Here is a 230,686-nt window from a genome sequence, read left to right on the forward strand (position 1 = left end):
GGCCTGCTTCATGCGCTGGATGAGGATTATTTCCGTCGAATCGAAGCGATGGAATTCGCAGTCAAGTTCGATGACGGCAAGGATGCCCGCGGCCTGCTGCAGGCCCAGGTGGTATTGGTCGGCGTGTCCCGCACCTCGAAGACGCCGCTGAGCATTTTCCTCGCGCATAAGGGCATCAAGGTGGCGAACTTTCCGATTATACCGGAGGTGAAGGTGCCCGAGGAGCTGGACCCGCAGCCTGGAAGATTGATTGTGGGCTTGACGATGAAGCCGGATCATATGATTAACATTCGCAAGGAGCGGCTCAAGGCGATGGGGCTGCCGCCCGCCTCCCAATATACTTCTCTGGAGCGCATCCATCAGGAGCTGGAGTATGCGGCCAAGATCATGGAGCGAGTTCAGGCTCGGGTCATTGATGTGACCGACCGGTCGATCGAGGAAACCGCAGGCATCGTGACTACGTGGCTGAGCGAGCTGAATCGCTCTTAAACCTGCGCTGCGAGTCATACCGTATACAATGTGCCCGATAAGGCGAAGCTGGCAACTATACAAGGGGGAACTGAGATGGAGAGAGAACTTGCACTGGAGCTTGTACGGGTTACGGAACTGGCTGCGCTGGCGTCAGCGCCCTGGATGGGGCGCGGCGATAAGAATAGTGCCGATGGCGCGGCGACGGAGGCAATGCGCCGTATGTTTGATTCGGTATCGATGCGGGGAACGGTCGTCATCGGCGAAGGCGAGATGGACGAGGCGCCGATGCTCTATATCGGGGAAGAGGTCGGCAATATGCAAGGGCCGCAGGTCGATGTGGCTGTCGATCCACTCGAGGGCACGGTGCTTGTAGCCAAGGGGCTGAACAATGCGATGTCCGTACTGGCCATTGCTCCCAAGGGCAGGCTGCTGCACGCTCCAGATATGTATATGGAAAAGCTGGCTGTCGGCCCTGCGCTTGCAGGCAAGCTGAGTCTGCTGGACCCGGTGCGCACGACAGTAGAAAAGGCAGCGCTTGCGCTCGGCAAGCCGCTGTCCGATCTGACGGTGATGATTCTCGATCGCGACCGTCATGAGAGCATCATCACGGAATTGCGTAGCTGCGGGGTGCGGATCAAGTTTTTGTCTGCTGGCGATGTGGCTGGCGCGATGGCTCCCGCCTTCCCTGAGACAGGCATTGACTTGTATCTTGGCTCGGGCGGCGCGCCTGAGGGCGTGCTGGCAGCCGCTGCGCTGAAATGCCTGGGCGGAGAAATCCAGGGTCGGCTTATGCCGGAGGATGATGAGCAGTTCGAGCGTTGCCTCGGCATGGGATTGCAGGACCCGCGCAGACTGCTGACGATGAATGACATGGTTGGCGATGACGATGTCATCTTTACGGCAACCGGCATTACGCCGGGGGAGTTCCTAGGTGGAGTCCGCTATTTGCCAGATCAGCGGGCGGAGACCGATTCTGTAGTCATGCGGGCCAAAACCCGCACCATACGCTATATTAAGTCGCTTCATTATTTGCCCAATAAATCATTGCTGCGAAATGTCTAAACCACATCACACAAGGAGGTCGTTGTATGGATCGTACATTTGTAATGGTCAAGCCTGATGGAGTAAAGCGTGGATTAATTGGTGAGATCGTGGCTCGCTTCGAGCAGAAGGGGTTTCAGTTGAAGCAGGCCAAGGTATTGCATATCTCACAAGAGCTTGCTGAGCAGCATTATGTAGAGCACCGCGAAAAGCCTTTCTTCGGTGAACTGGTAGACTTTATTACGTCCGGCCCGGTATTTGCGATGGTATGGGAGGGCAAGCAGGCGGTCAAGAATGCTCGCTCGATCATCGGCAAGACGAATCCGCAGGAGGCCGCGGCGGGAACGATCCGCGGAGATTTCGCGCTGGATGTAGAGAGTAATATTGTGCATGGCTCGGACTCGGATGAGAGCGCGGCTCGAGAGATCGCCCTGTTCTTTGGGGAATAATTCTCGATAATTCAGGGATCAGCGGTTGTTCTCGAATCGAGATATTGTTGGCAGAACACTGTTGTTGAGATACCAGGTCGTAACGCCACAGGTGCGCTACATAGATGAGCTACATAGATGAGCCTTCACCTGATTTATGATTTTTTAATTGACGGGTTTGTTCAAATATGGTAGATTATCCTCAATATGAATTGTACGTATGCGGAAGCACCGCAAACTCACGTAGGTAATACGTGGTTTGTGGTGCTTTTTTTTGCATGCTTGGGAGGTTAGAGAGTCATGAGAACCTATTCGCTGATCGTTGCAGCCAGGGAGCAGGAGTATGTTCGCCGGCTGGCCGAATATATGCGGGATTCGCCGGCTGCATCCGGCTGGCAGGTGACGGCCTGCACGAAGCCGCAGTCGCTGCGGCAATATATCAAGAGCGGCTATCCGGCTGATCTGCTGCTGATTCAGCCCGAATTTCAGGCGGAGATTGATGATGTAACGGGGAGGGATATGCCGATTGTACTGCTCGTTCCCTACACGATGGACGCAGGTCTCCCTTGCATCGTGCAGTACCAGGCGCTGCCCAAGCTTGTGCAGCAGTTGAACCGGCAGATCGGCCGTATAGGCAGGGAAATGGAGCGGCGCGGTGGAGACGATGCGCTTGTGCTCTCGATCTTTTCCACGATGGGGGGGATGGGCAAGACCACCTTGGCGATCAATCTGGCGAAGGAGGCGGCGGAGCAAGGCAAGCGGGTGTTCTACTTCAATCTGGAGCCTTATAATGCCTCGTCGCTCTATCTGCAAGAGCAGCAGGGCGATAGCGAGGAGAATCTGTCGCGTCTGCTCTATGTGCTGCAAGCTCAGCCTCAGCAGGCGAGCCGACAGCTTGCGTCCAGCATTAGACATGATGTGGCGCTGGGGATCGATTATTTCGCGCCTGCTGCAAGCCCGGAGGAGCGGCTGAAGCTGTCGCCCAGACTGGCGTTAGCTGTGCTGTCGGAGCTGGTGTCGTCCGGTCGGTATGAGTTGATTATTCTGGACCTCGATTCACGCTTGGATGAGGTAGCGTCCGAGCTGATGGGGGCTAGTCATCTGCCGCTCTGGCTCACTGGGGGCGATGCGACAAGCCGAGCCAAGCTGGAGCTGATGCTGCAGCATGGGAGGTCGCGCTGGGGCGGCGCCTTTGCTGCAATCGAGCACAAGCTGAGGACACTGCAGGTGTACAGCCTCCAGCCTGGTCGTAAGGCGCATCTGCTGCCGGGAGCTGCTCAGCACGCGGAGGGGACAGCGGAGACGGAGATTTCCTTGCCTTATATATCGGAATGGCGGAACCATCATGACCCGCTGCAGCTTCTGCAATCGCCATTATATCGTGGAACTGTGCAACGCATCATCAGACATTGGCTATGGCCGGAAGGAGGGAGGGCGGATGCTGGAGAGAGCGGCGCATTCGTTGCGAGAGCGCGTCAGGCAGCAGATTGATCTTGGCGGCTCGGTCTCGGATCAGAGCCTGATGAGCATCATTGAGCGCACGGTATTCGACTGGTGCAAGGAACAGGCGCAGCCGCTCACCTCCAGTGAACAGGTGGCGCTCGTGCGCAGGCTGTTTCATTCCTTCCGCGGGATGGATGTGCTGCAGCCGCTGATGGATGACCCGACGGTGACGGAGATTATGATTAACGCACATGATGAAATCTTCATCGAGCAGCACGGGCGGATGAGCCGTTGCCCCGTTTCCTTTGAGAGCCGTCAGCGGCTGGAGGATATTATTCAGACCATCGTGGCGGGAGTGAATCGCGTCGTGAACGAATCCACCCCGATTGTCGATGCGCGCTTGCCCGACGGCTCCAGGGTGCATGTCGTGCTCCCGCCGATCGCGCTGAAGGGGCCGACGCTCACGATCCGCAAGTTCCCGGCGAAGCCGCTGCTGATGGCGGATCTGATCGCAGTAGGCGCTCTGAACGAGCGAACGGCATCGATGCTGGAGAGGCTGGTGGCTGCCAAGTACAACCTGTTCATTAGCGGAGGCACCGGCTCTGGCAAGACGACCTTTCTTAACGCATTGTCACAGGCGATTCCGCCGGATGAGCGGTTGATTACGATCGAGGATTCCGCGGAGCTGCAGATTACACGGATCGCCAATCTGGTATCGCTGGAGACGCGCAACGCGAATACCGAGGGGCGGGGAGAAATCCCCATTCGCGAGCTGATCCGTGCTTCGCTGCGGATGCGGCCAAGCCGCATCATTGTCGGCGAGGTGCGCGGCGGAGAGGCGCTCGATATGCTACAGGCGATGAATACCGGACATGAGGGCAGCTTGTCCACTGGCCATGCCAATGGAGCAAGAGACATGATCAGCCGTCTGGAGACGATGGTGCTCGCTGCGGCGGAGCTGCCCTTGCCGGTGATCCGACAGCAGATCGCTTCTGCGCTGGATATTATCGTGCATCTGTCGCGCTTGCGGGACGGCAGCCGCAAGGTAGTCGAGATTAGCGAGGTATTGGATGTCCGGGAGGGTGAAGTGCAGTTGTCTCCGCTCTATCGCTTCGAGGAGGAAGGGGAGCAGCAGGGGAAAGTGACAGGCGGGCTGGTCTGGACAGGCAACCGACTGCAGCAGAATGACAAGCTGGCTGCTGCCGGTATGGATGTGGACAAGGAGGAGTGGGCGTCTTGAAGCTTTCCTTTAGAGTCAGCAATGGCAAGAGTGGAGCACAGAAGAATGATAGTGGCAGGCTGCCCATCTATACGGAGCTGGAGCTGACGGTGAGCCAACGAATTGCTGCCATATGCGCCGGGTCAGCGCTATGCTTCGCTGCGGGGTATATCTTCTACCATTCTATATGGATTGCGGCGCTAATCGGGGCCGCCGGCCTGCGCATGCCGCGGCTGTATCGCCATTATCTGCTGCAGCGTAGACGGAATCAGCTCAAGCAGCAGTTCAAGGAGGCGCTTGTATCGCTGTCCTCCTCCCTTGCGGCTGGGCGCTCCGTGGAGAATGCTGTGCTGGCTGTTCCAGCAGATCTCAAGTTTATCTACGCCGATATGGATAGCGATATGCTCAGAGAGCTGGACATTCTTCGTCTCCGGCTCGAGAATGGGGAGCCGCTGGAGCTTGGCCTGCAGGATTTTGCCGATCGGGCCATGGTGGAGGAGATTACACAATTCGTGGATGTATTCTGCATCGGCAAGCGCTCCGGCGGCGACCTGATCGAGATTATCCGCCAAACCTCGCAGATGCTTGGCGAGAAGCTGGAGATACAGCAGGAGCTTGCGGTGATGATCGCGCGCAAGAAGTTCGAGAGCCGAATCATGATTGCAGTCCCCTTCGTGTTTCTGGCGCTGCTCGGACTGGCCTCCCCCGATTACTTGGAGCCATTGTATCAAGGCCGCGGCTACGTGCTGCTGACGGTATCGCTGGCTGTATTGCTGGGTTGCTATTGGTGGATCTTCAAGCTCACTGACATCAAAATGTAGGAGGAATCGATAATGGCTGCCATTGTGCCTGTGCTGCTCCTGTCGCTATGGGTGGCGGAGCTATGTTATTCAGCGGTGCGTCGCGCGTCACCTTCGGCCAGGCTGCCTCCGCTCTCCGGTGCAAGCCAGGAGCAATGGCTGAACTGGCTTTCCCTGCCGATGCTTCGGCTATTGGACCGAGGACAGCTATGGAGTCGGGCGCAGGTAATATTCAACCTGCTGCACGCCAGACTAGTGGTGCTGCGCGGCCCGAGTCATACCGTTCAGGCGACGAAGCAGTATGCGGCCGGGGCGCTCGCGGTGAGCTATGCGGCGGCACTGGGGAGCGCGGCAGTAGCCTGGGCAGCAACGGAGCCGGGGGTGTTCTATATTGGAGCGCTGTGCGCTGCGATCTGGCCGATCGCCCGGTACAAGGAATTGGATAAGCAGGTGCGGCGCAGGCGGGATGATATTCTGCTGGCGCTGCCGGAGGTGCTGAGCAAGCTGACGCTGCTGATCGGGGCGGGAGAGACATTGGGCAGAGCGCTGTACCGCTGCCGGGATCGCGAGCTGGAGCAGCAGCACCACCCGCTGTATGGGGAGCTTGGGCGCATGTGCAACGAACTGGATAACGGGGTTGCCTTTCATATGGCGCTTGAGTCGTTCAGCAGACGCTGCGCGGTTCAGGAGGTGGCGATGTTCACAACCTCGCTGCTGCTGAATTACAGGCGCGGCGGAGACCGATTTCGTCTGTCGCTGCAGCAACTGGCCTATGCGTTATGGGACAAGCGCAAGACGGTGACGCGAACGAGGGGCGAGGAGGCCTCGTCCAAGCTTGTCTTTCCGTTGACCGTAATCTTTCTGGTGCTGATGGTGCTTGTCGGCGCGCCGGCAATCATGATGATGAATTTGTAATGTATAATCTTAGAAGCATGATCTTTGAGGAGGAAGCAAGATGATGACGATGTGGAACAGTATCAAGCAATTTGGTGTCAAGCTGTGGCGCGATGAGGATGGCATGGGTACGCTGGAGGTTATTTTGATTATTGCCGTGCTTATACTGGTCGCGTTGTTGTTTAAGCAGCAAATATTAAAAATGGTAAGGTCGTTGATGGGAACAGCAGATGAAAAAGCCCAAACCATCTTTGAATGACAAGTCATCCTGGCCTGCGCAAACTGCTGCAAAGCGAGCAAGGCAGCTTCACAGTGGAGTCGTCGATGATTTTTCCGCTGCTGCTGGTGTTGACGATCACCTCGCTATTTGTGAGTCTCTATATCTACCAAAATACGATCGTCTATTACACCGCATCCAAGGCGACCGAACGGACAGCCTTCATCTGGGATAACAGCAAGCGCAGCCCGGCTACCGGCCTGGCGCCTTCAGGGCAATACGATAGCTTGTATTGGCGGCTCAAGGATGATCATATGCTGGAGTCGTTGCTGGGGCTTACGGCGGTGAAGGAGCAGGGAAATGTTCTGCCGCTGCCAGCACGAGGCGCAGCGGGAGAGGGAGTCTCGCTTGTCCAGCGCAAGCTGGGGACGGGGGCGGCATGGCTGACCGAAAGCTACGAGGGCAGGCTGGAGCTGGAGCGCAAGGTATGGGGGAGGAGGGTGAAGGCCAAGCTTCTTCACCCGATCTCGATTCAACCGCTGGAATGGCTGCTCACCCATTCCAGACCTTATGGGGTGGCGGGCAGCGCGATTGCTGACCCGGTCGAGTTCATTCGCAGTGTGGACCTCGTCCGCTATTATGCAGGGCGATTTAATAACGGCAAGGAGCGGGAGGAGGCGGCAAGCATACTTGCCAAGCGCTCCTCCAAGTAAGGAGGAGCTGATGATGCGCAGAGGAGAGAGAGGCAGCGTATCGGTATTTTTTATCCTCATCACTTCGTTTATCCTGTTGTTCAACGCGGTGCTGATCGATTATGCGCGCATTGCGGCAACGAATCAGAAGCTAGAGCTGGCAGCACGGGCAGGGGTTCGCTCTGTGCTGTCCGCTTATGATGAGCAGTTGTACGAGCAATACGGATTATTTGCCCGTGGCGGCACAGACGGTCAGGAAATATTCAACCATGTGGTAGATGAACGACTGGCTGGCGGCACGAAGCCGGCGGATGCGATTCGCTGGCTGGATATGCGCCGGGAGGAATCCCACTTGAATACAGCTCAGTTGCTCGGCAAGCATGCTGTATTTGAGCGTCAGGTGCTGGAGGAAATGAAGTATAAAGCACCGATTGATTTTACATTGGAGCTGATTAACCGCTTCAAGTCGTTGTCGGGACAGCTTCAGGAGGCGGCCAAGACAGCCGATGTGCTGGAAAAGCTGCGCAAGCTGTACGAGCAGCGTGCGCGAGAGCTTGCCAAGGCGCTTGAACTGCAACGTGCGATGGCTAACACGGTTCAAGCCTCCGCATTGCCTGGCCTTATAGAGGGGCGTGAAGGGATCGTGTCCATCTCTAACGGCTATCCCTCCTATGTATCCATGCTGGAGAGTCTGCCACATATCCAAGGTCCGGGTGTGCACTATATGCTGATCTCGATTAATCAATATCAGACGGCTACATACAGAACGATTAACCAGCTTCAGGCTGCGGATTCCCAGATGATGGGACAGCACCAGGCAGGCGAGAGTAAGGCATTGCAGGCCGTCGATGTAGCTGAGCGGATCAATGAACAGATTCGCCAACTGGTGGAGCAGGCCGACAAGTCGCAAGCGGGCAGTGGTTACGAGGCGCTGGGCAAGCTTGATGCGAACGGGGGAACAGCTTCTGCCGGAGCAGGAGGAAGTACTGCCGAGCTTCGGGAGCTGAGGAACGGTCTGGATAAATATGTTATGCCCTCAGAATGGTTCGAACCGTTTCGCCAAGAAATCCGGCAGCAGACAGAGGAATATGGCAAGGTCAGCGAGGCCGTGGCAGCATTCAGAAGCAAGGTCAGCATAGCGATGGCTGCGCCTTCTGCCGCTGAATCCTACTCGCTTAGCGATGAGATGCGAAGGCTCAGGCAGGTGTATGGTACGTATAGGCAGAACTATATTCAGCCAGCCTCCGTGCTGCAGAGCCGCGAGCAAAAATTGCAGCATCTCTCAGATGATGAGCAGCAGCGGAAGGAGCAGGAGAAGAAGGCGGATAAGAAGTGGAAGGAAGCGCGAAAGCTGCTGGGCGGCATGAAGGAACTGCCGAGTACGGAAGAGGCGAAGAAGCAATTTGATCAGCTTCGGGAACGGTATGAGGAAAGCATGAGGCTGAACGAGAGCAGCAATCCGGCGCAGGAGGATGCGAATGAAGTGGAAGAAGCGCAAGAACAGGCTACGTCCTCGCTTTCATCGCTCGATTCCATGTTTTCGGGAATGGCAGAATCAGCCGAGTCTCTGATGGAGGCATTTTATCTGGGGGAATACGGCTATGCGCGCTTCCAGCATTTTGAACCCAAGCAGTTGAAACAATTTTTTGCCCAACAAGAGGACGGCAGCGGGAATGAAGCGATGCTGGAGGTCTCTAATCAGGATATGGAATATATTGTATATGGATTTCATCACCCCGCCTCTAACCTTGCAGCGGCCTTCTCGGAAATTTTCGCCGTCAGGCTGGCCATCCGAACGATGGAAGGGCTGATCGAATGCCGAAGCATGGGGCATCCGTTGCTGGTGCTTGCTGCGGCTGTCGTATACGGGCTGGAGAAGGCGATGGAAGACATGCTGATGCTAGTCGATCAAGGCAGTACGCCGTTATCCAAGTATGCCTCCGTTAGAATTCGCTATGAGGATTATTTGCGGGTGTTTATGCTTGTTCACGGCAGTCGCGAAGCCAAGCTATCAAGGATGATGGCGCTGATTGAGCTGAAGACGGGCTACCGACTTCTACAAATGCCTACGGGCATCTCTGGTGAGGTGACGGCATCGGTGAAGCTGTGGTTTCTGCCAGGTATCATGAAACAGCTTGCGCGAACAGGACTTTTTGAAGGAAAGGTTGTGGGCAGGCGCTATGAGACAAGCAAAACCCTTGGCTGGTCTTATTCATAGACTGCTGCATGACAGAGGATCCATTACATTGGAGGCAGCGCTTGTCGCACCCTTGTTTTTATTCCTGCTGCTCATATTTATCGTCTTTATCCATATATCCACTGTGCAGATGGCGCTGCAGGATGCTGCCTCCCAAGCGGTGCGTCAGACAGCGGCCTACATCTATCCGATCGCGCTGGCGACGCAATCAGACAATGAGCAACCTCCGAAGCAGCCGGCATCCAAGCCGCTTGCAGGCATTCAGGCGACGGCATCACAGTTGTCAGACTGGCTGCCTGATCCAGCAGGAGCGCTGCTTAACTCTGCGCTGACTGGTAATTGGGAAGCAACGGCGAACTGGGCGGCCAGATATGCGCTAGAGCCGTTAGTGCGCCAGTATGCTGAACCATCTGTGCTGCAAGCAGACAAGCTGACGGTCAGCGATGTGGAGCTGCCTGATCTGAAGAAGGGCTCGGAGCGTCCATATCTGTCAATCACTGTTCGTTATGAGCTGCCCATCCGTCTCCCCTTCGTTGGCAGACCAATTATTCTCCGCGAGCATGCTGTGGAGCGCGTGTGGATCAACGATACGCTTGCAGGCGGAGGTGCGGATAGCTCGGGAGAGTCTGCCGATGGCTTCGTCCAGATCATCGGGCTGGAGCCGTCGCCTGTCCGCCCAGGCAGGAAGGCCAGACTTACTGTACTCACCGATCCTGGGCAGACGCTTAGTATCACAGTGGAGTACAAGAGCGGGACGAGCAAGGCGCAAAATTTGGGCAAGATGGCCGCGGATGAGAACGGCGTGATCAGTTGGGAGTGGCATGTGTCAGGTAATACAACTCCGGGTGTGTGGGAACTGGTTGTGACTGCGGAGGATGGCGAGCAGACCAGGCTCCACTTTGAAGTAAACAAAGGCTAAAAGAGCGCTGAGGCCAGCATAGCGGCTTATGGCAGCAGAAAGGGGAGGAAATAATGGGTATGGCTGAGACTGGAGCCGCATTCGTCCTGATTGCACTTGCTTTATGGTTTGATCTGCGTTATATGCGAATACCGAATTGGCTGACAGTAGCTGGTGCTATGAGTGCGATCATTTATATGAGTGTGTTCTCCGGCGTAGAAGGAAGCGTGAAGTCTCTGGCTGGACTGGCAGCAGGGCTGCTGCCGATGCTGGTCCTCTATCTATGTAGAGGAATCGGGGCTGGAGATGTGAAGCTTTTCGCCGCGCTCGGCGCCTGGATCGGGGTCTATCCAGTGTTATATACGGCGATGTATTCCATCTTGATTGCCGGTGCGATCGGGGCTGTGCTGCTGGCAGTTCATCGGCCATTTTTTATACGGGTGGTCAACATTGTGCTGCCGCCTGTCCTGAGGATGAGCGGATGGTCTTCAGGGTTGAACCAGGCATGGAGGCAGGGCATGACATTTCCATTTATGCTGGCTGCTGCGCCGGGTGCGGCTGCAGCCTGGTATTTTGCATTTTAGTACGAGGGAGGAGAGGAAATGAGAGAGTATGCAATTGACTTCACTATGAACCGGGGGCATGAGATGGTGCTCTCCGATCCAGAGCGGCTTACTCGCGATCGGCTGGATGAACTGGAACTGCGAATGCTGCAAGCGGAGAAGGTACCGGGGCTGCTGGAGCTGGAATGGCTGGAGCTCGACGGTGCGATTTCCTTCCACTATAAGCTTGACGGCAAGCGTATGCTGGCGCATCGTCTGCAACTGCATCCGCTCTCGATGGCGGATTATTGCTCCCTGCTGCTTGGTGTCCTGGAGACGCTTGACAACTGCAGGTTATATATGCTGCGTCCTGAGGCGATTGTGCTCCATGAAAATTATATTTTTGCCGGAGATAGCTGGCAGGAGCTAGGTCTGGTATATGTTCCTGTTCAAGATAGCTCATTAGGGCAGCAATCTTCGCATGAAGGGCTGCTCGGTCTGGCTGTGCGCTGGGCAACTCACATCCAGCATGTAGATGGAACCGCCCTGCAGCATATATTGCAGCAGCTTGATCCTGGCTCCGGTTCGCTGTCGGAACTACGTCGGCTATTGCTAGACCTGGTATCCTCGCCTTATGGGATGACAGAGGGGAATACAGCCCATCCCCAAACGGCTGTTCAGACCACCGGTGCTCACCGGGCTGGCTTAGCGGACTCTGTAGCTCCGCGTCCTGAGAAGATCGTGGAGGCAAAGGAAACGATGTCTGCAAGTGTCATGAGGAATGATATGGCTTGGCAGCCAGCAGGAGGAGCCTCAGTGTCAGCCAGCCCTGTTCGGGAGCAGGATGAAGACATTGCTGGTACGAATGAATCGAGTAAGGCCGGCAAAGGAGTGCGGGTGCACATTATGCTGATACTGGTCGCATGTGTGGCGATCGCTGCTGTCTGGCGTCTGATCTATCTGGAAGAGCCAAGTAAGCCTAATCTGCTGATCAGTAGCGGTATCAGCATGCTCGTGGCAGGCAGTGCCGCACTCCTCTATCTGGGGCTGCGCAAGCGTGAGCATGTTATAACGGACATGGACGATGCACAGAGCGAGGAGGCTGAAGACATAGCCGGGGCTAGAAGCGTAGATTTCCCTGCTGCGGGGAGGCATATTTTACCTACAGAGCATCCGTCTACAAGGTGGAAGCTGCAGCCTGAGGAGCCGAATATGGCTTATACTTCAGTGCAAGAGCATGCGGCTGGCACGTGGAATTCTCCGCCTATCAATCCTCAACTGGAGACTTCAAGCACAGAAGGAGCTCATATGGCACAGGATGATGCGACTGTGCTGCTAGGAGGGCGGCATTCTTCTGTTGTGGCTAATGTGCCCGGCGCATTCTATCTGCATCGGACATATCAGAATAAGAAATCAGTCGTGGAGCTGGCGCAGAGCAAGCTGGTCATCGGCAGAGCTGCAGACAATGCAGGATATGTGGATATGGAGCAGGGCGTCTCAAGAGCCCATTTGGAGCTGGTGAAGAAGGAGGGAGCCGTTATAGCCAAAGATTTGGGTTCGCGCAATGGAACCTTCTATAACGGGCAATTGATGGTACCGTACAAGCAGTACCAGCTAAAGAGCGGGGACAAGCTCCAACTAGCGGGTTTGGATGGGCCGGTGTATGAGCTGCAAGGGGATGAAGCGGCCATCCCGATTAAGCAGGCGAAGAGTACATATAACGGCCAGGCAGTTGGATAGAATAGCAACACCGCGCGCCGAGAGCGGCACGCGGTGTATGAGACGGAGCAAAGGCAAGCCCAGCACCCCTATGCATGAGAGGGATGCTAAAGTTGTCAGGAAGTGCTGACAAGGCTATCCATAGCAGCATCAATCGTTGGGTATTCATAGCGAAATCCGGCATCTATGGCCCGTTGCGGGAGAACACGTTGCCCTTCCAGCAGCAGCGCGGACAGCTCGCCCAGCAACAGCTTGAGCATGAAGGCGGGAACTGGCATCCAGTGGGGACGCTTCATGGCGCGTCCTATGGCTTTGCCGAATTCTTCATTGGTAACCGGCTCGGGAGCAGTTGCATTAACTGGCCCTTGAAGCTCGTCATTGTCGATGCAGTATGCAATCAGCCGAACGATGTCTTCGACATGAATCCAGGACAGCCATTGCTTGCCGCTGCCCATCCTACCTCCAGCGAACAGGCGGTAGGGCAGCGCCATCTTGGGGAAGGCTCCGCCTTCGGTGCCCAGTACAATCCCAACTCGCAGCTTAACCAGGCGCTTGGCTCCGATCGCATCAGCCGCAGCCTCCCATTTGTGGACTACAGATGAGAGAAAGTCAGTTGTAACCATGGGGCTTGATTCATCAAATGTTGAGGTTTCGGAAGATCCATAGGTGGATATACCGGAAGCATTGATGATGACATCAGGTTTGCGCTGCAAGGCACGAACCAGCTTGCCCAGCTTCTCCGCTGCTGTGAGCCTCGACTTGATGATTCGCTCCTTGGCATCCTCAGTCCAGCGCTGGTTGATGGATTCTCCAGCAAGATTGACGATAGCATGAATGCCCTCTAGCCGCTCCGGCTTGGATTGAACATCCTCCCAAGAGATGACATGCAGCTTGGGGTGCTTATGTTCAACTCTTCCTGTAGAACGGGTTATGACCCATACCTCGTCTCCCCGGTCGAGAAAGTATTGAACGAGTGCATTGCCGATAAATCCGGAGCCGCCTGTCACGGCAATACGCATACCATCACCTCAATCTGCTCATTATTCGACCTTCTCAATTTTGTTGATCCAGAGCTGCTTGTCACTAGATCCCTCAATCGTTTTCTCGGTGAACACGTATCTGACCTTATCTCCTTGATCCAGGTTGGACAGCGTATCCGTTAACCCCTCATCAAATTGGAAGGCCTCCGCCCCGGACGCTGTCTCCAGCTCCACTGTATGGCTGTCGGCAAGTCCATTAAAGCGGCCTTCAGCTACTACAGGAGCGGAGCCTTGCGCTTCAGTTGGCGGGGTTTCGGTTTGTTCCGGCTTGGTAGATTGTCCGTTCGTGCTGTTGTTGTCTTCCGGTTGGTTGTTGTCAGGCACAGCCGTATTCGGCTCCTGGGTTCCTGTTTCGCTATTGTTTGTATCAGTATTCGTCGTTGTATTTGAATTCGGACCCGGAGCGGGCCCCTCGTCGCCTTTAGAGCTACTGCAGGCGGTAGCAGTCAAAGCAAGAGCCAGCGCAAGAGCCAGCACTACTGTGGCTTTGGGACGGTTCTTTTTCTTGTTCGTGTAGGTCAATCTGACCACCTCCTGTATTCTATAACGTAACTATACCCCCGGAGGTTACAGATCAATCACAATTTCATTAAATATCAGAGACAAGCCTTAGCTCTAGTCCGAGAACAAACGTCGCATACTCGCTTCATCATAAGCTTGATCGGTGCATTGCTGCATGACGGCGGTCGGTCGAACCACAGCTTATAGGCCTGAAGATCTGTGTGCCCGAAGAACAGGGAGTCTACTCCTTGGACGTCTAAGACAGCAGATGCTTGTAGGGGGTATAATCAATATTGTTCTTGTCCAAAAAAGAAATCAGACTGCGATAGTCGCGGCGAGGGGTCGCGAGTATGTACCCTTCGATGCAATGATCCTTGGTGACGGCTGTCGCGCCGCTCTCCACAGCAAGCTCCCCGATCTTGGCCGCAATCGAGTGTTTGGCTATATCACGGAATGCCTGCGGCACCGGCGACACCAGCAAGTCCAAAAATTGCTTTGATTCGTCTGTCCAGAGCGGACGACTGCGCTCTACCCAGTAATTTTGCCAATCCAGCTTGGACTTGCCGTCCCCCTTGGGCAGAACCTTGAGAAATTTTCGGAACATGAAGTAGCCGCCAATCGACATGAAGCCCAGCAGCACCACTGCCCAGAAAATAATGAAATACATAAACCCGTCTGATGCGGTATTCATTATGATGATCACCTCATCAAGAATTATAGCGTATTTCTTAATTAATTTCGATATACCATTAGCTCCCCTTGATATATAAGGGATTTGAACGGGGTTAGGGAAAAGCAGTACATGGATACGAACTATTATCACATAGCTGATTTGGAGAAATCGGCGTCAAGAAGTGAGATATTGAAGGTATACCCTGAATATGGTATGCTTACAATAGAAGTAAGGGGCGATTCGCAGTCGCCCCTTGCACAACATTTTTGGATGGGAAACCTCCGAGCATAACTCAGAAGAAAATAACCCGTCACCTGGCGCGAACCTGGGCGGGTTATTTTCTTTTATTCAGTTAAGTAAGCAGCGCGAGCAAAAACATGCCGAGCATCATTACTTCTGTCAAAGAAAATTGCATGAGCATCACCTCCGCTCTGGAGGCGATACTTCCCCACTCAAGTCATGTTGTATACCAGAACTTCTTAGATTGTTCCATAGAGTCGCTCAATACGAGCGGCTTATTTTACTTTGAAGGAGATTGATGGAATGGCAGACGATCACAAGCCATTTATTCAGTCGAGCTCTGACAATGGAAGATAGACATTACTGTTTTTCGTGTTACCAGAGTGCTTAACTGGACTTCCGACGTAATATAGCGTGCCAAGTGGCGAGCTAGATTTATTTTGATATTCCCTGTAAAATAGAAAGGACGACCATCAGCGAGCTCATGCAGTGTTGCCGGATGCTGGCGAGTTGCATAAACCCGCATAACTAGCGGGATGGCGTCCTGGCAAGCTGCCAGTTGTTTGTTATGGACAGCAATTATTTGTTGTGAAATGATAGACAGAGCTAGACCAAGGATGATAGATAATGCTTCCTATATCTTGAACCAAAGGAGAGGAGCGCTACCCATGTTGAAAATAGGCTCTCACGTTTCTTTTTCCGATAAAGGCTTGCTCACAGCGGCAAATGAGGCCATATCTTACGGTTCCAGCTCGTTCATGATCTATACGGGGGCACCGCAAAATACAAGACGCAAGCCGATCGAGGATTTATATATTGCAGAAGGCAAAGAAGTTATGCAGCAGCACGGAATTGGCGAAATCGTCGTGCATGCTCCCTATATTGTGAATCTCGGCTCATATAAGGAAGATACATTCGAGCTGGCGGTGCGTTTTTTGCAGGAGGAGATACGTCGCACAGAAAGCATCGGCGTCCGCAACATTGTGCTTCATCCCGGAGCGTATACGGATAAGGATGCCGAGTACGGGATTGCGCGCATCGCCGAGGGGCTGAATCTCGTGCTGGAGGGTACCAAGGAGACGAACGTCAATATCGCCCTGGAGACGATGGCTGGCAAGGGAACAGAGATTGGACGCAGCTTTGAAGAGCTTGCGGCTATTATCGAGAAAGTGCGCGACAATGACCGATTGACAGTCTGTATGGATACCTGCCATATGCATGATGCGGGGTATGATCTGATTCATGACCTGGATGGCGTGCTCCAGAAATTTGACGATGTTGTCGGCCTGAATCGTGTAGCAGTTGTGCATATTAATGATTCCAAAAACCCAATGGGCGCAGGCAAGGACCGCCATGCCCCGATCGGGGCCGGCTGGATTGGGCATGAGACGATCAAGAGCATCGTGCATCATGAGCGTCTGGCTGGACGGCCGTTCATTCTGGAGACCCCGTGGATCGGCAAGGAGAGCAAAACGCAGCGCCCGATGTATGAGGCGGAGATTGCCCTGCTGCGCGGCAATGCCATGGAGCGGTTCGGCGACTCGTTCTTTGACCATGTGGAGCGGTTGCATCATTTCTTCGGCAAGCAGGAGATCGATTCGCGTGTCTTCGTGCTTGGCACTTGGGAGCTGCTCAAGCAGGATGCCAAGGCGAGAAAGGCCGATCCGCGCGAGCCGATGGACAGACTCTATGATCTGGTGCTGGAGCATAAGGTTTTGCCTGAGCTGAGCGAGGAAGAGGTTAATCAGCGGATTACAGCCTGGTTTGCCGGCAAATCGCTGCTCGTGGAAGCGTAAGCTGGACAAGCAGCATGCTTGGGCAACATGGGATCATCTGGAGACGGCAAACACTACAAGGATGGAAATATAGTTATGGAAGGACGTAATGGAATGACGCAGTCGAATCAACAGCTTAAAAATAACCGTGCGCGCATGCTCATCTCATGCCCTGACCGCCCGGGCATCGTGGCCGCTGTCTCGCATTTTCTGTATGAGCATGGAGCGAACATTATTCAATCGGATCAATATACGATGGACCCGGAAGGCGGGATGTTCTTCATTCGTTTTGAATTCGAGCTGCAGAACATGGATCAGGAGCTGCCGGTGCTGCAGGAGGACTTCACACGTGTAGCCGACCGCTTCGATATGAAATGGAGCACATTCCGTGCTAGCCGCAAGAAACGCCTGGCGATCTTTGTTTCCAAGGAGGATCATTGTTTGCTGGAGCTGCTATGGCAATGGAAGTCGGGCGAGCTGGATGCCGAGATTGCCATGGTGGTCAGCAATCATGAGGATATGCGCAAGGAGGTCGAGCCGTTCGGCATCCCTTATCATTATGTTCCGGTTACGGCGGACACCAAGGCAGAGGTGGAAAAGAAGCATCTGGAGCTCGTATCCGACAAGGCTGACCTGATTGTGCTGGCGCGCTACATGCAGATCATACCGCCGAAATTTATCGAGCAATATCCGAATCGCATTATTAACATTCATCATTCCTTCCTTCCTGCATTTATCGGGGGCAGCCCTTATGCGCAGGCATACAAGCGTGGGGTTAAAATCATCGGCGCTACCGCCCACTATGTCACAGAGGAGCTGGATGGCGGGCCGATCATCGAGCAGGATGTGCAGCGTGTAAGCCATCGGGATAATGTGGAGCATCTGAAACGGATTGGCCGCACGATCGAACGGATCGTATTGGCGCGCGCTGTGAAATGGCATCTGGAGGACAGGGTGATTGTGCATCAGAACAAGACGGTTGTATTTAACTGATTGCTCTGGATAACTGTACAGGACATGACTGTGCAAGACATACAGGAAAAAGTAGAAAGGCGAAGCGGAGGCTTCGCTTTTCTATTTGGGCGATGTTAAAGCCTTGGATCGCTCTATTCCTTCACGCCTCGAATCCCCTTGTAGACAGATTCGCACAGCTCCGTTGTAAACCTGCCAGACATTCCTTCAAGTGCCGTATTGGTGAACGCTACAACACTAAGCTCCTCACTCGGATCAACAAACCAGGAGTGACCATAGGTGCCGCCCATCCGCCACGTTCCAGGCGATTCCGGTGTATTAGCACCCACTGGGTCGTTAAGCAGCGTGAATCCAAGTCCAAAGCCTCTTCCCGGCCAATAGGGCATTACAAGGTTGCCAATTTGATTGGTTGTTATTTCTGTGACAAGGGCCCTTGGTAGAATCGGATTTCCTCCCTGCCGCAAAGCCTCCAGCAGTTTAAGAAAGTCTCCTGCGCTGCCAATCATGCCTGCTCCCCCGGAAGGGTAAGCTGTCGTATCGGTAAACCTGTTGGGTGAAAGGAGGAAGCCTGCCGTCCCCTCTATGAAAGGAACAGCATCACAATCGTGCAGGCGCCGGGGCTCTCCAACGCTGTCTGCATAAGCCGCGGTCAATCTGTCCGTATCCACGGCCTTGAAATCCGTATCCATCATGGAAAGTGGATGAGTGACAAGCATCCGTACAGCCTCAGGTAACGGCATTCCAGTAACCTTTTCGATGACGGCTCCGAGCACATCCGTTGCGATGGAATACCTCCACATTTTCCCTGGCTCATATAGGAGCGGAACCGAAGCGAGTCTTTGCAGATTCTCTTCAAGTGTAATTCCTGCCAGATCCATGCCGTCCGATACCCCGGCCAGCTCATATGTTCCTGATTCCTCCTGAAAGAAACGGTAGGTTAAGCCGGCGGTATGTGTCATCAGTTGGTGAATGGTGATGGAGGCGTATTGTCCGTTTGGCAGCTTGGGACGAAAGGCAGGTAACCATTCCTCCACCAGATCGTTTAACTTCAATCTCCCTTGTGCAATTAATACTAAGGCTGCCGTTGACACGATCGGCTTGGTAACCGAAGCATATCTAAATAAAGCATTCTCCTGCATTGGCCGTTTTTGCTCGCGGTCGGCCCAACCAGCAGACCTGTTGTAAACAAGATGTCCGCCTATAGCAATTTGGACAACGGTACCCACGATTCTTTTTTCCTCAAGGGTGTGGTCAATTACCTCATCGATACTTTTATGCATAAATTCCAGATCTATACTTCTCATCCTTTCTTGCTGTAATTTACTTGATTATTTATAGCAAGTGTGTCTATTATATAAATAATTTCAGCTACCTTACATAAAACAAGCAAGTTAGATGAAGAAGTTAACGATGATTTTAAAGGTTTTTAACCGTGATCACTTTTAAATGAAAGGGGGGCGATTTTCTTGGACGAAATCGATAAAGACATCCTGCTCCATCTACAGAATCAGGCGAGATTATCAATGACAGATTTAGGAAAGCTGGTGGGACTGTCTCAGCCAGCCGTAACGGAACGTGTAAAACGCTTGGAAGAAAAGGGGGTTATCGAGGAATACCGAACGGTCATTTCATCACAAAAGGTGGGGAAGCAATGCGCAGCCTATATGCTTGTTCGAACTCGTAATTGTTATCCTTTCCTTGATTTTTGTCGTTCATCACCGGAGGTCACGGAATGTTATCGGATCAGCGGAGAGCATAATTATTTATTGAAGATCCTTACGGAAACAACCCAGGCGCTGGAGGAGTTTGAAACCCGGTGCGATCAATACGGAACCTATACGACTCTGATCGTAATGTCTTCACCGATCGCATATAAGAATCTTATTGGAGAAACGAATCTGCTCGCATAAGGCGTATCCCTCGTCGCTCCTGAGTTTCTCGCGCACTTGCTGCTTGTAACGCAATCACTTGAGACTCATGCTGATTTCCAAATAAGGTGTAAGGCAACGCATGTCGGGCGTGATGCAAACTGTAGCCGATAATGAAGAAGGGGCGCCCCTAAGTCATTTAAGACTTCTGGGACAGCCCCCTTATGCTGCATCTACTCTTGGATTCCTTTAGGAAGGAAAGCCATGCTTTTTAGCTTGCCAAGCTACAAATAAGGAGGGGATCAGCAGGATGATTAATGAGCCTGGAAGGAATCCGGCTCCAAGCAGTTCGAGAAGAAACCCGCCGATCATCCCGCCGCCGCCGATGGCCACATTCCACGCGGTGACCAGCATCGATTGAGCTATATCTGCGCTTTTCCCCCCGGCTTGAGCTATGGCTGTCTGCAGTAAAGTGGCCGCACCGCCAAACGTAAGCCCCCACACCGCAACGCTAAGAAGGATGATTACAGGTTCATCCATTCCGACTCCTAAAGCTGCGGAAGCCAAAGCAAATCCCGTGATGCTAATTAATACGAGCCTTCTTAGAAAACGACCAATCAGCAGGCCTATCATCCAAATGCCGACAACCGAAGTAATTCCGAAAATAAGCAGAACCAAATCCACTCGCTGAGCAAACGCGGTTTCTGCAAGATACGGTGCAATGTAAGTGTACAAAATATTATGAGCTAGTACCCATGTCAAGACGACGAACAGAATCGGCCGCACACCGCGAATCAGGAAAACCCTGTAAAAGGGGAGTTGATCACCGGCAGGCTCACCGGCATAATCCGGCACCTTCCAGAGCACCCAGCCAATAAGAGCTACAGTCAGTAAAGATACCGCACCGAAAATGAGACGCCACCCTGTATAGGCTCCGAAAAAAGTGCCAAGTGGAACGCCCAGCGCCAATGCCAGCGGGGTGCCGACCATCGCTACGGCCATTGCTTTTCCTTTCAGCGAATCGGACACCATGCGCCTTGCATAACCGGCCGTTATTCCCCATAGAACACCTGCCGAGACACCCGCGAAGAAACGCGCGACAAGCGTCAGCACATAAACGGAAGATAACGCGGTAATGGTGTTAAATATAAGAAAGCCGATGATGCACAGCAGCAGAAGCGGCCGGCGCCTCCACCCGCGGGTAGCCGTTGTCAAAGGAATGGCGGCCAGAAGAGAGCCAACCGCATAGAGAGTAACCCATTGTCCGGCAAGCGCTTCTGTGACCCCAAGGTCCTGGGCAATTTGCGGCAGTAATCCAGCAGGCAAGCTTTCCGTAAGAATGCAGATGAATCCCGCCATGGCTAAAGCTAACAATCCGGCCCACGGAAGACGCTTGGAAGACGCCACATTTGGATCGCCTGTTCTTGTACGAGCAGTAGTTGAGTTCACAATTAAATCTCCTTTATTTATTTTATCCACTTGAAATGCTTTCGCTTCGTAATAAGCTTATATAAATAAAGCATGTTTTCACATGGATGATTAAAGGAGAATGGAGCGAATGAAGAGGAAAATAATTTTATTTTTATAGCAATTCGATGATTTTAAAGGCAAGAAGGCAGCATCGTCAGATGCCGCCTAATGATAAACCGTATTTGATGATTTTTGGCGCTGGAAATTAGCGTGTGAGTTTACGATCGAAAGTAAACAATTCTACTTCTGTGGCTTCTTCTTCGAGCCCTTCACACTTGTCCAGAACCACGATTTGCTTGCTTCCGTCTTTACGAACCTCCATCCCCCTGCAGGAGAAGGTTGATTCCTTACCACTATACATGTCCCTCGTGCGATCTGTTCTGACGGTTACCATATCACCATCAGACTTCAAGTCGTAAATAGCGTATCCACCATCAATAATAGGCGGGATTGCCATAACGTAATCACTACGATTATCGTTGAATCGATCTACAAATTCCTGCATCCGTTCTAAGTCTTCGTCACCGAACGTCTTCAATATATTTTGGCCTGTATGGATTTGTTGCTCTTGATAGCTAGTTGAGTTGGAGCAAGCTGATAATCCGAAGCAAACAAGGATCAGTAACAAGAGATTAGAATATTTCATATTAAATTAACTCCCTCCTTTTCTTCCAGACGAAAAGGCTGGGGAAAGTGTTGCAGAATCTAATCCGCCATACTTGCCAAGATGCCAAGCTAAGGGCGCATGATATGGAATAGATAATTGGGGATGTTTTTGGTTACGGTATAGAGGTTACGCAGCAAATCATGCTGCACGTATCCCACCTGAGTAAAGGAGAATCACTATGCCGTTTGGAGCAAGAGAAACATTGGAAGCCCACGAGGTGCTGACAGAGAAAAAGAACATGATCGAGCAGTTGTCCTTCTACGCCTCGCAATGTCAGAGCCAGGAGCTACGCGGAATGCTGGAGCGCCAACTGCAATTCATGCTGGCGGGCTATAATCAACTGGTAGGCTACACCCACAACTATTCCGCTGCGCAGGCAGGGCCAGCCCAATATGAGGCGCCTGGTCTGTCTCCGCAGAACATCCAGTACGGCCTGCGCCACCCGGCCTCGCAGCAGGTTCAACTTGGCAACGGGTCGCAAGCCTTCTCCGATGAGCAGATTGCCAGCTATGCGCTGTCCTGTCACAAGAATGGCGCCAGAAATCAGATGCAGGCAGCATTGGAATGCGCCGATCCTAACGTTCGCCAGATGATCCTGGACGGAGCTGTAAGCTGCGCCAATCAGGCCTACGAATTGTTCGCCTTGTTGAATAGCCAGGGCGTGTACCAAATTCCGACGATGCATGATCATACGGCCAAAACCTATCTGCATCTGTACCAGCCTGTTCCGCAGCAACCGATGCAGCAGCAATAGTACAACAACGGTGAACAGGTCTGAACGGACGCACCTGTTCTGCTCTGCAGCGAGGCGTAAGAATAACCCGGCAGTCGCCTATATATAGCGGCTAGCCGGGTTATTTGATGAACACGCCGCCAAATGGAAGCACCTCGCGCAGTGTGCGGCGGATGAAGCCGTCTTGCTTCAATTGGCTCTCCAACTGCGGGTCGGTGGCGGCTCCGGTCTGAATCAGCACCGGGCCTGTGCCTTTGAGCTCCCACTGAACGCGCATATGCTGGCTGGCGAGCGTATTCCCATACACACTAAGCTTGAGCTGTGCTTTTTCCGGGTAAGCGAGCAGGCAACTGGCATCCACATAGAGGGGGATGTCCTCATCTAGCTCCAGCGACTCCATGAAGCCGGTGGAGAGCAGCCCAAGATAGCCTGGGCCGGTGAATTTGGTGCGCACCCATTCTTTGGTAATGAGGGCGTGCTTGAAGGACTGAAGCCGGTTCTGCATGAGCATTCCGTCCGAGAAGAAGAGCACGCTGCGGAAGTCGAACAGCAGTGTACTGTCCGCTTCGATCGGCACGACATGCAGCTTGCAGGCAGGGGGAAGGCCAATCAGCAGCTCAGACGGCCCGGAGATTTTGGAGCGAATCCATCTGCGCTTGCGGTAAGCGCCCTTAATATCCATGAGACGATCCTCGCGGCCGGAGGGATGACCCTTGTAGGCGAGAATCTGATTGGGGTGCAGGACGTGCAGGCGATCCTCTTCGTCCAGCTTGACCATCAGATGCCCGCTCTGGACGTGCTCGTTAGCACCGCTGAATTGCAAGCCGCTTCAACTCCTTCCTTACTCGATACGAATGTTAGCGACATATATCGTTCACCGCCTTTTCGCCCGTGCTGCGTTACGTTCTCTTGACGTACCCCCGGTACGCCTGCGAGAACGTGCCTTGCCCGGAACGAAAAATCGGCTAAATCTGCTCCCGTCGGAGTTTGAAGACACACCCTAGAAGCTTCGCTTCCCTCTACGCCAGATGAGAATTCGAATCACGCGCATCCCGATGAACGCAAGCGCCAGCACACCGACAATCGTGGCGGATGCCGTCAGCGTGTTGCGCAGCAGTTGGGAACGGTTCTGCTCCTGCAGCTCCAACTGGCTCAGACGCTCGGCCAACTCGCGATTGCGCTTCTCCAGTTGCTCGTTCTCTTCGATCCATCTCCGCTGCTCCTCAGCTAGCCTGCTGCTTGTCTCCAGGGCTTCCTTGCGTGCCGCCTCCAGCTCCTCCTGCTGCTGCTGCATCGTGCCGATCAGGCTGTCATAGCTCTCCTGAACCTCCTCCAGCTTGTCCGGCGCTGTATATATGTCCCGAATCCGGTCAAACCAGCCGGCATGAGCGGGCACCGGCATGATACATACCGCCAGCGCGACAGATAGTAAGATCATCATAGCCTGGCGCTGCCAATTCATAGGATCACCTCTTTAAGCTTCATTGTACCTTTTTTTTCGCTATTCTTCTACAGGATGGGCGATTGCATATTAGGGCGCCGCCAGGCCGTGGCATGAGGGCGGCTGGTCAGCTCCCATAAGACAATTGAATATGACGGAGTCAATGGAGATGCTCTATGAGGAAGCGGCAAGTGCCTTGTCACTCTATACGTAGCACGGGAGAGGATGTTGCAACGGTTTTTATCTTTTGTTTAGTATGGCAAAGCGTCCTGCCAAATGGTACAATATCTAAAGCCATTGCGCCGTTATGCTGCGCGAACTGAACAAACTATAGAGATAAAAGAGAACAGAAATGATCCATTGCACGGGTTGCAGCCGCTCATTCCAATCGGTCTGATCGGGGCTCTGTGCTGTGGCTGCGCCAGGCTCGTCCGTCTGTCAGTGGAGGGCTAGCCGCGCGAGAACGTATTTGCTTTAGGCAATCAGGAATAGGAGGAAGCAACACAATGACAGCTACAAACAAGTCTATTGACCAGCTATCGATCGACACGATCCGGACGCTTGCGATTGATGCAATCGAGAAAGCCAAATCCGGACATCCAGGCATGCCTATGGGAGCCGCTCCTATGGGCTATCAATTGTTCGCCAAATCGATGAGACATAATCCATCCAATCCAAGCTGGGTGAACCGCGACCGTTTCGTCCTGTCCGCAGGACACGGCTCCATGCTGCTATACAGCCTGCTGCACCTGTCCGGCTACGACCTTTCATTGGATGAACTGAAGAATTTCCGCCAGTGGGGCTCCAAAACTCCAGGTCATCCTGAATTTGGACATACTGCGGGTGTTGATGCAACGACAGGACCGCTCGGACAAGGGGTTGCCATGGCTGTGGGCATGGCGATGGCTGAAGCGCACCTGGCTGGTGTCTATAACAAAGATAACTATAATGTAATCGATCACTTTACGTATTCGATCTGTGGCGACGGCGACTTGTCCGAGGGCGTAGCGAGTGAAGCCGCTTCCCTGGCTGGTCACTTGAAGCTGGGCAAGCTGGTTGTGCTGTATGATTCCAATGACATCTCTCTTGATGGCGAGCTGAGCCTCTCCTTCTCCGAGAATGTACAGAAGCGCTTTGAGTCGTATGGCTGGCAAGTGCTGCGTGTCGAGGACGGCAATGACCTCGAAGCATTGTCCAAGGCTGTTGCCGAGGCGCAAGCGGAGACAGGCAAGCCGACATTGATCGAGGTGAAGACGGTTATCGGCTACGGCAGCCCGAACAAGGGCGGCAAGGGCGGTCATGCTGGCCCGCACGGCTCCCCGCTCGGCGCGGACGAGACCAAGCTGACGAAGGAATTCTACGGCTGGAACTATGAGGAGGACTTCTATGTTCCTGCTGAGGTTCGCGAGCACTTTGCGGCTATCAAGGCGCAGGGCGAGCAAGTCAATGCAGCATGGACAGCGATGTTTGACAGCTACAAGCAGGCTTATCCTGAGCTGGCTGCCCAATTCGAGCTGGCTATTCGCGGCGACCTGCCAGAGGGCTGGGATCGCGACCTGCCGAAGTATACGCCTGCGGACAAGCCGCTGTCCACCCGCGTTGCTTCCGGTAATGCGTTGAACGGTCTGGCTGCGAATCTGCCAAGCCTGGTGGGCGGCTCTGCTGACCTGGAGAGCTCGACGATGACGCATCTGAAGGGGCTGCCTGTGTTCAATGCGAGTAACTACGCCGGCCGCAATATCTACTTCGGTATTCGTGAGTTTGCGATGGCTGCTGCGATGAACGGCATGCTGCTGCATAGCGGTGTGAAGGTATACGGCGGCACGTTCTTCGTATTCACCGACTACCTGCGTCCTGCCATCCGTCTGGCTGCGATCCAGAAGCTGCCTGTCGTCTATGTACTGACTCATGACAGCATCGCAGTTGGCGAGGACGGCCCGACGCATGAACCGATCGAGCAACTGGCTTCGATCCGTATTATCCCGGATCTGACCGTTATTCGTCCGGCTGATGCGAACGAAACTTCCGCAGCATGGGCTTATGCGATGGAGAACAAGGCTAACCCGGTTGCGCTGGTGCTGACACGTCAGAACCTGCCTGTGCTTGAAGGCACAGCAGAGCAGGCACGCGAGGGCATCAAGCGTGGTGCTTACGTTGTCCGCGACGCTGCAAACGGCAAGCCGCAGGCGCAGATTATTGCGACAGGCTCCGAGGTGCAACTGGCAGTCGCTTCTGCCGAAGCGCTGGCACAAGAGGGCATCGAGGTACGCGTCATCAGCATGCCGAGCTGGGATCTATTCGAGAAGCAATCCAAGGAGTACAAGGATTCCGTTCTGTTGCCAGATGTGAAGGCTCGCCTGGCTGTTGAGATGGCTTCGCCATTCGGCTGGGAGAAATATGTGGGCGACCAAGGCGCTATTCTCGCCATCTCGACGTTCGGGGCTTCCGCTCCTGGCGACCGTGTCATCAAGGAGTATGGCTTCACAGTGGAGAATGTCGTCAGCAAAGTGAAGGGCCTGCTGTAATAGGCTTACTCTGCAGATGCAAGACAGCATGACCGATGGAGGGCGCAAGCCCTCCTCATTTTAATTCGCCGTAACCGAGCGGCCGCCAAAGGAGAACACATAACCCATGTCCCAATTTGATCAAGTATCTGTAGTCAAGAAGGCCAATGTATATTTCGACGGCAAAGTGACCAGCCGTACTGTGCTGTTCGCAGATGGAACGAAAAAAACACTCGGCATCATGCTCCCTGGTGAATATGAGTTCGGAACCGATGCGAAGGAAATTATGGAGATTCTGGCGGGCGATCTGAAGGTGCTGCTCCCAGGAAAGTCCGAGTGGATTCACATCCAAGGCGAGGGCGAGTTCACCGTGCCTGCGAATTCCCGCTTCAAGCTGGAGATTACGCAAGTAACGGATTACTGCTGCTCCTACATCCAGGAATAGTGTTCTCTCCATGCCCAAAAGAGCTGTCCCGCAATGCAGAAGCGCAATTATGCGCTAGCGAAGCGAAAGACAGCTCTTTTTTAGTATATAATTATATAAGAATCTATACGTGCAGTTTGCCTTATATGAGCTTCTATATCTACGCGAAACGAAGCTTAGCCCGTCAAGGACGGCGACAGCCGTTTACGCTTGTTAGGAGAACGCCCCGCGACCAGCAGGGCAGTAAGCCGTCAGCAGGCGAGCTTAGCGGAAGGCTTAGCGGAAGCCGCCGAAATTTTGAGTGTAGTACACTCGGTATTCGCCGTTTGAATTGTAGATGGCACCGACTCCAAGCGCCGAGTAGCTGCTCATCAATAGATTCTCGCGATGCCCCTCGGAGTTGACCCAGCCTGATACCACCTCGAACGCATTATCATAGCCAGCCGCGATATTTTCCCCATAGCTGCGCAGACTGGACATCAGACCGGCCTTCTTCATGCGATCACTGACCGTATTTCCTTCAGGAGATGAATGTGAAAAATAATTGCGTGTGCCCATATCCGTGCTATGCTTGCGCGCCGTATTGGCCAGATCATCGTTCCAGACAAGCGGCTTCACGCCGTTGCGGACTCGGAAGGCGTTGGTCACATCAAGAACCTCCTGCTCGAACTCGCTGAGCAGCGCTTGTGAGGCTGTGCCTTCGTAGGCGCTAGCGGTGGTCTTCACGTCCGATCCCAGCAGTAGAATCGCGTCGACCTTGCCACTGTTCAGATTGTCAAAAAATACAGTCGTGTTGTACTGGGAGTTGGTAAATTGCGTCCACTTGTCCTTTTCCTCGAAGACGGCGGCTTTGCCAAGGGAGGTTACGCTGCTTTTGGCTGAGCCAACCGTCACACCAGAGTCGGATGTCCATCCGGCGGCGTTGGAGTACAGTGCGACGACCTTGCCATTCTCGATGCCAATCTGGGCATAACGTGTGTAATCGCCGGTGTAGATGTACCAGCGGAATGAATATTCCGAGACGGCTGTGCGGTCTGGTCTTCCCAGCAAGGCAGTCACCTGTGCTTCGCTGTCTCCAAGACGGATGCCGTTGAGGGACCAGCCTGCTGTGGTCTTGGCAGGCTCCTCGCTGTGTACAAGCTTAGGCGAGAACTGCTTGAGGCGGTAGATGAAGGTCTGCGCCTCTGCCCGTGATAGCGGGTCTGAGGCCTTAAACCCGGCTACAGAATGTTCCGTCTTGCCCGTTGCTAACTGGTGATCCAGCAGATATTGGATGGAGTCATAGACGGATAGCTGTTGCCCCATGGCGGCTGCGAGCACCTGCGCCACCTGCCCGCGAGTGTATGCAGCCTTGGTCGCTGCTCCGGCGACAGGCCAGTCCAGCTCCGCTGCAGCCTCGTAATAAGGGGCATACCATGGGGAGGAAGCGCTTAGCTGAATCTCGGGATAGGCTCGCAGCAGCATCGCCAGAAATTCAGGCTCCGACACGTTGGCGTTGGGGCGGAAGGTTCCGTCCTGATAACCTTGGACGATCTGGTTTTCCTGTGCCCATTGGATCGTCTTGTATGCCCAATGATTGGCAGGTATATCAGTGAACCAGCTATTGCCGGCGACGTAGGCTGGAGCAGCGCCAAGCGCCAGTGCGGCAATGGCAGAGCAGGCGACTGCCTGCTTCAATTTTTGAGTGATCGATGTCTTGACAGTGGTTGAATGTCTCATTACCTTTCCCCCTCTTATACTCATGCTTGCTGACTCTAAAGTAGTGTACCACAGAAATTGTCGAAAGTTGGTGTTATATGTCTGATTTGTGGTTATAAAGGGCGAGCAGGAGCGATAACGACAGAAAAAGCCCGCACGGCAGCTCCTGTAGGGGGAATCCATGCGGGCTTGCAGGCTTGCAGGCGCCTTCGCCTTAATCCGTCGTTCCAGTCTCAAGCAGTTGCTCCAGGTTCGTAGACGAGGTGACCGTCAGCCGTTTCAGCTCAAGCGGGGAATCGCCCGGCTGGACGAAGCCTTGCTTGACAGTGAATGCCATGCGGTAGCCGTTCTCCTTCAAGTAATAGATCATCTTGTCATCATAGCTTCCGAAGGGGTAGGCAAAGTAGGGCGTTGTATAACCGAGTCCCTTCATCTTGGCAATGTCGGCCTGCAGCTTGGTGCTATCATGCGTGAGCGCGAGCTTCTTGCCACAGAACGTCTCTTCCTTCTTGTGCAAATCATACGTATGGCTGTAGTAATCAAATACATCGGAGGCAGCATCCAGTTGCTCCTGTGACAGATAGCTGCTCTTGGCCGGGTCGAAGCTTGTGCTGGTCTGCTTCTGGACATGGCTGCCGATGACGAACAGACTCGCCCTTAGTCCGTATTTTTTCAGGACGGGGTAGGCATAGATATAATTGTTCTCATAGCCGTCATCGAAGGTAATGACGACGCTTTTCTTGGGGAGCTGGATGAAGCCGTGAAGATAATCTTCCAGCTCGCTCAGCGTGGCGGCATAATAACCGGCATCATGCAGATATTTCATGCCCGCTTCGAAGCTCTCCAGATTAATCATCGAATTATTGTCAGGCTCCTTGTTGTACTGCTTGGGAACAACATAATGGTACATCAGGACAGGCACCTGCTCCGCGTAGCCCTGCTGCTCCTCAGCCAGCAGCTTCGGCGTGCTATTGCCGTTGCCGTCAAATTTCAGCTCGCGGGACGGATGAGTCAGCGCGAACGCCTCTGCATTCACCCGCAGCATCACGGTGCAGGCCTTCTGCGTTAGCTGCAGGGAGGGAAAGGCCATGGCTGCCGCAAAGAACAGCACGATCAGTGCAAGTCCGGCGATCCCCAACCGTCTGAGCCACAAGGTCCAACGTCGATTTTTCATTCGAATAATGCTCCTTTGTCACTGCGATAATAATAAAAATGTCTATCCTTGACTATACGCTGGAAGCCGCAAGATTTCAAATCCCCTCACTGTCGAACTTTTGGGAAATTGCCATCATATAACGACTCATGCCCTTGTAATTCACTCGGAAATCCATTATTCTAGTCCTAGAATTAAAGGGACGGGCTTCGTTATGCGGAGCGAAGGCTCTTTAATCAATTGAAGGAGGTCTTGAGCAATGAGTAAAGCTGTATCATTTGATTATAGTAAAGCGCTGCCGTTTGTCGGACAGCATGAGATTGACTATTTGGAGGGTGCTGTGCGCCTGGCGCACGAGCAATTACATAATGGAACAGGAGCCGGCTCGGATTATCTCGGGTGGGTTGATCTGCCATCCAAGTACGACAAGGAAGAGTTCGCCCGCATTCAACAGGCGGCTGCGAAGATTCAGAGCGATTCCGAAGTTTTGATCGTCATCGGCATCGGCGGCTCGTACCTGGGCGCACGCGCGGCTATCGAGATGCTGTCGCATTCCTTCTACAATGTGCTGGACGGCGGACAGCGCAAGACACCGCAAGTGTTCTTCGCGGGCAATAACATCAGCTCGACCTATGTGACGCATCTGCTGCAACTGCTAGAGGGCAAGAACTGGTCGATCAACGTTATCTCCAAGTCGGGCACGACGACCGAGCCGGCCATTGCGTTCCGCATCTTCCGCGCGGAGCTGGAGAAGAAATATGGCAAGGAAGAAGCGCGCAAGCGCATCTACGCAACGACTGACCAGGCGAAGGGCGCGCTCAAGAAGCTGGCGACCGAGGAAGGCTATGAGTCCTTCATCATCCCGGACGACGTAGGCGGACGCTACTCTGTCCTGACTGCTGTCGGCCTGCTGCCGATCGCCGTTGCAGGCATCGACATCGAAGCGATCATGAAGGGCGCGCAGGATGCGGCTGTCGAATACAGCAATCCGAATCTGTCCGAGAATGAGAGCTACCAATACGCCGCGGCGCGCAACGCGCTGTACCGCAAGGGCAAAGCGATCGAGATTCTGGTCAACTATGAGCCGAATCTGCACTTCGTATCCGAGTGGTGGAAGCAGTTGTTCGGCGAGAGCGAAGGCAAGGACAACAAAGGGCTGTATCCGGCGTCTGTCGACTTCTCCACCGACCTGCACTCTATGGGGCAATTCGTTCAGGAGGGAACCCGCAACCTGCTGGAGACTGTCATTCAGGTAGGCGAGGTTGCTGAGCAGATCACGATTGGCAATGACCCGGACGATCTGGACGGCCTGAACTTCCTGGAAGGCAAGACGATGGACTTTGTCAATAAGAAGGCATTCGAGGGCACGCTACTGGCGCATACAGATGGCAATGTGCCGAACCTGATCGTAAACATCAAGGACCTGTCGCCGTATACGTTTGGCTACCTGGTCTACTTCTTCGAGAAGGCCTGCGGCATCAGCGGCTATCTGCTGGGCGTTAATCCGTTCGATCAGCCGGGCGTAGAGGCGTATAAGAAAAATATGTTCGCGCTGCTGGGCAAGCCGGGCTATGAGAAAGAGAAAGCGGAGCTTGAAGCTCGTCTGTAGACCGCGTTGAGCGATTACAGCGCGTATTACGGGGAGCAGGGCATGAAGCTGGAGCGGTACAAGACACTGCTTGCGCCCGGCAGCAAGGAGATTGTCATCAAGAAGTCCCGCTTCATCGGCTATGCGCGTCCAGTTGCCAGCGAGGAGGAGGCGATCGCCTTCATCGAGGAGATTAAGAAGCAGCACTGGAACGCTACGCATAACTGCTCGGCCTATATTGTAGGCGAACGGGACGAGTGCCAGAAGCAGTCCGATGATGGCGAGCCGAGCGGCACGGCGGGCAAGCCGATTCTGGAGGTCATCAAAAACCAGCAGCTCAAAAATGTCGCCATCGTAGTAACGCGGTATTTCGGCGGCATCATGCTCGGAGCCGGCGGCTTGATCCGGGCCTATACGGACGGAGCGGTCGCGGGCATTGAGGCAGCCCAGCCGATTGTCCGCGTGCTGCACCGTGAGGTGTTCGCCCAGGTCGATTATACATGGTACGGCAAGCTGGAGAACGAATTCCATCAGCGCGGCCTGCGTATCCTGGGCACGGAGTTTACCGACCAGGTGACGATTACCTGTCTGCCGGAGGAGCCGGAGGCGGATCGCTTCATGGCGTGGCTGACGGATTTTACACAGGGTCAGGCGGTCATCTCCTCTGGGGAGACACGGTATTTTACTGCGGAAGGCTAGCATGTTTCCCACCATTGCGGAATAGGGTCTTGTATAGGGGCGTATTGCCCCTCCTATCTCGCGCTTGAGGGAGGCGTCCGTAATGGCGATTGCGGTAAGGCGGTTTGCTGCGCTGTCGGGAATCGTATTGGTACTGCTTGGGATCGTTGGTCTGTTCTCCAATCATCTATTGGGTTGGTTTCATCTGCATGTAATGCATACAACAATCTATCTGTTGCTGGGTGTGCTGGGTCTGCTGGCTTCCTCACAGGAGGGGTATGCGTACCGCTATTCACAGGTGATAGGCATCGGGTTTATCGTGCTTGCCGTGCTCGGCATCTTCGTGAAGGATCTGTTCGGCCTCATGGCGCTGGGTCTGTCTGACCATGTGCTTCATTTCATCTTGGGTGCAGCGGGATTGTACTTCGGCTATGTGCTGGTGGAATCAGACTCGCATCAGCCAGCAATGTAGGGATGGGATAAGTGTTGACGATGAGGGGTTCGGCTTATGCCGAGCCTCTCTTTGGCGTGGGGGCAGCTCTTTACTCGCATAGGGCAAGCTTGTCTGGACGAGGCTTAAGCACCGCTAAAGTTCCTTGCAGCTCATCCATTGCGATCCAATTAGAACACCACTCTAGCTGGATTATCAATAAGTCCAATCCACTTGATTATTTTTTCTTATTTTAGGATTGACGATCAAGCTATTGGTCTGATACATTATTAATACCTAGTAAATTAATAGGAATTGTTATGTGGAATTGGAATGGGAGCAGGTTGATCGGACTGCCGAAAATCTGGGGGGTTAGACGTCGGTGAATGGGATGTTTCGCAGCCGCTGGTGGGGCTTCGGCTTCAGAAGCACTGTCATGCTTTACTTCGTAGTATTAATTGTACTGCCCATATTAGGAATCTATACTCAATCGCTCTCTGGCGGCTGGGCAACCTTTTGGGCAAGTGTTAGCGACCCCTTGGCCTGGAAGGCCGTGCTGCTGACGGTTCGGCTGTCTATTGTCGCGACGATGATTAACGTTCTGGCGGGTACAATGATCGGATGGGTTCTCATCCGGTATCGGTTCTGGGGAAGAAGCCTGCTTAACAGTCTGGTCGATCTGCCGTTCGCATTGCCGACTGCTGTCGGCGGACTGATGATTCTCCTGCTGCTCGGGCCCAATAGCTTGATCGGCGATCTGGCTGGCAAGCTCGGCTTCGAGATCGTGTTCCATGAGCCGGCGATTGTCATTGCGATGGTGTTCGTGACGTTCCCGTTCGTCATCCGCGCGGTGCAGCCGTTGCTGGAGGAGATGGACCCGTCGGAGGAAGAAGCTGCCTATACGATGGGTGCCTCCAAGTCGAAGACCTTCCTGCAAGTGATTCTGCCTACGATGCTGCCAGGCATTATTAGCGGCGGGATGCTGGCCTTCTCCAGAGCGCTGGCCGAGTTTGGTGCGGTGGTGCTGGTAGCGGGCAACATTCCAGGCAAGACGCTGATTGCCTCTGTATTCATCTTTGGCGAGGTGGAGAGTGATAATCCGCAAGGAGCAGCCTCGGTGTCGATTCTGCTGCTCACGTTGTCCTTCCTGATCCTGTGGACGGTTAATATCATCCAATCCAGGAGGGCGGGCAAATGAAGAGGCTATGGATTACATTAACTTATATTGTATTTACAATTTTGCTTATTATTCCGTTGATTCGGATTTTTACAGGCGCCTGGGCGGAGGGCTGGCAGGGGATCGCAGAGGCGCTTACACGCCCGCAGTCGTTGCATGCGCTGATGATGACCGGTATGATCGTCGTCATCGTCACCGTCATCAATACGCTGTTTGGCGTCATGCTGGCGATCTATCTTGTGCGTGCTCCATGGCTCGGGCCGCGGGTGAAGCAATTACTGAATAGTCTGGTTGATCTCCCGTTTGCGGTATCGCCTGTCATCGGGGGCTTGATGATAGTGCTGCTGCTTGGGCCGAATACCGTCATTGGCACGTTCTTTGAGGCCGCGGGCTTCAAGGTCGTCTATGCGCTGCCGGGCATGGTGCTGGCGACACTGTTCGTTACCTTCCCGCTGATGGTGCGGGAGGTGATGCCGGTGCTGCAGGAGATCGGCTCGCAGCAGGAGGAGGCGGCATCGACACTTGGCGCATACTCATGGTATACGTTCTGGAAGGTGACATGGCCTTCGATCCGTTGGGGCGTCATCTATGGCGTCGTGTTGACTGTGGCACGCTCGATGGGGGAATTCGGTGCGGTACTGGTCGTATCGGGAAATATTATGAACAAGACGCAGACCGCTACGACGCTGGTCTATCAGGATGTGGAGAATTTCAATGTACTGGCAGCTAACAGTGTGGCGCTAGTGCTGGCGGCAATCTCGATTGCATTGCTTCTGCTCATGGAATGGGCCAAAAAGCGAAAGGGGCATTGATTTATGCATATTGAAGTGAAAGATTTAAATAAGCATTTCGGTGATTTCCATGCCGTGCGCGGCGTCAGCTTCGATATTCAGAAAGGACGGCTGATCGGTCTCCTGGGGCCGAGCGGCGGCGGGAAAACGTCCATTCTCCGAATGCTTGCAGGGCTGGAGAAGCCTGATTCCGGCGATATCATCTTTCACGGCAGACGCGTGAATGACTTGCCGCCGCAAGAGCGCGGGATCGGCTTTGTCTTTCAGAACTATGCCTTGTTCAAGCATATGACGGTCTACGACAACATTGCCTTTGGCCTGAAGGTGAAGAAGCAATCCAAGGAGCAGATTCGCGAGCGGGTGATGTCGCTGGTGGAGCTGACAGGTCTCAAGGGCTTCGAGCATCGCTATCCGAATCAGTTGTCCGGCGGTCAGCGGCAGCGTGTCGCGTTCGCCAGGGCACTTGCTCCCGAGCCTCAGTTGCTGCTGCTCGATGAACCGTTCGCGGCGATTGACGCGAAGATTCGTCAGGAGCTGCGCACATGGCTCAAGGATATGATCGAGCGTCTGGGCATTACGTCGATCTTCGTCACGCATGACCAGGACGAGGCGATCGAGGTGGCGGACGAGATCATGATTATTAATAAGGGACGGCTGGAGCAGAAGGGCTCTCCATGGGATATATACAAAAACCCGCAGACACAGTTCGTCGCCAGCTTTATTGGAGAGTCGACAATTGTATCCGATATTGCCAAGCTCAGAGGCTTCGAGGATGCAGTTGCCTGGCCGGACACGAAGGCGCTTATTCGTCCAGAGTATATTGAGGTGGGGCGACCCAATGAATTCTCCATCATTTCAGCCACGGAGCCGGGTCGGATCAAGCATATTCATTTCCGCGGCAGTGAATGGATGGTCGAGGTCGAGGTGGGCGAGGTCACACTCATTACGTATCGTTCGCTGGAGAAGGAAGTGCTGCAGCCTGGGCAAGAGGTGCAGGTGCTTATTCATCGCGCCTATCTGTTCAACGACTCGGACAGTTGGATTATGGAGAACAAGCTGAAGGAAGACCCGATGCCGATTCATATCTAGAGGGAGAGGCGCAATCGTTACCGAGCTTGAGACAATCGCAGGCTCCAGACACGATTGCGCCTGGACAGTACGGCGCGGCGAATCCGCGCTGCTCAAACCGATACAGAAAGTGTTGTGTGCCGTAATGAAACTTGAGCGAGAACATGTATTGCAGCCTGGTAGCAGACGCCGCGCTGGCTCTGTGGGAAGGACTCGGGCTTACATAGCGCTCCTGCTGGGCGCAGTCATGCTGGCGCTGACGGGCTGTACGGGAGGCGGCGGCTCAGAGGGGCCAGCGCAGCCGGCAGCGGAGAAGGGCGATGTTACGCTGGTAGTGGGAGCCTATTCTGTCGTCAAGGACGTCTTTGCGGAGCTGCTGCCTGCGTTCAGGGAGGAGTGGAAGCAGCAGACTGGACAGACCGTTGTGTTCCAGGAATCGTATGAGGCCTCAGGCACACAGGCGCGGGCGATTGTCGGCGGCTTCGAGGCGGATGTGACGCTGCTGGCGATGGAAGGCGACATGGAGAAGGTGGAGAAGGCTGGTATGATTACACATGACTGGCGAGCGAAGGGCACCAAGGGGATGGTCACACGCTCGATCGTTGTCCTCGGCACTCGTGAGGGCAATCCGCTCCACATTCAGGACTGGACAGACCTCGCCAAGCCGGGGGTGAAGGTGCTGTATCCGAACCCGAAGACCTCCGGCGGCGCGCAATGGGATATTAATGCGATCTATGGCGCAGGACTGAAGGCCTCGGAGCGGCAGCAGGGCAAGCCTGATCCGGCCTTCGCCAAGAGCTTCCTGGCAAGCATTCACCACAATGTCGAGTCGCTCGACAAGAGTGGGCGCGCATCGATGGCAGCCTTCGAGTACGGGGTGGGCGATGTCATCGTGACCTATGAGAATGAGCTGCTAGCGCGTATACGTCACGGAGTGCCCTATCAGATCGTCGTTCCCGAGGACACGATCCTGATCGAGAATCCGGCTGCGATCATCGATCGGAATGTCGACAAGCACGGCTCTCGCGAGGTGGCCGAAGCGTTCATAGACTTTCTCTACAGCGACAAGGCGCAGGAGCTGTTCATGGAGTATGGCTTCCGACCAGTCACAGACCATCTGAAGGAGCAGGCGGCCAAGCGGTACATCGAGCCGTCAGGACTATTCACGATCGACGATCTGGGCGGCTGGGACGAGGTGCGCAGCAAGCTGTATTCAGCCCGAGGCATCTGGTACCAGGTGCTGGCGGGCATCTGATACAAATAGAAGGAATAAATAGAAGAGAACCATTGGTATTTGCTGCTGGCGGAGCGAATACCAATGGTTCTTTTGCGAGTTGTTGACACTATAAAGGGCTGCAACGTTCCGCCATAGTCTGTAACGGGGCAGAAGAGGCATAATCACACCGGTTCTGAATGTTACTGTCGGAATAAGAACCTCCAATACGGACATTTGAGAACTGAAAAGTGAGAATACGAACTATCTTTCCTCCCCGCACTCGGTCTAGAATGGAGGCATCCCGGGAAAACATAATGTGTTCTGTAAACTGAAATGGGGTGTCTGCAATAGGAATCTATAAGGAGCTCAAGGTGAACCGGCATTTATATTTGCTTGCCTTGCCGGGTGTATTGTTTCTGCTCATATTCGCCTACCTTCCGATGTTCGGCCACATCGTAGCCTTTAAACGATTTCGACCGAGCGATGGCCTGTGGGGGAGCGAATGGGTCGGCCTGGACAACTTCAAGTTTTTTTTCGGCTCGGACGACTGGCTTCATATTACGCTGAACACATTGTTTATTAACAGTCTCTTTATTGTATTTACACTTGGTATTGCCCTTGTGCTCGCTGTTTTTATTAATGAGCTGCGGCATGCCTTGTACAAGCGTCTGGCGCAGTCGGTCATTTTCCTGCCATACTTTGTATCGTGGCTCGTGGTCAGCTTCATGACGTATGCGGTGTTCAACACCTCTGACGGCGTGCTGAACAAGCTGCTTGCGGGTCTTGGAAGAGAGGGCTACAACTGGTATGGCAACGCCGAGCTGTGGCCCTACATTTTAACGATGTTATTCGTGTGGAAAATGTCCGGTTATGTGACGATTATCTTTTTCTCGGCGATTACCGCTATTTCCGGTGAATATTATGAAAGCGCTAAACTGGATGGGGCGAGCCGATTCCAGCAGATTCTCCATATTACGCTGCCGCTGCTGCGTCCCACGCTGGTCGTTCTGCTGCTGCTGCAAATCGGAAGGATATTCTATGGCGATTTTGGGATGATTTACGGCATTATAGGAGATAATCCGATTCTGATTCCGACGACGGATGTGATTGACACGTTCTCGTTCCGGGCGCTCAGACAGCTCGGCAATTTCAGCATGGCAGGCGCTGTTGTGCTGTACCAGGCGATTATGGGTCTGATTACAATTGTACTGTTCAACTGGGTTGCCAAAAAAATTGACAGCGACTCGTCACTATTCTAGAAAGGAGCATGATCATGGTGAATTCCGATCGGTTATTTTCTGGAATCGTATATGCCTTCATCGGATTGTTCGTATTGTTTTGCGGTGTTCCCTTCTGGATGGTTGTCATCAATTCCATTGCCTCGGAGAGCAGTCTGCAAACGTCAGGGTACATGCTGTTTCCGGCGGAATTCAGCTCGTATGCCTACGAGTATTTGTTTCAGGGCAGACAACTGTGGAGCAGCTACGGGGTTACGGTGGTCATTACCGTCATCGGTACGATATTGGCTATCTTCCTTACTTCTACACTCGCCTATGTGATGGCGCACAGAAAAGCGAAGTATGGGCGCGTGCTGTCCTTCATGACCTATTTCACCATGATATTCGGTTCGGGGATGGTCGGCTTCTACATGCTGGTGGCGATCTGGCTTGGACTCAAGGATACGCTGTGGGCGATGATATTGCCCTATCTCATTAATCCGTTCTTCGCGTTTATATTGGTCGCCTTCTATCGTACCATACCTTATGAAGTCAACGAGGCGGCCAAAATCGACGGCGCCAATGAAATCGCCACCTTTTTCCGTATCATCTGGCCGATGACGGTGCCCGCCTTGGCAACCATTACCTTGTTTTATGCGCTGCAATATTGGAACGACTGGTATCTGGCCATCATGTTCGTTGACGATTACCATTTGCATCCGCTGCAAATTATGATTCGCCAGTTGATCGCCAATATGAATATGCAGTCCTATCTGCAGGGCGGAACGGTTTCCTTTGACAAGCCATTGCCGGTGAAGGGAGTACAGCTCGCGACGGTATGTCTGACGATTGGCCCGATCGTGTTTTTGTATCCGTTCGTCCAGAAATATTTTGTCAAGGGATTAACGATTGGAGCGGTAAAAGGATGAACGTGTAAAAGGCTGAAGCGACTTGCAATACGACTACACATGAAAGGTAGTGAAGGGTATGCGTAAAAATAAATGGTTCGCGGGATTGGCAAGCTTGATCGTATTGACAACAACACTCGCTGCATGCAGCGGCAGCTCCGGGAAGACAGAGACCCCCGCTCCTTCAGCGCCTTCGGGCTCCACAGCGGGTGAAACAGGTAAGGCGCTTGATCCGGTCACTTTGAAAATCATGATGTGGGGCAACCGTCCGGCTGATTTTGATAAGGTGCTGGCGGAGGCGGAGAGCCGCATGAAGGATACGCTTAATGTCAAGCTGGACGTCGTATTTGTTCCGGTATCGGATATTGTACAGAAATCGCAGATGGCGCTTGCCTCAGGGGAAGAGATCGATCTGATCTGGGATTCGCCGCTCGTGTCCATGAACTCCAATATCGCCTCCGGCTACTATGAGCCGCTTGATGAGCTGCTGGCGCAGTATGGGCCGAATATATTGGCGACCCGTCCGGCCGAGATGTTCGAGGGCAACAAAGTGAACGGCAAAACGTATGGTATTCCGCTGGGTGCCTCCCAATACTTCGGCTATACGTATCTGGTTCGTCAGGATATTCGGGAAAAGCTGGGCATCGGCCCGATCAAGACGTATGACGAGCTGGTGCAATTCGCTTACGCTGTCAAGCAAAAGGAGGCCGGGCTGGTGCCGATGCTTCCGTCCACGTCCTTTTTCTCGGAGGCGTCCTTCCGCTCCCGCTTCGATCAGGATACACAGATTCGGAGAACGCAAGCGATGTCGACCATTATGTTGTATTATAAAAATAACGACGGCATCGTCTATAATCTGCTCGATGAGATGGAGCCTACGGTTTGGGACTGGATCGTCAACGCCCGGAGGATGTACCAGGATGGCGTAATCCATCCCGATGTACTGGCCGTCAAGGACTACGAGGGGGAATTCAGCGGCGGCAAGGCGGCCATTATTCCTGTCAACGATTTCGGCGTGAAGGATAACATTCAGCAGGCATTGGCGAAGAATGTGCCAGGCAGCAAGGTGGAGGCCGTTACCTTCTTCGACAGCACGCCGAAAAAAAATATTACCAACTTCTCGCAATGGAATTTTATCAGTATTCCGGTCACGAGCAAGCATAAGGAACGCGCGATCCAGTTCTTGAACTGGACACAGGAGAAGGATAATTATGATCTGCTTGCGTATGGCCTGAAGGGGAAAAACTGGGAGGCTATTGGAGAGGACAAATACAAGCCACTGGATGCCGACTATGCCTGGTTCCCTTACTTGTGGATCTGGAATCCGACGTTTGAGAGGTTCGATGCTTCCCAGACGGATGAAGTCGTTGAGCTTAACCGTTTCATTAAGGAAGCAGACAACTTCGAGAAGGACATTCTCACAGGCTTCCAGTTCGATTCGCAGCCGGTATTGAATGAGATGACCAAATACAAAACGATCGAAGATAAATATTATGCGGCATTGTTCAATGGGGTGATGGATTCGCAGACGGGCTATGACAACTTCAAAAGCGAAGCCGGGCCGACACTGAAAAAGATTCAGCAGGAAATGCAAAAGCAAATCGATGCATTTCTGAAGCGCTAAGCCAATCCATAGCTGGAGGAGGAGTACAATGGAGCATAGGGTTCAGATCGATAGCGGGTACCTCGAGGGTGTGCCGGGCGTTCATAACAATGTAACCGTATTCAAGGGAATTCCTTATGCGGCTCCGCCCGTTGGCGCTTTGCGCTGGCGTCCGCCGCAGCCGCCGGCTGCATGGGAAGGGGTGCGGCCTGCGGATCGCTTCGGCCCGATCTGCCCGCAGTTTATCCCGGAGCCGGGGTCGTTCTATCATGAGGAGTTTTATGTGGAGGAGCAGGAGCAGAGCGAGGATTGTCTGTACTTGAATGTGTGGAGCGCCGCCGCTTCGTCTGATGAGCGCAGGCCAGTCATGGTCTGGTTTCATGGTGGCGGGCTGGTCGAAGGATCAGGCTCGCTTCCCTCCTTTGACGGCGAATCGCTAGCGCTATGCGGGGTTGTTGTAGTCACCGTCAATTACCGCCTGTCCGTGCTTGGCTTTCTGGCGCATCCCGAGCTGACGGCGGAATCGGAGCACGGCTCATCCGGCAACTACGGCTTGCTGGATCAGACAGAGGCGCTTCGCTGGGTTCAGCGCAATATTGCTGCCTTCGGCGGCGACCCTGACAATGTCACGATCTTCGGGCAATCGGCCGGCTGCTTCAGCGTATATAGCAAGCTGGCATCACCGCTAGCGAAGGGACTGTTCCACAAGGCCATCTGCCAAAGCATCTTCCTGGGACCCATCTGTACACTGGCGGAGGTGGAGGCCAAGGGTGCGCAGTTTGCCCAGCAGCGCGGGGCAGCCTCTATAGCGGAGCTGCGCGCACAGTCCGCCGAGCAGTTGATGAGCGATCCCGAGCTATACCGGAACGCACTCGGACTGTTGCCAGTTGCGCTCGACGGCTGGGTGCATGAGGAGGACTCGCTGACGATGCTGCTGGAGGGCAGGCATCACCCTGTTCCGCTCCTGATGGGCGCAACCGCGAATGAAATGACGACGCTCGTCACTGGAGGCTGTACGCTGGAGTCGTTCCAATCCATGGCCCATCGCCAATTCGGCGAGGAGGCAGAAGTCTTTCTCAGCCTCTATCCGGCCGTGAACGATGAGGAGGCGACGGAAGCATATCGGAATTATATGAGCGACAGATTTATGGCCTCCAAGCTGGTCTGGGCAGAGGCGCAGCAGCGTTCTGGCGATGTGAACTGTTATCTGTATTACTTCACCAGGAAGCCGCCTGGAAGGAATGAAGCGTATTACGGCGCGTTTCATTCGGCCGATCTGTATTATGTATTCCACACGCTTCACTCCACCGACCGTCCTTGGGAGAGAGAGGATTGTCGGCTGGCCGAGGCGATGACGACCTATTGGACCCGCTTCGCCGCTAAGGGAGCGCCGGCCGCAGAGGGATGGCCCCACTGGTCAGCCTTCAACGCCGCGGATGTGCGGGTGATGGAGCTTGGAGACGAGATTCGGGAGATACCGCTGCCCCATGCGGCTCGGCTGGCCTTTTGCGCCCGTGGCATCCTTAATAAGGAGCCGCTAAAGTTTGAATTGGAATAGGTTTGAACATCCTAATGCCAAGGAGAGAAGGAGAGTCGGGAGAGACGCTTGTCGTCTCTTCCGCTTTCCTCTTTAACTTTTCAACTAGAATGCAGGAGCAAAAAGGAGTGACCGTGTGAAGCGATTCCGGCTGAGTCAAACTTATCTGAGAATGTTTTTGTTTTTATCGATTTTGTTCACGGTTGCCTTTGTACCCTATACCTTGTTTCTTTCGACGAAATTTTCATCTTATGCCCAAAATGAAATTGACAGCAACACAAGCGCCAAGCTCGACCAAATGTTGAAAAGTACGGAATTTGCCCTGGATCGGCTGAAGTCCTACGGCCTGAGCATGTACGAGACGCCTTTAATTCGGGAGTGGCTTGCTTCCGATCAGAAGAACCCGCTTCTGGTGCAGCGCACGATGAATGCGATGACGATCCTGCTGGCTAATGAGCCGTTTATTCATACGATCTACTTAATGAATACGAACACTCAGGAAATTATTGATTCCAATGTCGGCATCCGTTCGGAGGCGGAATTTGCGGATCAGCGAATGCTGGAAATCATACGAAACGAGCGACCGAAGGTACTGCGCTACTTCATCCATGAGATTGCCGGGGGCAAGCATCTGGCACTCGTGGTGCCCTCTACGCCAATAAATAATGCGTATAATGGATACCTGGTCATGCTGCTGGATAATGAGGCCTTACGCAAAACCTTGCTCCAGTTCAGCGAGTCGTCCGGTATCGAGGTTGCAATAGCAGATGAACATGGGGATGCCGTCGTTGCTTCGCCTGAGGCCAGAGAGCTGCTGCCGTATGCAGTGCAGGCCGAGGCGAATGGGCGGAGCGGAAGCGTGCAATTGAACTCTGAGGAATGGTCGGTGTACAAGCAGCTTATGGGCTCCCAGCCATGGACGATGTATTACATCACCCGGACAGGAGAAGCCAAGCAGCAGATCGTGAGTCTGCAGCGGCATATTCTGCTTGCCTCCCTGCTGCTGCTGGCGTTGTTGAATCTGCTGCTCTATTGGATTTCTCGCCGCTCGTACCGACCCTTCAGCCAGCTCGCGGCGCGCCTCAGAATGGAGCTGGACAGCAAGCGCTTCAAGCAGGCGCCCGACTTCTCCGGCAATCCGGCAGATTACAAGGTGATCCAGCATAGTATGGATGCCTTGATCGATACGGTAGACAACATGGTGTTTTCCTTGCGTACTCATCAAGAGGTGATTGACAGCGAATATTTGCAACGGTGGATTATGGTCGGGGCGATGAACGAGCCGGTTCGAGATTATATTGAAGCCAGATTCCGGCTGCTCTCGTATAGCCAATTGCGCATGCTTGTGCTGCGCATCGATCACTATGCTGCCTTTGTGGAGCGATACGACCAGTTCGGCTCGCGCAAGCTGATCAAGTACGGGATGAGCAACATCGCCAAGGAGATTTTGACGGCCAATGGCTGGGCAGCGGAAAGTGTGGACTTCGGCGGGGATCACATCGTGATCCTGCTGGGGCATGATGATGTCGGTGAGGAGGAGCTGCTGGCGGCTATAGACCGAATTGTCGAGCAGACCGAATTATGGCTCAGCGTGCAGGTTGTCATCGGACTGAGCGAGCCGGGCGAGGCGTCTTGCGATCTCCGGGGGCTGTATGAGCATACGTATGAGATGACACATCTTAAATTTATTACAGGTAAAGGGCATGTCTTTCGGGAACAAGACATGAGGCGTTATATGGGCATTGTCAAGCCAAGCGGCGACGAGCAGCACATGGAGGGAATGATTCAGAATGTACGTCTAGGTGAGCTGGACAAGGCGCTTGCCAATCTGGAGGCGATGATGCGCCACCTGCAGACATTGCCGCGATCTGCCTGCCTGTTTGAGCTGACCATTGTGCTTCATGGCTTGATGAAGGCATTCAAGCCGTTTGATCTCATCGATACCCCGATGGGCATTCAGCCATTTCTGGAGCGGTTCCGCACGCTTGACGAGGTGCAGGCATGGTTGCGCGGGAGACTGGAGGACATCGTTCAGCAACTGGGCAATCGAAAAAATGGCAGTCGCAAGGAAGCGCTGGCGGCAGAAATTCGAGACTATGTGAAAAGCAGGCTCCACGATGCGATGCTCTCTGTAGAGGATGTCGGCAACCATCTGCAACTGTCCGCAAGCTATGTTCGTCAAGTATTCAAGGAGGTGGTCGGCATGACGCTGTCCGATTATATACTGGAGGCTCGAATCGAGCAGGTCAAGAAGCTGCTGGAGACAACGGACTGGCCTATTGCCGACATCGCAGAACATTCGGGCTTTCAGACGAAGAGCCACTTCTACACTACCTTCAAAAGGATGACCGGCAGAACGCCCAATGAGCATCGCCAGTATCAAGGAAGAGGAAAGATACGAGTCACGATGAATGCTGGTGAGGATTGAAAGGCGACAAAAGATGGATCAATAAGGGATGAGGGCTCGTTATGCCAAAAAACGATAATATGCTGGCCATTCTATGGATGCTGAATTCGGGCGTGAAATTGACAGCAAAACAAATATCCGAAAAGTTGGAAATAAGTATAAGGACAGTTTATCGGTATATAGATGCACTGTGTGCCAGTGGAGTGCCTATCGTATCCGACGCAGGTCATAATGGCGGGTATAGCTTGCTGAATCATTTTATCAGAGCGCCGCTGCTATTTGATCTTGAAGAAAAAAAGGCACTCCTTCATGCTGCAGTTTTTGCAAAAGAAGCCGGATACCCTCTGAGTGAAGCATTAGGCAATGCGACATCAAAATTGAAGAGGTATTCGAATCAGGAGCAGGAAAGGATACTTAGCCGTCATTTATCTGGATTTGAAGTGATAAACCGCATGGGAGACCCTTCTATTCAGCCAGTATTGGCAGAGCTGGAGCAGGCTGTAGAAGGCGAATACTCTATAGAAATTGATTATCGCTCAGGCCATGAACAACAAACCAGGAATAGAGTGATAGACCCCTATGGAATGGTGTACTGGAACAATAAATGGTATACGGTTGCATTTTGCCACCTAAGGCAAGCGATACGCAGCTTTCGGGCAGAACGAATTCTACAGATCAAGCGTACTCAATTAGCATTCAAGCGACCCGAAGCCTTTTCGGCCCGTGAAGTATTTATGCAAAATTTATGGCCTGATTTAGCAGGCAAGGACGGGATCATTTCGTTAGTTATCGGAGGTAGGTCAGAGTCACTGGATGACTTATGCCTGCATTGGTTTTTGGGACATCATCTGAAGGAGCGGACTTCGAATCAAGCCATCTTCTTACTTGAGGAACAATCACTTCATAGATATGTCCCTTACTTTCTCCTATCCTACGGGAAATCCATTCAAGTCATCGAACCACAGAGCTTAAAGGAACAGCTTGTTGCTGTTGCATCGGAGTTAGTGGAATATTATCGACTTTAACAGCTTCACTGACAGTAGATGTCAGTGAAGCTGTTTTATAATGATGATCATCATTGATTACAAATAAGGAGAATGAACAAATGAAGAATACGGTATATCTTTATGTGTTTGATACGATGGCAGACTGGGAAATAGGTTACTTGACTGCCGAACTGAACTCGGGAAGATATTATAAAAAGGGGCTGGCTCCCTCAAAAATAGTTACCGTCGGAACTGAAAAGACCCCTGTAACGACAATGGGCGGATTGAAGATACTGCCTGACATCAAACTGGATGAGTGCAGCATGGATAGCACAGATGCATTGATTTTACCTGGTGGAGAGACATGGCTAGACGCCATTCACCAGCCCATCTTAAAAATCGCCCAAAGGTGTATAAATGAAGGTACATTGGTTGCCGCGATTTGTGGTGCTACAATAGCGCTTGCCCAGGCAGGATTGCTGAATTCACGCCCGCATACAAGCAATGATCTTGAATACCTTAAAATGATATGCGCCACTTACACGGGTGAAGCGTATTTCAAAATGGAGCCTGTAGTAACTGACGGGAAATTGATCACTGCATCTGGAATAGCTCCGTTGGAATTTTCTGTTCACGTCTTGCAAGCTCTGGGTGTGTTATCTCCCAAGACATTAGATGCCTGGTATCGTCTGAATAAGACTCAGGAATCCCAATATTTCGTTGAGTTGATGAATTCAATCCAATAAATTTATTTTGATAAAAGGTATTAAAAGTGTCAGTTATGAGTAAAAGGTCAGTGGCGAGAGCGGAACGTCATTTTACGTCAGCTCAAGTAGAGGCTCAACTGCACGCATCAGCTTCTTGAAGGTATATCCTGAATATGGTATGCTTACAATAGAATTAAGGGGCGATTGCCGTCGCCCCCTGCACAACATGTTGGATGGGAAACCTCCGAGCATAACTCAGAAGAAAATAACCTGCTCCCAGTGGCAAAACTTGGGCAGGTTATTTTCGTTTATTCAGGTAAGTAAGTAGCGCGAGCAAAAACATGCCGAGCATCATCACTTCCGTCAACGAAAATTGCATGAGCATCACCCCCGCTCTGGAGGCGATACTTTCCCACCCAAGTCATGTTGTACGGGGATTATTATACCAAAGTTTCCTAGTCTAGGGTAGGCCTTTTCATAGACGAACCGTCAATCAAGGTGAAACGTTCCGATTGATATGAGCCCTGATGTTAAGCCCCAGTATGTCGTAACACAGCACTGTAAGCGATGGCTGTTAAGACGGCTCTGCTCCAAGCACGAACTTCTCGACCACAAGCGCTACGCCGTCCTCGTTATTCGAGGCGGTAATGTAGTCCGCAATCTCCTTGAGCGGCTGAACCGAGTTTTCCATAGCGACGCCAAGACCGGCCACCTCCAGCATCTCATGATCGTTCCACGAATCGCCAATTGCGATGACCTGCTCCATGCCGCAGCCGATATGTGCAGCCAAAAATTGCAGCGCATGCCCCTTCGTACCTTCCTTATGCATAATCTCCAGATAGTGCGGCTTGGATTTCGTAATATGTGCAATGTCGCCGATCAGCAGCTTTAATTCGGCAGCGGCGGCATCCAGCACCTCTGGATCATCGATGATGAGCATCTTCATCTGCGGCTTGCGAACGAGCGAGGCAAAATCAGGCTCGATGACATAGGGAATGTTGGACAAGCGGGAATAACCCTGAATCCTCTCATTGTCCTCCTTGGCATACAGGATGTCATCCACGTACAGTTGCAAATGCAGTCCCTTTGCCTCGCAGTATTCATACAGCTTCAATGCAGCTTCCTCAGGAACATAGCGCTCGTAGATGATCTGCCCATCGAGCAGTGTCTTGATGATCGAGCCCTGGTACGTAATGATCGGCACATTCAGCTCGATCTGCTGTGCAATTTTCTGCGCGGAGGCGAACATCCGCCCAGTCGCCAGCGTTACCGTCACGCCTGCCTCTATCGCTTGCTTGAGCGCCAGCTTGGTGCGCGGTGTCACCTCTATATGATCATTCAACAATGTGTCGTCCACATCAATCGCAATCAGCTTGTATGGCATCGTATTGAATCTCCCCTCGTATGTTGTCTATGACTGATTGTACCTGATTGCGTCCGCCATTCCAAGGGCTTCGGCTTGAAGCGGGCGACGGAATAAGATAAAGTGATACTACGAGTACATAATGAGGACGGAGAGAATGCACATGCAATATAGCTCGGCAGCGCGCCGCCAAAAACGAATCGTCACCATGCTGCTTATCGTACTGATTGCCGGGGCTGCGGGTTTTGCCGGTGGACAATGGTGGATGGGCTATCGTTATCCCATGCTGAAGGAGCCGGCGTTTGCCAACATGAATCAATCGTATAATGAAATACGGAATAACTACATGGGCGAATTCAATAGCAACACTCTTATTCAGGGCGCTACAGCGGGTATGGTCTCCTCGCTGAACGACCCCTATTCCGTCTATTACAGCGGTGACCAGGGCAAGAGCTTCCTGCAGCGCTATGAGGATCACTTCGTCGGAATCGGTGTCGAGATTCGAGTGGAGCAGGGGCAATTCATCATCAATTCCACGATAAAGGGAGCGCCGGCAGAGAAGGCGGGTGTTCAGGCGGAGGATCGGATCATCGAGATCGATGGTGAGGCTGTAGCGGGGAAGAAGCTGGAGGATATTGTCGGTATTACGCGCGGCGAGGAGGGAACGAAGCTAAGGCTTACGCTGCTCCGGCCTGCCGCGGGCGAGACAGTCAAGCTGGAGGTCACCCGCGGTGAGGTGCCGGTAACTACCGTCTCCTCTTCGCTGCAGGGAGATGGTGTCGGCATCGTTGCGATCTCAAGGTTCAGCGAGAGTACCGCCAAGGAGTTCCAGCGCGCGGTGGATGCGTTGGAGCAGCAGGGGATGAAGGGACTGCTGATCGATCTGAGAGGCAACCCTGGCGGGCTGCTCATGCAGACCATTGATATTGCCAGCATCCTTATTCCGAAGGATAAGCCGATTGTTCAGGTTGTATACAAGAATGAAGATCGCCACTATACGCATCGCTCCAAACAGAGCAAGGAGTGGACGCTGCCTGTCGTTGTGCTTATCGATGAGAACAGCGCCAGCTCGTCCGAAGTTCTCGCCGCGGCGCTTCAGGCGAACGGTGCAGTGCTGGTCGGCAAGAAAACCTTTGGCAAGGGAGTGGTGCAGACGTTCCGTCAGTTCAAGGATGAATCGGTGCTCAAGCTGACGGAAGCGCAATGGCGCACGCCCGAAGGCAACTGGATTCATAAGGAGGGCGTGAAGCCGGATATCGAGGTGTCCTTGCCCGACTATACGAAGCTGCCAGGGCTGTCGATGGAGCTGGAGCTGAAGGAGGGCGACTACGGCAAGGAGGTCAGGACAGCACAGCAGATGCTGAGCGTGCTCGGTTATGGCAAGGCGGCGCAGGAAGGCATCTACGATGCGGATACAGCAGCCGCGGTCAGGGCGTTCCAGCAGACTGAGGGGCTAGAGGTGGATGGCGTCATCCGCGGCGGCACCGTCTATCGGCTGCATCAGCGGCTCGCAGCCAAGATGGAGCATGAGGATACACAGCGGGAGCGAGGGATGAAGGAGCTGGAGGCGCATATTCGGCAGGAGGCGAGCCAGCCATGAGGATTGGCTTTCGCACGGTGAAGACGGCGGTGGGGGTCTGCCTCTCGATCTTGATTGCGGAGCTGCTGCAGCTATCGTATTTCAGCTCGGCGGGCATATTGACGCTGCTGTGCATTCAGCGGACACGCAAGCAGTCGATTGCTGCTGTGCTTGACCGCTTCTTCGCCTGTCTGATCGGCATGCTGATGTCCAGTGTGCTGTTCTGGCTGCTTGGCTATCATGTGTGGTCGATCTTGGCGCTCTATCTGCTGTTCATTCCGGTGCTGGTCCGCTTCAGGCTGCAGAACGGTATTGCGAGCAGTTCTGTCATCATCATGCACAGCTATGTCAGAGGACATGTGTCGCTGGCATTCTTCGCCAATGAGCTGGGCATTATCGTGGTTGGGCTGGGTGTGGCGCTGCTGGTTAACCTGTATATGCCAGGACTTGATCGGCAGATTGACCAGTTCAAGCGTGAGGTAAGCGCCAAGATGGCGTCGATCTTTCACGAGCTAGGTCAATATCTGCGCGAGGGGAGCAGCCTGTGGGACGGGAAGGAGCTGCTGGAGCTGGGCGACCTGCTTCAACGGGCGCGTCATCTGGCCGTGCTGGAGGTGGAGAATAATGTGACAGGGAAATTGAATCCATTTTACTATTATGTGGACAAAAAGTCCCATCAGTTCCAAATCATTGAGAGAATGGTGCCGCTCGTATCGCGGATCGGGCTGCGGCTGGAGCAGGGGGAGCGGATCGGGGATTTTCTGCATCAGCTAGGCCATAACATCGATAAATTAGACAACAGCGGAGAGTATCTAAGACAGCTCAAGGGCATAAGAGAATATCATAAAGGCTTGCCGATGCCGAGGGATCGAAGCGAATTCGAGAGTCGTGCCAGCCTGTTCACCTTGGCCAATGAGCTCGAAAGCTTCCTGATCAGCACCGAGGTAGCGACGCGAGCTGCAGGCCACCCCGACCTAAGTCCAGGTAAAATCCGGTCATAAGGCCGATTTCTGCCCAGCAAGGAAACCTTATGATAGATCTATACGATAGATTCGGATCAAGATTTCAGTGCGGGCGGGGGTTTGGGATGGGAACAAAGCGAATATACATCTTGTTATCGGATACAGGGACATGGTTCACACGGATGATCAGGCTCTATACCAAGGCAGAGCACAATCATGCCTCGATTGCTTTTGACGAGGAGTTCAAGGAGGTTTACAGCTTCGGTCGCAAGCATCCGGGCAATCCATTTGTTGGCGGCTTCGTCAAGGAGGATCTGCAGAGTGAGCTGTTTCGCAAGGCCTCCTGCGCGTTATTCAGCTGCGAGGTGAGCGAGAGTGAATATAGCTGCTTGCGCGCCTATGTAAGCCAGTTCGAGCAGAATCCTCATCGCTACAAATACAATTTACTCGGTGTAATCGGCATCATGCTCGGCATTCGGATCAAGCGGGAAAATGCTTACTTTTGCTCGCAATTCGTTGCCACCGTGTTCGAGCAGACGGGACAAAGCCTGGTGCCCAAGTGCGCATCGCTTACGACACCAGCCGACCTGGAGCGCTCAGAAGCGCTGGAGCTGCTCTACCGCGGCGAGCTGCGTAGATATTTGCATCATTCAAGCCGTGGCATGGAACGAGCTGGCGAGGCGATGTGCAGCTAGCTGAATAGATTACGCTGTCGTTGTAGTGACATGCCTCACGGCCAGACAAGGGAAGGAGGGGGAGTGCCCCTCATCTCCCCGACCGATGCCGCTATATGTCCGCGCCAATCCGTACTCCGTTGTATACTTCATCGATGTGAATCCAGGCTTCAATTTCCATTGTCCGGGATTGTCTCCATAGTCTGCGGCTCGAGAGCAGAGTGGCCGACTTCACCACTCCATCGCTTCAGACCTGGCAGCACAGCGGTCATCTTGGCACGCGCATCCACCTCCGTCATGCCTTCCTCCACCAGAAACGGTACGCAGAACTCAATCATGCCCTCCAGATTAAGATCAGCTTGGGCGAACTGTCCATCCTCATAACAGTAACGGCAATAGAGTGCCGACAACCGACCATCCTTCTCGGTTCCGGCATGATCCTCCCTAAACGACCAGCTACAGCTCTGACATACATGGCTACTCATCATGATTTCCTCCTCATAAGATTGTATAGCAAGCTAGGACTGCTATAATGCCAGTATAAACAGAGGAACCTGACAGCAGCCTGTCAGGTTCCTCTGGTGGAAGAAAGATCATGAATTGTAATCCGCTCATGCTCTTGTATGCTTCGTTATGGGTTATGCTCTTATCGGTTATGCCCACAGATCATCCCCGTCTGGATTTCAGTCATTATTGCAGGGCGACACGGTCGCCTTCCTTGAGTCCCTCCAGCACCTCGGTCTTGTCGGTCGTCTCCAGCCCTATCTTAATATCCCGCCGCTCGTATTGCCCGGAACCGTTGTCCACCATGACATAAGTGGAATCCTGGTCACGCATGATCGCGATCGACGACAATACCAGCGTATTCTCTCTGCGGCTGGTTTCGATGTCGCCCGTCAGCGATAGTCCTGCAATTAGATATTCATTGGGCTCCAGAGAGATAATGACCTCGAATTGGGCCGCCTGATTCAAGTTGTTCTGATCGGTGCCCGTCTTGGCGAACTTGGAGACATGCTTCACTGTACCGGAGATAGGCACATTCTTCATGGCGCTCATCTTCACGGTCACCTTCATATCCGGCTTGATGCGAAATACGTCTTGTTCCCCGACCAGCGCGGTGAATTGCAGCTTGTCCAGGTCGACAATTTTGCCGATATACTGATTATCGCTTAGCGCTTTTGGTCTTTTCGTTGCCGAATCGAACAGGAAGATGCCTGAGGCGGGTGAACGATATTGCGAATCCTCCAGCTTCAGCTTCTTCTGCTGGAGCGATTGGCGCGATATGGACTTGCGGACGTCCTCCAGTTCCTTCGTCAGCTTGGCGATCTCGCGATTCGCCAACTGTTTTTTGCGCGTTTCCTCGGTCAATTCGGCTTGTGAGGCCTCACTCTCGACTTCCGTAATATAGCTCTGCAGCTTGGCCTCAAGATCCGCTTTGCGAAGCTCGGCTTCCTCTTGCGTAATCTGGCTTTGCAGCTCGGTCTGATCGAGCGTGAACAGCACTTCACCTTCCTTGATCTGCTCTCCGTCCTTGATCTTCCACTCGGTCACCTTGGAGCTAAATGGCGCGTAGATCTCTGTCTCCTGCTCATAGAGTGATTTTCCCTTGACCTGCACCGTGTGTTTCAGCGTTTCCCTGGTCACCTCAAAGGTTATCGCTTGCTGCTCCATAGCCTGGTCCTCAATTCTGGCAGGCTTCGACATCGAATAGAGTATGTAGCTGATTCCGGCTAAAATAATGGCAATAATAATCCATTTCAGTTTTTTCTTCAATTTCCCGCTCTCCTTCTCTCATAGACAGATAAATTGACCGCTCTTAGCGGCGGAGCCTGCTGCCTGCACAGCCCGACATGAACTGGGCCTACGAGTTCCTCTCGCACAGGGTGTCAGTCCCGTTTGATCGCTGTCAAGGCATCGGTGCGTGAGGCGCTGATGGCCGGATAGATCCCGGATATGATGCCTGTCATCACCGCAAAGCCCAGACCGACCGGAATCGCCGTGTACGGAATGAAGATGGAGATGTCCGACTCCCCGTTGTTGAGCGAAACAATTAACGCATTGATGCCCCACACGATCCAGTAGGAGAAGAGAATGCCGAGCATCCCTCCAAGCAGACCAAGAAGCGCTGCTTCGATGATGAACATGTTGCGGATCTGCGACAGATTCGCTCCAAGCACCTTCATAATGCCAATCTGACGGCGTCGCTGGTAGGTGGACATCGTCATGGCAACGATAATCGAGATCGAAGCGATGATGAGGATAAATACCCCCGCACCGATCGCAATCGCCTTGAATACCGCAAATTGCTCCTCAAGCCGCTCCTTCTGCAGCAGATTGGAGCTGGTGCTTACGGTAAGGCGCTTCAGTTGCTCCTCGACCTGCTTGACGTTGAGCTCGTCATCAACCTTGACCTTGACCGAATTGAAGGTTGTGGTGTTGCTCTCCGTCACATTGGCGTACAGCTCTCTACGCAACTGCTGGGCAGTCTCCAGCGAGACATAGATTTTACGATCCTGGGCGATGCTCTCATCGCTGCGTCCCTTGGGCTTCTTGAGCACAGCGGCTACCCGCAACGGACTGCTGATTCGCTGCTTGCCCTCATCGTTATTATTGAATTGTATATAAGCCTGGTACATGGGAGTTGGAACGGCCATTATTTTACGATATTGCTCCTGTGAGCTTGCATCGTAGGAGGAACGCTCCATCGCTTGGTACAGCTTGTTCCGCGTCTCGTCATCCATCCATCCCATCGTAGCGCCATAACTGAGGACAACAGCAGTAGGATCTGTATTATCCGCGTGGCCTTGTCCAAATTTTTCGCCAAAATCCTCTAGACGGGACAGATCCGTAGCTATAACCTCACCATAGGCACGCTTGCCGTCCGCGGTGACCATCTCGAAGTAATTCAGGGTCTGGAATGGCGCGACAGCCTGCACATGATTCAGGTTTCTCATAATTTCCAGCTTCTGCTCGGTCAGCAGACCGCGGTTTCGGGTCTCCTCGCTAACGTCGGAGGTATCGCCCTGCCCGGGCAGAGCGCCGCTATCGGCCATGACGGTAATCTCATCCATCTTCAAGAAGTTGTTCAGCTCGGACTCGACAATCTTCTGGGTGGACTCTCCGATGCTCATAGCTAATATAATAGCAGCGCAGCCAATGGACAAGCCTGCGGCGCACAGCATCGTGACCACCTTGCGGCGACGCACCTGATCCCATGAAAGTCTGGTCAAATCGCTAATTCTCAAGCCTGTACCTCCTCTGTTTCCATAGCGGTAGGTGTCGCAGCAGACGAAGACGGCTCATTGGACGTCGAGTCCCCTGAGGTCTCCAGCCTACCATCGCGGAGCGTGATGATCTGCTCCGTCTGCTCTGCAATCTCGCGTTCATGCGTCACAATGATAAAAGTCGTGTTCATCGTCCGGTTCAGCCGCTTGAGAATTGCGAGAATCTCTTCCTCCGTCTTCGTATCCAGGTTCCCTGTCGGCTCGTCAGCAAAAATAACGGAGGGCTCCGTAATGAGCGAACGGGCGATGCTGACCCGCTGCTGTTGACCACCGGATAGCTGGGATGGGAACATCTCTGCCTTATCCGGGATGCCGACCTGCTCGAGCAGTTGCATGGACTTTTGCTTGCGGATGGATGGGCGGACGGATTGAAACACGAGCGGCATCTCGATATTTTCCCGTACCGTCAGATTAGGCAGCAATTCATAAGCCTGAAAGATAAAGCCGATATGCTTACGGCGAAACTCCGCCAGCTTATTCTCGTTCATCTTGACAATATTGTGACCAGCAATGTAAATATTCCCCTCGGTTGGCTTCATCAGCCCTGCCATCAGATTGAGCAGGGTGGACTTCCCGGATCCCGAGCTGCCCAGCAGCGCAATCATCTCGCCCTTTCCGACATGAATGTCGATCTGCTGTAATACCAGCGTGATCTCACTGCCATTCTTGAAAGCATGGGACAGGCCCTCTACACGAAGCAAGCTCTCCACTCCTTTTTCTCAAAGTCTCAAAGTCTCAAAGTCTCAAAGTCTCAAAGTCTCTCTTACAATAGACGAATCTACCGCCTGGCAACCCTGCACGATTTCCTCCGGCTCGATTCGGAGCCTTCTAAAATACAAGTGTATCAAAAAAAGAGCGAAAAATAGAATATTTTTAATTTTTTTGTCATCTTTTAACCTGCGAAACCAGTTCATACCTCCCAGATCAGTACGTCAGGCCTGTTCATCCGTTGTAGCGGCTGGCTATAGCCAGCGCCTTGTCACGGATGAGCTGCCTTAGATGCGGCGGCGACAGCACCTCCACCTCTTCGCCGAAGCCAAGGATGAAGCGGTATACCCAGCCATCCTCAGGGAAGCTCGCTGTAACGATGGAGCTGCCGTCCGCCTGAAGCTGCAGATGATCCACGCCGAAGAACTCTATAGCCGCCTGCCGACCCGCAGGGAAGAAGCGCAGCTTCAGCTCGATCAGCGTATCGGCCCGATACCAATTCTGATCCCACGGCGCTGGCTCCTTGGGAAGCTCGCGACGGGTGAACGGCTGGCTGGTGATTGCTAGCTCAGACATGCGCGCCAGCTTGAATAACCGAAACGAGGAGCGCTGCAGGCAGTAGCCATATAGATACCAGTGCTGACTCTTGAGCACCAGTGTGTGCGGCTCAACGGTACGGCTGCTGTGCCCGCCATTGATCTTGTGGTAGGTGAAGTCAACGATGAGTTGCTGCTCCATCGCTTGCCTGAGCAGTTGTTGCTTCTCCTGATCCAGGTGCTGCTGTCCACCCCAGGGGGCATGGTCGATGATAAGTTGACTCGTCTTCGCTTGAAATTCCATACTGTCTGATTCCGGCAGAATACTGCTGATTTTTTCTACTAGGTGGCTGTGCGCCTGCTTGGAATAAGCGGTCGACAAACTGCGCAGCGCGGTAACAATCGCGGCGAATTCATCATTCGTGAGTACATTCCGATCCAGTCGGTAGCCATCAACTATTCCGATTCCCCCGCCCGCCCCTTGCAGCGTAATGATCGGGATGCCTGCGCGGTTTAACGCTTCGATGTCCCGATAGATCGTGCGTATCGATACCTCGAAGCGATCCGCCAGCTCCTTGGCCTGCACCATCTTGCGATTGATCAATAGGATCAGGATCGCCATCCAACGTTCCAGTTTCATGCTGTGAACCTCCATTGCAAAATATAGGATACGATACGTTTCACGTTCATATGAATCTTCAAATTTCTTTATATTCCCGGTGAGAATGGAGCTTATTCTGTCAGCAATGGTTGGGCGTCTTAATAACAGTTAACGTTTCTTAAGGAAACATTTAGATTTTGTATAAGTCCGCTTATAGGATTGTTGATACAATGAGCCTACAGGATGAGATGTTGTGTGCGGTTATGGTTCTGAACAGGAGCCACATGCCCCTCTATCATACCAAATAACGGAGCGGAGGCGATGAGGAATGATACAGATGAAGCAGGTCAGCCACCAATTTCATATCGGCAAAAAGGGCAGGGAAAGGATTGTTCCGGTTCTGCATCATATCGATCTTACGATCAATAAAGGAGAGATTGTCGCGATCGTCGGTCGCAGCGGCTCGGGCAAGTCTACCTTGCTCAACCTGATGTCTGGCTATATTCGACCCTCGGAGGGCGAGATTGAGATCAGGGGCAAGTCGGTGACTAACATGAGCGAAGGAGAATGGGCGGATTTCCGCCTGGAGCAATACGGGTTTATGTTTCAGAGCTTTCAGCTCATCCCTAGTATGACCGCCTATCAGAATATTGAATTGCCGCTCGTACTAAAGGGAGTTGAGCCGCATAGGCGCAAGCAGCAGGTACAGGAGATGCTCAGGCGCGTCGACCTGGAGGAATATGCAAGCCACTATCCCGGTGAGCTATCCGGGGGACAGCAGCAGCGAGTATCGGTAGCGCGAGCGTTGGTGCTCGATCCGCCGATTGTACTGGCAGACGAGCCGACGGGCAGTCTCGATAGCGAGAATGAGCTGCAATTGCTTGGGCTGATTCATGAATTGAACCGTGAGCGGGGAACCACCTTCGTCATCATCACCCATGACCAGCAGGTGGCGTCCATTGCGAATCGCACGGTGACCCTCGCAGATGGAAGACTGAAGCCTGGCGGCATGTCGCGTAAGGAACAGGGAGGAATTATCTATGAGGTTTAAGGATCAACTGCAGTTCGTCCGTCAGAATATGAAGAAGAATAAATCCCGCCTGTTCATGACGGTGTTGGCGACGGCGATGGGCTGTGCTTTCCTGACCGTGCTGGCGTCCGTCGGATTCGGACTGCAACAGAGCATCGTCGACAGAATGGTTGGCGACCGGCTCGTTACTTCAATCTCTGTCTATGGCAAGGAGCAGCAAGATGGTGTCAATCGTCAGTTGACGAGGGAGAATCTCGACTTCCTGCGCAGTATTGAACATGTGAAGTCAGTCACGTACAAGCAGTTCATTCCACAACCGTTCGAATATTCCACCGACGGCCAAGCATTGCCGAGCGAAAATATGCAGGTGCTGGATTTTGCAGAGGAGAGCAAGGCCGGCCTGAAGCTGGCGGCAGGCGCTGTGCCGCGTCAGGCGAGCGAGGTGCTGGTGGGCTATAATTTTGGACAGAGCTATGAGGATAGCGAGATGCCGGATGAGGCCGCAGTGGAGGCCTGGGTGGGCAAGACGCTGCAGTTCGACGTGCTGCAGTATGTGGGCGGCAAGCAGGAGCGGACAGCAGTGTCGGTGACGATCAGCGGTGTGAAGGCGGCTCCTGCCAAGGAGTGGCAGCTCGATCGAACCGTGTATGCGCCCGTAGAGCTGCGCGACCAGTTAGAGCAGATTGCGGGCACGAGGCTGGCGGAGATGCGCAGACCTGCAACAGGTGACCAGGAGGCGTATGAGCCGCCTGGTCTGGATACGCCGCTCTATTATACCGAGGTGGCGGTTATTGCAGACAAGGTGCAGCAGGTGAAGAAGATTGCGGAGCAGTTAAGAGAGCAGGGCTACTATAATTATTCGATTGCTGATGAGCTATCGCAAATGAATGTGATGTTTACAATTATGCAGATCGGGCTGGTATTCGTCGGGGCGATCGCCGTTCTGATCGCCTCCATCGGCATCTACAATACGATGACGATGGCAGTGACTGAACGCGCCCAGGATATTGGCATTATGAAGGCAATCGGCGCACATCCGAAGGTTATCCGGCGCATCTTCCTGCTGGAGAGCGCGATGATCGGGGTCGTGGGTGCTGCTGTGGGTACGCTCGTTGCCTATGTGCTGTCGATCGCCGTCAACTGGGGACTGCCTGTCTTGATTAAGACCTTCATGGAACAGCAGGTGCCTGAGGGCTTCCGCTTCTCGGTCATTCCGCTGTATCTGACGGTGATTTCCTGCACGATCTCGCTTGGTGTGGCGTTGCTGTCTGGTGCGAGACCGGCTGCGAGGGCGACCAGAGTCGATGTGCTGCGAGCGCTAAGGCGCGATATATAGCTTGATGGCGAACGTGAGGGGCCTTCCTTGCGCTTCGCCTTTTTGCTGTCGTCTCAACTGTAGGCGTTACGCCAGGCGAAGCTCGGCGGTCTCAGGACGGCGTCAGCCAGTTGTGCTTGATGTGATTTCCATTGAATTGGCAGGGGGGAACGTGATAAGGTTCTTTTACATACGATTATGGATTTTGCATGACGACATGAAGCGACCACGATAGGTCGCCGGGACGTCGGTGCAAAGTTATGGAGGCGTTTTCTTTTGATGAAGCATGGGCTGCGGCTGTTCTCCTGGCAATCGATAAGAACGCGCGTTCTTGTCTGTCTGCTGCTCGTAACATTGCCATTGATTGTGCTGCTGCTGTACAACAGCTACTATTCCATTAATGTTGTACGCAATCAGGTTGCTGATTCGAACCGCAATATGCTGACCCTCTACATGGATCAGATCGACCGGGGACTAGAGGATGTGGATCAGTATCTGAATAGTCTGGTGGCAGTGGACACAGACCTGCTCGTTGTGGGTACGACGAGTGAACAGCAGGACTATTACATGGCAAAGATCAGCTTATCCAATACATTGTCGCAATCGCTGGCGATCTATCGATCGATTGACGGTTTCTTTGTGTATGCCAAGCGGGAAGATGATTTTATGCTTGTGCCGCAAGCAGGGCGCTCCTTCGAAGAACGCAGCCAGTTAAGAAGATATATGGAGCAACAATTGCAGGAAGGGCGCGCAGCGACCCAGACGAAGAAGTGGACGATTGTGCAATTGGATGATGACTATTATCTGTACCATATTTTCGAATCGGGTGATGCTTACATCGGAGCATGGGTCAGTGCGCAGCGATTGACGATTGCATTAGGGCTGATCGATATGGGAGAGGACGGGCGCTCATTGCTGATAGCGGAAGGCGGGCAACCGATGACGGAGGCGGCCTTCGCCGCAGACAAGCAGTTGAGCCTGGATCAGGACATGAGCCGCTATTATATGACAGGGGCGAAGAGTTCACGCTACCTGATGATTGGCTCGGCATCCTCGATGGCAAGGATGCATCTCGTCGCCGCTATACCCGATGAGAAAATATTGGAGAACCTGCCGTATTTACGGCAACTGACCGCCTTTGTCGCGATTGGCTCGATTATCATCCTGCCGCTTGGCCTCTGGATGTTCAGGCGCCAGGTGCTGAGTCCGCTTCACCGCATCCTGTATGCGATGAAACGGGTTCGTGAAGGAAATCTGGAGGTTCGGATCAAGCCGCTGCCTAGCGCTGAGGAATTTCAATTGGTTAACGATACGTTCAATATGATGGTGGCTGACATTCAGAAGCTGCGCATTGAAGTATACGAGGAACAGCTAAGCAAGCAGAAGGCAGAGCTGCAGCATCTGCAGTTGCAGATCAATCCTCATTTCTTCTTGAACTCGCTTAATATTATGTACAGTCTCGCTCAAGTGAAAAATTATGGATTGATTCAGGAATTGTCACTCTGTCTCGTGAATTATTTCCGCTACATGTTCCGCAGCAATCTGAGCCTGGTCACACTCAAGCAGGAGCTGGAGCATGTCCGCAATTATCTGCGCATTCAGGAGCTGCGCTTTCCCGGCAGCCTGACGAGCCAGATTGATGCGCCGGACTACGTGCTGCAGTCCAGCCTGCCGCCGCTGGCGATACAGACCTTTGTGGAGAACACGATCAAGTATGAGGTAACGCTGGACGAGCCGCTGCACATTCATATCAGCGCCGATCTGATCGAGCAGGAGCAGGAATCCATGCTGTTGATTCGGATTGAGGATACAGGTGGCGGCTTCAGTGATGAGGTGCTGGAGAAGATTCGCACGAATCGGCTGCGCGTAAGCGAGCAAGGGAACCATGTCGGCCTCTGGAATGTCAGTGAGCGGCTGCGGCTGCTCTATGAAGGAAGGGCGGCCCTGAAGTTCGCTAATGCGCCGTCGGGAGGGGCGGTCGTCCACATCTATCTGCCGCTAGATGCAAACGAAGATGATGGAGAAGGAGTGAAGAGCGATGTATACGGTACTGATCGTAGATGATGAGATTCATGCGGTACGCGCGATCGAGGAAGCAGTAGACTGGAAGACGCTGAAGGTAGGTCATGTATATACAGCCTACAATATTCGGCAGGCCAAGGAAGTGCTCATGCGTGAGAGCATTGATCTGATGCTGTGCGACATCGAGATGCCGCAGGGAAGCGGACTGGAGCTGCTGGCCTGGGTGCGGGAGGAGCATCCACGGGTAGAGTCGGTCTTTCTGACATGCCATGCCGATTTTGACTATGCGAGGCAAGCGATACAGCTCGGCAGCCTGGATTATATCCTGAAGCCCATCCCCTATCTGGAACTGGAGCAGGTCATCAGCCGGGCATGCGACAAGATCAGCAAGGAGAGCCAGCTTCAGCAGTTCAGCCGCTACGGGCAATATTGGTTCAAGCACCAGCCGCTGCTCACCGAACGGTTCTGGCTGGAGATTATGAACCAGACAATTCCGGCGCGTGAGGAGGCGATCCGCCAGGCAGCCGAGGAGCGTCATCTGCCGTATATGGAGCAGGCGCGTCATCTGCCTGTACTGATAGCGGTTCAGCGTTGGGGCAAAAAGTGGTCTGCGCGTGACGAGAAGATTATGGAGGGCGCACTTCGCAACGCAGCCCAGGAGACGATACTCCATCATGGCGAATGCGGGCATTTGGTTCAATGGGAGAAGGACAGGCTAGTCGCCCTGCTGCCCATAGAGGAGCAACGCGAGGCAGAAGCGGTGCAGCAGCTTCAGGAAGCGTGCTCGCGGTTTATTATGGCCTGCAATGCCTATTTTTACTGTGAACTGAGCTGTTATATTGGCAGCGCCGTACCGGCTCCTCAGTTGTCCTCGATGCTGGAACGGCTGCAGCGTCTGGATCGGGACAATGTCGCGTTGGTTAATCGTGTGCTGATCCCTGGGGGCAGCCATCCTGCACAGCCAGCCATGAATCATCCTGATCTTGGCCTATGGGCAGTGCTGCTAAAAGAGGGGGCGCGTGACAAGCTCCTGCAGGCCATCTCGCTTCATCTACAGGAATGGGTGCTGGGGGGTGCGCTGGATGCGCGGCAACTGCATACGTTTCACCAGGACTTGCTGCAAATGATGTACTATGTGCTGCAATTAAAGGGCATTCAGGCGCATCATCTATTTGCGGATGAAGAATCGATCGAGCTGTCGCAGCGCGCGGCCCGTTCCGTGACGGATCTGGAGGAGTGGGTGCGGCATGCCGTGACGAAGGCAATGAATTATGCCAGAACCGTCGAGGAGACACAGACGGTGGTTGATCGTGTCATCGCCTATATTCAGGCGAACCGGGAGAAGGAGCTGACACGAGAGGAGCTGGCGAGCTATGTCTTCTTGAATCCCGATCATCTGACTCGTCTGTTCAAGAAGAAGACGGGGCTTAGCATCTCGGAATATTTACTTCGGGAGCGGCTGGGCGTTGCCAAGAGCTTATTGATCGGAACAGACATGGCGGTCAGTGCGATTGCGGCGCAGGTGGGCTATGCCAACTTCTCGCACTTTTCCAAGATGTTCAAAAAGCATGTCGGCGTTAATCCTCAGGAATTCCGACAATCGAATGCCCACCGCCCCTAACATCAGAAAGTCGGAAAAGAACGATTGAAAAGTCGTCTGCGGAGCAGTGACGATTAGCGGCACTGGCTACAATAAAGACAGGTTCTGAGCCCTGCAAGGGACGAAGCCGATTCTAGAGGCAATGGGGGAATCCACAATGAAAAGGATGACAGCGGTACTCAGCGGGATCGTGGCGCTCAGCATGTTGCTCAGTGCTTGCGGCGGAAGTGGGGAAGTCAGCAAGAACAACGGACAGACGGCGGGCGGCAGCAATAGCAAGGATGAGGCTCCTGTTGAACTGACGGTTGCGTACATTACATTTGGCAACACACCGGGCGACCTTCAATTGGTGCAGGATGAGATTAGCAAGATCGCGATGGAGAGGATCAATGCAACGGTCAAGCTGCTGCCGATCAGCATCGGTTCCTGGAACCAGCAGATGAATCTGATGCTGACGAGCAATGAGAAGCTGGATCTGATTGTGACCGGCTCCGGCTCGACCTTTGGCTTCGGACCGCAGGTTACGAAGGGGCAGCTACTGCCGCTGGATGAATTGCTTGACCAGCACGGTCAGGGCGTTAAGGAAGCTGTTGGGGATGATTTCATCCGTGCGGGCTCAATCGGTGGCAAAATATATGCGGTGCCGAGCATTCGCGACCTCGCATTGAATTACGGCGTGCTGATGCGCAAGGATCTGGCAGACAAGCATCGCATCGATGTAACTGCGATCCAGTCCATAGACGACCTGGAAGCGATGATGAAGACGATTAAAGAGAATGAGCCCAATATTGCCCCTCTTTCTCCGGGAGTTGCCGGCCGTTCAATCGCGGAATACATGTATTCCATCGATAGCCTGGGAGATAGCTTCGGCGTGCTGCTGAACAATGGAGCGGACAATCTGAAGGTCGTCAATTACTTTGAGACGCCGGAATATGCCCAATTGATCAAGCGTGTGCGTAGCTGGTACCAGGCGGGCTATATACTCAAGGATGCGGCCACGAACAAGGAAGGCATCGCTGATCTGTTGAAGGGGGGGCGGACGGCTGCTTATGTAGCGAATCTGAAGCCTGGGGTGGAGATGCAGGAATCGCGCATGACTGGCATGGATATTGTGAAGGGTGATATGACAAAGTCAGTTGCCAAGACAGAGACGGTAACGAGCATCATGTGGGCGATTCCACGCAATGCCCAGGATGCGGTTCGGTCGATGAAATTTCTTAATCTGATGTATTCGGACAAGGCACTGATTAATCTGTTCGATTGGGGAATTGAGGGCAAGCATTACGTGAAGACCGATCAAGAGAATGTCATCCGCTACCCGGACGGTGTGGACGCTAGTAATAGCGGCTATAATCCGAATACGGGATGGCTGTTCGGCAATCAGTTCCTCTCCTACACGTTCGAGGGGGATAACCCGGATATATGGAAGGAAACGGACGAGTTCAACAAGAGTGCGACGAAATCGCTGGCATTGGGCTTTACCTTCGACTCGGCGCCAGTGAAGACGGAGATTGCAGCCTTAACCAATGTGATGAACCAGTACAGGCTGGGACTGGAGACGGGGACGCTTGACCCGGACAAGACCTTGCCGGAATTCCTCTCCAAGCTGAAGTCGGCAGGCATCGACAAGGTGATTGCTGAGAAGCAGAAGCAACTCGACGAATGGGCAGCCAAGAAGGACAAATAATAAGGAAAATACGCCGTGCAGCAAGCCTTCATCCACGTGATGAGGGCTTGTTCTGATTGGCGGTCAGACTTGCGATAGCCGTGTCGGAAAAGTGCAAATGAGATGTCGGCTGAGCGGTAGAGCGGCATAGGGCGGATGCCTTACGATGAGAGTACAAGACATTCGGCGTCGCCGAAGTGAGAAGGAAGGGGACAACTATGGCTCATACGATCAGGGACACCGATACGAACACGATCGCCCGCAGTGCAAGAACAGCCGCCAGTCAAGCGAGAAAGACCCGCTTCAAGCGTTACCTCCCGCTATTTCTGATGATGCTGCCAGGTCTGCTCTATCTGCTGCTGAATAATTACTTGCCGATGTTCGGGCTCATCATCGCCTTCAAGAACATTAACTTTGCCCAGGGCATCTTCGGCAGCGACTGGGTGGGAATGGCCAATTTCGAGTATCTATTCAAAACCTCGGATGCTTACATTATTACGCGCAATACATTGCTGTATAACGGAGCCTTCATTATTCTCAATCTGGTTGTGGCGGTCGCCATTGCCATCCTGCTGAATGAAATTCGCAGCAAGCTCATGGCACGCTTTTATCAGAGCATCGTACTGCTGCCCTATCTGATCTCTATGGTCATTGTCAGCTATCTCGTCTTCTCGATGCTTAGTGTCGAGACAGGCTTTATGAACAAAACGTTGTTGCCCATGCTGGGTCTGGGCGACATATCCTGGTACAGCGAGTCCCGGTTCTGGCCCTATATACTGACACTGGTTAATGTATGGAAGGGCGTCGGGTTTCTGTGCGTGGTCTATCTGGCGGCCATCATCGGAATTGACCACGAGTACTATGAGGCGGCCACATTGGATGGCGCCAGCAAATGGCAGCAGATTCGCTCGATAACGCTGCCCTTGATCTCTCCGGTCATTACGATGATGACGCTGCTGGCGATCGGGCGCATCTTCTATTCGGACTTTGGCCTGTTCTTTCAGGTTCCGATGGATGCCGGGGCGCTGCATAGCACGACCAATGTCATCGATACCTATGTGTATCGCGGACTGATGCAACTGGGGGACATCGGGATGTCCTCGGCTGCTGGACTGTATCAATCGGTCGTCGGGTTTATGCTGGTGATTCTGTCCAACTACATTGTCAGAACAATCAACAAGGATAACGCCTTGTTCTAAGAAGGAGGACACAAAGATGGCTACTACTGAAAACAAAGTCTGGCAAATTGCCGGTCATCTCATTTTGTCGCTTATCTCGGTTCTATGCTTGCTCCCCTTCGTGCTGCTCATCATCTCCTCATTTACCGATGAACAGACGATCTTGCAGAACGGCTATTCCTTCTTCCCAGAAAAGCTCAGCCTGACTGCATACAGTTATCTGTGGAATCAGTCCGCGGAGATTGCTAGAGCGTATGGCGTGACCGTATTTGTGACGGTAGCGGGAACAGTTGCGAGTCTGGCGATGACCTCTATGCTGGCCTACCCCTTGTCTAGGCGCGATATCCCGCTGCGCAACCCGCTTGCGTTCTTCGTCTTTTTTACCCTGCTGTTCAATGGGGGGCTGGTGCCGACCTATCTGGTCTATACGCAATATCTGGATATTAAAAATACGATCTGGGCGCTGATCATTCCCGGCTTGCTGATGAATGGGTTCAATGTGTTGCTGATGCGCACCTTCTTCATCACCTCCATCCCTGTCCCGGTACTGGAGTCGGCTCATATCGATGGCGCAAGTGAATTCAAGACCTTCCGCTCCATTGTGCTGCCGCTCTCGTTGCCTATTCTCGCGACGATTGGTCTGCTGCAGACCATCACCTACTGGAATGACTGGTTTAATGGGCTCGTGTACTTGACGGAACCGAAGCTGTTCAGCATTCAAAATATATTGAATCGCATTCTAACCGATATTCAATTCCTATCGAATGGGAGTCTGGGCTCGAATGCCAGCCAAGGGTTTGCGGCACTGCCCAGCTCGACGGTACGGATGGCTATCGCAGTAATCGGTGTCCTGCCGATTCTGGTAGCTTATCCGTTCTTTCAGAAGTACTTTGTCAAAGGTATAACGATCGGGGCGGTCAAGGGCTAGCCCATGCCAATCTCCCAAGCGCTTCAATGTCCTGGGCGGGCAGGTGCTTGGTTGGCACGAGTGCGGGTTAGGTACAGACTATATCTATGAAGATAGGAGAGTGTCAGGATGAATGTGATGAGCGGGGTATGGTTTACTGAGGTTGAGAGCGGTGGCCTATGTGCCGATGCCAATAACATGGAGAGGGGAGTTTGATGGCATGAGCGAACGACTGAGGCAGGTGCTGGATGGGAGCGAGGATAATTACTTGCTCCCGTTTCTCTGGCAGCGCGGTGAGTCTGAGGAAGTGATCCGAACAGAGTTGGCGCGTATATACGACTCCGGTATTCGGTCGGTCTGCATCGAGTCCCGTCCGCACCCCGATATACTGGGGCCCGGCTGGTGGCGTGATGTCGATATGATTATGGAGGAGGCACGCTCGCGCGGGATGAAGGTGTGGGTGTTCGATGATGACCACTTCCCGACAGGCCACGCTGCAGGGCGGGTCAAGGATGCTCCTGCCTCGCTGCGCCGCCGTTACCTTGCAGAGCGCCATCTGGACGCCATCGGCCCGGCGAATGGCGCATCCTTCCTGCTGAACACACTGCTTCAGCCGGAGGAGACGCTCATCGTAGCGGTAGCGATGACCCGGGAGCCGAGCGGGCGTCTGGGAGGCGGGGCGGTGGAGCTGACCGGGCATATCGAGGACGGTGTGCTCTACTGGGATGTCCCTCCTGGATTATGGCGGCTGTGCCTGGTTGTCGATACGCCGCATGGCGGCAATGAAGCGAGGCAGGACTACATTAATCCGCTCGTTGGCGAATCGACGCAGCTCTTGATTGATGCGGTATATGAAAGCTATTATAAACGGTATAAGGCTGATTTTGGCAGAGCCTTTGCCGGCTTTTTCTCAGATGAGCCGGGGTTTTACAATGATAAGGAAATGTACGATTTTAATTCCGCAACGGGGAAGGTGGGCGTGGAGCTGCCTTGGCGGGGCGATATGCTGGAGCTGCTGGAGCGGGAATACGGCTCTCCGATCAAGACGCTGCTCCCGCTGCTCTGGCTGGAGGGCGGTGAAGAAACCGCTGCTGTTCGCTATGTGTATATGAATGTCGTCAGCTCGCTCTATGCCGAGCATTTCAGCGGGCGGATCGGCAGGTGGTGCCGCGAGCGCGGCGTGGACTACATCGGGCATGTTATCGAGGACAATAATGCCCATGCCCGGCTCGGCTGCGGGGCCGGTCATTTCTTCCGTGCGTTATGGGGGCAGCATATGGCGGGCATCGATGTTGTGCTGCACCAGTTGCTTCCCGGCTTTGATGAGACACCGCATGTCTGGATTGCGGGGGAGACGGACAGCGAGTTCTATCATTACGGCCTGGCCAAGCTCGGCTCCTCGCTAGCCCATATTGATCCCAAAAAGCAAGGGCGTGCGCTATGTGAGGTGTTTGGCGCCTACGGCTGGAGCGAGGGCTTGAAGCTGATGAAGTGGATTACGGATCATATGCTTGTGCGCGGCATTAATTATTTCGTCCCGCATGCCTTCTCGCAAAAGGAGTTCCCGGATCAGGATTGTCCGCCTCACTTCTACGCTCGCGGTCATAACCCGCAGTATCGCTATTACAAGCTGCTGAATCATTATACGAATCGAGTGAGCCATCTGCTCAGTGGGGGGCGGCATGTGGCGACAGTTGCTGTGCTGTATCATGCCGAGGCGGAGTGGGCGGGTGAAGCGATGCCGTTCCAGAAGCCGGTGAGAGAGCTGCTGCAGGCACAACTGGACTGTGATGTGCTCCCCTGCGATGTGCTGCGGGAGGCACAACTGGAGCAGGGGCGGCTGCAGGTTGCGCAGGAGAGCTATGAATGCCTGGTTATCCCGTGGTGCCATCGTCTTCCTGTTGCAGTGGCTGAACGTATCGTCGAATTGGCAGAGCAGGGGCTTCCGGTGCTGTTCGTCGATGCCCTGCCGAAAGAGCTGCTTGAGGTACCTGGCACCGCTAGAGGTGTTGAGTCACTGCGATCCAGACTGTCGACTTCGGCAGAGATTGTGCCGCTGTCGGAGCTGGCAACCAGGGTAAGGCAGCGTGGAATGGGCGATGTAGAAGCCGCTGACAGGGTGCCGTATCTGCGCAGCTACCACTATGTCCACCCGGATATGGAGGTGTATATGTTCTTTAACGAGCATCCCTATGAGGAGCTGCGCACCCGAATGCGGCTACATGCGGCTGGAGAGCTGGCTGTATATCGTCCGTTTGAGAATGAGTTGCATGAGGCCGCCGTGCAGCGACTGGAGAGTGGCGCGCTAGAGCTGGAGCTGGCACTGTGTCCATACGAGTCGCTGATTGTAGTGAATGGAACACAGCTTGACAAGCTTCCACTGCGCGCTGCTCTGCCTGATCGTGACGGCTCGGTTCAGATTCCTCTAACCGGGCTGTGGCGTATCTCGATTGCGGATGCTGGGGCCTACCCGGTATTTACCTTCTACGAACAGACCGAGCAGCTTGGCAATCTGAACGCTCGCGGCAAGCTGCCTGACTTCTCTGGAACGATGCGCTATGAACTGGAATTCGACTGGGAGGATGCTACAGTGTCAGGCTGCGCGCTTGAGCTGGGTGAGGTGTACGAGACGGCGGAGGTATGGCTGAATGAGGTGCCGCTTGGAGCAGCCATCTGTTCGCCGTACCGCTATGCGGCTGCAAATGCGCTTCGAGTCGGGCGGAATAAGCTTGTTATTGACGTTACCAACACGCTGGTTAAGCAGCAAAAGGATTTTCTGTCCCGATTCATGCAGCAGGAGCCGGGCGGATTGCTGGGGCCGGTAAGCATCTGTACCGCCAAGGCAGGCGGGACAGACAGAAGCATGCACGGCTATTAGATGAGGGAGGCGTAACGATGGAATACAATCAGCAGACGAAGATTGGATATATCTGGGCTAATGAGCAGGCACGCCGCATTTTACTGCAGTATGCGCCAGAGCTTGAGGCCAGCTCTTATCTGTCCTTTATTAAAATGAATACGCTTCATCAATATGCGCAGTCGAACCAGTCGCAGCAGCGACCGCCGGAGTGGGCGGATCAGGTGCTGGATGCGCTTGCGGGACTAAGCTATGAGCGCGGGACTGCCGTCAGCGCCCCGCCATCAAGGGACTACGAGCCATCGTCTGTCGGCAGAGGCACAGCGCTGTGCCAAGCCCCTGAGGAGACCGTTCGTTGGGCGGTATTCGAGCTGGTCATGCAGGGTTCCCAGCATGGAAATCCTTATGTAGATGTGGAGCTGTCGGCGAGCTTTTCCTGTGGGGAGCATCAAGTGGAGGTGCTTGGCTTCTATGATGGGGACGGGATGTACCGCATCCGGCTTATGCCTGACCGGGAGGGACAATGGAGGTATGTGACCCGCAGCAACAGCCGTTCACTTGACGGTATAGAGGGTAGCTTTCAATGCACGGCAGCAGATGAGGGCACGCACGGCCCGGTGCGAGTGGTGAATAACTTTCATTTTGCCTATGAGGATGGAACCCGTTATGTGCCAGTAGGCACAACCTGCTATGCCTGGACGCATCAGAGCCGGGAGCTGCAGGAAGAGACGCTGGCGGAGCTGGCGGCTTCACCGTTCAACAAGCTGCGGATGTGTGTATTCCCCAAGGCCTATCTGTTCAATGAGAATGAGCCGGCGCTGTATCCGTTTGCCGGCAGCCCGGCGGAAGGCTGGGAACTGGAGAGGTTCAACCCCGCCTTCTTCCGCCATCTGGAGCAGCGGATCGAGCAGCTCGGGCAGCTTGGCATCGAGGCGGATCTGATTTTGTTCCATGCGTATGACCGTTGGGGCTTCTCGGAGCTGCCGCCGGAGGTTGACGACCGCTATGTGCGCTATATTACAGCTCGCTTGTCAGCTTATCGCAATGTATGGTGGTCGCTGGCCAATGAATACGATCTGATGTGGGCCAAGGAGGAGGAGGATTGGGAGCGCTTTGCTGCCATCATCAAGCAGCATGACCCATGCGGTCATCTCCTATCGATTCACAATTGCTTCGGTTTCTATGACTATAGCCGCGACTGGGTGACCCATTGCAGTGTACAACGCATCGATGTCTATCGGACAGCGGAGAATACGGACGAGTGGCGCAAGCAATGGGGCAAGCCGATTGTGATTGATGAATGCGCCTATGAGGGCAATATTGATATGGGCTGGGGCAATATTTCCGGCGAGGAGATGGTACGGCGCTTCTGGGAAGGAGCGGTGCGTGGCGGCTATGTGGGGCATGGCGAGACGTATCTGCATCCCGAGGATGTGTTATGGTGGTCGAAGGGTGGCAAGCTGTATGGAACAAGCCCACAGCGCATTGCATTTTTGCGTGGAGTGCTCGAGCAGGGGCCAGAGTGCGGACTGAATCCGCTTCGTTCGGAATGGGATGCCCCTTGCGCTGGAATCCCGAATGAATATTATCTGTATTACTATGGCTTCAATCGCCCCTCCTATCGCAATTTCACGATGAAGCCAGGCATTCGCTACAAGGCGGAGGTGCTGGACACCTGGGAGATGACGACTGTGGAGCTGGCGGGTGAATATGAAGGGAGCTTCCGTATCCCGCTGCCCGGAAAGCCGTATATAGCAGTCAGGCTGACCCGTGCGCAGAATGGCAACTAAATTGTTCATGACAGCATACCAGGCGTGGCGGGGATCGCCATGCCTGGTTTATGTAGGCATGCGCTTGAACCATGAGATGACACAGGCGATCAGCAACGGACCCACATAGCTGATATGGTCGATGACAGGCCAAATCGTATAGCCATCGGAGAAGTAGGTGACAAGATTCGGATACATCGTTGCTGACAGCAGCAGGCCGATGAGCGCTACCGGACAGACGAGCAGCCGCCAGTTATCCAGCCCGAACCATTCGGACAATAGATGGCAGATCATAAACAATACGATGGCAGCTTTCATATAGACGCCGATAATGAGAGAGAAACCGATGACGGATTCGACTCGCTCCAATATGTCTTGAATGGAGATGAGACGGGCAAGCTGGAACAGCGAGTAGTTGAGATGCCCTGATAATGGCCCCAATACCATAAGGGTACAGACGATGGACAGGCAGAGCGCAGTACCATTGACGAGCAGGGCCAACTGCATGTAGGCTCCCAGCTTTCCCGCCTCCTTGCGCCTTGTATACGGGAGCAGCAGCGAGAAGAGCACAATTTCGGCGTAGGGGAAGCCATATGAAATATAAGCGCCATGCAGGATCGGCTTGATTCCATCGGGCATCACCGGAAGCAGATATTCAGGATGAAACAGCGGCACTGCCAGTACCATAACCATCATCGCAAAAAAGAACATAAAGATGAGCAGCAGCGTGAACATTCTCGACATGACTTCAATGCCTGATCGCGCGGATAAGGCTGCGATGAGGAAGAACAGGCCCTGGATGACGGGAGAAGGTGTGTCCTTGAGCATGGTGCTCTTGAAAAAGCTGCTGATTTCGATTACGATGGCTGCCAGTTGCCAGAACAGCACGGCTGTAAGCGGGATCAGCAAGGCGTACATGCCCCACTTGCCGACCGTGTGGCGTAAAATAAGCACCAGCCCCTCGCCGCTGCTCCAACGGTACAAGTACAGGATGGCCGCAAGCAGCATTGCACCTGCTGCGTAGGAGAGCAGAACGGATATCCAAGCGCCGTTGGCTGCCACTGCGGCCAATTGTCCGGGGATAAAGATGATCGCCGATCCGGTTACAAAGGTCAGAAACAGCGAAGCCATCTGCAGGGAGCTGACGGTTTCTGGGCTGTTGTTACGATTATTCACGCGATTCATATGGGGACCCGCCTCCTGTTCTTCATCATTCAGGGCGTGTCTTCAAACCCGTCGGAATTTGAAGACACACCCTAGCCACCTTTCAGGAAAGTGACGAATTGATTGGCCAGCCCGCCAAACAGATAGCGGAGCAGCTCGTCCAGATTCGGCCACGGCAGCTCGGTCACGAACAGTAGACCCAAATAAGCCGCGGGTAGGAAGAGCAGACTGTAGACCAGTAGCGTGCGCCGTTCAGCCTGGCGCAGCGATGAACGGTCGCAGACAAGAATGAAGACGACAATGACGAGCAAGAACATTGCTTTGGCAATCATTCATTTGTCTCCTTTTGCTGGCCGAAGCTCTTGCCCGCGTTTAACCCAAGATTTGTAATGTCCACTTCGGCCTGAATATCAAACGTCATCTTCGCAAAACGCTCGTCCCAATCCTTCCTCCACTGCTTCCACAAGGCAGGGTGCTTTCGGTATAGCTTATTACCGATGCCGATAGCATCCAGCTTCCGCTCCTGCAAAAAGGCAATCATTTGCTGCATATCCTTCGATACCTGGTCACTGATGCGTGTGCGCATCCTCTGTTGCTCCTCTACCGTCTGTATAGAGGAACAGTGCAGCTCATTCATTGAGCCCTTGAGCTTGGTCCGCACCTTAGCCGTCACATCCTCGTCGTGCACCTCAAGCTTGATTCTGGTGGCGGCTGAGATGACCTCAAAGGACTCCTTCGTCAAGGTTTTGGACTTGGGAGACGCGGTGCAAGGAATCTCGACGACCCCCTGATCGTAACGATTAAGGAGCATCATAAGCGAAGGTGTCAGGTCTGGGGAGACCGTATTGCGGGTCAGCCGCTGATTATGGAGCAGGGCGATGCCGGCCACTACGATATCCTGTCCTTTATTGGACAGATAGGCGTGTGGAATCATAGCGACAGAGGTTTCTCCAGCGAGCTGAATCGCCAGCTCATAGAGCGGCATTTTGGTCGTCTTGGCAGAGTAGCGGGAGACGGACTCTTCGATTTTCCGCAATTGCTGACCAATCGTATATTCAATATAAGGATGGATCTCGATATACGTATTGGCATCCCCTTTGGTAACGAGCAGCAGCACCGTTGCCCGCTGTTCGTGATTTCTGGAGAAAAAATCGAGCAGTTCGCCGATCGGTCGACTGCGAGCCGCCCCCTCCCCGATTAGAATGATGCGCATGTGATCCCATTTGGCTCGTCGCCCAAAGTGAAGCGGAATATCCTGTACCGCCTCGTACACCGACCCGGCTTCTGTATGAATCGGAATCGCCATCTTTGGCTGGGGGGTCATGCCTGTGCTCTCTCCATGCCCGCTTGGATTATAAAATAGCGTTGTCAGCAATATATTGCCCTGTTCATTCTGGTCGATCGCTACGGCCTGAACATACCCGTATTCCATCAGCTCGGCCTTATCCCAACAGCCTGTAATACAGCATGTAAGGAGGAGCGAAATACAGAGGCTGGCAACTGCTTTACTCATTGTGTCCCTCTCCCTGCTCGGTGCAAATGCCGATTGCGTGGCGAGCGCATCAGTAATTTGCGTGGAATCATGATGGCAATATCACGAAGCTGTCTTATATCCAGCGGCGCAGCCGGAGCAAAATAAGGCTGACCGAGCGAGCGCAGGGTGCACAGATGAAGCAAAGCCAGCAGAAACCCGATCATGATGCCTAATCCACCTAATGTGGCTCCAAGCACCATAAGCGGGAAGCGCAAAATACGAAGTGCAATCGCCATGCTATATTGTGGGAGGGCAAATGAAGCGATACCGGTTAACGCAACGACGATCACCATAACGGGCGAGGCGATCTTCGCTTGGATGGCCGCCTGTCCGATCACGAGCGCACCGACGATGCTGACGGCAGAGCCGATGGGCCGCGGAAGCCGGATACCAGCTTCGCGAAGTAGCTCGAAAAAAATCTCCATCATAAGCGCTTCGATGAAGGCCGGAAACGGAATTCCCTCACGCGTATCCAGGATGGCTAGCAGCAGTACCGTTGGAATCAACTCGGAATGAAAGGTCGATAGCGCTACATACGTGCTAGGCAGCATCAGTGCGATGAAGAAAGCGCCGATACGCAAGATGCGGATGAGTAAGGAAAACAGCGTGCGCTGGTAGTAATCCTCGCTGCTGGTTAGAAATTCAAAAAAGTTGCCTGGGCAAATTAATACGGTGGGCGAGCCGTTGGCCAGTGCGATGATCTTGCCGTCCAGCAGCGAGGCGACGACCGTATCGGGGCGTTCGGTATACCTTGCTTGAGGGAACGGAGAGTAGACCGATTCGCTAATCCATTCCTCCAGATAGGAGATTTCCATTATTTCTTCTTGCTTGACATCTTGGATGCAAGCTTGAAATTTACTTAATACCTCTGGATTTACAGCTCCCTCTAAATAAGCGTAGGCAAGCAAGCGCCGGCTTTCTGCCCCGACGGTCATCGTAACCAGCTTCAGCCTGGGAGAGCGGAGCAGGTTGCGAATCATGCCGATATTGGTCTGCAGATCTTCAATCGTGCTGTCATGCGGCCCTTGCACGACCGGCTCCGTAATGGGCTCGGAGGTTTGACGCTTCATCATATCGCTGGCCTGATAGCTGATGGCATGCTGCCAGCCGTCAAAGAAGATGACCAGACTTCCCTGTGTAATATGCTGCACAGCCTCCTCCAGGCTGTGTAGCAGGATGGCGTGCTTGGAGGTGACGCCATGATTGCCGAGAAACCGGAATAGCTGCTCTGGCAAGACGGTGCTTGCTGCTCCAAGTTGGTGCGGAACCAGATCCTGCAGGGTTTGCTTCATTTCATCCCGATGCTGACGCTCTACCATAGTATCGAAGTAGACAGACATTGCATGATAGGCCATACCCGGCCCATAGCTCCAACAAGCCATGACCAGATCCGCGCAGTCGGCAAATTGCTGTTCCAGCTCCGAGCGGTTAAGCTCCAGTTGCTTGAAAATGACCGAACAATGGTCGTTCTGCGCCGTATGCGTGCTATCTGACGGGTGCGAGGCACTGGAGTCCGGGCGGTTATGTCGTGTATTCCTCATTCATTGCTCCTTTCTCTCCCTTCCTCAAACCAGCGGAATGAAAGTCGGAATGAAAAAAAATCCTTTTCAGCTCAGAATTACTATTTCCTAACGCTTATTGACCTATGCGCCTTCTTTGATCAAAGTGTTTGACCCTGGTAGGGTCGAATTTATATTTCCAATAAATTCGTAAAATATTGAATTGAGTCCTGTTAAGTAAAAAAATATAATTGTAAATGTTAACGCTTACATTACGGTGCTATTCACGAGAGGATGAGATGAGTTGGAAAGTAAACGAATGTTTTCGTTGCTGCTGAGCTGCTTCGTAGCTATGAGTCTATTGCTTTCTCCATTATCTGCACGGGCAGAAGCAGGGGAGAACAGCATCTCAGAGGCAGCGTTGAATGACCAGCTATTGTTATGGTATCGCTTCAATGAGGGGAGCGGTTCGGTCGTCACGGATTATTCTGGACATGGACATCATGGCAGCTTATCTGCCAGCGGGGCAAGCCGCACAGAGGGAATCGTGGATGGGGCTCTGACGCTTAGCGGAGAATCCGGTTATGTGAAGCTGCCTGATGGTATTCTGAAGGATACAGGCGATGTGACCCTGTCCGCCTATGTCTGGATTGATCCGGCGATTCAGACCCCGTCCTGGCTGTATGCATTCGGCTCGAGCAGCAACACGGGCTATATGTTTATGTCGACGAACACGCCTGGCGATACAGCGAGATTCGCAATCTCACCCACCAACTGGTCCGGGGAAGCGGCTGTGGTACGCGCGCCGGGCTTAGCCAAAGGAGTGTGGAAGCATGTCGCCGCCGTCTTGTCCGGCACGACCGCCATTATGTATGAGGATGGCAAGGAGGTTGCCCGCAATAATAATGTATCGCTCAAGCCATCCAGCCTGGGGCAGACGACGGGCAATTACATCGGCCGTTCGCTGTATGGCGCTGACGCCTATTTCAAGGGACAGGTGAGCGATTTTCGCATCTACAACCGTGCATTAGCTCCCTCCGAGCTCGAAGCACTGCTTGAGTCGCATGCGTCCGGCATCGCTGCGAAGGATGCGGCTGCGCTGCAGCTTCAGGATCTGACGGCTGTTAAGGGAAATCTGACGCTGCCGAAGCAGGGGAGGTACGGCAGCACGATTATGTGGAGCAGCAGTCTTCCAGCAGTAATCGATGCTAATGGGGCCGTGACTCGCCCTCCCTATGGCTCGGGAGATATCCAGGTCGAGCTGACAGCAGCGATTGCTTACGGCGAGTCTGGAACTAGCATCACAAGAGTCTTCACGGCAACCGTTGTGGCTGACGGCGGAGATGCGGGCGCAGTGGCTGACGACTTAGCCGCGCTTCAGCCTGGAGGCAATGCGCAATTGCTCAAGCATGACCTCAAGCTTCCGACCAGCGGAGCGAGCGGTACGGTCATCACGTGGTCCTCAAGCGATGAGGCGGTCATCGATTTGCAGGGGAAGGTGCGGCGTCCGGCCAAGGGAAGCGGCAACAAGACGGTAACGCTCACCGCTGTTATCACCAAGGGGAATGCCGTGGCGGACAAGACCTTTACCTACACTGTCGCTGCCCAGGAGGATTATACAGCCTATCTGTTCTCCTATTTCAAAACCAATGATGACACGTTACATCTGGCAGTGAGTCGTGATGGTATGAAGTGGTCGCCGGTGCTGAATGATGAACCCATCGTTCGCTCGACAGTCGGCACGGGTCATATCCGCGATCCGTTCATTATTCGCGGCGAGGACGGCTACTTTTATTTGCTAGGCACGGATAATTGGAGCAGTAAATATATCGTCACCTGGAACTCTACGGATCTGCTAGGCTGGAAGGAGCAGACGCTTATGCCGATCATGACAGACATCCCCAATGCAGATTTTACGTGGGCACCGCAAGCGGTCTATGACGAGCAGCAGCAGGATTATATGATCTACTACGCCTCTCGTCTGAGCGGGGGGCAGATGAAGATGTGGATGGTGCGGACAAAAGACTTCAAGCAGGCAACCACCGAGCCGAAGGTATTGTTTGAAGCCAGCACAGGCCAGGACGTGCTTGATGCGGACATTCACAAAATCGGGGACACCTATTACATGTATTACAAGCACGGGTTCACCTCTATTCGGCGCGCAACCTCGGATAAGCTGGCCGGCCCGTATACGAACGAGACGGAAGATCTGGTTCCGATCGGAGTCGAGGGTCCGTCGATGTTCAAGCTGCTCCATGAGGACAAATGGATCTTGATCTATGATTATTACCTGAATGGAAAGTATGGGGCATCCTATACGACCGATCTGATGAATTTTACAAACATCGACAACCAGGTGGATTTTAGCTTCGGTCCGCGCCACGGCAGCGTGATCCCGATTACGGAATCGGAATACCAGTCGCTGCTGTCAGCGCAGCCGGAGGTACCAGAGCAGCCGGAGCCGCAGGATGAGCCGGTATATTGGTACAAGCTGGATGAGAGCCACGGCATCACCGCTGCCGATTCAGCAGGCGGCAGCCAGCCAGGGCAGTTGAATGGCGGAACGGAGTGGGTGACGGGCAAAGAGGGCGGCGCTCTGCGCTTCAACGGCTCGAACGGGTATGTAAAGCTGGCGGATGGGCTGCTGAGCAGCTTTCATGAAGTGACCGTATCGGCCTGGTTCAAGTTCGATGCAGCCAATTCGGGGCAGCGTCTGTTCGACTTTGGCACAGGCACCAGCGAGTATATGTTCCTCTCACCCAAGGCAGATGATGGCAAGCTGGTGTATGCGATTCGCAAGGGCGGATCAACCAACGTCCTGTTGAGCCGTGATGCGGTCAGCGGCGGGGAGTGGCACCATGTGGCAATTACACAAGCTGGCTCTACGGCTGTCCTCTATCTGGACGGCATCGAGCAGGCTCGCAAGAATGACATGACGCTGCTGCCGTATCAGCTTGGCAACACCACCCTCAATTACTTGGGGAAATCTCAGTGGCCAGACCCGTACTTCAAGGGGGAGCTGGACGATTTTCGCATCTACAACCGCGCCCTCTCCAACCAGGAGATTCAGGCGATGGCCATAGAGCCGACAGCGGTCATCCAAGCATCATTGCCGCAGCTTCAGGGCGAGGCCATTATGAATCGGGCGGCGGGTACGATCCTGCTCCCGGTCAGGCTGGATACGGACGTAGAGCGGCTGGCACCTGAGCTGTCCATTGTAAGTGATTCATCCATTAGCCCGGCCTCGGGCAGTGTGCAGGATTTCAGCACGCCGGTGGCATATACGGTGACAGGCAAGGACGGCAGCAGCAAGGTGTGGACGGTGACCGTGAAGAAGGTAAATAATCCGGTGCCTGGTCTGTTCGCCGACCCGGAGGTCGCCATCTTCAACGGCAAATATTATATTTACCCGACGACAGACGGCTATCCGGGCTGGAGCGGCAAGGAATTTCATACGTTGTCCTCGGATGATCTCCTCACCTGGAAGGATGAAGGCGTCATTCTGGATGTATCCAAGCTTCAATGGGGCAAGGAGAATGCATGGGCGCCATCGATCACCTTCCGGGACGGCTATTATTATTACTATTTCAGTAATAAGCAGGAGATTGGTGTAGCGAGGTCCAGCTCGCCTGCGGGGCCGTTCGAGGATGTGTTGGGCAGGCCGCTCGTAGCCAAAGGACAATATAACGATATTCAGGCGATAGATCCGCAGGTGTATATCGATGATGATGGGCAGGCTTATCTGTACTTCGGCAACGGAAATCTGTATGTTCAGAAGCTGAACCAGGATATGATCAGCTTCGATGGGCCGGCTGTTCGCATAACACCACCGGATTTTCGTGAGGGGGTGTACACCTTCAAGCGCAACGGCACGTACTATCTGATGTTCTCAGAGGATGATACGCGCAGTGAGAACTACAGAGTATCCTACTCCATGGGGAGTTCGCCGATGGGACCGTTCACCAAGGCGGCTAATTCTCCAGTGCTGCAGAAGGATCTCAGTCTCGGCATAAAGGGAACCGGGCATCATTCGGTGATGAAGATTCCGAACAAGGACGAGTATTATGTGGTGTACCACCGGTTTGCAATTCCAGGTGGCGACGGAACCAATCGTGAAACTGCGATCGACAAGATGGAGTTCAACCCGGATGGAACGATCCAGGCGATCGTGCCTACATTGGAGGGCATTACGAAGCCAGTTCCTCTCCCGATTGCACTGGAGCCGGACAAAGCAACGGTAGCGCTCCAGCCGGGAGCTAGCGAGCAATTAGCTGTCCGGTCTGTGTACAAGGATGGAAGCTCACTTGAAGCTACATCGGAAGCCGTCTTCATCTCCTCGAACCCGGATGTCGTACAAGTGAGCCGAGGCGGACATTTAACTGCTGTGAAGGACGGAAGGGCTATAATTACGGTCTATCATTATGCGATGAAGACGGTCATTGAAGTGACCGTTGGCGATATAGAGGCGAGTGATAAGCTAGCTGCAGCCTTAACCGGATCAGGGGAGGCAGTGTCATCCACTGAATATGCGCTGACATTGAGATTGAGTGGAGTTGAGGCGCAGCATAGTATTAACGGTATCTTGGCTATGGATGCGGTGATCGGCTTTGACAGCGATCGGTTCGAATATGTTCGCACAGAGCTGCTGGCTCAAGGGTTGAGCGCCGATGGTGTTGTTAGCCATACGGGCGGTTCAGCGCAGTTGCGACTGCTGCTGACAGCTAATAGAGCAGACCATGCGCTCACGCAAAGCGGCGATCTGGCCCGCTTGATCTTCAAGGCCAAGGAGCAGCAGCCTGGCAATGCATCCTTCAAGGTAGAGCGCTTCACAGCAGCGGACAAGAGCGGAGCCGAGCAGCAAGCTCAGCCCGGTGCGCCGTTAGGGGTGCGAATCATCGGAGCCGACCTCCTTACACTGCAGCAACAGATTAAAGAAGCGCGAGAGCTATACACCTCTTCTATAGCGGGCTACGGTCCTGGTCAGTATCCGACAGAGGCCAAGGCTGCTCTGATGGAGGCGATCTACAAGGCTGAAGCCATAGCGGCCAATGGAAGCGTGGAAGCCGCGGAGCTTAGAGCGGCGGTGCGTGCTCTCTCAACGGCCATGGCAAGCTTTAGACATTCCGTTCGGCCTGGCTATCCGGGAGATTATAACGGCGACAGCCGGTATTCCGTTGGCGACCTCGGGATGGTTGCCAAGTATTACGGCATTGAGGCAAGTCATGCGGATTGGGAGCACGCGAAGCGGTTCGACATCGACGGGAACGGCGTCATTAATCTCCTTGATCTAATCAGTGTAGCACAGAAGATACTAGCCTCGGCTTAACCGCCTTGGACGTAGCGTCGCAATAGACCATACAACCATGACCTCTCCCCCATCGCTTCATCGAAGCAATGGGGAGAGGTTTTTTTCTACGCGAAATGAAGCTTAGCCGTCAAGGACGGCGACAGCCGCTTATGCTTGTATAATCCTCATCTTACAAAGAGTGCGATGATCATTTACGTTAAATACGTGAAATTGGGGCATAATAAAGAAACCTGGCGAAATATTTATTGCTTCACAAATGATATAACATATTATATTATAATGCCTAAACATAGGATGCAAATGGTATGCCGTAATATAATTCAGAGCAAAGGTGAATGATTATGATTAATGATTCTTCGTTGCAGCCCCGATATGAGCAAATGTACAGAATTGTGCGCGAACGAATTTTGGCCGGGCAATATCAGGTGGGAGAGCGTATTCCATCCGAGAAGGAGTTAATCGAGGAATTCGGAGTGAGCCGGATTACATCGAAAAAAGCGCTGGATATGCTTGTGCAGGAGGGAATGATCCATCGTCAGCCAGGCAGAGGCTCTTTTGTGACGAGGAAGGAGCAGCAGGATGATTCAGCGGTCCCGGCAGTGGAGGCGGAAGCGGAAGCTGTTGCAACAGCGCGGAGTGGTCAGGTTGTTCTAGGGCTGGTGATGGAGGATTTCTCCGATATATACGGCAAGGAGATGCTGCAGGCAGTGGAGCGCGAGGCACAGCTCCGCGGCGTTCATCTGATGCTGAGGCTGTCCTTTAGCCAACCGGATATTGAGGAGCAAGCGATTCAGATGCTGCAGGGCTTCGGAGTGGACGGGCTGATTATCTATCCTACGCGGGGACGACATTTTAGCGAAGAGATATTAAAGCTTGTCATCAGTCGATTTCCTCATGTCCTTGTAGACCGTTATTTGAAGGGCACATCGACAACTGCAATTGGTACCGATAATTTGAAAGCTGCCTATGACGGCACCTCGTATTTACTTGCGCTGGGTCACCGTCATATTGGGCTGCTGGCATCCAAGGTGATGGATAATGTCGCGATTGAGGAACGGATGGAGGGGTTTGTGCGGGCGCATGCCGAGCTGGGTGTGCAACTGGATCGCTCGTATTGGGTGACGAATATGGATTGGTCGGGGGAAGAGGAAGAGAGTCGCCAGATGCTCGCCCTACATGTAGAGACGGTGCAGCGGCTGTTAAGAGCCAAACCCGAGATTACAGCCTTCTTCGCATTAGAGTATGAAATGGCGTTGATTGCCAAGGAGGCCGTAGAGAAGCTGGGGCGAAGCATTCCGAAGGACTTCTCCTTAATATGCTTCGACAGTCCGCCCAGCAGCTCGGCGGTCTACTCCTTCACGCATATGAAGCAGAATCAGCGGGAGCTGGGGCGGCTGGCAGTAGACAGCGTACTCAAGCTGATTGCTGGGGAACAGCTCCACGGAAAAATTCCGCTGCTTGCCGAACTGATTCCGGGAACATCGACGGGGCCAGTACCCGGCAGCTAGGTGTATGGATGAGGTCATCTTATAAATGTCATGATATTATATACCATTTAAATATATTTTATAATATGTTATTGACAAAACATCAAAGGTTATAATAATATATATACAGTAAATGAAAGCGTTTTACAATTCCCTTTCATCATCAAGAGAACATAAAGGTGGTTATGTACGATGGTACTGCTTCAAAACTCACTTCCGGCATCCGTCAATGAACTGATTGAGGAAGTGGCTGGCAAGCTGTCACACCGTCCCAAGCTGGCGCGGATGTTTGCCAATTGTTATGCCAATACGCTGACGACAACCGTCAAGCCGCTTGAGGATGGGACGACCTTCATCATTACCGGCGACATCCCGGCGATGTGGCTGCGCGACTCTTCAGCGCAAGTACGCCCATACCTGCTGCTGGCGCGCAAGGATCGTCAGATGGCGGAGCTGGTAGGCGCCGTAGTGAAGCGCCAATCCCGCTTCATCTTGCTTGATCCGTATGCCAACGCCTTCAATGACAGTGAGAACAACAAAGGCCATCAGCAGGATCTAACTGAGATGAACGGCTGGCTATGGGAGCGCAAGTATGAGATTGACTCGCTCTGTTATCCGATACAGTTGGCTTATCTGTTATGGAAGACGACCGGAGATACATTTCATCTGGATGCTGAATTTCAACAGGCTTGTAAGCTCATACTGGAAGTATGGCGCACGGAGCAGCATCATGAGGAGAAGTCCGACTATCGCTTCCAACGGCTCGATTGCCCACCGCTGGATACGCTGGTTCGGGAGGGCAAGGGAGCCAAGGTCGTTCATACCGGCATGACCTGGTCCGGCTTTCGTCCAAGCGATGATGCCTGCACATATGGTTATCTGATTCCGTCGAATATGTTCGCGGTGGTGGTGCTCGGGTATATGGCGGAGATTGCGCGTGAGGTGCTTGGCGATGAAGCGTTGGCTGAGGATGCGAATGCGCTGCGGGCGGAGATCAAGCAGGGGATCGATGCCCACGCTACCATCGAGCATGAGGAATTCGGCCCAATGTATGGCTATGAGACCGATGGCGCTGGCAATTACCATCTGATGGATGACGCCAACGTGCCTAGTCTGCTCTCGCTGCCTTATCTGGGCTACTGTACATCGGATGACCCGATTTATCTGAATACACGCCGTTTCGTGTTAAGCGACAGCAATCCGTATTATTACCGGGGAGCGGAGGCCGAAGGGATCGGCAGCCCGCATACGCCTGAACGTTATATTTGGCATATTTCACTCGCTATGCAAGCCCTGACATCGCTTGATCAGGAGGAAGTGCAGCAGATGCTCGATGTACTGGAGCGGACGGATGCCGGCACCGATTTCCTGCATGAAGGCTTTCACGCAGATGACTCCACGCAGTACACCAGAGAATGGTTTTCATGGGCGAACGCTTTGTTCAGCGAGCTGATTCTTACTCATCTAGGCTATGAGGTTCCATCAGCAAAGCTAAAGTAAGCGTCACTGTCCGTTTTAATTGAAAACAACTACACACAAAGGGGAGACTCAACAATGGGTAATAAAAGCAAATGGCTGGGAACAATGATCGTTGCTTTATCTGTAGTCGTATCAGCATGTGGCGGCAACAGTGCCACACCAGGCGAGACCGGAACGGGCAATACGGGGGGTGCTGGCGAACAAGCGACGAAGACGATCAAGGTAGCCTACGGTAAATGGAATGAGGCTGATCGCTGGGGAGAATGGCTCAAAGGGGTAAAAGAGGAATTCGAAGCAGCCAATAAAGGTGTTAAAGTCGAGCTGCAGGCGATTGAAGGCTCACAGTATGCGACCAAAATTCCGCTCTTGATGATGGATGAGCGCACAGCGCCTGAGGTGCTGGCTGAGGATTCATTCATGATCAATGCCGATAGCGAAGCAGGCTATCTGGAAGAACTGAACGTCGCTTCCTGGGATGACTGGAAAAACTTTAATGAAGGCATCAAGGCGGCTGTAACAGCGAACGACAAAGTATACGGTGTGCCTTTCTCTACAGATGTTCGCGGTCTGTACTACAACAAGCAACTGTTCCAGCAAGCAGGCTTGCCGGTGCCATGGCAGCCTAAGAGCTGGAATGACATCCTGGATGCAGCCAGAACAATCAAGGAAAAACAACCGGACATTATTCCTTTCTGGATGAATACCGGTACCGCAGGTCAAGAAGCGACCACGATGCAGACGTTCCAGATGCTGCTGTACGGCACTCAGGATCAGATGTATGAAGACGGAAAATGGGTAGTGAAATCAAAAGGTCTGTTGGATACGCTGAATTTCATCCATGACATCTACTCCAATGATCTGGGGCCGAAGCTGTCTCAGGTGCTGACTGCTCAAGCAGGGCAAGTGCTGGAGACGGATCTGATGCCGAACCAGAAGGTCGCGATCGTCCTCAATGGCAACTGGCTGACAGGCAACTGGGGAGAGAGCGGGGGCAAGCCATGGCCTGAAGCCCTCGACGTCTATGACTTCGTGAAGATGCCAACTCAAAATGGCGAAGCGCCAGGCTTCACATCGATGTCGGGCGGCTGGACATTGGCAGTAGCCAAGAAGTCCGCTGAGAAGGAGCTCGGCTTCGAATTCATTAAAATGGCGATCAATGAGAAGAATAATAAGAAGTTCGCGATTCTCGATGGCGCACTGACTCCACGAACAGACGTAGCGAAGGATAGCGAATATACCGGTCAAAAAGGGACGCTGTACGGTGTAGCAGCCGACTTCATCACTTACACTCACGTTCGTCCGGCAAATGCCGAGTATCCTTCAGTGACTTCCGTCGCCCAGGAGATTGTAGAGAAAGTGGCAACAGGTGCACTGACACCAGAGGCAGCCATGAACGAATATGCCAAAAATGTAGAGCGCACGGTAGGCGCTGATCGTATCGTCTCGAAGCAATAAGTTGGATTTTAGGGTACCGAATGCCGGGAAGTCCGGCATTCGGCCAGCCCCTTCAGCAAGGAGGAATCTTATCATATGGACGCGCTTGAACCTCAAGCTGCGAAGCGGCGAAAGAAACAGGCAGGACCAACAAACTGGCGAGCGATTCTGTTTTTAATGCCGAGCTGGGTGCTGTTGTTGATTTTCTTTTTTGTGCCAACTATTTTAACGTTTTACTTCGCATTCACCAATATGTCGTTAACCGGGATCAATGCTGCGCAATCCCAATTTATTGGCTTTACCAACTTCGTAAATATGTTTGATGATCCGAACTTCCGCAATTCGGTAGTGAAGACGGTCATCTTCTTAATCTTCTCAGCGGTCATCGGCCAACAGGTGATGGGCTTCCTGATCGCGATTCTGATGAACGGGCGCAACAGCGGCTTCCGCAGCGTGATCGGCTCCATCGTCATTGCAGGCTGGGTTACACCTGAGATTGTGTGCGCGTTCGTCTGGTTCGCGTTCCTGAATGACTCGGGCACGCTGAATACGGTCATTGAGGCGCTCGGTTTGAAGCCTGTAGCGTGGTTGTATACGTTCCCTATGGTCTCGGTCATTGTCGCCAATATCTGGCGTGGTACAGCATTCTCTATGATGGTCTTCCAGTCAGCGCTTGGCGATGTGCCGCGTGAGGTGGAGGAATCGGCCATGATGGATGGCGCAAGTGGCTTCCAGAAGCTGGTGCGCATCACGATTCCGATGATCTTGCCTTCCGTGCTGACCAACATGATCCTGATTACACTCCAGACCTTGGGCACGTTCACCCTGATCTATGCGCTGACCGGAGGCGGTCCGGGCAACAGCACCGAGATTCTTCCAATCTACATGTACCGTCAGGCATTCGTGAACTATCAGCTCGGATACGGTACCGCGATTTCGCTGTCGCTGCTTGTGATCGGCATCGTGGCGAGCCTGATCTACATGCGCGTATTGAAGGTGAAAATCTAATGGCACAAGGAGGCAATACAGTGAAATCCCAAGCTTGGAAGCCGAAGAAGCTCAATCGGTTCATGATATACCGAACGCTGCCGTATATTATTCTTTCGCTGATCGGGCTGCTGTTTCTTATTCCGCTGCTATGGCTGCTGATCGCCTCGGTTGACGGCGGAGCGACATTGTCGATGAAGCTGCCAGAAACGATAACAGCAGACAACTACATCTCAACCTTGTCCAGCGAGTCCAATCAGCGCTCATTCGTTAATGGTCTGATTCTGGCGGTAGGGCAGGCCCTGCTGGTTATTATCGTATCGGGGCTGGCCTCGTATCCGCTGTCCCGCTATCAGCTTCGATACAAGCGTTCCTTTATGTATCTGATTCTGTTCTCGACAGGCTTGCCGATTACGGCGGTGATGGTGCCCGTCTACCAGTTTTTCCTCTACTTCCAGCTCCAGGATTCGTTATTCTTCACGGTGCTATTCCTGACGGCTTCGGCGCTGCCATACGCCATCTGGATGATGAAGAACTTCATGGACTCGGTACCTATCGAGCTGGAGGAAGCAGCATGGGTGGATGGTGCCTCGGTATTGACAACCTTGCGGTTGATCATCGTACCGCTCATGCTGCCAGGCATCTTCACGATCGGCATCTATGCCTTCGCTGGAAGCTGGGGCAACTTCCTCGTCCCTTTCATCCTGCTGCAAAGCCCGGATAAGCTGCCGGCTGCTGTATCGATCTATCAATACTTCGGTCAGAATGGCGTAGTACAGTACGGCAAGCTAGCCGCCTTCTCCGTCGTCTACTCGATACCGGCAGTCGTCCTCTATATTATCGGTCAGCGCCATATGTCCAAAGGCTTCAGCTTTGGCGGCGCAAGCAAAGGCTAATTCAACAAAGCGGGAAGCCAGGCTGTGGATTCACGGCCTAGCTTCCCGCTTATTCATGCTGTAGCGAGGTGTTATGCCTCCATGCTGTCCGCCTCATCTGCCGAGAACAGCAGCCGCACGAAGTCAGCCTGATCCAGCTTGCCGAAGTAGCCGGTCAGATCGATGCCCTCCAATGCCGCCGCCACGGCGCTCTCCTCGTAACGAACGCCAGTAAGCAGCTCCTCTAGCTCTGAGACATCCTTCACGCCGAAGAAATCGCCATACAGCTTGAGTCCGGCTATCCGGCCCTGCTCCACATCCAGCAGCGCCTCTATAATCCCCACAGGGAACTTGACCCCGCTGCGCAGATTAAACTTGGGCGACCTGCCATAGTTCCAATCCCAGTTCCGATAGCGTTCATCGGCCAGTTGATGAATGCCTGCCCAATCCTCGTCTGTCAGCTTGTACTCCGAAACGGCATCTGAGCCAGACAGCTCCATGATATGCTGCAAAATCCGCGCGCGAAATGCTGTAATCGTCATCGACTCTGTCAAAAATTCGCTAATATTCGCCACGCGAGCACGGACAGACTTGGTGCTCTTGGATGCGACCTTGAGCGGCTTCACCTTCAGTGCGGAGGCGACATGCTCCATCTCTGAGTTAAACAGCAGTGTCCCATGACTGAACATCCGCCCTTTGGTGGCGAATTGCGCGTTGCCGGATATTTTTCGCTCCCCGACCTGGATGTCATTGCGCCCGGTCAATTCAGCATCTACCCCCAACTGCCTGAGCGTAGCAATAACGGGCTCGGTGAATTTGCGAAAGTTATGAAAGGATTCGCCGTCATCGGCAGTGATGAAGCTGAAGTTGAGATTGCCAAGATCATGATAGACGGCTCCGCCCCCAGATAGACGCCGCACAACATGCAGCTTGTTCTCTTTGACATACTCAGCATTAATCTCCTCAATCGTGTTCTGATTTTTCCCAATAATGATCGACGGCTCATTAATATAGAACAGCAGATAGCTATCTGTCATAGGCAGCTTCCGCAAGGCATATTCTTCGATAGCCAGATTCAGTGTCGGATCTGTAATTCCCTTGTTATCAATAAACAGCATTGTTCGTCCTCCATTCCTACTGCCTCTGGCAGCATGTGCTTCCTTTACTATTCATTGTACCTGTACAGGGTGGGCCATGCAAAGCTTGCCTGTGTATGAAAAGAGATGAAAGGACAGAATAATCGACAAGATTCGTAGTTCTTTGGAACTATTTCTTGCGAACCATGCAAATATAAGTGTAAAATTGTCGCAAAAGAGCTGGGATGTATAGGAATTGTTCAGAGGGATTGTGTAAAATAAGGATATAACAACAAAATTCGATGATATTCGATGGTTTATTGAAAAGATTGTCTAAGTCAGCCTATATGTGCCTTGTCGTGTGCCTAGTCGCCCATTGAGCAATAAAGTAAAACTTTATACCTATGGAGATGATCTGAATGAATCAATTATTTTTTGATGAGCTTCATAAAATGAGTCGTGAGGATGAGCTGAGAGCGAAGCTCCTGATTCGTGGGGTGAAGAGAATTCTGGATGAGAAGAAGGAAGAGAAGGGGATTCGCAAGCTGCTCCGCAGAAGAAGAAAGCAACGGGTACAGCCGCGCGCCTGGAATTAAGTGATTTGACATGGTTCCCATGTAACAGATTGTGATGACCGAAGCAGGGAATTCAGCTGTATTCTAGGTGCTCGTGCACAGTGGCCTTGCCGGAGTTTGTAATAGCCGCCAGCCGAACCTCCCATGAGAAGCGCGTGCTTCTGGTGGGAGGTTATTTTATTGCTATATTCTAAAGATTTTCTAAAGAAAGGCTAATAGATGGGCTGGAAATAAAATAAACCTAGTAGGGAGTGGGGTTGCTATGGTAGAATGGCCTGTGGGAATACAGGAGATAATTGGGAGGAAGCGCATACGATGAAGAAACTAGCACAGACGCTGCTACTGTCACTATTTGCTGTCAGCATGGCTGTCGTTCCACTACCGGGAATACCAGACAATCAGGTCGTAGCGGCCACTTCGGCTAAGGCTACTAACGAGATTGAGGTCTATATTGATGGAAGTCAAGTCTCCTTCCAGCCAGGCCCTCGCCAGGAGAAGGGTGTTACGCTTGTACCGATGCGATCTCTATTCCAGGCGCTTGGCGCCGATATATCATGGAATGAGCAGACACAGACTGTGGTTGCGAAGAAAAATTCTACGGTCATTACCATTAAGATTGGATCGATCAATGCCGTCGTGAACGGTGAGACCACCAAGCTGGACATACCGGCCAAGGTTATCGGCGGAACGACCATGGTGCCGCTGCGTTTTGTCAGCGAGGCGCTCGGGGCGCAGATCAAATGGGACAACGCCAGCCGGACGATTCATATTACATCGTTAGAGGCGCAGCAAGCAAGCCAAGAGGCGAGTAAGGCGGAGGGCTGGCAGATCGTTGCCTTTAACGATGACAAGGTGCTGATGATCGAGACGGATCGCTCTCAGGGCAGCGGGGTGGTCATCGGGCCGAAGCTCGTGCTGACGAATTACCATGTGATGTCCAGTGCCAAGAGTGCGACGGTATATACGATGGATGGCAAGAAGCTCAAGGTAGAGGGCATCGTTGCCTATGATGAGGAGGCTGATCTGGCACTCATCCAGACGTCGACGGAATTGAACATTGACCCAGTCCTCCTCGGAGACGACGAGATGGCATACAAGGGAGATAAGGTGTATGCGATCGGCAGCCCGCAAGGGGTGCAGAATTCTGTTACTGAAGGACTGATCAGCAATATCTACTATGATTCGGACAAAGATATTGAAACGTTCCAGATCAGCACGCCGATCGACCACGGCAGCTCCGGCGGCGGGTTGTTCGATGAGTATGGGGAGCTCATCGGCTTGACGACCTCCAAATATGAAGGAACGAGCGCAGATATCGGTTTTGCGATCTCTGTCTATAACATCTATGGTTTGCTGTCTAAATATGACAATGCGCCGAATAAGACGCCTGTCTTCATGCCCTCCAGACTGCCAGCCTCGCTCAGCGGCATGTCCGATGAGGAGATCGCCAAGCTGATGGCGAAGGAGTTCGGCGGTATTCAGGCAGAGGAAGGAACCGCAGAGCTCACCGACTGGAAGGTTACCCGCAACAGCACGGATGGGCTGGTTATAACCGCGAACATTCAAACTTCGTTCTACATGTACTATGCCGAGAGCATGGCGAAGTACAGCCGCATCTGGGCGGCCAATGCGCTTGGCGACCTGAAGCCGCTGCTGCCTGAGGGCGAGAAGCTGGAGATCATTATCTATTACGATCAGACCTTCGGCTATAAGCCGAGCGGCATCGATTCCAGCGAGCTGACCTCGCTGAGCGATGGCAAATGGCAGGTGCGTTACCCGGTCATTCGCGCACAACTGAAAGATAAAGGGTATATTTATATTCGTTCCTAGCTTACTGGGCCGGCCATCTCTGATGGTCGGCCCTTGTGCATGTTATAATCGTAGAAAATAGGAGTTGTTCGTCTTCATCGTGCCTTCGTCAAGCTGTACGTTTACGTTACTAGTCGAATTAGGTACAATAGAAGGAATAATCCAGCTTACAGAGCGAAGGAGCTTGCAATCAATGAAAGTCGTGCTGTCTACGCTGAATGCCAAATATATTCACACCTCGCTAGCTCTGCGCTGTCTCAAGGCGTACAGCGCCCATCAATTCGATATTGATATTGCTGAATATACGATCAAGGACCCGCCAATGAATATTGTCTCCGACCTGTATGCCAGGCAGCCGGATGTCATCGGATTCTCCTGCTATATCTGGAATATTGAAGAGACGATTACGGTCATTAACATGCTGCGCAAAATCATGCCACAGCTACGCATTGTGCTCGGCGGTCCTGAGGTCAGCTACGATGTCGAGCACTGGCTGAACCGGATTCCCGAGGTGGACTTTATCGTCGTGGGCGAAGGCGAGGAGACCTTTCACCATCTGCTGACAGAGCTGTCGGATACGCAGAAATATCATCTTGTGTTTGGCCTTGCCTACCGCAAGGAGAAGAATGGTGTGCTGGAGCCGATCGTGAATCCGCCACGACCCAAGCTGAATCTGGCTGAGCTGCCCTCGCCGCATCGCTTCGCGGAGGATCTGCCTCATCTGGCGAACCGGGTGGTCTATTTCGAGACAAGCCGTGGCTGTCCATTCAGTTGCCAGTTCTGCTTGTCCAGTATTGAGGTGGGGGTTCGCTACTTCGACATCGAGCGCACGAAGTCGGACATACTCTATCTGATCGAGTCGGGAGCGAAGCTGATCAAGTTTGTAGACAGAACCTTCAATATTAAACGTGACTATGCACTGGAGATGTTCCGTTTTCTAATAGAGAATCATAATGGATGCGTCTTCCAATTTGAGATTACGGCGGATATTATGAGACCGGAGGTGCTGGACTATCTGGCCGAGCATGCGCCGCCAGGCGTCTTCCGTTTCGAGATCGGGGTGCAGTCCACCAATGACATCACGAATGAAGCGGTGCAGCGACGTCAGAATTTTGCCAAGCTGACACGTACCGTGACGAAGGTGAAGGAGAGCGGCAAGATCGATCAGCATCTGGATCTCATTGCCGGCCTGCCGCATGAGGATTATGCGACGTTCAGCAAGACCTTCAATGATGTGTTCGCACTGCGCCCGGAGGAGCTGCAGCTCGGCTTCCTGAAGATGCTGCGCGGCACTGGCCTGCGCATCCAGGCGAAGAAATATGGCTATGTCTATATGGATCGTGCTCCTTATGAGATATTGGGCAATGATCTGATGCCGTTCCACGATATTGTGCGGATCAAGCGGGTCGAGGACGTGCTGGAGAAGTATTGGAATGCGCATCGCATGGATCATACGCTGCTCTATCTGATCGAGCGGGTATTCGATTCGCCGTTTGATTTCTTCCAGCGCTTCGGAGATTATTGGGAGGAACGGGGCTGGCAGAAGATCGGCCATCAGTTGGATGATCTGTTCACTCGGCTGGCTGCCTTCCTTAATGATGCTGTCGCCCGGCAAGCTGAGATTCGCGAACGTCTCGATCTAGGAGTTGTGCTGGGCTTGATGAAGTATGATTATTTCCTGCAGCACAACTACAAGCCGCGTAAGATATGGTGGGAGTTCATGCTCGCCAAGGAGGAGTGGAGCAACTGGATGAAACGGCTGGCGCGGGAGCCAGAGCAGGTGTCCGCGTCATTCGCAGCGCTCGCGCTGTCGGAGAAGGAGCTGCACAAGCACACGGTGCTGGAGAAGCTGCCGTTCGACCTGGGTCAATATCTGCAGGAGGGGACGCTGAGTACAGAGCGGGATACGCTGCTGGTGATGATCTACCGTCCCGACCTCAAGACAGCCGGCCCGGCGAATCAGACCTTCATGATGGCGATTCCGCGCATCCAGCCATCGGCTTCGCCGCACTAAATGCTGTTGAGTGTGGACTGCTGGGGTTGACCAATAAGCACCTAAAACAAAAAAGTTGGGCTGGAAAACACCATGTTTTCCACCCAACTTTTTATATGCATGTTTATGCAGGAAGGTAGTGAGGCGGATGCCTGCTACTTTACATCGAACTCCTCATACCACCAGTCAGAGCCGTATTTCAGCTCGTTTATTTCTAAGATCGGTTGCCCTGATTCTCTCCCCCTTTTTTACCTAATGTTTAATTCGCTGCAACTAATTTCTATGGAAAACCGTCTATATATTGGATAAATAATATTAAGGAATGGAGTGAATGGTTTGAAAATCAATGCACTAACAGGGAAGCTGGCGAAATTTCAGCGGTCAGTTCTATTGGTCGCAGGACTATCTCTAGCGTTGTCTGTACCCGCACTGGCTGCGCCAGAGTCGGTCGTAAAGCCTACCGTTACTGCAGACGGTAGTCACAGTGTTCTTCATGCATCGGATGGATCGGTCTGGCAATGGGGAGACAATGGGGATGTGATTAAAGGTAAGATTACTCTCGAAGATAATACTCCGAAGCTTATGCCACATATAAAGGATGTAGCTGAAATTCAATCGTACCGGAATAAACAAATCTTTTTAAAAAAGGATGGGACAGTTTGGGAGTCTGAGAAGACCTTTGAGGTAATCTCCAAAATCATACATGAAACCGTTTCTGTGTTTACTGAACCGAAACAGATCGAAGGTCTGAATAATATTGTGAAGATATCGGTAGGAGATGTTTTCTCCGCTATCGATAAAGACGGTTCTGTGTGGGTATGGCATCCCTTGGTATACTATAATGGGCTACATAAGCTTGAGAATATAACGGACGCGAAAGATATTTCATGGAACGGCGATGCCTCTGTCCTTATTTTAAAGGAGGATGGGACAGTGTGGGTATGGACTGCGTATGAAGAAGAGAAGACATTTGTCCAAGCGGATAAGCAGTATAATGAGTATTTTGAAATAAACAATACCTATGTGATTCGCAATATTCATGTTAACACCAATTATGTCGCCCATAAGGTGGAGGGTTTGACCAATATCGTGGCCTTATCAAAGGGGACTGGGCGGCAAAATTTCGCGATTGAAAAGGACGGGTCTGTATGGGGATGGGGAGAGAACAACAAAGGTAAGCTGGGACTGCCCGATGATACCAAAATCGTAGATAAACCCGTGAAAATTAAGCGTTTATCGGAGGTTTCTTCCATTGTTACATCCGGCCTGAGTACGCTCGTTCTAAAGAAGGATGGGTCTCTCTGGGTCTTGGGATACAACATAGGCGACTATAAAAATTTTTCTGAGTTTGAGAATGGGCATCTATTAAGACGTATTGGCGGACTGGGGAAGGTGAACTCGGTAGCCATGGGAGATAACCATGCCGTGGCCATTACGGAAGACGGTAAGCTATGGGCGTGGGGGAAAAATAACGTCGGACAGCTAGGTGATGCGAGCTTTAAGGACAGCTTGACTCCAATCCTTGTTAAACAACTCCAATAGAAGGGATAGCTCCCGTCTATAACCTTAAGTTTCAGGGGCTGTCCGGAAGTCCGTGAAATGAATACATATTCAGCAGTAAGGACCGAACGGAAAAGATTGTCTTGAGGTGTTTTTTGTCCGCTTTTTACCTTAGAATCCAGATCATCAAAAGCGGACAAAACCCGTCTGATGCGTCCAAAACAACCTTCTCCTGGAGGGACTGTATTTTGCTGAATCGTGCCCTTCATTTCATTTGATTTTTCGAGCAGCCCCTTTACATATAATCTCTATAACTTAGCAGTGATTATAAAGCGTTCCGAATTTGTCCTAATCCCCTTCTCGGTTTGATTCTCCATAATAAACTGATGGAGTATTTGAAAATCAACCTCAGTCTGTCCGAAGTTGGGAATTATCGGGGTGTGTTTTAATAAAAAAATAAGGTCTTCAGCCGTTTGGTAATATTCAATAACATTAAATTCAAATGCCTGAATGTCGCTAAAGCCCGCTTCGCTTAATTTAGTAATATATTGATGCTTTAATGTACCTGCCTTTGTACCCAATGCCTGTCCTCTTCCAAACGCTTCTTTAATATTTAATTTGTCGTTTTCGCTAACTTGCTGAGTAAAGAACGTACCGCCCTTAACTAAAACCCTTGCGACTTCTTTAGCGATAAATTCCGAATGTCTACACGAGACTACATTAAAAAAGTCGGCAGGAAAATCCAATAGTTCAGCTTCCATCTTGAGGAAACGTACATTAGGTATGCCTGACTTAACGGAATTTGTAATTGCGGTTTCAATCATTCCAGCAGATTGGTCAATTCCAACTAAAAGTAGTGCAGATTCAGCTAGTGATAATATCGCTTCCCCGCCACCAGTACCAATGTCAAGAATAATATCCGATTTCTTGCAGGTCTTCGTTACCTCACGATACAAATCCCATCTCGTTCCTTCAGCAACGCATTTGACATTGCTAAAATTCCAACCGTTTATTTTGCCGACTCTATCATAAAATTCTTTGTATTCCAATGGATTCATTTTTTATTCCACCTTCCATTGAGGATAAAATGTCAACTAATATCATTCAATGTATTAGCTTTCAATTATAGTTCGAATAGAGTTTATCAATCAAGAAGTAAAATACATAACGAGTATGTTTTTGCATGTGTTAACATTGACAAACAATAGAAAGCCAAGTAGACATCAAGTATAATGAAGGTAACGCCAACACATCTTATAGTGAAGAGGTGGCGTCACTATGAGATGTGCAGTATATCCGTATTACTTACGAGGAGTGCTAAATGATGATTAACAGATTGGGTCAAGTGATGCTGTACGTGAATAACCAAGAAGCATGCAGAGACTTCTGGACGGAGAAGCTCGGCTTCGAGGTCATCTCGGATCAGACCAGCGGTCCGATGAGATGGATTGAGGTAGCCCCTAAGGGTGCGGCAACAAGCCTTGTTTTTCATCATAAGGAGCTCATTGCCAAGATGAACCCCGAGATGAACCTTGGAACTCCGTCGATCATGTATTACACAGATCAGTTTGATGCATTATACAGTGACCTCCAGAACAAAAAGGTCAAGGTGGGAGACATTATGGAGCTTCCAACGGGTAGAGTGTTCAACTTTGCGGACGTTGAAGACAACTACTTCGCCGTATCAGAAAAGAAGTAATATAACGGCATAAGCAATCTGTATCTCATTGCGTTGCATTGGTAGGACATGAAGAGGGGTGGAGAACCCCTCTTTTTTCATGCCATTTTCGCTGCCATCGTGATGGCTGCCCCAAAATAGTGTAGCAGAGCATCTACATTACAATTAATCCCTATTGTAGTATCATATGATTTAATGATCATCAAATTAGATATACGTCGAATTAGTTAAGAAGGTGGAACGAATGCAATTAGATAAGGTGGTTAGCTATCATAAGGCTCTGGCAGATCCTACACGAATCAAAATATTAATTCTGCTTGCTGATGGAGAACTGAATGGCCAGGTTTTGGCGGAAAGGTTAGGAGTCGCACCTGCAACAATTACTCATCATGCCACGAAACTGCGAAAAGCTAGTTTGATTAACGAGCGAAGGGACAAAAACACGATTTATTTTTCATTAAATCATTACTTTATCAAGAATAATGCCACTGCTACAGAACATTTGATTTATCGAAGAGTTAATGCCAAAGGAGGTATGAACATCATGCATGATGACTCTAAGCGAATGAAGGACTCCGTCATTAAAAACTTCTTCACATCCGAAGGGAGATTGAAGAGTCTACCCGCTCAACTCAAGAAAAAACTTATTGTGTTGGAGCATCTCGTGTCCCAGTTGGAAAAGGGGCGGAAGTATAGTGAGATGGAAATCAATGATTTTATTAAACAATTCCATGATGACTACGCAACGGTGCGCAGGGAATTTATTATGCATCAATTCATGTACAGAGAAAACGAAGTTTACGAATTAAATCCACAAGACATGTGGGCTAGATGGGAAACTCTGTCGTGAGGGATAGGGTGGGGGATATTGAAATACAGCCCGTATACTTGTGCGTGAGACAAGCACAAGTATAAGGGCTTCTTGTAATGGTTAGATGAGGGGTTGAATGTGTCCCTGTGCTGGCCTTACGGTAATTCGCTGCGCAGCACGGTGAGCTGTCCATCCAACTCGTAGCTGCCAAGCGTTGCCGGGAGCAGGAAGCACTCGCCGGCCTTCACAGCCTGGCTCCCGCCATCCCAGCTCAGCGTGCCCTCGCCCTCAGCGATGACGAGTATGACGAAGCTCTCCGGGGCAGTAGAGAGCGCCCATGGCCCGCTCACAATCCCTTTCTCTACGACAAAGTAAGGGGAACGCGCAATCTCCAGCCATTGTCCGGCATCAAGATTGCCAGTCTCCATCCGGGTTGCGCCTGCTCCTTCATAAGCAATCACATTCAGCGAGTCCTCAATATGCAGCTCGCGAAGCTGCCCATCCAGTCCGGGCCGATTATAATCGTACAAACGGTAGGTCGTATCGGAGTTCTGCTGAATCTCGGCTACGACAACGCCAGCGCACAGAGCATGAACGGTGCCAGCCGGAATGTAGAAGGCATCTCCAGCCTTGACGGGCACCTCCTGTAGACATTCCATAATTCGGCCTTCATGAATCGCTGACTCCAGCGCCGCACGGTCCATATTCGGCTGCAGGCCGTAGATAATCTTCGCATCCGGCTTGGCGGCGAGAATATACCACATCTCGGTCTTGCCTAGCTCGCCCGCAGGCAGTCGCTCATAGCTGTCTGTCGGGTGGACTTGCACAGACAGATCGTCGTTGCAATCCAGCAGCTTGATCAGCAGTGGGAAGCGCCCGTTCTTCTCGGAGAATCCGCGACTGCCAAACCAGGCAGCGCCGTATGTCTCGCGAATCTGATCCAGCCCAAGGCCAGCCAGCTCGCCATTGATTACCTTGGTTGTTCCATTCGGATGGTCACCGATCATCCAGCCTTCGCCAATCGCTCCGGGCGGAAGCTCCAGGCCGAATTGCTCCAGGGCGCGACCTCCCCATACACGTTCTTTCATCTCGGGCTTGAATTGCAATGGATAAGCTGCTACAGTCATTGGTTTCTCTCCTTAGTAGTTGTGTCTGTATATTCGTTGTTATTTGGCGTGCCGCGTCTTTGCGCGAGCATGGCAGCTTGCCAAGCCTCTACGCTTGCGGGACAGTTGCAGCATGACTAGAGTAGCCTAGCTGTCTTAGTTCTGGGCGGGCTCGAACAGCTCGAAGATTTCTCCATCTGGGCCATAAAAGAAAAAATAACGGCTGCCGTTAGGCAAGGTTGTAATCTCGCTGTCGCGTGCAGTGACGCCAAGCGCTCGCAGGCGCTCTATCTCGTCCTCCAGCTTGTCCACCGTAAAGGCAATATGATGCACCTTGCCCTCCGCTGGCAGCTCTGAAGGGTAGCCCTCGATCAGCTCCACCTGTGTCTCTCCAGCCTCTTCAAAGGCAAGAAAACCTAGCTTGATGACACCATTGGTATGCATCATAGTGCCCAAATGCTTCATGCCTAACACCTCGGTATAGAATTTCACGGACGCATCCACATTCGCCACCATAATGCCCACATGCTCCAGCTTCTTAATTGCCATCGTCGTATCCTCCTTCTATGTAATTTCTTCCGCAGAGAGCGCCTGTAGCTGCTTGCGCTTCTCAATACCAATCCAATAGGGCGCCAGCGGCTTCTGCAGCATCCGGTATATAGCTGCCTGTGCAAGCTGCGGATTGAGCTGCTGCGCCCATTGCTCTACAGCGGCCGATTCGTCCCCTCCGCCAGCATGTCCGGGGTAGAGGACGATCGACAGCAGACCGCCTGGGCGCAGCAATGCCAGCGAAGCCTCAAGCGCCGCCAATGTTGTGCTCTGCTGGGTGATGACTGCCGGATCGGCTCCCTCCGCTGGCAGATAGCCCAGATTGAACAGCACAGCGGCTAGTCGTCCATGCTCTGCGGCCGGAAGGGCAGCGGGCAGCGTATCGTGGCTCTGGAGCAGCAGACGCACCGGCGCGAGCCGCTTGCCCTCGCGGACAGCACGCTCCAGCCGCGCCTTCGTATTGTCCAGCGCCTGCTGCTGTATATCGAAGGCGTACACCATGCCTCGCGGCCCGGCAGCCTCGCTCAGAAACAGGGTGTCGACGCCGTTGCCCGCTGTCGCATCGACGACGATATCGCCAGGCTGAACACGCTCGGCTGTCCAGCGGTGGGCCAGGCTTAATACCGACAGCAGTCCCATTCGCTACACCTGCCTCCAGCGCTTGCCTTGCCAGCTCTCGCGGCGGCGCAATTCCTTGTCAATCCCATTAAGAACCTCCCATTTGTTCAGGCTCCACATCGGGCCGATCAGCAGTTGCCGGGGTGCATCTCCAGTAAGACGGTGCACAATCATGCCCGGCGGCAGCAGCTCCAGCGTGTCAGCGATCAGCCCGATGTATTCGTCCTGCTCCAGAAATTGCAGCAGGCCTGCCTCGTATTGCTTGACCATCGGTGTTTTGCGCATCAGATGCAGCAGGTGAATCTTGATCCCCTGCACGTCCATGCCGGCTACGGCTCTGCCGGTGTCCAGCATCATCTCGTGCGTCTCTTGAGGCAGTCCGTAGATAATATGCGTGCAGACGCGGATACCGCGGGCGCGCAGCTTCGCGACCGCATCCAGATAACACTGTGTATCATGGGCACGATTAATAAGGGTCGAGGTAGACTCATGGATCGTCTGAAGCCCCATCTCCACCCATAGATAGGTGCGCTCGTTCAACTCGGCCAGATAATCGACGACCTCATCAGGCAGGCAGTCGGGACGCGTAGCGATCGACAGGCCGACAACTCCGGGCTGCTCCAGGATGACCTCATAATATTCCCGAAGCTGCTCCACAGGAGCATACGTATTGGTATAGGCCTGGAAATATCCGATATAAGCGGCCTGAGGCCATTTCTGATGCTGGCGGCTTCGAATCGTGTTGAACTGGGTGATTAGGTCATCACGACGGCTGCCCGCGAAGTCGCCTGAGCCACGCGCACTGCAAAAGGTGCAGCCGCCCTTGGCGATCGAGCCGTCCCGGTTCGGACATGTAAATCCGGCATCCAGCATCACCTTGAACACTTTCCCGCCGAACTGCTCGCGCATCTCGTAATTCCATGTATGAAACCGTTTGTCTCCCCATAGCTGCAGATCAGGCAGAGGAGACAGGTTGGCGGCGCTTGGCATAGCGGTACTCCTTTTTCTCCTTATTGTACATGAAACACGAGGTCTTAGCCAATGCACAGCGCCATATTCAGCAGATGCAGCCTTAGAAAAAATTCCGGCAGAGATGAGGATTTAGGCTTGCTATACCTTACATGATGTGTTATATTAAAATTAATAAAAATCAAGGTTTGCTACACTTCTACTCCGAATCGAACCCTTGTCATAGCATCATGTTTTTTTGGAAATGCTGTAAATAAAAAAACTACGAGGTGATGCAATATGAATACGATGGTGAAAATTCCGCAAGGTGAAGAGAAAGTTACCGTTCAATTAACTGTCAAAGAATTGATGGCGCTTTCAGGAATTCGATTCCATGGCAACCATAAGCTTGAGGTGGAGGCACGCCGCAAAATTAAGGAAGTGCTGAGCGAAACCTTCGAGATCGACCGCCCCTCCGACAATGACCCGATAGATTATCAGTTGTTGAATTAAAATGATTTGAGGGAGTTCCCTTATTTCCCTTATATACGGACAGTCCGCGGCTTGCTGCGGGCTGTTTTATTATGAATATATCTGTGCGGCCGAGTTCGTCTGCCTTTATTGCTCTAGCGCCAGCCCCTTTACAGCAGTGTGCCGGATTTGGCACAATAGGCTTAGTCTATTGAGCGAGGAGCAAGCTGCCAGTCGGACACAATATAGAGAACAGATGGAGGATTCACGCATGCGGTTAAGAGGCAGGAAGGGAATAGTGGAGAGTCTGGAGGCGCAGCCGGAGCTGGTCGTTCTGGATGCTCAGGCATACAAGGGGCGCTGGAAGGAATTCTTCGGCAATGATAAACCGATCTATGTCGAGCTGGGGATGGGCAAGGGGCAATTCATTAGCCAGCAGAGCGGGCGCAACCCGGATATTAACTTTATCGGCGTCGATATGTATGATGAGCTGATTCGCCGCGCTAGCGAGAAGGGGCGTCTGGTGTGGGAGGAGAAAGGGGAGACTACACCGCCGAATCTGGCGCTGCTGCGTGCCAATATCGAAGGGATCGAGACGATGTTTGAACCTGGAGAGATCGAACGGATTTACTTGAACTTTAGCGATCCATGGCCTAAGAGCAAGCACGCCCGCCGCAGACTGACCCATCCTCGCTTTTTGGCGAAGTATGTGGAGCTGCTGAACGGGCGCGGTGAAATTCATTTTAAGACGGATTCGATGAAGCTGTTCGAATTTTCGTTGAACAGCTTTACAGAGGTGGGCCTGCAGTTGCGCAATATCTCGCTCGATCTGCATCGAGATGGGCTGCGCGACGATCTGGTGCTCACAGAATACGAGACGAAGTTCGTCGGCCTCGGTCAGCCGATCTACAGGCTGGAAGCCGTGATCGGTCAACAGGCATTGTCTGATTTCAAGCAGCAGCTCGCCGGGCAGGCAGAAGCTCAGGCTGACCACCAGAACAGCGAGACCAGCGAGGCGGTCAGTGAGCCGACAACGGCGCCGGCAATGACGTCAGAGGGATAATGAAGTCCGAGATACATTCTTGACCAGGCGACCGAGAGCAGTAATACGACGGCAGCCGGGAGCAGCAATGGCATAAGGCTGCTGTCTGCGTACAGCAAGGGTAGCATCCAGGCGAATACCGCCGTGGTATGGCCGGATGGAAAGGACGGGTCGATGAGTATCCGTTTGCCGATATTCACATTGTCCAGCGCCTGAAAGGGGCGCAGTCTTTTGAACTTGCGCTTGGCTATAAATACCGGAATGTGGCTTACAGCAACGGCTGTGAGGCTCTGCCAGCCGGCCACATTCCAAGGGTAGCCTGCGAACAGCCCGATACACAGCGCAGTAACCAGCGTAAACGTAGCCCCTCCGATATGGGTGACGCATCCCAGCCATCGGCTCAGCCATGTCGAGACGAATCTATTGATGGGGCGACGGTTCGCCCACAGCAGCATCCGGTGCTCACCAAGCTCAAACCACGCACGCAGCTTTTCGATGATGGCTCCTCCTTTTTTTTGGCTCATAGTCACCTCCAGTTTAGCCGCGATTTGTTTTCATTCTATATAGTGTACATTAAATTTTTCTCATTCGTAAACCGTTGTTCCATCCTGCAAGGGAGTGCCTCTAGAGGCAACAGGTATGTCTTGCGTTTTTTATCATACCATACTCTGTCTTATCCGCCACCTGGACTTGAATCCAGGATGTCCGCATTTATATAGGGAAGCTGTCTGGGCATGTCGATAAAAATCGGACTAGCATGACCATATGAGGCTCGGGAATCAGGCTGGCGCAAGGTTTATTATCGGACAGGCAAGGTTAAACAGGGTAGTAGAGGGGCTTCTATATCTACGTGCAACGATGCTTAGCCGTCAAGGACGGCGACAGCCGTTTACGCTTGGGCTGGGGCGAGTTAGAAACCTTTTGCATGAATGATCCGTCTATTAGTGCAGAGGAGATGCCTCAAAGCAGCCGATGTCTCTTGGAGTTGATCCGTGGCGGTCCTGTGCAGCCAATTCCGTCTCACCCTATACCTACCGAAGGGGGCGAAGCGAATTTTGTAATGTTTTGCTAATTTGCGGCGCGGGCAAGGACAAAGGAATTAAAAAGGGCGCAATTGGATGAAAATAAGAACTAAGCGGCATAAAATGCATCGGAGAGCGTGGTTTGTTTTTCAATCTGCGCACTTTCCAGCCGAAGCAGGCTCTTTTAGCGCGATTTCCCGTTTTGACAAATTAACAGAAAACGAGCAAAATCAGGATGGCTGCGAAAAAGAGCAATAACAAAGAAAACATCATGTCTGCAAAAAGAGAGAAGACAAAAACAAAAAAACAATTAAAAATTGGGGTCGCAAGGGGGCAACACACTAACTATGTTAAATTCAGTCGTTATCAGTCTCCAGCTCTTTGTAGCGCTGGTCGGGTTGTATCAGGTGGGTCTGTCGTTATACGGATGGCGGCGCAAAGCTGCATCACCTTCCCATCCGGCTCAAAAGTCGTTCGCTGTGCTGATCGCCGCTCATAATGAAGAGCAGGTCGTTGGGGCATTGATCGAGAACTTGTTGAAAATGAAATATCCGAGACATTTGTTTGATATATTTGTTATTTGCGATAACTGCACTGATAAGACTGCAGAGATCGCAAGAAGTTATGACGGGGTACATGCCTATGTCCGCCATAATCAAAATGAGCGAGGCAAGGGCTATGCGATTCAATGGATGCTGGCCGAGCTGTGGAAGCTGCCACGAAGCTATGATGCCGTCGTAATGTTCGATGCGGACAATCTGGCGAGCACGGACTTCCTGCAGTTGATGAATGATGATCTGTGCAATGGCATCCGCGTCATTCAGGGCTATCTGGATACCAAAAATCCGCATGACTCCTGGGTCAGTGCCTCTAACGGCATCAACTATTGGTTCACAAACCGCATGTGGCAAGTATCACGGGCGAATGTAGGCTTCTCCAATTTCCTTGGCGGCACGGGCATGTGCTTCGAGACGAAGCTGCTGCAGGAGATTGGCTGGGGCGCGACCAGTCTGGTCGAGGATCTGGAGTTCAGCATCCACTGCATCATGCGCGATATTTATCCGAAGATCAATTACGATGCTCGCGTCTTCGACGAGAAGCCTGTGACCTTCAAGGCCTCGGCTCGTCAGCGCCTGCGCTGGACACAAGGGCAGTTCGATGTGGCAACACGTTACTTTTTCCCTTTGCTGTGGCAAGGGGTCAGGCAGCGCAAGGCGGCTAAGATTGATGCGGCCTTCTATGTATTCAATCCGTACACGTTCCTGATCGGTGTCGTGGTGACCGCTGCGGTCTGGCTGTCGATGCTGATCCCGAATGTGTGGGCGTTCAACTCGCTGTACGAGTTCATCCCGCTCTGGTTCATGGTGCCTTACATGGCCTATACCATTATGCAATTTCCTATCGTGCTGTATGTCGAGAAAGTACCGGCTCGCATCTATCTGCAGTTGGTTCTGTTCCCGATCTATCTGCTGTCCTGGCTGCCGATTACAGTCTATGCCTTCTTCACGCAGAAGAATCGGCAATGGAGCCATACCGAGCATACCCGCGTCATCCGTCTTGAGGAGGTTCAGGGTAAGCAGGCAGGGGAATTGACACGATAAACGCAGCATCGTAGCGCCGCCCATGTGGATAGGGCGGCGCTACGCATGTGAGGATGGCCGCGCCTGGGACAGTTGTAAAAAATAATTGACAATCCATGCAGGCCATGGTATATTGATCTGGTGCAGTAAACGTAAAGGATAAGCCAAAGCAGAAGCGCCCGCTTCTCACCTGATCGACAGATGTCGGCTGGTACGCTTGTTTTCATAACAGGGCATAGATTGCCTTGTATGCGAGCATTGTTGGAATGCGGGTCCGTATGCGGTCCGTGTTTTTTTGTTTTGTCAAGGTAATTATATTGCGCATCCGCGCTGATTACATTACAGTTTGATATTTGCCATGGAGGTGGAAGGTTATTAGCAGAGAACATCAAATCAATGACGAGATTCGTGCAAGAGAGGTACGCTTGGTTGGAGCAGAAGGCGAGCAGATCGGCATTACGCCGCTGCGCGAGGCGCTTCAGATGGCGATTGATCTGAACATGGATCTGGTCAATGTCGCTCCGACGGCCAAACCCCCGGTATGCCGGATTATGGATTATGGAAAATTCCGTTATGAGCAGCAGAAGAAAGAAAAAGAAGCCCGCAAGAATCAGAAGATCGTGGATCTCAAGGAAGTATGGTTCCGCGCCAACATCGACGAGCATGACTATCAGACCAAGTTCCGCAATGTAGTCAAGTTTCTGAATGAAGGCGACAAGGTCAAATGCTCGGTTCGCTTCCGCGGCCGCGAGATTGCCCATGCGTCGATTGGACAGCGCATTTTGGATCGTCTCTCCAAAGAGGTTGCAGATATTTGCGTAATGGAGCGTGCTCCCAAGCTTGAAGGGCGCAGCATGATTATGATTCTTGCACCAAAATCTAACAATTGATCCCGAGGAGGACCACTGATAATGCCTAAGATGAAAACACACAGCAGTCTGAAAGACCGCTTCAAAATTACTGGCACTGGAAAAGTAAAACGCTACAAAGCATACAAAAACCACTTGTTGTCCCACAAGTCCGGTCGTCAAAAGCGCGTTCTTGCTGGACAGCCGCTGATGGCTGCAGGCGATGTAAGCCGTCTGAAGCAAGGTCTGGACCAACTGAGATAAGCTTGTAGCATCTGTAATACCATTATTCAGCATACAATTACCAGGAGGGTTTAACATATGGCAAGAGTTAAAGGCGGATTTGTCCGTACTCGTCGTCGCAAAAGAATTTTGAAGCTGGCTAAAGGCTACTTCGGCTCCAAACACCGTTTATTTAAAACTGCAAAAGAGCAAGTCATGAAATCCTTGCTCTACGCTTACCGTGACCGTCGTCAACGGAAGCGCGACTTCCGCAAGCTGTGGATCACACGGATCAATGCTGCTGCACGCCAAAACGGCCTGTCCTACAGCAAGTTCATGTACGGTCTGAAGCTGGCTGGCGTGGAAGTAAACCGCAAGATGCTGGCCGATCTGGCAGTGAACGACATCAGCGCGTTCAACTCGCTGGCTGGCGTAGCAAAACAAAAAATCAACGCCTAGTTACAGGCTGACAACCGCCCGTGTCTGGAGCGCAATGGTAGCAGATCTTGCTCATTGCCCCGGCCGGGCGGTTTTTTGCGCGGCGCCAGGGCGTGTCTTCCAACCCGCTCAAGGGCATCGTTCACCGCCTTTTCGCCCCGTGCTGCGTTACGTTCTCTTGACGTACCCCGGTACGCCTGCGAGAACGTGCCTTGCCCGGAACGAAAATTCGGCGTAATCTGCTCCCGTCGGAGTTTGAAGACCACCCTAGTCAAAGGTACAGGCCATTTCCTCTGCCGGTGAATATGCTGGTGGGAAAGGAGGAGATAGCCATGTCCAAACTATCCAAGCGTGATGTTCAAAAGCTGATCGGCAAGCATGTCTATGCGATGCGGAAGGATGGAACGGTAGTCAGCGGCAGACTGGTGCGCGTGCATGGTACAAAGCTCCATATTCAGCCGAGGGTGAAGGGGAAACGAGTCTACACGAAGGCGATTATTCCGCTTGTACTGTTCGATCTGCTGGCGATCGGCACTGCACCGTATGCCTTTGGCGGCGGCTTCGGCGGTGGTTTTGGTGGCGGTTTTGGCTACCCTGGCGGTATCGGTCCATACGGCGGTGTTCCTTATGGCGGTGTTCCGTATGGAGCCGGTCCATACGGCTATAACGGCATTAATCCGTATGGCGGAGGGTTTTTCTAAGATTTTTCCTAAGAGATTGACACAGAGAATCTCGGAATCCAAGTGGAGCCGCAAGCCGGCTTGTGCAGGCGAGCGGCTCATGGTTTTTTTACAGATGGAACTGCGCGGCAGGGGCCTGTGCGAACCAGGCATGGATCACAATGGCTTGCCCAGCTCATAGCACTGCAGAGCTTGGTCATAGCGGGCAAGTGTGTAGCCGAGACGATTGTAGAAGCGGACGGCTCCGTCATTGCCCTTATCGACAAACAGGAGCGCCCGGCTGCAGCCGCGGGCTCGGCCATCCGCCTCCGCTGCACACATGAGCTGTGTCCCGAGCTGCTTGCCCTGATAGCGGGAATGGACAACCAGCATGTCGATGAACAGGAGCTTGTTGCCGGTCATGTAATGGATGAAGGCAAGCGGAGGCGAGCTGCGCGTGCGCCCGGCAATGAGCGTGACGCCTTGCTTGAGGCGGCGGGGAAGAAGGCGAAGCAGCTTGCCATCCAGACTGTGCACGGTGTTGGAGAGCGGAACGAGCTCGGCGCGGATAAGCTGCAGCACGGCTGCTTTGTCAGCAGTCGTATAACGCCGCATAATGACTTGCATGAATAAGCCTCCTTGCTGCGGCGCTCTGCGCCATTTCCTTGTTGATCTATCCTATAGGGGAAGAGCGGCTTGTGTGCATTTCTTGGCAAGGAATGCATAGTTTTTTTTGTCGTATGGCATCCTAGTATTGACGAATGCGTCTGGGATGCATATAATTAGCTTTATAGCTTATACTTTATCGGCAATGATGAGGACGAAGTGTTAAGGGCTCTTTTGCTCAGAGAGTGGATGGATTAGCTGAAACCATCGCCAAAACCCCTTTTCTACGAGCTCACCTCGGAGCTGTTTCCCTGAAAAGTCTGTTCTGAAGAACAGCGCCTATTAGGGGGAATCGCAGGGCACGCGTTATTGTGCCACAGGTTAGAGACGTTTAGCGTGCACGCCGTTTCTTGCCTACTGAGGTCTGCATCGCAAGATGTATGACAAATTTGGGTGGTACCACGGAAGATATACCTTTCGTCCCTCGACACACATTATGAATGTGTCAGGGGGGCGAAAGGTTTTTTTGATTTACAAGCTGTGAGTTGATTCTAATAGATTAATGAACCCAAGGTCGCCTTGCAGTGGCGGCTTGGAGAGGAGGAAGTACGATGAGCGCACAAAGTGCAACACTTAGGTCAAAGCAGGAAATTATGGAGAAGCTGAGAAAGCAGGAAGTGATTACAGGCTCAGAAATGCTGCTGCGCAGCTTGGTTCTGGAGGGTGCGGACTGTGTGTTCGGCTATCCCGGCGGAGCGGTACTGTTCATCTACGATGCCATGCATGGCTTCTCGGATTTTAATCATTTGCTCACTCGTCATGAGCAAGGCGCTATTCATGCGGCGGACGGCTATGCCAGAGCAAGCGGCAAGGTTGGCGTATGTATCGCCACCTCCGGTCCGGGAGCGACTAACCTGGTGACAGGCATCGCCACCGCATATATGGATTCTGTACCGCTCGTAGTCATTACGGGCAATGTCGCTACTTCCTTTATCGGTACCGATGCTTTCCAGGAGGCAGACATTACTGGCATTACGATGCCGATTACGAAGCATAGCTATCTCGTTCGCAACGTAGAGGATCTGCCGCGCATCATCCATGAGGCGTTCTATATTGCGAATACAGGCCGTAAAGGTCCTGTCCTGATCGATATTCCGAAGGATGTATCGGCGCAGAAGGCGCTCTTCAAGCCAGTCACAGAGGTAAGCCTTCGCGGCTACAATCCGACCGTTCATCCGAATAAGCTGCAGGTGGACAAGATGCTCAAGGCGATCACCGAGGCCGAACGTCCAGTTATTCTGGCAGGCGGCGGTGTTGTTTACTCCGGTGCGCATGAGGAGCTGCTGGAGTTCGTGACCAAGACAGATATTCCGGTCACAACAACCTTGCTGGGGCTGGGTGCTTATCCGAGCGGCAAGGAGCTGTGGATGGGGATGCCGGGTATGCACGGCACGTACACAGCGAATAAGGCGATCCAAGGAGCGGATCTGCTGATCAACATCGGCGCTCGCTTCGACGACCGGGTGACGATGAAGCTGGACGGTTTTGCTCCGCATGCCAAGATCGTGCATATCGACATTGATCCGGCGGAGATCGGCAAGAACGTGCCGACTGACATTCCGATCGTAGGCGACATCAAGACTGTGCTGCAACTGGCGAATAAGGAAGCGGGGCGTGCGGCCAAGGCGGATGCATGGCGTGCACAAGTACAGCAGCTCAAGCAGCAGTATCCGCTCCGCTATGAGGATTCGAACACGGAGCTGAAGCCGCAATGGGTCATTGAGATGATTCATGAAACAACCGGCGGCGATGCGATCGTAACGACGGACGTTGGTCAGCATCAGATGTGGGCGGCCCAGTACTACAAATTCAACAAGCCGCGCTCCTGGGTAACCTCCGGCGGTCTTGGAACGATGGGCTTCGGCTTCCCGTCCGCGATCGGCGCGCAGATGGCTAACCCGGATCGCGTGGTCGTCTCGATCAATGGCGATGGCGGAATGCAGATGTGTGCGCAGGAGCTGGCCATCTGTGCGATTAATAATATTCCGGTTAAGGTTGCCATCATTAACAATCAGGTGCTGGGCATGGTGCGTCAATGGCAAGAGATTATCTATGATAATCGTTATAGCCATATCGATCTTGCGGGCAGCCCGGACTTCGTGAAGCTCGCTGAGGCTTACGGGGTGAAAGGCTTCCGCGCCACTGGCAAGGAAGATGCCAAGGCGGTCTGGGAGCAGGCGCTGCAGCATCCGGGTCCGGCCGTAGTTGAATTCGTGGTCCGCAAGGGTGAGAATGTCTATCCGATGGTCACGCAAGGCAACACGATCGATACCATGTTACTGGGGGATGCGGAATGAGAAAACATACTATTGCTGTTCTAGTCAATGACCAGCCGGGCGTTCTGCAGCGGGTTTCTGGATTGTTCGGACGCCGCGGCTTCAATATCGAGAGCATCACGGTAGGGGCCTCCGAGGAGCCAGGCCTCTCCCGGATGGTCATCGTTACCACCTGTGACGACAAAATGCTGGAGCAAATTACGAAGCAATTGTACAAGCTGATTGATGTCATCAAGGTTGTCGATGTCAGCGCAAGTCCTATGGTTGCACGCGAGCTGGCGTTGATTAAGGTCAATGCCGAGCCCGCGGCTCGTCCGGAGATTCTGGGTGTTGTCGAAACGTTCCGGGCTGCAGTTGTTGATATTGGCAGCAGCTCATTGATGGTACAAGCGGTGGGCGATACCGAGAAGATCGACGCCATGATCGAGCTGCTGAAGCCTTATGGCATTCGTGAAATCTCTCGTACTGGCGTAACGGCGCTCAGCCGTGGCAATCGTTAATCTATTATTCATAGCAGATCTGGGTCGTGTCTGAACACCCGTTCAAGGGCATCTCTCCCCGCCTTTTCGCCCCATGCTGCGTTGTTTTTTCGCAGGCGCACCCCCGGTACGCCTGCGAAAAAGCGCCTTGCCTGGAACGAAAATTCGGCCAGATCTGTTCCGTTCAGAGTGTTCAGACACGCCCTAGTGTAGCAAGCAAGGCGCCCTTGAACGGGTGCTTGAGGACTAACCGGCCTGTATGCTGTTTAATCTTCAAGCACCCGTTCATAAGGGTTTAAATAAAAGGAGGCATTTATTCAATGGCAGTTAATATGTTCTATGAAAAAGATGCAGACCAAAGCGTTCTGCAAGGCAAGACAATCGCAGTTATCGGTTACGGCAGCCAAGGGCACGCACAAGCGCAAAACCTGCGTGACAGCGGTCTGAAGGTTGTTATCGGCCTTCGTCCAGGCAAATCCGCTGAAAAAGCAAAAAATGATGGCTTCGAAGTGCTGACTGTAGCTGAAGCGACTAAAGTAGCTGACGTTGTGCAAATCCTGATGCCGGATGAGACACAAGCTAAAGTATACAACGAAGAGATTGCTCCAAACCTGAAAAAAGGCGCAGCGCTGCTGTTCTCCCACGGCTTCAACGTACACTTTGGTCAAATCGTGCCTAATGCAGACACGGACGTGCTGCTCGTAGCTCCTAAGTCCCCTGGACATATGGTGCGCCGCACTTACGTTGAGGGCTTCGGCGTGCCTGGCCTGATCGCGATTGAGCAAGACGCTACAGGCAACGCGCAAGCGATTGGCCTGGCATATGCCAAGGGCATCGGCTGTACTCGTGCAGGCGTTATCGAAACGTCCTTCCGCGAAGAGACCGAGACAGATCTGTTCGGCGAGCAGGCTGTACTGTGCGGCGGTACTTCCGCGCTGGTTAAAGCTGGCTTCGAAACACTGGTTGAAGCAGGCTATGCGCCTGAGATGGCTTACTTCGAGTGCTTGCATGAGCTGAAGCTGATCGTTGACCTGATGTATGAAGGCGGCCTGGCTTCCATGCGCGACTCCATCAGCAACACCGCTGAGTTCGGCGACTATGTAACCGGTCCTCGCGTAGTGACTGAAGAGACGAAGAAAGAAATGAAGCGCGTGCTGGAAGACATTCAATCCGGTCGTTTCGCTCGTGACTTTATCCTGGAGAACCAATCCAACCGTGCTACACTGACAGCTACACGTCGCCGTGAAGCTGAGCATCCAATTGAGCAAGTGGGCTCCCAATTGCGCGAGCTGATGCACTGGATCAAGAAGTAAGCTGACTGCAAGCGGGTCAGTATACCATAGGTAAGCATGCTGCGTCCCGGACAGCCTGTGCCGCTCCCCTCTCGCAAGAGCAGGGCAGTATTGGCTCGCGCGTCCGGGATGCTTGTGCTTTGCCGCCAAGTAGCGTCAGTGGCAGCTTGTGGCGGAGGCTATAAGCATTGCCTATAAAAAATATAGCTTTTATATCTTTGTCATTGACGACGTTTTATGTTACAACTGAAATTAGCTATGTCTAGTTGAAGCAACTATAGAAGCAACTATAATTGAAGGAGTTGTCCATAATCATGTCAGAGGTTAAAAAAATCGCCGTCATCGCAGGCGACGGTATCGGGCCTGAGGTTGTAGGCGAGGCCATTAAAGTCATGAAGAAAACAGAAGAGCTGTTTGGCCTTCGTTTTGAATTTGAGCACGGTCTGTTTGGCGGCATCGCCATCGACGAGAAGGGTACGCCGCTGCCGCAGGAGACACTGGAAATCTGCCAACGCGCAGACGCTGTACTGCTCGGAGCAGTAGGCGGGCCGAAATGGGACAACAACTCGAAGGAGCTGCGTCCAGAGACAGGACTGCTCGGCATCCGCAAGGCGCTGGGACTATTCTCCAATATTCGTCCTGCCAATGTATTTGACTGCTTGAAGGAAGCCTCCACCCTGAAGCCTGAGGTGCTCGAAGGTACGGATCTGATCGTCGTGCGCGAGCTGACTGGCGGCATCTACTTCGGCGAGAAATTCCGTCGTGAGGGAGCTAATGGCGAGGAAGCTGTAGATACATGTGTATACAACGTTAACGAAGTCGAGCGCATCGTGCGTCAGGCGTTCGAGATCGCGCAGAAGCGCAGCAAGCGTCTGGCTTCTGTCGACAAGGCGAACGTGCTGGAGACCTCCCGCCTGTGGCGTGAAGTCGTGAACCGGATCGCGCCGGAATACCCGGATGTAGAGCTGGAGCATGTATTGGTAGACAATTGTGCGATGCAGCTTCTGCGTCGTCCGTCGAGCTTCGATGTCATCGTCACCGAGAACATGTTCGGCGACATCCTGAGCGACGAGGCAGCGATGCTTACAGGCTCGATCGGCATGCTGTCGTCCGCTTCGCTGGGCGAAGGCAGCTTCGGCCTGTACGAGCCGGTGCACGGCTCTGCGCCTGACATTGCTGGACAAGGCATCTCTAACCCGATCGCAACGATTCTGTCTGTAGCGCTCATGTACCGTCTGACCTTCGGCTACGACGCAGCAGCGCAAGCGATTGAGGATGCAGTGAAGGAAGTGCTGGATGCGGGTCATCGTACTGGCGACATCGCCGTCGACAAGAGCAGAGCGATCGGTACCGAAGAGATGGGTAATCTGATCGTGGCGGCACTCAAAAAAGCGTAAGGCACTCACGAGAATCCGGCAAAATAGGGGTGGTCTGTTTGCATTGCAAGCAGCTCCCGCCCGCCCTTTTGCCGGATTTATTTGATATAGACAGGCAAAGCGGGCTCTCTTAATTATTTATAATAATTATAAAAAAGTAATAGTTTTAATATTGACTTTATTGTTATTAAGTGATACGATTTAACTCGTAGGTCACCCGTGCTAGGGGACAAAAAATTACTTATGAACGCTGAAGCGTCAAGGAGGGTATTAATCATGGCAGAACGTTTGGTAGGCAAGCAAGCCCCTGATTTTACAATGGAGACCGCTCTTGGAAACGGTGAAGGCTTCGGAACAGCATCCTTGTCCGATTACAAAGGCAAATGGCTTATTCTGTTCTTCTATCCTTTGGACTTCACGTTTGTATGCCCAACTGAGATTACCGCGCTGAGCTTGGCAGCGGAAGAATTCAAGAAGCTGAACACTGAAGTACTGGGTGTAAGTGTGGACAGCAAGCATAGCCACCGCGCTTGGATCAATACAGCAGTAGAAGACAATGGCCTGGGCAAGCTGGCATTCCCGCTGGCTGCTGACCTGACGAAGTCCGTTGCTCGCGACTATGGCGTCCTGATCGAAGAAGAAGGCATCGCGCTGCGCGGCCTGTTCATCATCGATCCAGAAGGCGAACTGAAATACCAAGTGGTCAACCACAATGACGTAGGCCGCAGTGTAGAGGAAACCTTGCGCGTGCTGCAAGCACTGCAATCCGGCGGTCTGTGCCCAATGAACTGGAAACCAGGAGACAAGCATCTGCAAGCGAAATAAGCCTTACGCATACAGCTTGTCCGACATAACGGCTATGCCTTCTTCGATGAAGGCAAGCCGTTTTTTAATATAGTGAACACTGTCCGCAGGTAGGCATAGAGCTGGCTGCTCGGAGTCATGGCCGTCTTGCCGCCGGGACAACTGGAGTGAAAAGAAGGAATTGGCAATCAGCAGCGCGAATAAGGATGAGGTAAGCTATTATTCTTAATTGGAGTCGGCTGCTCACAGGGGCTGCCCCCTAGTGAAGGTCGCACTGTAGGAGGGGTTGACATGAGCTTTTGCTGCGGCGCGAGTATGATTGGAACCAAGGGCACGCTCAAGCATTACCGCACGCATATCCACAATGTGCCGATATTGTTTTGTCCGGTATGCCATCGGGTGGACGTTCACTACTTAATTGAGAATGAATATGAAATCTTGGCAGAATATGCTCATGGAGACGGTGCTTCCGAGGTCGACTTTCATGATTATGTCGAGAAAGAAGGCATTGCCCTCCTGGAAAATTGCGTGAATCATGAAAATGAGGAGCCGCTGGAGGTCGTTCATAATCAGATCGACATGGCGCTTGATCTGCTCAGCTTCGCCAAGCAGGTCGGCGACGAGGAATGGCAGCAGCAGTTAAAGCGCAGGCTCGGTGTGCTGAACCAGCGGCGCAACAAGTTAAATAAGCGGAGAGCCTCCGAAGGATATTGCTGATCGATCTTACCTTCCTAGAGCGTGTCTTCACCTTCGACAGGAGCCAATTCGGCCCAATTATCGTTCCAGGCAAGCGGCATTTCCTTGCAGACGCACCGTGGGTAGGTCAAGAGGAATAACGCAACATGAGACGGTAAGACGGCGAACGCTGCCCTTGAGCGGGCTTGAAGATACGCTCTAGCCATTTTTTGAATGCGTTTTAATAAGCTTGTACTCGCCGTATATATTCGACAATATCTCTCATTGACACTGACTCCCTGTCTAACTAGAATATTATTGAAAAATGTGCAAGTTCAGTGGTCTGTTCTTGCTGCCGGGGGAGGGAAGACGATGCAGACGATTCGAAAACGTTATTTCCCGGCGCTTGCGGAATTTGTTCGCAGCGGAAGTGAGGTCTCACTATTCCAGGCTACCGAGATTGGCAGACAATTACACGGAGTACACCCCGAGGAGATTATTAAGGTTCACGAAGAGACGCTCAGGGTGATTGCTGCAAATATGGAATCCGAGGAAGCGCTCAGGCTGTACAACCAATCTTTTATATTTTTGACGGAGCTGCTGGTGGCGTACCGGTTCCGGGCACAGCCCGGCGATTCAAGGGAATTCAACATGATGAAGGAGCTGCTCTACAACTCGAATCGGTCGACAGAACATGTCAAAAATAAATATGAAAATGTTCTTCAGCATATGGATAGCGGCATCGCCATTTTTGATAGCGAGGGCATGCTGTCATTTGTGAATCTGCAGATGGCCAAGCTGATGGAGGTTCCCCGCAAGACACTGCTCGGTTGCGATATTATGGGTATCGTAACACATCCTCAACTCAAGCACTCTACGAGACGAATGATTATCCAGCTCTTTAAGGAAATTGTCAGGCGCCGCCTGCGCTATTATGAAATGCAGGACAGCGGAGGTCGCCATCTGCTGATTACGGTCACATACGGCGATCAGTTAGACGGAGATTACCTGGTTAGCATCAAGGATGTATCCGAATACAAGCTCATTGAGCAGACGGCGTATCAGAATGACAAGCTGGCCATGCTCGGCAAAATCTCGGCAGCCATCGCCCATGAGATTCGCAATCCACTGACCTCGATTCGCGGCTTCATCCAACTGCTAGGCCCACATCTGATGCAGCTTGGCAAGGAGGAATATGCGCGCATTATTCTGACCGAGATTGACCGCGCCAACGAGATCATTAACGAGTTTCTTAATTCCTCCAAGCCGACGGCGCCGATGAAGCAGAGAGTGCCGATTATTTCACTGATCAAGGAGGTCGTCCTGCTTACGGAGAGCGAAGCGTTGATGAAGGGATGCACGCTCCATCTGGAGTCTTACGGGGAGCCGCTGGAGGTATCCATTGATGTCAAGCAGGTCAAGCAGGTCATATTGAACATGATGAAGAACGCGCTCGATGCCATCTCAGAGCTGGGAGAGCAACGTAAAGGGCGAATCGATCTGATCGTCCGCGAGGAGAAGCGGCATGCCGTCATTACGATCCGGGATAATGGCAAGGGGATGGATCGCAATACAATGACGCGCATGTTCGATCCGTTCTTTACGACCAAGGCGGATGGTACAGGGCTGGGTTTGTCCGTCAGTTATCGCATTATCCGCAATCATGGCGGTTATATCAAGCTGGACAGCGAGATGGGACAGGGGACAGAATTCAATATCTATTTGCCATCCTTCGCATAAACGATTAGAATCGGAAATGAGGGATTAGGTTAACTATTATAGATGCAAGGCTGGAACCCCTGCCTGGAGCAGGGGAGGCTGGCCAGAATGAAGGAGATGAATAGAGTGACTACTTTTACATATACCGATTCCATCAGCCAGACCAAGGCTGATCTGATTATTGTCTTCGTAACGCCGTCCGATCTCAAGCAGGCTGGCGCTGATACAGCACCGCTCGTCCATCCGACAGTTGACGCGGCATTGTATGACAGCTATGCGCGTTCGCTGTTCGCTGCCAAGCCGCAGGAGGTGCAACTGATTCCGACATTAGGGCTTGCAGATGCGCCCTATGTCGCTTATATCGGCCTGGAGCCATCGCCGCTCTCCGCAAGCTCATTGCGTGAGGCTGCCGCGGCTGCGGCTCGCACCGCTGCGCGCCTCAAGGCCGAGCAGGTGCAGATTCGGGTGCGTCAGGATATTGCGGATGGCCCAGGCGGCCTGGAGCCGCAGCAGGCGGCACAGGTGCTGACGGAGGGCTTCCTGCTGGCGCAATATCGGCGCAGGTCGCTAAGCCGTGAAGCGAAGCCTGCACATCAGGCGCTCGCGGTAGAGTGGGTGCTGACACCGTCAGATGCTGGCGATGTGAGCGGCCAATGGGAGGCTGGTATTCGTCGCGGCAAGCATTTCGCTGAGGCTACCTGCTACGCACGGGACTTGACCAATCTTCCCGGCAATCAACTGACACCGGAGGGGCTGGCGGAGGAGGCTGAACGTCTGGCTGAGCGTCTCGAGCTGGAGATTGAGGTGCTGGACGAGTGGTCGGCCGCTGAGCAAGGCATGGGCGGTCTGCTGGCAGTCGGACAGGGCAGCATCAACCCGCCGCGGATGATTATTCTGCATTACAAGGGCAACGAGCAGAGTGACGAAACCTGGGGATTGATCGGCAAGGGCATCACCTTCGATACAGGCGGCATCTCGCTCAAGAAGGCAGAGGGCATGGAGGAGATGATCTCCGATATGGGCGGCGCCGCTGCAGTGCTGGGCGCGATGCAGATTATCGGAGAGCTGAAGCCGCAGATCAATGTCGTGGCCGTCATTCCGTCGGCAGAGAATATGCCTTCGGATCGAGCGGTTAAGCCAGGCGACATCATTACAACCATGAGCGGCCGCACGATCGAGATGATCAATACCGATGCCGAGGGTCGGGTTGTGCTTGCAGATGGGCTGACCGCTGCGATCAGACGCGGCGCGACGAAGCTGATCGATGTCGCGACGTTAACGGGAGCGGTCATGGTGGCGCTCGGCAATGTAGCGACCGGAGCCATCTGCAACGACGAGACGTTGGTACAGCAGGTGATCAAGGCCGGCCATCGTGCAGGCGAGCCAATCTGGCCGCTGCCGAATTACCCGGAATATCGCAAGCAGTTGCATAGCGACGTTGCGGATCTGAAGAATACCGGAGGCAGATTGGCAGGGACGATCACTGGCGGCTTGTTCATCGGCGCCTTCGCTGAGGAAAAGCCGTGGGTTCATCTGGATATTGGCGGCACGGCCTGGCTGGAGAAGGAGCGCGGTGTTCACACGAAGGGAGCCACCGGCGTCATGGTGCGAACCTTGGCAGAGCTGCTGCTGTAGTCCCTTAGGTTCATAGTAGTCAGGCAGGGTCTGCATGCGCTATAAAGCTGTACAGAGAAGGCAATATTGACATCTTAAGAGGAGTTCATGTTCATGAACATATGGCAGCGTATGACAGCCGCTCCTGGCAGACGGCCCTCTACCGAGCAGCGCAGAAATTTGCGCATCATCGTAGTAGAGGGCATACCGGCAACGATTATCGCCAACCTGCTTGGCGGCCCGATTCTAACCGCTTATCTGCTCTATTTGGGGGCGAGCTCTGCGGAGGTAGGGCTTGTGATGGCTCTACCTCCACTGGCGAATCTGGTTCAGATTATGGTGGCGTATTATATGCAGCGCTTTGATAACCGGAGGCTGCTGCTGTTCTACTTCGGCAGCAGCCATCGGTTGCTATGGGTAGCTACTGGCTTTATCCCGTTTGTGGTTGCGGACAGCTACCAGATTGGTGTTTTTATTGTACTGTACGCGCTTTCCTTTATTATGGCTTCTTCATCGGGTGTATTCTGGTCATCGCTCGTAGCCGACATTGTTCCTTCACTGGTAAGAGGACGATACTTCGGCATTCGCAATATGATCTTGTGGGCAGCGGCGAGCTTGTCGCTCATTATCGGTGGTCAAATTCTGGAATCGATGAAAGAGGGGACAGGCTTTGTCGTCCTGTATGCGATCAGCGCGGTCTGCATGGTGTGGAATGCTGTCGAGCTGTGGCGCTATCCTAACCCTCCATTTCAAAAGTCGGGCGAGACGGGCAAGGCCGGGCTGTTCCTCAAGCCCCTGCGCGACAGAGCGTATATTAAGGCCACGCTATTTATATCGCTGTTCATCCTGATTCAAAATATCGTTGTGCCGCTATTCTCTTACGTCATGCTCGATGTGATGAAGATTAGCTACAGGCAAGTGACCGCCATTACATCGGTGCAGATGATTGTAATGATGATCAGCTACTATTATTGGGGCAATCTGAATGCAAGGTTTGCGACGAAGACGCTGATGCTGTGGTGTCTGCCGATCATCGGAGCAGCTTGTGTGCTGTGGGCGGGTCTGGAGCTTCTCCCTGCGCTTCTGGTACTGACATTGGTTCATATTTTGCTTGGGATCGGGCTGGGAGGGTACAATCTGCTGGCCTTCAACTTCATGATTGGCGATACCCCGAAGGCGGATCGTCCGATGTATGTGGCCATGTTCTCGGCGCTGACCGGTATTACCGGCTTCATCGGCCCGCTGATCGGCGGCATGATCTATAAGAAGCTGGAGACATGGCCGTTATGGGTGGCCAGCTATGGCGTATCTGCTGCGGCTGGTATGCTGCTGCTCGTACTCGCTTTGCTGCTGGGACCTGTCATTTTGAAGGCTCCACGTCGCAATGCGGAGGACATGGAGGGCCAGCAGCCGATTGGCTAGCATCGGCTGCTCGACTTGAGAGGCCAAGCAGCGAAGCTTCCCATCTGTCCTACTGCGATGCTGGAGATGGGCATTGCGCAACATGCTAACAGCCAGAGGCATTGGAGCCTCTGGCTGTTTATGTACCTGATCCTGCAGTGAGCAGGATGGCAGGAATCAGGGTTACATTACACGACGAGCGGTGACGTAGGTTTTATCCCAGGTGCTCCCTTTGAAGCTGGAGATGGTTACCCCTATGCCCTTGCGATACGTGTGAAGTACCTTGTTGTTGCCCATGTATATGGAGACATGATTAATACTGCCATCACGATTGGTATCGGAGAAGATGAGATCGCCGGGCTGTAGCTGGCTCTTGGAGACGAAGCGTCCAGACTTGGCCTGCGATTTGGATGAACGCGGAAGCGAGATGCCAACCTGCTTGTACACATATTGAGTAAACGAAGAGCAATCAAAGGAGCTTGTCTGTCCTGCCGAAGCACCAAAAACATAAGGGGTGCCAAGATAGCGCTTGCCTACGGAAATCACCTTGCTGGCTGTGGACGATGCCGATGCGGTAGCGGCCTCAACCTGCTTAGGAGCGATGAGTGTGCTGCCACTGAAGGCAACGGTCAGACTTAACGTAATGCCCGCAAAGTATTTGCCGATCTTTCTGGATGTTAAATTCATGATGTCCTCCCATTCGCGGTAAAAATAATGGATTTGTTTTTGCCTGTCCTTACTTTACCACAAATAAAATCCCCACCATTTACCAATGTTAGCGAAAATCCCTTTATTTCCTATGCTTCGTAGCAATTATTAGAAATAGATGAGAAAAAATTAAAGTTTAGTCTATTGACAAGAATATTAGACCATTTTATGAATCTTAAGGTGCAGGACAAGACCCAGATTTACAATAAATTTGCACATTTTAAACATAATAATCAATTGCGTATATAGGACGAAAAAACTATAATGGAATTTATGAAAGCGATTACATTTATGAGGTGAGAACCAGCTTCAGATGATAATGCTTGAAGACGTTGCATGACAAAGCGGAATAGCGAGGGGTTTTCAATGAGTAAGAATAAGGGCAGGATTCGTATATCTGTTCGTCAAAAAATTATGATCTTTCTATGCATTGCGATTACTGCAATGGGAGTTGCTTACGGCGTTCAGACCGTCATGTTCTCAAGATACATCTCCCAATACAATGGGGTGCTGGATAGCATCACACTCGTTAATGCGCTCAGCGGCGAGCTGGATACACGTCTAAGCGACGAGGTCTACAGTATGGCCATCGGCAAGAAGACGGTGGAGGACGGAGAGCATCACAAGCTGGTGGATGCGATCCAGGATCGACTGCAGCAGCTAGAGAAGGGAGAGCATGATGAGCAGGTTCTCAGCGGGCTGGACTCATTAAGACGAATTACACAGGGGCTGGAGGAGCAGATGGTTGTGTTCGAGCAGGCGCTCGCAACTGGAAGCAGCTATGAAGACAGTCTGAAAACAGTGGATACCGTTGAAGAAATTATGGCGCTAATGCGCGAGGAGACGCAAAATACATTGTATTGGAAGCTGAAGGACAGCCAGCAGCTACAGCAGCAGGTCAGCACTGCCTTTCGCAGCAATACATCGATAACGATGACGTTATTCGTTATATTGCTGCTTGTGATGCTGCTTGGAGGATGGCTCCTCTCAACACGTATGTCTACCGCCATCAAGCAATTGAGCAGCAAGGCCTCTCTAGCAGCCTCGGGCGATCTGACGGGCGGTGCAGTGACGGGCAGCAGCAGGGATGAGATCGGAACGCTGTCCCAATCCTTTAATAATATGTTTGATCATCTGAAGTCGGTTATTATCCGGGTACGGGATGCCAATCAGCAGGCGGCGCATGTCACATCGGACATTAGCAGCCATGCTACAAATAATCGGCGTGCGGGGGCAGACATCGTGAAGGCCTCTCAAGAGATTGCCGTGGCGCTGGCTGAGCAATTCGAGGCGGTTCATGGCGCTGCACAGGATATGCAGCATATGACCCAAGCCGTAGAAGGACTGAGGAGCAACTCAGAGCGCATCTCCCGAAGCTCCGACCAGGCTCTGGACATGGCCAAGAACGGAACGGCTTACTCGGATGAGCTCATGCAGGGCATTCAGCGGGTATCCCAGTCCTTTGAACAGGCTTCTGCACAAACAGAGCGGCTAAGTACACTGGCAGGGGAGATGCTGGAGATGTCGCGCGAGATTCGCAGGCTGTCGGTGACGACGGGCATTCTGGCGCTCAATGTTGGCATAGCCGCCGCCCGCAGTAAGGATGGTGAACAGAGCTTCAAGGTACTGGCAGGGGAGATCAATCAGTTGGCTCGACAGTCCCAACGGCTGGCCTCTCATATAGAGGAGCATACCGGAGCTGCAGGGCTGCTGGTGAGTGATGTACAGCGCCAGATGAAAGAGAGTGAACACAAGCTGCATCAGGCATCAGGCAAAGCGAAGGATACGCGAGATTACTTCTATGCCATCGTCCAATCTAACGTCGCTATCCATGGCGAGCTGGGCACGATCCATCAGCAGATCTCCGGCATCTCATCAGGGCTGCAGGAATTCCAGGGCGTCATCCACAGGCTCGAGGGGCGTTCGGATCAGATTCGGATGGAGGCTCATACGATTCACAGCATGGTGCAGGAGCAGAGCGCATCGCTGGAGGGCATGCTGTCCTCGTCGGATCATCTGATGTATGCGGTTCGGGGGATGGCCGATGAGGTCAATCGCTTTGAAGTCTAGCTCTATCCGAATCGTTGCAGCACATCGCAGCGCCAGCATGCCACAATGAATTACTCCGTCATGGGGGACAGCGGAGCCTGCTCGCTCAGTACCTGCTCTACTTTCGATATGTGCTGTTCCATTAGAGAAGCCGCTTCCGCCGCGTCGCGCTGTGCAATCGCACGGACGATAGCCTGATGCTCGCTTAGCAGGCGCTCAGCGGATGAGCGCTGTGCATAGAACCATAGGGCGCGTGTATCTCGCATCGTATCATGGAACTGTTCAGACAGCGACGCCATAAAGTCGATCAGTATCGGATTGTGAGTGGCCTCAGCGATCGCCTCGTGCAACTGGATGTCCGTCTGCTCGCTGCGCGTCTCATTATCCAGATGGAGCTCCATCTCTTCAAGCAGGAGGTGCAGTCGTCTCAGATCGGATTCGCTCCGGTTGTGGCAAGCTAGCTGGGCGCAGCCAGTCTCCAGCACCCGTCGCACCTCCAGTATATGCTTGATGGAGTTGGCTCGGTGAAGCCACGACTCCGGGGAGGCGGCATACGGATGGACATAGCGCTCAGCAGCGGCCTGGACATAGGTGCCGCTGCCTTGGCGGACATCCAGCAGGCCGATCGTCTTCAGCGAGGTGAGCGCCTCGCGAATCGTCGATTGGCCTACTTTATACTGCCTGGCCAGCTCGACAACGGAGGCGAGCTTGTCACCCTCCTTCAATATCCCTTCCTCAATCTGTCTCTTGATGCTCTGCATGACCCAATCCGAGCTTTTGAGTGGTCGATCCTGATGCGGATTCATTCGTTTACAGCCTCCGTTCCTATAGAGGACACAATCTTAGGCGATAGCCGTTTACGCTTGATATAGAAGAAAGTATAGTTTACGTCTATTCTTGGCTTCTATATCTACGCGAAACGAAGCATTGCCAGTCAAGGACGGCGATAGCCGTTTACGCTTGATTATATCAAAGTTTTGCCTGGCGGCCTATCTATGGTCACGGAGGTATGTCCTAATGCATGTCCAGTTGCTGATCCAGCCAGCCAAACAGCAAGGCAACGAATTGGGACGGGCCGGGCAACTGCGGATTGAATACGAGGGCAAGAGCCAGCAGAGAGGCAACGACGGTCACGCTCGCTGCAACAACTCGCTCCTGCTTCCGGGATGCGCTGCGAAGCTCAACGAAGAGTATGGCTGCGGTAAGCAGCAGGATGCCTATTACGGAGGCCGATTTCATCGCTATCCACTCCTTGCTGTATCATGTGCTCGATCTGTTCTTAACAGTCGAATGAAGAGATTAGCTGTCCTCCTGATCTGGAATGCCCTGTGGTTCGGTAGATTTGCCAGTGCGGACGATGACTGTTCTCACGCTTACCTCTGTCTCCAGTTGAGTAAAGATGGTCTCCCAGTTGTCCTTATTCTGCAGCCATTGCTTTGGATAGTGTCTGCGGAATTCAACGGCGAACTTGAAGAAGTCGGTTTTTAGCTGCTTTTGCGCCATATGAAGCGCCATTTGAGCGTAGCCCTCCAATTTTTTCTCCCAGGCTTTCTCTAGAACCTTCCTAAACTTCGCATCCGACAGGGTCATGTCTGTCGTATTAAGCACGACCTCGCCCTCTGACTCAATATGAATCTTCATCTTCCACTTGCCGCCTGTAATCTGCGGGTCCATCGTTGCCCGCATATTGATGGGACGGATGGAGACGCCGCCCTTGTAGTCCTCCACCTCTGTCGGCATTATAATATTATTTAATTCATTGGCAAGCATTAGCACCCCGATCGTCAGGGGCTCATCGATCGTTTTGATGTAACGATCATTTTTGTACAGGCTCAGTCCTCGCACGAAAGGATCGCTGGCGTATTGGTTCTGTCCGGGTTCGGGAGGAAGCCGAAGCAACTGGGTCAATATGACAGAGCGAGAAGGCCCCTCAATGGATTGCGCCAGCTCCAGGACAGTGATGCGGGTGCCCAGCTTCAGATTGCCCATCTCTCGCAGCGATTCCGCGGAGCTCCGCTCCAGAGGAGGAAGCAGCTCCAGGAGTGACTTGGCATCCTCTCCGGCAGAGAACACATAGGCATGCTCGCGGAATTGGGGATAACGAAGCAAGAAGTCGATGAACTCGCGCAAGCCGTGCTTGCCAGCGGCTTTGCTGATGACGAGCACTTCACAATGTCCCCAGAACACATTGCGAGATACCTTTCGCTGAAGTCGGTTCAAGGCTTCAGCGATCGTAATGCCCTCTGCGGTTCGCGTCATCGTCACCCCGCTTGGACTCCCCTCGAGGCTTCCGCTGCCTCCAGAGCCCGTGCCTGCCTTGCGCGGGATGAAGAACTGGGCAGTAAGCTGCACCTTATTGTCGGCATAGTCGATGCCGGTGGCCAGGACGATCGCCAGATCGTTCACCTCAGTTCTGTCCCAGCATCCCGAGAGCAGCAGGCTGCAGAGCACCGGGAGAAGGGCAGCTCTTCCGAATAGGGCAAGCCTGCGGCGCGATGCATTGTACCCCTTCATCTTCATGCAGGCCTCCTCTTCTTATTGTTCTGTCCCCATGCTTGCTTGATCAATGCCACGAGGTAGACGACAGCCGGCAGGACGAGAAGAAACATCATCGTATACACATTGCCTGATGCGCCCAGTGCTTTTGATACATCCGGCTGCCCGGAGACGACCCAATAGGAATAGACCAGGCACAAGAATGCAATGGGAGCAACGAGCGGTCTATAGCTCTGCAAGCCAAACACCTCGGAGGCAGAGACGACCAAAATGTATAGAAACACAGATATTTTCACGAAGATGCCCAGTATCCAGACAGCAATAATGACGGCCTCGATATGTTGGAGGAAGTCCGCAATGGTGATGTAACGAGCCGCAATCATGACCGGGAAGGCAAAGCTGTCGGTCAGATCGCCAATCAGCATCAGACAGAACATATTGGATATGACCATCGTAGCGGTTGTGATGCCCAGCGACCATAGCATGATTCGAGTCATGTGCTGCTTTTTCTTATTGGTGACGTAAGGCAGCAGAAAGGCCAGCACAATATATTCGCTTAACCAGGCACTGGGCCCGATGGCCCCCTTCAGTGTGGGCATTAGTCCCTTTTCCATGAAAGGGAGAAGCTCCCCGATGTGAAGTTCCCCAGTCAGCAGCAGAAAGGTCAGAGATAGCAGTAGGATGAGGATCGGGACGAAGACCTGAGAGGTGCGGCCTATGACCTCGATGCCTAGCCTTACATTAATCGCACATACAGCAATCATCGTACCCATAATGATAAACATTGGAGTTCGTGGCAATGCACTGCTCGAGATAAATTCTCCATACTCACGGAGAATCATGCCGATCAGATGCGGCAGATAGAGCAGAAAGGCCAGACCGATCAGCTTGCCAGGCAGCCAACCGGCAATCTGTATACTGGATTGAATGATCGTCATGCCGGGATATAGCCGATTCAGTCCTAGGGAGATGCTGATTGCACTCAGTCCGACCAATGCACCCCAGATCGGGGAGAGCCACATGTCATGACCGGCATAGTGCATGGTCATGCTCGGCACAGACAAGATAGAGGTTGCAAGAATGGTCGGAAAGATCATGCAGGCCAGTTGTATGGCGGATATTTTGCCTTGCTCGATTAACATAGTGCTTCCTCCTTGCCGAGCCAGCGGTTTGTTACAGGGGTCAACGTCACAGCCTACCGAGCCTTGTTCCAAGGCGGCATGCGCCACCATACGTCCTTGAGCCGTACACTGGAGAGCGGTGCAGCCGGAGACAGATAAGGGATACCGAAGGAACGAAGACTGCACAGATGGATGACGATGAGAATAATGCCCAGCATAACGCCGGTCAGCCCCAATGTGCCAGCCAGCAGCATCATCGGGAAGCGCAGCAGCCGGGAGACAATGCCTGCCGCATAGCGAGGAATCATGAAAGAAGCGATGCCTGTCATAGCGACGATAATAACCATCGGAGCGGAGACGATGCCGGCCGAGGTAGCGGCCTGTCCGATAATGAGTGCGCCGACGATGCTAACCGCAGCGCCGACTTGCTTCGGAAGCCGTACACCTGCCTCGCGCAACGCTTCGAAGGACAGCTCCATGATGAGCGCCTCCACAAGCGCCGGGAAGGGAATTTCCTCCCGGGCTCTGGCGATGCTGAGCAGCAGCACTGTGGGTATCATCTCCTGATGAAAGGTTGTAATCGCTACATAAGCGGACGGCAGCAACAGCGACAGGACATAAAAAAAGTATCGCAGCCAGCGTACAAATACGCTCATATATACATTCTGATAATAATCCTCTGGCGACTGGAGCATGGAAAACAGCGTGACTGGGGCTACCAGGCAAAATGGTGTGCCTTCAACAAGCAGCGCGAAGCGTCCCTCCAACAGATTCGAGGCAATGACATCGGGTCGCTCAGAGGCCAGCATCTGCGGGAAAGGCGAGAAGCGCTGATCCACAATGCCCTCCTCGATATATTGGCTCTCCAGAACAGCGCGCATCTGCAGCTTGTCCAGACGCTTCTTGGCTTCCTCCACCAGGGCGGGATCAATGACGCCATCAACATAAGCCAGGACGACATGAGTGCTGGTGTACTCGCCAATGGTCAGCTTATCCAGCTTCAGAGCGGGGGTCTTCAACCGCTTGCGCAAGAGCGACAGATTCACGGACAGCGCCTCCGTGAAGCCCTCCCGTGCACCGCGTACCGTCGATTCCGCGCCTGGCTCCTCGACCGCCCGGCTGGGCGTCTTGTGCAGCGGATAGGCCTCCGCGCTGGTCTTGCCGTCCAGAAGCAGCACGGCCATACCATTCAGCACGGCTTCGACTACCTCGGATCGGGTCTTAACCTCCTGCTTCGAGGAGAGCGGCACCTGGCGGAAGGCCAGCGGCTGAGCCTCCTTGAGGGTAGCGGGCAGGAATGTGCTGTTACCGTTATCAGCAGCAGGAAGATGACGTGCAGATGATGCTGCCCGTTCATTGCTCTCCTGCTGATGGATGCCAGGCGGGTAGTTGCCTGGTATCTCTTGTAACGGAGCAAGCACCTGTCGTTCCAGGCGCTCGGTATCGCACAGCCCAGAGCAATAGATGCAGATAGCATGCGCTCCCTGCTTGAGCTGGAAGGGGTGGAATATAATATCCGAGCAGCCCGCGAAGATCATGTGCAGTGCTTTCATGTCGGCATCAAGCAGACCTGTTAAGGGTTCGTCCTGCTGTGCCTGTTCTGTGTCTTGTTCTGTGTCTTGTGCTGTGTCTTCTGCTGTGTCCTGCACTGAATCTTGCGCTGAATCTTGTGTGCTCATGATAGCCCCCTGCTCCCTGCGAAGTTTAAGATATGTCCTTGAGATAGGTTTGCCTGCGGGTTGTGAAATTATGTGTATAGGAGGGGGATTTTGGGAGACAGTTGCATGGTGGTGTAGCGATATTCAGTTCTTGTCGGCTCAAGCGAGAGAATCATCCGCTCTGTAATACTCTTCATGCCGTTATTGCTATCGACCACCTGAATCACTCCGTATGGAATGCCCGTCTGTGCGCCAGCATTGGCCGTGCGTATCGCTAGTGCAATGCCAAGCCCAAGACGGCGATGCGCTTGGCGAATGTATAGCGTCCGGTAGAGCAGGGTGTCCTCCAGTTCGCGGGTGACGACTGACCAGCCGATTAAGTGTTCATTCTTCAGCAGGGCGAAGCTGGCTGGCTGATAGATAACGGATGCAGCCTCAGCAGGAGAATAGTAGCTTTTGTAAGCTTGTTCTTCATCCAGTGGAAGTGAGAGACATTGCTCCATATGGGAAGCGTCCCACGGAACGATGGTATAGTCTCGACTAAGGCGGGAGCGAAGGCGCTGCATCCACTCTGCTTGCAGCAGCCGCTGCAGCGGGAAGCGGTAATGTGTGCTGTATAGCCGGGGGGCCTCCCATCCGGTGCGGGAGATGACCCCCTCCAGCGAGGAGGCATGGCGGAGCGCATGGTACCATAGCTCTACAGATGCAACCCCGCATTCTGCCAAGGCCGTGAGCAGTTCGTTCATCAATGCCGTGCCGATGCCCTTGGAGCGCTGGCTCTCTACAACAAAGATGGAGATGATGGCGGCCTCCCGGCCGTTGATCAAGCCGACGATTAGACCTGCTGGCATCCCGTTGCTGTGGGCTCCGATGGTGATGAGCTGCCGCCCCGAGCTAATAGGGGTCTGGCCGGCGACAGCCGGACGCCAGCTTTTATACGTAAATGGCAAGTAGGGATGAGTCTCATGCGGGGCGAGCCTTATTATCGTTGTCATAGGCCAAAAGAACCTCCATTTGCAAACGTTGATGATGGAAATTATATCAAAAAAGAGGAAGCGAAATTGTAACGTGGGTCACAACAAGTCACAGAAGGTTTCGATATAATGAGGAAGCTGGCGACATACTGCGCGGGGATATGGGTCAAAGGAGCTATGTTCATACATCATACGGTTCATGACGGAGGAGGAAGCTTCAGCGCGCTATGGCAGCTTTTGTTCCGGGCTTTCGAAGTTTCATCCGCCTGGTTGGTTCACTTATTACGATGATCTTTATTCCATGAAGGGCAGGGGGCCTTTTGTTGAACAAGCTGGATTTTTTAAATATTCCTTTATTCCAGGATCTGGATCGCATTCACAAAGCCAAGCTGCTGCCCGAATTCACCCAGATCAGCTTCAGAGCGGGCGAGGTGTTATTCGAAGAAGGAGAGTTTGGCGATTCTCTCTATATTATTATGCAAGGCGAGGTTCGTATCTATCTGCAATCTCAGCAGAACCGGACGCTGGCTCTGCTAGGGGAGAGCGAATATTTTGGCGAGATGTCGCTGCTGACAGGCGATCCTCGCTCTGCCGCAGCCAAGGCAGAGACCGAGCTGGTTGTGCTGCGGCTAGGAAAGGAGCGGTTCGAGGCCCTGCTGCTGTCACAACATTCGCTTGCTGTCCAGTTTGCCGGCATACTGGCTCGAAGGCTGGCGGCAGGCAATAAGCAAGCAAGCGGGAACGAGCCTGTATCTGGTTCAGGCAATGAGACAGCGGTATCCTGGCAACTGGGAAGGAATGAGTCGGATGGTTCCTCTCGTCCCCCATCGGCTGTGCCTGTCTCTAAGGAGCAGCAGGCCTCTGCCCCTGTCAGGGCAGCGGATAAGGCAGCAGAGCTGCTAGCGGGCAAGGATGCAGGACGCTATGAATGGCCTCATGAGGAAGGGAAGGGGGATGAGGAGCGTAGCTTCTGGAGCAGGCTTATGCTATGGGGGGCGTCGATCGGCAGCGCCTGGGCTCTGTACGGCTTCTTATCCCGCCAGGGGCTGCACGAACAGGAAGCGCTCCTCTACGCTATTGTTGCAGCAGGCTTCCTGCTGCTGGTATTGCGGCTGGCTGCTCTGCCCGTTGTGTCGCTCCTCATGGTGGGCGGGTTAACTGCAGGCGGGCTGCTGACTTCGGCCAGCGGCTTGGCCATGTTCGCGCAATGGCCCTTCGCAGCAGCAGTGTTGTTCTCGGCGGGAGCTCTGCTGCTCGATCAGGCCGGGCTGCCACAGCGCCTGGTGATGCTGCTCGCCGCGCGGAGTGCTCGGCAGCCGCGGCTCGGTCTCGCTCTTGGTGCACTGCTGGAGCTGGTCTGGCCGTTGCTGCTGCCCTCATCAGAACGAAGACAGAAGCTTGTCGCCTCTGCTGCTGCGGAGGGGGGCGGTCTGGCTGAGCTGCTACGCTCCCGGCTGTCTCCGGGACTGCTGTTTGTGCAGTCCTCGATGCTATGCTGGTTCGCGCTGGCCATGCTGAGCGCTTACCTTCCTGGTCAGACGGACAGCGCAGCCCTGGACTGGCTCTGGGCTGCGTGGCCGCTTGCGCTCGTGTTGCTGGCGCTGCGTCTTACGCTTGCCCTGCTGCCACGCAGCGCCTCGGCGACAGGTGATGAGGGGAAGCGGCGGGCGGAGCTGTTAGTGCAAGCACAGCTAGAGGTGATCGGCCCCTGGTCAGCGCGGGAGACGGTGCTTGTGGTGCTGCCCTTAGTATCTGCTGCGCTGCTGCTGGCAGGGCCTTATCTTAGTCTGTCGCCCTTCTGGGCTGGTGCTGTGCTGCTGCTGGGCTTGTCAGCCACTGGATTATGGAGCCGCAGCGCGCTGCAGGGGCTGCGGCTGGACTCGCTTGTCGCGTTCGGCCTGCTGGCAGCGGTGGCACATGCTGCACTGCCCTTCATCCATGACGCGACATTCACGGCTGTGCTGGGCAGGCAGCCTGCTGCGCTGCTGCTGGTGCTGCTGCTGGCAGCGGTCTGTGCGCTGCGAGGTCTGCTGCCTGCACTGCCAGCGATCATGTATGGCCTGCTGCTGCTTGCCCCTGCTGCGCTGCGATCTGGAGCCGACCCGCTGCTCATCGCTATAACGGCGGTAGCTGGCAGCCAGCTCGTTCCGGGGCGCCTGTCGTTACGGTTACGCCGTGGCTGGCTGATTACCACGGCTGCCGGTATGGTGGCGATCGTGATCGCCATACCCGTCTGGCAAGCACAGGGAAGACTGCAGGCTCCGCTGTCTATACCGGCTCTGTCCACTGACGCGGGCAAGCTGTCAGACGAGGTGCAGACGAAGCGGCTGCCGTTTCTGGTCGTCGTGCCTGATGACACAGCAGAAGCAGCGGCGATGCGACAGGGCATAGAGCAGACGCTGCAGCAACTGGAGCTGACAGGTGACGTGCGGCAAGCAGGTGGAGAGCCGTTGGAGCTGTACCCGGTCTACACAACGACTGCCAGTCTGAATGAGGCAAGTGGAGCAGAGGCGTTATTCGGCATCGCTTACCGGGATACAGGCAATCTGTCCCAGCAGCTTCCTTGGTTGCTTACGGGGGAGGCTGCTTCCACACGCTATGGCAGCTCTGTCCTGTGGTCAGGCTCAATTCTGCCCTCGGCAGAGGAGCAGGCGAAGGCAGCAGCGGAGGTGCTGCATCAGGATGGCTTGCGTCGAATCGCGCTGTATTATGAGTCCTCCCCGGCAGGACGAGAATTTGCAGATCGCCTGGAAGCGGCGTTGCGAGAGACTGGCATTCGCCTGGTCGATCGGCTGCTGCTGCTCGAGTCGGATGGGTCGCTGCCGATGACGGTGCTCCGATGGGAGCAGCTTGGGGCGGATGCTGTGCTGGCTTATGATTCTCATGGAGAAGCCTCGCATGTACTGTTGCAGCAATTGAAGGTGCACGAAGCGGAGCTGACCGTGGTGCAGCCTGTCTGGGGGCAACAGATGAAGATGCCTGGATCTGGCGAACAGCGATCTGACACCCAGACAATGGGAGGCGGCACATCGGGTCAGCAACAAACAGGAGGCTCAGAGCTTCGGTCTGTCTTGGGCGGCCTCCAGGGCTGGCGAGCTGCGAGGGCGGACGAATGGGCTGTCGATCAAGGTACATCTGGAGGCAATTCTGACCCGTCTATCGCACTCCGAGAGGAACCATACATCACGGAGACAGCAGGTGCGGCATTGCGCTACATGGTGCAGGCGCTGAGTCAGGTAGCGGTACCAGAGGCGGAGCGGCTGGCTGATCAACTGCATGCTCAGGCATCGATGAAGGAGGAGAAGTAGACATGCGACGACAATTATTCCGGCAGGCGTCTTTGGAGCGGCTGTCTACACCGGAGAAGCTGGATGTGCTGATGACCATTGCCCGTCCGCGGCACTGGATTGCCATCGGCTCGTTCATTGTCCTCGCCCTTGTGCTGGCTGTCTGGAGCGTGACGGCTGCCATTCCGGTGCGGATGCAGGCGACAGGCGCGCTCGTACTGCAGGGACAACTCGTAGCCGTTACGGCAGTGGTCGACGGTCAGTTGACCGATATTCAGGTGCGTGAGGGCGACCGCATCGCCAGAGGAGAGGTGGTGGCGCGGCTGTACAATCCCGCCTGGAGCGATGGTATCGCGGCGGCGAAGAACGATGTCGGCAATGGAACTGGCTCGAAGGCTCAGAGCCAGGGGCTGGCTAGCCAGCCATCCGTCGACGTGGGAGCCGTATCAACGGCAGACCCGTTAACGGGTGAAGCAGGAGCAGAGGGATGGGAAGAAGCCGACCATGGGACAGAGGGCTTAGGCTTAGAGCTCCCGGTGGCGGACAGCCCCCGTACTGGTGGCCTGGATACAGTGCTCGCGCAGCATCAGGAGCAACTTCTCGCCAAGTCGCAGCTCGTCAGCCTGAGCAGCGGGACAGTGCGCAGGGTGCATGCAGCGCCGGGAGAATGGCTCCATGCAGGGGACACGCTGCTCACCGTGGAGAGTGGTGAGGAGTCTTCCCGCCCGTATGCGGTCGTCTATGTGCCACAGCAGCAGGCCAGAGCGCTGCAGCCAGGGATGGAGGCTCGCGTCTGGCCAGGCGGGGACCGTACTTCCGGCAGCGGAGCCATCATCGGCGTTGTTGAGGCTGTAGGTACTGTGCCCGTGGATGTGGAGGCTGTGTCGCGCTACGTCCAGAGCCGGGAGATGGCGGCTAAGCTTGCCGGGGAAGGGCTGATGGTGGAGGTTCGAGTGCTGCTTCAGCGCGACAGCGCCCAGCCAAGCGGGCTGGCCTTCACCTCGCCCCGCTCAGCAGATCAGCTTGTGCTGGAATCTGGCATGCCTTGTACGGTCGAATTCCTGACCGGATGGGTTCGTCCGATCCAGTGGATCATGTAGAGGGGAGGGGCGCGTGTGAGAGTTGTAACACCAACGCTTCTTCAGATGGAAGCCGTCGAGTGCGGAGCAGTATCGCTGGGCATTATTCTGGCCTCTTACGGCTGTCATATGCCGCTTGGGTCGCTGCGAGAGGCGTGCGGCGTATCCCGTGACGGCAGCAAGGCCAGCAATATTCTCAAGGCAGCGCGCAAGCTGGGAATGGAGGCTAAGGGATACCGGAAGGAGCCGGACAGTCTGCGCGGTCTCAAGCCGCCTTTTATCGTGCATTGGAATTTTAATCATTTCCTGGTCGTTGAAGGCTTCGGCAAACGCAAGGTATATCTCAATGATCCTGCCCACGGTCGCTATGCGGTCAGCGAGGAGGAATTCGATCAATCCTACACGGGCATTGTCATTACGATGGAGCCGGGCGAAGGGTTTCAGCGTGCAGGCAGACCATTCTCTGTCCTGGAATCGCTGCTCGGTAGATTAAAGGGCAACTGGCAGGACTTCGGTTATCTGCTGCTGACCTCGCTCGCGCTCGCCGCGGTCGGGGTGATGATCCCGATCTTTGTGAAGCTGTTCGTCGACCAGGTGCTGTCCGCGAAGCAGAAGGATTGGCTGCCTGGTCTCGCTGCCGGCATGGGGGTCGCGATGCTCCTCAAGCTGCTGCTCGCAGCCATGCGGGAATCGGCTCTGCTGCGGCTGGAGACGAAGCTGTCGCTGAGCATGTCCGGCGCCTTTATCTGGCACATCCTGCGGCTGCCGGTCGGATTCTTCGCTCATCGCTTCGTAGGCGACATCACAGGCCGCGCGGCATCCAATGATAAGGTGGCCGCCTTTGTGACGGGCAGGCTTGCGGGAACGGTCATCGATAGTGTGCTGGTCGTCAGTTATGCCCTCGTCATGGCGCTCTATAGCTGGCAGCTTATGGCAGTGGCAGTAGGCATCGCTCTGCTCAATGTGGCGTACCTGCTCTTCGTAGCACGCAAGCGTTCGGATGAGAATATGAAGCTGCAAGCTGACCAGGGCAAGTTCTGGGGAGCCTCGGTAGCCGGACTCATGAATATGGAGTCGCTCAAAGCGAATGGCAGGGAGTCAGACTTCTTTGCCCGCTGGGCCGGCTATCAGGCCAATCTGGTTACGGCAGAGCAGAAGGCTCGCGTCTCCGGGCAATACCTGAGTGCGGTGCCCTCGCTGCTGGAGCTGTTGAATCAGGTACTGATCCTGGTCATTGGCGGTCTGCTCATCCTGAAGGGAGACTTTACAGTCGGCATGCTCTTGGCCTTCCAGGGCTTCGCGACAGGATTTCTGCAGCCGGTGAAGCAGCTTGTCTCGATGGGCAGCGAGCTGCAGGAGATGAAGGGCGCGCTTGTGCGGCTGGACGATGTGCTGCAGCACCCGCCGGATAAGCTGCTGCACAAGGAATCGCTAGACTCCATGGAGGAGCAGGGGGAGGCGGGCAAGCTGGCAGGACAGGTGACGCTGAGCAGCCTCACCTTCGGCTACAGTCCGTTGGAGCCCCCGCTGATCAACGGGTTATCGCTGGAGGTGCGCCCTGGGACAATGGTCGCTATCGTAGGCGGCTCCGGCAGCGGCAAATCAACGCTCTCCAAGCTGATCGCCGGGTTATACGAGCCATGGAGCGGTACGGTGGAATTGGACGGCGTGCCACGCGGGGAGCATTCGCGGCAGCGGCTCGCCGATTCGATCGCTCTGGTGGATCAGGAGATTCGATTGTTTGAAGGGACGGTGCGAGACAACCTCTCGTTATGGGATCGGACGATCCCGGAGCAAGCACTGGTAGCGTCTGCTCGGGCAGCCTGTATTCATGATGCGATCAATAGCCGACCCGGCAAGTATGACCATCCTGTGGAGGAGGGGGGCCGCAACTTCAGCGGCGGACAGGCGCAGCGGCTGGAGATTGCCCGCGCACTGGCTCAACAGCCCTCGATCCTGCTGCTGGATGAGGCGACGAGTGCGCTCGACCCGCAGGTGGAGGCGGCGATCTACGCCAATATCCGCAGGCTGGGCTGTACCTGTATTATTGTGGCCCATCGGCTGAGCGCAATCCGGGATTGCGACCTGATTGTCGTCGTCGAGCAGGGCAAGCTGGTCGAGCAGGGAAGCCATGAACAGTTGATTCGTCAAGGCGGTGCCTATGCCCGGCTATTCGCAGCCTCAGAGGAGAGGAGAGAGGTGTCATGATCGATGCTTTATGCCAAAAGGTCGGTATGAAGCGCACAGCATCAGTGCAGCGTGCCTTCTCCGTGCTGGAGGTGCCGGGAGCGGCTTATGTGGTAGCTGCTGGAGAGCTGGAGCTGTATACGGTACGTATCGATGAGCAGGGTCGCCTGGCAGGCGGCAGGACATATCTGTACACGGCTCAGGCAGGGGAACTGGTGCTTGCGCCCGCGGCAGCGCAGGCAGGCGGGCTGGCCATGGCTGCTCTTGCGGAGCCCGGAACGGAGCTATGGAGCTTTCAGATGACAGACGCGGTGGAGGCCGCAGGGACAGATGAGCAAGCCTGCACAGAATGGGCGAGGCTGCTCAATGGGTGGCTTGATCGGATCAGCGCTGCTGCTGCTCAGCAGCTTGCCCCTAGGCAGTCCGAGCAGTTGCGGGCGGGGGAGGATGAGGAGATGGTCGTCTGGCTCCCCTCGGCCTTTGTACCGGAGGATCATCCGGTCTGGGTGCGGGCTGCCACCGAACCGGTCTATTACTGGGGAGATCGGAGTCGGGGGGAGGATGCGGCGTTGCGTCCTGTTCTGGTCACACGTTCTGCATGGATATGGTCGGGCAAAGGGAATCGGCTTCAAGTCTACACGATGGAGCAGCAGTGTGCGCAGGCCGAATTGGCTGAGGGGCTTGCTATGTTTCATCGATTGATGATGGGCAGGCTGGAGCAGACGGAGAGCGAGCGACGCCAGTCGGAGCAGCGACGGGTGCAGCAGCGCCAGGAGCAGGATGCCGCCTTGATGAAGCAAGCGGCCCGCCGCTTCTCTGCTGTAGCTGACCGACAAGCGCAGCAGATGCTGCTAGGCGAAGGAGTGGAGGAGAATCCGCTTGCCATATGCTGCATACTGGTGGGGCAGGAGCTTGGCATTCGAATCGTAATCCCTTCTCATGGAACAGGCCATAGCCTGCTGCCAGAGGAGATCTTCCGCGAATCGGGCGTGCGCAGCCGCAAGGTTGCGTTACGAGGGACATGGCAGCTAGAGGACAATGGCCCGCTGCTTGGATGCTGGGAGGACGGCACACCCGTCGCGTTGTTGCCGCGTAAGGAAGGAGGCTATATCGCCCGCTGTTCGCTGTCGGATGAGGGGGTGCGGGTCACCGCAGAGCTGGCCGCTCATCTGCAGCCGTTCGCTCACCAGTTGTACCGTCCGCTTCCTGCCAGAGCATTGCAACTGCGGGACATGCTGCGCTTAATGATGTCCCCGCGGATGCGGGCAGATCTCATCAAGGGCGTCGTGCTCGGGCTGCTGCTAGGCGGGCTGGGACTGTGCATCCCCGCTGCATCCGGTCTGATGATTGATCAGCTTCTTCCTATGGCTCAGGTAGAGTCGCTGTATGAGCTGTTCGTCCTGCTCTGCGCGGTCGCAGCGGGCATATTCGGCTTCACCATATCGCAGTCGATTACATGGCTGCGGGTATTCAGCTCATGGGATGCCTCCTTGCAGAGCTCCGTCTGGGATCGGCTGCTGAATATGCCGCTCCCGTTCTTCAGACGATTCAGCAGCGGCGATCTGGCGGCGAGAATGACCGGGGTGAGCGACTTCTTTCGCATCCTGTCCGGTTGGCTGCTCAGCGGCATGGCGGCGGCTCTATTCTCTGTACTACAGGTCGTGATGCTGTTCATCTATGTTCCAGAGCTGGCCTGGACAGGAATCGCCATGTGCGTGTTGTATCTGCTGTTTTTTGCAGTGCTCAGCTTCCGCCTTGCAGCGTACACGACGCGCAAGGCGGAGGAGGAGGGCAAGGTGAGCGGGCTGCTCATTCAACTGCTGTCCGGCATCGCCAAGCTGCGTGTCGCAGCGGCAGAGCGGCGCGCCTTCCACAGATGGAGCCATGCGTTCACCTTGCAGCGCGCCTATGCCTTCAAGCTGCGCGAGACGGGCAATCTGCTGCAGATCGCGGCTGGCATCCTGCCGATTGCAGCCAGCCTGCTGCTGTTCTGGATGGTTGAGCGCACGGGCATGGAGCTGCAGCCGGGGCAGTTCGCGGCCTTCCACGCGGCCTATGCAACATTGATTGGCGCGGTCACAGGCCTGTGCGTCTCGTCTCTTCCGCTGTTCGAGCTGGCTCCGCTCTACCGCCGCATGAAGCCGCTCCTGGATGCGCAGCCGGAGGCTGACGAACGACGAGCCAATCCAGGCAGCATTAGCGGAAGGATCGAGCTCAATGAGGTCACCTTCCGGTATCAGGAGGAGGGGCCGCCAGTGCTTGACCGGCTGTCGCTTCATATTGAAGCCGGGGAATATGTAGCGGTCGTGGGAGCCTCCGGCAGCGGCAAATCCACGCTGCTGCGGATGCTGATCGGCTTCGAGCGTCCGCAGGCTGGCGCCGTCTATTATGACGGCCTCGATATGGAGGGTCTTGATCTCCTGGCGCTGCGCCGCCAATGCGGGGTCGTGCTGCAGAATGGAAGTCTGTGGTCAGGAGACCTGGCGCAGAACATTATTGGGCAAGAGGGCCTGCTGACGGTCGAGGATGCCTGGACGGCGGCTCAGATGGTCGGCATGGATGAGGAGATTGCCAAGCTGCCGATGGGGATGCATACGGTGTTGTCCGATACGGGAGGATTGATGTCTGGAGGACAGAAGCAGCGAATTCTGATCGCCAGAGCCATCGTCCATAAGCCGAGAGTTGTCCTGTTGGATGAGGCTACGAGCGCGCTGGATCAAGTGTCACAGGAGAAAATAACGGTCATGCTCAAGAGGATGAAGGCGACCCGGATCGTGATCGCCCATCGTCTCAGCACGATCCGCGAAGCAGATCGCATCCTGGTCATGGAGAGCGGCCGGATCGTGGAGGAGGGCACCTATGAGCAATTACTCCATCGCAATGGCCTGTTCGCCGCGATGGCCAGCAGACAGGTTGTATAGCTCGCTCTGAAATTGAGAAAATGTAATTGCAGTTACAGACCATCGCCGAATGATTCCCTTATAATTCAACTGTTAGCAAATTAATGCATGAGTGGAGGGTTCATTCATATGGAATGGAATGTGGAACGTTTTAATCAGGCGCTGGAGTCATTCAAATTGAGAGCTGCGACGGACGAGTCATTCAGGAAGCTCGCATTGACCGATCCGTCGGCAGCGGTGAAGGAGCTGACAGGTCAGGAGCTGCCGCCAGGCTTCAAGCTTCAGATCGTGGAGAATGCAGGCGCGCATCTCACCGTTGTGCTGCCCGATCTCCAGCAGGGAGAACGTGAGCTGGATGAGGCAGAGCTGGAGAATGTGGCTGGCGGCTATTGGTATGGCGGATATGATCCTGAGTTGTATGTCAGAGTCAAATAAAAAAATGGTGACGGAAAGGCGACTCCCGCCTTTCCGTTCGTCGTAGGTTAGGGGAACAGCCGTTTACGCTTGCTCCTTCTTTCTGTATAATCAAAGGGATGGTTCGAATGAATTGTACTGAATGCTTAGGAGGAAATGACATCATGCGTATTGGCGCGGTTGAAGCAGGCGGCACTAAATTTGTGTGCGGGATTGGCGATGAGCACGGGAATGTGGAGGAGAGGATCAGCTTTCCTACCGAGCAGCCTGAGAAGACGTTGCAGCAAGTGATTGATTTTTTCAAGGATAAACAGGTGGAGGCGATCGGGATCGGCACGTTCGGCCCGATTAATATCGATCCGTCCAGTCCGCAATACGGGTTCGTGACCACGACGCCCAAGCCGGGCTGGTCAGGCTATGACTTCCTTGGCACGTTGAAGAAGGAATTTCAGGTGCCGTTCGGCTGGGATACGGATGTGAATGCCGCGGCATTTGGCGAAGCGACCTGGGGAGCGGCGAAGGGCTTGGATAGCTGCGTTTATTATACGATTGGCACAGGAGTCGGCATGGGGGTCTATACCGAGGGCCGTCTCGTGCATGGGCTGATTCACCCGGAGGGAGGCCATGTGCTGGTTCGCCGCCACCCGGAGGACACCTATGAGGGCTTCTGTCCATACCATGGCGACTGTCTGGAGGGCCTGGCCGCCGGCCCGGCGCTGGAGAAGCGCTGGAAGGTCAAGGGCAGCGAGCTGTCAGCCGATCATAAGGCATGGGAGATGGAGGCGTTCTATCTGGGACAGGCGGTGACGTCCACGATTCTGATGCTGTCTCCGAAGAAGGTTATATTGGGCGGCGGCGTTATGCATCAGCGGCAGCTCTTCCCGCTCATTCATGCGGAGGTGCTTCGCAATCTGAATGGCTATGTCAGCCATGAGGCGCTGCTGGAGAATATCGATAGCTATATCGTTCCACCGGGTCTTGGCGACAATGCCGGGCTGTGCGGCTCGATCGCGCTCGGGCTGGAAGCATACCGCAAGGCTCAACAAGCCTAGATGGCCTAGACAACGCCGGATGGTGCAGTGCTGTTCCGTCTCCGCGTTATACGGGGTACAGGGCAGTACGGTCTCCGATGAATCCAGCTAATGTCGAACAAGCCCGCTTTTCTGTCAGCAGACAGGAGAGCGGGCTTGGGTGTGTCTTCAAACTCCGACGAGAGCAGATTTCGTCGAATTTTCGTTCCGGGCAAGGCACGTTCTCGCAGGCGTACCGGGGTACGTCAAGAGAACGTAACGCAGCACGGGGTGAAAAGGCGGTGAACGATGCCCTTGAGCGGGTTTGAAGACACACCCTTATTGCTGTTGGTTATTTATTGAGGCTCTGTAGCTGTAGCGTACAGCGTTTCTTTAATCTCTACCTTGTCCTTGAGCACATTCTCCATATATTGCTTGCCCCAGGCGTACATGGCATCAAGAATCGGCATCAGACTCTGCCCTTGCTCAGTCAGCGAGTATTCCACCTTTGGCGGAACGACAGGGTAGACCTCCCGGTGCACGATCAGATCCTCCTCCAGCTCCCGTAGCTGCGAGACGAGCATACGCTGGGTAATGTCGGGGATCAGCGCCTTCAGCTCGCCAAACCGCTTGGTGCCCCCCTTGCCCAGATGCCAGAGGATAAGCATTTTCCATTTGCCCCCGATGACAGATAACGTTAGCTCCTTCTCGCAATTAAACGTTCGATCACATAAATGCCCCATACAACAGCACCCTCCATCCACGATATTACCTTCAGTATACCTCAATGGTATACTTTTGGACACTATGTAAGCTGTGAGACACTAGATGAGAAATAAGACACAATGTAATAATAAAGTGCGTACTTACGCCGCGGTTCGATTAGCGCTTATACTATAGCCGTACCCTTCAGGTACATCCAACATTCTGAATGGGAGGCTACACTTATGAAATTGCAATTGGCTCTTGATCTGGTGAACATTCCTGAGGCCATCGAGGTCGTGAAGGAAGTAGCAGAATATATTGACGTAGTTGAGATCGGCACCCCGGTCGTTATTAATGAAGGCTTGCGCGCCGTGAAGGAGATGAAGGCGGCATTCCCGCATCTGCAGGTGCTGGCTGATCTGAAAATTATGGATGCTGGCGGCTATGAGATTATGAAGGCGTCCGAAGCAGGAGCAGACATCATTACCGTGCTGGGTGCGACCGACGACATGACGATCAAGGGCGCTGTGGAGGAAGCACGAAAACAGAACAAGCAAATTATGGTTGACATGATAAATGTCAAGCAGATCGAGGAGCGGGCTGCGGAGATTGATGCGCTCGGAGTGGATTACATCTGTGTGCATACGGGCTATGATCTTCAGGCGGTCGGGAAGGATTCCTTCGCCGAGCTGCAGACGATCAAGCGTGTGGTCAAGCATGCCAAGACCGCGATTGCCGGTGGCATCAAGCTGGCGACCTTGCCGGAAGCGATCAAGGCTCAGCCTGATCTGATCATCGTCGGCGGCGGGATTACCAGCCAGGAAGACAAGAAGACAGCGGCTGCCGAGATCAAGAAGCTCATTATGGCTGGCTGACAGGAGACGCGTATACCTGTGCGAAACACATCTCATTATACCTCTCTTGTCGTCCAGGAGCTGGCAAGGTCTATGGAGCGCATCGATGAAGAGGCGGCGGACAAGCTGGCGGGGCAGGTGCTGGCTGCGGGCAAGGTGTTCGTCGCCGGTGCCGGTCGTTCGGGCCTGATGATGAAGGCATTTGCCATGCGGCTCATGCATCTGGGCGTGAGCGCCTATGTCGTCGGCGAGACGGTCACACCGGGTCTGGAGGAAGGAGATCTGCTGCTGATCGGCTCCGGCTCCGGTGAGACGGGCAGTCTGGTGGGCATGGCGAACAAGGCTGTGAAGCTAGGCGGCACGCTAGGCGTCCTCACCCTGTTTCCCCAATCGTCGCTCGGCTCGCTCGCTCATCTAACGATCAAGCTGCCAGGGTCGCCCAAGGATGCGGAGGACAATCAGGACGTGACAGTGCAGCCGATGGGCTCGCTGTACGAGCAGACGCTGCTCCTGTTCCTCGATGCGGTCATCCTGTGCCTGATGGAGAAGCAGAGCCAGAGCTCGGGAAAGATGTATGGCAAGCATGCGAATCTGGAGTAGCGAAGCAGACGGGAACGCCCCTACCTTGCGTCATTCGGCGCAGCGGGTGGGGGCGTTTGCTGTTTCTTTTTTGTAGCTCAGCAGTTATGGTCATTCAGTCATTTCATTGATATACTGATCGTAGCTAATGAGTCGCTCACAGCTCGGTCGGCCGGGTGAGGTTCACCGTTCAACCGTTCAAGCGCTCATCCGTTCATCCGTTCATCCGTTAAAATCATCTGTTCAGTCGGCAGCGGGGTATCCGGTTGCTTTTTTCATTGGGATTAAATTACAGGATAGCCAAGAGGAGGGGCGGCGATGACGGCTTCCAGTTCAACACATCGGCTCGACAAGCTGCATATCCACTCGGTTCGAAGCGGTCAGGTGCAATGCGAGCCTGGTCGTCGCCTCAGTTCGCGAACTCTGGATAAATATGTACTCTGTGCCGTTACGGGCGGCAGGCTGGCGCTAAGGGTCAATGGGATCGATTATTCGGTTGCCAAGCGGGAATTATGTATGCTGCTGCCCGGTATGCTCGTGGAGGCGCAGGCTGCCGGGGATGATCCGGCGAGCTTCACGCTCGTTGCCTTCTCCGCAGATCTGATCGTCAAGCGCCACAACGGCAGATTCGCGGAGTCGCCGCCGAATTCGTTGTTTCGTCAGGCGGAATCTCTCGCGATGACTCGTATAAATGAGCAGGCTGTGAAGCAGCTTCTTCTGCTGCGGACATTGCATAGAGAGGGAAGCAGGCTGGAGTTGAAATACAGGCTGCATCTGTTTCTGAAGGAGCTGCTATCTCAGCAGGCAGAGTGGCAGGAGCCGTCGTCCGTTGGCATGGAGGTCGCTGTGGAGCATATGGAGCGGCATTATACAAGAGAGTGGGATGTTGCTTCCCTATCCGCGTTGGCGGGTTTGAGCGTCAATCATTTTATCCGAACCTTCAAGAAGCGTATGAATATGACACCGATGGAATACATACAGAAGCTGCGCATGACGAAGGCTAAGGAGCTATTATTTTCAACCTTGAGAATCAAGGATATTGCCAATCAACTCGGTTATCATGACGAGCATTATTTCAGCCGGGTGTTCAAGAAAGCAGAAGGCGTGGCGCCTACGATGTTCATGCGTACACGTACCCATCGGATTGCAGCGATGTATTACGGACTGGATGATTATCTGTTGACATTAGGCATCGCGCCCGTGGCTGCTCTCTCCTACTCCGAGCGGGTATCCCGCTATTACAATGTGCCTCCGCTGAAGCATGCCATGGAGGAGCTTGTAAGCTCCAGTATGAACTATGACCTCCTGCGCAAGGCGCAGCCTGATCTTATATTATCCAGCGATAGGCTGGGACGGAATAATGAGCTGGAGCGTGTAGCTCCCACCGCCATCATTCCCTATTCTAACGATCATGAACACCTCCTCTCCGAGATAGGCGACATCTTGGGTAGAAGAGAGCAGGCGCATAGCTGGACAGAGCAGTATAACGAGCGCCGGTTCGGGCTGCAGGACAAGCTCGGCTCTCACTTGGGACGTCAGACCGTTTATTTTATTCGCATTAGTGATCTCTTCATACGTGTGTATGGGGCGGCCAATCAGACCGGAGCGCTGCTCTACCATGATCTTGGGCTGGTACTGCCTGATGCATTCCCGCGACAGCAATGGGCGATCGAGATCGGGATGGAGGATTTCTTGCGCTACAATGCTGCTCATTTATTTATTGCGGTTGATCCGACGGTCAGGGCGAGACAACGATGGAGGTCGTTAGTGCGCTCCGAGCACTGGATGAGCCTGGAGGCTGTCAGGGAACAGCGGGTCTATGATGCGAGCGATCTGTTATTTAAAACGTTAGGGCCAACGGGCAGAGTCTGGGCGATGGACTATGTTGCAAGCCAGCTAATGCGTACCGCGAGGTGAATTTGTCCACTGTGAGAAGGGGAGATTGTCCATTGAAATCCTCTCTTCACTTTTTTAATATAATGATAATGATTATTATTATCTTAAATAAAAAGGGCTCAACCTAATAATCAGTGTTTGACAGAAAACAGACCTTAGCGGAGGGACGGAGGGATTCTGGAGAAACGTCAGTGTTCGCCCTTAAAGACCGATTCCCACCATAGTCCTCATATAAATAAAAGGAATCGGGCTTTAACAGCGATCGGAAGAACCCTCTGTGCCGTAGCTTCTTATTCGGCCCAAGTCAAGCACTGATTTCTGGTTTGAGCCTAAAAAGGGAGCAAAAAAATGGTCAGACAGATTGGTTTCATCGCTGCAGCAGTTATGATAATAATTATGCTAGCCGCCTGCGGGAGTGCTACAGATACGCCTGCGGCGTTGAACTCTCCGCCCGCAGAGTCAGGGGTAACAACGGGGTCGGCACCTGGCACATCGGCGGATGTGGAGAAGAGCAATGTACGCACCATTACTCACTTGAAAGGGACAACAGACATTCCGGCTCAAATTGATCGCATCATTGTGCTGTCGGCAGCCTACACCGATCATTTGCTTACAATTGGAGAGAAGCCAGCCGCTATTAATGTAGAGACTCGTTACAATGGAGATTATCTGCCTTACCTGGCCAGCCAGTTGCAGGGCGTACAGACGGTGGGCTCCGCGGAAGCGCCTAATCTGGAAGCGATTGTACTGCTGAACCCGGATGTCATCCTGATCGAGAGTCGTACTGCGGAATCGACCTATGATGAGTTGAATAAGATTGCGCCAACCCTTGTGCTGGGCAACGAGTGGCTCGATTATGAAGATAATGAAGGGTTCTGGAAGAAAGACCTGCTTATGATCGCAGAAATGTATGATAAGACAGACGTCGCTCAAGCGAAGATTGCGGAGCTGGACAAGAAGACAGCGCAGGCCAAGGAGAAGCTCGCATCCCTTGGTAACAAGAAGCTCGCCTTTATGCGGGTGAGGGAGAAGGCGATGCAGATCTATGCAGAGAAGGGGCATCCGCTCGGTACGCTGCTCTATGAGAGTCTGGGCTTTGAACCGACCGCGTTAACCCCGGAGCTTCAGCGGGTGGATCTGTCGATGGAGGTCTTGCCGGAGTTGGATGCCGACTACCTCGTGCTGGAGGTTGATCCCAATGGCTACAACAACCTCGACAGCATGAACAAGAGCGTGCTATGGAACAACGTTCCGGCTGTACAGAACGAGCACGTATTTGAATCGGACTCATTCTGGCTGTTCAAGAGCTGGGGAGCGCTCGGCAGAAGCGAGATTATTGATGATATTCTAGAGATGATTGGTAAATGATGATAGAATCGGCCAGGGGTCGCATACACGTCCCAGATACCTCTGGCCGATTCTTTGGCGTGACGCGCGGCAAGGGCGATACATGATGGATTCGCGACGGGTCGCTCAGTGCCCTTATGATGCAGTATCCGCATTGTCTCTCAGGAGGCGGAGCATGTCTAACCGCTGTAGGCTGGCTGCGCCGCTGTCGCCAAAGGTAATAAGGTGGATGGAGAAGTCCTTGCCCGACTGCTGTATACGAACGCTGATCCCTGGCGGGAGCTGCGCGGTCTCCAGTTCAATCAGCCTGGTTGCGTTCGTGCCGACATACAGTTGGTGGTATTCAAAATCAAACTGTGGCGTGGTATTGCTGTCAAACCTGCGGAAGCCTGCGGTATTGGTCCAGTCGATCCTTGACCAGCCGGACTGCCCGATAGATTGACCTTCATACCAGATGTCCCAGAGACCGAGCGCAGACCGTTCCAGATAGAGGAGCGTCAGCTCTCCATCCTTATCTGTACCTATTACTCTGTACTCCCTGTCATTGGCATTGAAGCTGCGTTCATATAGGGCATATGAGGTAGAGTAACCGTCAAGCTTTAGAGTCAGAGCGAGGCTGTTAGCCCGCACGATGAAGAATGCGACACAGGCTACAGCTAGCAAAGAGATGGTGATCCAGAATATTTTTTTCAAGGCGGAGCCTCCTTCATAAGCCTTGACAGCGGCATCTGTTCATTTGTAAAGTAGGGAACGATAATATTCCAGGTAGCTGCACATTACATAGTATTTTTCATGATAAGCTACCGATTGTCAATCATTACCGCTGATTGTGCTGCTATTGGGTTGTGGGGCTGATGGGGATTAGGGGAGCAGTGCGGAGTAAAGGAAAAGCAGCGCTTCGGTGAGTGCTGGTGCGAATGTGAGGCTCACATGAAATCCCCGGTACATTCTCACCTCGAAATTTGTCGAATTACACAGGAAATAGTTAATATTATCAAGACACAAAGGTCAAAATAAAATATTATTGCGTAAAATCATCTATTAAGTGTATGATTAATGCAGAAATGGGATCGAAAATGTAAATTTTCGCTGTCGCACCTCACGTAGGTGCGTGGATTGAAATGTCGCTGTTGATTTTAATAGGACGCCTATTAGCTGTCGCACCTCACATAGGTGCGTGGATTGAAATTTCTTGATATAAACGACATTACTGGCTGCAAGGGAGTCGCACCTCACATAGGTGCGTGGATTGAAATTTGCACAAGTTTCTTCCCTCTGTCCATGAGGTTACTGTCGCACCTCACATAGGTGCGTGGATTGAAATAGAGTTGGCGTAATGGATGAAATCCATCCACTTACGTCGCACCTCACATAGGTGCGTGGATTGAAATGAGAAATACGTCAAATCCATGGAGGATGCTCAAGGGTCGCACCTCACATAGGTGCGTGGATTGAAATTTGTCCTGGTGACGGATTATACCGCTCCGCCCAGTCGCACCTCACATAGGTGCGTGGATTGAAATTCGCAGCCCTTGCTGACTCGTTCACCTCAATGCCGTCGCACCTCACATAGGTGCGTGGATTGAAATTTGTCATTGTTTGCTGTGCCGCTCTGCAATGCTGGTCGCACCTCACATAGGTGAGTGGATTGAAATAGGCACTCGCAACTCTGGTTATTGGGAAATCAAGGTCGCACCTCACATAGGTGCGTAGATTGAAATAGTCAGATAACCCGCTTTGATTAACAGGCCGATGGTCGCACCTCACATAGGTGCGTGGATTGAAATTCTTCTGCATTATATCCAACTTCGCCATTATCCACGTCGCACCTCACATAGGTGCGTGGATTGAAATAGGTACTATATCGCCCTGGCGAAACCAACTGTACCGTCGCACCTCACATAGGTGCGTGGATTGAAATGTAGACGATAAAGGCGACATTGACGCCCTGGAGCTGGTCGCACCTCACATAGGTGCGTGGATTGAAATGGGCAGTCACAACATTGTCATGTAAATCATTGTTGTCGCACCTCACATAGGTGCGTGGATTGAAATTCACCTACTCTCGCGATTTGTGGATTAATGAGATGACGTCGCACCTCACATAGGTGCGTGGATTGAAATGAGCCTGACTACAGTGGATCAGAGGGGTTTGTCGTCGCACCTCACATAGGTGCGTGGATTGAAATTCTCATTTTCTTTCATCCTTTCTCTTTTGTTTTTGTCGCACCTCGCGCAGGTGCGTGGATTGAAATCATAATTGAAAAGTTGCTTACTGATTAATTTTTTGTCGCACCTCGCGTAGGTGCGTGGATTGAAATGATCGATAATCTGTCTGGAATAAAAGCAAATGCTGTCGCACCTCACGTAGGTGCGTGGATTGAAATATTAAGCACTCGACCCATTCGGGGTTGAGTTGGCCGTCGCGCCTCACGTAGGTGCGTGGATTGAAATAAGCGGATCAAGGTAACAGGAGGTGTGAGCGGGGGGTCGCACCTCACGTAGGTGCGTGGATTGAAATACAGCGCTTCCTGACCTTGCAGACTCCGCCTGTAGTCGCATCTCGCGTAGGTGCATGAATTGAAACGTCCGCCTTACTACTTTCAGGCTATTCTATAGCCACCCCAATAGCCGCACACATACCGTTACCCGGCGCCACGCTGCTCACGCAGATGGCTGCCGGGTAACGGTTATTTCCATGTGCGCGCTACGCGGCCTCGCATCACATAGCGGCTTGATGCCCGCTTGGCTACGCTCCTACTTGGATTCCATCGGGTATAACGATTATAATGGTCTGTACACCGCAATTGCGCGAGCGGCGCTCACGGCATGATGATGAGGGCTGGCGCAGCCAATATTGCATGAGAGAGGACACGACGGAGATATGAACTCATTGTGCAAGGTTCTAATTGTAGATGATGAAATTCTGGTCAGACAAGGCATCAAGCATTATCTGAACTGGGAGCAAGAGGGGTTCCAGATCGTCGGCGAAGCATCGAATGGGCAGGAGGCGCTCGATCGCATCGCCACGCTGCAGCCCCATATTGTCATTACCGATATTGTTATGCCGGTTATGGACGGGGAGAAGCTGACACGGATGGTGAAGCAGCATTTCCCGGAGATTGAGATTATCGTGCTGAGCGCCTTCGGGGAGTTCGATTATGTTCGCTCCAGCTTTCAGAGCGGGGTGGCCGACTATATATTAAAGCCCAAGCTGGATGCCAGCCATCTGCTGGCTGTGCTGAAGGCCACCGCGGCCAAGATTCCATCACTCAGCCTGACGGCGAACACAAACGCTTACAAGGTCTCAATCGAGAATATACTCGAGAAGCTCCTCTCCGGCTATGAGGATCATGCTCTGGACAATGAGCTGCTGAAGGAGACGTTCCCTCATTCAGGCTATGCATTGATCGGGGCCGATCTGGGGCGATTGTCGCCGCAGGAGGCCGCGCCACATGCTGCTGCCCTCAGTCAGGCATTGGAGCAGCTCGAGGAGGAGCTGGGGCAATTCACAGTACGCCGGATACCTGCCGAGCCTCATATCGAGGTGTATCTGGCTAATCTGGATGACAGTATGTATACGATGGCACAGCATCGGCTGGGCAAGCTTGCACAGCTCGCCAGAGCAGAGCGAATGGAGACCTGCTGGGCAATGAGCGAGCCTTTTACCGTACTGAGCAAGCTGCCTGCTCTCTATCGAGATCGCTTCCTCAAGCTGCTCGGGTACCGCTTCTTCCTGCCAGATAAACCGCTGCTGATCGAGATAGAGCTGCCGCGACGTCCTGTGGAATCGCCGCGCTTCAACCTCAACCAGTTCACCGAGGAGATCAAGCGCCAGCAGTTCGAGAGCGCATTCCATGATCTGAAAGCCTATGTCGCTGCGCTGTCATCCGATTACAGTGCCGATGCCTATGAATTTCGGTCGTTTCTGGGTAACATCATCTTCAACGTGACCGTCATGCTGAGTCATATGGATTATGAGGTCGCCGAGCTGGAGGAAGGGAAATATGAATACTTCCGTCATATTGAGGAGGCGCGTTCTGCGGCAGAGGCGTCGAAGCTGCTGGATGAGTTCCTGGCGGCGGCTTGGAAGTGCATCTACCATCGACGCAATCAATATAGCAACCCGAATATGAAGAAGCTGCTGGACTATATCGAGCAGCATTATGCAGAGCCGCTCAGTCTGAGCGAGGTGGCCAAGCATTTTCATTTTAATCCCTCGTATTTGTCCAGCTACTTCGCAGCTAACAACAAGGAGGGCTTCAGCGAATATGTGAACAAGCTTCGTATCGAGAAGGCTGAACAATTGCTTCGTGAAGACGGCGCGACGATTGCCGAGATTAGCGGCATGGTGGGCTACTCGGATCACAGCTACTTCTGCAAGGTATTCAAGAAGGCGACAGGGCTGGCTCCGAGCCAATATCGTCGGAAGCATCGCCGCTAGTTACGGGGCAGAATCTTACAGAAAGCGAGCGTATACGTAATGAGACTGTTTTGGCCGCAATTCAGGCATCATCGCCTCTTCATGAAGATATTCTCGGTACTGGTCATCAGTATCGTCCTGGTCACTCTGCTCACGCTGACGATTACCATTCGCATGTCGGAGCGGCTGTTCATGGAGACGTTCAGTATTACGAACTCCAAGGTGCTCAGTCAGATCAAGCAAAATTTTGAATCGTATCATAATGCGGTGGTGAATCTCTCCTTCAGCGTCAGTCAGAGCGGTGCGATCCGCAGCTTCCTGTCTGAGGAGGATACGACCTCGCTGGAGGTCGTCCGGTCTTACTTCGGCATGCAGCAGATGATGAAGCGCTACCGGACGGCGATCGATCCTTACGGAGCAGCGATCACCATCCTCGGCAATAACGGCCGTGCTTACACCCCGGAGCAGACGCTATGGCCGATAATGAAGGAGGAGCTGCTCAGTCATCCTCTCACGAACCACGCGCTCGCTGAGCCGCGCCGGCTGAGCTACCAGCTCTATACCCCCGACAAGGCTGCCGCAGGCGAGGAGCCTTTAATTGTAGCGACGAAAGTACTGATGGAGCGAACGAGTGACGAGGTGTACGGCATGCTCTATGTCACGATTCGTGAGCAGGACTTCAATCAGTTCTACCGGAATTTTACCAGCAAGGGCAATCAGGTCATGCTGCTCGACGAATCCGGCCGTATCGTATCCAGCGACCAGCGGGAGCTGATCGGCAGCTTCTCGCCGGAGCTGCTGCAGCATGCGCAGAAGGTGGAGCAGCAGCAGCTCGATTACCTGGAGGCGCGTGTGATGCGGAAGGATAGCATCGTACTGTCACAGCATCTCCCCTCTTATGGCTTCTACCTCGTCAATCTGATCGATAAGCAATATGCAGTAGGTCAGGTTGTCAATGTGAAGGCCGTTGTACTGACGTCGATGGGCGTGGTATTGGTTGCACTGATCATCTTGTTCCCGATTATTCGCAATATGATCAAGTCGCTCACACGCTTAGTAAGACAGATGTCTAATTTGACGAAAAATAATTTCAATAAAATCAATGTGTCCGGCAGCTATGAGATTCAGGAGCTGGGACGAGCCTTCAACTATATGGTGGATGAGCTGCAGGATCATATGCGGCAATTAGTCACCACCCAGCAGGAGCAGCGACGATCCGAGCTGGCGGCCCTGCAGAGTCAGATCAACCCTCATTTCCTGTACAATACGCTCGCATCCGTCAAAATACTCGTTCAGCAGGGCAGCAAGGAGAAGGCGGCAGACACGATCAATGCGCTTATCTCCCTGCTGCATAATTCCATCGGCAATATACGGGAGACGAACACGGTCGAGCAGGAGCTGGAGCAGTTGCGCAGCTACGTATTCATTAATCACATCCGTTATGGGGAGCGAATTCGGGTTCATTTCTTCGTCTCTCCAGACTGCACCAGCTACCATCTGCCGAAGCTGATCATCCAGCCGTTCATCGAGAACGCCTTCTTCCATGCGTTCATCCAAAAGACAGAGGGATATATTCATGTGATGATTGCCCAGGAAGGGCAAATGCTCGTGTGCGAGGTCGTCGATAATGGCGATGGATTCGAGCAGGGGGAGAAGGGAAACAAGCTCCCAAGCTCGATGAGCAACCGGCAGCTATTTAGCGGGATCGGCATTCGCAACGTGCATGACCGGATCACATTATTGTATGGGGATAGTTATGGCGTCAAAATTATGAGTCAGCCGGGGGAAGGAACTCGCGTGCGAATCTGGCTTCCGGTGCTCACGGATAAAAATAATACAACTATCTAAAAATAATACAAGAATAAAATTTGCCTTCATTTCGAATGATAAGAATACGACAAATGAAGGCAAATATTTTTCTAACACTCCAGGCTGAGGGATTGCTATCATGAAAGAGCAACGTCGGCAAACGCTTTCAGAAAAGCTTTACAGGCTTGAGAATCAAAGGTTCAAAAAAAGCAAAAATCCGCAAAAACTGACTAACGGGGGTAGAGAAATCGTGAAAAAAAGTTTTGCTATTTTGTTGGCAAGCATGATGCTGCTGATGGCACTGGCAGCTTGCTCCAAATCCACTACTGAAAGCCCTGGCACAACAACGGGAACGGATTCGGGTACGAAGACAGAAACCGAAGCAGCGAAGGAAATTACTATCTGGGCATGGGATCCGAACTTCAACATCAAGGCGCTGGAGCTGGCCAAGGAATCCTACAGCAAGCAGAATCCTGATCTGAAGGTAAACCTCGTGGAATTCGCACAGAATGATATTGTGCAAAAACTGAACACTGGCTTCAACTCCGGCACAACAAAGGGTCTGCCAAACATCGTGCTGATCGAGGATTACCGTGCGCAAAGCTTCCTGCAAGCTTACCCGGATTCCTTCTATGAGCTGACCAATTCGATCAAGGCATCTGACTTTGCTGATTACAAGCTGGGGCCTACAAGCTCTAATGGCAAGCAATATGGCGTACCGTTTGATTCCGGTGTAGCGGGTCTGTACGTGCGCACGGATCTGCTGGAGCAAGCTGGCTACAAGCTGGCTGACCTGCAGGACATCACATGGGATCAATATATCGAGATCGGTAAAAAGGTGAAGGAAGTTACAGGCAAGGACATGGCTTCCCTTGACCCGAATGATCTGGGTCTGATCCGTATGATGATCCAGTCCGCTGGTTCCTGGTACCTGAAGGAAGACGGCAAGACACCTGACATCTCTGGCAACGTAGCGATGAAAGAAGCATTCGAGCTGTACAAGAAAATGATGGAAGCTAATATCATCAAAATTCACTCCGACTGGAGCCAATTCGTAGCGAGTGCAAATAACGGCTCTGTAGCATCGGTGCCAACAGGCAACTGGTTCACGCCTTCGATCATGCAAGAGGCTTCCCAGTCCGGTCAATGGGCAGTGGCTCCATTCCCGAAACTGCCGAACAATGACAAGTCGGTTCACGCATCCAACCTGGGCGGCAGCTCCTGGTATGTGCTGAATGTACCAGGCTCCGAGCAAGCGGCTGATTTCCTGGCCAAAACGTTTGGTTCCGATGTGGATCTGTACCAGAAGCTGATCACAGATGTTGGTGCTATCGGTACCTACAAGCCTGCTGCGAGCGGTGAAGCGTATCAGCAAGCCAACGAATTCTTCAACGGTCAGAAGATTGTTGCCGACTTCGCAAACTGGACAGCACAAATTCCTAACGTGAACTATGGCTTGCATACGTATGCGATCGAGGACATCCTGGTTGTAGAACTGCAAAATTACCTGAATGGCAAAGAGCTGGACAAGGCTCTGGCTGACGCTCAGGCACAAGCAGACTCCCAAGTGAAGTAATACAGGGCCACATCATAATGGCGTACAACGGCGCTCCGCATCCGCAGCGGAGAGCCGTTTACGCTTCATGCGGCTATGCCGCAGCAAGAGGCGATAGGATTCACAACGTTATATCAACGTTATATGCAGTAATTGAAAGAGGAAGCGCCGCCTATGCATGTCGCCAGTCAATGGCCGAGGCATGGCCCGCCAAGGACGGCAACAGCCGTTTACGCTTGGATTCTAACGAAACGACAGATCGCAGGTGAGCCAGCGGCTCCATGTTAATCGACGCTCTGTAGTTTCATTAGATTTCGAAAGGCTACGCTTGAGGCGGCAGCGCTCAGGAATCGTAATAGGATGCTTGCAATGCTTCACGTACAGAAAGGAGATGCTTGACAGATGAATACAGCAAAACCAGGGCTCTCGATTCGAGCCAAATCGGCGATGACCGGCTGGAGTTTCGTCATAATAGCCGTCGTCATGATCGCCGTTTTTTACTTTTATCCGATGATTCAAGCCTTAATCCTGTCGTTCCAGACGGGGGCCGGCTCCAACCTGAGCTTTAATGGACTGGACAACTACAAGCGGCTGTTCACGGATCAGACGTTCCGTGCCGCACTGGTGAATACATTTATCTACCTGATCGTTCAGGTGCCAATCATGATTGTGCTGTCGATGTTCTTGTCCGTACTGCTTAACGACAGCAAGCTCAAGCTGAAGGGCTTCTTCCGTATGGCGATCTTCTTGCCATGTGTAACCTCGCTTGTAGCGTATTCCGTTATCTTCAAATATCTGTTTGCCGGAGACGGCCTGATCAACCAGACGTTGCTCAATATTCACCTGATCTCCCAGCCGATCGGCTGGCTGACCGATCCCTTCTGGGCCAAGATTACGATTATTATCGCCATTACGTGGAGATGGACGGGCTACAATATGATCTTCTATCTGTCCGCTCTGCAAAATATCGATAATTCCATCTATGAAGCAGCCCGGATCGACGGCGCCTCGTCGGTACGCCAGTTCTTCAGCATTACCGTTCCGCTGCTCAAGCCGATCATTCTGTTCACGTCGATTACATCGACGATCGGAACACTGCAACTGTTCGATGAGGTCATGAACATTACGAAGGGCGGCCCGGGCAATTCGACGCTCTCGATCTCGCAGTACATCTACAATCTGTCATTCAAGTACACGCCGGACTTCGGCTATGCGGCAACTGTCTCGTATTCGATCGTCATTCTGATCGTGCTGTTGTCCATCATTCAGTTTAAAGCGGCAGGTGAAAAATAATGGCTAAACTCAAACGAATATTTACGTACTTGTTTCTTAGCTTGACGGCGTTTATCTCGATCTTCCCGTTTATTTGGATGATCGTCAGTGCGACTAACCCATCGGTTGAGGTCACGCGCGGGCGCTTGCTGCCTGGCAGCCATCTGATGACGAACTTCAACAATCTGCTTGATTCGGTCGATCTGGTGCCATCTCTGCTGAACTCGGCCAAGATCTCCGTCTCCACGACACTGCTGTCGCTGCTGATCGCTTCGCTGGCAGGCTACGGGTTTGAGGTATACCGCAGTAAGGCCAAGGATATTGTGTTCACAATTCTGCTGTTGTCGATGATGATTCCATTTGCGGCGCTGATGGTGCCGTTATACCGGATGTTTGCTTCCATCTCTCAGCAATTTCCGATGATCGGGATCGACACGCTGACCTCTGTCGTACTGCCTACAGTGACCACAGCGTTCCTGATCTTCTTCTTCCGCCAGAGCACCAAGATGTTTCCGAAGGATATGCTGGAGGCAGGAAGAATTGACGGCTTGAGTGAACTTGGATTATTCTTTAAGGTATATGTACCGACGATGAAGACAACCTATGCAGCCGCTTCGATCATTACCTTCATGGCTAGCTGGAATAATTACCTCTGGCCACTGATCGTGCTGCAATCGCAGGAGAATCGGACAATTCCGCTGCTGATCTCCACACTCGGCTCCAGCTATTCGCCGGATTACGGGATGATCATGACAGCGATTGTCATTGCAACGCTCCCAACAGCGCTTGTGTTCTTCCTCATGCAGCGCCATTTCGTGGCCGGGATGGTCGGTGCGGTAAAATAAAGCAAGAGGAGAGAAGATATGAAAGCAACAGTACCTACCCTGGAGTGGCTAACCGATGTCAGTGTGTTCGCGGTGAACAGATTGCCTGCACATTCGGATCATCGTTATTATGAGTCGCTCCAGGAGGCGGCAGAGGCTGCGGATATGAAGCTGCGCTCCAGCTTGAATGGCACGTGGAAATTCCAGTACGCCCCCAATCCGGCGAGCCGCCCCGAAGCGTTCTACAAGACGGAGTTCAACTGCGAGGGCTGGGGGACGATCGAGGTGCCGGGTCATATCCAGATGCAGGGCTACGGTCAGCCGCAATACGTTAATACGATGTATCCGTGGGATGGCCACGAAGAGCTGCGCCCGCCCCAAATCTCGACAACACATAATCCTGTTGGCAGTTATGTAACCCGTTTCAGTCTGCCGGAGAATTTCCGGAATCGTCCGGTTCATATCTCGTTCCAGGGTGTGGAATCGGCGTTCTATGTCTGGTTGAATGGCCACTTCGTCGGCTACAGCGAGGACAGCTTCACACCAGCAGAGTTCGATCTGACGCCATTCGTTCAGGAGAAGGACAACAAGCTGGCGGTTGAGGTATACCAGCGCAGCACCGGAAGCTGGCTGGAGGATCAGGATTTCTGGCGCTTCTCCGGCATCTTCCGCGATGTGTATCTATACACCGTGCCTGAGGTGCATGTGTCTGATCTATTCGTGCGCACTGACCTGGATGCGGCCTATGAGCAGGGCTCGCTCTCGGCGGAGCTGACGTTCCGCGAGGGAGCAAGCGGCAAGGTGCGCCTCTCGCTGCTAGATGGTGAAGGAGGCGCTCTGCTGGAGCTGGAGCAGCCGATTGAGAGCAGCAAGCTGACAGTCAGCGGCGCGGCGGGCGCAGTCAAGCTGTGGAGCGCAGAGGAGCCTAATCTGTACACACTGCTGATCGAGGTATATAACGCCAGCGGCAAGCTGGTGGAGGTGATCCCGCAGAAGGTCGGCTTCCGCAAATTCGAGATGATCAACAAGATCATGCATCTCAACGGCAAGCGGATCGTATTCAAGGGCGTGAATCGTCATGAGTTCAACCCGCGCCGTGGACGCGCCATCACGAAAGAGGATATGCTGTGGGACATCCGCGCGCTGAAGCGCAACAACATCAATTCGGTGCGCACCTCGCATTACCCGAATCAGACCTTGTGGTATGAGCTGTGTGACGAGTACGGCGTCTATGTAATCGATGAGATGAACCTGGAGACGCATGGCTCCTGGCAGAAGATGGGTGCTGTCGAGCCGTCCTGGAACGTGCCGGGCAGTCTGATGGAATGGCAGGACATCGTCATGGATCGCGCGATCTCCATGCTGGAGCGCGACAAGAATCATCCGTCTATTCTGATCTGGTCGCTGGGCAATGAATCGTATGCCGGCCAGGTGCTGCTGAACGTGTCTCACTATTTCCGGGAGACAGACCCAAGCCGGCTCGTACATTACGAGGGTGTCTTCCATAACCGCGAGTATGATGCTTCTAGCGATATGGAGAGCCGCATGTACGCCAAGCCTGCGGACATCGAGGAATACCTTAACAATGATCCACAGAAGCCTTATATTAGCTGTGAGTACATGCATGCCATGGCCAACTCGCTGGGCGGCATGCACAAGTATACCGAGCTTGAGGATCGCTATCCGCTGTATCAGGGCGGCTTCATCTGGGATTATATCGATCAGGTCATCGTGAAGAAGGATCGCTACGGCAAGGAGTTTCTGGCTTATGGCGGAGATTTCGACGACCGTCCGACCGACTATAATTTCTGTACGAACGGGATCGTCTATGCAGATCGCGTAGAATCGCCGAAGATGCAAGAGGTCAAGTTCCTGTATCAGAATGTGAAGCTGAACGTCGAGCGTGACGGTGTGACGATCCGTAATGATAATCTGTTCATCTCAACCGCAGGCTATGTGCTGGAATATACGCTGTATCGCGAAGGGCAACCGGTAATTAGCGGCTCGCAGCGGGTCGTGGTGGAGCCTCAGAGCGAAGCGTATGTAGCGTTGCCTGAGCAGTCGGCCAAGGCTGTAGCAGCAGGCGAGTACACACTGCAGGTTGCATTCAGGCTGGCTGAGGCTCAACTGTGGGCGGATGCAGGCTACGAGATTGCCTTCGGCGAGCATATCTATCAGGTTGCTGGCGAGCAAGCGGCTGTGCCGCAGGGCGAGCTGCGACTGATCCGTGGCGATGTCAACTACGGCGTGAAGGGCGACGGCTTCAGCATGATCTTCTCCCGTCAGGCGCATACGCTCGTGTCGTTGAACTATGGCGGGCGCGAGATGATCGCCCAGCCGCCGGCGCCGCTGTTCTGGCGGGCGCTGACCGACAATGACCGCGGCACAGCAATGGGCTTCCATGCGGGCGGCTGGTATGCTGCAAGCCTGGCTCGGCGCTGTACCGGGCTGGAGGTGACGGAGGGCGAAGGCAGTCTGACGTTCACGTATAGCTATGCCTTCAGCATTCATGAAGCGGTGAAGAGTGCAGTGGCCTATACGGTCTATGCAGATGGCAGCTTGCATGTGAAGGCGAGCTATGAGGGGCCGGAAGGACTGGCGGATCTGCCGACCTTTGCCCTCTCGTTCAAGGTTCCGGCTGATTATGACAAGCTGGAGTGGTATGCGATGGGGCCGGAGGAGAATTACATCGACCGCGCCTTCGGCGCACGGCTCGGCATCTTCCATACTGAAGCAGGAGACCATGTGTCCGGCTATGTGGTGCCGCAGGAGTCCGGCAACCGTACAGGCGTGCGACGCGTGGACATCGCAGATGCACTTGGGCAGGGCATCCGCCTGACCTCGCCAGCATCGTCTCCGGTAGAATGCAATATCTCGCCGTATACGGCGTTTGAACTGGAGAATGCGATGCATCACTATGAGCTGCCGCCCGTTCATTACACCGTCGTTACGGTGGCGGGTAGGCAGATGGGCGTTGGCGGAGATGATAGCTGGGGCGCGCCGGTTCACCCGGAATACAGGCTTCCTTCGGGACAGCCGCTGCAATTTGAATTTACGATTCGCAAGCTGTAGGACAGTCATAAGGATGCAAGACGAAGAAGCAGGAGAGCGCAGCAAGCCGCTCTCCTGCTTCTTCTGTTATGTCCAGGGTGGGATATTATGCTTGTTATGGTGCCATACTAACGCTAATTCCTATCCTATCCGTTGAGGTGTGCTATGCAGAATGTATATCAGACAAGTCCGCCGCTCACTCCCTCATCGCCTGTACCAGCAGACCTGTCCTCTGCGCTTCAAGAGATTCAGGGCACACTGGGCAGCTCCAGCGATCTGGTGATGAAGACGTTCACTTGTCTCAAGCGTTGGCCAGCGGCACTCGTCTATATGGACGGATTTGTCGATCAGCAGCTTCTTCATGAATCGATACTGCGCTCGCTTCTGCGTCGTGATGATGAGGTCTCCAGGCTGATTCAGCTTCGTGATGATGAGCGATTAAGCTATATTGAGCATGAAGTTCTGATCGCCGCGGATACGAAGCGAATCGATACGATGGGCGCTCTGTTCACGGATCTGATGTCAGGCTGTGTGATGCTGCTGTTGGATGGCTCGGCTGTCGTGCTGCGGATCGGTGCTGTCGGCTGGGAGGATCGCAGCATCAGCGAGCCGAATTCACAGGCTGTGGTGCGCGGGCCGATGGAAGGCTTCAATGAGAATCTGCGGACGAATATGACGCTTATTCGTCGCAGAATCAAGGACCCTGAGCTGTGGACCGAGACACGTGAGATTGGAAGAGTCACCAAAACCTCGGTTGCAATCGTCTTCCATCGCCAGATTGCCGATGCCTCTGTTGTAGAGGAGGTGAGGCGGCGGCTGGATAAGATCGATATTGACGGTATTCTGGAGAGCGGCTACATTGAGGAATTTATTCAGGATACACAGCGCACCATCTTCCCGACGGTATACAACAGCGAACGTCCTGATACCGTTGCAGCAGCGCTGCTGGAAGGGCGAATCGCCATCCTCGTGGACGGAACTCCGTTTGTCCTGCTCGTTCCCGCGCTGTTCGTCCAGTTCTTCCAATCCGCGGAGGATTACTACCAGCGCGCAGACATCAGCACGCTGCTGCGGATCATTCGGTATCTTGCTTTTTTTATTGCCATGCTGGCGCCTTCATTCTATATCGCGATCTCGACCTTTCATCAGGAGATGCTGCCAACCAGCCTGCTAATCAGTGTAGCGGCTCAGCGGGAGGGTGTGCCGTTTCCTGCTTTTATCGAGGCATTGCTTATGGAGGTGACCTATGAGATATTGCGGGAGGCGGGGGTTCGTATCCCCAAGACGGTCGGTCAGGCGGTGTCCATCGTCGGCACACTCGTCATTGGTCAAGCTGCAGTCGATGCGGGTGTCGTGTCCGCAGCGATGGTCATCATCGTGTCGATCACAGCAATCTCCAGCTATGTCATCCCGGAGAATGGATTGTCCATCTCGGTACGCATCATCCGGTTCGTGCTTATGGCGCTTGCAGCGAGCTTTGGCTTATTCGGGATATTGCTCGGGCTGCTCATGCTGGCGATCCATCTCACCAGTCTTCGCTCGTTCGGCGTATCGTATATGAGCCCTTACGGTCCGTATGTAGCCGGAAATTTGAAGGATACATTCTACCGCGTACCCTGGCCTGCGATGCGAACCCGACCAGCGACCGCCAATCCGCGAAATGTGCACCGTCAAGGGATAGACATACAGCATCAACATCGTGAAAGCGGGGAGAGCTATGGAGCGTCTGCTACTAATAGGGAAGCTGGCAGTGGTGACAGGGCTGTTGCTGACGTCGACAGGCTGCTGGGGGCGACACGAGCTGAATGATCTGGCTATTGTCCTAGGGCTCGGAATCGACAAGGCTGGTGATGAGATCAAGGTGACAGCTCAGGTCGTCATTCCCTCAGGGGTAAGCTCCAATCAGAATAAAATATCGGCCGCCCCGGTAACGGTCTTTAACGCTACGGCACCAACCCTGTTCGAGGCGATTCGGAAGCTGACTGTCAGCAGCCCGCGCATTGCCTTCCTGTCCCATATTCGGGTGCTTGTATTCGGAGAGCAGTTTGCCAGAGAGAATGGGGTCGGCGAGATGCTGGACGGGATGATGCGCGACCCACGAGTCCGACCTGATTATTATGTGACGGTCGCTCGTCGCACAACCGCAGAATCAGTGCTGTCTGTACTGTCCATGCTAGAGAAAATCCCTGCTGACAAGCTGTACAAGTCGTTGGATGCATCGGCAACAACCTGGGCGCCGACCACAACGGTGAATGCGGATCGGCTGATGGAGGATATGATTGGGTCAGGTCATTCCGCCGTTGTGCCAGGAGTTGAGATCAGAGGGAATCCCCAAGGCATTAATAGCAACAACAACCTGACGGGCGTGAAGCCCGCAGCGCAGCTTGTAATGAACGGCCTGGGTGTCTTCCGCAAGGATAAGCTGATCGGATGGCTGAGCGAGGTGGAGTCCAAAGGGTTCAATTATATACGTGACCAGGTGGATTCCACTATGGGACATATCCGCTGTGAGGAGGACAAGGGCTATATCGCCCTGAACTCATTGCGCTCCAATACGAAGATCAAGACGACGATGAATGCGCAGTCCAAGCCGCAGTTTCATGTCAAGGTGGAGACGGTGAGTGTGATCGCTTCAGTAGAGTGCAAACAGAGGATAGGGAGTTTGAAGGCGATAACTGCGATGGAGAAGAAGGGCAGTGAGCAGACGAACAAGCTGATGAGAGAAGCGGTCAATACGGTCTTTCGGAAGTATAAGGTAGATATATTCGGATTCGGTCAGGAATTGGAGCGCAAGTATCCAAAGCAGTGGGCGAAGCTGAAGGATAGCTGGGAGGAGCATTTGAAGGATTTGAACATTCAATACGACACGAAATTCATGATCAAGCGTGTGGGAACACTGGATGATTCCTTCCTGAAGCAGATTAAGGAGTAGAGTATGACCACATATATCGCCGTAGGTGTGACAGCTGTTATTATCGCCGCAATCTATCTGCCGGAGCAGATTCGGCTGCGTCGGATGAAGGAAATTATGGTGTTCTCGCTGTATCTGCTAAGTGGGAGCGCGATGAGCATTATCGCTATCGATCTGGAATCCGTGCCAAGTCCGCTGGAGTTTATCGTCTGGATCTATGAACCGTTGAATCAGATGCTGGGGGGATTGTTTTAATTGGGGGGGCTGAAGACATGTTGGAGCCAGGACGCATCAGTGTTCGGCAATTAATCGTAGTCATGCTGTTAATCCAGATCGGTGACATGATTCTGGTCTACCCGTCGTTAATAGCGGGCGCTGCACAACAGGACGCGTGGGTGGCCTCCTTGATCAGTATTCCCTTTGGTCTCTTCACGATCTGGATTATGCTGCAGTTATACAAGCAGGCTCCAGGCTTGACGCTGATTGAAGGGCTGGGCAAAATATTTGGCAAATGGATGGGCGCAATACTTGGGCTGTGGTACTTGTTTTACTTTATGGTGATGGCAGCTACCATAGTTCGCGAAGCCGGAGATTTCCTGACCACGCAGATTCTTCCTGAAACTCCGATTCGGGTCATTCATCTGATTCTCGTTATTGTTCTGGTGTGGGGGATCAAGTATGGTCTTGAAAGCTTGAGCCGGGCAGGAGAACTGCTCATTCCGATCGTCGTGATGTTCATAGCGTTCCAAGTGATCTGTCTGCTGCCCCAGATCGAAGTGGCACGTCTGGAACCCGTATTCGCTTCGGGGGCGAAGAGCATTGCAGCAGGGGCTGCGCTGGCAGTCGCATACCCGTTCGGAGAGCTGCTGCCTGTGCTCATGCTCATCCCCTATGCGCTGAATCGACCGCATCGAACCCGAGACCTGCTGATGACCGCTCTCATCGGTTTTCTGATGCTGACGATGATTGTGACCGTTGCGTTGATGGTGCTTGGGCCGTTCTTTACACAGCATAATATTTACGCATCCTTCATCTTGTCCCAGCGCATCAGTATTGGGAACTTTCTGGAGCGAATCGAATCCGTGATGGCTACGATCTGGATTATCTCAACCTACTTCAAAGCGGTCATCTATTTCTATTGTTTTGTTCTTGGCTCCGCACAACTGTTCACACTTCGCAGCTACCGCCCGATTATTGTGCCATCAGGGATGATCATCTTCGGCATGGCGATCATCATCGCACCGACCCTTACCTATTATCAGGCGATCGTGTCCAAGTACTGGGTCTATTGGGATCTTACGTGCGCGCTGGTGATTCCCCTGTGCGGGCTGCTTGTCTGCTATGTGCGCAAAAGGTGGAGCGGACAGAAGCTCGGTGAAAACACCTATAATTGACATAATATTAACATTAAAATGTAATGAATATTGACATTTAAATTCTCTATCCCCTACAATAGAATGAAAAGCTGGGTGGATGGCGGCCGGCTGTCCGGCTGGCTGTGCTTGGCGACAGAGAAGGAGTGGGGAGAGATGCGCTTATTGCTGCTGAAGCACTTCAGATTCGATAGAGAGACAGCGATTACGGATTGGGCGGCAGCCCAGGGGCATACGTTCACGCTGCTGTATCCGCCAGATGATGAGACGTATCCTGAACATGACAGCTATGAGCTGCTGGTCATCCAGGGCGGACCGATGAGTGTATACGAGGAGAAGCTGTACCCCTGGCTGACGGATGAGAAGCAATTCGTTCGTGAGGCGCTGCAGAGGGGGAAGCTGGTGCTGGGCATCTGCTTCGGTGCACAGATGCTGGCTGAGTTGCTCGGCTCTAGGGTGTATCGCAATGCTTATAAGGAGATAGGCTGGCATAAGATAGAGCGCACCACCGCGGAACACCCGCTGCTCTCACAGCTTCCACAGCAGTTCTATTCCTTCCAATGGCATGGGGACTGCTTCGATCTACCCGAGGGAGCGGTGCGGCTGGCGGGGTCTGAAGCCTGTACCAATCAGGCGTTTGCCTATGGCAACAGGGTAGCGGGCCTGCAATTCCATCTCGAGGCTCATCCCGAGGCAATCGGGGAGATGCTCTCCTGCTGGAGCAGCGAGCTTGTTGAGGGGCCATACATTCAGTCCGCCACACACATCACCGCTGAGCTGGCGAGGAGCGAGCAGTCCTTTGCCATGCTGGCGCGGGTGCTGGATCAGCTAGCTGCGGTCATGCAGGCGGATCAGGGAAGTGGGCGGTCGGAACAATCGGCCGGACAGGCGGAGCAGCAGAGCGGCGTGCACCACGAAGCTCAGGCTGCCCCAGGGGCCTAACCCTCTCCCTGCTGACAGCTTGGTTCGATGAGGCGCTGAAGGAGGAGGGAGAAATTGCAGGAGTGGCTTCTAAGATGCAACGCATGTGGTTCGACCGACCGCCGTCATGCAGCAATGCAGCGCGCGCCGGGAGCTATGCGCGGTGCGGCCCAAGCCCGCCTAAGAGACAGGCGGGCTTACAGGCTAAGGCTATGGCATCAGGCGTGAATATCGGCGAACTTGACACACACCGGCTTGGAGGCTGTCAGCTCATCGCCAGTAGGCTCCAGCTTGCCGCTATGCTCGTCACGCCTGAACGTGACGACATTATTGCCGTCGCGGTTAGCGGCGAGCAGGAAGCGGTTGTCGGGAGATAAGGCGAAGTTGCGCGGATGCCCGCCGCCTGTGGAGACATGCTGAACCAGGCTTAATCGTCCGGTCTGCTGATCTACCGCATAGACGGCGATGCTGTCATGGCCGCGGTTGGAGCCGTACAGATAGTGACCGTCCCTAGATAGATGAATGTCGGCGCATGCATTGTCCCCCTCGAAGCCTTCGGGCAGTGTGGAGACGGTCTGAAGCTCCGTCAGCTTTCCTTGCTCGGCATCATAGTGGAAGGCAGTGATTGTGGCGCTCAGTTCATTAATGAGATAGCCGTAAGGCTGGGTCGGGTGGAAGGCGAAGTGCCGGGGTCCCGAGCCAGGTGTTACGGACACCTCGCTCTGCAGGCTGAGCTTTCCCTCGGCAGCATTCAGGCGATAGACGAATACCTTGTCGAGTCCCAGATCACAGGCGACAGCGAAGCGGTTGCCCGGAGCGATGAAGACGGAATGCGTTCTGGCCTGGCTCTGCACAGGAAGCAGGCTGGAGCCATGATGCTGCAGCACATCGGATGCTGGCGCGATCGTGCCATCCTCGCGAAGCAAGGATACGCCAACCAGTCCGCCGTGGTAGCTGGAGACGATGATGCAGGAGTGCGTCTCGTCCAGTGTAATATGGCAGGTGGGCGCCTGTACTGTCGGTACCTTGTGCAGCAGCTTCAGCATGCCGTTAGCCGGATCAATCTCATAAGCGGCGGCTGCGGCGGTACGCTTGCCCTGCTCGTCCGTCTCGTCCAGTATTGCGTAGAGTCGCCGCTTGGTCGCATCGATGTCCAGAAAGGTCGGATTGGACAGGCCCTCTACCTCTTGAATAAGCTCGAGCCTACCTGTATCCGGGTCATACGCGCAGACGCGCAGACCCGGCTCGGAAGGCGCAGCATACGAACCGATATAAGCATACATTGTCATAATTAATAACACCCCATACATACGTTCTGAGGATGACGAGCATCCTTTGGTCAATTATCGCAAAAATCATGCATTCAGGCAAATCACGTAGCGAATACGACGAGTGGGCATATTGGCGAAAAAAATCAAGTTTTTGCACAATGAATTATATTGAATGTTGCCTGAAATGCGCCTATCATTATAAGTGTTCACTTTGGCGGAAGGCAGAGCTGGGTATTCTTGCTATATGCTTAGCCTGCTAGATGTTAGCAACTTAATTGTAAGCGCTTTACAGTAAGTCTTATGGTATTTCTTGCGTCGGAGTCACTCTGCTGTAAGTAGTATTGTGGCGGCTTCAACTGGCGTGAGCCACAGGCGGCAACTGGGAGCAGGAAGCTCCATAAGCGGAATGGAGCCCGCTGCGCCGACCAGTGCAGCTCGGCTTCAGCCTGTATCTGACCTGCTGTTCTTGCCATCATGCAACCTCAACGCTATCTATGAAAGGACGAGACAAATGAAACGAAAACTATGGGTGCTGGCTTTGAGTCTTGTAATGCTCTTCACGACTGCTACCATCGCTTCGGCAGCGGGGGAGGAGAGGTTCTCTCTAGTAGCCAGTCCATCCAGCCCTGAAGTTGGACAAGAAGTGGCCTTCACATTGAAGGGGGAGCAACTGACCGACGTATATGGCTACGAAATTCAAGTGACTTATGATGCGGATAAGCTGGAATATAAGAGCGTTTCCAGTCTGGTTAAAGGCTGGTCCATCGAACCGGTTCGCGAAGGCAATCGGATTACCTTTGCCCATACGAAGGTTGGGAGCAGCACCAAGGGGGACAATGGAACGGTTGAGCTGGCCAAGCTGTCCTTCAAGACTGTGAAGGAAGGCGAGGCGAAGGTGGAGCTTGCGACGATCAAGCTGGTAGACAGCTCGGTGAAGTCAATCGAGCTGCAGCCTAAGACGAGCGCGGCAATAACAGTCAAGGCAGCGAAGATCGAAGAGACCGGGCCGAAGGCGAGCTTCTCTGACATCTCCGGGCATTGGGCGGAGGCTAACGTACTGAGAGCTGCGGGCATCGGCTTCGTCAATGGGTATACAGATGGCACGTTCCGTCCGAATGGCCAGGTAACACGGGCCGAGTTCGTGACGATGCTGGCCAAGGCGACCTCCCTGAAGGCGCAAGGCGAGTCGAAGCTGGACTTCAAGGATCTGGACACGATCCCAAGCTGGGCCAAGGCGTATGTCGGTCTGGCTGTTGATACAGGAATCGTGAATGGCTATTCGGATCACACCTTCCGCCCGAGCCAGACCATTACACGCGCTGAGATGGCGGTTATGGCAGCCAGAATGCTGCAATTGCCGACGCAACAGGAGCCGAAGCTGAATTACGCCGACACGGATCGTATTGCTTCCTGGGCGGGAGCATCTGTAGCGGCTGTCAGCGAAGCAGGTCTGATGAAGGGCAAGGGCGGCAATCGCTTCGCGCCGCAGGAGATGACAACCCGCGCCGAGGCAGTTACACTGCTGCTGTCGCTGCTGGACTATCAAGCTCAATAAGCTGAGGAGAGGAAGGATGGCTATCATGCGCAGAACGAAACAACGCGGGAAGTGGGCTGCGGCAATGGTCCTTGGACTATGTGTCAGCCTTGTGCCGCAAATGCCTCAAGCTAATGCTGCCGATCCAATAGGCGCAGAAATAACGCTTCGACAGATGGAAGAGGGAGAGAGTGGTCTGACTGCCATCTATCGGCTTGAGCCAGCAGCAGGGCGCGCCGTTACGGTACAGGATATTACAGTTGCATACGATGAGCAGGAGATTGATTTTGCAGGTGCGGAGCCGCTGCGTGAAGGTCTTCAGATTACTGGCATCGCACAGGAAGCGGGCAAGGTTCGGATTATTATGGTAAGTGGGCAGGCGGATGCCGCCCCCGATCCGTCCGAAGATATGCTGGCTCTGCGCTGGGAAGTGAAGGCAGAGGAGGGACACCCGTTGTCAGAGCAACCGGTTGCTCTGGAGCGCTCGGATTTCTACTATGCGCCGGAGTCTGTGGACGGGACGGAAGTGCCGCAGATCATAGAAGGCGGAATGCTCGGTGATCTGGATGGTGATGGACAACTGACGATTGCCGATCTGGGACTGCTTGCAGCCGGAGAGGGATTGGCTGAGGGCAGTGAGGAATGGGAGCGCTACGCGGCAGGGGATGTGCAGGCTGACGGTGTCATCTCCCTGGAGGATATGAAGCTGTTGACCGAATGGATGTTGCACGGACAGCCAGTTGCCCAGGCAGAGGAGGTCGAGGCTGCTGTATGGACAGGCGATCTGAACGGGGATGGTCGAACGAGTGTGGCTGACCTGGCTGTGCTGGTGAATGCGCTCGGCCTGACATCGACCGATGAGAACTGGGAGGCGGTGAAGTCCGCCGATTCCAACGGCAACGGAGTCATTGACAGTGAGGATCTCGCGGCATTGGTTCAATTAATATTGAATCCAAATCATTAAGGAAGGATCAGCCCCCGGCGCCTTGGGATGCCGGGGGCTGCCCTCGTTGCAGGGGTATTCAGCAAAAAACAACAATATACAACTTGAAGAAAAAAATGTAAAAATTTCTTTGTAAATATATAGAAAACTGTCCAAAAGTGTGTTATCTTAGTCACAGGGCCAATGTTAAAACATCGTTCTCGCACAGCGCGTCCTCTATTTCGTTAAGAAAGTGAGGTGATGGGCTGTTTTTTGTCGTTTCGTCCGATAGTTTCACTAGCCGAGCAAGATCACGGAGGTGAGAACACACGAATTGAACTGAAAGGGATGTGAGACCAACCATTTAGGAGGAAGAAATTCGACATGAGAAAAATTAACATGAAGAGAGGGACATTGTATCTTGCTATGCTGGTAGCCGTCTCTTCTTTCGGCATATTGCCGGGAGAACGGGCTGTCGAAGCAGCGCCAAGCACGTACAATTATGCGGAAGCGCTTCAAAAATCCATTTACTTTTATGAGGCCCAGCGTTCAGGAAAGCTCCCGGACAATAACCGTGTCGAATGGCGCGGAGATTCAGGTCTGCAGGATGGCTCGGATGTTGGACTTGATCTTACCGGTGGATGGTACGATGCGGGCGACCATGTGAAGTTTGGCTTCCCGATGGCATTCAGTGCCACGATGCTTTCCTGGTCGGTCATGGAATATAAGGAAGGCTACGTACAAGCTGGTCAACTCGATGAGATATTGGACAATATTCGGTGGGCAACGGACTATTTTATGAAAGCGCACACAGCACCGAATGAGCTGTGGGGTCAGGTGGGCAACGGAACGATGGACCATGCCTGGTGGGGACCAGCAGAGGTCATGCCGATGGCTCGCCCGTCCTATAAGATCGATACAACCAAGCCTGGCTCTGATCTGGCAGGGGAGACGGCTGCCGCACTAGCTTCTGCCTCTATCGTGTTCCGGGACAGTGACCCGGACTATGCGGATGAGATGCTGCAGCATGCCAGGGAGCTGTATCAGTTCGCAGATCAGTACCGTGGTGTCTATTCACAAAGCATTCCAGATGCGGCTCAGTTCTATAATTCCTTCAGTGGCTATCAGGACGAATTGTCTTGGGGAGGCGCCTGGCTCTATCTGGCAACGGGAGAGCAGACATACCTGGACAAAGCGATAGCTGCATCTAACCACTGGGGAAAAACACAGCAAGGCGATTGGGCCTATACATGGGGCTTGGCCTGGGACGACAAGAGCTATGGCGCACAAATCCTGCTTGCCAAGATTACCCAGGACTCACGCTTCATTAAGTCTGCTGAACGCAATCTTGACTACTGGAGCACCGGGGTTGCGAGTACAGGCGAACGAATCCGTTATACGCCGGGCGGCTTGGCCTATCTCGATCAATGGGGAGCGCTGCGTTATGCTGCCAACCAAGCGTTCATCGCCTTTGTCTATTCAGACTGGGTAGATGATGCCGCGAAGAAAGCGCGCTATCGCCAGTTTGCGGAGAAGCAGATTCTGTACATGTTAGGGGATAATCCTCGCAATGGAAGCTATGTCGTCGGTTTTGGCGAGAACGCGCCGAAGCGACCGCATCATCGTACTTCTCATGGCTCGTGGGCGGACAGCCAGTCTGTGCCTGCGAATCATCGGCATGTGCTGTATGGGGCGTTGGTCGGTGGACCAGATCTCAATGATCAGTATACCGACGCGATCGAGGACTATGTCTCGAACGAAGTCGCAACGGATTACAATGCAGGCTTTACCGGTGCCCTGGCGAAGATGATGCTGCTTCACGGGCAAGGGAAAGAGCCGCTGGCGAACTTCCCGGCGTCTGAGGTACGGGATGATGAGATGTTTGTTGAAGCAGGCATCAACACCAGTGGCAGCCACTTTATCGAGATTCGTGCAGTGATGAATAACCGTTCGGGCTGGCCAGCACGTGTCAGCGACAAGCTGAGCTTTAACTACTATGTAGATCTTAGCGAGGCGGTTGCGGCTGGCTACGGACCCGAGGATATTACCGTCTCCGTCGGATATCATCAGGGCGCTGTTGCATCCCAACTGCTGCCGCATAACCCGGCTGAACATATCTATTATACGAAGGTTGATTTTACTGGAACGCCAATCTATCCGGGAGGACAGAGCGCTGTCCGCAAGGAGGTTCAGTTCCGTATCGCTGCCCCGGCAGGCACTTCTTTCTGGAGCAATGCGAATGATCCTTCCTTCCAAGGTATTGGCTCCTCGGCCAATTCTCCGGTGAAGACCGCGAAAATTCCGGTCTATGATGCAGGAGTGCGGGTGTTCGGTCAAGAGCCGGGCGCTGGCGGGCCGGTTGAGCCGGTAGCACCGCTGCCGCCAACCAATGTGAAAGCGACGGCAGGCGACGGGCAGGTGGTATTGTCCTGGAATGCGGCGACTGGCGCCACTCAGTATACAGTCAAGCAATCGACAGTTGCTGGCGGGCCTTACACAGCCGTGGAGACCGTGACAGGCACGACAGCGACGATTAGCGGACTGACGAATGGAACGACGTATTATTTTGTGGTGAGCGCTTCCAATACTGTTGGTCAGAGCGCTAATTCTGCTGCTGTATCGGCTGTTCCGACCGAGGCGGAGCAACCGGCGATCGGCGACCTGGTTGTTCAATACAAGACCAGCGACACCAACCCGCTGGACAATCAGATGCGTCCGCTTGTACGCATCATGAATCAGGGAGATGAGACGATTAACCTGAGCGATCTGAAGCTTCGCTACTTCTACACGATAGACGGAGCAAGACCGCAGGAGTTTCATTGTGATTATGCACAGGTCGGCAGCGCCAATGTGACCGGCACCTTCGGTACACTGACACCTGCCAAGCCTGGAGCGGACACGTATCTTGAGGTTGGATTCACCACCAGCGCCGGTACGCTGGCGCCTGGGCAGAACTCGGGGGAGATCCAGCTTCGGATCAATAAGGATAACTGGAGCAATTATAACGAGAGTAATGATTTCTCCTATGATGGCACTAAGCTGAATTATGCCGATTGGGACAAGATTGCTCTGTATTATCAGGGAGAGCTTGTCTGGGGACTGGAGCCCTAAAAATATTTGTTAACAACGTTGAATAAAAGCGATATGAGGAGGATGAATTTTCATGCCAAGATTCACAACGAAGCTCTGGGGCAAGCTGCTGTCCGGGGTACTGTCCGGGGTGCTGCTGTTCTCTGCCATTGGCGGTGTAGCCAGTGCGAATACGAGCCCGGATGCGACCATTGCTTCTTCGATGGAGCAGACGCGTTTCCTGCAGCTATACGCGCAGATCAAAGATCCAGCTAGCGGATATTTCTCCGCGGAAGGTATCCCGTATCACTCCATCGAGACACTGGTGAGCGAAGCGCCGGACTATGGACATATGACGACCTCTGAGGCTTATAGCTACTGGATGTGGCTGGAGGTTCTCTACGGCTATCATACGAAGGATTGGAGCAAGCTGGAGGAAGCCTGGGATAATATGGAGAAATACATTATTCCAACCAATGGGGGTGGCGTTAACGAGCAGCCAAGCGTCAGCTATTACGACCCATCCAGTCCGGCAACCTATGCTGCCGAGCTAGCTCAACCGGACTTGTATCCGAGTGCGCTGAACGGCAAACATACGCCAGGTCGCGATCCGATTGATGCTGAGCTTCGAGCCACATATGGCAATAATGCATCCTATCTGATGCACTGGCTCGTTGACGTTGACAACTGGTACGGCTTCGGCAATCTGCTGAACCCTAGCCATACGGCCACGTATGTCAACACCTTCCAGCGTGGTGAGCAGGAATCGGTATGGGAAGCGGTCCCGCATCCGTCGCAGGATGATAAAACCTTCGGCAAGGCAGGAGAAGGCTACATGACCTTGTTCACGAAGGAGAATCAGGCTCCTTCCGCACAATGGCGCTATACAAACGCGACCGACGCGGAGGCTCGTGCCATCCAGGCGATGTATTGGGCCAAGGAGCTCGGCTATAATAATCAGGTTTATCTGGACAAGGCGAAAAAGATGGGCGACTATCTTCGTTACGGGATGTATGACAAGTACTTCCAGAAGATTGGAAGCGCTGCGAATGGCAATCCGGTTGCTGGTAACGGGAAGGATGCAAATCACTATCTGATGGCATGGTATACCTCATGGGGTGGCGGCCTGGGTCAGAGCGGCAACTGGTCCTGGAGAATCGGAGCGAGCCATATTCACCAGGGCTATCAGAACGTCCTGGCATCGTTCGCACTGTCTGATGGCGGTCTGACGCCGCAATCGGCTACGGCTGGACAGGACTGGGAGAACACGCTGAAGCGTCAATTGGAGTTCTACACCTGGCTGCAATCTGCCGAGGGCGCAATTGCCGGCGGAGCAACCAATAGCTGGGGAGGCGATTACAAGGCCTATCCTGCTGGTAAGAGCACCTTCTACGGGATGGCGTATGATGAGGCGCCGGTATACCGCGACCCGCCGTCCAATAACTGGTTCGGCATGCAGGCATGGGGCGTAGAGCGGATCGCCGAGCTGTATTATGCACTGGCTTCGCAAGGCGATACCAGCTCTGAGAACTTCCAAATGGCCAAGCAGATTGTAACGAAATGGGCAGATTGGTCGATGGATTATGTGTTCGCCAACAGCCGTCCGGTAGCGGATAGCGAGGGCTATTATCTGGATGCGCAGAACAACCGTATTCTGGGTGGGGCGAATGCACAAGTAGCTACAACGCCTGCACCAGGCGAGTTCTGGCTGCCAAGCAATCTGGAATGGTCTGGACAGCCGAACACATGGAACGGCCTGGCGAATCATACAGGCAATTCGAATCTGAAGGCGGTTACTAAGGACCCGAACCAGGATGCAGGCGTGCTGGGAAGCTATATTAAAGCGCTGGTCTTCTTCGCGGCTGCGACAGAGCAGGAGAATGGCAGCTATACGGCACTGGGGCAGCAAGCTGCAGAGCTGTCCAAGGATCTGCTTGATGTAGCATGGAACTACAACGATGGCCTCGGCATCGTAACGGAGGAGGAGCGTGCAGATTACTTCCGCTACTTCGAGAAGGAGATCTATATTCCAGGCGGCTGGAGCGGCGTAACTGGCCAAGGCAATACGATCCCTGGCAATGCTGGTGTACCTTCCGATCCGTCCAAGGGCGGCAATGGCGTATACATCTCTTACGCTGATCTGCGTCCAGATATTGTGAATGATCCACAATGGCAATATCTCGTCGATACGTACAATAACTCGTACAACAAGCAAACGAAGAAATGGGAGAACGGTACGCCGGTATTTACGTACCACCGCTTCTGGTCTCAAGTAGATATGGCGACGGCTTATGCTGAGTATGACCGACTGATCAATGGTGATAATGGCGGTCCGGTACAGCCTACTGTTCCAAGTGCGCCAATCAATGTTCAAGCTCAAGCAGGCAACGGCAAGGTGGAGCTGAGCTGGAGCAAGGTAACAGGTGCGACTAGCTATGTTGTAGCTCGTTCGACAACTTCTGGCGGGCCATACACGACAGTGGGCACTCCAACCACGAATGCGTATACCGATACGAATGTAACGAATGGAACGACGTATTACTATGTCATTCGCGCGGTGAATGCCGTTGGGGAGAGCGCGAACTCTGTACAGGTGAGCGCGACGCCGACCAGCACGCCAACACCGACCTCCAACCTGGTGCTGCAATATAGCACGAGCGACACGAACCCGCTGGATAACACGATCCGCTTCCAGGTTCGCGTGGTCAATCAGGGAACGAGTGCGATCGATCTGAAGGATGTGAAGATCCGCTATTACTATACGAAGGAATCGGCACAAGCTCAGCAATTCTTCACAGACTATGCTCAGGTTGGCAGCTCGAACATCACGGGCACATTCGGCTCGGTCAGCCCAGCGAAAACAGGAGCTGACAGCTATGTCGAGATTGGCTTCAGCGCAGGAGCAGGCAGCCTCGCTCCAGGAGCCAACAGCGGCGATATTCAGATTCGTCTGCATAACGCCGACTGGTCCAACTTTAATGAGAACAACGACTATTCCTACAACGGGATGCAAAACAGCTATGCCAATTGGAACAAAGTAACTATCTATCATAACGGTGTGCTGGCTTGGGGAATGGAGCCGTAAGGAAAGCAGTACGCTGGCTACCCAGAGCAGGTGGCCGTATGATGCAATAAGGTAGACAGGGCGTCTCCTCGTCACGATGACGAGGGGGCGTCCTTTTTATAGGTAGATCATGCCAGGCAGATTAAATGTATAGAGGGGACTTTAAGAAGGGACTTCTCAAGCGACTCGAAATAAGCTATACTTTAGTCAAACAAAGTCATCAGATGACCTGATTAATTATAGGGGGCGTCCTCATGTTCATGGATTCAATCAGACAGCAGCTTATCTCCATTGTCGGGGAGCAGTGGTTCAAGGATGACCCGCAATCGCTAGTTACCCATTCCTATGATGGCACACCGATGCTGCAATCACTGCCGGACGGGGTAATCTACCCGGAGAGCACGGCACAGGTATCCGCCATAATGAAGGTGCTGCATGAGCACCGGATTCCGCTGGTGAGCCGCGGCTCGGGGACGAATCTGTGCGGCGGTACGGTGCCGGTGCAAGGCGGGGTGGTGATGGTTATGCATCGGATGAACCGCATCGTGGAGGTGGATCTGGAGAATCTGACGGCTACGGTGCAGCCTGGACTGAATACGAAGCAATTCATCACCCATGTTGAACAGCTCGGCTTGTTCTATCCGCCTGATCCGAGCAGTATGGCAATCTCAACGATCGGCGGCAACATCGCGGAATGCTCCGGCGGCTTGCGCGGACTCAAATACGGAACGACCAAGGATTACGTCATCGGACTGGAGGCGGTGCTGGCCAATGGCGAGGTTCTGCGCACAGGCGGCAAGCTGATGAAGGATGTGGCTGGCTATGATCTGACGAAGCTGCTGGTCGGCTCGGAAGGGACGCTGGCCGTCATTACCGAGGCGACGCTCAAGCTGATCCCGCCGCCCAAGGCGAAGAAGACGATGCTGGCCATGTATAAGGATCTGTATGGAGCCGCCCGCACCGTATCGAAAATTATCGAAAACAAGATTATCCCTGCGACGCTGGAGTTCATGGACAATCCGACGATTCGAGTCGTGGATGCCTTCGCCAAGCTGGGTCTGCCGCTGGATATGGAGGCCATCCTCTTGATCGAGCAGGATGGGGAGCCGGAGACGGTGGAGCGGGACATCGCGATCATCGAGCAGATCTGTCGCAGCGAGCAGGCCGACCAGATCAGTGTGGCGGCAGATGAGCAGGAAGCGCTCAAGCTGCTGACCGCACGGCGCAGCGCATTCACTGCGCTGGCGCGCCTAAGGCCGACCACGATACTGGAGGATGCGACGGTTCCTCGCTCGAAGATTGCTGATATGGTTCTGGAGATTAACCGGATCGCCAGCAAGCATAACGTGACGATCTGTACCTTCGGCCATGCCGGGGATGGCAACCTGCATCCGACGGCTACGACGGACGCCAGGGATACGGAGGAGGTACACCGGGTGGAGGCGGCCTTCGAGGAGATCTTCGAGGCGGCGATTCGGCTCGGAGGAACGATTACCGGGGAGCATGGCGTCGGGCTGGTAAAGGCGCCGTTCCTGGAATGGAAGGTGGGCTCGGCTGGTGTGGAGGTTATGAAGGCGATCAAGCAATCCTTCGACCCGCATGGCTTGCTCAATCCGGGGAAGATGTTCGCCAAGGAAACGCGCAAAAGGGTGGTGCTGCATCATGGCTAATCAATTGAACAACACGCTCTCCTCCAGCCAGGAGGCGAAGGGGGCGAGCGCCAGCCTGCTGCGGGAGAAGCTGCAACTGCGACTGGACTATGATCAGTTGACGAACTGCATGCGATGCGGCTTCTGTCTGCCAGCCTGTCCGACCTTCGGCGAGACCGGGGTGGAGGCAGAGTCTCCGCGCGGCCGCATCGCGCTGATGAAGGCAGTCGCTGACGGCATCATGGAGCCGGATCAGGCATTCGAGGAGCAGATGAATCATTGCCTGGGCTGTCGCGCGTGCGAGCCGGCATGTCCAGCCGATGTGAAGTACGGACAGCTCATCGAGCAGGCGCGCGATGCGATCGAGGATCATACAACGAGCCATCGCTGGTGGGTGAAGCTGGCGCGGCAGGCTGCCTTCCGCTATGTCTTCCCGGAGCAGCGGCAGATGAAGCGGCTCGGCAGCGCGCTCGCGCTCTATCAGCGCACAGGGCTCGCGCGGGTTGTGCGCGGCGCGGGTCTGCTGCGTGTGCTGCCTAAGCCGATGCGCGAGATGGAGAAGATTCTGCCGGCCGCATCCGGCAAGGGCGTCGTGGAGCTCGCAGGCGAGCGGCACCCGGCGAAGGGGGAGAAGGTGGCCACGGTCGGGCTGTTCCGTGGCTGTCTGATGGATGTGCTGTTCACCCAGACGAATCTCAAGACGGTCGAGCTGTTGACCGCGGCGGGGTTCGAGGTAGTTATTCCAGCGGAGCAGAACTGCTGCGGAGCACTGCATGCTCACAGCGGGGAGGCAGAGGGTGCGCGCGAGCTGGCGCGCGGCAACATTCGGCATTTCCGCGCGGCCGGTGTGGACTTCATCGTCTCCAATGCGGGCGGCTGTGGCGCGATCTTGAAGGAGTATGACCATCTGCTGCATGAGGATGAGACGTATGCGGAGGATGCACAGTGGTTCGCAGAGCGGGTCATCGATGTCAGCGCGTTGCTGATGCGCTGCGGCCATCTGCCGGAATTTGCCGATGCAACTGGCAAGGAGGTGCGTGTCACGTATCAGGACTCCTGCCATTTGCGCAATGTTATGCGTTCCTCCGATGCGCCTCGCAATCTGATTCGCAGGATCGGAGGCGTACAGTTTGTTGAGATGAAGGAGGCGGACCGCTGCTGCGGCTCGGCAGGCATCTACAATCTGACCCAGCCGGAGATGGCGGGGCAACTGCTCGATCACAAGATGGAGCATGCGGAGGCTACGGAGGCTGCCTATGTATTGACCAGCAATCCTGGCTGCCTGCTGCAGATGAAGCACGGGATTGACAAGCATGGCTTGTCCGGTCGCATGCAGGCTGAACACATCGTTGACTTCCTGTATGAGCGGATGGTGGAGCAGCGGAGTTAGGCTGAGGCGATGCCCAGCCGTCATACCTTGCCGCCGTCATGCCGCCATCATGCTGCTACCGTGGCGCTACTGTGTGCCGCTAGTGTGCCGCCGTCATGCCGCCGTCATGCCGCTATAGTGGCGCTAGTGTGCCGCCATCATGCTGCTACCGTGGCGCTACTGTGTGCCGCTATCATGCTGCTAGCGATACACTATCATGCCGCCTGCTTGCTGGGTCGAACGGTTCATAAGGAGTGGCAGCGTGCCGCTTGAACACAGTTAAGCCCCAAAATGCTAATTATGCATTTTGGGGCTTTTTGGGAATCTATGAACATGTCCAGGTTGCAGTCTTAGCTGAACTGTCGGGTACGTGAGCGCAGCAGCTCAGCCAGAAAGGCGAGTGCGAGCCCTTGCCCCCAGCCCTGAACACGCTTGCAGGAGACACCCTTATAGCCATCGGCATCATCCATGACGGCGGTGCCGGCAGAGACGCCCATGACCGAGCCGTCCTCCTTGATCTGCTTCAGGATGCCTTCAATGGACCGCTGAATATACTTGTTGTACAGCGTTCCCCGTGACAGCAGTGCAGTGGCGATGCCGCAGGAGCCGGAGGTTTCCTCATAGGAGGTAGGATCAGTCAACACCGTATGCCACATGCCATTGTCGGATTGCAGTCGGACGAGCGAGCTGAGCTGGTCGCGCATGGAGCCTTCAATAATCATGAAGGAAGGATGCGTGACGGGCACCTCATCGAAGGATTTGGCCATCGTGAGCGCCGCCCATGCATTGCCTCTGGCCCAGAAGATGGCGGACATATGGCTCTGCTGGATATGATCCCAGCCGTGGTAGTACAGGCTTGTATCCGGGTCCTGCAGCAATTCCTCGTGTCCGTGATATTGCCTCAGCCCATCCTCCAGGTAATCTGATCTTCCGAGCAGATTGCCCATGCGGATCAAGAAGTATCCCGCCATCATCATCGTGTCCACCCATGCCTGCTGCGGGAAATTATACGTCTCTGAATTGACCGTGTGCTGGAAGATGCCCTCTGCGAACCGTTCCGCATCATTCTTGAGGTAGTCTGCCAATTGAATGGCAACATCGAGATACACTTGCTCTCCAGTGGCCTTGTAGACGGAGATAAGCGCATGGCCGATCGACACGCCGTTCACAGACAGCTTGGGCAGCCCATCCTCCAGCTTCTCATCGATCCAGCCCTTCAACAGCTCGATATAATGCGGGTTCTTCGTCGCTTCATAAGCCTCGGCTACTCCGTAGAAGGCGACGCCTCCCGGCCAATCCCAGTTAAAGTCCATGCGGAAGGTCCGGTGGACAACCCGATCAATAACATCCAGGATCAGTTGTTCATCAAATTGTAATGGCGGCATAGTATACACTCCTTGATTATGGTAGTGAAAAGCATAAATGGCAATTGAGTAAGCAACTGAACAATAACATGAACCCATGATGCGGTCAAACGATTAAGTAGCGGGAAGCGGTTATTTCAGACCGCTGGTGCTGATGCCCTCGACGATATACTTTTGGAAGAGGAAGAAGACCAGTGTAATCGGAACGAGCGACAGGGTGGACATGGCGAACATCCCGCCCCAGTTGTTGAGCGACTCACCGTCGAGGAACAGCTTGAGCGCCAGGGACACCGGATACAGACTCGGCTTGTTCAGGTAGAGCAGCGGATTGATGAAGTCATCCCACTTCCAGTAGAAGGAGAAGATCGTTGCTGTTACCAGCGCCGGCACAATGAGCGGCACCATGATGCGGAAGAAGATGCCGTATTTGCTGCAGCCGTCCATCTTGGCCGCCTCGTCCAGCTCTGGCGGAACGGTGCGGATGAACTGCATGATCAGGAAGATGAAGAAGGGCATCGCGAAAAAGCTGGGCACAATGACGGGCTTGAAGGATGACAGCCAGCCGAGCTTGGCGAACATGATGTACTGTGGAATAATCGTCACATCATGCGGCAGCATGAGCGTAACCATCATGCAGGCGAACCAGAAGCTGCGGCCGAAGAATTGAATTCTTGCCAGGCCATAGGCGACGAGCGCAGAGCTGATCACCGCCCCGATCGTCGACACCGTCACGATAAAAAAGGAGTTGCCGAAGAAGGTTGCGAACGTGTTCCCGGCAAAGCCCTTCCAGCCGGACATATAGTTCTCCACTACGAAGCGGCTCGGGATCAGGCTGTAAGCGTTGGTGAAAATCTCGTCATTGGGCTTGAAGGAGCTGGCTGCCAGCCACAGGATCGGGTAGATCATGATGAGCGCCAGGCCACCGACCAGTAGATGATAGAGCGCGTTGCGCCGCAAGATTCGGATTCGGGTTGCCTGCATGCTACTTGTCTCCCTTCGATTCGTAGTGAACCCACATGCTGGAGGTTTTGAAAATGATCAGAGTCAGCACGGCGATCAGAATCAGCATGATCCATGCCATCGCAGAAGCGTATCCCATCTCGTAAAATTCGAATGCTCTGCGGTACAGGTATAGCGAATAGAGCAGTGTGTTGTCCAGCGGCCCGCCGGTTCCACGGGAGATGATATAGGCTGGTGTAAAGGTCATGAAGGCCGAGATGAGCTGCATGATCAGGTTGAACAGAATAATCGGGCTAAGCAGCGGCAGCGTAATGCTGAAAAATTTGCGGATGCCGCTTGCTCCGTCCACACTAGCTGCCTCATAGAGGGACGTTGGTATATTCTTCAGCCCTGCCAGGAAGATCAGCATGGAGGAGCCGAACTGCCAGACGGACAAGGCCACGAGCGTCCAGAGCGCAGTACCCGGACTGCCGATCCAGGAGGTGCTGCTCTGGATGCCGACCAGACCGAGGAAGGAATTCACCAGGCCCTGATCGCCAAATACCTGCGTCCACATGATCGAGACAGCGACACTACCGCCAATGAGCGACGGCAGGTAGTAGGCCGAGCGATACAGTCCGACGCCGCCGATGACTCGATTCAGCATCATGGCTACCGCCAGCGCGAAGGCGAGACGGAGCGGGACGCTGCCGAAGACGTAGGTAAAGGTGACTGCGAACGATTTGATCAGCCGCTCGTCATCCAGGAACATCGTCTTATAATTATCGAGGCCGACCAGGCGAGGAGCTTGCAGAAGGTTGTAGTCGGTGAACGAATAGTACAGGGACGAGATGATAGGGTACAGGGTGAAGACCAGAAAACCGATGATGAACGGCGAAGTGAATACGTACCCCACGATATGGTTATTGTCTCGCAGCTTCATAGCTTCAACTCCTAGTCGTAGTATCTACCTTCATTATAGAAGTGCCTCCCCCCTTCAGGAATGCAAAAAACCGCTATGTTTGTTCAAATACCCGACAATCCATCAAGCGGGAAAATGCCTGCAACGATCGTTATTTTCGGGTAGGCTTGGAGGTTCTATTCTCTATGCTATATGCTCTATGCTCTACCATACATAAACGCCCCGTCCGCCTAACAAGGCGGACAGGGCGCATAGCAGCCAGCTTATGGTTTGTTCTTCGCCAATATCTTGTTCGCATCCTCGCGGAATTTTTTCGCCGCATCCTCAACCGAGGTTTTGTTGTACAGAATTTGCTCCACCGTGTCCTTCAACAGCTTATCGACCTCGACCGCGCCTACGGGGTTCGGAGGGTCCATCGCGGTGCTGTTCTGCTCTGCCCAGGCAACGTACTCGAAGATTTTAGTTTCTTGCTCGGACAGCAGCGGCTTCAACTCATCGCGCACCTTGGAGGACACCGGCACGCCACGCTCGCCCTTAATGATTTTGTTCGCCTCAATATCGTTCACGAAGAAGTCGATGAATTTCGCCGCTTCTTCCTTGATGGCAGAGCTCTCGGAGACGGCAAAGAACATGCTCGGCTTCAGGAACAACGCGCCATTCGAGGACCAGCCTGGCACAGGCTGCATCGCCAGCGGACGGTTGGCCGTATTGGCCGCCAGCAGATACTGATTGGACCAGCCGATTGCCGCCGCAGCATTGCCCATGACCATCTCGTCGTCCTCTGGCGTACCCTTCTTCTGTGCCAGCTTGTCGAGCGACAGCAGGTATCCTTTGTCATACCAGCCCTTATACATCGTATAGAAATCGACGAAATATTTGTCGTCATCATAGCCAAGTGTGTAATCGGTGCCGTTGTACATATGCTGGTTGTTCATTCTGAGGAAGAATGGGAAGAACACATCATGGCGCAGGTCGGCAACGATCATCTTGCCGCTAGCCTTCAGCTTCTCGCCGAGCGCGTCGAAGTCCATCCACGTCCAATCCTCCTTGAGCGGCGTCTCGATCCCGGAAGTCTTGAGCAGCTCCTCATCAACCGTAGCGGACAAGGCGTTGGAGCCGAGATTGATCGCCAGCAGCTTGCCGCCTAGCTTGCCGCCTGACAGGTTGTTCTCGCTAATGTCGTTCACATGCAGTGCTCCGCTCTGAATGAACGGCCCCAGGTCAGCCAACTGACCTCGTGTTCCATATTGGGACAGGTAGGAGATGTCCATCTGGATGACATCCGGTAGCTGGTTCGCCGCGGCCTGAGGCGCAAGCTTCTTCCAGTAGTCGTCGAAGGCGGCATATTCGGTCTCGATCGTAACATGCGGATATTTCTGCTGATACAGCTTGATGACCTCCAGCGTATAATCATGGCGAGATTGTCCGCCCCACCAGGCGACGCGCAGCGTCACGTCTTTTTTGTTGTCTCCGCCGGAGGCGTCGCTGCCGCTGGAGGGTGTATTGCCGGAGGCTGCGGTGGACGAGTTGCTCGTCGTGCCCGAGCTGTTGCCGCCGCATGCAGCCAGCGAGAACATGAGAGCGAAGGATACCAGAATCGGAACCAGCTTTTTCATTGATGGATCTCCCCTTTTTCGCATATGGTAGTGCTTACATTTCTATTATCCACTAACCTCGAGGGGAATTTAAGTGAATAAACCGATCTGTTTGTTCAAAATTCCGGTCTCTCTCCGCCAGCAAGGCGTCCGTATTCAGAGGGGCTATGTCCTGTATATTTCTTGAATACCTGGCTGAAATACTGCGGATTCTCGCCGAAGCCGAGCTGATCAGCCAGCTCGAATATCTTCATATCATGAACGGAGCAGATCAGCTCCTTCGCCCTCTCGATGCGCGCCTTCATCACATAGTTGGAAAATTTCTCTCCGACCTCCTTCTTGAACAGCTTGCCGAGATAGTCAGGATTCATGTACATCATCTCCTGGGCGATCCAGTTCAATTGCAGCTCGGGGTTACCCAGATTGCAGTGGATAATATCGAGCATCTTGGAGATAACGGCGCTGTGGCGGCTGCGATTCAGCTCGAACATGCTCGCGGTAAGCGCGCGCGTCAGCTCGGTAATCTGCTCGCGCAACTGAACGATCGTGTCCATCTGCTGCATCTGAGCGAGCTGCTTGAGATAGTCCGCCTGCTTGTCTGCGCTGCCCTGGCGGATCAAGCCGAAGCATAGCTGCATGCCATAGGATTTCACCGCGGACTCGTCCGGCATCAATTCACTCAGCTCCTGGAAGAATCGCTCCAGCTCCGCACATGCCTGCTCCCAGTCGCCGCTGCGAACGGCCATCAGCAGCGGCTCGTCATCGAAGGCCAGCTCCTCCTTGCGCACAGGCAGGCCGGGAAAACGAATGTCCTCCGTCGTAATCAGGCTGCCCTCGCCAACATAGAAGCGGTGTCGCAGACACTCCAGCGTGCTTTTATACAACTGTCTCGACTCGCTGATTTCTCCGACTTCGCTAAGCGCGATCGTGCAATCAATCTTATAGTAGGTGAGGAAGGTTTCACGTATCTGCTGAAGCTGGGAGAGCAGCGCTGACTTGCCCGCATCGCGTACCATGAATAGCATGTTGTCGCCGATCGTCGAGCTGAGCATCAGCAGGGAGGGGCTGAGGATATCCTCGGCAATATTTTTGAAGGCGAATAGGTGCTCGAATTCATGGGGCTTCTCCAGTTGTACCAGCACCAGCCTCACATTGCTCGGCTCCTCGCCGAAGTCGAACAGACGGCGGTAATACTCCCAATCCTGTCTGCCGTATGTTTTGTTGGTCACGAATTCCTTCAGGAATTGCTCCTTCACGTAGGGCAGCATCTTCTTCATGCGCGCCTTGATATGATCAAGAAATTGCTCGCGGCTGTCCTGCTGCCTAAGCTCCTCGACCAGCTCGTCCAGCGCCTGGGATATCTGCTTCTCGTTGCATGGCTTGAGCAGATAATGCTTGACCCCGTGCTTCATCGCCTGCTGGGCATAATCGAATTCACTGTAGCCGGTCAGCAGAATGAAGCGAATGCCGGGATAGGCAGCGAGCGTCTGGCGCACCAACTCGATGCCGTCCATGCCCGGCATGCGGATGTCGCTAATGACAATATCCGGCGGCGATTCGTGGATAGATTGCAGCGCTTCCTGCCCGTTGCGGGCGATAGCGGATAGCCGGGTGCCGGAGGCCTCCCAATCGACGATACGGGAGATACCCTCCAGGATAATATTCTCATCATCGGCAAGCAGTACGTTATACATGATGATTCTCCTTTCGGTCAGGCATGCGGATGAGGACAGTCGTGCCTTCTCCGGGCTTACTCGTGATGTCCAGGCCATATTCGGGGCCGAAGGTCTGCTTGATGCGCTCGTCGATATTGGTCAAGCCGATGCCGTTGCCCTTGAAGGAGGTGGAGCTGCGCCAGGTGCGGACCAGCTCGGCATCCATCCCGGGGCCATTGTCGCTAACACGCAGCTCCAGCACGCCCTCCGAAGCTGTGGCCTCGACCGAGATATAACAGGTCGTAGTCATCTGCTCCAGTCCATATTGAATCGAGTTCTCCAGCAGCGGCTGCAGCGTCAGCTTCGGCATGAGCGAGTCGCGCAAATGCTCGGGCACCCTCATCTCGAAGTGAAGCCGGTCTTCGAAGCGGAATTTCTGAATCGTAATATAGTGCTCCACAATCTGCAGCTCCTCGCCAAGCTGAATCAGATGCTTCTGCCGGCCGATGGCGAACCGCATCAGCGAGCCGAGCGCCTCGACCATGGCTGAAATTTGGGGCTGGCGGTTGAGCTTGGCTTGCCAGTTGATGGATTCCAGCGTATTGTATAGGAAATGCGGGTTAATCTGCGCCTGCAGCGCCCGAAACTCAGAATCCTTAATCGTCAGTTGCTTGGCATAGTTCTCATCGATCAGCTCATTGATCCGCTGAACCATGCTGTCGAAGTTGCGATGCAGTTGCCCGATCTCATCCATTGCAAAGGGCTGCTCCAGTCGCTGCTGCGCCACCGTGAAGTTACCCGCCCCGACCTTCTTCATCTTGCCATTGAGGCTGATGATCGGAAGGGTGATGCTCTTGGACAGCTTGAAGCCCAGTACAACGACAAATAGGAATAAGGCGGCATAGATCATATAGATGATGTTCTTCATCATGTTGATGGAATGGAAGATGGTGCCATAAGGGATGACATTCATATAGTTCCACTCGGTATAGGCAGACTTGACGTAGGTTTTGAACACCTGCTGCCCCTGCTCGCGTGTAATCTCGTAGCCGGAGGTAGCGGAATCGTCCGGCAGCGGAAGGAGGGCGCTTTGAGCGGCATTCGTATAGATGACTTCGTTGTTGGAGAGAATGCTCAGCCTGCCCTCCTGGTAGGTCGATTTTTTCAGCACCCGGTTGACGAGCATATGCATATCGATGCGGATCATCAATGTACCCAGGTAGTCGAGCGTAAGATTGGAGTAGGATCGGATGGCTCGGCTCAAGATGACGGACTGCTCGCCTTCTGAGGCAGCTTGCCAGATGACATCGCCCTTCTTCTCCCGGCTGCGCTGGGCGATGGAGCGTCTGGTCTCCTCGGGCGTATGCCTGATCCGATTGCCAGCGATCAGCTCATTGCCCTCTGTATCGATAAAGTGGATGGCTGCAATGAACTGCTCCTCGGTGGTATAATTTTGCAGCTTCTCATTCAGATCGACATGAAGCCGGTAGCGCTCATATTCCGATTGCTCATTGCGAAGCTGCCTGAGCAGGCTCTGCATCTGCGGGTCGGCGATGAAGTTGAAGGAGAGGCGCTCCAGCTTGCGCAGCTCCATCTCGATTACCGTCGAGGACAGATTGAGCACATTGGCGGATTCCTTGTACAACTGGCGGTCATAGGTAGAGAAGGTATAACGATGCAGTTGAATCGTCGTCAGGCAGACAATCAGTGCGATCATCAGAAATAGAAAAAACAACTTGTACTTGATGCGCATCACCTGGATGGAGGAAAGCTTGCTTAGCAGCTTCATCGCAATTCATCCTTTGCTCGAATATGGGGGAGTAGCTTGGCGCTTGCCTGCTCGTTAACCGAGCTGGCGATGATTCCTGTAATCGCGCGGCGCCTGCTTCGTAATCTTCTTGAACGTCTTGCCGAAGTGCGAGAAGTTGTCAAAGCCCACCTCTGCCGCTATCTCTGTAATGCTGAGTGTCGACTCGCGCAGCAGCCGCTGTGCCTCCTTCACCCGGGTAAGAATCAAGTAATCGGAGAAGGAGAAGCCGGTCACCTCCTTGAACTTGCGGCTCAGATAGTAAGGGCTGATGTAAAAATGATCGGCCAGCGCATCCAGCCGTATCGGGTTCATATAGTGGCGGTTAATGTACCGCACGACCTCGAAGATTTTGCTGTGCATCCGCGTCTCATAAGGCAGCGCCAGCGGCTTGTTATGCTCCAGATAGCGGGAGGCGCCCAGCATAACCGCCGTGACGGCCTGCGCGATGGCGACGGGATAGCCGCTGTCCTGGCGCTCCATCTCGCTCAGGATGAGCCGAAGCTGCTGATCCATCGCTAGCCGTTCATCGATCGGCAGATGCAGCACCGGGTGCTCCTGCCGGAACGAGCGGAGCATGAACTCGGTCTGGTCGCCGAACATGCGGTTCAACAGCTCGTCATCAAAGTGAATGATGAGCCGCTCATGCGCCGCTTCGCCAGCATACATCGTCTTGTGCAGCTCCCTGGGGGGAATGAATACAAGATCGCCCCGCACCACCTTATACGTGCGGTCCTTGACAAAGTAAATGCTCTCTCCAGACAGCATATAGTAGATTTCGTAGTAGCTGTGAAAATGATCCGAATCCATCGTGTACGGCCCGGCTCGCTTGACATACTCGACATAGAACCCCGGTAGTTTGCCGTAGCGGGTACTGATGAGCTCATTGGTGTTATGCGGCACCGATTCAACCTCCTCGTTAAGCGTTTACATGAATTATAGCAAAATATGCGGGGTTTTTGTTGATTTGGGCAGAAAAAGACGAGAATCCACTCACATGGCTGCGATATGATAAGAGCAATCAAGCAATTCCAAGGAAGGGGAATGGACATGAGCAGCAAGAAGAAGTATGTATTGGTAGGCAGCGGAGGGCGGGCTGAGTTTTTCTATGGAGCCATTGCGACCGATTTCAGGGAGACCTCGGAGCTGCTGGCCTTTTGCGATATTAACCAGACCCGGATGGACTATGCCAATAAACGGTTAACCGATGAATATAAATATCCGGCCGTGCGCACGTACAAAACCGACCAGTTCGATCAGATGATCGCGAACGAGAAGCCGGATTTTGTGATCGTGACCAGTGTGGATCGGACGCACCATACCTATATTATTCGTGCCTTGGAGCTGGGCTGCGATGTCATTACCGAGAAGCCGATGACAGTTGACGAGCGCAAATGCCAGGAAATTATCGATGCAGTCGAGCGCACTGGCCGCAATGTGCGCGTGACGTTTAATTATCGCTATGCACCGCATCACACGAAGGCGCGCGAGCTGATTGCCGAGGGCGTGATTGGCAAGGTAACGTCCGTTCACTTCGAATGGCTGCTGAATACGCAGCATGGCGCTGACTACTTCCGCAGATGGCACCGCGACAAGCGCAATAGCGGCGGGCTGCTGGTGCACAAGTCGACGCATCACTTCGACCTGGTTAACTTCTGGATCGACTCGCAGCCGGACACCGTATTCGCCTTCGGCGATCTGCTGTTCTATGGACGGGAGAATGCAGAGTCGCGTGGCGTCACACAGTTCTATGATCGGGCAACTGGCAATCCGCACGCTGAGAACGATCCGTTCGCGCTGCACCTCGATCAGAACGACCATCTGAAGGAAATGTATCTGAATGCTGAGCATGAGGACGGATATCGCCGTGATCAGAGCGTGTTCGGAGATGGAATTAATATTGAAGATACGATGGGCGTTATGGTAAGGTATAAAAATAATGCGATATTGACGTACTCGCTCAATGCTTACTTGCCTTGGGAGGGCTACCGGATTGCCTTTAATGGCACGGGTGGACGGCTGGAGATGACGATCATCGAGAAATCGTATGTCAACTCGGGCGGCGACAAATCGCAGGAGGGCGCACTCAAGGGCAAGACGATGACGGTCTTCCCGATGTTCGGGGCGCCATATGAAGTTGAGGTTGAGGAAGGCGAGGGCGGACATGGCGGCGGAGATCCGGTGCTGCTCAATGATCTGTTCGGCACGCCATCCGAGGATAAGTGGAACCGTGCCGCGAACCATGTGGACGGTGCCAGATCGATACTGACGGGCATCGCTGCCAACCGCTCTATCGCGACTGGACTTCCGGTCAAGGTTGATCCGCTCGTCACATTTAATCGCTAAAGCTTGAGCTGCCAAAGGGGAGAAGCCGATATAGGGGCCATCCTCTTTGGCTGATTGTATGCGTGCAGCAAGCAGCCTAGCGATTCTGCCGGTGCTGCGCGGGAGATACGTAGGCATGAAGCTGACACTTTTCGGAGGTGCATCATAATGAAAGCGTTTATGGATGACAACTTTTTGCTGTCGGGAGAGACGGCGGTTCGCCTGTATCATGATTATGCCAAGGAAATGCCGATTATTGATTACCATTGCCACTTGAGCCCGCAGGAAATATACGAGAATAAAGCGTTCTCAACGATTACCGAGGCATGGCTGTACGGCGATCATTACAAATGGAGAGCGATGCGTGCGAACGGTGTACCGGAGAGTCATGTAACGGGCGGCGAGGGCGTAAGCGATTATGACCGTTTCCTGGAGTGGGCGAAGACGGTGCCGCATACGATCGGCAATCCGCTCTACCACTGGTCGCATCTGGAGCTGCGCCGTTTCTTCGGTATCGAGGAGATTCTGAATGAGCAGAATGCGCAAGTTATCTGGGACAAAGCCAATGCGAAGCTGAATGCTGGCGGCTTCCGCGCCCGCGATCTGATCGTGAAGTCGAACGTTAAGGTAATCTGCACGACAGATGATCCGGCAGATTCGCTGGAGTATCATTTCAAGATTAAAGAGATTGAGGACTTCGACGTGCTGGTGCTGCCATCATTCCGCCCGGACAAGGGGCTGGAGATTAACCGCGGCGGCTTCCGCGACTGGCTGGGTCGTCTGGAGCAGGCGGCGGACAAGGCGATACCGGATTATGACACGTTCCTTGCGGTGCTGGAGGAGCGGGTTGACTTCTTCCATGAGGCAGGCTGCCGCGTATCTGACCATGCGCTGGATTATGTGCCATTCAAGGAAGCGACCAAGGAAGAGGCTGCCGCGATCTTTGCCCGTGCGCTTGCGGGCGAGCAAGTGAGCTTCGACGAGGAGCAGCAGTACAAGACGTATACCTTGATCGAGCTAGGCAAAATGTATGCGCGCCGCGACTGGGCGATGCAATATCATATTAATGCCGCGCGCAACAACAGCCTGCGGATGTTCAACACGCTCGGGCCGGATACCGGCTTCGACTCGATCAATGATAGCTCGGTAGCCTATCCGCTGGTGAAGCTGCTCAGCTCGCTGGATGAGGAAGATCTGCTGCCGCGCACCATTTTGTATTCGCTCAATGCGAATGATAATGAGATATTGGCCGCGCTTATGGGCAGCTTCCAGGGCGGCGGCGTGGCGGGCAAGATTCAGCTTGGCTCTGCATGGTGGTTCAACGATACCCGCGACGGTATGGTAGCGCAGTTGAAGTCACTGGGCAATTTCGGTCTGTTGAGCCGCTTCGTCGGCATGCTGACCGATTCCAGAAGCTTCCTGTCGTATACGCGCCATGAATATTTCCGCCGTATCCTGTGCAATCTGCTTGGGGAGTGGGCGGACAATGGCGAGGTGCCTGCTGATCTGGAGCTGCTCGGCAGCATGGTGCAGAACATCTCGTACCATAACGCCAACAGCTATTTTAAATTTGAATAAATCAGGTTGTAGATAGATACGATTGAACGGGACACATCAAGCCCGGCATCACGGACAGCGCATTCGGCGCTCGTGGTGCCGGGTTTGTTGAGCAATTCGCATGGAATATGGAGGAGGAAGCTCGTGGGACAGTCAATTGGCATTCAAGCATTCAAATACCCGAATATCCGGCATTATGAGTGGCAGGCGGAGCTGCTGGAGCAGACAGAGGATTATGTGTGGATATACTGCAGACCGGGCAGGCAATTCATTCATCATACGAAAAATCAAGTGTTCACCTTCGACAATACGACAGTGGAGCTGTTCTCGTTGAAGGAATGGTATACGGTAGCGATGGTCATCGAGGAGGGGAAGGTCGTCTCCTACTATTGCAATATTGCGATGCCTTCTGTTCTGCAAGACGACACGCTCACCTTTATCGATCTGGATCTTGATCTGTTTAAGCCGAAGGACGGAGATTGGGTCGTCTTGGACGAAGAAGAGTTCGAGGCGAACAGCATCAAGTATGAATATCCTCCTGAGCTTAAGGATGCCGCGCTTCGAGCGTTGGATGCACTCAAGGAGAAGGTGCTGACGGGGAGCTTCCCGTTCGATGGCTCGGTCGATAAGCTGATCGATGGCTTGAAGCTGTGCAAGCAGTAGTCGTCATTGGTAAAAGGTGGTATGGATTGTCCATTGGAGGAGAACATTTTGGGGTGGTTTGTCTTTTAAATAGTGGACATTGCACGAAGCCCCCCCGTTGTTAGAGGATAAAAGGTTCGTTAGTATATATTGTGGAAGTAGTCATGTTCTTGTCTATATATTGGGATGGAGGGTGGCCGCGGACGGGAGAGGGGCAATGTCCACCATTTAAAAGACATAGTGTCTACTGGGAATGGACATTTTAGCGGATCGGAATAAGGGAGTATGCAGCCCTCTGCTTTATATACGGCCCGAAGGGAAATATGGTGAGTTAGAGACATGTACGGCAGCAGGGATGATTATGCAGGCTGGCGGTAATTTGTGAGTGCTGCTGTCTATGCGGTATAGTTGTTGTACGAGGTGAAGTAGTTTACAGGAATATGATTTTAAGGGTGCGAGAAGCAGTGAATGTACTGGTGCGAATGTGAGGCTCACATGAAAATACCAGGGGTTTCGCACCTCATATTTTGTCGATTTAAGTCGAAATAATTCCGTGGAAAATGAAATCAGTCTTTAAATTGTATAGCTTTGATAAATTCTGATTGAAATTGGATAGATTTAATGGCAAAATTTGATTATTATCTATCATTTTCGCTGTCGCACTCTATGCGAGTGCGTGGATTGAAATGATCATATTGGGTGACCTATCCGACCTCCCACCGTGTCGCACTCTATGCGAGTGCGTGGATTGAAATAATCCACATGGCCGGGTTATCGATTTCAGAAACAGTCGCACTCTATGCGAGTGCGTGGATTGAAATATGATACTTTTCTTCCGCTTCCTCTCGGAGTTTTACGTCGCACTCTATGCGAGTGCGTGGATTGAAATATGACCGACAATCTCCGTGGCAATAGCTATCACAACGTCGCACTCTATGCGAGTGCGTGGATTGAAATTGCAGCACCGCATCCATGCCAGCAGCACCGAAAGTCGCACTCCATGCGAGTGCGTGGATTGAAATCTAACCATGTCGAGAGTCCAAACAAAAGGATGATAACGTCGCACTCCATGCGAGTGCGTGGATTGAAATCTTGTTTAGCTTGTTGTCTTCGCTTTTACCCTCGTTGCACATCCGACTTGTCTATGATATGGTTGATAACCTTGGAGTTGCCTTCCCCCTTAACGCGGGGAAAATAAGCCCTCTTGCCTCGAAGCACCTCCCGCTCTTTTGCACACATCATGAGCGCACATGAAGCTGCCTCCCGCAAGATCACCGATCATCGCAGGGTTTATTTCCTTCACACACCTTGAAATCACTGTATAAGTATGCTCGCACCAGATGCCAGCAATCAAGCTTGCCCTCTATGATGTGTGGGCAGGCTTATTTGTTTATTAGGGATTTTTGCTTTATATCAAAACAAACGTAAATAAAGGGTATTCAAAAACAAAAACAACTGATATAATCGTAAACAGATACAAAAATCACAATATAAGCGTTGGTAAACAAAAAGAAACGAATATTTGTTGGCAACTCGGGCTTCGTCCAAATTTACTTTCGTTTCATTTTATCTTCAAATCGTTTTCTATCTGGCTTTTATTTTGCTTGCAATCCAATTTCCATTTTCAGTTTAGTCACAATCTCAATCACAATTTCAATTCCATCACTATTTCAATCTCAGATTCAATTTCAAGGTCCAATTAAATCAATCAAACTAATCAAACCAATCAAATGGAGGATGACATCATGGTACAGAGCTTATGGGAGCGCGAGAAGGCAGCACAGATTGAACCGGGGGTGGGCGAGCTGGTGTATCGCTCCAATCTGATTGGCACCGATCGCCGGGTGTGCAACTGGGGCGGCGGCAATACGTCGATGAAGACGATCGAGAAGGACTTCCGCGGACGTGATGTGGAAGTGATGTGGGTCAAGGGGAGCGGCTCCGATCTGGCGACGATGAAGGCGGCTAATTTTACAGGTTTGCGAATGGACGATATTCGCCCATTGATCGAGCGCGACGAGATGCCGGATGAGGAGATGGTAGCCTATCTGGCACATTGTATGATCGACAGCAAGCACCCGCGTGCGTCCATCGAGACGCTGCTGCACGCATTCCTGCCGTTCAAGCATGTTGACCATACGCACCCGGATGCGATTATTAGCATCTGCTGTGCAGATAATGGCAAGGCGGTGGCGAGGGAGATTTTTGGCGAGCGTTTCGTCTGGGTGCCGTATGTGCGCCCAGGGTTCACGCTGTCGAAGATGATCGCTGAAGGCGTGCAGGCGAATCCGAACGCTGAGCTCGTGCTGATGGAGAAGCATGGCCTGGTCACATGGGGAGAGACCTCTGAGGAGGCTTATGCGAAGACGATTGCGATTATTAATGAAGCGGAGAGCTACATTGAGGCGCGGGTGCAGGAGGAGCAGTTGTTCGGCGGGGCGCGGTATGCGGCGTTGTCCAGCGAGGAGAGAAGACAGATCGTGGCGGAGATTATGCCGATTGCGCGCGGTGCAGTCAGTGACGGCAAGAGGATGATTCTGAGCTTCGATGATGCGGAGGATGTCCTGCAATTCGTGAACAGCAAGGATGCGGCGCAATTGTCTCAGGTAGGCGCGGCTTGCCCGGATCATCTCGTGCATACGAAGATGGTGCCGCTCTATGTGAGCTGGGACCCGGCGACGAAGGATGTTGCGACGCTCAAGCAGGCTGTGCTGGACGGCATCGAGCAGTTCAAGCAAGCGTATACGGATTATTTTGAACGGAATAAGAATGAAGGCGACAAGATGTTTGAGGCAGCTCCGCGCGTGATCCTCATTCCGGGTCTTGGCATGATCAACACAGGCAAGAGCCATGCGATGTCGCTCGTCAGCGGCGCGCTGTATCATCGTGCGATTGCCGTTATGCGTGGCGCAACTAGTCTGGGGCAATTCGTGTCTCTGAGTGAAAATGAATCCTATAATGTGGAATATTGGCCGCTGGAGCTGTATAAGCTGACATTGGCGCCTGCTGAGGCGGAGTTCTCCCGCAAGGTAGCGCTCATTACAGGCGGGGCGGGCGGCATCGGTAGCGAGACGGCTCGCCGCCTTGTCTCTGAAGGTGCCCATGTCGTGCTGGCTGACCTGAATCTGGAGGGCGCGCAGAAGGTAGCGGACGAGATCAACCAGGCGAGCGGCGCGGGACGAGCGATCGCGGTGAAGATGGATGTGACCAAGGAGGAGGACGTGCAGGCGGCTTTTGCCGAGACGGCGCTATGCTACGGAGGTGTGGACATTCTCGTGAACAATGCGGGTCTGGCGACCTCCAGTCCGTTCGATGAGACGTCGCTCAAGGAATGGAATCTGAACATGAATGTGCTGGGCACCGGCTACTTCCTCGTGGCGCGCGAAGCGTTCAAGCAGATGAAGGCGCAGGCGATCGGCGGCAATATGGTATTCATCGGCTCCAAGAACTCGGTCTATGCCGGCAAGAACGCCAGTGCCTATAGTGCAGCCAAAGCGCTGGAGGCGCATCTGGCTCGGTGCATCGCGGCTGAGGGCGGAGAGCACGGCATCCGTGTCAATACGATCCTGCCGGATGCGATCCTGCAGGGCTCGGCGATCTGGAATTCCAACTGGCGCAACGAGCGCGCGGCGGCATACGGCATCGAGCCGGATCAACTGGAGGAATACTATCGCAAGAGAACGACGCTGCTGGTGAACATTTTCCCAAGAGATATCGCAGAGGGCATTGCATTTTTCGCTTCGTCGCGTGCGGACAAAACAACGGGCTGCATGCTGACGATTGACGGCGGTGTGCCGGCGGCATTTACAAGATAATCTATGATGGAGGGGATGCAGGTGCAAGCCAAAGGTGTTAAGCTATGGGTCATACCCGATTGTTACATTCCGGAGGTCAGCTCCGGCGAGCTGGAAAGCCATGAATCCATCTGTGTGCTGAATTGCAGCCCGGAGGATGCACTGCTGCACATCACCATATATTTCGAAGACAGGGAGCCTCTTGAGAGGATTCCTGTCTACGTCCCCGCCAGACGGACGAAGCATATTCGCACCAGCTCGCTCAAGAAGGAGGATCAGACGATCCCCAAGGGCGTGCCCTATGCGGCCGAGGTGGAGAGCGACATCCCGGTCTATGTGCAATACAGTCGCCTTGACTCGACACAGGCGGAAAATGCGCTCATGACGACGATGGCCTTTCCCATCTCCTAACTGACCTGAACGATTATCGCAAATGACATTCTCTTATACCAAAGGAGACCTGATCAAGATGACGGATAAAGCGTATACATTATTTGAAGAGCAGCAACAAGCGCGCGGCATTAACCTGGAGGACGTCAAAGCAGCGATTAAGGGGCTGAAGATCGAGACCCCGTCCTGGGGCTACGGCGACTCGGGCACACGCTTCAAGGTATTTCAGAAAAACGGCGTGCCGCGCAGTCCGTTCGAGAAATTCGAGGATGCGGCCCAGGTGCATCGCTACACTGGTGCTTGTCCTGCCGTTGCGATCCACATCCCGTGGGACAAAACCGAGGACTATGGCAAGCTGCGCAGCCATGCAGAAAGTCTTGGCGTGACGATCGGTGCGGTCAACCCGAACCTGTTCCAAGAGGACGAGTACATGCTGGGCAGCGTGACGCATACGGATGCCGCCGTGCGCCGCAAGGCGACCGAGCATCTGCTGGAATGTGTGGACATTGCCAAGGAAACCGGCTCGCGCGACTTGAGCCTATGGTTTGCGGACGGCACCAACTATCCAGGTCAGGGCCATATTCGCCAGCGGAAAGCGTGGATGCGCGAGGCGCTCGCTGAGATGTACAAGGCGCTGACGCCGCAAATGCGGATGCTGATCGAGTACAAGACATTTGAGCCGGCCTTCTACCATACTGATCTGGCGGATTGGGGGATGGCGCTCAGCCTGGCGAACAAGCTCGGGCCTCAGGCACAGGTACTGGTCGATACGGGGCACCATGCGCAGGGGATCAACGTGGAGCATATTGTGGCGTTCCTGATCGATGAGCATAATCTGGGCGGATTTCATTTCAATGCGCGTAAATATGCGGATGATGATCTGATCGTTGGTACGATGAATCCATATGAACTGTTCCTGATCTTCTACCAGATCATTGAAGCGTCCCACGATAGCGACGCGGCTATCCGCGAGACGGTAGGCAACATCGCCTACATGATCGATCAATCCCATAATATCGAGCGCAAAATTCCGGCTATGATTCGTTCGATCATGAACGTGCAGACGCAATTTGCCAAGGCGCAGTTGATCAATCTGGATGAGGTGCGCGAGGCGCAGCTTGCCGGGGATGTGCTGGCGGCGGAGGATGCGGTGCGCCGCGCATTCGAGTTCGATGTGACACCGCTCTTGCATGCGGTGCGCGAGGAGATCGGCGTGCCGGTAGATCCGATGAAGGCTTATCTTGCAAGCGGCTATGAGGCATCGATTGCTCATCGTGGCAAGGGCGGTGCCTCCTGGTGAGTGTGCTGGCCTTCGACCTTGGAGCGAGCAGCGGCAGGGCGCTGATCGGCAGGCTGGAGAACGGGAGGCTGACGATCGAGGAGGTTCACCGCTTCTCTAATGATCCGGTGCAGGTGGGAAGTCATCTGCACTGGGATGTGTTGCGGCTGTACTATGAGATGAAGCAGGGTATATCGAAGGCAGCACGCCAGGAAGGGGCGTTCGAGAGCATCGCCATCGATACCTGGGCAGTGGACTTCGGGCTACTCGATGAGAATGGAGAGCTGCTGGGCAACCCATACCATTACCGCGACCACCATACCGATACGGCGATGGAGGAGGTGCTGGCGCTCGTGCCCCGGAGCGAGATCTTCGACCGGACGGGGATTCAATTTATACAGTTCAATACGATCTACCAATTGTATGCGCTGCAAAAGGCAGGCTCGGTGGCGCTCAAGCAGGCGAAGCATCTGCTCATGATTCCCGATCTGCTGCGGTATTTCCTGACGGGGGAGAAGTGGAGCGAGTTCTCCAATGCCACGACGACTCAGTTGTACAATCCGCGCCAGATGGATTGGGATTGGGAGCTGATCGATCGGTTGAAGCTGCCGCGCGAGCTGTTCGGCCGGGTCGTGCTGCCGGGTACGCCTGTGGGCAGGCTTCTTCCCGCGCTGGCAGAGGAGCTTGGACTGAAGAGCTGTCCGGTCATCGCGATTGCCGAGCATGATACCGGCTCGGCGGTGGCAGCGGTGCCAGCAGATGAGGAGGACTTTGCCTACTTGAGCTGCGGCACCTGGTCGCTGATGGGGACAGAGACGAAGGAGCCGGTCATTCATGAGCAGGCGCTGGCGCTTAATTTTACCAATGAAGGCGGCGTGAACGGCACATTCCGTCTGCTTAAGAATATTATGGGCTTGTGGATTATTCAGGAATGCCGCCGCATCTGGGAGCAGGAGGGCAAGCCGCATACGTTTGGCGAGCTGGTCGTGGAGGCGCAGCAGTCGCCATCCTTCGTCAGCATGATTGACCCGGATGACGATGCGTTCTACAATCCCGCGAATATGCCAGAGGCCATTCGTGCGTATTGCCGCCGTACAGGTCAGCCGGTGCCGGAGAGTGAGGGCGAGATCATCCGGTGCGTGATCGATAGTCTGGCGCTCAAGTACCGTTATATTCTGGAGCTGACGGAGCAGTTGACGGGCAAGCGATACAAGGGGCTTCACATGGTGGGCGGCGGCATCCAGAACAAGCTGCTCTGCCAGGCGACAGCCAGTGCGATCGGCCGCCCGGTCTGGGCGGGGCCGGTAGAGGGCAGCGCAATCGGAAATATTCTGGTACAATATATGGCACTGGGTCAAATTGCCGATATTGCGCAGGCGCGGCGTATTGTACGCGATTCCTTCCCTATGGAGCAGTACGAGCCGCAGCAGACGGAGGTCTGGGCGGCAGCTTATGCAAGATTCCTTGCCTTATCGGGGCTTGCAGGCTAGAGCAGAGCACGGTGCTGCTTGAATCGGCAGCCCGGTGCTGCGCCCTGTGCAGTACGAGCGCTTACGTCAAGTGCGCCTGCACACTGCCGCTTAGCATGGAAAGCTCCGGTGCAGCTCTGGTATTTCAGGGAAAGCAGCAATGGCTAGTATAAGGTTAAGATTGCAGCGTAGCGCCAGATCGGATGGCGGATGAAGGATCGGACTTTGGAGCAGGAAGGCTGTATAAAGAGGTGACCTATGCTTGTAGCAGAGCGTTATGATTTCATCGTGCAGGTAGTCAATGAGAAGGGAAGCATCCGCGTGTCGGAGCTTAGCGAGCTATGCCAGGTGACGGAGGAGACGATCCGTCGTGATCTGGACAAGCTGGAGCAGGCAGGCAAGCTTCGCAGAAGCCACGGAGGCGCGGTCAGTGTCAAGGATAACCAGGCCGAGATCCCCTACTCCGAGCGGGAGATTACACATATCGAGGAGAAGAAGCGGATTGCGGCCGCTGCAGTGAGCTATATCGAGCCGCGAGACCGCATCCTGCTCGATGCGAGTACGACCGCTTGGTATATGGCTTCGATCCTGCCAGACATTCCATTGACCGTGCTGACCAATTCGGTCAAGGTCACACTGGAGCTGAGCAGCAAGGAGAAGATTCAGGTGATCTCGACGGGCGGCATTCTGGCGCCGCGTTCGCTGTCCTACGTAGGGCCGCTTGCCGAGCGTTCGCTGGAGATGTACCATGTGGACAAAGCATTTATCTCCTGCAAGGGTGTTCATCTGGAGCGTGGCATCAGTGAATCCAATGAGCAGCAGGCGCTCATCAAGAGCAAGATGGTCGGCATGGCCGAGACGGTCTTCCTGCTCGCCGACTACAGCAAGTTTGGCATCAAGGCGTTCACTCATGTCGCCCATCTGAGCGATGTTGATGTGGTCATCTCTGACGACAAGCTGGGCCTGGAGGAGCAGCGGGCATTGCAGGAGCTGCGCATGGATGTGAAGATTGCGCCGCGGGAGTAGAGTGATAAGTGGCAACGGATACGGCGCTGATTGATTGATTATCTCGAACGATGATCATTTCAAGAGAGTGTTGCAATAGTCATCATAGATGAACGTGAACGGCGCCTGTCAATAAAGCAGTACAGATAATACAGACAATCAAGCGGCCTACGTCCTGAATTCCATCGGACGGAGGCCGCTTGATTGTGCTTGCATCTTCGCCTAAGGTTCGTTATAATAATAGTAATTATTACGTTTAAGGAGATGAATGGTCATCGCTAAGAAATCGAAAGTCGTCAGAGAACAGAAGCGCCAGGCAACCGTTGCCCGTTATGCGGAGCGCAGGAAGCAATTGAAGGAGAGCAAGGATTATGAGGGCTTGAGCAAGCTGCCCCGCGATGCTTCTCCAACCCGGCTTCATAACCGTTGCCAAGTAACCGGCAGACCGCACGGCTACCTGAGCAAGTTCAAGGTATCGCGGATCGTATTTCGCGAGTTGGCTTACAAGGGCCAGATTCCAGGCATCAAAAAATCGAGCTGGTAATTATGGCGTGTCTTAGGCGTGTCTTAGAATCTTCCCTGCGAAGCTTGAAGACACTCCCTGATTGGACGGACTAGCCGTCTGCAATCCGGCTATCTATAGTTAACCACAAGCTCAACGAGGTGAGAACTACTTTGGACGCTTTTACAATTCGTCGACTTCAACATATTATGGATGGCTATATTGCCGTGAAGGTGCCGCGCGATGTTCGTTCCTCTGTGCGCCTGACCTATGAGTGGGATGGCAATCGGCTAACGCTGGTGGAGGAGCGGCCAGATGCGGAGCAGCGTAAGTGGGTCGGCTCGGCGATCGCCCAGTTTCGTCTGGAGCAGGAGAAGTGGCATGTGTATGCGAAGCAGAGCGGCAGCCATTGGCATTTCGTCGCCTCGATAACGCCTCAGGCTGATTTTGAACAGCAACTGGAGCAGGTGGAGCTGGATGTGGAAGGAGTGTTCTGGGTGTCGTAGTTGCGGGAGACGGAGGTTTTTCGTATCCTGCAGCAGCAGGAAGAGAAGTCCGGCGAGCAGGCCGGTGGAAGGACAGGAACAAGAATGAGCAAAAGTAATGCCAACAGCCGTCTTCCCCGCTCCAAGGGAATCGATATGGCGACGCTGTACACCCCTAAGGAATGCGCGAAAAAGGTGAAACGAATCGTCCTCACGCCTGACAATCGGAAGATTGTGGAGGAGTTCATGACGATTATGGGGATGAAGGGGCAATTTGAGGAGCATGATGTGCCGATTCCGAACAAGCTGGTGCTGTATGGCCCCCCAGGTACAGGCAAAACACTGACCGCATTCTACGTGGCCGCCAGGCTGGAGCTGCCGTTAATCACGGTTCGGCTGGATGCAATCATCCATAGCCACCTCGGGGAGACTGGCAGCAATATGCGCAAGATTTTTGATTATGCCAAGGGAGCGCCGTGTGTGCTGTTTCTGGATGAATTCGACGCGATCGCCAGAACGCGCGAGACGAATGATGAGGTGAAGGAGATGGCGCGTGCGGTGAACTCGCTGCTGCAATGTCTGGATGAGTTCGATTGCGACAGCATCCTGATCGCGGCGACCAACCTCGAAGCGGAGCTGGATCAGGCGGTCTGGCGGCGATTCGATACGAAGATGACCTATGGCATGCCGGATGAGACCAGCAGACAACAATTCATCGCCTGCCTTGTCGGTGAATTCGCCCATGAGGATGGGCTTCAGCAACAGGCGGCGGATATGCTCACGGGCAGCAGCTTTGCCGATATGGAGCAGATTGTGCTCAAGGCCAAACGCAAGGCGATCATCGACAGCCGTCCAATGTGCTGGACACATATGGAGGAAGCCTATCGGGAATATCATCCGATGGGGGTCATTGCTCATTCGTGAATAATAGTAAAAATTACTAATTAAAACAATCAAAGCGAACAAGCTTAACGATAAGGGCGAGCCAGCAACGGAGAGAATGCAGCAATGACCAGGCCCTGCGGGATCATCCATCCAGGCACCTTCTCTTTGTTCGCCAATTTGTAGTGGAGGAGAGAAGTGGACATGTATGATGTTCTCATCATCGGTGGAGGAGCGGCAGGGATTGGCATGGGCTGCGCGTTGCAGCATGCGGGTGTGGAGCGTTTTGCGATATTGGAGCGGGGGGAGATCGGCTCTTCGTTCCTCATGTGGCCGCGGGACATGCGGATGATTACGCCATCCTTTACGAGCAATGCCTATGGCATGATGGATCTGAACGCCATCGCGCTCAGCACTTCTCCTGCGTATACGCTCGGAACAGAGCATCCAACAGGCGAGGAATATGCGAACTATCTGCATGCTGTCGCGTCGTTTAAGCAACTGCCGGTGCAGACCGGAGTGGAGGTGGACGCTGTCGAGCCGCTGCAGGAAGGCGGCTTCGAGCTGCGCACCTCACAAGGCGTGATGCGCAGCCGCTATGTCATCTGGGCAGCGGGAGAGTTCCAGTATCCGCGCTTGAACAGCTTTCCCGGTGCAGACCATGCGATTCATAACAGCCTGATTGCTGAGTGGCAGGAGGTAGAGGGCGATGAGGTAGTCATCATTGGCGGCTATGAGAGCGGAGCCGATGCGGCGATTCATCTGAGCAGGCTCGGGAAGCGAGTGACATTGATTGACCGCAATGGCCGTTGGCTGCACAAGGGGAGCAGCGACCCAAGCGTCGAGCTATCGCCTTATACGAAGGATCGGCTGAAGGCAGTGCCGGACGGCGCGATCAAGCTGATGGCAGGCTGTGAGGTGAAATGGATCGAGCAAGAGGCTAATGGTGGAGGATACCTCATCTATTGCGAGGACGTGGAAGGCGGGAGCCTCATGATTCGATCGAGCCATCGACCCATTCTGGCTACCGGCTTCAGAGGCAGTCTCTCGATCGTCGAGCATCTGTTCGAGCAGGATGAGAACGGAGTGACGCGGCTGACAGGGCAGGATGAATCGACGAAGACGCCGGGGCTGTTCGTCTCTGGCCCAAGCGTGACGCACGGCTCGCTGCTATTCTGCTTCATCTATAAGTTCCGGCAGCGCTTCGGCGTTGTCGCGGAAGCGATCGTCACCCGACTCGGGCTGGATACCCAGCCGCTGGAGGCGTATCGCGAGCAGGGCATGATGCTGACCGATCTGAGCTGCTGCGGTGAGGATTGCACATGCTGACACGGCCGCTTGCAGAGCCGCAGACAGCCGTGCTGCTTGGCTTCGAGTCGTCGGGCAAATCGGCGCTGTTTCGCGGGCTGACTGGAGAGGCGACAGGCTCGGAAGCGAACTTTCGCGGCTCGACGGTGCGCACTCGGACAGCTAGACTGACCGATGAGCTAGAGCTGGCGGATGTGCCCGGCATTCGGGTGCAGGATGACAGCCGCACGACGCAGGAGGCAGTCCGTGCAGTCACCACGGCTGACATCCTCGTGTTGGTCGTCCGCGCTACACATGCAGCAACGGAGCTGCCGCTGCTGCTGGACTCGGTGCAGCTGGAAGGGAAGCGGGCATTGCTCGTACTGACCTTTGCGGACAAGATGTCCGCCGATCCAGCGGAGGTGGCGCACTACTATCGCGATTGGCTGGGCATCCCCGTCCGCATCGCGGATGCCCGCCGTCTGACGGATGCGCTGCGCACGGAGCTGCTGCTGTCGGTGCCCCTCGCCAAGCCGATCCGCCCCAAGGCGAAGGCATTGCTAAAACCGGATTTCCCTGCCGCGGCTCCACAGTCGACCCTATTCGAGCACCCGCTGTGGGGCCGACCCTTGTCGCTGCTGCTGACGCTGCTGCTGTTCGCGGCTCCGGTGCTGCTGGCCTATCAGTTGTCCTCATGGCTGCAGCCGATCATCGACGAGCGGGCTATCGACCCGTTCAAATCACTGCTTGCTGGCACTGATCCGCTGTTGCAGCAGCTGCTTGTTGGCGATTACGGCATCATCAGCCTCGGCTGGTATTCGTTTCTGTGGGCGTTCCCAGTCGTGTTGCTGCTGGGCGTTAGTGTTGCGCTCGCGGAGGAGAGCGGCGTCAAGGATCGGATCACTGACTCGCTGGATGGCTGGATGCGCCGCATCGGACTGAGTGGCCGCGATCTCATTCCGGTGCTGTCGGGCTTCGGCTGCAATGTAGTGGCTGTCTTCCAGAGCCGTGCATGCAGTGCGTGTACCCGCCAATCCTGCGTGTCGCTGATTGCTTATGGCTCCGCGTGCAGCTACCAGATCGGAGCTTCGCTATCGGTGTTCGGCGCCGCCGATCATCCTTGGCTGGCCGTGCCGTATGTGGCACTGCTCGGGGGAGTTGGCGCACTGCACACGCGGCTGTGGAATCGATCGGCAAGCTCGGCAAGCCGTCTGGCTGAACCGGTCTATGCCTCGCGAACCTTCCTTCAGTTGCCAGGATTGCGTGCTGTACGATGGCGTGTTCGTACCGTTATTCGGCAATTTGTACTTCAGGCCATGCCGATCTTTCTCGGCATCTGCCTGCTGGCTACGGTGCTTCAGTTGACAGGTATTATGGCAGGGCTGTCGCGGGCGGCAGAGCCGCTGCTGCAATGGTTTCATTTGCCTGCGGAGGCAGCGGGCGGCGTCATCTTCTCTATCTTGCGCAAGGATGGACTGCTCGTGTTAAATCAGGGGGAGGGAGACTTGCTCGCCTCGCTGAGCGCTGGTCAGGTGCTTGTCCTCGTCTATCTGGCCTCGACGTTGACTGCTTGCCTCGTTACGCTGTGGACCGTTCGGAAGGAGCTGGGCTGGGCCTTTGCAGGCAAACTGGCGGGCAAGCAGGCGGCTACATCTCTAATATCGACGATGCTGCTCGCACTGTTGATGAGCAGATGATGAGCAATAGATATATATGTATCACGGAGGCGTATTCCCGCAAGGGATACATGGCGGTGCCACAAGACATGAACATTTAGCCGCGCACAGTTCCCGCGCAGGGTGCAAGGCTGTATGACGAAGTGCCGAGCCATACGTTCTGAGCGGGTATTGCGGCATACGTAGTTACCGATGAGATCGAATAAGGAGTTGACGAGGGATGAGCGTATCTAGTCAGGAAGAGGCAGCAAAAATTCCGGTGACGGTGCTCAGTGGCTATCTGGGCGCAGGCAAGACAACAGTATTGAACCATGTGCTGCATAACCGGGAAGGGCTGAGAGTGGCAGTCATCGTCAATGACCTGAGCGAAGTGAATATCGATGCTGGGCTTGTGCGGGATGGCGGAGGCCTGAGCCGCACGGAGGAGAAGCTGGTGGAGATGTCCAATGGCTGCATCTGCTGCACGCTGCGCGACGATCTGCTGCAGGAGGTGGAGCGACTGGCGCGCGAGAAGCGGTTCGATTATATCTTGATTGAATCAACGGGCATCGGGGAGCCCTTGCCTGTAGCGCAAACCTTCACCTATGTAGATGATGAGCTGGGCATTGATCTATCGAAGCTGACCCGTCTGGACTGCATGGTGACGGTGGTGGATGCCTTTCATTTCTGGCAGGATTATAATACCCGCGAGACGCTCAAGGATCGCAACCAGGATGCGGGCGAGGGAGATACACGAGGTGTCGTGCATCTGTTGATCGACCAGGTGGAGTTCTGTGATGTGCTGATTCTGAACAAATGCGACCTTGTCAGCGAGGACGAGCTGAACAAGCTGGAAATGGCGCTGCGCGGACTGCAGCCGAGGGCGCGGATCATTCGCACGAGCCAGGGCAAGGTTGATCCGAAGGCGATTCTCAATACCGGATTATTCGACTTCGAGGCGGCGAGCCAATCGGCGGGCTGGATACAGGAGCTGCAAAAGGAGCATCACACGCCGGAGACCGAGGAGTACGGTATAGGATCATTCGTCTACACGCGCAAAATCCCGTTCCATCCAGAGCGATTGTTGAAGTGGATGGCCAAATGGCCCAAGGAGGTTGTTCGCTCGAAGGGTCTGATGTGGCTGGCGACGCGCAACAGCATGGCGATCTCGTTCAGCCAGGCAGGCGTGTCGCGGCAATTGTCCCCGGCGGGGCTATGGGTGGCCGCACTGTCGGAGGAGGAGCGTCAGGCCTACTTCGGCGGCGACTATCCGAAGTCTCCAGATTGGGATGAGGTGTGGGGGGATCGGGTGACGAAGCTTGTCTTCATTGGCGTCGATCTCGATAAGGAACGCATCACAAGCAGTCTGGACAGCGCATTGCTCACCCCGGAGGAGCGTAACGGCAATTGGCGCGAGCTGCCTGATCCGCTGCCGAGCTTCTAATATAGGATGCTTATATAGGGCTGTTCGGAGAACCCTGTTTGAATATATAACATTTATAAGTGCTGTTGGCCTTATAAGCGCTTCTATACGCGAAACGAAGCTTAGCCCGTCCAGGACGGCGACAGCGTATACGCTTGGTCGTTCTCAAATCAATAGCAAACATCAGGAACGCTGATCCTCATAAGGCGTTCTTTGGTGTTTGCTTTTTTCGGTTGATGGGCTGAAAGGCTGCGTTTCAGACGCTCCCTGTTGCTGTCTATATAGGGCATCCTTAATGTCTGACTAGGCTCAATGGTCACCATTCGGAATCGGCTTGATGTACAGCAGGGCTAGCCATTCCTCTGTGGCACAACCCCTTTTACATAGTCCTGCAGAAAATCGAAGGCATCCTGATCGCCTGGGGCAAGGGATTGCTCCAGGATGAACCCGGTGGCCTGGCTGATCTTAAGGATGGAGTCCCCTCGTTGGATCGAGTAGTAGGGCAGATGAACACGGTATTCCTGGTTTCGGGAGACCATCTCATCGACTACGATAAAGCTGTTCACCATAACATCCGGTGGCAACAGGATGACTTCTCCACAGATTTCAATACGTGAGCCTAGTGCATCCTCCCCAGCTAATGTAATAAGCTGGCCTTCACCAGTCGGGGCCGACAAGTCCTCTTGAGATGGCCGTTCTCCGTCCGTTATACAGGATGCTGGAATGGAGCTGGAGGCTGACTTTTCGTGGTATATATACAGCGCGGCAAGGACAAGGGTCACGGCAATCCCGCAGACGGCTGCCATCCTGCGATTCATGTTCATGGTAACTTCCCTCCTAAGTGAAGATAGGAACCGATGCTCGACATAGGTTATTTTCTGGTGCTTGTATTATGCTGGAATTAGTGGTCATCCTTACCTCTATAGACGCGAAAAATGAAGCAAGGTTACACCCCGGACAGCCCACTTATCAAAACTTTTCAATAACTCATTGACTTTCCCCCTTACTGAAGGGTTTATACTGGGTACACATCAGCACAATGAAGTGGAGGCTTGGAGATGTTTAAAATAGGCGAGTTCTCGATGCTAAGCAAGGTTCCTGTCAAAACATTACGATACTATGATCGAATCGAGCTGTTAAAGCCCGAAAAAACAGATCAGGCTACAGGGTATCGCTACTATTCAGCAGAGCAACTATTTCAGGTGAATCGAATCTTTCTGTACAAAGAATTAGGCTTTACCTTGAAGCAGATGGCTCAGCTTCTTCATGAGGATATTTCCCTAGATCAGCTCCAGGGTATGTTTAAGCTCAAGGAGAGCGAAATTCAACAATTAATCGAGAGGGAGCAAGAAAAATTAGTTCGGATCAAGGAGCGTATGCATCTCATCAAACGAGAAGGGAGTGTTGAAAAGGAGCAGGAGGTCATCATCAAAACTGTAGAGAGCAAGCGACTTCTATCGTTTCGTTCCTGTGGGGCCGTAGAGGACATTCCTTCCCTATTTCAAACCTTCCATCAATTGTGGGATACGTATGACGAGGAATGGGTCACAGAGCCTCAAGTCGTGCTATGGAGGGAATCGCCCGACCAGGCAAATGATTTTGAATTTGAGGTCGGTTACGCGGTAAAAGGGGAGATTACCTCTCTTCCAGATGAGTTATCGATCCGTGCTCTACCAGCGGAGACGATGGCCACGCTGCTATTTCATTCGAATTCCCCCTTTGCCCAGACGACTTGTATTGATTTGGCGACCTGGATCGAGGAGAATGGCTATCGCGTGAAGGAGGATCAGCCGGGTAGAGAGATTTATCTACCACTGTCCGGGGAACAAGGGGATCGCTTAATCGAGATTCAAATCCCGATTGAACGATGAAGTACGATTATATAATGTGCGGTATAAAGGAGAAATGTTGGCTTGAAGAATAAACCCGTCATCTATTTGCTGGCACTGGCCGTCTTTTTGATCGGAACGATCGAATATATTATCACAGGCATCATCGAAATGGTGGCTGCCGACTTGCATGTATCGACAGCGGCCGCGGGGTTGCTGGTGACTTCCTTCGCCCTTTCAGCCGCTATCGGGGCTCCCATTGTTATTGCCCTTACCATTAATGTAGACCGCAAAAAGCTATTGTTATGGATGCTTGGCCTATTTATCGTCAGCAATTTCATTACTTTTTTAAGTCCATCATTTGAAATGGTGCTCCTCTCCCGAATGCTGCAAGGGTTAAGTGGCGGAATCGCTACCGTTGTCGCCATGGGGGTCGCGACTCGTCTGGTCGAGACGGAAAGGAGAGGGAGCGCGATCGGGCTCATCTTAATGGGTCTAAGCAGCTCCTTGGTGCTTGGTGTACCTCTTGGCACATTCCTTAGTGACCTGATAGGCTGGAGAGCATTATTCGTTCTCATCAGTGTCATCACCTTCATTCCACTATTCGTAGTGTATCGAAGTGTACCCGCGATTAAGGAACAAGAACCGGTTACGATCGGGATGCAATTATCCTTATTGAAGGATAAGAGGATTGTCATTGCTGTTGTTATAACGTTATTTTATGTTGGTGCCTACTCCATGTTATTTACGTATTTGACGCCCTATCTGCAAGCTTCAGCGGAGCTCACCATGGCACAAATTAGCGGTATTTTATTGCTTGCGGGAATCTGCAGCTTCATGGGCTCCAGCATTGGAGGGAAAGTAGGGGACAAGAAGGGGCCTAAATTCACGATTCTGATTGGACTAACGTTACAAGCTATTATGTTAAGCTCACTCGCCTTCATCGGAGCTAATCTGGTGGCTCTGATTGTGGTGATGATGGTATGGATGATCGCTACATGGAGCACATCTCCAGCCCAACAGCTCTATTTAGTTACACTGGTGCCCAAATCGCCGGATATTGCCTTGAGTGTGAATACATCCTTTATTCAATTTGGATTTGCCCTCGGCTCGGGGCTAGGAGGCTTGGTCATCAGCGGTACATCGGTATTGGATCTGAGCTGGTTCAGTGCGGGCATCGTTGTACTGGCTCTACTCATGACCTTCATGCTAGTCGTCCTGGATCGAGCCTCTGGCCGTAAGACAACGGTATCGTCAATGTGAACACAGTCTTAGTTGAATGAAGAAGAGGAGGGGGCAAGCTGCCTGCCTCCTCTTCGATATGTCTGTGAAACGCAGCTTCGCCCGTCGAGGACGGCTCAAGGCGACTACGCTTGATATAGAAGAAGTTACCGCTTATACGTCTCTCCTATATCTAGGCGAAATGGAGCTTCGCCTATCGAGGACGGCGGCAGCCGTTATGCTGGAGTATTGGTTTCCGAAGCAAGCAAGGTATCCAGCAAGCGAATAATCATCGCGACGGACTCCGCACGGGTAGCGGGAGCATTAGGCTTGAACAGGCCATTCCCTGCTCCGCTTACGATTCCGGCCGCTGTGAACGCGTTGATCGGCTCGGAAGCAAAGCTCGTGGCTGTATCCTCGAAGGTCGCCGCTGCACCAGGTACATAGTCTGTCAATCGAGCCAGCATCGCCACGATCTCGGCGCGTGTGACCTCCTGGTCTGGACGGAAGGAGCCGTCCTTATACCCATTGATCACCCCATGCTCGTGCAAGGCAGCGATGGCTTTCGCAGCCCAATGCCCCTGTGTATCCGGGAAGGAGGCTGTCCCGGATTGCGGGAGAGCAAGAGCCTTGGCAACCATCGTGGCGAACTCGGCGCGCGAGACCTTGTTATTAGGACGATAGGTGCCATCGCTATAGCCCGTTACAATCCCCAGCTTGGAGGCGCGCTCTACATAGGATGCGCTCCATGAGGTGGCTGGAACGTCCGAGAAGCTTACTGCAGGCGCGGACGTTTCTTGTTTCAGCCGCTCTCTCACGGCAGCTACATCCACCTTGTCGTTAAAGACGGGCTTCGTAGCGGTCGGTGCGGGTGATGGCGTTGGTGTCGGTGCTGGTACAGGCGTCGGCGCTGGTTCCGGTGCTGGCGCAGGCGAAGTCGATGGGGAAGGGTACCATGGCGCAGGCTCGCTTGCCTTGGCCTTCACAACCGAGAATGTATCCACCGACTGACCGGCAATGGTGCGCGCTTCGACTTGAATCTTATCCTCCGTAACGGTGATGTAGGAATAGACCGGAACATCCTCATCAAAGATATAGCTCAGATAATCATATTTAGTGCCATCATAGAACTTCCAGCCCGAAGCGCCGCCATCCATATAGATCGTGCCCTTCGTTGAGGAGAGGTTCGGCTTGCCGTTCTGCATAGGATAGGTGCGTCCATACACATGATCATGACCGACCAGCACGAGATCCACTTGCTTCGCTTCGATAATCGGCGCAAAATACTTTTGCGTATACTCCACCAGGGACTGTCGGCCGCTCTCTGTATGGTAAGCAGGACGGTGGAACATGATGATCGTCCACTTCTTATCATTGTCGTTCAGATCCTGCTCCAGCCATGACGCTTGCTCGATCATCTGCTCCTCTGTGCCCTCGGAGTTGAGGACAATAAAATGAGTGTCATCGACATTATACGAATAAGCATATTGCCGTTGTGACTCCGGTCCGTTCAGCGGGAAATTCGCCCCTTTGGTGAAGACCTCTTTTCCTTCGCTCTTCACATCATGATTCCCCAAGGTTAGCGCGCTAGGAAGCTTCGTTGCATAGATGGAGGAGGCTTCCCAGAACTTCTGCCATTCCTCGAATGCTCCGCCCGCATCGACCATATCTCCGCCATGCATAATGAATTGCGTGGAGGGATGCTGCTCCAAGGCACTCGCCATTAATTGTTGATAAGTCTGCATCCCATGAGCTTGATTGGTATGGGAATCGGTAATAAACAGGAAGGAGGTCGGTGTTGATGTGTCCCGATCCACCGTAGAATAGTCATACCACGCAGACCAGTTGCCCTCATAGCCTACACGATATTTGTAGGCCGTATTGGCCTTCAAGCCGGTAACCAGAGCGTTATGGAACCGGATCTCTCCCTTCGCTCCATTCTCCTTCATGCTGAGCACCTGCAGCTCGCTCTCTGCCTGCTGCTGCTCCACCTGTGCAGCCGTGGGACTATTGCTTGTTCCCCATTGGCTGGCCTCGATGGTCTCAATATAGGTCACTGTACGATCGGATCTGGTTTGCCAGGCAACACTTAGCTGCGAGGACATATCCTCCGCTACATAGGTTTGAACATATTGAGGCACATCTGTGCCATACTGCTCGACCACTTCATATGGGACGACCTTACTATTCTGATCGCCATTGACCGCCTGAATCTGATACGTTCCCAGCGCCAATGTCGCCAGATCGGTCTTGAGCTGTCCATGGGCATCGGTCTTGCCGAGACTTCCGCTCAATAGCTGAGGCTGAACATCGGATGCCAAGATGTAGCCGCTCACCTGTCCATCTGGCAGAATAACCTCATATAGTCCATCCTCCGGCTCTGCAGAAGCGTAGTAGCGCTCGCCAGCTTGGGCAACCCGCAGTACACCAGAGGAGGTGTCATCATCCTCATAGATCGTAGCGGTCGGTGCGGTCACTGTCACGACAGAGCTTTGCTTCAGCAGACCGGTAAACATAATGTCCGCGCCTTCGTAGGGTCTGCCCTCGCGATCCAGTACAGTTAGTGTGGAGACCGTACCGAGGCCGACACCTGTCATCCTTAGCTGGTAGGGGAAGGCGATCGTATAATGAATAGGGGGTGCAAGCGGCGAGCTGGTCTGCACCTGCCCGGCAGTCAGACTTCCCTGACTCATCGTGATGCGCTTATATTTCTCGCCGCGCTCCAGTACCGCATGAGAGTTGACTCTGAAGTTCACGGTTACGGCATCGCGGGCATGAGCGGCTGTCATCTTATCCAGCCTGATCTGAACCGTTCCCCGCTCGTTATCCGTTGTTGTATCTAGGCTAATTCCGTCTGCCTGAACGACGCTCTCTACCTGAAGGGTAGCAGGATCGTATTGCAATGCAAATTGCGCTTGCTCGGCCTTTATGTAGTCTTGGATACTAATCGTTACAGGGTATCGCTCATTGCTCACCGCTTCAGCGGGGGCTGTCATGAGCAACCGCTCTCCGGCGTTTACGGTGAAGGCATAGGTCATCCCCGCCGGGTTGCCGTTGCGATCCTTCACTTCAATGACCAGCTCATGATAGCCGCCATCCACATCGCTGCCTGGGTAGGTTAACAATTGGGTATCTGGCGAGTAACGTACATCGGCTGTAATATCGGCGCCATCGAGCAGGACAGATAATGTCGTCAGATCAAGACCCGATCCAGCGTCAGCAAGTTCAACCTTCAGCTCATCCAGCGGAGAGGTTAACACTTCATTCTCGACAGGGGATACGGGATGAATAACAGGCACATCGCGATCCTCATCCGTCTCCTCATAGATGAAGGTAATGTCATCGACCCAGATCGAGCCTTTGTTCTTCTTGCTCATATTGGATTGCTTCAACTGGAAGAACAGCTCCAGGACGATCGGGCCCGCCTTCCCCTGCGGGACAGCAGCCTCGATATACTTCCAACCCTGCCAGTTGATGCCCGTATCGTTCGCATCATAGAATTCTGCCTGGAACGAGGAGCCGCCCTGATCTCTGAACTTCGTCGTGAGCAGATGGCCTTCATTATTTCCATATACCCACATGCCTACCTTGACAGGATAACCTGTCACCGGGATCCGGCCTGCCTTATAGCCCACCTCAATCTGCGACGGATTGTCCACGATGTCAATCATATCGTAATCGATCCGGGCCGAGTATTGTCCATTCCGCACATGCTTCTTGTCATCCTCCAGATGAAGGCTCGCACTGTACATCCGTTTGGGATTAAACTTCACATCCGAGATGCCATCCTCGAAATCCTCCACCAGAACAGATGGCGCTGACCCTTCGGCCGCATAGACAGGATGAATGGGGCCGCCCTGCAAGCCCCCCAGCAACGATACCAATGATGCGATGACAATGGTTTTGTTCAATCTGTTAGCCTTCATTCCCTCTGCTGATCCCCCTTGAACACGTATTTGTCCAAGAGTCACTATAACAGGTGAATGTAAATTTCATTCGGCATCATTATTAAATCAGATGCATCGTTAAGTTATTCCCCTGCTAAAACTTATCAGGAAACTGTTTGACAATTCCTTCGGTCAGGATGTCCGCAAAATGAATCATATGGAGCTCATTCTTGTCGGTAGCCGCAATATCTCCTGGCCAGTTGCCCTTGATGCGTTCCATCACGATTTCTGTAATCAACTGAAGATGTGTGTATAGCATATCCTGCATCACCTTAAACGGCCAGTTCGGATTGGCTTCACTTAAAAATTTGGCAATATCATCGGCGTTTTTGTGCCAGTCTGCTTCTAGCTTTGTCACTTCCGCCTGCTTGCCCGCTTGTGCAGATGCTACAATTTTCCCTGCGATCTGAATATGCTCTGTAAGCAGCTCAGCAAGCTTGTTTCCGGCAGCTTCTCCGTAATAAGGCTTGATGATATTCCCAATATCCTGCTGGTTTCGTAGCAGTCGGTTCAATACGTCCTTTTGATCTTCGAGATTGGCTAGGGCGCTGACAATATAGCTTCTCGTCCATATCGTATGGTCGATCCAAGCCTTCTGCATGTCGCTTTTGAGCTCCACCATTTTCGGGCTTAGGCAGGTCAAAGCCTTGTTTTCGCTCCATTTTGCTTGTGCAGACATCACGGGCACGATGTTCAAGCTCATCGTCAATGCTAGAAGCAATGCAAGCAACGATTTGTTTTTCACATTCACTACTCCCTCTGTGTTTTAGTTGAAAACAGCGAGGTTAGTTTAGGAAAAATAGCTGCAAACTATACAAAAAGCAGCATCCCGCTAGCCCTCAATAAGCTTGTGATTGCTAGGGGTTCTCATCATTATGTAACGATAACAAAGCCCCGCCCCGATTCTAAGGAACGGCAGGCGAGGCTTTGTAGCAACGAAGCTTAGTTCGTCAAGGATGTCAGCAACCGTTGACGCATGCCAGCTACTGACTTCTATTCCGTATACCAGCTCTTGATCTTCTGATCTGACGGGAGCAGGAAGGTGAGCAGGCCGAGCAGCGGCAGCAAGCTGACAACCCTGAGCACGGCATCCAGGCCGTACAGGTCGGTCAGGCCGCCGAGCGCGACCGCGCCGAGTGCGCCGAGACCGAACGACAGGCCAGTCGTCAGGCCGGACACGGTGCCGATCATGCCGGGCACCAGCTCCTGCGCGTAGACGACGGTCACCGACCAGCCAGACATGAGGATCAGTCCGGTGACGGCGACTAGCGGATAGGCCCAGAAGGCATCTGCATATGGCAGCGCCATCGCCAGCGGCACCGTGCCGACCATCGAATAGAAGAGCACATTGCGCCGCCCGAAGCGGTCGGACAGCGGCCCGCCGAGGAACGTACCAAGCGCGCCCGTGGCGGCGAACAGGAAAATATAGATCTGCGCATGCTGCAGCGTCAGATTGAACTTCTCCATCAGTTGGAACGGGTAATAGATCATAATGCTGGAATGATACCATGTGCGCACGAACAGCAAGGTCATAATGAGACCGATAGCATACGTAATCTGCTTCTTGCGCTGCGGGCTCATCTGCGCCGCTGCTTGTCCCTTCTGCTTCACAGCAATCGGGTGCGCAGCCAGATAATCGCGATACCAGCGGGCGATGGATAGCTGCACCACGACCGCGCTCAGCGTAATGGCCGTGAACCAGAGCGCGCCGATCTGTCCGAGCGGGACGAAGATCAGGGCCGTCATCACCGCTGCCAGCGATTGGCCGGAGTTGCCGCCGACCTGGAAGATCGACTGCGCCAGTCCACGGCGTGAGCCGCCAGCCATGTAGGCAACGCGCGAGGCCTCGGGATGGAACACGGCTGAGCCGAGTCCGACCAGCAGCACGGACAGCAGCACCGTCCAGTAGCCGGGCGAGAAGGCGATCCCCAGCACGCCGAGCGTCATCAGCCCCATGCCGATCGGCAGCAGATACGGATTCGGCTTACGATCCGAATAGAGGCCGATGACCGGCTGCATGACCGATGAGGTCATATTGAGGGCAAATACGATAATACCAGCCTGCATGTACGTGAGGTTCATCGCTTCCTTTAATATAGGGAGGATAGCAGGGATGATCGCCTGGATCGTATCATTGACCAGATGGACGATGCTAATCGCGATCAGGATGCGAAAGACCGTCGGCTTCACATCAGACCGCGGCGCGGAAGCCGCGCGGATGAGTGAAACATTTTCTATGGGTGACTGCAAGGTAAGCTTCATCTCCTTCAAGTGGACATTCTCTCCTATTATAGCAGAGCCGTTGCGGGCGGCAAGTGATATGGGATTGCATTTTCGGGCACAAAAAGCAGATAATCTGCTTTATGCGTCAGCATACTCGATGGGATCATATGTTTCTATTCTGGAAGATGGCCTCCAGTCAAGTGAACAGCAAGTGACAGGCAGGTGTGGCGTCCTTCTTCCTGGTCGCGGGTATGTGCCAAAATAGCTTTGCGTTCCGGCCAGCAATCAAGTATGATGTAAAGAATAGTGAGTGAGTATGGTGGCAGGCTAGCTGAGCCTGCTGTCAGACCGGGCGGCAGGCGGATGAAGCTGCTGAGGGTCTTCATTTTATTTTGTCTAAAAGGAGTCTGTGAATTAATGAGTGCGAAGGCGAGTTCAAATGTTAAAATTGTCGATTGTACAATTCGGGACGGCGGTCTCGTAAATAACTGGGATTTCAGTGTTGAATTTGTTCAACATCTGTATAGCAGCCTGAATGAGGCTGGCGTGGAATATATGGAGATTGGCTACAAAAACTCGCCCAAGCTGCTCAAGGGCGCGGATTCCGCTGGCCCATGGCGGTTTCTGGATGATGAGTTTCTGCGCAAGGTGATCCCGCAGAAGCTGAACACGAAGCTGTCTGCACTCGTAGACATCGGGCGTGTCGATGCTGATGATGTGCTGCCGCGTGAGGAAAGCCTGCTCGACCTGATCCGTGTGGCCTGCTACATTCAAGATGTGGATAAGGCGCTGGAGCTTGTGCAATTGTTCCACGACCGCGGCTATGAGACGACACTGAACATTATGGCGCTCTCCAACGTTATGGAGCACCAACTCCTCGAAGCCTTCGAGCAGATCAATGACAGTGTTGTGGATGTGGTCTACATTGTAGACTCCTACGGCAGCCTGCTGCCTAATGATTTCCGTCTGCTCGTGGAGAAGTTCAAGAAGCATCTGCCGAACAAGCGATTGGGCGTTCATACGCATAACAATATGCAACTGGCATTTGCCAATACGCTGGTCTCGGCAGAGTACGGGGTTGAGCTGCTGGACGCTTCCGTGTACGGCATGGGACGCGCAGCGGGCAACTGCCCGACCGAGCTGCTGGTGGCGAATCTGAAGAACTCCAGATATAGCCTTCGTCCGGTGCTGGATATGATCGAGAAGCATATGATTCCGCTTCGCGAGAAGGAAGAATGGGGCTACATCATTCCTTACATGATTACGGGCATGCTGGACGAGCACCCACGTTCAGCGATGGCGCTGCGCAATACGGCGGACAAGGACAAGTCCGTTGAATTCTATGACAAGCTGACGACACCAGAGGTTTCCTTCGGCGGCTAAGCTCGGACTAGATCGGACTGAACTGTATTCGAAGCTAAAGATGTATCCGGCTGGCTATCATTTCACACGAGACGGATACTGGAAAAGGAAAGGCCCCCTTGCGGGGCTTTTTCTGCAATATATAAGAGAGGGGGCGGAAGCTGTGGCCTTGTCGAAGATCATGACACGCAAAATCTATGAACAGATTGCCGATCAGATGAAGGAGCATATATTGGCCGGGGGCTGGAAGGCCGGAGAACGGCTGCCTTCAACGAAGGAGCTGACCGAGCAATTCCAGGTCGGGCGGTCGACGATGCGTGAGGCACTTAGCGCGCTCAAGGCGATGGGGCTGATCGATATTCGTCATGGCGAGGGCTGCTTCGTCAAGGAGATGACGGCGGCAGAGCTGGAGCTGCCACAGTTCGACGCGCTCTTGCTAAGCAAGGAGACCATCCTCGAATTGCTGGAGGCGCGCAAGGCGCTGGAGGTATCCAACGCGGCGATTGCGGCGGTCAAGCGGACGGAGGAGGATCTGGCGTCGTTCGAGCGGCTGCTTGCCATTATGGAGCAGCATGCGGGCGACCAGCAGGAGGGGGAGAAGGCGGACATTGGCTTTCATCAACTGCTGGCTCAGGCGACCCATAATTCAATTATGGTGCGGCTGCTCGATTCGATTGCCTCACAGATGGAGATTGCGATCCGCGAGACAAGACAATTGCAGATGTACAGCAGCAAGGAGGTCTCCTATCGTCTCTGGCAGGAGCACCGCGCGATCTATGAGGCGGTGGCGAAGCAGCGGCCAGCCGAGGCAGAGCAGTGCATGAGGACACATCTGGAGCATGTAGAGCAGATGGTGCGAGATGTTCTGGATGGAGAGTAGCGCCGACATTGACGATCTATTGTAATCCAGATGTCGGATGAGCTGATCTGCCGGAGAGAGCGACAAAAGGCGATGCAGCGCTGAGGATGGGCTCCTCTTGCGTGGCATCGCCTTATCTATACTTCGCAAGCTCTGTGGTGCGAGACGCAGCATGGGGCGACCAGGCGGTGAAGGATGCTCTTGAGCGGGGTTGAAGACACGTCCTAGACTATCTCGATCTCGAATCCCTCGATCTGCTCTGCTGCATCCTGCAATAGCGCTATAATGTCGTGTACTCCCACGTCCGGCTCGGATCGTACCGTGTCAGCAGCATGCTCCGCTTCCTCCCCCAGCAGTCGCTTGGCTCCGACAAGCCGCAAGGTCAGTGGCAGCTCGATCCATCCCTCCAGAACATCCCAGAGTGCATCCAGATTGCGCCCGTACCACTCCGGCAGGCCGAGCTGCTCTTGCAGCCGCTCATGAATAGCCGCCGCGCTGCTCGCACCCTCCAGCTCTATGCTAATGGATTGCATAACGTCACCCCTTTCCGTCATAGATGAGTGTAAAGCTCTGATAATGATCCTGAGTCATATAGATCAGCATGTCATTGGAGTAGAGCAGCCGCTCCGCTCCGCGCTTACCGCCATCATAATGAATATCGGCCTCATACCAGGTACGCCCCTTGGCTTTGGGGAGCCGCCCCTCGCGATTCTGAAACACATCTCCGCCGATGGCTGCGCCGGGCGCAATCTTGTGCAGATTGCCTTGCTGGGCAACCCAGCCGAGCTTGCGCGCTTCGGCCTTGGTCATATAGTGCTCCGGCAGCTCCTGGTGTTTAATGAGGTAGAGCGCGACCTCTCGAAACTCCTCCAGGCTGCTGTCACTGCGAGCCATCTTCTCAAATTGCTCATCCAGCACGATACCAGTATGATCGGCAGCTCCATCTTGCCCCCATGATTCGTTACGTAGCGGGTCATCGGAATGATCCTGCTCCGCTGTATGCGGGGCTTCTATTCCTTGCTCACTGGCAGCGGGCGGCTGATCCAGCAGCTCGTTCATTGCGCCGCAGCCTCCCAGCATGGAGACCATAACAGCCATGGCGAGCATCAGGCCCGCGATCCATAGCCGCTTCCATCGATGCGCTAGGTTCATGTTGCGTTCATCCTTTCCTCATTTTCCCATGTTCCAGGAGTACTTCTTCCTGTAGCATTATAGAATGGGGGGTGGCGGGTGTGCAAGCGAACCGCAGGATTAGGGGGATTACGCGGTAACGATGTAAAAAAAATCACATCCCCTCTTTATTTTTAGGCAGATGTCTGATAACCTGATAATTAAGAATACAATAATGATGAAGCGGATTCATTTCCGGCAAATATGATGATCAGAGGTGTCCAGAATGCGGGTGTCTTTATTTATTACCTGTCTAACGGATCAGATGTTCCCGGAGGTCGGGGAGAGTATTGTGCGGATATTGCATGATTACGGCTGCGAGGTGGATTTCCCAGAAGGGCAGACATGCTGCGGGCAGATGGCATTTAACAGCGGGTACCAGGATGAAGCACGCGAGGTAGCCAAAACACTCATTCGGGCGTTCGAGCACAGCGAATATGTCGTCTCGCCGTCAGGGTCATGCAATGGCATGATTCACCATTATTATCCTCATCTGTTCAAGGATGACCCGGTGTGGGAGCCGAAGGTGCAGGCATTGATTCATAAAACCTATGAATTTTCGCAATTTCTGGTGCAGGTGCTCCGTGTCACCGACCTGGGTGCAACCTTCCCGCATAAAGTGACCTATCATCCGTCCTGTCATGCGACCCGTCTGCTCGGAATTCAGGAGGAGCCGCTGCAACTGCTCGCCCATGTGAAGGGCGCCGAGTTTGTAGAGCTGCCTGCGAAGGAGGATTGCTGCGGGTTCGGCGGTACGTTCTCAGTGAAGATGTCGGATATGTCCGAAGCGATGGTATGTGAGAAGGCCGCCAACATATGCAGCACGGGGGCAGAGGTGCTTGTTGGCTCGGATATGGGCTGTCTGATGAGCATCGGGGGGCGACTGAATAAGGAAGGACGTCCGATACGGGTGATGCATCTGGCTCAACTGCTGGAGGAAGGGAGGAAGGCGTAATGAGTGCAGGGGGGCATGGATCAGCACTAGATGAACGGATCGGCTCGGGGCTGAAGGAGCGGACACGGCAGGCGCTTGGGGACGAATATTTGCGCAAGGCGGTTGCCTATACGACGAATAAGCTCAAGACTGGCAGGCTGCAGGCGATGGATATGTTCGGCGACTGGGAGGCCTGGCGCGAGCGCGGTCGGGCGATCCGGGAGCATACGATTAACCATCTCGACTACTATTTGTCGCAGTTTGCGGACAATGTGACGAAGCGGGGCGGCAACGTCTATTTTTGCGGCGGGGCATCGGATGCTGTCAGCACGTTCATGGAGATTGCAGGCAAGCATCAGGCGAAGCTGGTAGCCAAGGGCAAATCGATGGTATCTGAGGAGATTCATCTGAACCACCATCTGGAGCAGCATGAGATGGAAGCCATTGAGACCGATCTGGGTGAATATATCCTGCAACTGGCGAAGGAGACGCCCTCTCATCTGATCATTCCGGCTATTCACAAGAACAAGCAGCAGATCGCCACGCTGTTTACGGAGGCATCGGGTCAGCATTTTGAGCCGGAGACGAAGGTGCTGGCGGAGTATGCGCGCAAGAAGCTGCGCAATTATTTTCTGGAGGCGGACATTGGGCTGACGGGCTGTAACTTCGGTGTAGCGGAGACAGGCTCGATCACTCTGGTTGAGAATGAAGGCAATGGACGCATGGTGTCGACCGTGCCGAAGGTGCATGTTGTCGTCATGGGGATGGAGCGGCTCGTGCCGACGATGGAGGATCTGGAGGTCGTGCTCAATATGCTGGCGCGCAGCGCCACCGGACAGAAGCTGACCACCTACACCTCGCTCATTACCGGACCGAGGCGGCCGGAGGATCTGGATGGGCCGGAGGAGCTACATGTCATCATTCTGGATAACGGACGTTCCCAGCAGTTGGGCGATCCGATCTTTCAGGAGGTATTGCATTGCATCCGCTGTGCGGCTTGTCTCAATGTATGTCCGGTCTATCGCCATGTCGGCGGGCATACCTATGGCACGACCTACAGCGGGCCGATCGGAGCGGTGTTGACGCCATTGATCCAGCAGGATATGAAGGAAGCGGGGACGCTGTCCTATGCGTCAAGCCTGTGCGGGGCATGCTATGAGGCTTGCCCGATGAAGATTCCGTTGCATGATATGCTCGTTCATCTGCGCCACCGCAAGGTGAAGATGAAGCTAACCTCGTTACCGGAGCGGATCGCCTTCAAGTCGTATCAGACCGTATTCGGCAATATCACACTGTTCAAGCTGGCGACGAAGATGGGCTACTACTTGCAGCAGCCGCTCGTTCGCGGGGGGATGATCAAGTCCGGGCCGCCGCCGCTCTCCGGGTGGACGCAGTCGCGCTTCCTGCCGATGCTGCCCAAGAAGGCATTCCGTGATCGGTGGGCAGAGCTGCAGCAGGAGCTGGCTGCCAGCAGGAGCAGCGGCGCTGTCGGAAGCGTGAGCAATCAGGAGGGCACAGGTGCCGGTAAGAAAGGGGGCGCGTCCAGGTGAGTGCAGCAGAGCAAGGGATAATGAGGGGCAAGGAAGCATTTATGCGCAACATATCGAGCCGTCTTGGCCGCCGTGAGCCGCTGGCAGAACCGCCAAGCCGCCCGTTCGTCGGCGTGCCGGAGTTCTATCGCGATCGGAAGCGGACACAGGAGGAGCTGATTGACGAGTTTATTCAGAGCTGGGCTGCGCTCAGCGGGCGAACCCTTGTCGTCGATCAGGCTGAGGCGCCACAAGCGGTGGAGGCGTATATTCGCCAGCTTGCAGGAGAGCTCGGCATCCGCCGTGTCTCCCGTTGGGATCATGAGGGGCTGGAGCAGTTGGGCTTCGATAGCGCTCTGAATGCCGCAGGCATCGAGGTTGTCACGTGGCGTGAGGGCGGAGCAGATCATGTAAAGCTGGACAGCTTGCCGACAGGTGCGGAGGGCAACTGGGCGACGAGAAGTCATCTGCTGCACGCGGCGGAGCAGTGCCGACTGGGTATTGTCTGGCCAGACTGCGCGATTGCGAATACGAGCACGCTCGCGCTGTTCAGTCAGGGCGGCAAGGGACGCTCGGTCAGCCTGCTTACGGAGGCGATCGTGGCGGTCTTCCGCGCCGATCAATTGGTGTATCGGATGGGCGAGGCGTTCGCGCTGTTCAAGCAGCAGTTCCCGGAGGTGACGGAAATGCCGTCATCGCTTAATCTGATCACAGGCCCAAGCCGCAGCGCGGACATCGAGAATGATCTGACGATCGGCATTCATGGGCCAGGCAAGGTGCATGCTATTATATTAAGATAAGCGAATCGGTGTCAAGACCGTCCTTCCCTTGGGATTTGTGGGGAGGACGGTTTTTGGCTTGAGAGGTAAGACATAAAATAAAATGACGCTGATGTGAAACTTTTGAGGACTGGAAATCGTTTGTAGTCATGAAAGCAATTAATTACCATTAATGGAATCTTTGAAAATGGGGTGAATGGCTTGTATAAGCAAAAAATTCTCTATGTCGTTATGGCGGCCATCATGCTTTGTCTACCCGTTCATGCTCATGCTGGTGTAGATATGAAGACGGAGGTTCCTCTTATAATGAAATACTATGTGCCCATACTTCCATATTTTCTATTAAAAATTCAGGGAGATCATCACAAGGATGAAAACACAAATCAAGAGCCTTCAAAAATATTAGAAAAATTACAGCTTCTTATTGAGGGCCAGAAAGTAAGCAAGGATGCGCAACTACTTGAGGTCAGTATTATGTTAAAATATGATGCTGGACTATCCAAACAAGAGTTTGTCAAGCTTCATGAGGATTTTTTTGAGGGAAGCATTACGGATATGAATGGATTCGGAATCTATAGCTTCTTTGCGAAGCTAACGCCAGAACAGATTAACGATCTATCGGCATTCGAAGAGGTATCGACAATTTCTACGATTGATGATGTAAATACGGTTTATTAGCAATGATTGACGGCAGTTTGCTTGCCCTTGCTCCCCGAGGCATTGGAGATGTACTTGAACGCAGAAGAAATGGCGCAGAGCTAAGGAGAGCCTGAATTTTACGGGGTCTCCATTTCGTTATGCATCGGTATCACCTGTACTAGTAGAAGCGGTTTCAAGAATAAAAAGATTTACATAAAATTCTATTAATGGTAATATAATGTTTGATTAAATAGGGAGGGAGGTAGCGATCTTTTATTTTAAATCGAGCAAGCCATTGCTCCAAAATTAAGGGAGGACATTCAATTTATGAGACTGATTAAATCGTTTGGACTGTTTAGCATGGCATTCCTATTGATCACTTCATCTGTTGCTGCCAATGCTGAAGTGGGGACCACCTGGGCAACCATCGACAACACGGTAAGCATGAACGAGAAGGCTTTACCTCTCAAGATTCAAGTCAATGAAAAGAATATCGACAATATTGAATCCGAGCAACAGGTTGTCTTTGATCTAGATGCATTGCAACCGGAAATGTATACGGGCACATCCAAAATTTTAGATGCTCTCGATTCCCAAATGAAAGAAGAACAAGTTTACTTTGCTCCAAATACATTGAAAGTAAGTGTGATGATCAAATATGATGCCGGAATTTCGAAAGAACAATTTTTGAATCAATATGCACAAGTATTTGAGGATACCGTTGTCGATCACAACGGCTTTGGTATTTATAGTTTTTTTGCAGAGCTCACTCCAGAACAGATTGAAGAGGTAGCTAGTTTTGCAGAGGTGTCATCGATATCCACAACGGATGATGTTGTTTCTGTATATGGAGAATTTGTGGAGGGTCAAGAGGGGACATATCTCAATGCTGCCACCGAAATGACAGGAATTAAGAAAGCCAGATCAGATTACGGGGTTACAGGGAATCGAGACGGATCGGCATCATACTCCAAAAATGATTCCGTAATTGCAGTTATTGATACGGGTATTGACGGTGGGCATGTTGATTTGAGTGGTGGAAAAATAATAGGATGGAAGGATTTCGTGAATGGGCAGGCAAACCCGTATGATGACTTAGGGCATGGATCTCATGTCGCAAGTATTGCTGCGGGAACTGGAGCAGGAGATCCTAATGTCCAAGCCGGGGTCGCTCCTGGAGCTGCTCTAGTAGGGCTAAAAGTATGCTTGAGCAATACGAACTGCTCGACTCAGAATATATTAGACGCCATGGATTGGATCATCAATAACAAGGATACGTATGGGATTGATGTCATCAATATTAGTTTGGGAAGCTCCGGCAGCCCCGATGCAAGCTTCTGCAGCAAGGTAGCTTCTGCTGCTAATAAAGGGATTTTGACGGTTGTAGCTGCAGGCAATACCTCTACGGGAGCTAATTATTTTTCTTTGAACCGTCTGGGTAAATGTTCAAATGTTATATCCGTTGGCAATATGGCTGATCCCTACGAAGGGGGCTGGTATCTTAACCATACTTCGAATAGAGGCAATGGCTCACAGGGGCCGTTCTTAACAGCTCCAGGAACATTAATTAGAGCTGCCAAGGCGAACTCCATCAACGAATATGTCTCTGCTACGGGAACATCTATGGCATCTCCGATGATTGCCGGACTCGCTGCATTAATGCTCCATGCTAGTAATGGAAGTGTATCCTATAATTTTATTACAGAGGATTTTGGAATGAATGGCTATGATAAAGTGTATGGAAATGGACTCATACTGGGCCACAACACGATAAAGGCTGCGAAAGGCTCCTCCTCGGGTTCGTTCAATAACTTCCGTGATCATATTAGGGCTCAATCCAGTATTAATGCCAATACCATTGATTTTTATGACATAAAGGTAAATAGTACATCGGCATTTTTTGCAAATACCTTGATCATTAATGATGAAAATGGGGCTAAGCTTGAGTTGTATGTATGGGGACCTGGCGTTGAACCTATTCAGAACGGTCAATTAAGATTGGATTTAGCACTACGGAGTAGTACGGTGAATCTGCCACAACAAACCATTAGCTTCAAGCCAACATCAACAGGTATATATAAAATTGGGATACTAGCCCGTAACAATGCTACTTATGCTATAGACTGGTCAGGCCAAATCTCTCTTTAAAAGTTGTCATACTGCTTCCTTCTATCTACAGAAGTTGCTATCGCACCCGGTATGGGTGCGATAGTTTTTTAAGAAGGTATTATTGCGGTTTAGCGGCCTCCCGGGACAGACCCCATCCTAATGGGTTCAGTCATGGGTCGTCAATAGAAACATCACACCGAGTACAAATAATACCACCAAAACTGCGCCCCATCCTGTATTGTTAATAGAGTCCTTGCCTTGGTGAATTTTTTTCATAATAGAAACCAAATTGATAAATAATATAGCCGCAATAATTGGAAGTGAGAAAAAAATAATACCGCTCAATTCTTATACCTCCCCGTATAGGGAGGATGATGTTGCTGTCTCCCTATTTATACTTATACAAATTCACAATGAAAAAGATACGCCCGTATCTGTCATTTTCGTTGTGCTTGTTGCCCCAGTGACAGACAGGCTATTGAGACTTAAATTTAAACCAATACCAAAGGCTATGGCAATTTCTGTGTGAGTATAGTGCCCATAAGCATTTGCTTTAGTATATTGAGAACTAGAACTTGTTGTCCCAAAAATCATATGGCCTCGGCTCTTTTTTACAATCCACTCGAACGGACCATCGTTGTAGCGCTTTAAAATATCATATTTAAACGCCATTCCGTTAGGACCTTTTTTATCTGCCGTCCACTTATATACGTCTTTTGTTCCAACATATGTTTGTAATAAATCATTTGTATGGTAATCGAAAGTATATTTAAATATTTCGCTGTTCTGGATTTGAGACATATATTCTTGGTGAGTAATAGCAATTGCGTCTTGAAGAGCCCAAAATGGATTACTCAACCATTCAAAAGAATGTTTTAAATAATATCGGGTTGGAGATTGATAAGTGTCTTTTGTAACGGTAGTAATCACTTTCATCCAAGAAGTCTGCTCATCATCATTCCCTATTACTGTAGATAAAGCTGTAATATTACTAGACTTTTGAACTTCCTTGAATTCATACTCTGCAACCTCGGAAAGTGCAACTTCTTTTGATATTTCTTCTGCAAATCCGTCCGGCGTGATACGAATATATTTATCTTCAACACTAACAAGATCAGCATTCTTATCAGAGATATAGTCTAAATCTGTTTGAGTGAAATCAGCAATTTCTTGTTTTGTAAAACCAAACTCGATTGCTTTTATTAAATCCTCGTTTGTTAATACCAAAGTATTATTAGATTTTAATGTCCTTTGTTCTGTTACAGATGCCTTGTCTTTTATATTGGCTTTAAGATCCGCGATATATTCTTTAGTATATCCCAATTTTTCAAATAAAACTTCTTTATTAATATTATCAGTGCTTTGGGCGGAAACAACTGACGTCATTGAGAATAATAGAAGCAGAGAAATTAAAGCTGACACCTTTTTTTTCAAAATTAGTCACTCCAATTCTTTTTAATAGTAAAGAAATGAATTATACTCGTAATACTCCTCCCTACCCTCCCTAGAAAATAATAGTTATCCTTAAGTCAGGATTATATCCCCCTACAAGCTATTCTGTCATGACATGATTTTTTAATAATAAATGGCTGGCACGAATCTATTAAAAAATCAAGTATCATTCACCACTATAGCGATTCAGCTCATAAGAATAACAAAAGGATAATTTTAGTATAAAACTATATATATTTGTTTGTCAACAATTGTAAGTGCTTTTAAGTTAAATTTTACATGATCCTTAAGTAATTGAACCTAATCTACTTATGTTACTCTTATGTAACTACATAATTACATAAGTTCATTGAAGCGAAATTGACTTTTTAAAGCGTCAGTGAGGGAGGAAAGAACAGGACGATGCTGTTTGAGGAGCGTGGAAATGAAGCTGCGCAACCGTGCAAATCGCTTTGCGCCAGCGAGAGTACGAAAGGAACCGGACACTTTTTGTTTGACCTTGACCATACGAAGATCGTGTTCGGCCTGGGAGAATACTGTTCGCTCCGTGAAGCACGGGCAAGTTGCCATCTTTCTTGGAGCAGTTCGGTCATCCGGCTCGACCAGACATGACCATCATGTTCCGTCATCCTGCGAAGGGCAAGGAAGCGATTGTATATGATTGTTTGGAAAAAATGAAAGCAGCACTCCATGCTATACGTCAGATCAACCAGTCCTAATAAGAACCTATGATCTCCGCAAACACCACATCGAATTGACTTCCATTGACATTTTGTTTATACTTTGTTTATACAATTTAGGGGGTGGTTCGATGTTTCAAGTTCAAAAATGGGGTAACTCTCTCGGAATTCGCATCCCGAAATCCCTTGCCATGAAGGTGGGAATCGAGGAAGGAACCGAAGTCGACTTGGATATTGAGGATGGTCATCTTCTAATCAAGCCGAAGTCTGCAACACTCGATGAGTTGCTGTCCCAAATCACATCGGATAATGTCCACACCGAGATCCCAACCGGTGACCCACAAGGACGGGAAGTATGGTAAGTAATGAATACGTACCGGATCGCGGCGACTTGGTATGGTTGCAGTTTAACCCGCAAGCAGGGCATGAGCAGGCAGGTAAACGCCCAGCTTTGGTCGTATCTCCTGCTTCTTATAATGGTAAGGTCGGGCTTTCTTTGCTCTGTCCTGTAACTTCGAAGCAAAAGGGCTATCCGTTCGAAGTGGTTCTTCCGCAGGATTTGCCAATCGAAGGGGTCATCCTTGCCGATCAGGTAAAGAGTCTCGACTGGCGATCACGACAGGCAGTGTTCATCTGTAAAGTACCACCAGAGATTTTATCAGTGGTAATTACAAAACTGGACTTACTAATCCGCTAACCAATACCTTACCTTTCAAGGGGCTCCTTGGAGGTTTTTTTGACTTGACTCTGCATAGGGGTGTAGATTCGCTGTCTGTTGTAGTTAACCATGTTGTATCTGAAGATGATCGATTTGATACAGGCCATCGGATACCGCTCCGTTTTGAGCGGATATAGCATGCTTTCTTTAGCGTAGCAAAAAACTTTCCATCCTCGCGTTGTCATAGCAGCGTCCTGTGTCGCTCATGCTTTGAAGGGCCCCGTGTTTAGCTAGAGACGCTCGGAATGCTTGGCTTGTGAATGGGCTGCCCCGGTCGCTATGATAAATCATGCCGCGCGCGTTTCTTGCCTTGCACGCGTTCTCAAAAGCTTGGATACAAAGTTCCTTGCGCATGTTGTCGTCCATAGAGAGGCTCACGATTTCTCCGTTGTAGCTATCGAGCACTGCGGACAGATAGAGCTTGCCGTCTGAACAGGGCACTTCGGTGATTATCCGATAGCCACTTTTGGTTCGGTGCCGAAGCACTGAAGTCTCTTTGAATCAGGTTTAGTGATGAATCAGGCAATAGTTAGCAAGGCTTGTCTTAGAAGTGAATCTCTAATTACTGTAAAGAGTGGAGTGGCAGCGATGGCGCTCTTGCCTCCATAGCTCTACATATTAAAGGCATTTCACTGGTGCGAATGTGAGGCTCACATGATTTTCCCGGCTCATTCGCACCTCAAAAATTGTCGAAAAAATTTGGTAATTATTAATTTCTTTTACAGACAAGATCAATATCATTTATCTGTTGCCAAATTTGCTCAGAAAGGTGTATGATTGTTGCATAATGTGCAATTAAAAGGTCGAAATCGCTGTCGCACCTCGTGTAGGTGCGTGGATTGAAATCCGCGCCCCGTATTCATTGACACAGAAGGGTCTACGTCGCACCTCGTGTAGGTGCGTGGATTGAAATCTCAAAGACGGGAAGAAATATACCATCTCGCAATAGTCGCACCTCGTGTAGGTGCGTGGATTGAAATATCAAAGAGCCGTTTAAAGCACCGACATCCAATTGTCGCACCTCGTGTAGGTGCGTGGATTGAAATTCCTGACCCATATTGCACCAGTTCTTGTGCAACAGTCGCACCTCGTGTAGGTGCGTGGATTGAAATTTGTTGGCGTGATAAAACGCCAGCGCCGTTTTCGTCGCACCTCGTGTAGGTGCGTGAATTGAAATGTCATACAGCGCGGAACGTTTCGCAAAACCTTTGTCGCACTTAATCTAGGTGCGTATATTGAAACCATTAACTTATAGATTTGTTATATCACATCACAGGTCGCACCTCATGCAGGTGCGTAGATTGAGACGTCCCTGTGCTCGGGTTTCCTGTGTTGGTCGCTGGTTGCGCCTCCTCTAGCGAGATTTAACCTACCGACTGGGGACACTCCCGTCGTTCTAAGCACTGAGCATCATCCCCCGTAGAACTGGAAGCAAGTTTTCTCTGACTCCGATCTCCCTCATTGCTCACGCCTCCGTGCTGTGACAAGCGCCTGTTCTCTACCTGCGCCATATCCGCGGCGGCTGGCGCTGCCTGTCCCTCACGATCGACGCAAGACTACGCCTGATCTTTCACTCAAGCTCAACCTCTCACCCAAGCCCTTCTATCTACTGAATGGGCTTTTTTGTTTTTATAGATTTTAAGATATTTTAATAATTTCTTCATTCCCCATCTATTTACAGGACAATTGTTGAATGTTAGTATTGAAGCTAAATGGGATAATCTATCATATTATGTCTTGTCGTGATGCTTTATGTAGTATTGTACAGCTAGAAATGTTATCGTTTACATTTTGCTATGACTCTTTTCTAAAGTGAGGGGCGCAGATGGCTTTGTACTTGGAGTTTTTTAGGAAGGCTTTTCAGGAGAGGTATGCTTTTCGCTTTAATTTCTACATTACCATACTGGCGAGCATCTTTTTGCTGGTGATTCAGATCAATGTCTGGACTGCTCTATACAGCAATAAGGGAACGATCAGCAGCATCCATCTCAATGAAATGGTCAGTTATGTCATCATCGCCTCTGTCGTTGTCGCCTTAACCAAATCCGGGGCAGGCAGCAAAATAGCGGAGCGGGTAGAGAACGGCAATATTGTGCTGGATTTGATGAAGCCTGTTAATTTCAAGCAATATTTATTCTCCGAGGACTTGGGAAAAAATCTGTTCCAGGCGATATTCGTCACTGTTCCGGCTATAGCGGTTACGTGGTTGTTCTATGATTTCTCGATTGGCGGCGCGATGGAGAGTCTGCTCTTATTTCTGCCAAGCCTGGTACTGGGCATTCTGATCGCTTTTCAGATTCATTACATATTCGGCTTATTGGCCTTCTGGCTGGAAACCTCATGGTACATCCCGTTCTTCATTGGCGCCATGTTCGACCTGTTTGCCGGCTCGGTCGTTCCACTGTGGTTTTATCCGAAGTGGCTGTATGATATGTGTCAGTTCCTTCCGTTCCGCTTCATATTCTTCGAGCCCATCTCTATCTTTCTCGGCAAATATGCGATGCATCAGATTGTAAATCTCCTGCTCCTGCAGGCAGGCTGGTTGGTGGTGCTGATCCTGATCGAGAAGATCGTGTGGATGAGAGTTCAACATAAATTGGCCGTTCACGGAGGGTGACCATGCACTACTTCAGCTTATATCTCGAATATATCAAACTGAGAATGATGGGCGTCGCCGAATACCGCAAAGCTTTCATTATGGGGGGACTCGCACAGTTCGCCTCCTATGGAGCGGAGTTTTTCGTGCTGTGGATTATTGTCGACAGGTTCCAGTCGATCAATGGCTGGGGAGCCTACGAGGTATTGTTTTTATTCGCGCTGAATCTATGCTCCTACGCGCTGGCGGGCTTTTTCTTTTTTAATCCGACGACGAATTTGAGCCAGATGGTTCAGAATGGTTCGTTTGACGAGGTGCTGACCAAGCCGCTCAACAGCTTTGTCTATTTGATCTGCCGGGAATTCAACAGTGCATACATCAGTCATCTGCTCCTCTCCATCGGGGTGATTGTGCTATGCGTGCGCAACATGGAGCAGGTGGTAGGGGCGTGGGACATTGTGATGCTGATCGTCTTCATTATCAGCGGCGCGTTGATTCAGGCAGCCGGACTGATTATGACCGCGGTTCCGTCCTTTTGGATCGTGGAGACGCAGGGCCTGCGAGGCGTCCTGTTCTTCCAGATCAAGAACTTCATTCAGTATCCGATTACCATCTACAACAAGGCGATTCAGATTGTCCTGACCTTTATATTGCCGTATGCATTTATTAACTTTTATCCAGCCCAGTATTTCTTCGCCAAGGAAGGCGCGCTATTCAGCCAGGGCATTCAGTATCTCTCGCCGCTTGTAGGCGTTGTGCTCTTCATCTTGTCTTATCGATTCTGGTTTATAGGAATCAATCACTATAAAAGTACAGGTTCCTAGGGGGCGACACGCATGATCGAGGTCAATCAAGTTACGAAGGAGTTCAAGGTGTTCAAGCGGGAGAAGGGACTGGCTTCCTCCATCCGCTCGATCCTGGCTCGCAAATACGAGATTAAAAAAGCAGTTCACAACATCAGCTTCAACATTCAAGAGGGAGAGCTGGTAGGGTATATTGGCGCCAATGGCGCAGGGAAATCGACCACCATCAAGATGCTGGCAGGCATCCTGATCCCGACCTCAGGCATCGTGAGAGTCAATGGCAAGGAGCCGCACCGCAACCGCAAGGAAAATGCCATGAATATTGGCGTTGTATTCGGACAGCGCTCACAGCTCTACTGGAACCTGCCGATGGAAGAGACATTTGATCTATTTGCGAAAATATATAAGATCGATTCGAAGGTATTCCGCAGCAATCTTGATTTTTATGTGGAGCTGCTGGATATGGGGGAGTTTCTGCGAACTCCGGTGCGGCAGCTTAGTCTGGGACAGAGGATGCGGGCGGAGCTGGCGGTGGCCTTGCTGCATGAGCCGAAGGTGCTGTATCTCGATGAGCCTACGATTGGGCTTGATGTTGCGGTGAAGGAGCGGATCAGAACGTTCATCCGGCAGATCAACCGGACGAAGAAGACGACGATAATATTGACCACGCATGATATGAAGGATATTGAGGAGGTATGCAGCCGTATCATCACCATTAACAGGGGAGAGGTTCTGTTTGACGGTACGGTCGCTTCGTTCAAGAATAGCTTCAACCCCGGTCACATCATTACCGTCGATCTGAAGCAAGATCAGAACGTGCTGCTCGACGAGCGACTTCAGTTGATTGAGGATGAGGGCTGCAAGAAGAGCTTTCTATTCCACAAAGAGGAGCTGTCCGTTGCACAGGCCATCTCGATCCTGTCGAGCCACTATGAGGTGACAGATATTCGGCTGAAGGAGCCGGACATTGAGGAGGCAGTCAAGGCGATCTATGCCTCTGCCGCGAAATAAAGCAGTAGGTAAGGAGTGAACAGGGATGAAGCTTGAACAGCAGTTGTTGCTCGAGCTCGTGCGAAATCTCGATCATCCGAGCTTTCGTGTGTCGTCGGAGAAGCAGCGTTCCTAGCGACAATAACGAGGGTGTCTGAAATAACGAGAAGGACAGGGGAAGCTGATGCGCGGACTCTGTTCTTCTCTTTTTGCTGTGTCTTGCATTTCTGTCTGAAGCGTGGCGGGGAAAACCGATTTTCTTCAATTATTGTGTGATGCGCTATATCTCAAACGCACGAAAATGCCGATATGATATATACGTCATCGGGAGAGATCGTTGAAGTTATTTCCAGTAAGAGAGGGTGGGCAATCATGAAATTATCCTTGCGCCTAAAGCTGATCCTGATCGGAGCTATTCCCCTGCTATTCTACGTGGTGACGAATCTCGTCATGCTATGGGAGTACAATAGTTTGTACAAGACGATGTCAACGGAAATTTATGAGGTTGCCAATCAGGTCAGCGGCAATGTACTGAATGCAGACCGGGACATGTACCAAGCCTATACCGCCTATCTGAAGCTTGTATTGGAAGAGCCGCCCGGCGATGGCAGGCAGGCTGCGCAGGAGGACATGGAGTCGAACTACAAGCAGGCCGTAGAACGGTTGGCCCATGCGCAGCAGATGCTGCGGGATAACGGTCTGCTCGGCCTCAGTGGCGGAGAGTCCGGGCGGACGGCAGAGGCGATCATCCTATCCTTCCAGAAGGATGCGGCAAGCTGGTATGAGATGGCACAGCTCCGCATCGCTCAGGATGCCAAGGCTGCTTCTCATGAGAAGGTGGAGCAGCAGTTCCTGCTGAGCCGGGGAGGCATTAATGAAATTACCGACAGCATCGACCTCTACTCCTCCAGCAAGATGGAGGCTATTCGTGAATCGATGCAGCAGATGATGACGATCTTGGTCGGTATTCTTATCGGCTTGACCCTGCTGCTTAGCGGCATGGTCGGCGTGATGGTCAGACGGATCGCATCGCTGATTCGCCGCGTCGTGGCCAAGCTGGAGCTGGCAGGCAGGGGAGACCTGACGACCCCGCGCGATGAACGCTATGCGGCTGATGAGCTGGGGCAGATTGCACGCTCTGTCGATGATATGACGGACAGCATGAGCCGTATCATCGCAGGCATCATCAAGGGAACCGGCGAGGTGTCTGCCTCCTCGGCAATGCTCTCCAAGTCGTCGGGTGAATCCGCCGCTGCCGCTGGCCATGTAGCCGGACAGATGCAAGAGGTGGCTGCCGGATCGGAGGCACAGGCCAGAGGTGCGCAGGAATCGTCGCGGGCGATGGAGGAGATGGCAGAGGGCATCAGCCGCATCGCGATGAATACGACGGTGCTGGCAGATCATGCGGCAGTGACCGCTGCTCAGAGTCAGGAAGGGGAGGGCGCGCTGGAGAGGCTGGTTGTGCAGATGAACGGCATTCAGCAATCGACCCTGCTGCTCTCGCAGATGATCGCCGCGCTGGAGACTCGCTCGCAGCAGATCGGTCATATTGCCGAGAACATCACTGCGTTTGCAGGCCAGACCAATATTCTGTCCTTGAATGCATCGATCGAGGCGGCCAGAGCAGGCGAAGCAGGCAGAGGCTTTGCGGTGGTGGCTGCGGAGATCCGCAAGCTGGCGGCCAGCTCGCTGCAATCGGCGGAGGGGATTCATGCGCTGGTAAGCGATACGCAGGCCGAGATTGACCTGGCGGCTCGCCATATGGCTCAGGCGCAGCAGGAGACGGCAGTTGGCGGGGAATGCGTGGATGAGGTCGGGCGACGTCTGCGAGCCATCCGGGAAGCGACTGCCGAGGTGGCGACTCAGCTAGAGGAGAACTCAGCCATCGCCGAGCAGATGACAGCAGGAGCCGAGCAGGTGAGTGCCGCGATGCAGGAGACGGCCGGCACCGCGGCGGCGAACCTGGAGAAGACCGATAGCGTGGCCGCAGCGACCGAGCAGCAGCTCGCGCTGATGGAGAATATTACAGATGCCGCCAGACGACTCGATGACATCGTCGCTTCACTGAATGCAGCGGTGGCGCACTTTACACTACGGGATTAGGAATAAGTCCGCGCTTGCTGCCACAAGGCTAGGGTGCGGCAGCATGAAGACGGATCTGAGGCTCCAGCTCACGGGATAACAATAACCGTGCCCCCCCATGCGTCTAGGCGCAGCAGGGAGGCACGGTTCGTATGGGTAGATCGTGCGAATAGGAGTGAGTCGCCACAAAAGTGAGACACCACAGGAGAGCGTAATCGTATCTCCTTATTCCTTATGCCCGCTGTCGCAGCGAGGCATAGTGAATGAGACGGAACGCGGTGTCTTCCTCGCCGCTGAGGGAGAGGCCGCAGCCCTTGCCCAGGCTATAAGCCGTGAGGGTGGCGACCTTCTCGCCAGAGTTAACGAACAGCTCGATCGAGTGAAGGTCGATGAACAGCTCCAGCGTTAGACCATCATCGGATGAGTGGGATGAGTCAGATGAGTCAGATGAGTCGGCACCGTTTACTTCGCTCCTGCCGCCTGCTGTACCCGGCGCGGGAGCCGTAACACTGCTCCGCTCCTGGTCTGTGCTGTTACAGCTTGCAGCAGGGAGGGATGTGGTGATGATGACTGGCGGCTGATCACTGTAATCCGAGGATAAGGTGAGCGTACCGCTCGTCATATCGACCGCAAGACGGGTTGCGCGCACAACGGTCGCATTCACATTAGTTGCCTCCGCAGTTGCAGCCACTTCCGTAGTCGCCTCCGCAGTCGCAGTCGCTATTGCCGTGGATACTGCCGCCTGCGCCTCTCCTGCCTGTGCAACGGCTGTGCTGGACTGCTGCTGCCCTTGCCCCGGAGCAATGCTGGCCTGTTGCTCCAGCCCGGACAGCCCGGACTGCCGATGCAGCTCCACGACGAACCGTCCAGCCCCGGGCTTCACCTCAAGACGCAGATAACCGGCTGGCTGTCCCTCCAGCTTCAGGCTAGCGCCTGCATTGAGCAGGACATGCTCATGGGTCGCCATCGGCTCGAAGTGCTGCTCAACGTGGAGGCCAGGCTGCTGGATGAGGCGACCGCTCTGAATGTCCAGACGGCGCGGCAGCGACATCATCCCGGTGAAGCCATATTCCTTGGGCGGTGCGGGCTGGTGCCAGCGATGCATCCAGCCGAACATGATCCGCTCGCCCTCCTTGCCTGCCGCCGACTGCGGCGCGTAGAAGGTGCTGCCGTAATCGAGCAAGCCGCTGCTCTCCGGCAGGAAGCGCCCGTTCTCGTAGTCCAGCTTCCCGATCATGTACAGGGTGTGGTTCTCCACGCTCTGTTGATACTCCGGGTCGCAAGGCATGACCGATACGACGAGCACATCCTTGTCCCCGATACGGAACAGGTCAGGACATTCCAGCAGGATGTTCTCCTCTGGCTGCGACTGATAGATCGAGGAGTGGAACGTCCAGTCTGTCAGATTATGCGATTGGAAGAGGAGAATCTCTCCACGCCGCAGCGAGTTGCGAACGGAGAGTACGCAGTAGTAGACACCGCCCGCCTCCCATATCTTCGGATCGCGGAAGTCGCAGATCAAGTACCCTTCGGGCAGCTCGTCCTTGCCGATGACCGGGTTGCCCGGATATTTGTGGAAGGTAATTCCATCCTCCGAATAGGCCAGACATTGGGTCTCCACGACCTGATCTTCCTCACGGTCATAGCCAAGATTCGGGTCAAGATGCCCGGTGTACATGAGATACAGCTTGCCATCCTTCTCGATGGCGCTCCCGGAGAAGCAGCCATTGGCATCATGCAGCGTATCATTCGCCAGCGCGACAGGGAGATAGCGCCAGTGTACGAGGTCATCCGATACGGCATGCCCCCAGTGCATATCGCTCCATGCTGTATCGTAGGGATAATGCTGATAGAATAGATGGTATTGTCCGCGATAGTAGATGAAGCCGTTCGGATCATTCATCCACCCGACCTCTGGCGTTAGATGGAATAGCGGTCGCTCCGTCACTTGATCTCTATGAGCTTGAATGTATTGGTTGGCTCTCTCTAATCTCTTCATAGGTCCACTCCTTATTTGATGCCGCTCTGCAGCGAACCCTCTACAATATATTTCTGGAATATAATATACAGGACGACAATCGGAATTGTGACCATCGTCAGGGCCGCCATAATGTGACTTGTGAAAATATTATACGTATCGCTAAAGATCGCGTTCAATGCAACCTGGATCGGCATCAGCTCCGACTTGGACAGCGCCATGACCGGCCACAGAAAATCATTCCACGAGGCCAGGAAGGTAAGAATGCCGACCGTGATATACATATTGAGGCTGGAAGGGACGACAATCTGGAAGAAGGTGCGAATCTCGCCCAGTCCATCGATCTTGGAAGCCTCGATCAGCTCTTCCGGGAACGACAGGAAATGCTGCCGGAACAAAAACACATTCATGACATTGACGAAGAACGGCA

The 230,686-nt window shown here is 53.3% G+C and carries 187 protein-coding genes, 3 CRISPR repeat arrays and 1 other annotated feature (2 of these 191 only partly in view); of the genes, 131 read left to right on the forward strand and 56 right to left on the reverse strand.

Translation table 11 applies throughout. The features are described 5' to 3' along the window. The 13 genes from ACY1JZ_RS14270 to ACY1JZ_RS14330 form a co-directional block, all read left to right on the forward strand. Positions 1-489, forward strand: partial view of a pyruvate, water dikinase regulatory protein gene (locus tag ACY1JZ_RS14270; protein WP_462629746.1) — the 3' portion only. 327 nt of this gene lie to the left of the window's left edge; only the last 489 of its 816 coding nucleotides appear in the window; the start codon falls outside the window, past its left edge; it ends in the stop codon at positions 487-489. Between the two features lie 75 nt (positions 490-564). After that, positions 565-1,533, forward strand: coding sequence for a class II fructose-bisphosphatase (glpX, locus tag ACY1JZ_RS14275; RefSeq protein WP_270169237.1), 969 nt, complete (start codon positions 565-567; stop codon positions 1,531-1,533). Positions 1,534-1,559: 26 nt separating this feature from the next. Continuing rightward, on the forward strand, positions 1,560-1,961 hold the full coding sequence (gene ndk, locus ACY1JZ_RS14280; RefSeq protein WP_270169238.1) for a nucleoside-diphosphate kinase: 402 nt from the start codon (positions 1,560-1,562) through the stop codon (positions 1,959-1,961). A 279-nt stretch (positions 1,962-2,240) separates the two neighbouring features. Next, positions 2,241-3,431 (forward strand): nucleotide-binding protein, encoded by a 1,191-nt coding sequence (locus ACY1JZ_RS14285; RefSeq protein ID WP_462629749.1) that lies wholly within the window; start codon positions 2,241-2,243, stop codon positions 3,429-3,431. Then, positions 3,379-4,623 (forward strand): TadA family conjugal transfer-associated ATPase, encoded by a 1,245-nt coding sequence (locus tag ACY1JZ_RS14290; RefSeq protein WP_270169240.1) that lies wholly within the window; start codon positions 3,379-3,381, stop codon positions 4,621-4,623. Before ACY1JZ_RS14285 ends, ACY1JZ_RS14290 begins: the two co-directional genes overlap by 53 nt. Further along, positions 4,620-5,423 carry a type II secretion system F family protein gene (locus ACY1JZ_RS14295; protein WP_462629750.1) on the forward strand — a complete coding sequence of 268 codons (804 nt, stop codon included), beginning with the start codon at positions 4,620-4,622 and terminating at the stop codon, positions 5,421-5,423. Before ACY1JZ_RS14290 ends, ACY1JZ_RS14295 begins: the two co-directional genes overlap by 4 nt. Positions 5,424-5,435: 12 nt before the next feature. Next, the gene (locus ACY1JZ_RS14300) at positions 5,436-6,317 is read left to right on the forward strand and encodes a type II secretion system F family protein (RefSeq protein ID WP_462629752.1); all 882 of its coding nucleotides are present in this window, start codon (positions 5,436-5,438) and stop codon (positions 6,315-6,317) included. Between the two features lie 40 nt (positions 6,318-6,357). After that, entirely contained in the window at positions 6,358-6,555 is a 198-nt protein-coding gene (locus ACY1JZ_RS14305; protein WP_270169245.1) for a Flp1 family type IVb pilin, read from the forward strand. Positions 6,556-6,620: 65 nt separating this feature from the next. Continuing rightward, complete coding sequence (locus tag ACY1JZ_RS14310) at positions 6,621-7,226, forward strand: pilus assembly protein (protein ID WP_500862386.1); 606 nt, start codon at positions 6,621-6,623, stop codon at positions 7,224-7,226. A 10-nt stretch (positions 7,227-7,236) separates the two neighbouring features. Further along, positions 7,237-9,423, forward strand: coding sequence for a DUF5702 domain-containing protein (locus tag ACY1JZ_RS14315; RefSeq protein WP_462629754.1), 2,187 nt, complete (start codon positions 7,237-7,239; stop codon positions 9,421-9,423). After that, positions 9,386-10,321 carry a TadE/TadG family type IV pilus assembly protein gene (locus ACY1JZ_RS14320; protein ID WP_462629756.1) on the forward strand — a complete coding sequence of 312 codons (936 nt, stop codon included), beginning with the start codon at positions 9,386-9,388 and terminating at the stop codon, positions 10,319-10,321. The genes ACY1JZ_RS14315 and ACY1JZ_RS14320 overlap by 38 nt, the downstream gene beginning before the upstream one ends. A gap of 59 nt (positions 10,322-10,380) precedes the next feature. Further along, positions 10,381-10,884: an A24 family peptidase gene (locus ACY1JZ_RS14325; protein WP_462629757.1), complete on the forward strand. Its 504-nt coding sequence runs from the start codon at positions 10,381-10,383 to the stop codon at positions 10,882-10,884. Between the two features lie 18 nt (positions 10,885-10,902). Beyond that, entirely contained in the window at positions 10,903-12,582 is a 1,680-nt protein-coding gene (locus tag ACY1JZ_RS14330; RefSeq protein ID WP_462629758.1) for a DUF6382 and FHA domain-containing protein, read from the forward strand. A 95-nt stretch (positions 12,583-12,677) separates the two neighbouring features. On the opposite strand, the gene ACY1JZ_RS14335 is transcribed toward ACY1JZ_RS14330, so the two are convergent. The 3 genes from ACY1JZ_RS14335 to ACY1JZ_RS14345 all read right to left on the reverse strand — a co-directional run bounded on the left by ACY1JZ_RS14335 (position 12,678) and on the right by ACY1JZ_RS14345 (position 14,793). Beyond that, positions 12,678-13,580, reverse strand: a complete 903-nt coding sequence (locus ACY1JZ_RS14335) for a TIGR01777 family oxidoreductase (protein ID WP_462629759.1) — start codon at positions 13,578-13,580, stop codon at positions 12,678-12,680. 21 nt (positions 13,581-13,601) lie between these two features. After that, positions 13,602-14,123 (reverse strand): LytA/YqiH family protein, encoded by a 522-nt coding sequence (locus ACY1JZ_RS14340; protein ID WP_462629761.1) that lies wholly within the window; start codon positions 14,121-14,123, stop codon positions 13,602-13,604. A 235-nt stretch (positions 14,124-14,358) separates the two neighbouring features. Further along, a complete protein-coding gene (locus ACY1JZ_RS14345; RefSeq protein WP_270169253.1) occupies positions 14,359-14,793 on the reverse strand; it encodes a DUF2621 domain-containing protein in 435 nt (144 codons plus the stop codon). An 890-nt stretch (positions 14,794-15,683) separates the two neighbouring features. On the opposite strand from ACY1JZ_RS14345, the gene ACY1JZ_RS14350 reads away from it, so the two are divergent. Both ACY1JZ_RS14350 and purU read left to right on the forward strand, forming a co-directional pair. Beyond that, positions 15,684-16,811 carry a deoxyribonuclease IV gene (locus tag ACY1JZ_RS14350; protein WP_462629762.1) on the forward strand — a complete coding sequence of 376 codons (1,128 nt, stop codon included), beginning with the start codon at positions 15,684-15,686 and terminating at the stop codon, positions 16,809-16,811. A 75-nt stretch (positions 16,812-16,886) separates the two neighbouring features. Further along, positions 16,887-17,783 carry a formyltetrahydrofolate deformylase gene (gene purU / locus ACY1JZ_RS14355; protein WP_270169255.1) on the forward strand — a complete coding sequence of 299 codons (897 nt, stop codon included), beginning with the start codon at positions 16,887-16,889 and terminating at the stop codon, positions 17,781-17,783. 113 nt (positions 17,784-17,896) lie between these two features. Here the strand turns inward: purU and ACY1JZ_RS14360 are convergent, their stop codons facing one another. Next, on the reverse strand, positions 17,897-19,066 hold the full coding sequence (locus ACY1JZ_RS14360) for a serine hydrolase domain-containing protein (protein ID WP_462629764.1): 1,170 nt from the start codon (positions 19,064-19,066) through the stop codon (positions 17,897-17,899). Between the two features lie 162 nt (positions 19,067-19,228). On the opposite strand from ACY1JZ_RS14360, the gene ACY1JZ_RS14365 reads away from it, so the two are divergent. Continuing rightward, entirely contained in the window at positions 19,229-19,672 is a 444-nt protein-coding gene (locus tag ACY1JZ_RS14365; protein ID WP_462629765.1) for an Lrp/AsnC family transcriptional regulator, read from the forward strand. 207 nt (positions 19,673-19,879) lie between these two features. Here ACY1JZ_RS14365 and ACY1JZ_RS14370 read toward each other — a convergent pair whose 3' ends face one another. Both ACY1JZ_RS14370 and ACY1JZ_RS14375 read right to left on the reverse strand, forming a co-directional pair. Further along, positions 19,880-21,079, reverse strand: a complete 1,200-nt coding sequence (locus ACY1JZ_RS14370; protein ID WP_462629767.1) for an MFS transporter — start codon at positions 21,077-21,079, stop codon at positions 19,880-19,882. A 226-nt stretch (positions 21,080-21,305) separates the two neighbouring features. Continuing rightward, positions 21,306-21,746, reverse strand: a complete 441-nt coding sequence (locus ACY1JZ_RS14375) for a hypothetical protein (RefSeq protein ID WP_462629768.1) — start codon at positions 21,744-21,746, stop codon at positions 21,306-21,308. A 199-nt stretch (positions 21,747-21,945) separates the two neighbouring features. Between ACY1JZ_RS14375 and ACY1JZ_RS14380 the strand changes: the two genes are divergently transcribed. Then, positions 21,946-22,521 carry a spore coat protein gene (locus tag ACY1JZ_RS14380; RefSeq protein WP_462629769.1) on the forward strand — a complete coding sequence of 192 codons (576 nt, stop codon included), beginning with the start codon at positions 21,946-21,948 and terminating at the stop codon, positions 22,519-22,521. A gap of 100 nt (positions 22,522-22,621) precedes the next feature. Here ACY1JZ_RS14380 and ACY1JZ_RS14385 read toward each other — a convergent pair whose 3' ends face one another. Next, positions 22,622-23,323 (reverse strand): AIM24 family protein, encoded by a 702-nt coding sequence (locus tag ACY1JZ_RS14385; protein WP_462629770.1) that lies wholly within the window; start codon positions 23,321-23,323, stop codon positions 22,622-22,624. A gap of 177 nt (positions 23,324-23,500) precedes the next feature. After that, positions 23,501-23,962, reverse strand: coding sequence for an SH3 domain-containing protein (locus tag ACY1JZ_RS14390; RefSeq protein ID WP_462629771.1), 462 nt, complete (start codon positions 23,960-23,962; stop codon positions 23,501-23,503). A gap of 485 nt (positions 23,963-24,447) precedes the next feature. Here ACY1JZ_RS14390 and tkt point away from each other — a divergent pair, with 485 nt between their 5' ends. Both tkt and ppnP read left to right on the forward strand, forming a co-directional pair. Continuing rightward, on the forward strand, positions 24,448-26,466 hold the full coding sequence (gene tkt, locus ACY1JZ_RS14395) for a transketolase (protein ID WP_462629772.1): 2,019 nt from the start codon (positions 24,448-24,450) through the stop codon (positions 26,464-26,466). A gap of 106 nt (positions 26,467-26,572) precedes the next feature. Further along, positions 26,573-26,890 carry a pyrimidine/purine nucleoside phosphorylase gene (gene ppnP, locus ACY1JZ_RS14400; protein ID WP_462629773.1) on the forward strand — a complete coding sequence of 106 codons (318 nt, stop codon included), beginning with the start codon at positions 26,573-26,575 and terminating at the stop codon, positions 26,888-26,890. Between the two features lie 255 nt (positions 26,891-27,145). Here the strand turns inward: ppnP and ACY1JZ_RS14405 are convergent, their stop codons facing one another. Further along, entirely contained in the window at positions 27,146-28,588 is a 1,443-nt protein-coding gene (locus tag ACY1JZ_RS14405) for a CAP domain-containing protein (RefSeq protein ID WP_462629774.1), read from the reverse strand. Between the two features lie 193 nt (positions 28,589-28,781). Beyond that, positions 28,782-29,741 (reverse strand): polysaccharide deacetylase family protein, encoded by a 960-nt coding sequence (locus ACY1JZ_RS14410; protein WP_462629775.1) that lies wholly within the window; start codon positions 29,739-29,741, stop codon positions 28,782-28,784. Positions 29,742-29,979: 238 nt separating this feature from the next. On the opposite strand from ACY1JZ_RS14410, the gene ACY1JZ_RS14415 reads away from it, so the two are divergent. The 14 genes from ACY1JZ_RS14415 to ACY1JZ_RS14480 all read left to right on the forward strand — a co-directional run bounded on the left by ACY1JZ_RS14415 (position 29,980) and on the right by ACY1JZ_RS14480 (position 46,072). Beyond that, positions 29,980-31,329 carry a glucose-6-phosphate isomerase gene (locus ACY1JZ_RS14415; RefSeq protein WP_270169267.1) on the forward strand — a complete coding sequence of 450 codons (1,350 nt, stop codon included), beginning with the start codon at positions 29,980-29,982 and terminating at the stop codon, positions 31,327-31,329. Between the two features lie 42 nt (positions 31,330-31,371). Then, positions 31,372-32,007, forward strand: a complete 636-nt coding sequence (locus ACY1JZ_RS14420) for a YigZ family protein (protein WP_462629776.1) — start codon at positions 31,372-31,374, stop codon at positions 32,005-32,007. An 82-nt stretch (positions 32,008-32,089) separates the two neighbouring features. Continuing rightward, positions 32,090-32,458: a DUF4383 domain-containing protein gene (locus ACY1JZ_RS14425; RefSeq protein ID WP_462629777.1), complete on the forward strand. Its 369-nt coding sequence runs from the start codon at positions 32,090-32,092 to the stop codon at positions 32,456-32,458. A gap of 340 nt (positions 32,459-32,798) precedes the next feature. After that, complete coding sequence (gene cysT / locus ACY1JZ_RS14430) at positions 32,799-33,614, forward strand: sulfate ABC transporter permease subunit CysT (RefSeq protein WP_462629779.1); 816 nt, start codon at positions 32,799-32,801, stop codon at positions 33,612-33,614. After that, a complete protein-coding gene (locus tag ACY1JZ_RS14435) occupies positions 33,611-34,405 on the forward strand; it encodes a sulfate ABC transporter permease subunit (protein WP_270169273.1) in 795 nt (264 codons plus the stop codon). Before cysT ends, ACY1JZ_RS14435 begins: the two co-directional genes overlap by 4 nt. A gap of 3 nt (positions 34,406-34,408) precedes the next feature. Then, positions 34,409-35,473 carry a sulfate/molybdate ABC transporter ATP-binding protein gene (locus tag ACY1JZ_RS14440; protein WP_270169274.1) on the forward strand — a complete coding sequence of 355 codons (1,065 nt, stop codon included), beginning with the start codon at positions 34,409-34,411 and terminating at the stop codon, positions 35,471-35,473. 124 nt (positions 35,474-35,597) lie between these two features. After that, the gene (locus ACY1JZ_RS14445) at positions 35,598-36,707 is read left to right on the forward strand and encodes a sulfate ABC transporter substrate-binding protein (RefSeq protein WP_442954871.1); all 1,110 of its coding nucleotides are present in this window, start codon (positions 35,598-35,600) and stop codon (positions 36,705-36,707) included. A 332-nt stretch (positions 36,708-37,039) separates the two neighbouring features. After that, the gene (locus tag ACY1JZ_RS14450) at positions 37,040-37,927 is read left to right on the forward strand and encodes an ABC transporter permease (protein ID WP_270169275.1); all 888 of its coding nucleotides are present in this window, start codon (positions 37,040-37,042) and stop codon (positions 37,925-37,927) included. A 14-nt stretch (positions 37,928-37,941) separates the two neighbouring features. Further along, on the forward strand, positions 37,942-38,814 hold the full coding sequence (locus ACY1JZ_RS14455) for a carbohydrate ABC transporter permease (RefSeq protein WP_462629780.1): 873 nt from the start codon (positions 37,942-37,944) through the stop codon (positions 38,812-38,814). Positions 38,815-38,872: 58 nt separating this feature from the next. Beyond that, entirely contained in the window at positions 38,873-40,417 is a 1,545-nt protein-coding gene (locus tag ACY1JZ_RS14460) for a DUF3502 domain-containing protein (protein WP_462629781.1), read from the forward strand. A gap of 28 nt (positions 40,418-40,445) precedes the next feature. Next, entirely contained in the window at positions 40,446-41,954 is a 1,509-nt protein-coding gene (locus tag ACY1JZ_RS14465; protein ID WP_462629782.1) for a carboxylesterase/lipase family protein, read from the forward strand. 115 nt (positions 41,955-42,069) lie between these two features. After that, positions 42,070-44,361, forward strand: coding sequence for a helix-turn-helix domain-containing protein (locus ACY1JZ_RS14470; protein ID WP_462629783.1), 2,292 nt, complete (start codon positions 42,070-42,072; stop codon positions 44,359-44,361). Positions 44,362-44,402: 41 nt separating this feature from the next. Beyond that, positions 44,403-45,365 carry a helix-turn-helix transcriptional regulator gene (locus tag ACY1JZ_RS14475; protein WP_462629785.1) on the forward strand — a complete coding sequence of 321 codons (963 nt, stop codon included), beginning with the start codon at positions 44,403-44,405 and terminating at the stop codon, positions 45,363-45,365. 80 nt (positions 45,366-45,445) lie between these two features. Further along, positions 45,446-46,072: a type 1 glutamine amidotransferase family protein gene (locus ACY1JZ_RS14480; RefSeq protein ID WP_462629786.1), complete on the forward strand. Its 627-nt coding sequence runs from the start codon at positions 45,446-45,448 to the stop codon at positions 46,070-46,072. 535 nt (positions 46,073-46,607) lie between these two features. Here ACY1JZ_RS14480 and ACY1JZ_RS14485 read toward each other — a convergent pair. Then, positions 46,608-47,417: a Cof-type HAD-IIB family hydrolase gene (locus ACY1JZ_RS14485; RefSeq protein ID WP_462629787.1), complete on the reverse strand. Its 810-nt coding sequence runs from the start codon at positions 47,415-47,417 to the stop codon at positions 46,608-46,610. Between the two features lie 142 nt (positions 47,418-47,559). Here ACY1JZ_RS14485 and ACY1JZ_RS14490 point away from each other — a divergent pair, with 142 nt between their 5' ends. The 3 genes from ACY1JZ_RS14490 (at position 47,560) to ACY1JZ_RS14500 (ending at position 50,632) form a co-directional block, all read left to right on the forward strand. Then, positions 47,560-48,996 carry a S41 family peptidase gene (locus ACY1JZ_RS14490; RefSeq protein ID WP_462629788.1) on the forward strand — a complete coding sequence of 479 codons (1,437 nt, stop codon included), beginning with the start codon at positions 47,560-47,562 and terminating at the stop codon, positions 48,994-48,996. Further along, positions 48,993-49,976: an aromatic acid exporter family protein gene (locus tag ACY1JZ_RS14495; RefSeq protein WP_462629789.1), complete on the forward strand. Its 984-nt coding sequence runs from the start codon at positions 48,993-48,995 to the stop codon at positions 49,974-49,976. The genes ACY1JZ_RS14490 and ACY1JZ_RS14495 overlap by 4 nt, the downstream gene beginning before the upstream one ends. Positions 49,977-50,062: 86 nt before the next feature. Further along, positions 50,063-50,632: a hypothetical protein gene (locus tag ACY1JZ_RS14500; RefSeq protein ID WP_462629790.1), complete on the forward strand. Its 570-nt coding sequence runs from the start codon at positions 50,063-50,065 to the stop codon at positions 50,630-50,632. 149 nt (positions 50,633-50,781) lie between these two features. On the opposite strand, the gene ACY1JZ_RS14505 is transcribed toward ACY1JZ_RS14500, so the two are convergent. The 5 genes from ACY1JZ_RS14505 to ACY1JZ_RS14525 form a co-directional block, all read right to left on the reverse strand. Beyond that, on the reverse strand, positions 50,782-51,096 hold the full coding sequence (locus ACY1JZ_RS14505) for a zinc ribbon domain-containing protein (RefSeq protein ID WP_462629791.1): 315 nt from the start codon (positions 51,094-51,096) through the stop codon (positions 50,782-50,784). Between the two features lie 205 nt (positions 51,097-51,301). After that, on the reverse strand, positions 51,302-52,384 hold the full coding sequence (locus tag ACY1JZ_RS14510; RefSeq protein WP_462629793.1) for an efflux RND transporter periplasmic adaptor subunit: 1,083 nt from the start codon (positions 52,382-52,384) through the stop codon (positions 51,302-51,304). A gap of 113 nt (positions 52,385-52,497) precedes the next feature. Further along, complete coding sequence (locus ACY1JZ_RS14515) at positions 52,498-53,856, reverse strand: ABC transporter permease (RefSeq protein WP_462629794.1); 1,359 nt, start codon at positions 53,854-53,856, stop codon at positions 52,498-52,500. Continuing rightward, entirely contained in the window at positions 53,853-54,596 is a 744-nt protein-coding gene (locus ACY1JZ_RS14520) for an ABC transporter ATP-binding protein (protein ID WP_270169300.1), read from the reverse strand. The genes ACY1JZ_RS14515 and ACY1JZ_RS14520 overlap by 4 nt, the downstream gene beginning before the upstream one ends. Positions 54,597-54,837: 241 nt before the next feature. Then, the gene (locus tag ACY1JZ_RS14525; RefSeq protein WP_462629795.1) at positions 54,838-55,779 is read right to left on the reverse strand and encodes a helix-turn-helix transcriptional regulator; all 942 of its coding nucleotides are present in this window, start codon (positions 55,777-55,779) and stop codon (positions 54,838-54,840) included. Positions 55,780-56,068: 289 nt separating this feature from the next. Here ACY1JZ_RS14525 and ACY1JZ_RS14530 point away from each other — a divergent pair, with 289 nt between their 5' ends. From ACY1JZ_RS14530 to ACY1JZ_RS14570, 9 genes are all read left to right on the forward strand, one after another. Next, the gene (locus ACY1JZ_RS14530; protein ID WP_270169304.1) at positions 56,069-56,791 is read left to right on the forward strand and encodes an ABC transporter ATP-binding protein; all 723 of its coding nucleotides are present in this window, start codon (positions 56,069-56,071) and stop codon (positions 56,789-56,791) included. After that, a complete protein-coding gene (locus ACY1JZ_RS14535) occupies positions 56,781-58,106 on the forward strand; it encodes an ABC transporter permease (protein ID WP_462629796.1) in 1,326 nt (441 codons plus the stop codon). Before ACY1JZ_RS14530 ends, ACY1JZ_RS14535 begins: the two co-directional genes overlap by 11 nt. A gap of 258 nt (positions 58,107-58,364) precedes the next feature. Beyond that, entirely contained in the window at positions 58,365-60,149 is a 1,785-nt protein-coding gene (locus ACY1JZ_RS14540; RefSeq protein WP_462629977.1) for a sensor histidine kinase, read from the forward strand. Continuing rightward, positions 60,124-61,728 (forward strand): response regulator transcription factor, encoded by a 1,605-nt coding sequence (locus tag ACY1JZ_RS14545; RefSeq protein WP_462629797.1) that lies wholly within the window; start codon positions 60,124-60,126, stop codon positions 61,726-61,728. Before ACY1JZ_RS14540 ends, ACY1JZ_RS14545 begins: the two co-directional genes overlap by 26 nt. 136 nt (positions 61,729-61,864) lie before the next feature. Continuing rightward, the gene (locus ACY1JZ_RS14550) at positions 61,865-63,394 is read left to right on the forward strand and encodes an ABC transporter substrate-binding protein (protein ID WP_462629798.1); all 1,530 of its coding nucleotides are present in this window, start codon (positions 61,865-61,867) and stop codon (positions 63,392-63,394) included. Positions 63,395-63,702: 308 nt separating this feature from the next. Continuing rightward, complete coding sequence (locus ACY1JZ_RS14555; protein ID WP_462629979.1) at positions 63,703-64,572, forward strand: ABC transporter permease; 870 nt, start codon at positions 63,703-63,705, stop codon at positions 64,570-64,572. A 16-nt stretch (positions 64,573-64,588) separates the two neighbouring features. Next, positions 64,589-65,479 carry a carbohydrate ABC transporter permease gene (locus ACY1JZ_RS14560; RefSeq protein ID WP_462629799.1) on the forward strand — a complete coding sequence of 297 codons (891 nt, stop codon included), beginning with the start codon at positions 64,589-64,591 and terminating at the stop codon, positions 65,477-65,479. A 199-nt stretch (positions 65,480-65,678) separates the two neighbouring features. Continuing rightward, positions 65,679-68,336, forward strand: coding sequence for a glycosyl hydrolase (locus ACY1JZ_RS14565; RefSeq protein WP_462629800.1), 2,658 nt, complete (start codon positions 65,679-65,681; stop codon positions 68,334-68,336). A gap of 17 nt (positions 68,337-68,353) precedes the next feature. Next, complete coding sequence (locus tag ACY1JZ_RS14570) at positions 68,354-70,105, forward strand: DUF5605 domain-containing protein (protein WP_462629801.1); 1,752 nt, start codon at positions 68,354-68,356, stop codon at positions 70,103-70,105. Positions 70,106-70,153: 48 nt separating this feature from the next. On the opposite strand, the gene ACY1JZ_RS14575 is transcribed toward ACY1JZ_RS14570, so the two are convergent. The 4 genes from ACY1JZ_RS14575 to ACY1JZ_RS14590 form a co-directional block, all read right to left on the reverse strand. Next, the gene (locus ACY1JZ_RS14575; RefSeq protein WP_462629802.1) at positions 70,154-71,269 is read right to left on the reverse strand and encodes a GerAB/ArcD/ProY family transporter; all 1,116 of its coding nucleotides are present in this window, start codon (positions 71,267-71,269) and stop codon (positions 70,154-70,156) included. A 71-nt stretch (positions 71,270-71,340) separates the two neighbouring features. Next, the gene (locus tag ACY1JZ_RS14580; RefSeq protein ID WP_462629803.1) at positions 71,341-71,580 is read right to left on the reverse strand and encodes a hypothetical protein; all 240 of its coding nucleotides are present in this window, start codon (positions 71,578-71,580) and stop codon (positions 71,341-71,343) included. Next, positions 71,577-72,761 (reverse strand): Ger(x)C family spore germination protein, encoded by a 1,185-nt coding sequence (locus ACY1JZ_RS14585; protein ID WP_462629805.1) that lies wholly within the window; start codon positions 72,759-72,761, stop codon positions 71,577-71,579. The genes ACY1JZ_RS14580 and ACY1JZ_RS14585 overlap by 4 nt, the downstream gene beginning before the upstream one ends. Further along, positions 72,758-74,323, reverse strand: a complete 1,566-nt coding sequence (locus tag ACY1JZ_RS14590) for a spore germination protein (protein WP_462629806.1) — start codon at positions 74,321-74,323, stop codon at positions 72,758-72,760. Before ACY1JZ_RS14590 ends, ACY1JZ_RS14585 begins: the two co-directional genes overlap by 4 nt. Positions 74,324-74,585: 262 nt before the next feature. Here ACY1JZ_RS14590 and ACY1JZ_RS14595 point away from each other — a divergent pair, with 262 nt between their 5' ends. From ACY1JZ_RS14595 to ACY1JZ_RS14620, 6 genes are all read left to right on the forward strand, one after another. After that, on the forward strand, positions 74,586-79,607 hold the full coding sequence (locus tag ACY1JZ_RS14595) for a family 43 glycosylhydrolase (protein ID WP_462629807.1): 5,022 nt from the start codon (positions 74,586-74,588) through the stop codon (positions 79,605-79,607). A 323-nt stretch (positions 79,608-79,930) separates the two neighbouring features. Beyond that, a complete protein-coding gene (locus ACY1JZ_RS14600) occupies positions 79,931-81,097 on the forward strand; it encodes a GntR family transcriptional regulator (RefSeq protein ID WP_462629808.1) in 1,167 nt (388 codons plus the stop codon). A gap of 171 nt (positions 81,098-81,268) precedes the next feature. Continuing rightward, positions 81,269-82,576 carry a glycoside hydrolase family 125 protein gene (locus tag ACY1JZ_RS14605; RefSeq protein ID WP_462629809.1) on the forward strand — a complete coding sequence of 436 codons (1,308 nt, stop codon included), beginning with the start codon at positions 81,269-81,271 and terminating at the stop codon, positions 82,574-82,576. A 54-nt stretch (positions 82,577-82,630) separates the two neighbouring features. Further along, the gene (locus tag ACY1JZ_RS14610) at positions 82,631-84,010 is read left to right on the forward strand and encodes an extracellular solute-binding protein (RefSeq protein ID WP_270169332.1); all 1,380 of its coding nucleotides are present in this window, start codon (positions 82,631-82,633) and stop codon (positions 84,008-84,010) included. Between the two features lie 75 nt (positions 84,011-84,085). Further along, positions 84,086-84,997: a carbohydrate ABC transporter permease gene (locus ACY1JZ_RS14615; protein ID WP_270169334.1), complete on the forward strand. Its 912-nt coding sequence runs from the start codon at positions 84,086-84,088 to the stop codon at positions 84,995-84,997. A gap of 62 nt (positions 84,998-85,059) precedes the next feature. Continuing rightward, positions 85,060-85,872 (forward strand): carbohydrate ABC transporter permease, encoded by an 813-nt coding sequence (locus ACY1JZ_RS14620; protein ID WP_270172371.1) that lies wholly within the window; start codon positions 85,060-85,062, stop codon positions 85,870-85,872. Between the two features lie 71 nt (positions 85,873-85,943). Here ACY1JZ_RS14620 and lplA read toward each other — a convergent pair whose 3' ends face one another. Then, entirely contained in the window at positions 85,944-86,969 is a 1,026-nt protein-coding gene (gene lplA, locus ACY1JZ_RS14625) for a lipoate--protein ligase (protein WP_462629811.1), read from the reverse strand. A gap of 377 nt (positions 86,970-87,346) precedes the next feature. Here lplA and ACY1JZ_RS14630 point away from each other — a divergent pair, with 377 nt between their 5' ends. The 4 genes from ACY1JZ_RS14630 to ACY1JZ_RS14645 all read left to right on the forward strand — a co-directional run bounded on the left by ACY1JZ_RS14630 (position 87,347) and on the right by ACY1JZ_RS14645 (position 92,846). After that, positions 87,347-87,523: a hypothetical protein gene (locus ACY1JZ_RS14630; RefSeq protein ID WP_270169338.1), complete on the forward strand. Its 177-nt coding sequence runs from the start codon at positions 87,347-87,349 to the stop codon at positions 87,521-87,523. 294 nt (positions 87,524-87,817) lie between these two features. Beyond that, on the forward strand, positions 87,818-89,332 hold the full coding sequence (locus ACY1JZ_RS14635; protein WP_462629812.1) for a stalk domain-containing protein: 1,515 nt from the start codon (positions 87,818-87,820) through the stop codon (positions 89,330-89,332). A gap of 172 nt (positions 89,333-89,504) precedes the next feature. Beyond that, entirely contained in the window at positions 89,505-91,325 is a 1,821-nt protein-coding gene (locus tag ACY1JZ_RS14640) for a B12-binding domain-containing radical SAM protein (RefSeq protein WP_462629814.1), read from the forward strand. Between the two features lie 315 nt (positions 91,326-91,640). Next, entirely contained in the window at positions 91,641-92,846 is a 1,206-nt protein-coding gene (locus ACY1JZ_RS14645; RefSeq protein WP_270169344.1) for an RCC1 domain-containing protein, read from the forward strand. Between the two features lie 266 nt (positions 92,847-93,112). Here ACY1JZ_RS14645 and ACY1JZ_RS14650 read toward each other — a convergent pair whose 3' ends face one another. After that, entirely contained in the window at positions 93,113-93,862 is a 750-nt protein-coding gene (locus ACY1JZ_RS14650; RefSeq protein WP_462629816.1) for a class I SAM-dependent methyltransferase, read from the reverse strand. 266 nt (positions 93,863-94,128) lie between these two features. Between ACY1JZ_RS14650 and ACY1JZ_RS14655 the strand changes: the two genes are divergently transcribed. Both ACY1JZ_RS14655 and ACY1JZ_RS14660 read left to right on the forward strand, forming a co-directional pair. After that, positions 94,129-94,503, forward strand: coding sequence for a VOC family protein (locus ACY1JZ_RS14655; protein ID WP_462629818.1), 375 nt, complete (start codon positions 94,129-94,131; stop codon positions 94,501-94,503). Between the two features lie 223 nt (positions 94,504-94,726). Beyond that, positions 94,727-95,332: a DUF2087 domain-containing protein gene (locus ACY1JZ_RS14660; RefSeq protein WP_462629819.1), complete on the forward strand. Its 606-nt coding sequence runs from the start codon at positions 94,727-94,729 to the stop codon at positions 95,330-95,332. 116 nt (positions 95,333-95,448) lie between these two features. Here ACY1JZ_RS14660 and ACY1JZ_RS14665 read toward each other — a convergent pair whose 3' ends face one another. The 4 genes from ACY1JZ_RS14665 to mnmL form a co-directional block, all read right to left on the reverse strand. Then, entirely contained in the window at positions 95,449-96,420 is a 972-nt protein-coding gene (locus ACY1JZ_RS14665; protein ID WP_270169348.1) for a type I phosphomannose isomerase catalytic subunit, read from the reverse strand. Positions 96,421-96,555: 135 nt separating this feature from the next. Continuing rightward, positions 96,556-96,948 carry a VOC family protein gene (locus ACY1JZ_RS14670; RefSeq protein ID WP_270169350.1) on the reverse strand — a complete coding sequence of 131 codons (393 nt, stop codon included), beginning with the start codon at positions 96,946-96,948 and terminating at the stop codon, positions 96,556-96,558. A gap of 15 nt (positions 96,949-96,963) precedes the next feature. After that, positions 96,964-97,587, reverse strand: coding sequence for a tRNA 5-(aminomethyl)-2-thiouridylate-methyltransferase MnmM (gene mnmM / locus ACY1JZ_RS14675; protein WP_462629820.1), 624 nt, complete (start codon positions 97,585-97,587; stop codon positions 96,964-96,966). Positions 97,588-97,590: 3 nt separating this feature from the next. After that, positions 97,591-98,556, reverse strand: coding sequence for a tRNA modification radical SAM protein MnmL/YtqA (gene mnmL, locus ACY1JZ_RS14680; RefSeq protein WP_462629821.1), 966 nt, complete (start codon positions 98,554-98,556; stop codon positions 97,591-97,593). Positions 98,557-98,814: 258 nt separating this feature from the next. On the opposite strand from mnmL, the gene ACY1JZ_RS14685 reads away from it, so the two are divergent. Together ACY1JZ_RS14685 and trmB are read left to right on the forward strand one after the other, a co-directional pair. Then, positions 98,815-99,027: a hypothetical protein gene (locus tag ACY1JZ_RS14685; protein ID WP_270169355.1), complete on the forward strand. Its 213-nt coding sequence runs from the start codon at positions 98,815-98,817 to the stop codon at positions 99,025-99,027. 229 nt (positions 99,028-99,256) lie between these two features. Beyond that, complete coding sequence (trmB, locus tag ACY1JZ_RS14690; RefSeq protein ID WP_462629822.1) at positions 99,257-100,048, forward strand: tRNA (guanosine(46)-N7)-methyltransferase TrmB; 792 nt, start codon at positions 99,257-99,259, stop codon at positions 100,046-100,048. On the opposite strand, the gene ACY1JZ_RS14695 is transcribed toward trmB, so the two are convergent. Then, entirely contained in the window at positions 99,967-100,551 is a 585-nt protein-coding gene (locus ACY1JZ_RS14695) for a phosphatase PAP2 family protein (RefSeq protein WP_462629823.1), read from the reverse strand. The two genes, trmB and ACY1JZ_RS14695, sit on opposite strands and share 82 nt — an antisense overlap. 845 nt (positions 100,552-101,396) lie before the next feature. Between ACY1JZ_RS14695 and ACY1JZ_RS14700 the strand changes: the two genes are divergently transcribed. From ACY1JZ_RS14700 to ACY1JZ_RS14720, 5 genes are all read left to right on the forward strand, one after another. After that, positions 101,397-102,650: a glycosyltransferase family 2 protein gene (locus ACY1JZ_RS14700; RefSeq protein ID WP_270169358.1), complete on the forward strand. Its 1,254-nt coding sequence runs from the start codon at positions 101,397-101,399 to the stop codon at positions 102,648-102,650. A gap of 140 nt (positions 102,651-102,790) precedes the next feature. Beyond that, positions 102,791-102,932: a sequence feature (ribosomal protein L20 leader region), on the forward strand. Between the two features lie 89 nt (positions 102,933-103,021). After that, complete coding sequence (gene infC / locus ACY1JZ_RS14705; protein WP_270172372.1) at positions 103,022-103,519, forward strand: translation initiation factor IF-3; 498 nt, start codon at positions 103,022-103,024, stop codon at positions 103,517-103,519. A 21-nt stretch (positions 103,520-103,540) separates the two neighbouring features. After that, the gene (gene rpmI, locus ACY1JZ_RS14710; protein WP_028560409.1) at positions 103,541-103,741 is read left to right on the forward strand and encodes a 50S ribosomal protein L35; all 201 of its coding nucleotides are present in this window, start codon (positions 103,541-103,543) and stop codon (positions 103,739-103,741) included. A 57-nt stretch (positions 103,742-103,798) separates the two neighbouring features. Continuing rightward, complete coding sequence (gene rplT, locus ACY1JZ_RS14715) at positions 103,799-104,158, forward strand: 50S ribosomal protein L20 (RefSeq protein ID WP_270169359.1); 360 nt, start codon at positions 103,799-103,801, stop codon at positions 104,156-104,158. A 311-nt stretch (positions 104,159-104,469) separates the two neighbouring features. Further along, on the forward strand, positions 104,470-104,838 hold the full coding sequence (locus ACY1JZ_RS14720) for a hypothetical protein (protein ID WP_270169360.1): 369 nt from the start codon (positions 104,470-104,472) through the stop codon (positions 104,836-104,838). A 135-nt stretch (positions 104,839-104,973) separates the two neighbouring features. On the opposite strand, the gene ACY1JZ_RS14725 is transcribed toward ACY1JZ_RS14720, so the two are convergent. Further along, on the reverse strand, positions 104,974-105,423 hold the full coding sequence (locus ACY1JZ_RS14725; protein ID WP_462629824.1) for a GNAT family N-acetyltransferase: 450 nt from the start codon (positions 105,421-105,423) through the stop codon (positions 104,974-104,976). A 590-nt stretch (positions 105,424-106,013) separates the two neighbouring features. Between ACY1JZ_RS14725 and ilvB the strand changes: the two genes are divergently transcribed. The 9 genes from ilvB to ACY1JZ_RS14770 all read left to right on the forward strand — a co-directional run bounded on the left by ilvB (position 106,014) and on the right by ACY1JZ_RS14770 (position 117,119). Further along, positions 106,014-107,759: a biosynthetic-type acetolactate synthase large subunit gene (ilvB, locus tag ACY1JZ_RS14730; protein WP_462629825.1), complete on the forward strand. Its 1,746-nt coding sequence runs from the start codon at positions 106,014-106,016 to the stop codon at positions 107,757-107,759. Next, positions 107,756-108,238 (forward strand): acetolactate synthase small subunit, encoded by a 483-nt coding sequence (ilvN, locus tag ACY1JZ_RS14735; protein ID WP_270169363.1) that lies wholly within the window; start codon positions 107,756-107,758, stop codon positions 108,236-108,238. Before ilvB ends, ilvN begins: the two co-directional genes overlap by 4 nt. 299 nt (positions 108,239-108,537) lie before the next feature. Next, positions 108,538-109,530: a ketol-acid reductoisomerase gene (ilvC, locus tag ACY1JZ_RS14740; protein WP_270169364.1), complete on the forward strand. Its 993-nt coding sequence runs from the start codon at positions 108,538-108,540 to the stop codon at positions 109,528-109,530. A 293-nt stretch (positions 109,531-109,823) separates the two neighbouring features. Next, positions 109,824-110,906 carry a 3-isopropylmalate dehydrogenase gene (gene leuB, locus ACY1JZ_RS14745; RefSeq protein WP_462629826.1) on the forward strand — a complete coding sequence of 361 codons (1,083 nt, stop codon included), beginning with the start codon at positions 109,824-109,826 and terminating at the stop codon, positions 110,904-110,906. A gap of 255 nt (positions 110,907-111,161) precedes the next feature. After that, positions 111,162-111,710, forward strand: coding sequence for a peroxiredoxin (locus ACY1JZ_RS14750; RefSeq protein WP_270169366.1), 549 nt, complete (start codon positions 111,162-111,164; stop codon positions 111,708-111,710). Positions 111,711-111,980: 270 nt separating this feature from the next. Next, a complete protein-coding gene (locus ACY1JZ_RS14755) occupies positions 111,981-112,406 on the forward strand; it encodes a hypothetical protein (RefSeq protein ID WP_270169367.1) in 426 nt (141 codons plus the stop codon). Positions 112,407-112,736: 330 nt separating this feature from the next. Continuing rightward, positions 112,737-114,104 carry an ATP-binding protein gene (locus tag ACY1JZ_RS14760; RefSeq protein WP_462629827.1) on the forward strand — a complete coding sequence of 456 codons (1,368 nt, stop codon included), beginning with the start codon at positions 112,737-112,739 and terminating at the stop codon, positions 114,102-114,104. 96 nt (positions 114,105-114,200) lie between these two features. Then, positions 114,201-115,718 carry a leucyl aminopeptidase gene (locus ACY1JZ_RS14765; RefSeq protein ID WP_462629982.1) on the forward strand — a complete coding sequence of 506 codons (1,518 nt, stop codon included), beginning with the start codon at positions 114,201-114,203 and terminating at the stop codon, positions 115,716-115,718. 93 nt (positions 115,719-115,811) lie between these two features. Continuing rightward, positions 115,812-117,119, forward strand: coding sequence for an MFS transporter (locus tag ACY1JZ_RS14770; protein WP_462629828.1), 1,308 nt, complete (start codon positions 115,812-115,814; stop codon positions 117,117-117,119). A 162-nt stretch (positions 117,120-117,281) separates the two neighbouring features. Here the strand turns inward: ACY1JZ_RS14770 and ACY1JZ_RS14775 are convergent, their stop codons facing one another. Continuing rightward, positions 117,282-117,785, reverse strand: coding sequence for a C40 family peptidase (locus ACY1JZ_RS14775; RefSeq protein ID WP_462629829.1), 504 nt, complete (start codon positions 117,783-117,785; stop codon positions 117,282-117,284). A 387-nt stretch (positions 117,786-118,172) separates the two neighbouring features. Between ACY1JZ_RS14775 and ACY1JZ_RS14780 the strand changes: the two genes are divergently transcribed. After that, positions 118,173-119,876, forward strand: a complete 1,704-nt coding sequence (locus ACY1JZ_RS14780) for a methyl-accepting chemotaxis protein (RefSeq protein WP_462629830.1) — start codon at positions 118,173-118,175, stop codon at positions 119,874-119,876. A gap of 50 nt (positions 119,877-119,926) precedes the next feature. Here the strand turns inward: ACY1JZ_RS14780 and ACY1JZ_RS14785 are convergent, their stop codons facing one another. From ACY1JZ_RS14785 to ACY1JZ_RS14810, 6 genes are all read right to left on the reverse strand, one after another. Continuing rightward, positions 119,927-120,661: a FadR/GntR family transcriptional regulator gene (locus tag ACY1JZ_RS14785; protein ID WP_270169372.1), complete on the reverse strand. Its 735-nt coding sequence runs from the start codon at positions 120,659-120,661 to the stop codon at positions 119,927-119,929. Positions 120,662-120,869: 208 nt separating this feature from the next. After that, entirely contained in the window at positions 120,870-121,094 is a 225-nt protein-coding gene (locus tag ACY1JZ_RS14790) for a hypothetical protein (protein ID WP_462629832.1), read from the reverse strand. 60 nt (positions 121,095-121,154) lie between these two features. Then, a complete protein-coding gene (locus ACY1JZ_RS14795) occupies positions 121,155-122,375 on the reverse strand; it encodes a Ger(x)C family spore germination protein (RefSeq protein WP_462629833.1) in 1,221 nt (406 codons plus the stop codon). Further along, the gene (locus tag ACY1JZ_RS14800) at positions 122,372-123,493 is read right to left on the reverse strand and encodes a GerAB/ArcD/ProY family transporter (RefSeq protein WP_462629834.1); all 1,122 of its coding nucleotides are present in this window, start codon (positions 123,491-123,493) and stop codon (positions 122,372-122,374) included. Before ACY1JZ_RS14800 ends, ACY1JZ_RS14795 begins: the two co-directional genes overlap by 4 nt. A gap of 53 nt (positions 123,494-123,546) precedes the next feature. Continuing rightward, complete coding sequence (locus tag ACY1JZ_RS14805; protein ID WP_462629835.1) at positions 123,547-125,151, reverse strand: spore germination protein; 1,605 nt, start codon at positions 125,149-125,151, stop codon at positions 123,547-123,549. A gap of 68 nt (positions 125,152-125,219) precedes the next feature. After that, on the reverse strand, positions 125,220-126,125 hold the full coding sequence (locus ACY1JZ_RS14810; protein WP_270169383.1) for a GNAT family N-acetyltransferase: 906 nt from the start codon (positions 126,123-126,125) through the stop codon (positions 125,220-125,222). 302 nt (positions 126,126-126,427) lie between these two features. Here ACY1JZ_RS14810 and ACY1JZ_RS14815 point away from each other — a divergent pair, with 302 nt between their 5' ends. The 6 genes from ACY1JZ_RS14815 (at position 126,428) to ACY1JZ_RS14840 (ending at position 137,023) form a co-directional block, all read left to right on the forward strand. Next, positions 126,428-129,412: a cyclic nucleotide-binding domain-containing protein gene (locus tag ACY1JZ_RS14815; protein ID WP_462629837.1), complete on the forward strand. Its 2,985-nt coding sequence runs from the start codon at positions 126,428-126,430 to the stop codon at positions 129,410-129,412. 2 nt (positions 129,413-129,414) lie between these two features. Continuing rightward, entirely contained in the window at positions 129,415-130,491 is a 1,077-nt protein-coding gene (locus ACY1JZ_RS14820) for an HlyD family efflux transporter periplasmic adaptor subunit (protein ID WP_462629838.1), read from the forward strand. A gap of 15 nt (positions 130,492-130,506) precedes the next feature. Next, complete coding sequence (locus tag ACY1JZ_RS14825; protein WP_462629839.1) at positions 130,507-132,678, forward strand: NHLP family bacteriocin export ABC transporter peptidase/permease/ATPase subunit; 2,172 nt, start codon at positions 130,507-130,509, stop codon at positions 132,676-132,678. After that, on the forward strand, positions 132,675-135,578 hold the full coding sequence (locus ACY1JZ_RS14830) for an NHLP bacteriocin export ABC transporter permease/ATPase subunit (protein WP_462629841.1): 2,904 nt from the start codon (positions 132,675-132,677) through the stop codon (positions 135,576-135,578). Before ACY1JZ_RS14825 ends, ACY1JZ_RS14830 begins: the two co-directional genes overlap by 4 nt. 108 nt (positions 135,579-135,686) lie before the next feature. Then, positions 135,687-135,992: an NHLP leader peptide family RiPP precursor gene (locus ACY1JZ_RS14835; protein ID WP_270169393.1), complete on the forward strand. Its 306-nt coding sequence runs from the start codon at positions 135,687-135,689 to the stop codon at positions 135,990-135,992. Positions 135,993-136,135: 143 nt separating this feature from the next. Then, on the forward strand, positions 136,136-137,023 hold the full coding sequence (locus ACY1JZ_RS14840; protein ID WP_270169395.1) for an ROK family protein: 888 nt from the start codon (positions 136,136-136,138) through the stop codon (positions 137,021-137,023). 314 nt (positions 137,024-137,337) lie between these two features. On the opposite strand, the gene hxlR is transcribed toward ACY1JZ_RS14840, so the two are convergent. After that, positions 137,338-137,724, reverse strand: a complete 387-nt coding sequence (gene hxlR / locus ACY1JZ_RS14845; protein WP_270169396.1) for a transcriptional activator HxlR — start codon at positions 137,722-137,724, stop codon at positions 137,338-137,340. A gap of 204 nt (positions 137,725-137,928) precedes the next feature. On the opposite strand from hxlR, the gene hxlA reads away from it, so the two are divergent. The 4 genes from hxlA (at position 137,929) to ACY1JZ_RS14865 (ending at position 142,383) form a co-directional block, all read left to right on the forward strand. After that, positions 137,929-138,561, forward strand: a complete 633-nt coding sequence (gene hxlA / locus ACY1JZ_RS14850; protein WP_270169398.1) for a 3-hexulose-6-phosphate synthase — start codon at positions 137,929-137,931, stop codon at positions 138,559-138,561. Between the two features lie 18 nt (positions 138,562-138,579). Next, entirely contained in the window at positions 138,580-139,140 is a 561-nt protein-coding gene (hxlB, locus tag ACY1JZ_RS14855; RefSeq protein WP_462629844.1) for a 6-phospho-3-hexuloisomerase, read from the forward strand. A gap of 297 nt (positions 139,141-139,437) precedes the next feature. Beyond that, on the forward strand, positions 139,438-141,036 hold the full coding sequence (locus ACY1JZ_RS14860) for an AraC family transcriptional regulator (protein ID WP_462629845.1): 1,599 nt from the start codon (positions 139,438-139,440) through the stop codon (positions 141,034-141,036). A 327-nt stretch (positions 141,037-141,363) separates the two neighbouring features. Continuing rightward, a complete protein-coding gene (locus ACY1JZ_RS14865; protein WP_462629846.1) occupies positions 141,364-142,383 on the forward strand; it encodes an ABC transporter substrate-binding protein in 1,020 nt (339 codons plus the stop codon). Positions 142,384-142,497: 114 nt separating this feature from the next. On the opposite strand, the gene ACY1JZ_RS14870 is transcribed toward ACY1JZ_RS14865, so the two are convergent. Continuing rightward, positions 142,498-143,055 (reverse strand): hypothetical protein, encoded by a 558-nt coding sequence (locus ACY1JZ_RS14870; RefSeq protein ID WP_462629847.1) that lies wholly within the window; start codon positions 143,053-143,055, stop codon positions 142,498-142,500. A gap of 398 nt (positions 143,056-143,453) precedes the next feature. Further along, positions 143,454-144,949: direct repeats of the CRISPR family, unit length 32 nt; unit sequence GTCGCACCTCACATAGGTGCGTGGATTGAAAT. Between the two features lie 297 nt (positions 144,950-145,246). Here ACY1JZ_RS14870 and ACY1JZ_RS14875 point away from each other — a divergent pair. The 11 genes from ACY1JZ_RS14875 (at position 145,247) to ACY1JZ_RS14925 (ending at position 160,522) form a co-directional block, all read left to right on the forward strand. Then, a complete protein-coding gene (locus tag ACY1JZ_RS14875) occupies positions 145,247-146,806 on the forward strand; it encodes a response regulator transcription factor (RefSeq protein ID WP_462629848.1) in 1,560 nt (519 codons plus the stop codon). A 39-nt stretch (positions 146,807-146,845) separates the two neighbouring features. Continuing rightward, a complete protein-coding gene (locus ACY1JZ_RS14880) occupies positions 146,846-148,633 on the forward strand; it encodes a cache domain-containing sensor histidine kinase (protein WP_462629849.1) in 1,788 nt (595 codons plus the stop codon). A gap of 211 nt (positions 148,634-148,844) precedes the next feature. Next, entirely contained in the window at positions 148,845-150,170 is a 1,326-nt protein-coding gene (locus tag ACY1JZ_RS14885; RefSeq protein ID WP_462629850.1) for an ABC transporter substrate-binding protein, read from the forward strand. A 381-nt stretch (positions 150,171-150,551) separates the two neighbouring features. After that, a complete protein-coding gene (locus tag ACY1JZ_RS14890; RefSeq protein WP_270169411.1) occupies positions 150,552-151,442 on the forward strand; it encodes a carbohydrate ABC transporter permease in 891 nt (296 codons plus the stop codon). Then, a complete protein-coding gene (locus ACY1JZ_RS14895) occupies positions 151,442-152,266 on the forward strand; it encodes a carbohydrate ABC transporter permease (RefSeq protein WP_270169413.1) in 825 nt (274 codons plus the stop codon). The genes ACY1JZ_RS14890 and ACY1JZ_RS14895 overlap by 1 nt, the downstream gene beginning before the upstream one ends. Before the next feature lie 18 nt (positions 152,267-152,284). Further along, on the forward strand, positions 152,285-155,317 hold the full coding sequence (gene lacZ / locus ACY1JZ_RS14900) for a beta-galactosidase, LacZ type (RefSeq protein WP_462629852.1): 3,033 nt from the start codon (positions 152,285-152,287) through the stop codon (positions 155,315-155,317). Positions 155,318-155,461: 144 nt separating this feature from the next. Further along, complete coding sequence (locus ACY1JZ_RS14905; RefSeq protein WP_462629853.1) at positions 155,462-157,105, forward strand: spore germination protein; 1,644 nt, start codon at positions 155,462-155,464, stop codon at positions 157,103-157,105. Beyond that, complete coding sequence (locus tag ACY1JZ_RS14910) at positions 157,014-158,228, forward strand: Ger(x)C family spore germination protein (protein ID WP_462629854.1); 1,215 nt, start codon at positions 157,014-157,016, stop codon at positions 158,226-158,228. The genes ACY1JZ_RS14905 and ACY1JZ_RS14910 overlap by 92 nt, the downstream gene beginning before the upstream one ends. 3 nt (positions 158,229-158,231) lie before the next feature. Next, a complete protein-coding gene (locus ACY1JZ_RS14915; RefSeq protein WP_462629855.1) occupies positions 158,232-158,462 on the forward strand; it encodes a hypothetical protein in 231 nt (76 codons plus the stop codon). A gap of 17 nt (positions 158,463-158,479) precedes the next feature. Next, the gene (locus ACY1JZ_RS14920; RefSeq protein WP_462629856.1) at positions 158,480-159,601 is read left to right on the forward strand and encodes a GerAB/ArcD/ProY family transporter; all 1,122 of its coding nucleotides are present in this window, start codon (positions 158,480-158,482) and stop codon (positions 159,599-159,601) included. A 135-nt stretch (positions 159,602-159,736) separates the two neighbouring features. Further along, a complete protein-coding gene (locus ACY1JZ_RS14925) occupies positions 159,737-160,522 on the forward strand; it encodes a type 1 glutamine amidotransferase (protein WP_462629857.1) in 786 nt (261 codons plus the stop codon). Positions 160,523-160,719: 197 nt separating this feature from the next. Here the strand turns inward: ACY1JZ_RS14925 and ACY1JZ_RS14930 are convergent, their stop codons facing one another. Continuing rightward, the gene (locus ACY1JZ_RS14930) at positions 160,720-161,790 is read right to left on the reverse strand and encodes a lactonase family protein (protein WP_462629858.1); all 1,071 of its coding nucleotides are present in this window, start codon (positions 161,788-161,790) and stop codon (positions 160,720-160,722) included. Between the two features lie 493 nt (positions 161,791-162,283). Between ACY1JZ_RS14930 and ACY1JZ_RS14935 the strand changes: the two genes are divergently transcribed. The 7 genes from ACY1JZ_RS14935 to ACY1JZ_RS14965 all read left to right on the forward strand — a co-directional run bounded on the left by ACY1JZ_RS14935 (position 162,284) and on the right by ACY1JZ_RS14965 (position 173,652). Next, positions 162,284-163,327 (forward strand): S-layer homology domain-containing protein, encoded by a 1,044-nt coding sequence (locus ACY1JZ_RS14935; RefSeq protein WP_462629859.1) that lies wholly within the window; start codon positions 162,284-162,286, stop codon positions 163,325-163,327. Positions 163,328-163,352: 25 nt separating this feature from the next. Beyond that, complete coding sequence (locus ACY1JZ_RS14940) at positions 163,353-164,270, forward strand: EF-hand domain-containing protein (RefSeq protein WP_462629860.1); 918 nt, start codon at positions 163,353-163,355, stop codon at positions 164,268-164,270. A 342-nt stretch (positions 164,271-164,612) separates the two neighbouring features. Continuing rightward, positions 164,613-167,339, forward strand: coding sequence for a glycoside hydrolase family 9 protein (locus ACY1JZ_RS14945; RefSeq protein ID WP_462629861.1), 2,727 nt, complete (start codon positions 164,613-164,615; stop codon positions 167,337-167,339). Positions 167,340-167,391: 52 nt separating this feature from the next. After that, entirely contained in the window at positions 167,392-170,382 is a 2,991-nt protein-coding gene (locus tag ACY1JZ_RS14950) for a glycoside hydrolase family 48 protein (protein ID WP_462629862.1), read from the forward strand. 233 nt (positions 170,383-170,615) lie between these two features. Next, entirely contained in the window at positions 170,616-172,031 is a 1,416-nt protein-coding gene (locus ACY1JZ_RS14955) for an FAD-linked oxidase C-terminal domain-containing protein (protein WP_462629863.1), read from the forward strand. A 109-nt stretch (positions 172,032-172,140) separates the two neighbouring features. Next, positions 172,141-173,400: a (Fe-S)-binding protein gene (locus tag ACY1JZ_RS14960; RefSeq protein ID WP_462629984.1), complete on the forward strand. Its 1,260-nt coding sequence runs from the start codon at positions 172,141-172,143 to the stop codon at positions 173,398-173,400. Positions 173,401-173,409: 9 nt separating this feature from the next. Further along, the gene (locus ACY1JZ_RS14965) at positions 173,410-173,652 is read left to right on the forward strand and encodes a hypothetical protein (RefSeq protein WP_462629864.1); all 243 of its coding nucleotides are present in this window, start codon (positions 173,410-173,412) and stop codon (positions 173,650-173,652) included. Between the two features lie 77 nt (positions 173,653-173,729). On the opposite strand, the gene ACY1JZ_RS14970 is transcribed toward ACY1JZ_RS14965, so the two are convergent. The 7 genes from ACY1JZ_RS14970 to ACY1JZ_RS15000 all read right to left on the reverse strand — a co-directional run bounded on the left by ACY1JZ_RS14970 (position 173,730) and on the right by ACY1JZ_RS15000 (position 182,564). Continuing rightward, entirely contained in the window at positions 173,730-174,764 is a 1,035-nt protein-coding gene (locus tag ACY1JZ_RS14970; protein ID WP_462629865.1) for a glycoside hydrolase family 88/105 protein, read from the reverse strand. A 111-nt stretch (positions 174,765-174,875) separates the two neighbouring features. After that, positions 174,876-175,649, reverse strand: coding sequence for a carbohydrate ABC transporter permease (locus tag ACY1JZ_RS14975; RefSeq protein ID WP_442954899.1), 774 nt, complete (start codon positions 175,647-175,649; stop codon positions 174,876-174,878). A gap of 76 nt (positions 175,650-175,725) precedes the next feature. After that, on the reverse strand, positions 175,726-176,625 hold the full coding sequence (locus ACY1JZ_RS14980; RefSeq protein WP_442954872.1) for a carbohydrate ABC transporter permease: 900 nt from the start codon (positions 176,623-176,625) through the stop codon (positions 175,726-175,728). 242 nt (positions 176,626-176,867) lie between these two features. After that, entirely contained in the window at positions 176,868-178,220 is a 1,353-nt protein-coding gene (locus ACY1JZ_RS14985) for an ABC transporter substrate-binding protein (protein ID WP_462629866.1), read from the reverse strand. A gap of 95 nt (positions 178,221-178,315) precedes the next feature. After that, positions 178,316-179,893, reverse strand: coding sequence for a response regulator transcription factor (locus ACY1JZ_RS14990; protein WP_462629867.1), 1,578 nt, complete (start codon positions 179,891-179,893; stop codon positions 178,316-178,318). Continuing rightward, complete coding sequence (locus ACY1JZ_RS14995; RefSeq protein WP_462629868.1) at positions 179,886-181,643, reverse strand: sensor histidine kinase; 1,758 nt, start codon at positions 181,641-181,643, stop codon at positions 179,886-179,888. The genes ACY1JZ_RS14990 and ACY1JZ_RS14995 overlap by 8 nt, the downstream gene beginning before the upstream one ends. A 54-nt stretch (positions 181,644-181,697) precedes the next feature. Then, positions 181,698-182,564 (reverse strand): helix-turn-helix domain-containing protein, encoded by an 867-nt coding sequence (locus tag ACY1JZ_RS15000; protein WP_462629869.1) that lies wholly within the window; start codon positions 182,562-182,564, stop codon positions 181,698-181,700. Positions 182,565-182,711: 147 nt separating this feature from the next. Here ACY1JZ_RS15000 and ACY1JZ_RS15005 point away from each other — a divergent pair, with 147 nt between their 5' ends. From ACY1JZ_RS15005 to ACY1JZ_RS15070, 14 genes are all read left to right on the forward strand, one after another. Beyond that, the gene (locus tag ACY1JZ_RS15005) at positions 182,712-184,007 is read left to right on the forward strand and encodes a Gfo/Idh/MocA family protein (RefSeq protein WP_270169451.1); all 1,296 of its coding nucleotides are present in this window, start codon (positions 182,712-182,714) and stop codon (positions 184,005-184,007) included. Positions 184,008-184,154: 147 nt separating this feature from the next. Then, a complete protein-coding gene (gene uxaC, locus ACY1JZ_RS15010) occupies positions 184,155-185,564 on the forward strand; it encodes a glucuronate isomerase (protein WP_462629872.1) in 1,410 nt (469 codons plus the stop codon). Between the two features lie 123 nt (positions 185,565-185,687). Beyond that, positions 185,688-186,206 (forward strand): DUF402 domain-containing protein, encoded by a 519-nt coding sequence (locus ACY1JZ_RS15015; protein WP_462629873.1) that lies wholly within the window; start codon positions 185,688-185,690, stop codon positions 186,204-186,206. Positions 186,207-186,841: 635 nt separating this feature from the next. Beyond that, a CRISPR array of direct repeats spans positions 186,842-187,277; the repeat unit is 33 nt; unit sequence GTCGCACTCTATGCGAGTGCGTGGATTGAAATA. Positions 187,278-187,930: 653 nt separating this feature from the next. After that, positions 187,931-190,000, forward strand: coding sequence for a bifunctional aldolase/short-chain dehydrogenase (locus ACY1JZ_RS15020; RefSeq protein ID WP_462629874.1), 2,070 nt, complete (start codon positions 187,931-187,933; stop codon positions 189,998-190,000). 15 nt (positions 190,001-190,015) lie between these two features. Then, entirely contained in the window at positions 190,016-190,390 is a 375-nt protein-coding gene (locus ACY1JZ_RS15025) for a sensory rhodopsin transducer (protein ID WP_270172382.1), read from the forward strand. Between the two features lie 58 nt (positions 190,391-190,448). Continuing rightward, positions 190,449-191,669 (forward strand): L-rhamnose isomerase, encoded by a 1,221-nt coding sequence (gene rhaI / locus ACY1JZ_RS15030; RefSeq protein ID WP_462629875.1) that lies wholly within the window; start codon positions 190,449-190,451, stop codon positions 191,667-191,669. Continuing rightward, positions 191,666-193,138, forward strand: coding sequence for a rhamnulokinase (gene rhaB, locus ACY1JZ_RS15035; protein WP_462629876.1), 1,473 nt, complete (start codon positions 191,666-191,668; stop codon positions 193,136-193,138). The genes rhaI and rhaB overlap by 4 nt, the downstream gene beginning before the upstream one ends. A 237-nt stretch (positions 193,139-193,375) precedes the next feature. Continuing rightward, entirely contained in the window at positions 193,376-194,143 is a 768-nt protein-coding gene (locus tag ACY1JZ_RS15040; RefSeq protein ID WP_270169465.1) for a DeoR/GlpR family DNA-binding transcription regulator, read from the forward strand. A 253-nt stretch (positions 194,144-194,396) separates the two neighbouring features. Beyond that, a complete protein-coding gene (gene rpsN / locus ACY1JZ_RS15045) occupies positions 194,397-194,666 on the forward strand; it encodes a 30S ribosomal protein S14 (RefSeq protein WP_270172384.1) in 270 nt (89 codons plus the stop codon). A 131-nt stretch (positions 194,667-194,797) separates the two neighbouring features. Further along, positions 194,798-195,130 carry a DUF3024 domain-containing protein gene (locus ACY1JZ_RS15050; protein ID WP_462629877.1) on the forward strand — a complete coding sequence of 111 codons (333 nt, stop codon included), beginning with the start codon at positions 194,798-194,800 and terminating at the stop codon, positions 195,128-195,130. Between the two features lie 84 nt (positions 195,131-195,214). Beyond that, the gene (locus tag ACY1JZ_RS15055) at positions 195,215-196,033 is read left to right on the forward strand and encodes an AAA family ATPase (RefSeq protein ID WP_462629878.1); all 819 of its coding nucleotides are present in this window, start codon (positions 195,215-195,217) and stop codon (positions 196,031-196,033) included. A 162-nt stretch (positions 196,034-196,195) separates the two neighbouring features. Then, on the forward strand, positions 196,196-197,320 hold the full coding sequence (locus ACY1JZ_RS15060; protein ID WP_462629879.1) for an NAD(P)/FAD-dependent oxidoreductase: 1,125 nt from the start codon (positions 196,196-196,198) through the stop codon (positions 197,318-197,320). Then, positions 197,314-198,975 (forward strand): nucleoside recognition domain-containing protein, encoded by a 1,662-nt coding sequence (locus ACY1JZ_RS15065; protein ID WP_462629880.1) that lies wholly within the window; start codon positions 197,314-197,316, stop codon positions 198,973-198,975. Before ACY1JZ_RS15060 ends, ACY1JZ_RS15065 begins: the two co-directional genes overlap by 7 nt. 199 nt (positions 198,976-199,174) lie before the next feature. Beyond that, a complete protein-coding gene (locus tag ACY1JZ_RS15070) occupies positions 199,175-200,377 on the forward strand; it encodes a GTP-binding protein (RefSeq protein ID WP_462629881.1) in 1,203 nt (400 codons plus the stop codon). Positions 200,378-200,706: 329 nt separating this feature from the next. Here the strand turns inward: ACY1JZ_RS15070 and ACY1JZ_RS15075 are convergent, their stop codons facing one another. Beyond that, the gene (locus ACY1JZ_RS15075) at positions 200,707-201,180 is read right to left on the reverse strand and encodes a hypothetical protein (protein WP_462629882.1); all 474 of its coding nucleotides are present in this window, start codon (positions 201,178-201,180) and stop codon (positions 200,707-200,709) included. A 234-nt stretch (positions 201,181-201,414) separates the two neighbouring features. On the opposite strand from ACY1JZ_RS15075, the gene ACY1JZ_RS15080 reads away from it, so the two are divergent. Together ACY1JZ_RS15080 and ACY1JZ_RS15085 are read left to right on the forward strand one after the other, a co-directional pair. Continuing rightward, a complete protein-coding gene (locus ACY1JZ_RS15080; RefSeq protein ID WP_462629883.1) occupies positions 201,415-202,227 on the forward strand; it encodes a MerR family transcriptional regulator in 813 nt (270 codons plus the stop codon). A 42-nt stretch (positions 202,228-202,269) separates the two neighbouring features. Continuing rightward, positions 202,270-203,448 (forward strand): MFS transporter, encoded by a 1,179-nt coding sequence (locus ACY1JZ_RS15085; protein WP_462629884.1) that lies wholly within the window; start codon positions 202,270-202,272, stop codon positions 203,446-203,448. Between the two features lie 194 nt (positions 203,449-203,642). On the opposite strand, the gene ACY1JZ_RS15090 is transcribed toward ACY1JZ_RS15085, so the two are convergent. The 3 genes from ACY1JZ_RS15090 to ACY1JZ_RS15100 form a co-directional block, all read right to left on the reverse strand. Next, on the reverse strand, positions 203,643-207,332 hold the full coding sequence (locus ACY1JZ_RS15090) for an S-layer homology domain-containing protein (RefSeq protein ID WP_462629885.1): 3,690 nt from the start codon (positions 207,330-207,332) through the stop codon (positions 203,643-203,645). A gap of 115 nt (positions 207,333-207,447) precedes the next feature. Next, a complete protein-coding gene (locus ACY1JZ_RS15095) occupies positions 207,448-208,098 on the reverse strand; it encodes a glycosyltransferase (RefSeq protein WP_462629886.1) in 651 nt (216 codons plus the stop codon). 248 nt (positions 208,099-208,346) lie between these two features. Continuing rightward, entirely contained in the window at positions 208,347-209,615 is a 1,269-nt protein-coding gene (locus ACY1JZ_RS15100; RefSeq protein ID WP_270172386.1) for an MFS transporter, read from the reverse strand. A gap of 378 nt (positions 209,616-209,993) precedes the next feature. On the opposite strand from ACY1JZ_RS15100, the gene ACY1JZ_RS15105 reads away from it, so the two are divergent. Together ACY1JZ_RS15105 and ACY1JZ_RS15110 are read left to right on the forward strand one after the other, a co-directional pair. Continuing rightward, entirely contained in the window at positions 209,994-210,959 is a 966-nt protein-coding gene (locus ACY1JZ_RS15105; protein WP_462629887.1) for an aldolase catalytic domain-containing protein, read from the forward strand. A 142-nt stretch (positions 210,960-211,101) separates the two neighbouring features. After that, a complete protein-coding gene (locus tag ACY1JZ_RS15110; protein ID WP_270169477.1) occupies positions 211,102-211,818 on the forward strand; it encodes a FadR/GntR family transcriptional regulator in 717 nt (238 codons plus the stop codon). A gap of 203 nt (positions 211,819-212,021) precedes the next feature. On the opposite strand, the gene ACY1JZ_RS15115 is transcribed toward ACY1JZ_RS15110, so the two are convergent. Next, positions 212,022-212,330 carry a barstar family protein gene (locus ACY1JZ_RS15115; RefSeq protein ID WP_462629889.1) on the reverse strand — a complete coding sequence of 103 codons (309 nt, stop codon included), beginning with the start codon at positions 212,328-212,330 and terminating at the stop codon, positions 212,022-212,024. Positions 212,331-212,334: 4 nt separating this feature from the next. Continuing rightward, positions 212,335-212,949 (reverse strand): ribonuclease domain-containing protein, encoded by a 615-nt coding sequence (locus ACY1JZ_RS15120; RefSeq protein ID WP_462629890.1) that lies wholly within the window; start codon positions 212,947-212,949, stop codon positions 212,335-212,337. Between the two features lie 244 nt (positions 212,950-213,193). Here ACY1JZ_RS15120 and ACY1JZ_RS15125 point away from each other — a divergent pair, with 244 nt between their 5' ends. The 5 genes from ACY1JZ_RS15125 to ACY1JZ_RS15145 all read left to right on the forward strand — a co-directional run bounded on the left by ACY1JZ_RS15125 (position 213,194) and on the right by ACY1JZ_RS15145 (position 218,996). Continuing rightward, positions 213,194-213,922 (forward strand): (Fe-S)-binding protein, encoded by a 729-nt coding sequence (locus ACY1JZ_RS15125; protein ID WP_270172388.1) that lies wholly within the window; start codon positions 213,194-213,196, stop codon positions 213,920-213,922. After that, the gene (locus ACY1JZ_RS15130) at positions 213,922-215,451 is read left to right on the forward strand and encodes a LutB/LldF family L-lactate oxidation iron-sulfur protein (protein ID WP_462629892.1); all 1,530 of its coding nucleotides are present in this window, start codon (positions 213,922-213,924) and stop codon (positions 215,449-215,451) included. Before ACY1JZ_RS15125 ends, ACY1JZ_RS15130 begins: the two co-directional genes overlap by 1 nt. Then, complete coding sequence (locus ACY1JZ_RS15135) at positions 215,448-216,230, forward strand: LutC/YkgG family protein (protein WP_462629894.1); 783 nt, start codon at positions 215,448-215,450, stop codon at positions 216,228-216,230. Before ACY1JZ_RS15130 ends, ACY1JZ_RS15135 begins: the two co-directional genes overlap by 4 nt. A gap of 180 nt (positions 216,231-216,410) precedes the next feature. Beyond that, entirely contained in the window at positions 216,411-216,887 is a 477-nt protein-coding gene (locus ACY1JZ_RS15140; RefSeq protein ID WP_462629896.1) for a hypothetical protein, read from the forward strand. Between the two features lie 288 nt (positions 216,888-217,175). Continuing rightward, positions 217,176-218,996: a S8 family serine peptidase gene (locus ACY1JZ_RS15145; RefSeq protein WP_462629898.1), complete on the forward strand. Its 1,821-nt coding sequence runs from the start codon at positions 217,176-217,178 to the stop codon at positions 218,994-218,996. A gap of 126 nt (positions 218,997-219,122) precedes the next feature. Here the strand turns inward: ACY1JZ_RS15145 and ACY1JZ_RS15150 are convergent, their stop codons facing one another. Together ACY1JZ_RS15150 and ACY1JZ_RS15155 are read right to left on the reverse strand one after the other, a co-directional pair. Continuing rightward, positions 219,123-219,302, reverse strand: coding sequence for a hypothetical protein (locus ACY1JZ_RS15150; RefSeq protein ID WP_462629900.1), 180 nt, complete (start codon positions 219,300-219,302; stop codon positions 219,123-219,125). Between the two features lie 63 nt (positions 219,303-219,365). After that, complete coding sequence (locus ACY1JZ_RS15155) at positions 219,366-220,391, reverse strand: hypothetical protein (protein ID WP_462629901.1); 1,026 nt, start codon at positions 220,389-220,391, stop codon at positions 219,366-219,368. 829 nt (positions 220,392-221,220) lie between these two features. Between ACY1JZ_RS15155 and ACY1JZ_RS15160 the strand changes: the two genes are divergently transcribed. Both ACY1JZ_RS15160 and mazF read left to right on the forward strand, forming a co-directional pair. Further along, positions 221,221-221,451, forward strand: a complete 231-nt coding sequence (locus ACY1JZ_RS15160; RefSeq protein WP_462629903.1) for an AbrB/MazE/SpoVT family DNA-binding domain-containing protein — start codon at positions 221,221-221,223, stop codon at positions 221,449-221,451. After that, a complete protein-coding gene (gene mazF, locus ACY1JZ_RS15165; protein ID WP_462629904.1) occupies positions 221,445-221,786 on the forward strand; it encodes an endoribonuclease MazF in 342 nt (113 codons plus the stop codon). The genes ACY1JZ_RS15160 and mazF overlap by 7 nt, the downstream gene beginning before the upstream one ends. 168 nt (positions 221,787-221,954) lie before the next feature. On the opposite strand, the gene ACY1JZ_RS15170 is transcribed toward mazF, so the two are convergent. After that, positions 221,955-222,293: a DDE-type integrase/transposase/recombinase gene (locus ACY1JZ_RS15170; RefSeq protein WP_462629905.1), complete on the reverse strand. Its 339-nt coding sequence runs from the start codon at positions 222,291-222,293 to the stop codon at positions 221,955-221,957. Positions 222,294-222,621: 328 nt separating this feature from the next. Next, positions 222,622-222,984: direct repeats of the CRISPR family, unit length 32 nt; unit sequence GTCGCACCTCGTGTAGGTGCGTGGATTGAAAT. A gap of 648 nt (positions 222,985-223,632) precedes the next feature. On the opposite strand from ACY1JZ_RS15170, the gene ACY1JZ_RS15175 reads away from it, so the two are divergent. The 4 genes from ACY1JZ_RS15175 (at position 223,633) to ACY1JZ_RS15190 (ending at position 228,299) form a co-directional block, all read left to right on the forward strand. Beyond that, positions 223,633-224,424, forward strand: a complete 792-nt coding sequence (locus ACY1JZ_RS15175; protein ID WP_462629906.1) for an ABC transporter permease — start codon at positions 223,633-223,635, stop codon at positions 224,422-224,424. Positions 224,425-224,426: 2 nt separating this feature from the next. Beyond that, positions 224,427-225,227 carry an ABC transporter permease gene (locus ACY1JZ_RS15180; protein WP_270169494.1) on the forward strand — a complete coding sequence of 267 codons (801 nt, stop codon included), beginning with the start codon at positions 224,427-224,429 and terminating at the stop codon, positions 225,225-225,227. Positions 225,228-225,239: 12 nt separating this feature from the next. Further along, positions 225,240-226,217 (forward strand): ABC transporter ATP-binding protein, encoded by a 978-nt coding sequence (locus ACY1JZ_RS15185; protein WP_462629907.1) that lies wholly within the window; start codon positions 225,240-225,242, stop codon positions 226,215-226,217. A gap of 351 nt (positions 226,218-226,568) precedes the next feature. Further along, positions 226,569-228,299 (forward strand): methyl-accepting chemotaxis protein, encoded by a 1,731-nt coding sequence (locus ACY1JZ_RS15190; RefSeq protein WP_462629908.1) that lies wholly within the window; start codon positions 226,569-226,571, stop codon positions 228,297-228,299. Between the two features lie 211 nt (positions 228,300-228,510). On the opposite strand, the gene ACY1JZ_RS15195 is transcribed toward ACY1JZ_RS15190, so the two are convergent. After that, positions 228,511-230,277 carry a glycoside hydrolase family 32 protein gene (locus tag ACY1JZ_RS15195; protein ID WP_462629909.1) on the reverse strand — a complete coding sequence of 589 codons (1,767 nt, stop codon included), beginning with the start codon at positions 230,275-230,277 and terminating at the stop codon, positions 228,511-228,513. A gap of 11 nt (positions 230,278-230,288) precedes the next feature. Then, positions 230,289-230,686 carry the end of a carbohydrate ABC transporter permease gene (locus ACY1JZ_RS15200; protein WP_270169502.1) on the reverse strand. Its footprint extends 436 nt past the window's final position, so the window shows 398 of its 834 coding nt (coding positions 437-834); its start codon lies beyond the right edge, outside the window; the stop codon is at positions 230,289-230,291.

The organism is Paenibacillus sp. J5, assembly GCF_054955055.1.

Excerpts from the sequence above, each read along its gene's own strand:
- ACY1JZ_RS14305 (WP_270169245.1), top strand. The coding sequence starts at position 6,358 with ATGATGACGATGTGGAACAGTATCAAGCAATTTGGTGTCAAGCTGTGG.
- hxlA (WP_270169398.1), top strand. The coding sequence starts at position 137,929 with ATGAAATTGCAATTGGCTCTTGATCTGGTGAACATTCCTGAGGCCATC.
- ACY1JZ_RS14610 (WP_270169332.1), top strand. The coding sequence starts at position 82,631 with ATGGGTAATAAAAGCAAATGGCTGGGAACAATGATCGTTGCTTTATCT.
- ACY1JZ_RS14420 (WP_462629776.1), top strand. The coding sequence starts at position 31,372 with ATGAAGCTGGAGCGGTACAAGACACTGCTTGCGCCCGGCAGCAAGGAG.
- ACY1JZ_RS14600 (WP_462629808.1), top strand. The coding sequence starts at position 79,931 with ATGATTAATGATTCTTCGTTGCAGCCCCGATATGAGCAAATGTACAGA.
- ACY1JZ_RS14330 (WP_462629758.1), top strand. The coding sequence starts at position 10,903 with ATGAGAGAGTATGCAATTGACTTCACTATGAACCGGGGGCATGAGATG.
- lplA (WP_462629811.1), bottom strand. The coding sequence starts at position 86,969 with ATGCTGTTTATTGATAACAAGGGAATTACAGATCCGACACTGAATCTG.
- ACY1JZ_RS14840 (WP_270169395.1), top strand. The coding sequence starts at position 136,136 with ATGCGTATTGGCGCGGTTGAAGCAGGCGGCACTAAATTTGTGTGCGGG.
- ACY1JZ_RS14960 (WP_462629984.1), top strand. The coding sequence starts at position 172,141 with ATGCGATGCGGCTTCTGTCTGCCAGCCTGTCCGACCTTCGGCGAGACC.
- ACY1JZ_RS14500 (WP_462629790.1), top strand. The coding sequence starts at position 50,063 with ATGGGAACAAAGCGAATATACATCTTGTTATCGGATACAGGGACATGG.
- ACY1JZ_RS14770 (WP_462629828.1), top strand. The coding sequence starts at position 115,812 with ATGAACATATGGCAGCGTATGACAGCCGCTCCTGGCAGACGGCCCTCT.
- ACY1JZ_RS14995 (WP_462629868.1), bottom strand. The coding sequence starts at position 181,643 with ATGAAGCTGCTAAGCAAGCTTTCCTCCATCCAGGTGATGCGCATCAAG.
- ACY1JZ_RS14835 (WP_270169393.1), top strand. The coding sequence starts at position 135,687 with ATGGAATGGAATGTGGAACGTTTTAATCAGGCGCTGGAGTCATTCAAA.
- ACY1JZ_RS14300 (WP_462629752.1), top strand. The coding sequence starts at position 5,436 with ATGGCTGCCATTGTGCCTGTGCTGCTCCTGTCGCTATGGGTGGCGGAG.
- ACY1JZ_RS14575 (WP_462629802.1), bottom strand. The coding sequence starts at position 71,269 with ATGAATCGCGTGAATAATCGTAACAACAGCCCAGAAACCGTCAGCTCC.
- ACY1JZ_RS14820 (WP_462629838.1), top strand. The coding sequence starts at position 129,415 with ATGCGACGACAATTATTCCGGCAGGCGTCTTTGGAGCGGCTGTCTACA.
- ACY1JZ_RS14335 (WP_462629759.1), bottom strand. The coding sequence starts at position 13,580 with ATGCGTATTGCCGTGACAGGCGGCTCCGGATTTATCGGCAATGCACTC.
- ACY1JZ_RS15180 (WP_270169494.1), top strand. The coding sequence starts at position 224,427 with ATGCACTACTTCAGCTTATATCTCGAATATATCAAACTGAGAATGATG.
- ACY1JZ_RS14360 (WP_462629764.1), bottom strand. The coding sequence starts at position 19,066 with ATGAGAAGTATAGATCTGGAATTTATGCATAAAAGTATCGATGAGGTA.
- ACY1JZ_RS14750 (WP_270169366.1), top strand. The coding sequence starts at position 111,162 with ATGGCAGAACGTTTGGTAGGCAAGCAAGCCCCTGATTTTACAATGGAG.
- ACY1JZ_RS14910 (WP_462629854.1), top strand. The coding sequence starts at position 157,014 with ATGGAGCGTCTGCTACTAATAGGGAAGCTGGCAGTGGTGACAGGGCTG.
- ACY1JZ_RS14685 (WP_270169355.1), top strand. The coding sequence starts at position 98,815 with ATGAATACGATGGTGAAAATTCCGCAAGGTGAAGAGAAAGTTACCGTT.
- ACY1JZ_RS14955 (WP_462629863.1), top strand. The coding sequence starts at position 170,616 with ATGTTCATGGATTCAATCAGACAGCAGCTTATCTCCATTGTCGGGGAG.
- ACY1JZ_RS14890 (WP_270169411.1), top strand. The coding sequence starts at position 150,552 with ATGAATACAGCAAAACCAGGGCTCTCGATTCGAGCCAAATCGGCGATG.
- ACY1JZ_RS14925 (WP_462629857.1), top strand. The coding sequence starts at position 159,737 with ATGCGCTTATTGCTGCTGAAGCACTTCAGATTCGATAGAGAGACAGCG.
- ACY1JZ_RS15145 (WP_462629898.1), top strand. The coding sequence starts at position 217,176 with ATGAGACTGATTAAATCGTTTGGACTGTTTAGCATGGCATTCCTATTG.
- ilvN (WP_270169363.1), top strand. The coding sequence starts at position 107,756 with ATGAGAAAACATACTATTGCTGTTCTAGTCAATGACCAGCCGGGCGTT.
- ACY1JZ_RS14485 (WP_462629787.1), bottom strand. The coding sequence starts at position 47,417 with ATGCCATACAAGCTGATTGCGATTGATGTGGACGACACATTGTTGAAT.
- ACY1JZ_RS14760 (WP_462629827.1), top strand. The coding sequence starts at position 112,737 with ATGCAGACGATTCGAAAACGTTATTTCCCGGCGCTTGCGGAATTTGTT.
- ACY1JZ_RS14795 (WP_462629833.1), bottom strand. The coding sequence starts at position 122,375 with ATGAAGATGAAGGGGTACAATGCATCGCGCCGCAGGCTTGCCCTATTC.
- ACY1JZ_RS14495 (WP_462629789.1), top strand. The coding sequence starts at position 48,993 with ATGAGGATTGGCTTTCGCACGGTGAAGACGGCGGTGGGGGTCTGCCTC.
- ACY1JZ_RS14785 (WP_270169372.1), bottom strand. The coding sequence starts at position 120,661 with ATGAATCCGCATCAGGATCGACCACTCAAAAGCTCGGATTGGGTCATG.
- ACY1JZ_RS14465 (WP_462629782.1), top strand. The coding sequence starts at position 40,446 with ATGGAGCATAGGGTTCAGATCGATAGCGGGTACCTCGAGGGTGTGCCG.
- ACY1JZ_RS14790 (WP_462629832.1), bottom strand. The coding sequence starts at position 121,094 with ATGAAATCGGCCTCCGTAATAGGCATCCTGCTGCTTACCGCAGCCATA.
- ACY1JZ_RS15040 (WP_270169465.1), top strand. The coding sequence starts at position 193,376 with ATGCTTGTAGCAGAGCGTTATGATTTCATCGTGCAGGTAGTCAATGAG.
- ACY1JZ_RS14440 (WP_270169274.1), top strand. The coding sequence starts at position 34,409 with ATGCATATTGAAGTGAAAGATTTAAATAAGCATTTCGGTGATTTCCAT.
- ACY1JZ_RS14700 (WP_270169358.1), top strand. The coding sequence starts at position 101,397 with ATGTTAAATTCAGTCGTTATCAGTCTCCAGCTCTTTGTAGCGCTGGTC.
- ACY1JZ_RS14590 (WP_462629806.1), bottom strand. The coding sequence starts at position 74,323 with ATGAGGAATACACGACATAACCGCCCGGACTCCAGTGCCTCGCACCCG.
- ilvB (WP_462629825.1), top strand. The coding sequence starts at position 106,014 with ATGAGCGCACAAAGTGCAACACTTAGGTCAAAGCAGGAAATTATGGAG.
- ACY1JZ_RS14310 (WP_500862386.1), top strand. The coding sequence starts at position 6,621 with ATGATTTTTCCGCTGCTGCTGGTGTTGACGATCACCTCGCTATTTGTG.
- ACY1JZ_RS14865 (WP_462629846.1), top strand. The coding sequence starts at position 141,364 with ATGGTCAGACAGATTGGTTTCATCGCTGCAGCAGTTATGATAATAATT.
- ACY1JZ_RS14585 (WP_462629805.1), bottom strand. The coding sequence starts at position 72,761 with ATGAGTAAAGCAGTTGCCAGCCTCTGTATTTCGCTCCTCCTTACATGC.
- ACY1JZ_RS14545 (WP_462629797.1), top strand. The coding sequence starts at position 60,124 with ATGTATACGGTACTGATCGTAGATGATGAGATTCATGCGGTACGCGCG.
- ACY1JZ_RS14695 (WP_462629823.1), bottom strand. The coding sequence starts at position 100,551 with ATGAGCCAAAAAAAAGGAGGAGCCATCATCGAAAAGCTGCGTGCGTGG.
- ACY1JZ_RS14985 (WP_462629866.1), bottom strand. The coding sequence starts at position 178,220 with ATGAAAAAGCTGGTTCCGATTCTGGTATCCTTCGCTCTCATGTTCTCG.
- ACY1JZ_RS14535 (WP_462629796.1), top strand. The coding sequence starts at position 56,781 with ATGAGGTTTAAGGATCAACTGCAGTTCGTCCGTCAGAATATGAAGAAG.
- ACY1JZ_RS14290 (WP_270169240.1), top strand. The coding sequence starts at position 3,379 with ATGCTGGAGAGAGCGGCGCATTCGTTGCGAGAGCGCGTCAGGCAGCAG.
- ACY1JZ_RS14445 (WP_442954871.1), top strand. The coding sequence starts at position 35,598 with ATGAAACTTGAGCGAGAACATGTATTGCAGCCTGGTAGCAGACGCCGC.
- ACY1JZ_RS14915 (WP_462629855.1), top strand. The coding sequence starts at position 158,232 with ATGACCACATATATCGCCGTAGGTGTGACAGCTGTTATTATCGCCGCA.
- ACY1JZ_RS14425 (WP_462629777.1), top strand. The coding sequence starts at position 32,090 with ATGGCGATTGCGGTAAGGCGGTTTGCTGCGCTGTCGGGAATCGTATTG.
- ppnP (WP_462629773.1), top strand. The coding sequence starts at position 26,573 with ATGTCCCAATTTGATCAAGTATCTGTAGTCAAGAAGGCCAATGTATAT.
- ACY1JZ_RS14670 (WP_270169350.1), bottom strand. The coding sequence starts at position 96,948 with ATGGCAATTAAGAAGCTGGAGCATGTGGGCATTATGGTGGCGAATGTG.
- ACY1JZ_RS14945 (WP_462629861.1), top strand. The coding sequence starts at position 164,613 with ATGAGAAAAATTAACATGAAGAGAGGGACATTGTATCTTGCTATGCTG.
- ACY1JZ_RS15160 (WP_462629903.1), top strand. The coding sequence starts at position 221,221 with ATGTTTCAAGTTCAAAAATGGGGTAACTCTCTCGGAATTCGCATCCCG.
- ACY1JZ_RS14375 (WP_462629768.1), bottom strand. The coding sequence starts at position 21,746 with ATGAAATATTCTAATCTCTTGTTACTGATCCTTGTTTGCTTCGGATTA.
- ACY1JZ_RS14475 (WP_462629785.1), top strand. The coding sequence starts at position 44,403 with ATGCCAAAAAACGATAATATGCTGGCCATTCTATGGATGCTGAATTCG.
- ACY1JZ_RS14990 (WP_462629867.1), bottom strand. The coding sequence starts at position 179,893 with ATGTATAACGTACTGCTTGCCGATGATGAGAATATTATCCTGGAGGGT.
- ACY1JZ_RS14860 (WP_462629845.1), top strand. The coding sequence starts at position 139,438 with ATGACGGCTTCCAGTTCAACACATCGGCTCGACAAGCTGCATATCCAC.
- ACY1JZ_RS14935 (WP_462629859.1), top strand. The coding sequence starts at position 162,284 with ATGAAACGAAAACTATGGGTGCTGGCTTTGAGTCTTGTAATGCTCTTC.
- ACY1JZ_RS15125 (WP_270172388.1), top strand. The coding sequence starts at position 213,194 with ATGCGGGTGTCTTTATTTATTACCTGTCTAACGGATCAGATGTTCCCG.
- ACY1JZ_RS14930 (WP_462629858.1), bottom strand. The coding sequence starts at position 161,790 with ATGACAATGTATGCTTATATCGGTTCGTATGCTGCGCCTTCCGAGCCG.
- ACY1JZ_RS15060 (WP_462629879.1), top strand. The coding sequence starts at position 196,196 with ATGTATGATGTTCTCATCATCGGTGGAGGAGCGGCAGGGATTGGCATG.
- ACY1JZ_RS15025 (WP_270172382.1), top strand. The coding sequence starts at position 190,016 with ATGCAGGTGCAAGCCAAAGGTGTTAAGCTATGGGTCATACCCGATTGT.
- ACY1JZ_RS14580 (WP_462629803.1), bottom strand. The coding sequence starts at position 71,580 with ATGATTGCCAAAGCAATGTTCTTGCTCGTCATTGTCGTCTTCATTCTT.
- hxlR (WP_270169396.1), bottom strand. The coding sequence starts at position 137,724 with ATGGGGCATTTATGTGATCGAACGTTTAATTGCGAGAAGGAGCTAACG.
- ACY1JZ_RS14805 (WP_462629835.1), bottom strand. The coding sequence starts at position 125,151 with ATGAGCACACAAGATTCAGCGCAAGATTCAGTGCAGGACACAGCAGAA.
- ACY1JZ_RS14345 (WP_270169253.1), bottom strand. The coding sequence starts at position 14,793 with ATGAATACCGCATCAGACGGGTTTATGTATTTCATTATTTTCTGGGCA.
- ACY1JZ_RS14950 (WP_462629862.1), top strand. The coding sequence starts at position 167,392 with ATGCCAAGATTCACAACGAAGCTCTGGGGCAAGCTGCTGTCCGGGGTA.
- ACY1JZ_RS15130 (WP_462629892.1), top strand. The coding sequence starts at position 213,922 with ATGAGTGCAGGGGGGCATGGATCAGCACTAGATGAACGGATCGGCTCG.
- purU (WP_270169255.1), top strand. The coding sequence starts at position 16,887 with ATGGAAGGACGTAATGGAATGACGCAGTCGAATCAACAGCTTAAAAAT.
- ACY1JZ_RS14650 (WP_462629816.1), bottom strand. The coding sequence starts at position 93,862 with ATGAATCCATTGGAATACAAAGAATTTTATGATAGAGTCGGCAAAATA.
- ACY1JZ_RS15020 (WP_462629874.1), top strand. The coding sequence starts at position 187,931 with ATGGTACAGAGCTTATGGGAGCGCGAGAAGGCAGCACAGATTGAACCG.
- ACY1JZ_RS14435 (WP_270169273.1), top strand. The coding sequence starts at position 33,611 with ATGAAGAGGCTATGGATTACATTAACTTATATTGTATTTACAATTTTG.
- ACY1JZ_RS14895 (WP_270169413.1), top strand. The coding sequence starts at position 151,442 with ATGGCTAAACTCAAACGAATATTTACGTACTTGTTTCTTAGCTTGACG.
- ACY1JZ_RS14390 (WP_462629771.1), bottom strand. The coding sequence starts at position 23,962 with ATGAATTGGCAGCGCCAGGCTATGATGATCTTACTATCTGTCGCGCTG.
- ACY1JZ_RS14565 (WP_462629800.1), top strand. The coding sequence starts at position 65,679 with ATGAGCGAACGACTGAGGCAGGTGCTGGATGGGAGCGAGGATAATTAC.
- ACY1JZ_RS14490 (WP_462629788.1), top strand. The coding sequence starts at position 47,560 with ATGCAATATAGCTCGGCAGCGCGCCGCCAAAAACGAATCGTCACCATG.
- ACY1JZ_RS14505 (WP_462629791.1), bottom strand. The coding sequence starts at position 51,096 with ATGAGTAGCCATGTATGTCAGAGCTGTAGCTGGTCGTTTAGGGAGGAT.
- rpmI (WP_028560409.1), top strand. The coding sequence starts at position 103,541 with ATGCCTAAGATGAAAACACACAGCAGTCTGAAAGACCGCTTCAAAATT.
- ACY1JZ_RS14620 (WP_270172371.1), top strand. The coding sequence starts at position 85,060 with ATGATATACCGAACGCTGCCGTATATTATTCTTTCGCTGATCGGGCTG.
- uxaC (WP_462629872.1), top strand. The coding sequence starts at position 184,155 with ATGAAAGCGTTTATGGATGACAACTTTTTGCTGTCGGGAGAGACGGCG.
- ACY1JZ_RS14315 (WP_462629754.1), top strand. The coding sequence starts at position 7,237 with ATGATGCGCAGAGGAGAGAGAGGCAGCGTATCGGTATTTTTTATCCTC.
- rplT (WP_270169359.1), top strand. The coding sequence starts at position 103,799 with ATGGCAAGAGTTAAAGGCGGATTTGTCCGTACTCGTCGTCGCAAAAGA.
- ACY1JZ_RS15185 (WP_462629907.1), top strand. The coding sequence starts at position 225,240 with ATGATCGAGGTCAATCAAGTTACGAAGGAGTTCAAGGTGTTCAAGCGG.
- ilvC (WP_270169364.1), top strand. The coding sequence starts at position 108,538 with ATGGCAGTTAATATGTTCTATGAAAAAGATGCAGACCAAAGCGTTCTG.
- ACY1JZ_RS14970 (WP_462629865.1), bottom strand. The coding sequence starts at position 174,764 with ATGCCGCCATTACAATTTGATGAACAACTGATCCTGGATGTTATTGAT.
- ACY1JZ_RS15065 (WP_462629880.1), top strand. The coding sequence starts at position 197,314 with ATGCTGACACGGCCGCTTGCAGAGCCGCAGACAGCCGTGCTGCTTGGC.
- ACY1JZ_RS15105 (WP_462629887.1), top strand. The coding sequence starts at position 209,994 with ATGAGTGCGAAGGCGAGTTCAAATGTTAAAATTGTCGATTGTACAATT.
- ACY1JZ_RS15070 (WP_462629881.1), top strand. The coding sequence starts at position 199,175 with ATGAGCGTATCTAGTCAGGAAGAGGCAGCAAAAATTCCGGTGACGGTG.
- ACY1JZ_RS14405 (WP_462629774.1), bottom strand. The coding sequence starts at position 28,588 with ATGAGACATTCAACCACTGTCAAGACATCGATCACTCAAAAATTGAAG.
- leuB (WP_462629826.1), top strand. The coding sequence starts at position 109,824 with ATGTCAGAGGTTAAAAAAATCGCCGTCATCGCAGGCGACGGTATCGGG.
- ACY1JZ_RS14635 (WP_462629812.1), top strand. The coding sequence starts at position 87,818 with ATGAAGAAACTAGCACAGACGCTGCTACTGTCACTATTTGCTGTCAGC.
- ACY1JZ_RS14410 (WP_462629775.1), bottom strand. The coding sequence starts at position 29,741 with ATGAAAAATCGACGTTGGACCTTGTGGCTCAGACGGTTGGGGATCGCC.
- mazF (WP_462629904.1), top strand. The coding sequence starts at position 221,445 with ATGGTAAGTAATGAATACGTACCGGATCGCGGCGACTTGGTATGGTTG.
- tkt (WP_462629772.1), top strand. The coding sequence starts at position 24,448 with ATGACAGCTACAAACAAGTCTATTGACCAGCTATCGATCGACACGATC.
- trmB (WP_462629822.1), top strand. The coding sequence starts at position 99,257 with ATGCGGTTAAGAGGCAGGAAGGGAATAGTGGAGAGTCTGGAGGCGCAG.
- ACY1JZ_RS15115 (WP_462629889.1), bottom strand. The coding sequence starts at position 212,330 with ATGCAATCCATTAGCATAGAGCTGGAGGGTGCGAGCAGCGCGGCGGCT.
- ACY1JZ_RS14605 (WP_462629809.1), top strand. The coding sequence starts at position 81,269 with ATGGTACTGCTTCAAAACTCACTTCCGGCATCCGTCAATGAACTGATT.
- ACY1JZ_RS14560 (WP_462629799.1), top strand. The coding sequence starts at position 64,589 with ATGGCTACTACTGAAAACAAAGTCTGGCAAATTGCCGGTCATCTCATT.
- ACY1JZ_RS14765 (WP_462629982.1), top strand. The coding sequence starts at position 114,201 with ATGAATAGAGTGACTACTTTTACATATACCGATTCCATCAGCCAGACC.
- ACY1JZ_RS14555 (WP_462629979.1), top strand. The coding sequence starts at position 63,703 with ATGATGCTGCCAGGTCTGCTCTATCTGCTGCTGAATAATTACTTGCCG.
- ACY1JZ_RS14660 (WP_462629819.1), top strand. The coding sequence starts at position 94,727 with ATGCAATTAGATAAGGTGGTTAGCTATCATAAGGCTCTGGCAGATCCT.
- ACY1JZ_RS14460 (WP_462629781.1), top strand. The coding sequence starts at position 38,873 with ATGCGTAAAAATAAATGGTTCGCGGGATTGGCAAGCTTGATCGTATTG.
- ACY1JZ_RS14800 (WP_462629834.1), bottom strand. The coding sequence starts at position 123,493 with ATGTTAATCGAGCAAGGCAAAATATCCGCCATACAACTGGCCTGCATG.
- ACY1JZ_RS14755 (WP_270169367.1), top strand. The coding sequence starts at position 111,981 with ATGAGCTTTTGCTGCGGCGCGAGTATGATTGGAACCAAGGGCACGCTC.
- ACY1JZ_RS15090 (WP_462629885.1), bottom strand. The coding sequence starts at position 207,332 with ATGAAGGCTAACAGATTGAACAAAACCATTGTCATCGCATCATTGGTA.
- ACY1JZ_RS14320 (WP_462629756.1), top strand. The coding sequence starts at position 9,386 with ATGAGACAAGCAAAACCCTTGGCTGGTCTTATTCATAGACTGCTGCAT.
- ACY1JZ_RS14570 (WP_462629801.1), top strand. The coding sequence starts at position 68,354 with ATGGAATACAATCAGCAGACGAAGATTGGATATATCTGGGCTAATGAG.
- ACY1JZ_RS15195 (WP_462629909.1), bottom strand. The coding sequence starts at position 230,277 with ATGAAGAGATTAGAGAGAGCCAACCAATACATTCAAGCTCATAGAGAT.
- ACY1JZ_RS14980 (WP_442954872.1), bottom strand. The coding sequence starts at position 176,625 with ATGAAGCTGCGAGACAATAACCATATCGTGGGGTACGTATTCACTTCG.
- ACY1JZ_RS14720 (WP_270169360.1), top strand. The coding sequence starts at position 104,470 with ATGTCCAAACTATCCAAGCGTGATGTTCAAAAGCTGATCGGCAAGCAT.
- ACY1JZ_RS15075 (WP_462629882.1), bottom strand. The coding sequence starts at position 201,180 with ATGAACATGAATCGCAGGATGGCAGCCGTCTGCGGGATTGCCGTGACC.
- ACY1JZ_RS14550 (WP_462629798.1), top strand. The coding sequence starts at position 61,865 with ATGAAAAGGATGACAGCGGTACTCAGCGGGATCGTGGCGCTCAGCATG.
- ACY1JZ_RS15055 (WP_462629878.1), top strand. The coding sequence starts at position 195,215 with ATGAGCAAAAGTAATGCCAACAGCCGTCTTCCCCGCTCCAAGGGAATC.
- ACY1JZ_RS14780 (WP_462629830.1), top strand. The coding sequence starts at position 118,173 with ATGAGTAAGAATAAGGGCAGGATTCGTATATCTGTTCGTCAAAAAATT.
- ACY1JZ_RS14530 (WP_270169304.1), top strand. The coding sequence starts at position 56,069 with ATGATACAGATGAAGCAGGTCAGCCACCAATTTCATATCGGCAAAAAG.
- ndk (WP_270169238.1), top strand. The coding sequence starts at position 1,560 with ATGGATCGTACATTTGTAATGGTCAAGCCTGATGGAGTAAAGCGTGGA.
- ACY1JZ_RS14285 (WP_462629749.1), top strand. The coding sequence starts at position 2,241 with ATGAGAACCTATTCGCTGATCGTTGCAGCCAGGGAGCAGGAGTATGTT.
- lacZ (WP_462629852.1), top strand. The coding sequence starts at position 152,285 with ATGAAAGCAACAGTACCTACCCTGGAGTGGCTAACCGATGTCAGTGTG.
- ACY1JZ_RS14940 (WP_462629860.1), top strand. The coding sequence starts at position 163,353 with ATGCGCAGAACGAAACAACGCGGGAAGTGGGCTGCGGCAATGGTCCTT.
- ACY1JZ_RS14880 (WP_462629849.1), top strand. The coding sequence starts at position 146,846 with ATGAGACTGTTTTGGCCGCAATTCAGGCATCATCGCCTCTTCATGAAG.
- ACY1JZ_RS14415 (WP_270169267.1), top strand. The coding sequence starts at position 29,980 with ATGAGTAAAGCTGTATCATTTGATTATAGTAAAGCGCTGCCGTTTGTC.
- ACY1JZ_RS15100 (WP_270172386.1), bottom strand. The coding sequence starts at position 209,615 with ATGAAGCTTACCTTGCAGTCACCCATAGAAAATGTTTCACTCATCCGC.
- ACY1JZ_RS14380 (WP_462629769.1), top strand. The coding sequence starts at position 21,946 with ATGCCGTTTGGAGCAAGAGAAACATTGGAAGCCCACGAGGTGCTGACA.
- ACY1JZ_RS14775 (WP_462629829.1), bottom strand. The coding sequence starts at position 117,785 with ATGAATTTAACATCCAGAAAGATCGGCAAATACTTTGCGGGCATTACG.
- glpX (WP_270169237.1), top strand. The coding sequence starts at position 565 with ATGGAGAGAGAACTTGCACTGGAGCTTGTACGGGTTACGGAACTGGCT.
- ACY1JZ_RS14615 (WP_270169334.1), top strand. The coding sequence starts at position 84,086 with ATGGACGCGCTTGAACCTCAAGCTGCGAAGCGGCGAAAGAAACAGGCA.
- ACY1JZ_RS14455 (WP_462629780.1), top strand. The coding sequence starts at position 37,942 with ATGGTGAATTCCGATCGGTTATTTTCTGGAATCGTATATGCCTTCATC.
- ACY1JZ_RS14965 (WP_462629864.1), top strand. The coding sequence starts at position 173,410 with ATGCCCAGCCGTCATACCTTGCCGCCGTCATGCCGCCATCATGCTGCT.
- mnmL (WP_462629821.1), bottom strand. The coding sequence starts at position 98,556 with ATGCCAAGCGCCGCCAACCTGTCTCCTCTGCCTGATCTGCAGCTATGG.
- ACY1JZ_RS15175 (WP_462629906.1), top strand. The coding sequence starts at position 223,633 with ATGGCTTTGTACTTGGAGTTTTTTAGGAAGGCTTTTCAGGAGAGGTAT.
- ACY1JZ_RS14875 (WP_462629848.1), top strand. The coding sequence starts at position 145,247 with ATGAACTCATTGTGCAAGGTTCTAATTGTAGATGATGAAATTCTGGTC.
- ACY1JZ_RS14810 (WP_270169383.1), bottom strand. The coding sequence starts at position 126,125 with ATGACAACGATAATAAGGCTCGCCCCGCATGAGACTCATCCCTACTTG.
- mnmM (WP_462629820.1), bottom strand. The coding sequence starts at position 97,587 with ATGGGACTGCTGTCGGTATTAAGCCTGGCCCACCGCTGGACAGCCGAG.
- ACY1JZ_RS14725 (WP_462629824.1), bottom strand. The coding sequence starts at position 105,423 with ATGCAAGTCATTATGCGGCGTTATACGACTGCTGACAAAGCAGCCGTG.
- ACY1JZ_RS14920 (WP_462629856.1), top strand. The coding sequence starts at position 158,480 with ATGTTGGAGCCAGGACGCATCAGTGTTCGGCAATTAATCGTAGTCATG.
- rhaI (WP_462629875.1), top strand. The coding sequence starts at position 190,449 with ATGACGGATAAAGCGTATACATTATTTGAAGAGCAGCAACAAGCGCGC.
- ACY1JZ_RS15005 (WP_270169451.1), top strand. The coding sequence starts at position 182,712 with ATGAGCAGCAAGAAGAAGTATGTATTGGTAGGCAGCGGAGGGCGGGCT.
- ACY1JZ_RS14665 (WP_270169348.1), bottom strand. The coding sequence starts at position 96,420 with ATGACTGTAGCAGCTTATCCATTGCAATTCAAGCCCGAGATGAAAGAA.
- ACY1JZ_RS14480 (WP_462629786.1), top strand. The coding sequence starts at position 45,446 with ATGAAGAATACGGTATATCTTTATGTGTTTGATACGATGGCAGACTGG.
- ACY1JZ_RS14975 (WP_442954899.1), bottom strand. The coding sequence starts at position 175,649 with ATGATCTACCCGATCCTGTGGCTGGCAGCCAGCTCCTTCAAGCCCAAT.
- ACY1JZ_RS14540 (WP_462629977.1), top strand. The coding sequence starts at position 58,365 with ATGAAGCATGGGCTGCGGCTGTTCTCCTGGCAATCGATAAGAACGCGC.
- ACY1JZ_RS14640 (WP_462629814.1), top strand. The coding sequence starts at position 89,505 with ATGAAAGTCGTGCTGTCTACGCTGAATGCCAAATATATTCACACCTCG.
- ACY1JZ_RS15120 (WP_462629890.1), bottom strand. The coding sequence starts at position 212,949 with ATGAACCTAGCGCATCGATGGAAGCGGCTATGGATCGCGGGCCTGATG.
- ACY1JZ_RS14655 (WP_462629818.1), top strand. The coding sequence starts at position 94,129 with ATGATTAACAGATTGGGTCAAGTGATGCTGTACGTGAATAACCAAGAA.
- ACY1JZ_RS14630 (WP_270169338.1), top strand. The coding sequence starts at position 87,347 with ATGAATCAATTATTTTTTGATGAGCTTCATAAAATGAGTCGTGAGGAT.
- ACY1JZ_RS14830 (WP_462629841.1), top strand. The coding sequence starts at position 132,675 with ATGATCGATGCTTTATGCCAAAAGGTCGGTATGAAGCGCACAGCATCA.
- ACY1JZ_RS14525 (WP_462629795.1), bottom strand. The coding sequence starts at position 55,779 with ATGAAACTGGAACGTTGGATGGCGATCCTGATCCTATTGATCAATCGC.
- ACY1JZ_RS15190 (WP_462629908.1), top strand. The coding sequence starts at position 226,569 with ATGAAATTATCCTTGCGCCTAAAGCTGATCCTGATCGGAGCTATTCCC.
- ACY1JZ_RS14350 (WP_462629762.1), top strand. The coding sequence starts at position 15,684 with ATGTTGAAAATAGGCTCTCACGTTTCTTTTTCCGATAAAGGCTTGCTC.
- ACY1JZ_RS14905 (WP_462629853.1), top strand. The coding sequence starts at position 155,462 with ATGCAGAATGTATATCAGACAAGTCCGCCGCTCACTCCCTCATCGCCT.
- ACY1JZ_RS14325 (WP_462629757.1), top strand. The coding sequence starts at position 10,381 with ATGGCTGAGACTGGAGCCGCATTCGTCCTGATTGCACTTGCTTTATGG.
- ACY1JZ_RS15080 (WP_462629883.1), top strand. The coding sequence starts at position 201,415 with ATGTTTAAAATAGGCGAGTTCTCGATGCTAAGCAAGGTTCCTGTCAAA.